Genomic DNA, 224603 nt, shown 5'->3' with positions numbered 1-224603 from the left:
CGCGACCGTTTCGGCGCGGTGAAGACGCTGCGCTTCTGCACGGTCATGGCGATCCTCGGCATGGTGGTGGCCGGCACGGCGCCGAACGCCTATGTGGCGATAGCCGGCTTCGCGCTCTGCGGCGTCGGCATTTCCAACATGGTGCCCATCGCCTTTTCCGCCGCCGGCAACCTGCCGGGCTATGCGCAGGGCGTGGCGCTGTCGGTCGCGACGGTCATGGGCTATTCCGGCTCGCTCTTCGCGCCTTCCTTCATCGGCTTCATCGCCGAGCATGTCGGCTTCGCGATGATCTTCACGCTCCTGCCGCTCCTCTTCATCGTCGTGCTGGCGCTCTCGCACCACGCGGTGCATGCGGACGTGCGCGAGCGGCACTGAAATCGCCCTGACGGTTGACAAGCCACATTTCCTGATCCACCTGAGGGCAAAGGCCGCGCCCGCGCGGCCGCTTTCGAGCAAGAGGCTCCAAAATGTCCTTTTCCTTCGATTTTGAACCGAAGCCGCGGCGCGTGTCCGTCGGCGTCGATGTCGGCGGCGTGCTCGTCGGCGGCGGGGCGCCCGTCGTCGTCCAGTCGATGACAAACACGGACACGGCCGATGTCGATGCGACGGTGGCGCAGGTTGCCGCCCTTCACCGGGCCGGCTCCGAGATCGTGCGCATCACGGTCGACCGCGACGAGAGCGCGGCGGCGGTGCCGAAGATCCGCGAGCGGCTGCTGCGGCTCGGCATGGACGTGCCGCTCGTCGGCGACTTCCACTATATCGGCCACAAGCTGCTGGCCGATCACCCGGCCTGCGCCGAGGCGCTGGCGAAGTACCGCATCAATCCCGGCAATGTCGGTTTCAAGGACAAGAAGGACCGCCAGTTCGCCGCCATCGTCGAGACGGCGATCCGCCACGACAAGCCGGTGCGTATCGGCGTCAACTGGGGCTCGCTCGATCAGGAACTCCTGACCCGGCTGATGGACGAGAACCAGGACAGGGGTTTCCCGCTCACCGCCCAGCAGGTGATGCGCGAGGCGATCTGCCAGTCGGCGCTGCTCTCGGCCGAGCTTGCCGAGGAGATCGGCTTGCCGCGCGACCACATCATCCTGTCGGCCAAGGTGTCCAACGTGCAGGACCTCATCGCCGTCTATGCGATGCTGTCGGCCCGTTCCGACCATGCGCTGCATCTCGGCCTTACCGAGGCCGGAATGGGCACCAAGGGCGTCGTCGCCTCCTCGGCCTCGCTCGGCATCCTCATGCAGCAGGGCATCGGCGACACGATCCGCATCTCGCTGACGCCCGAGCCGGGCGGCGACCGTACCCGCGAGGTGCAGGTGGCGCAGGAGCTGCTGCAGGTCATGGGCTTTCGCCAGTTCATCCCCGTCGTCGCCGCATGTCCCGGCTGCGGGCGCACGACCTCGACGGTCTTCCAGGAACTGGCGCAGAAGATTCAGGACGACATCCGCAAGAACATGCCGGTCTGGCGCGAGAAGTATCCGGGTGTCGAAGGCCTCAAGGTCGCCGTCATGGGCTGCATCGTCAACGGGCCGGGCGAGAGCAAGCATGCCGATATCGGCATCTCGCTGCCGGGCACCGGGGAGCTCCCCATCGCGCCCGTCTATGTCGACGGCAAGAAGGCGATGACGCTGCGCGGCACCGATATCGCCGGCGAATTCGAGGCGCTGGTCAACGACTATATCGAGAAGCGCTACGGACAGGGTCAGGCGGCGGCCGAGTAGTTACAGGCGCGTCGTCAGCAGCTTGAAGCCGGCAAAGGCGAAGAAGGCGGCCATCACGCCTTCGATGCCGCGGCGTGCCTTCAGGTAAGCGCGGTGGACCGGGCCGAGCGAAAAGACCAGCGCGAAACCGAGGAAGACGCAGACCCCCATCACCATGCAGCCGGCGATGAAGGTCGCCATGACGCCGCCCGGCGCGCCCGGCGGCATGCCGAGCGATGTCAGCATGATCCAGTTGAAGATCGCCTTGGGATTGGTGAGGTGGATGCCGAGGCCCTTGAGATATTGCCGCCGCGGCGAAAGCGCCGGCAGGGCCGCCATCTGCGCGCGATAGGTCTCCTCGCTCTTGCGGGCCGCGCGATAGGCATTCCAGGCAAGCCACAGCAGATAGCAACCGCCGACGATCTTCAGCACGATGATCGCTTCGCCATAGGCGCGGATGAGGGCGGAAAGGCCCGATGCCGTGAGGATCGCCCAGATGTAGGAACCCGTCAGCACGCCGGACGCCAGTGTCAAGCCGGCGCGCCGGCCCTGGCTGATGGACGTTGCGATGATGGCGATGATCGCAGGACCGGGTGAGGCGGTGGCGATGAAATAGGCCGTCCAGGCGACGGCAAGCTGGGGCAGGTAGGGCGTAAGGTCGGTCATGGGCCACCGCTGAATGTCAGTGGACGATAACCGAGCGTTTCAAGCGCTCCAAGCCGGAGAATTGCACCACATGTCCCCCTTCCAGCCGTCAGGCCGGAAGGGGGGCGCTGTCGCGGTTTGCGATCCTAGAGGATGTCTTCCAGCGCTGCGATCAGCCGGTCGCATTCCTCGGGCGTGCCGATGGTGATGCGCAGGAAATCCGAGATGCGGGGCTTGGCGAAATGGCGCACCAGAACGGCGCGCTCGCGCAGACTTTTTGCAAGCGCCTCGCCGCTGTGCCCCGGGTGGCGAGCGAAGACGAAGTTCGCCTGCGAGGGCAGCACCTCGAAGCCGCGCTGGCGCAGCGCGCCCGTCACGCGCTCGCGCGATTCGATGACCTTGCCGCGCGTTGCGTCGAACCATTCCCGGTCGTCGATGGCCGCGGCCGCGCCGGCTTGGGCGACGCGGTCGAGCGGATAGGAGTTGAAGCTGTCCTTCACGCGCTCCAGCGCATTGATCAGCGGGCGCTGGCCGATGGCGTAGCCGACGCGCAGCCCCGCCAGCGAGCGGGACTTGGAGAGCGTGTGGACGACGAGGAGGTTGTCGTATTTCTTCGTCAGCGGGATCGCGCTCTCGCCGCCGAAATCGATATAGGCCTCGTCGATCACCACCGGCTGGTCCGGATGCGCGGCGACGAGCCTCTCGATGGCGGCGAGCGGCAGGCCGATGCCGGTCGGCGCGTTGGGGTTCGGCAGGATGATCGCGCCGGCGGGGCGATCGTAGTCCGCAAGATCGATGGTGAAATCGTCCTTCAGCGCAATCTCGACCGACTCGATGCCGAAGAGGCGGCAATAGGTCGGGTAGAAGCTGTAGGTGATGTCGGGGTAGAGCAGCGGCTGCTCATGCTTGAGGAGGGCGACGAAGGCGTGCGCCAGCACCTCGTCCGAACCGTTGCCGACGAAAACTTCATCGGCTTCCACGCCGTAGAAGCGGGCGATGGACTGGCGCAGCGCCAGCGCGCCCGGATCGGGGTAAAGCTTGAGGCTGTCGGCGACGGCGGCCTGCATGGCGGCGATGGCCTTGGGCGAGGGGCCGTAGGGGTTTTCGTTGGTGTTGAGCTTGATGAGGTTTTGAATGCGCGGCTGCTCGCCTGCGACATAGGGCTTGAGCGTGGCGACGATCGGCGACCAGAATTTGCTCATGACGTCAGTTCCTGCGATTGGCAATGAAATGGGCGGTTTCGACGAGGATTCCGGCCCGATGGCTGAACGGCGCAAGAAGCGCCTCGGCCTCCGTGACAAGTTCCTTCAGCCGATTTTCCGCCCATGCCTGGCCGCGGCGGGAAACGAGCGTGGCCTTGCCGCGCTCGGCGTCCTTGCCGGTCGCCTTGCCCATGGTCTGCGCATCGGCGGTGAGATCGAGCAGGTCGTCGGCGATCTGGAAGGCGAGGCCCACCGTCTCGCCGTAGCGGCGCAGCGTCCGGCGATCTTCCGCGGATGCGCCGGCGATGATCGCGCCGGCCTCGCAGGCGAAGCGCAGCAGCGCGCCCGTCTTCATGGCCTGCAGCGTGACGATGCCGTCCTCGTCGGGTGCCTGCTTTTCAGCTGCAAGGTCCAGCACTTGTCCGCCGGCCATGCCGCCGATGCCGGCGGCGCGGGCGAGCGCCAGCACCAGCGCCGTCTTGGTGGCGTCGGGCAGGCGTGTTTCGGGCGCGGCGACGATGTCGAAGGCGAGCGTCAGAAGGCTGTCGCCGGCAAGGATGGCCAAGGCCTCGTCGAAGGCGATGTGCACGGTCGGCTGGCCGCGGCGAAGGTCGTCGTCGTCCATTGCCGGCAGGTCGTCATGGACGAGCGAGTAGCAATGGATGCATTCGAGCGCCGCGCCGATGCGCAGGGCCGCCTCGCGCTCGACATTGGGGAAGAGCGCGGCGGACTCGACGACGAGGAAGGGACGCAGCCGCTTGCCGCCGTTCAGCACGCCGTGGCGCATGGCGGCCAGCAGGCGTTCCGGCCGGGCGATCTCGCCGGCCTCAATCTCGGCCGAGAGCAGTCGTTCGAGAAGGGCTTCCACCGCCTCGGCATTGCTCTTGAGAAGGGACTGGAATTCCTGGTGACGTTCGCTCATCGCCGCTCTTTGGCATGGGCTCCCCGGCGAAGCAACGGGAATGCCGGGATGGCGGCAAAGAATCGCGGCCCGGCGCTGGTTTTTGCCGAGCCGGGACGGTATGAAGGCGCAACGCGGGATGGATGGGCGCCGGCACTTGGACATCGTACCGGAAACACGGACGGACATGGAGGTTGAAACCGGTGAGAGGGACGGCTGGATGAGCCGGCTTCGCCGGAGCAGGCGCCGACTTGTCCTTGCCGTGGTGGCCCTGATCGCGCTGCCCTATGCGCTGATCCTCCTCTATACGCTCGCCTTCGTCCACCCCGTCTCCACGCTGATGCTGCGCGACCTCGTGCTGCTGCGCGGCTATGACCGGCAATGGGTTTCCTTCGAGGATATCTCGCCCAATCTCGTGCAGGCGGTGATGATGTCGGAGGACGGGCAGTTCTGCCGCCATTCCGGCGTCGACTGGGGCGAGATGCGCGCCGTGGTGAACGAGGCGCTGGCCGGCGAGCAGACGCGCGGGGCGAGCACCATCCCCATGCAGACGGCGAAGAACCTCTTCCTGTGGAACGGCCGCTCCTTCCTGCGCAAGGCGATGGAGGTGCCGCTGGCGGTGGCGGCGGATTTCGTCTGGAGCAAGCGGCGGCTGATGGAGATCTATCTCAACATCGCCGAATGGGGGCCGGGCATCTACGGCATCGAGGCGGCGGCGCAGCACCATTTCAACGTGCCGGCCGCAAAGCTCTCGCGCCGGCAGGCCTCGCTTCTCGCCGTCTCGCTGCCCAACCCCTACGAGCGCAATGCCGGCAAGCCAGGCCGCGGCCTGCAGCGGCTGGCGCGGCTGATCGAGCATCGCGCAAACCGTTCCGGCGAATACATCAAGTGCCTTTATGAGTGAGTTCAGGGCTTTTCATTGGCGCTCGCGGTCCTGGGCGCCTAGGGTCCAGCCCGCTTAAAGGAGCCTGAAATGACAGACCTCGTCCTCTATGTCGGCAACAAGAACTACTCCTCCTGGTCCTTCCGGCCCTGGATCGCCATGGCGGCGGCGGGCGTGCCGTTCACCGACCGGGTGATCCCGTTCGATTTTGCCGCCGGCAACCCGGAAATCCGCAAGATTTCGCCGACGGGCCGGGTGCCGCTGCTGCAGCACGGCGACGTCAAGGTCTGGGAATCGCTCGCCATCATCGAATATGTCGCCGAGCTCTTTCCGGATGCCGGCATCTGGCCGCAGGACCGGGTGGCGCGCGCCGAGGCGCGGGCGATCTCGATGGAAATGCTCTCCGGCTTCCGTGCGCTGCGCAATGCCTGCCCGATGAACATCCGCCGCACGCCCGGCAGCATCGACCTTGCCGACGGCGTGACGGAGGACGTCGCCCGCATCGAGACGATCTGGAAGGACGCGCTGGCGCGCTCGGGCGGGCCGTTCCTGTTCGGCGGCTTCTCGGCGGCCGACGCGATGTATGCGCCGGTGATCAACCGGCTGGAGATCTATCGCCTGACGCGGGACGAGACGATCCTTGCCTATATGGCGCGCATGAAGGCGCACCCGGCCTGGCAGAGGTGGCAGGCGGCGGCGCTCGCCGAGCCCTGGATCGTGCCGGAAGACGAGGTCTGACGGCGGAGTCGAAAAAATCCGCACGGGGACTGGTCAAGCAGGGTTTTGCCATGTATAAGCCGGCCCAATTTCCGAGAAAAAGGCATGTCCTGTCGCCCATCCGGTGCCGTAGGGATGTGTTTGCCCGATAAGTGGAGTTAGTCAAATGGCTGTACCGAAAAGAAAAACGACCCCGTCCAAGCGCGGTATGCGCCGTTCCGCAGACGCTCTGAAGGGTTCGACCTACGTTGAAGACAAGAACTCGGGCGAACTGCGCCGTCCGCACCACATCGACCTGAAGACCGGCATGTACCGCGGTCGCCAGGTTCTGACGCCGAAGGAAAGCGCATAATCCGCTTTTCCGGCATCAGCCGAGATCAAGGCCCGGGAAACCGGGCCTTTTCTTTTGCGCCGCTTTTGCGGGCGACATTTTCTTGAGCCGATTCTTCGGCTAAGACGACCGGACGGGCTGGCCACGCCGGCGCAGCCGTAGGAGACCGTCGCCCCATGCTTCTGGCCATACCGCTGCTGATCATTCCCTTCGCCCTCTACAACCTCGCCATGACCGGCCTCTTCGGCAATGGCGGCGTTGCCGTGCTCGACAGCGAGGTGATGGCGGTCAACATGCTGTCCGGCACGACATGGACCATGGCCTTCGGCGACCTTCTCATCCTGATCGCGCTCGTGCTGCTCTTCGTGGAGATCCTGAAGGCCACGCGGCCGGGCTCGCGGGCCCTTCTCGACCACATGCTCTCGATGGTGCTGTTCGTGGTGTTCCTGGTCGAATTCCTGCTGGTGCAGGGCGCGGCGACGCAGATCTTCTTCATCCTGATGACCATCTGCTTCATCGACGTCATCGCGGGCTTTGCGGTCTCGATCCGCACGGCGAGCCGCGACCTTTCGATCGGGCTCTGACGGCGCGGGAAGCCCCGCGCCGGTCAAATTTCATCAGCCGAGATTGTCGAGCTTGGTCTGGAGCGCGCGAAGCTGCTCCTTGAGCTCGTCGAGGTCCTTGGCTTCGGCCTTGCGGGTTTCCTTGGGCGGCGTCGCATTGGCGAAGGGCGAGAACATCTTCATCGCCTGCTGGAACATCTCCGTATTACGCCGCACCGTCTCCTCGACGATCTGCATCGGCACCTGCAGGTTCTTGCCGAGCGGCGTGTCGCCGAAGGTCTTGTTGATCTGCTCGCGCATCTGCGTCTGCTGTTCCGTGAAGGCCTGCATGGAGTGCTCGAGATAGCTCGGCACCACCATCTGCATCTGGTCTCCGTAGTAGGAGATGAGCTGGCGCAGGAAGGAGATGGGCAGCAGCGTGTTGCCCGTCTTGGATTCCTGTTCGAAGATGATCTGGGTCAGCACGGAATGGGTGATGTCCTCGCCCGACTTGGCGTCCTGCACGGTGAAGTCCTCGCCCTTCTTCACCATGACCGCGAGATCGTCGAGAGTGACATAGGTGCTCGTGCCGGTGTTGTAGAGGCGGCGGTTCGCGTATTTCTTGATGACGATCTGACCGTCGTTCCTGGCCATTAGGGTCTCCTCATCCCCGTATTCCTGTTTCTTTTTTGGTTTCGGCGAGTATCGGCAAAAAGCGGCGCCGTGACAATCGAATTGTGCGATGCGGCGAGCGATGCTGCGCAACATGGATTTTCATGCTGCACCCCGCCCTCCATGAAATTTTAGCGGCATCGGATATCCCGTTTGACTCTCCTGTCTCGCTTTGCCAGTTTTGATTTCGGGAGAACCGCCGGGCTCGCGCCGTTCGTGCGCCGGCCCGGTTCCAAGGCCGGCCGCATGGCCGTCAGAACTGAGGAATCATACCATGAGCACCCCGTCCATCGTCATCGCCAGCGCCGCCCGCACCGCGGTCGGTTCCTTCAACGGAGCCTTCGCCAACACGCCCGCCCACGAACTGGGCGCGACCGTGATCTCGGCGGTTCTGGAGCGCGCGGGCGTGGCAGTGGGCGAGGTGAACGAGGTGATCCTCGGCCAGGTTCTGCCGGCCGGCGAAGGCCAGAACCCGGCCCGCCAGGCCGCCATGAAGGCCGGCCTGCCGCAGGAAGCCACCGCCTGGGGCATGAACCAGCTCTGCGGCTCGGGCCTGCGCGCCGTCGCGCTCGGCATGCAGCAGATCGCCACGGGCGATGCGAGCATCATCGTCGCCGGCGGCATGGAATCCATGTCCATGGCGCCGCACTGCGCGCATCTGCGCGGCGGCGTGAAGATGGGCGACTTCAAGATGATCGACACGATGATCAAGGACGGCCTGACGGATGCCTTCTACGGCTACCACATGGGCATCACCGCCGAGAACGTCGCCAAGCAGTGGCAGCTCTCGCGCGACGAGCAGGACACCTTCGCCGTCGCCTCGCAGAACAAAGCCGAGGCCGCCCAGAAGGAGGGCCGCTTCAGGGACGAGATCGTCCCCTTCATCGTCAAGACCCGCAAGGGTGACGTGACGGTCGATGCCGACGAATATATCCGCCACGGCGCGACGCTCGACTCCATGGCCAAGCTGCGCCCGGCCTTCGACAAGGAGGGCACGGTGACGGCGGCCAACGCCTCCGGTCTCAACGACGGCGCGGCCGCCGCCCTTCTCATGAGCGAAGCGGAAGCCTCGCGCCGCGGCATCCAGCCGCTCGCCCGCATCGTCTCCTGGGCGACGGCCGGCGTCGATCCGAAGATCATGGGCACGGGCCCGATCCCGGCCTCCCGCAAGGCGCTCGAAAGGGCCGGCTGGAAGATCGGCGACCTCGACCTCGTCGAAGCCAACGAAGCCTTCGCGGCCCAGGCCTGCGCCGTCAACAAGGATCTCGGCTGGGATCCGTCCATCGTCAACGTCAACGGCGGCGCCATCGCCATCGGTCATCCGATCGGTGCGTCCGGCGCCCGCATCCTCAACACGCTCCTCTTCGAGATGAAGCGCCGCGGCGCCTCGAAGGGCCTTGCCACGCTGTGCATCGGCGGCGGCATGGGCGTGGCGATGTGCGTTGAGCGCATGTAAGCATCCGCTTGCAAGTTGCTTTGCCATGACCCGCCGCCGGCGGGGCGACGGGTCGACTCATAAAACAGCCCAAGGGGAGTGAGCCACATGAGCAGGGTAGCATTGGTTACGGGAGGATCGCGGGGCATCGGCGCAGCCATTTCGGTCGCGCTGAAGGCCGCGGGATACAAGGTGGCTGCGAACTACGCCGGCAACGACGATGCCGCCAACGCCTTCAAGGCGGAAACGGGCATCCCGGTCTACAAATGGGATGTCTCGAGCTACGAATCCTGCGCGGAGGGGATCGCAAGGGTCGAGGCCGATCTCGGCCCGGTCGACGTGCTCGTCAACAATGCGGGCATCACCCGCGATGCCATGTTCCACAAGATGACGCCCGACCAGTGGGGCGCCGTCGTCAACACCAACCTCACCGGCCTGTTCAACATGACCCATCCGGTGTGGTCGGGCATGCGCGACCGCAATTTCGGCCGCGTCATCAACATCTCCTCGATCAACGGCCAGAAGGGCCAGATGGGCCAGGCGAACTATTCCGCCGCCAAGGCCGGCGATCTCGGCTTCACCAAGGCGCTGGCGCAGGAGGGCGCGGCCAAGGGCATCACCGTCAACGCCATCTGCCCCGGCTATATCGGCACGGAGATGGTGCGCGCCATCCCCGAAAAGGTGCTGAACGAGCGGATCATCCCGCTCATTCCCGTCGGGCGCCTCGGCGAGCCGGAGGAGATCGCCCGCGTGGTCGTCTTCCTCGCCTCGGACGATGCCGGCTTCATCACCGGCTCGACCATTTCGGCGAATGGCGGCCAGTTCTTCGTCTGACGCCTGCCAAAGCGGAACACGGCGCCTTCGGGCGCCGTTTCCATGTCGATCGGCCAAGGAGGACGTGCGATGAAACAGGAAAAGCTCGGCGAGGCGGCGATTTCCGAGGCGCTGGCATCGCTCGACGGCTGGACGCGCTCGGACGACGGCATCGCCATCGAGAAGCGTTACAAATTCCGCAATTTTCGCGAGGCCTTCGGCTTCATGACCGAGGGGGCGCTGGCGGCGGAGAAGTTCAATCATCATCCCGAATGGTTCAACGTCTATAACCGCGTCGAGGTGCGGCTCACCAACCACGATGCGGGCGGCCTGACGGAGCTCGATTTCAAGCTCGCCTCGGCGATGGAGGCCGCGGCCGCGCTTCGCACGAAGAGTTGAAGGGACGTTATCGCATTCCCATATGAATTCCGCCGGACGATTTTCCACCCGTTCGAGGCCGGCATCGCCGCCTGAAGGAGGCCCTGCATGGATGACGTGAAGATCGGTGAAATCCTCCTGCCCGGAGACGAGGCCGAACAGGAGCGCCAGAGCGAGCGCGTCCGGAAGCGGTTCTGGCCGGTCCTCAAGCGCGCGATGCGCTATGTGCCGTTTTCCCGCGATCTCGTCGCATCCTACTATTGCGCGCTCGATCCCCGCACGCCGACGAAGGTCCGCGGCATCCTGCTCGCCGCGCTCGCCTATTTCGTCCTGCCGCTCGACGGCATCCCGGATTTCTTCGTGCTCGTCGGCTTTTCCGACGACATCGCCGTGCTGACGGCGGCCTTTGCGGCGATCCGCGGCCATATTCGCGAGGACCATTATGCCGCCGCCGACAAGGCGCTTGCGGACGAGCCGGACATGCAACCCGCGGGTTAGGCGGGCTTGTCCGATTCGGGTCAAATTCTTGCCCTATTCCTTGTGCCTTTAGGCCTTTCGACGGGTTCTATCTCACCAAATCGGGACTGGGCACGCCCGCTTTCCGCAGGAAGGCAGCGGCGGAGATTCGACGCAATCTTGTCCCGGTGCGGCGCGGATGACCTTCTTAAAATGAGCGTATGTTGACGGTTTGGTAACCTGAATTAAGTCAAAATAAATCAAATCGTCATCATGCGTGGCCGACACCGGTATCGAAGGCTCGGGCTTTCGGCCGGAAATCAATGGCAAGACAACCGGCAGGAAAACATGTTCGTAAGAAAGCTCGCAACCGCACTCGCCCTCGTTCTTATGACCGCAGGCGTTGCCTCGGCCCAGACGCCGACGCGCATTCAGCAGTTCAATGCCTGGGGCGCCTATTCCTACCAGGCAAAGGGCGGCAAGGTCTGCTACGTCCTTTCCGTTCCCAAGGAGAAGAACCCTGCCGGCGTCGACCATGGCGACGTGTTCTTCCTCGTCTCGCAGCGCCCGGGCCAGAACATCAGCTACGAGCCGCAGGCGATGATGGGCTATCCGCTGCAGGAAAACTCCAAGGTCAATGTCGTGATCGACAACCGCACCTTCGTCATGTTCACCAAGGGCAACTCGGCCTGGGTGGAGAACGCCGCCGAGGAGCCGGCGCTCGTGGCGGCCATGAAGGGCGGCAAGTCGATGACGGTGCAGGCCAAGTCGCGCCGCGGCACCGGCACCTCCTATTCCTATTCGCTCTCCGGCATCTCGGCGGCGCTGAAGCAGATCGAGGGCTGCCGCTGATCGCGGCGCTTTCTTCCCGATACGAAGGGCCGGCAGAAATGCCGGCCCTTTGCTTTTGCAGGACAGGTGACTTTCCGCCGGAACAATGCTAAAGGGCCCGCAACTGGGCCTCCGCCGCACCTGTCGGCGCCGAAAGGTCCGCTGAACTTCAGTCGAGCATGGACCGCTTGCGGCGCAGGAAGCCTGCGCAGGCGCTTCCTGTTCTTGAGGATGACCCGATGGCAAGCATGGACTTTCTCAACACGGCCGAGCCCGTCAAGGCGCCGGTCGTCCGCAACATCCCGGCCGCCGAAAAGCCGACGCTGATCGGCCTTTCGCGCGAGGATATGGGTCGCGCGCTCGTCGAGAAGGGCGTTGCCGAGCGGCAGGTGAAGATGCGCGTCAGCCAGCTCTGGCACTGGCTCTATGTGCGCGGCGTCTCCGATTTCGACGACATGACGAATGTCTCCAAGGACATGCGCGAAATGCTGAAGACGCATTTCACCATCGCCCGTCCCGAGATCGTCGACGAGCAGATCTCCAATGACGGCACGCGCAAGTGGTTGCTGCGCTTTCCCGCGCGCGGCGCCGGCCGGCCGGTCGAGATCGAGACCGTCTATATTCCCGAAGAGGGCCGCGGCACGCTCTGCATCTCCAGCCAGGTCGGCTGCACGCTCACCTGTTCCTTCTGCCACACCGGCACGCAGAAGCTGGTGCGCAACCTGACGGCCGAGGAAATCCTCTCGCAGCTGCTGCTTGCCCGCGACCGGCTCGGCGACTTCCCGGACCGCGACACGCCGGCCGGCGCCATCGTGCCGGCGGAAGGCCGCAAGGTCTCCAATATCGTCATGATGGGCATGGGCGAGCCGCTCTACAATTTCGAGAGCGTCAAGACGGCGCTCCTCATCGCCACCGACGGCGACGGCTTGTCGCTCTCCAAGCGGCGCGTCACGCTGTCGACGTCGGGCATCGTGCCGGAAATCTACCGCACCGGCTCGGAGATCGGCGTCATGCTGGCGATCTCGCTGCATGCGGTGCGCGACGAGTTGCGCGACATGCTGGTGCCGATCAACAAGAAGTATCCGCTGAAGGAACTGCTCGACGCCTGCCGCGCCTATCCGAGCCTGTCGAACGCGCGGCGCATCACCTTCGAATATGTGATGCTGAAGGACGTCAACGACACGCTGGAGGACGCCAAGCTGCTGGTGCAGCTCCTCAAGGGCATTCCGGCGAAGATCAACCTCATCCCCTTCAATCCCTGGCCGGGCACGAACTACCAGTGTTCCGACTGGGAGCAGATCGAGCGTTTCGCCGACTTCATCAACCAGGCCGGCTACGCCTCGCCGATCCGCACCCCGCGCGGTCGCGACATTCTGGCCGCTTGCGGCCAGCTCAAGTCGGAATCCGAGCGCATGCGCAAGGTCGAGCGCATGGCCTTCGAGGCCATGATGATCGTCGGCCACGGCGAGGACGACTGACGGCGCCCCTCATCCGCCTGCCGGCGCCTTCTCCCCGGCGGGGAGAAGGGGGCTGCGGCGGCGGCGGTTCCCATCTTCCCTCGAGGAGAAGGTGGTCCGAAAGGGTCGGATGAGAGGGTATGCCTCCCGGCTCGGCCCTGAGCGCACCCTCCATCAGAAAATATGATCGGCCCAACCGATTCCAAGAATTGATTTGAACGGCCGTTTTGCCTAGAAACGGCCTAAAATCATTCTAGGGAGGATTTTCATGCGCCATATTCTGCTTGCCGCCGCTGCAACGCTCGCACTTGCGCTGCCCGCCAAGGCCGAAGACGTTACGGTTGCCGTCACCGCCATCGTCGAACATCCCGCGCTCGACGCCGCCCGCGACGGCGTGAAGGAAGCGCTGGAAGCGGCCGGCTACAAGGAAGGCGAGAACCTGAAGTTCATCTACGAGTCGGCGCAGGGCAACCCCGCGACCGCCGCGCAGATCGCCCGCCAGTTCGTCGGCGACAATCCGAGCGTCATCGTGCCGATCTCCACGCCCTCGGCCCAGGCCGTCGTTTCCGCGACGAAGGACATCCCGGTCGTCTTCACCGCCGTCTCCGATCCGGTCGGCGCGCAGCTCGTCAAGGACATGGACAAGCCGGGCGGTAACGTCACCGGCCTTTCCGACCTGTCGCCGGTCGCCGAGCATCTGGCGCTGATCAAGGAAATCCTGCCCAACGTGAAGACCATCGGCTACCTCTACAATTCGGGCGAGGCGAATTCCGTCTCGCTGCTCGCCGTGCTGAAGGCCGAAGCCGAAAAGGCTGGCCTGACGGTCGTCGAATCCGCTGCCACCAAGTCCGCCGAAGTTCAGGGCGCTGCCCGTGCGCTGGTCGGCCGCGCCGACGCGATCTACGTCCCGACGGACAATACGATCATCTCCGCCCTCGAAGGCGCGGTCGCGGTTGCCGAGGAAGCCAAGCTCCCGCTCTTCACCGCCGACACGGATTCCGTCTCGCGCGGTGCCGTCGCGGCGCTCGGCTTCAACTACAAGGATGTCGGCCGTCAGACCGGTGAAGTGGTCGTGCGTATCCTCAAGGGCGAGAAGCCCGGCGACATCGCCGTGAAGGTTGCCGCCGGCACCGACCTCGTCATCAACAAGGGCGCCGCCGCCAAGATGGGCGTTACCCTTCCGGAAGCCGTCGTCGGCCGCGCAACCCGCGTGATCGAATAATCCGGGATTTCCCGGACATTGCCAACCGGAATCAACCGCTGCCGGATCGCCCGGCAGCGGTTGATCTGTTAGAAAGACCCATCCGCGAGAGGCGGAGGGGGAACAAGGAAAGCCGAGAGCCGTGAGCCTGATTGCCTTCTGGGGTGCCGTCGAACTGGGGCTGGTCTATGCCTTCGTCGCGATCGGCGTTTACCTTGCCTTCCGCGTGCTGGATTTTCCGGACCTGACCGTTGACGGATCGTTTCCGCTCGGCGCGGCCGTCACGGCCGTGCTGATCATCGCCGGCCTCAATCCCTGGCTCGCCGCCGCCGTCGCCATGGTGGCGGGCGCGGTCGCCGGCCTCGTGACAGCCATGCTGAACGTGCGCTTCCGCATCCTCAACCTGCTCGCCTCGATCCTCACCATGATCGCGCTCTTCTCGGTGAACCTGCGCGTCATGGGCAAGCCGAATGTCGCGCTCATCAATGCCGACACGATGATCAGCCCCTTCTTCGGCCTCGGCCTCAGGGACTTTTACGTGCGGCCGCTCTTCGTCGGCATCCTCGTCGTCGTCGCGGTCTTCCTCGTCTGGCGCTTCCTCGAAAGCGATGCCGGCCTTTCGATGCGCGCGACGGGGGCGAATGCCCGCATGGCCCGCGCGCAGGGCGTCAACACCAACAAGCAGATCTATCTCGGCATCGCGCTCTCCAACGCGCTGGTCGCCCTCGGCGGTGCGCTCTTCGCGCAGACCAACGGCTTTGCCGACGTCACGTCCGGCGTCGGCACCATCGTCGTCGGCCTTGCTGCCGTCATCATCGGCGAGACGCTGTTCGGCGCACGCGGGATCCTGATGGCCTTGATCGGCTGCGTCATCGGCTCGATCCTCTACCGCATCGCCATCCAGCTCGCGCTCTCTTCCGACGTGCTCGGCCTGCAGGCCTCGGACCTCAACTTCGTGACGGCCCTGCTCGTCACCGTGGCGCTCGTTCTGCCGCGCCTTCGCCGCGGGGGAGCCGCCTGATGATCTCCGTTTCCGATATCAAGGTCGTCTTCGGCAAGGGCACGCCGCTGCAGAAGCAGGCGCTGAACGGCGTCAGCCTCACCATCGATCAAGGTCAGTTCGTCACCGTCATCGGCTCGAACGGCGCCGGCAAGTCGACGCTGCTCGGTGTTCTTGCCGGCGACGTCATCGCCAGCGAAGGCCAGGTGAAGATCGGCACCACCGACGTCACCCGGCAGGGCACCGCCGCGCGCGCGGGCCGCGTCGCCCGCGTCTTCCAGGATCCGCTGACCGGCAGCTGCGGCGCGCTCTCCATCGAGGAGAACCTTGCGCTCGCTGCCCGTCGCGGCGAACGGCGCGGCCTTTCCTCGGCCCTCGGGCCGCAGCGCCGCGCGCATTTTCGTGAGCGCATCGCCGAGCTCAATCTCGGGCTCGAGAACCGCATGCGCGACCGGATGGACCTTCTGTCCGGCGGCCAGCGGCAGGCGGTCTCGCTCGTCATGGCGACGCTCGCCGGCTCCGACGTGCTGCTGCTCGACGAGCACACCGCCGCACTCGATCCGGGCATGGCCGAATTCATCATGACCCTCACCCAGAAGATCGTCTCCGAGCGCAAGCTGACGACGCTGATGGTGACGCATTCGATGCGCCAGGCGCTCGACTACGGCCACCGCACCGTCATGCTGCATGGCGGCGAGATCATGCTCGACGTCGCCGGCGACAACCGCAAGAATCTCGAGGTCGAGGACCTGATCGCCATGTTCCGCAAGATGCGCGGCCAGACGCTCGACGACGATGCGCTGCTGATCGGCTGACGCTTCCTATCGCGCCTGCGTGAGGAAGATCTTGACGGCGAAGACCGAGAAGACGCCGGCGAAGGTATAGTCGAGGCCGCGCAACGCCTTCGGATTCCGCTGCAGCCAGCCGGCGAGCCGGTCGGCGGCAAGGATCACCGCGATGTTGACGGGTATGCCGACGGCGATGAAGAACAGGCCGAGGAAGACCAGCTTGCCCGTGACATGGGGATCGCCGGCGCTGACGAACTGCGGCAGGAACGTCACGAAGAAGATGACGACTTTCGGATTGAGCAGGTTCACCCAGAAGCCGGTGGAGATGCTGGCGAGCGCGGTGCCGCGCGGGCTGTCCGCCGCCTTGATCGTCAGGCTGGTGCCGTGGCGGATCGCCTGTATGGCGAGCCACAGCAGATAGGCCGCGCCGCCGCTCTTCAGGATGGTGAAGGTCGTCGGCGAGGCGGCGATGAGAGCCGAGATGCCGAAGGCGACGAGCAGCGTGTGCACGAGGATGCCGAGGCAGGTGCCGAGCACCACGTAGAGCGCCGGGCCGCGGCCCTGCGACAGGGCGCGGCTGATCGAAAGCGTCATGTCCGGGCCGGGCGTGGCGGCCAGAAGCAATGTCGTCGCCGCGAAGGTGATGAGCGTCGCAAGCGCGGGCACGAAGTCCATGGCGATCCTCTGGAAGGCGGAATGAGGCGACTCTTATCCGCCTTTCGGAAAATTGCCAGCCGAAACGCTCTCAGGGGCGCTCGGCGAAGGCCTTGAATTTCTCCGCGTAATCCGGATGCCAGCGCGAGAGCGGCGGGCGGTTCTCGATGACGTCGCCCATCGCCCAGGCCATGCGGCGCTCGTCGAGGGCGCGGGCGACGTCGTTGTCCGGGCAGAGGATGTAGAAGTCGCCGCGCGCAAGGCTTTCCAGCATGAAGTCGACGGTCTGGGCCGGCGTCCAGGCGGCGTCGGGTTTTTCCGTGCGCTCGCCCTTCGTCAGGGCGGTGAAGACGAAGCCGGGGATCAGCAGATGGGCGGAAACCTTCGCCCCCGCGGTGTTGCGCAATTCGTGCTGGAGCGCTTCGGTGAAGACCTTCACGCCGGCTTTCGAGACATTGTAGGCCGGATTGCCGGGCGGCGTGGTGATGCCCTGCTTGGAGCCGGTATTGACGATGAGGCCGGGCTCGCCATGGGCCAGCATGTTCGGACCGAAGACCTGCGTGCCGTGGATGACGCCCATCAGGTTGACCGCGAGAATATGGTCCCAGTTGGCTTCAGTGCTGAAGATGGAGGTGTCCGGCTGGATGCCGGCATTGTTCATCAGCACATGCACGCGGCCGAAGCGCTGGAGAACGGCGCGTTCCAGCGCTTCCAGCTCGTGCCGGTGGGCGACGTCGGTCTCGACGGCCATGACATTCGCCTCGCCGGCAATGGCTTCGAGTTCGGCGCGGGCCTCGCCGAGCTGGTCGGCGTTGCGGTCGGCGAGCGCCACGCACATGCCGGCCTCGGCGAAGCGCCTTGCGGCGGCAAGCCCGATGCCGGAGGCGCCGCCGGTGATGACGGCGACATTGGCGGGTTTGATGATATCCTCGATGGTCGTCATGGGATCGTCCCCTTCCATGGTCCACTTTCCCGGAATATGGGGAGGCGCGCGGCGCCGTCAAACCCGCTTTGCGTCACGATGCGCCGGGCCTTGCCCTTGCGCCGCGCGCCAATCTCGCTAAAAGTGCCGCGACACCGGGCTTTCGCGGGTTTGCTGCGGCCCTTCATGCAACGGACCTCATCATCATGGCATCACATAAAGACGTGAAGAAAGTCGTGCTCGCCTATTCCGGCGGCCTCGATACCTCGATCATCCTGAAGTGGCTTCAGACGGAACTCGGCGCGGAAGTCGTGACCTTCACGGCCGACCTCGGCCAGGGCGAAGAGCTGGAGCCGGCGCGCAAGAAGGCCGAGATGCTCGGCATCAAGGAAATCTTCATCGAGGATGTGCGCGAGGAATTCGTGCGCGATTTCGTCTTCCCGATGTTCCGCGCCAATGCGGTCTATGAGGGCGTCTACCTGCTCGGCACCTCCATCGCCCGCCCGCTGATCTCCAAGCACCTCATCGAGATCGCCGCCAAGACCGGCGCCGACGCCATCGCGCACGGCGCGACCGGCAAGGGCAACGACCAGGTCCGCTTCGAGCTTTCGGCCTATGCGCTGAACCCGGACATCAAGATCATCGCGCCGTGGCGCGACTGGTCGTTCAAGAGCCGCACGCATCTGCTCGAATTCGCCGAGCAGCACCAGATCCCGGTCGCCAAGGACAAGAAGGGCGAAGCGCCGTTCTCGGTCGACGCGAACCTCCTGCACTCCTCCTCCGAGGGCAAGGTGCTGGAAGACCCGGCCGTCGAGGCGCCGGAATACGTGCATATGCGCACCATCTCGCCGGAAACGGCGCCCGACAAGGCGACCGTCATCAAGGTCGGTTTCGAGCGGGGCGATGCCGTCTCGATCAACGGCGTGCGCATGTCGCCGGCGACGATCCTGGCGACGCTCAACAACTACGGCCGCGACAACGGCATCGGCCGCCTCGACCTCGTGGAAAACCGCTTCGTCGGCATGAAGTCGCGCGGCGTCTACGAGACGCCCGGCGGCACGATCCTGCTCGCCGCGCACCGCGCCATCGAGAGCATCACGCTCGACCGCGGCGCCGCCCACCTCAAGGACGAGCTGATGCCGCGCTATGCCGAGCTCATCTATTACGGCTTCTGGTTCTCGCCGGAGCGCGAGATGCTGCAGGCCGCGATCGACCGGAGCCAGGAGCATGTCGAGGGTGAAGTGACGCTGAAGCTCTACAAGGGCAATGTCATGGTCACCGGCCGCGAATCGCCGAAGTCGCTCTATTCCGACAAGCTCGTCACCTTCGAGGACGACCAGGGCGCCTACGACCAGAAGGACGCCGCCGGCTTCATCAAGCTGAACGCATTGCGCCTGCGCACGCTCGCTGCCCGCAACAAGCGCGGCTGAGCGGTCTCGCATCGTGAAGGAAACCCGCTGCCGGGAACGGCGGCGGGTTTTTCGTCTGGAATTCGCCGTTCTAGCGGATCGCCTGACTGGCGAGGGAAGGGGCGCCGCCGCCTTCCTCGAGGGCCGAAAGGTTGGCGCGCAGATGCTTCATGCGCGCACGCATCAGCGAAAGATCTTCCTCGCCGATGCCATCCGTCACCAGCCGCATCAGCTCGATCTGCTCGACGCGGATGCGGGCGATGACCTCGGCGGCGGCCGGCGTCGTGTGGATCAGCTTGGCGCGGCGGTCGGCCGGGTCGGCCCGGCGCTCGATGAAACCGAGGCTCTGGAGGCGGTCGAGATAGGTGGAGAGCGTCATCGGCTCGATGCCCATCTGCTGGGCGATCTCGAGCTGGCGGCTGCCTTCCAGCGTGGCGATGCGCACCAGCGTGCGGGCCTCGCCCGGCGTGAGGCCGAGGCCGGCGGTGGCGATGCGGCGCTCGAAGGCGCTACGCAGCATGCGGGCAACGTCGATAAGGACGAAACCGAGGGCATCGGGATCGGGGCGCGTGGACATGATGACTTTCTGGCTATTGTAAGCTTTCCTTACTGGCTGACGCGGCAATGGACAACCGCCGAGCTGCGGCGGCAATGCATGGCTGCCCTGCACGGTGAAAAAATGCCCGCCGACCCACCTTGACGAAAGCCGTGCGGCAGACTGAAATGCTTGAAATTCGAGGGAATTCCTGATGACCGGTTCCATGCTATTCGGCGCCTTCATGGCTGCCCTGCTCTATGTGCTCATCCCCGGGCCGGCGTTCCTCGCGCTGCTCGGCATCGGCGCAGGGCAGGGACGCAAGGCAGGCGCGCTCTTCCTCGGCGGCCATCTTGCCGGCGACATGGTCTGGTCCAGCCTCGCACTCGTCGCCATCGTCGGGGCGAAGACCATCGGCACCACGGTCTTTGACGTGCTCGGGCTCTTCTGCGGCTTCTATCTCGCCTGGCTCGGCTGGTCGGCGCTGCGGGCGAGCAAGCGCTCGGACGGCGCGTCGATGCTGACGGTCGAGCGGCCGCTGCGTCGTGGCCTGATCTTCGGTCTCACCAATCCCAAGGGCTATCCCGTGGCGCTCGCGACCTTCACGGCGCTGCTCGCCAGTTCCTCGAACGCGCTGGACTTCCAGGCGCTGCCGCTCCTCCTCAGCGCCTCGCTCGTCGGCTTCCTGCTGGCGGACGGCGTTCTCGTCGTGATCATCGGCGCGAGCCTGGTGCGCCGGTTCTACCGCCGTCACGAGCTTGCCATCGTGCGCATGTCGGGCCTGCTCTTCATGGGCTTTGCCGTGCAGGCCATCTGGCACGCCGCGCCCGGCCTTCTCGGCTGGCGCAAGCCTTAACCGGCCGCCGGGAAGCGGATCGCCACGCGAAGCCCGCGGCCGGCCGGGCCGCTCTCCAGTGACATTGCCGCATCGAACAGCGCGGCGATCTCCTCGACAATCGGCAGGCCGAGGCCCATGCCGGGCGCATCGCGATGTTCGCCGCGCGCGAACCGCTGGCGCGCGAGCGTGCGGCGCTCCGGCGGGATGCCGGGGCCGTTGTCCTCGACCGTGAGGCACACCGCATCCCTTCCCTGCCGCACGCTCACCGTCACCTCCGCGCCGCGGCCGGCATAGGCGATGGCGTTCTCCACGAGGTTGCGCAGCAATTCGCCGAACAGCAGCGGCTCGACGCGGGCGAAGGCCGGGCCGTCGCCTTCGTAGCCGAGGTCGATGCCGGCCTCGGCGGCGGCGGGCACGCGGTCGGCGGTGAGCTGCTGGGCGAGGGCGGCGATGTCGACGGCGGCGAGCGTCTGCGGTTCGTTGGAGCCGGCGGCGTCGATCTTCGCCATCAGCAGGAGCTGGGCGAGGATGCGCTCGGCATGGGCGACGGCGGCGTCCCCCTTGCGCGCGGCCTCCTGCGCCTCCTCCAGCGTCGCCGCGCGGCCTGCCAGCGCGAGCTGGGTGCGGATGATGGCGAGCGGCGTGCGGAGCTGGTGGCTGGCATTGCCGGAGAAGTGGCGCAGTGCGTCGAGCGCCGATTGCAGGCGCACCATGAAGGAGTTGACCGTGTCGACGAGGCCCTGCACCTCGCTCGGCGCGCGTTGCTCGATGGGGTGCAGGTCGTTCGGGCTGCGCTCGGCGATGGCGTCGCCGAGCCGATAGAGCGGGCGCAGCGATACCGTGACGGCGATCCAGACGATGGCGGCGGCGCCTGCGATCATCATGGCAAGGCGCAGCGCCGAGCGCAGGAGGATCGTCTGCGTCAGCTGGCGGCGGGCGATGGTGGTTTCGGCGACGGTCACGGCGAAGGGCACGGAATTGATGCCGGTGGAGGCGGAGCGCTGGAGCACGGCGATGCGGATCGGCTCGCCGCGGAAGGTCGCATCCGCAAAACCGATCGACCGGCCGCCCATCTCGGCGATGGTCGGCAGGGTCTGGTAGCCGGTGATGAAGCGGCCGGGCGGGCCGTCGACGCGGTAGAAGACGCGGTCCTGCGCGGCCGAGGTCAGCATTTCCAGCGCGACATAGGGGATATCGACCTCCAGCGCGCCGTTTTCCGTCACCACGACGCGCTCGGCGATGGCGAGCGCCGAGCCGGCGAGCACCCGGTCGGAGACGTTGTTCGCCGTCGTCACCGCCTCGTTATAGGTGTCGACGAGGGCGACGACGCCGATCACCGCCGTCGAGACGAGCAGCCAGAGGAGGAGGCGGCGGCGAAGGGAGGCGGCGGGAAGGAGCGTCAAGCGGCCGCCGCCTTGTCGAGATAGTAGCCGATGCCGCGGGCGGTGCGCACGGTGAGGCCGTGAGGGGCGAGGCGCTTCCTGAGCCGGCTGACATATTGCTCGATGGCATTGGCCGACAGGTCGTCGTCGAAGGCGGCGAGCGACTGCATGATGGCTTCCTTGGCGACCACCTTGCCGGCGCGCATGAAGAGGATTTCGAGAAGGCCGAGTTCGCGGGCGGGAATGTCGAGCGGCACGCCCTCCGCCGAGAAGGTGCGGGAATTGAGGTCGAGCGCGATGCCGCCGAAGGCGATGGCGGAGGAGCGCAGCCCCGCCTGCCGGCGCAGCAGCATGCGCACGCGCGCCTCGAATTCGGAGATGTCGAACGGCTTGATCATGTAGTCGTCGGCGCCGAGATCGAGGCCGCGCACCCGCTCTTCCGGCGCGCCGCGCGCTGTCAGGATCAACACGGCCGCCTTGCTGGAGCGGGCGCGCATGGCGCGCAGCACGTCGAGCCCGTCCATTTCCGGCAGCGTCAGATCGAGGATGACGAGGTCGAAATTCTCCGACGCGATGGCTGCGTCGGCCGAAGCGCCGTCGCGCACCACGTCCACCGCATGGCCGGTGCCCTTGAGGATGGCGGAAAGGCCGTCCGCCAGGGCTTCGTTGTCCTCGACCAGTAGAATGCGCACGTCTTCGTCCTCCCAGGGCGAATTTAGCGGCGGCGGGCGCTCTTGTGAACGGGCGTCTGCTTTGGCAAGGTCATGCGATGCGTCTTGTCCTCACCCTTCTTGCGCTTCTGGCGGCCACTTCGCCCGTTCTTGCCGAGCCGGCCTTCTTCGCGGCGCGCGACGGCAATGCGGACGCGCCCGTCCTCGTCGTCTATTCCTCGCTCGATGAGCCGCTCGCCCGGCCGATGATCGATGGCTTCCAGAAGGCCAATCCGGACGTGGCGGTGCGCTACGAGGAGATGCTGACCGGCGAGGTGCATGACCGCATCGTCAGCGAGACGGATGCCGGGCGGAAGACCGCCGACTTCGCCTTCTCTTCGGCGATGGACCTGCAAGTCAAGCTCAGCAATGACGGCTACGCGCAGCGCAGCGACCTGCCGATGAGCGACCGTTGGCCCCAATGGGCCAACTGGCGCAACACCGCCTATGCGCTGACCTTCGAGCCCGCCGTCTTCGTCTATCACAAGCCGAGCTTCAAGGGCGGCAGGCCGCCGGCCTCGCGTGCCGAGTTCGTCGACTACCTCAAGCGGCAGGGCGAGAAGGTCTATGGCCGCATCGGCACCTACGACATCGAGCGCTCCGGCGTCGGCTTCCTCTTCATGGCGCGCGACCAGGAGCAGTTCGGCGATATCTGGACTGTGATCCAAGCGATGGGCGCGGCGGGCGTGAAGCTCTATTCGACCAGTTCGGCGATCCTGGAGCGCGTCGCCGACGGGCGCTTCGTGCTCGGCTACAACATCCTCGGCTCCTATGCGGCGGACTGGGCCTCGCGGCACCCGGATGTCGGGATCGTGCTGCCGAAGGACTATACCGTCGTCATGTCGCGCATCGGGCTGGTGCCGCAGGCTGCCGCCTCGCCGGAGCTTGGCCGGCGCTATCTCGCCTTCTTCATGTCGAAGGAGGGGCAGGAGATCCTGTCGCGCGAATTGCAGATCGCTGCCGTCAGCCCCGAGGTCTCGGGCTCCAACACGGCGCGCACGATGAACGCGCTGCTCGGCGCACAGCTGAAGCCGGTGCCGGTCAGCCCCGGCCTCATGGTCTATCTCGACCAGGTCAAGCGCGCCCGGCTGATCGCGCGCTGGAACGAGGTCCTGCGCAACCAGTAGCCGGCCGTTCCGCCGCCATGTCAGGTAAATGACAGCTTTCTGTGGTCGCTTGGGGGTCTTCATCGTCCGTGGAGGCGGACGGAAGACCGGGAGGAGAATTCTGCCACAGCCGTGCTCGCCGAAAGGCGGCTCGCGTCGTCATGGCGGCTCTGTCCTCCCGCCACAGGCAACGATGCGCGGGTGAGCCCGCGCCTGACGGAGGACAGACCCTTGAAACATTTCTTCCTGGCATCCCTGATCGCCGGCGCCATGGCGCTTCCGGCCTTCGCCGCGGATTATTCGATCATCGCGCCCGCCGGCCCCGGCGGCGGCTGGGACCAGACGGCCCGGTCGATCCAGACGGTTCTTCAGGACGAGAAGATCGCCGGCAGCGTGCAGGTGGTCAACGTTCCGGGCGCCGGCGGCACGATCGGCCTTGCCCAGTTCGCCAGCCAGAATTCCGGCAATCCGAACGCCCTCATCGTCGGCGGCTACGTGATGGTCGGCGCGATCCTCACCAACCAGTCGCCGGTCACCCTCAAGGACGTGACGCCTATCGCGCGGCTTACCGGTGAATACGAGGCGATCGTCGTTCCGGCCGCCTCGCCGATCCAGAACATGGAAGACCTCGTCAAGGCGCTGAAGGCCGATCCCGGCGCGGTCTCCTGGGCGGGCGGCTCGGCCGGCGGCACGGACCACATCACGGCCGGCCTCATCGCCAAGGCGGCGGGCGTCGACCCGACCAAGATCAACTATGTCGCCTATGCCGGCGGCGGCGAGGCGCTTGCCGCGATCCTCGGCAACCAGGTGACGGCGGGCATTTCCGGCTACGGCGAGTTCGAGGCCCAGGTAAAGGCCGGCACGCTGCGCCTGATCGCCATTTCCAGCGGCGAGCGCATCGAGGGCATCGACGCGCCGACCATCAAAGAAAGCGGCCTCGACGTCGTGGTCGAGAACTGGCGCATGATCGCCGCCGCGCCAGGCCTTTCGGACGAGCAAGTTGCCTCGATCAATGGTGACATCGAGAAGATGGCGACCTCCGCCTCCTGGAAGGACGTCCTGAAGACCAAGGGCTGGCAGGACACCTATCTCGCCGGCGATGCCTTCAAGGCGCAGCTCGACAAGGATGTCGCCGCGACGGAAAGCATCCTCAAGGATATCGGGCTCGTCAAATGAGCGAGGTTCCATCCTCCCGTGAAGCGCGCCGCCCCGACAGGGCGGCGCTGGTCATCGCTCCCGTCCTCTTCATCCTTGCCGGCATCATCTGGTGGGATGCGGGGCGGCTTGCGGAGATGACCAACTATTCGCGCATCGGCCCCGCGACGGTGCCGCATGTCATCGCCCTCGGGCTGGCGCTGCTCGCCGTCTGGACGGGCTTCGAGGCCTGGCGCGGCGATTTCCCGGAGCGCGAGCCCGTCGAGATCCAGCCGGTCGTCTGGATCGTCGCGGGGCTTGCCGGGCAGATGCTGCTGCTCAAGACGGCGGGCTTTTCCATCGCGACGGGCGTGCTGTTCGCGCTGACGGCCTTCGGCTTCGGCCGACGCAAGCTCTGGATCTCCCTGCCTCTCGGCATCGCCATCAGCTTCGTCGTCTTCATCATCTTCGGCCGCTTCCTGCAACTCTCGCTGCCCGCGGGACTGCTCGAGCACTTGTTCTTCTGAGGAGCTGACGATGGGTACATTCGAATTCCTGCTCCAGGGCCTCGTCGTCGCCGCCCAGCCGATGAACCTGCTCTATGCGCTGATCGGCGTCACGCTCGGCACGGCCGTCGGCGTGCTGCCGGGCATCGGGCCGGCGCTCACCGTGGCGCTGCTCCTGCCCGTCACCTACAAGCTCGATCCGGCGGGCTCGCTCATCATGTTCGCCGGCATCTATTACGGCGGCATGTATGGCGGCTCGACGACTTCGATCCTGCTCAACACGCCGGGCGAAAGCGCTTCCGTCGTCACCGCGCTCGAGGGCAACAAGATGGCCCGGGCCGGGCGCGGCGGGCCGGCGCTCGCCACAGCCGCCATCGGCTCCTTCGTCGCCGGCCTCATAGCCACGCTCGGCCTTGCCTTCATCGCGCCCTTCGTCGTGAAGTTCGCGCTCTCCTTCGGGCCGCGCGAATATTTCGCGCTGATGGTGCTCGCCTTCGTGACCGTCTCGGCCGCCTTCGGCGATTCGACGCTACGTGGCCTCACCGCCCTCTTCGTCGGCCTCGGCCTTGCCATTATCGGCATCGACCAGCAGACCGGCCAGGCGCGGCTTTCCTTCGGCGTTCCCGACCTTCTCGACGGCATCGAGGTGACGACGCTCGCCGTCGCCATGTTCGCCATCGGCGAGACGCTCTACGTCGCCTGCCAGGGCGACCGCATCCCCGAGAAGGTGGAGGCGGTGAAGGGCTCTGTCTGGATGAACGCGCAGGACTGGGCGCGCTCGTGGAAGCCGTGGCTGCGCGGCACCGTGATCGGCTTCCCGATCGGCGCGATGCCGGCTGGCGGCGCCGATATCGCCAGCTTCCTCTCCTATTCGGCGGAAAAGCAGTTCTCCGCCCACAAGGACGAGTTCGGCAAGGGCGCCATCGAGGGCGTGGCGGGGCCGGAGGCGGCCAACAACGCGTCGGCGGCCGGCACGCTTGTACCGCTGCTCTCGCTCGGCCTGCCGACGACGGCGACGGCGGCCATCATGCTCGCCGGCTTCCAGCAATACGGCCTCCAGCCGGGACCGCTGCTGTTCGCGACCAATCCGCAGCTCGTCTGGGGCCTCATCGCCAGCCTGCTCATCGCCAATTTCATGCTGCTGGTGCTGAACCTGCCGCTGATCGGCCTCTGGGTGAAGCTGCTGACGATCCCCAAGCCCTGGCTCTATGCCGGCATCCTGCTCTTCGCGACGCTCGGTACCATCGGCGCCAATCCGTCTGTCTTCGAACTCGGCATGCTGCTGGTCTTCGGTCTGCTGGGCTTTGCCATGCGGCTCTTCGGCTATCCGATCGCGCCTGTCGTGGTGGGGCTCATCCTCGGGCCGATGGCAGAGCAGCAGTTGCGCCGCGCGCTGGCCATCAGCCAGGGCGACGTGACGGTGCTTTTCATGTCGCCCATCGCCGCCGTGCTGTTCGGCCTCGCCTTCCTCGCCGTCATCGTCCCGCTTATCCTGCGGGCGCGCGGCAAGGGCGAAGTCCTTTCGCAGTTCGCCGCCAACGAAGACTGACGTTCTTCTTCGAAGAGCGGAAATATTGCAGGCCGGAAACCTCGTTTCCGGCCTGCATCCGTTGCATGGCTGGGCTGAGATTCCGTCGCTTGTACTTTCGGGCCTGAAGCATCATCTTCCATCCGTAAGCTAGAACAGAAAGCGAGCATTCCAATGACCACCCTCCGCAACTCCTTCGCCCAGGGCTTCTTCGGCCGGGCCTTCGCCGTACTGAGCGCTGCCCACGCAGCCGCCGCGGCCGTAGAGGGCCACCGCCGCCCGAAGGAACGCGACCTGAAGACCCTCGGCATCAACCCCGCCGACTTCCCGCGCGTCTGACGCGGGAGAGAAAATTTCCTGAATGAAAAGGCCCGCCGGTCGGAAGATCGGCGGGCCTTCTGTATTTGGGGCTGCGTTCGTCCTGGGAATAGTGAGCCGGCCGCTTTCGGCGGCCGGCCGCAGGCGTCAGGCGTTCTTGCCGAGGCCGTCCGCCACATGGTCGGCCTCGCGGCGTTCCAGCGCCTGTTCGCGCCGGTTGTAGCGGATCGAGGACCAGAGCGAGATGCCGATGAGCGTTGCGCCGCCGAGACCCGTGATGACCTCGGGGATGTGCACCAGCGTCTGGCAGTACATCACCACCGACAGGATCAGGATCGCGTAGAACGCGCCATGCTCCAGGTAGCGGTATTCGGCGAGCGTGCCCTTGTCGACGAGCATGATGGTCATCGAGCGTACATACATGGCGCCGATGCCGAGGCCGATGGCGATGACGAAGAGGTTCTGCGTCAGCGCGAAGGCGCCGATCACGCCGTCGAAGGAGAAGCTGGCATCGAGCACTTCGAGATAGATGAAGGCGCCGAGGCCGCCCTTGGCCGCTTCCGACATCGCCTTCTGCGAGGCATCGAGCAGGCCGCCGACGACTTCCACCGCAAGGAAGGTGAGAAGGCCGTAGATCGCGGCATGCACGAAGGTATTGGCCGCCTCGCCCTCCAGCAGGTTCGAGAAGATCAGGATCAGCGCGAGGACGAAGGCGATCTCGATGCCCTTGACGGTCGCCGAGCGCGCCATGTGCTTCTCGATGAAGCCGATCCAGTGCACGTCCTTCTCATGGTTGAAGAAGTAGGTGAGGCCGACCATCATCAGGAAGGTGCCGCCGAAGGCCGCGATGGGCAGGTGCGCATCGTTCATGATGCGGGCATATTCCGCCGGCTCCCGGGCCGCGAGGACCAGGGCGTCGATCGGGCCGATGCCGGCGGCGATGACGACGATCAGAAGCGGGAAGACGATGCGCATGCCGAAGACGGCGATCACGATGCCCCAGGTCAGGAACCGGTGCTGCCAGACCGGCGTCATGTCCTTGAGCTTGTTGGCGTTTACGATGGCATTGTCGAAGGAGAGCGAGATCTCCAGTACCGCGAGAACCGCGCAGATGAAGAAGACGGTCGCCATGCCGGAAAGCGTTCCGGTCGATTGCCAGCCGAGCCAGGCGCCGAGCGCAAGGCCGAGGGCGGTGACGATGAGCGCCCATTTGAGATAGGAAAGGGTGGATTTTCCTTCGCCGTTGCCGATCATGTCAGCGCCTCCGGGCTGGAGGTACGGGAGGTGAGATTGCGCATACCACGACGGGCATGCGGGTAAGGCATGGTCAGGATGTTCATGTGCGTATGAATCCGCCGGCTGATTGCTGGCGGTACCGACATCACGAGAGCGCCGTAAAAACTCTCGCCAGAGGGGCCCGGCACCAGGGTTCACCGCGGCAACCGATGTCAAAAAGGCCGCGGGTCGGGATTGTTGTCTCCGAAGTCGCCGTCCGCGTCAAGTGGCAGGGTGCCGCACCGGCCTGAACGCGGCTGCGCGCATCCGGTTCCCTAATTTGCGACGGTGCCCTGTACCAAGGGGCATGTCCGTTCCTATATTCGCCGCACGGTGATTTGCTGGAAAGGACGACCCATGACCGAAACGCGCATCGATCCTGCTCTTGTCGAGTGGAGCGGCCCGGGCGGCTTGCCGCGTTTCGACCTCGTCAGGGACGAGGCCTTCGCGGAAAGCTTCGATGCGGCGCTGGCGGCGCACGAAGCGGAGATCGACGCCATCGCCAACGATCCGGAAGCCCCCACCTTCGAGAACACCGTCGTCGCGCTGGAGATCGCCGGCGATGCGCTGTCGCGCGTCTCGGCACTCTTCTGGAGCCGCGCCGGGGCCAATACCAACGACACGATCCAGGCCCTGGAACGCGACATCGCGCCGAAAATGTCGCGGCATTATTCGAAGATCGGCACCAATGCCGCGCTCTTCAAGCGCATCGATGCGCTGTGGGAGAGCCGCGCCGGGCTGAATCTCTCGCTGGAGCAGGTGCGCGTGCTGGAACGGCACTGGAAGGGCTTCCTGAAATCGGGCGCCAAGCTCGAAAAATCCGGGCAGGAACGGCTTTCGGCGATCAACGAGACGCTCGCCGGCCTCGGCGCGAAATTCGGCCAGAACGTGCTCGCCGACGAGAAGAACTGGGCGCTTGTCCTCGACGAGGGCGAGGCGCTCGATGGTCTGCCGGACTTCTTGAAGGATGCCATGGCGGCGGCGGCGCGCGAGCGCGGCGAGGATGGGCGCTACGCCGTCACCCTGTCGCGCTCGATCATCGAGCCGTTCCTCACCTTCTCCGCCCGCCGCGACCTGCGCGAGCAGGCGTTCCGGGCCTGGGTGGCGCGCGGCGAGAATGCAGGCGAGACGGACAATCGCGGCATCGTCAAGGAAACGCTGGCGCTCAGGGCCGAAAAGGCCGGGCTGCTCGGCTACGGGAACTTCGCGGCCCTGAAGCTCGACAACACCATGGCCAAGACGCCGGAGGCGGTGAACGGGCTCCTGATGCAGGTCTGGGAAAAGGCCGTGGCGCGGGCGCGCGAGGAGGAGGCGGAGCTTGCCGCGCTGATCGCCGAGGAAGGCCGCAACCACGAGGTCATGCCCTGGGACTGGCGCTACTATGCGGAAAAGCTGCGCGCGAAAAAATTCAATTTCTCCGAGGCGGAGCTGAAGCCCTATCTCCAGCTCGAAAAGGTCATCGAGGCCTGCTTCGACGTTGCAGAGCGGCTCTTCGGCATCCGCGCCATCGAGCAGAAGGGCGTGCCGGTCTATCATCCCGATGTGCGGGTCTTCGAGATCCGAGACCGGGAGGACAGGCTGGTCGCCATGTTCCTCGGCGATTATTTCGCCCGCTCCTCCAAGCGTTCCGGCGCATGGATGAGCTCCTACCAGAGCCAGCATCGCCTGCCGCTGCCGAACGGCGCTGTCGGGGAACTGCCGATCATCTACAATGTCTGCAATTTCGCCAAGCCCGCGGAAGGCAAGCCCGCGCTGCTGTCGCTCGACGATGCGCGCACGCTCTTCCACGAATTCGGCCATGCGCTGCACGGCATGCTCTCCAACGTCACCTATCCCTCCGTCTCGGGCACCGGCGTCTCGCGCGATTTCGTGGAGCTGCCGTCGCAGCTCTACGAGCACTGGCTGACGGTGCCGGAAGTGCTGACACGCTATGCCGTACATTACCGGACGGGCGAGGCGATGCCGCAGGCGCTGCTCGACAAGGTGCTGGCCGCCCGCACCTTCAATTCGGGCTTCGCGACGGTGGAGTTCACCTCCTCGGCGCTGGTCGACATGGCGTTCCATACGCGCGGCCCCGTCGAGGACCCGATGGCGGTGCAGGCGGAGGTGCTGGAAAAGATCGGCCTGCCGGCGTCCATCGTCATGCGTCACGCGACGCCGCATTTCCAGCATGTCTTCTCGGGCGACGGCTATTCGGCCGGCTACTATTCCTACATGTGGTCGGAAGTGCTCGACGCCGATGCCTTTTCCGCCTTCACGGAAACGGGCGACGCCTTCAATCCGGTCATGGCGGAGCGGCTGAAGACCTACATCTACTCCGTCGGCGGCTCAGTCGACCCGGAGGACGCCTACAAGGCCTTCCGCGGCAAGCTGCCGAGCCCGGAGGCCATGCTGGAGAAGAAGGGGCTGGCGGCCTGAGCCGGCGCCTGGCGCTCGCTCTGCCTTACACGACTTCTGCCGTGACCGTGCCTCCACACCGACGTCATCCTCGGGCTTGGCCCGAGGATCCGCGGCGGCACCCGAGCATGGATGGTCGGGTCAGGCCCGGCTATGACGAAGCAGAGGGGGGAGCGGGCTGCGGATAGGCCGGATAGAGCGCGGCACCATGAACGCGCCCCTCGTCATCCTCCCGTCACCAAAGCTTGGGTGAAACGTCATCGTCCCGTTACCGGACTGACATGCCGGAGACTCATGGTCTGCCCGTCTTTTCGCGGGCTGGGCCGGAGGTGGCATGGCGATCGTTCCCGAGGCGCTGACGCGGCGCTCGTTTCTGCTGACGGCGGGCGCCGGCGCGCTGGCCACGTCCTCGGCGCTGGCGGTTCCCTATTATGCGCGGCGCCATGGCAGCCCGGCCTTCTCGCATGGCGTCCAGTCCGGCGACGTGGATTGCTCATCGGGCGTCGTCTGGGCGCGGGTCGACCGGCCGGCGGAGGTGACGCTGGAATATGCGACCACCGACAGTTTCATCGATGCGATGCGGGTGCCGCTGCAAACGGCGACGGCGGCCTCGGACAATACGGTCAAGGCGATGCTGCAGGGGCTGCTGCCGGATCAGGACATCTTCTACCGCTTCACGGCGGGCGATCCCTATTCCAGCCATCTCGTCTCCGAGCCCATCGTCGGGCGCTTCCGCACCGCGCCGATGCGCAAGCGGTCGGTGCGCTTCGTCTGGTCGGGCGATACGGCGGGGCAGGGCTGGGGCATCGACGATGTCGGCATGAAGACCTATTCGACCATGCTGCGCCACGAGCCGGATTTCTTCATCCATTCGGGCGACACGGTCTATGCCGATGGGCCGATCCCGGACGAGATCAGGCTGCGCGACGGCGGAATCTGGAAGAATCGCATCGTCACCGACGAGAAGCGCAACGTGGCGCGCACGCTGGAGGAATTCCGCGGACAGTGGAAATACAATCTCCTCGACGACCACCTGCTTTCCTTCAACAGGGAATGCCCGACCTTCTTCCAGTGGGACGACCATGAGGTTCTGAACAACTGGTCGGCATCGAGCGATCTTTCGGGCGACCGGCGCTACCCGGAAAAGGACATCAAGGTCTACGAGGCGCGTGCGCGGCGCGCCTTTCACGAGATGACGCCGATCCGCTATCTGCCCGGCGAGCCCGGGCGCATCTTCCGCAAGGTCGCCTACGGGCCGCTGCTCGACGTGTTCTTCGTGGACCTGCGCTCCTATCGCGGCCCCAACCGGGGCGGCACCGAGAACGACCTGTTCGGCCCGCGGCAGGCCGCGTGGCTGCGCCGCGAGCTTGCGGCCTCCCGTGCCGTCTGGAAGGTGATCGCCTGCGACATGCCGCTCGGCCTCGTCATCTGGGACGACTATGCCAATCGCCTGGGCTATGAGGGCGTGGCGGACGGGTCCGACGGCCCGCCGACGGCGCGCGAGCGGGAGATCGCCGACCTCCTCTCCTTCATGCGCGACAATGCGATCCACAATGTCGTCTGGCTGACGGCGGACGTGCATTATACGGCCGCCCACCGCTACGACCCCTCGCGGGCGAAGTTCCAGGCGTTCGATCCGTTCTGGGAGTTCGTTTCCGGGCCGCTGCATTCCGGCACCTACGGGCCGCATCCGCTCGACATGACCTTCGGGCCGGAGGTGCGCTTCATCAAGTCCTCCGCCGGCGGCGCCGACAGCAACCTGCCGCCCTCCGCCGGCCTGCAATTCTTCGGCCTCGTCGACATCAGCGGAGCGAGCGAGGAGATGACCGTGCGGCTGATGGACCGGGAGGACCGGGAGCTCTGGCGCGTGGTGCTGCCGCCGGTCCGCTCGTCGTGAGGCAACAGAGTTGCGGCCCGCCCCTTTCGCATTTGCGGAAAAACATGTATGAGCCCGGCCATTGAAGACGGCGCCCTCGTTTTGCGCGCGCCCCTGAACCTCAGAGATTACAACCTATGTCCATCCGCAATATCGCGATCATCGCGCACGTCGACCATGGCAAGACAACGCTCGTCGACGAGCTTCTCAAGCAGTCCGGCTCGTTCCGTGAAAACCAGCGCGTCGCCGAACGCGTCATGGACTCCAACGATATCGAAAAAGAGCGCGGCATCACCATCCTCGCCAAGGCCACTTCGGTCGAATGGAAGGGCGTGCGCATCAACATCGTCGACACGCCCGGCCACGCCGACTTCGGCGGCGAAGTGGAGCGCATCCTCTCGATGGTGGACGGCGCCATCGTTCTCGTCGATTCGTCGGAAGGCCCGATGCCGCAGACCAAGTTCGTGGTCGGCAAGGCGCTCAAGGTCGGCTTGAAGCCGATCGTCGCCATCAACAAGATCGACCGCCCGGACGGCCGCCACGAGGAAGTGCTGAACGAGGTCTTCGACCTCTTCGCCAATCTCGACGCCACCGACGAGCAACTCGACTTCCCGATCCTGTACGGTTCGGGCCGCAACGGCTGGATGAACGTCAACCCGCACGGCCCGCAGGACGAAGGCATGGCCCCGCTGCTCGACCTCGTGCTCAAGCACGTTCCCGAGCCGCAGGTTGCCGAAGGCCCGTTCCGCATGATCGGCACGATCCTCGAAGCCAACCCCTTCCTCGGCCGCATCATCACCGGCCGCATCCATTCCGGTTCGATCAAGCCGAACCAGTCCGTCAAGGTTCTCGGCCAGGACGGCCAGCTTATCGAAAGCGGCCGTATCTCGAAGATCCTCGCCTTCCGCGGCATCGAGCGCACGGCCATCGAAGAAGCCCATGCGGGTGACATCGTCGCCATCGCCGGCCTCACCAAGGGCACCGTCGCCGACACGTTCTGCGACCCGTCGGTATCCGAGGCTCTCAAGGCCCAGCCGATCGACCCGCCGACCGTTACCATGTCCTTCATCGTCAACGATTCGCCGCTCGCCGGCACGGAAGGTGACAAGGTCACGAGCCGCGTCATCCGCGATCGTCTCTTCAAGGAAGCCGAAGGCAACGTTGCGCTCAAGATCGAGGAATCGGGCGACAAGGATTCGTTCTTCGTCTCCGGCCGCGGCGAACTTCAGCTCGCCGTTCTCATTGAGACCATGCGCCGCGAGGGCTTCGAGCTTGCCGTGTCGCGTCCGCGCGTCGTCATGCACAAGGACGAGGACGGCCAGCTTCTGGAGCCGATCGAGGAAGTCGTCATCGACGTCGACGAGGAGCATTCCGGCGTCGTCGTGCAGAAGATGTCCGAGCGCAAGGCCGAGATGGTCGAACTGCGTCCCTCGGGCGGCAATCGCGTCCGCCTCGTCTTCTTCGCGCCGACCCGCGGCCTCATCGGCTACCAGTCGGAACTGCTGACGGATACGCGCGGCACGGCGATCATGAACCGCCTGTTCCACGACTACCAGCCCTACAAGGGCGAGATCGGCGGCCGCGTCAACGGCGTGCTGCTCTCCAACGAAGCGGGCGAAGCCGTGGCCTACGCGCTCTTCAACCTGGAAGACCGCGGCCCGATGGTCATCGACGCGGGCGAGAAGGTCTATATGGGCATGATCGTCGGCATCCACACGCGCGACAACGACCTTGAGGTCAACGTGCTCAAGGGCAAGAAGCTCACCAACATCCGCGCCGCCGGCAAGGACGAAGCCGTCCGCCTGACGCCGCCGATCAAGATGACGCTGGAGCGCGCGCTGTCCTGGATCCAGGACGACGAGCTCGTCGAGGTCACGCCGAAGTCGATCCGCCTGCGCAAGCTGCATCTCGACCCGAACGACCGCAAGCGATTCGAAAAGCAGCGGGCCGCCGGCGCCGCCTGAGTCGTACGGCTCCCGAAACGGAACAGATCGAACCCCGGCCATCGGCCGGGGTTTTTCATGTGTGTGTCATCGTTTTACGGCTTGTGACGTTTGTTAAAAAAGCGTTAACTTTTCGGTGCGCCGCCCGGAACTCGCCTGTGGGCAAAGCAGGTCTTCGCCGCTCGCGGGATTCCTGTGGAATCGGTGCCGGAATATGAGTCGTGTTATGAAGACACTGTCGATCGATGTGCGGCGCGCCGAACCGCTTGATGCGCGTGCGATATCCGAAACGCATCGGGTGTCGTGGCTGCAGGCCTATGCGGGCCTCATCCCGCACAAGCCGCTCAACCAGATGGTCGACCGCCGGGACGAGACCTGGTGGCGCAAGGCGACGCGCGGTCCCGCGACGCTGCTGGTGGTCGATGTCGCCGGCACGGTGGCCGGCTATGCCACGCTCGGCCTCAACCGCGCTCGCGCGCTGCCGCAGGAAGGCGAAATCTACGAAATCTACCTGCGTCCCGAATACCAGGGCATCGGTCTCGGCCGGCTGCTTTTCGGCGAGGCGCGGCGGCTGCTGAAATCGCTCGGCTGCAACGGCATGATCGTCTGGTGCCTGGAGGACAGCGAGCATGCTTATCGCTTCTTCCGCTCCTCCGGTGGAAGCGACATCGCCGAGGGCATGGAGAGCTTCGGCGACAAGGAACTGAAGAAGATCGGTTTCGTCTGGTCCTGATGGCCAGCGGTCTTGCCGGAATGCCTATTTCCCGGTGTCTTCCGGCAAATAGCGCATCGGGTCTCCCGCCAGGCTTCCCCGCTTTCCGAGCCATTGCGGCTCGTCCTTGCCACAGGTGAAGCCGCTTGCCTTCGTATCGGCGATTTCGCGGGCGAGGGTATTGGCATCCCTGTTCTCCAGCGCATCGACATAGCCGACGACGCAGCTCGTTGGGTCCTGCGCCGTCGCCACCGTCGAGACGACGAGGACTTGGCCGTAGCGCGTCTTGATGTCGGACGTCGTTTCCGGATCGGACACGAACCAGCGCACGATGGTCGCCACCGGGGCGCCCTTGCCGTCGAGCCGCCATTCGATCTTCGCGTTGCTGTGGTTGAAGGGGCCGAAGCTCTCGAAGGCTTCGTCGAGCCAGGCCTTCGATATCGGGCCGTAGGACTGGCTCTGCCGGAGGTCGCCTTCCTTGAAATAGACGGCGAGGTTCCTGTAGCCGTCGCATTGCAGCGTCACGCTCGCGCCCTCCTCTTCCTGCGAGAGCGTCTTGCAGGCGTCGAGGTTCCGCTCGGTATAGGCGCTCTCGTTCGCCCGGGCGGGCGCGGCGGCCGCAAGGGCGGCGAGGCTGGCGATGAAAAGGCAGCGGCTCGGGTGCATTGGTCATCCTCCGGTCAAGATGAAGACGGCATATGCCGCCGGTCTATTCGGGTGAGGCGAAAGTCATGTTGCGCTGCAACGGGATTCGCATTAGGAAACCCGCAAACCAACCCATTGCCTTTCAAGGGGACCCCCATGCGTATCGATGCGATTTCCGTTGGCAAGAACCCGCCGGACGACGTGAACGTCATTGTCGAGGTGCCGGTCGGCGGCCATCCGATCAAGTACGAAATGGACAAGGAAGCCGGCGCCCTCGTCGTCGACCGCTTCCTCTACACGCCGATGACATATCCGGGCAATTACGGCTTCGTGCCGCACACGCTCTCGGAAGACGGCGACCCGATCGACGTGCTGATCGCCAACACCCGTCCGCTCGTTCCGGGCTGTGTCATCAATGTGCGCCCGATCGGCGTCATGGTCATGGAAGACGACGGCGGCAAGGACGAGAAGATCATCGCCGTGCCGGTGCCGAAGCTGACGCGCCGCTACGACAAGGTCGAGAACTACACCGACCTGCCGGAGATCACCCTCAAGCAGATCGAGCACTTCTTCGAGCACTACAAGGACCTGGAGCCCGGCAAGTGGGTGAAGATCGCCGGCTGGCAGGACGTCACCGTCGCCAAGAGGATGATCCTCGAAGCCGTCGAGCGCTACAACAAATCCAAGTAAGGTTTAGCGCGGCACCGCGCTTTCGAGCCTTGAAACGATATCCTCCGGGTCGCCCTCGATCCGGAGGATTTTCTTTCTCTGGGTATCGCCGGAAACGAGGCTGACGGCGGACTTGGCGACGCCTGCCGCCTTGGCGATGAGCACGATCAGCGCCTTGTTGGCCTTGCCCTTGTCGGCGGATCGCTGACGCGGGCCTTCAGGTGGCCCTCGCCGTCGGCGCCGGTTTCCCATCCGTCCATGGCATCGCGCCCGCCGTTCGGCGTCAGCCGGACGGTCAGGCGCACATGGTCGCTGTGGCGGCTCAGCGCCGCCGTCACAGGATCGCGGGCGCCAGAACGGTGCGGACGATCTGTTCCAGGAAGAACAGGATGACGAGCACGACGAGCGGCGACAGGTCGACGCCGCCGAAATTGGGCAGGACGCGGCGGATCGGCCGGTAGATCGGCTCGGTCAGCTGGTAGAGCGAGCGGCCGATGGTGGCGATCACCTGATTGTTCGCGTTGATGACGTTGAAGGCGTAGAGCCAGGAGAAGATCGCCGAGGCGATCACCAGGAACCACGCGATATTGATGATGAACAATAGGGTGTTGATGACCGCTATCATTGACGTCTCCGATTGGTTTCGTGCTGACATGTAGCCATTGCGGCTTGCGCCAGCAAGGCCGCGCATAGGACGGGGCGGCAACATGTTTAATGCGCGGCGACCTGCGCGGGCACAAAGCCTGCCGGCTCCCCCGCGGAATGGCCTTCATGCCTCGTGGAAAATGCGGTCGAGGAAGGATGCCATCCAGTGCCGTAGCGCCGCGTCGTGCAGCAGGCGACCGTCGAGATGGAGGCTGCCGACCTGCGCGCCGGGCAGGTCGAAGCGATGCGCCCCGCGCACCACCCAGCGATGCATCATGGCGAGCGTCAATTCGCCGTGGAACTGGATGCCCCAGGCATTGTCGCCGTAGCGGAAGGCCTGGTTCTCGTAATGGTGGCCGGTGGCGAGCAGGGTGGCGCCGGCGGGAAGGTCGAAGCCCTCGCGGTGGAACTGGTAGACCATGCTCGGCCAGGCCATCAGCGCCGTGCCGGCTTTCGTCGCCTTCAGGGGATACCAGCCGATCTCCGTCCAGCCGTCCGCATGGCCCGAGACCGTGCCGCCGAGGTTCTTCACCAGCATCTGCGCGCCGAGGCAGATGCCGAGGAAGGGGCGGTTCTCCCTGAGCGGCACCGAGAGCCAGTCGATCTCCCGGCGCACATAGGGCTCGGCGTCATTGGCGCTCATCGGACCGCCGAAGACGACGGCGCCGGCATGGTGGGCAAGCGTCTCCGGCAGCGGATCGCCGAGCACCGGGCGGCGGATATCCAGCGCATGGCCCATTCGCTGCAGGATCTGGCCGACGCGGCCGGGGCTGGAGCTTTCCTGGTGCAGCACGACGAGGATGGGCCGCTTCAGGGGGTGTGCGCTGGAGAGATCGGGCATGGTTCAGCCTTCATCCGGCTCCTCGTGCTTCGCCGCGCCGTGCCGCCCGGCCACTTCCTGCCGCTTCATGATGCGCTCGCGGCCGGAAACGCCGAGAAGGTCGGCGATGCGCCAGATGGCGTGATCCTCCATCTCGCTGCGCTCGCCGTCGGCATAGACGATCTCCCAGAGGAGGCCGATGAGGGCGACGCGCTGCTCTTCCGAAAGCTGGCGCTTCAGTTCCGAGGTGAAGTGGAAGAAGTCGATCGCCTCGCTCTCGGCATCGGCGCCGGCGGCGGCGAGCGCGTCGAGCTCGGCCTCGTCCACGCCGTAGAACGCCTTGAAGTGGGCGCGCAGCGCCTTCTTCTCGACGGCCAGCACCTTGCCGTCGGCTTCCATGACCTGGATGCAGAGCGCCATGACGGCGACCCGCGGATCGTCGGCGGCGAAGGCGCGCTTGCCGTCGCCGGAAAGGCTCGCAAGAAAATGCTGCAAGCGTTCGAACATCGATTTAAGCCCCGTTTCCCGTACTCAGAACAATCGGAAACCGCTGGTGCCGTCGCGCCTGGCGACCGCGCCTTCCTTGACGCCCGGATCGTCCGGCAGGCCGTAGAAGGGGCGTTCCTCTTCCATGCCGCCGACCGTCTCGACTTGTGTTTTCTCTGGCGTCTTCTCGGGTGCCTTCTCCGGCGTCACGGTCCTGACCGGTGCGGGTTCGGCGACCGCGGCCACAACGACCGGCCTTGCCGTTTCGGTCTTCTCGACCCTTTCCCCCGGCTCGATCCGGGCGGGCTTCGCCTCGATAGCGAGCGGCGGCAGGGTGCGGATGGCCTCGTCGACCGCATCGGCCGAGCCTTCCTCGACCGGCCCCTGCAATTCGCTGACCGGCGTCTTCCATTCGAAGGCGTCGAGGCGGCCGGTGACGGGCGAGACGGCGCGCCATTCCGGCGCGGTGATGCCGTCGGCGGTCCAGGCCGGATCGCGCGGGGCCTTCAGCGCCTGGTTCATCCAGTGGCGGATGCGGCCCTGGTCGCCGGTCTCGGCATCCTCGATATCGGCCAGCAGCAGGAAGGCGCTTTCGCGCGGGGAAAGGCGGGCGGCGGCTTCGGCCTTGGCGCGGGCGCGGGTAAAGTCGCGGGCCTCCAGCGCGGCCTCGGCGACGGCATAGAGCGCCTCGGCATTGTTCGGCCGCATCGCCTCCAGCTTTTCCGCCCGCTTCAACCGATCCGTCGCCGAATCGCCACTGCGGGCGCGGACATAGAGCCGCGCGACGTCGCCATGCGCCGTCGCCTTCCAGAGCCTTTCGAGGATGGAGGCGGCCTTGCGAAGATTGTCCTCGCGCAGATACGCCTTGGCCTCGATGAGGCCGGCGGGCACGAAATTCTCGTCGAGCTTCAGCGCCTGATGGGCATCCTCGCGGGCGCCCTTCGGGTCGGCGTCGAGCTTTGCCGCGGCGCGGGCGGTGAGGAGCACGGCCTTGCGGCGGGCATGGGTCTTCTTCTCTTCCGCCGAGCCGGAGCGGCCGTCGCCGAGGAGTTTCAGCGCCTCGTCCCAGTCGCCGGCCTCGGAGCGGTATTCGAGGGCCGCTTCCGTCGCCCAGGGAAGCTGCGGGGCCTTTTCGGCGGCGCGTTCGGCATATTGCCGGGCCGCCTCGTTGGCGCCGAGGCGGCGGGCCTCGAGATAGAGGCCGCGCAGGCCGAGTTCGCGCGTTTCCGGATCGTCGGCCATCAGCTCGAATTTCTTGCGGGCGTCGTCATAGCGCCCCTCGATCATCGCCGCCTGCGCTTCCAGCAGGTGGATGAGCGGTTCCTGGTCGGCGCTGAGAAGGCCCTTGGTGCGGCCCAGCATCTTGCGGGCATTGGCGGCGTCGCCGGCGCCGGCGGCGATCAGGCCGGTCGACAGGGCCTGATAGCCCCGGTCGCGCTTGCGGGCGCGGAAATAGCGCTGGATGGAATGCGGCGAGGTCCAGACGACGCGCACCAGCCACCAGCAGAACATGACGGCGGCGACCAGCGAGACGACGAGCGTCGCGGCCACCATCAGGCTCATGTCGGCGCGCTGGCCCTGCCAGATGATGGAAAGCTCGCCCGGACGGTCGGCGAGCCAGGCAAAGCCCGCGGCAAGCGCAAGGACGAAGAGGATGAAGACCAGAATGCGAAACATGAAGCCTTCTCCTCAGCCCTGGTTGCCGGTGGCGGTGGTCTGGCCGTTGAGGGCGCCGGAAACGGCGGCGCCGATCAGGTCCTCGACGCTGACGCGTGCATCCAGCTTGCGCTTGTAGTCCGCCGCCGCTGCCTTGCCCGGCTCCGGCAGGGTCTGCCATTCGATCGCGGCGCCCTTGAAGTCGCCGTTCTGCAGCTTGTTCTCGATGCGGGCGACGACGGCCTCGGGCGTGTCGCCCTCGATGCTGCCGACCGGGCGCACGCGGATCGCCGAGGCGGCGCTCGACATCAGGCGGTTGAAGATGCCCTGGTCGCCTTCCGGCTGGTGCACGGCATCGAGGATGGCGTCCGCCGTCGGCTGGAAGTCGCGCACGAGATCGGCGCGCGAGGGCACGCCGACGGCCGCATGTTCGCGCAGGCCCGCGATGGACGGATCGTCCGGCGCGACGCTGGCGAAGGCCTCCAGCTCGGCAAGGTAGGGGCCACCACGGTCGATGGCGGTCTTCAGTGCGCTTGCCGCGACGGCGCGCGCCATGGCGACGTCGCTGCGCGGCTCATCGATCTTCTGCTCGGCGGCGGCGATGCGCTCCGTCAGCTGGGTCTCGGTAGTGCTGACCGCCTCCGTCGTGCGGGTGACGGCCTCGCGGAGAGTGGCGAGCTCGGTCGTGAGCCGGCTAACATCGCCTTCCAGCTTGCTCACGGCTTTCGGATCTGCGCCGGGCGTGACGTCGGTCGCGCCGGCCGATTTTTCGAGGGCGGCGAGGCGAGCTTCGAGCGGCTGGAGATCGCCGGGGCTTGCGGCGGTGCTTTCGGCAAGCCGTGCCTTCAGCGCCTCGACCTCGTTGGAAAGCGAGGCGACGGCGCCGTTGTCGCCGGACGTTTCCGGGCCGAGCGACGGCAGGTAGCCGCCATATTGCAGGCTGCCGGCGCCGATGAGGGCGATCAGGCCGCCGAGGATGCCGGCGGCAAGCGGGCCGGCATTGCCGCGCTGGCGGGGCGGCGGCGTTTCGGCGCGGGCGGGTTCCTCATAGGTGGCGCGGGCGGGCTCGATCGGCTCCGCCCTGTCCTCGACGGGATCGGCGGCAGCCGCTGCGGTTTCGTTGTCTGCTGCTTCGGCATTTTCCGGCACGGATGCCTCGGCCTCGGCCGTCTCCTCGGCGGCAGGCGCCTCGTTGTCGACGGCGGCGGGAGCGGCTTCGAGATCGATCGTCACGGGCTCGTCGCCGGCCTTCTTACGACGGGACGGGGTTTCCGGTTCCATGGCGGCCTCCTCGCATTCATGTGCATTGCACTCAAGGTAGACAGGGATGGCAGGGAGGGAAAGACCCTTGCGGCAATTTCACCGCCACGGCCTGCATTTAGAGCAGCGCGAAGAGGCTTTCCTCGCTCGGCGCCCGGGCGATGGCGACGCGGGCCGGAAAGCCTTGCGGCACGGCCGCCGCGACATTGGCGCTCATGCAGAGGAGGCGCAGGGCGGCAAAGCGCGCCGGCGCTTCGGCAAGGGGGGCGAGGGCGAAGAAAGCGCGGGCGCTTTCCCGCGAATAGAGCAGCACGGCATCGGGCACCGGATGCAGCAGGGCGGCCTCCACCGCCTCGCGGGCGGGGGCGAGCGGCAGCATGCGGTAGCCTTCCACGGTGCGGAACGGAATGCCGGCCGCCGCCAGCCGGGCCTCGAAACCCGGGCCGCGCGGATTGCCGGCGAGATAGAGGAGGAGATGCGGCAGCGGCCCCTTCGCGCGGACATGGGCCGCGATCACTTCGGCAAGGCTTTCGCCGTCGCCACCTGCGCTGATGACATTGGTGAAACCGCTCTGGCGCATGGCCTGTGCGGTTGCTTCCCCGACGGCGAAGACGGTGGTGTCCCGATGCGAGGCGGGGGCGCCGCCGAGCCTTTCGAACAGGCGGGCCATTTCCGCGCTGGTGACGGCGATGGCTCCATGGGGCTGCGCCAGGGCGGCCTTCACGGCATCGACGGCATGCTCGGCCTTCGAGAGCGGCAGGCGCACGGCCTCGTGTCCGAGCGCCGCGAGCCGCTCGGCGGTGCGTGCCGCCGCAGGCTCGGGGCGAAGGACGAGGACGCGCATGGTCAGGTCCAGCTTTCGAAAAAGTCCGCTCCCGCCATGGCGCGGATGTCCTCGCCCGCCTTTTCGCCGAGGGCGGCGGCATCGGCGGCCGGGCCGCTCGTCTCAATCTCGTGGAAGCGGCTGCCGTCCGGTGTCAGGATCGTGCCGCGGAAGCGCAGGTGATCGCCCTCGACGGTGGCATAGCCGGCGATGGGCGTGCGACAGGAGCCGTCGAGCGTTGCGAGGAAGCCGCGCTCGCAGGCGACGGCCGCATGGGTCGGGCGGTCGTCGATGGCGGACAGCAGGCCGTTCACCCGGTCGTCGCCGATGCGGCTCTCGACGCAGATCGCGCCCTGCGCCGGGGCCGGCGGGAAGGTGACGGGATCGAGGATCTCCGTCGGCACGTCGAGCTTGCCGAGGCGTTTCAGGCCGGCATAGGCGAGCAGCGTCGCATCGGCCTTTCCTTCGGCGAGCTTGCCGAGGCGGGTATCCACCTGGCCGCGGAAGACGATGACGTTGAGGTCCGGCCGAAGGCGGCGGATGAGCGCCTGGCGGCGCAGCGAGGCTGAGCCGACGGTCGCGCCCTGCGGCAGGTCGAGGAGGCGCTTTGCCGCGCGGCCGATGAAGGCGTCGCGGATGTCCTCGCGCGGCAGGAAGGCCGAGAGGTGCAGGCCTTCCGGCAGCTTCGTCGGCATGTCCTTGGAGGAGTGCACGGCAAGGTCCAGTTCGCCGGAGGAAAGCTGCGCTTCGATCTCCTCGGTGAACAGGCCCTTGCCACCGATCAGCGCCAGCGAGCGGTCGGTGATGCGGTCGCCGGTGGTCGAGAGCACGACGATCTCGAACATCGCCTCCGGCAGGCCGTGCGCCGCCATCAGGCGCAAGCGGGTCTCGTAGGCCTGGGCGAGCGCCAGCGGGCTGCCACGGGTGCCGATCCTGAAAGGTTTTGTTTGCATCCGCCTTGATCCATTGTTACCGGGATGTCTCGTAACCGGCTTTAGAGCCGCCCGCAATCGATCCTAGTGCTTCATGTCGCCCCACCTGACCATTCTCGGCATCGAAACGAGCTGCGACGAGACCGCCGCGTCCGTCGTCGCGCGCGATGCCGACGGACGGGGCGAAATCCTCGGCGAGGTCGTGCTCAGCCAGCTGGAAGAGCACAGCGCCTATGGCGGCGTGGTGCCCGAGATCGCGGCGCGCGCCCATGTCGAGGCGCTGGACAGCCTGATCTCCGAGGCGCTTTTGCGCGCCGGCCGCTCCCTTGACGATGTCGACGCCATCGCCGCGACGAGCGGGCCGGGGCTGATCGGCGGGCTCATCGTCGGGCTGATGACCGGCAAGGCGATCGCGCGGGCGACCGGCAAGCCGCTCTATGCGGTCAACCATCTGGAAGGCCATGCGCTGACGGCGCGGCTGACGGACGGGCTTTCCTTCCCCTATCTCATGCTGCTGGTTTCCGGCGGCCATACCCAGCTCGTGCTGGTGCGCGGCGTCGACGATTACGAGCGCTGGGGCACGACCATCGACGACGCGCTCGGCGAAGCCTTCGACAAGACGGCCAAGCTCCTCGGCCTGCCCTATCCCGGCGGCCCTGCGGTGGAGCGCATAGCGAAGACGGGCAATCCCGAACGCTTCACCTTCCCGCGCCCGCTCGTCGGCGAGGCGCGGCTCGATTTCTCCTTCTCCGGCCTCAAGACGGCGGTGCGCCAGGCGGCGCAGTCCATCGAGCCGGTGACGGACCAGGATATCGCCGATATCTGCGCCTCCTTCCAGCGCGCCGTCTCGCGCACCTTGAAGGATCGCATCGGCCGCGGACTGGAGCGGTTCCGTGCGCTTTATCCCGATGCCGAGACGCCGGCGCTCGTCGTTGCCGGCGGCGTGGCGGCGAATGCGGAGCTGCGCGCGACGTTGCAGGCGCTCTGCGACAAGAACAGGTTCCGCTTCATCGCGCCGCCGCTGGCGCTTTGCACCGACAATGCCTCGATGATCGCCTGGGCCGGGCTGGAGCGCATGGCGGCCGGCTTTGCGCCGGACAACCTTGCCGTCGCGCCGCGCTCGCGCTGGCCGCTCGACCGCGATGCGGCGACGGTTCTCGGATCGGGCAAGCGGGGAGCCAAGGCATGAGCGTCAGCCGCAAGATCGCCGTGGTCGGCGCGGGCGCCTTCGGCACGGCGCTGGCAAGCGTGGCGGCCGCCAGCGGCGGCGACGTCACGCTGATCGGCCGCGACGCGGTTTCCATCGAGGCCATGCAGGCCACCCGCCGTAATGAAAAGGCGCTGCCGGGCATCGAGCTGCCGGCGGCGCTGGCCTATAGCGCGGATGCGGAAGCCATGCGCGGCGCCGGCATCGTGCTCTTCGCCATGCCCTCGCAGGCGCAGCGCGCGGCCGCGCGGTCGCTGGCGCCGCTTCTTGCGCCGGGCACGGCCGTCGTCATCTGCGCCAAGGGCATGGAGAAGGGCACCGGCCGTCTCCTGACCGAGGTGCTGGAAGAGGAATTGCCCGGCCGCGAGATCGCGGTGCTCTCCGGCCCCGGCTTTGCCGCCGATATCGCGAAAGGCCTGCCGACGGCGATGGTGATCGCCGCGCGCACGGCGGAGATCGGGGCCGCGCTGGCGCAGGCGCTCTCCGGGCCGACCTTCCGGCTCTATCCCTCGACGGACCGCATCGGCGTGCAGCTCGGCGGTGCACTCAAGAATGTGCTGGCGATTGCCTGCGGCATCATCGAGGGCGCCGAGCTCGGCGATTCCGCCCGGGCGGCGCTGATTTCGCGCGGGCTTGCCGAGCTTTCCCGTTTCGTCGAGGCGCATGGCGGGGAGGGCATCACGGTGACGGGGCTTTCCGGCCTCGGCGACCTCGTCCTCACCGGCACCAGCCATCAGTCGCGCAACCTGCGCTTCGGCATCGCGCTCGGTCGGCACGGCAATGCCGCCGGCTGGTCCGGCGATCTGGTGGAAGGCGCTTTCGCCGCCTCGGTCGCCTCTGTCGTCGCCGCCGAAAAGGGCATCGATATGCCGATCACCGACGCCGTCGCCCGCATCGTCGACGGCACGCTCGACGTGAAGACCGCCATCGGGCAGCTCATGACGCGCCCCATCACCCAGGAATAAGGAAGGGACAGCCGCATGCATTTCGCATTTCTCTGCAAGGACAAGCCCGGTTCGCTCCAGGTGCGTCTCGACACGCGCCCCGAACATCTCGCCTATCTCAACGCGCTCAATGCGGACGGCAAGCTCGGCTTCGCCGGTCCCTTCCTCGGCGATGACGGCAAGCCGACCGGCAGCCTCGTCGTGGTGAAGGTCGAGACCATCGAGGAGGCGCGGCGGATCGCGGTCGACGATCCCTATGCCAAGGCCGGTCTCTTCGCCGAAGTCGAGGTGAAGGCCTGGAACTGGGTCTTCAACAATCCGGAGGCGTAAGACCCGATGGCATACTGGCTCTACAAGTCCGAACCCTTCAAGTTCTCCTGGGAAAAGCTCAAGTCGAAGGGCGAGGCCGGCGAGGAATGGGACGGCGTGCGCAATTACCAGGCACGCAACAACATGCGGGCCATGAAGATCGGCGACAAGGGCTTCTTCTACCACTCCAACGAGGGGCTCGAAGTCGTCGGCATCACGGAAGTCTGCGCATTGGTGCATCCGGATTCGACCGCCGGCGAGGATCCTCGCTGGGAATGCGTCGACATCCGCGCCATGCGCGACATGCCGAAGCCGGTGACCCTCAAGGACATCAAGGCCAATCCGAGGCTCGCCAACATGTCGCTCGTCACCTCCATGCGCCTTTCCGTGCAGCCGGTGACGGAGGAGGAGTGGATCGAGGTCTGCCGCATGGGCGGCCTCGACAACCCGCCGCGCTGATGGCTTCCGCTTTGCATACCGCCTTCTCCGGAGCGATGCTTTCGTGAAGACGGACCCCGAAGTCTTCATCCGCGGCAATACAGACGTGCTGTCGCCGCCGCATGTGCCGGAGGTGAAGCTGAGGCTCGCCACCGAGGCGCATGACCTGTGGCTGAAGACGGAGGAAGAGCTGGAAGCGATCGGCCTGCCGCCGCCCTTCTGGGCCTTCGCCTGGGCGGGCGGGCAGGGCCTTGCCCGCCATGTGCTCGATCATCCGGCGCTGGTGGCGGGCAAGACGGTGCTGGATTTCGCCAGCGGCTCCGGCCTTGTCGGCATCGCCGCGCGCATGTCGGGTGCCTCGAAGGTGCTGGCGGCGGATATCGATCCGTGGAGCGAGACGGCGATCCGCCTCAATGCCGGCCTCAACGGCGTGACGCTCGACCATACGTCCGACGATCTTATCGGGCGGGACGGCGGCTGGGACGTCGTCCTTGCCGGCGACGTCTTCTACGACCGCGGTTTTGCCGGTCTGCTCATCCCGTGGTTTTCAGCGCTGGCGGCGCGCGGGGCGAGCGTGCTGGTCGGCGATCCCGGTCGCGCCTATTGCCCGCGCGAGCGCATGGAGGCGCTTGCCACCTATACGGTGCCGGTGACGCGGGCGCTGGAGGACAGCGAGGTCAAGAAGACGACGGTCTGGCGCTTCCGGGCTCAATAACCCGGCCGGATGACGCAGACGCCGGCCTGCCATGCGCAACCGCTCTGGCCCGGCCGCACGGTGATGACCTTCGGACCGCTCCTGTGGCGCCTTGCCGGCCGGTCGTACCAGCCGATCGGGCCGTCGTCGCCGTCGACATAGAAATAGATGCCGTTGCCGCGCTCGCGATAGGCCGTCACCGCCCCGCCGTAGAAATCGCCGTCGTGCCGCAGAAGCGGCCGGCCGGCGCGACCGTAGCGCAGCTCGGTGCCGAGGCGGTGGCCGTCGTGGACGGCGTTCCGGTCCATCCTCGGCAGCTGGTGGTAGCGGCCGTGATGACCATTGTGGCGACGGGGATGCCACCCGTCCCCGGCTTCGGCGGCCGTCATGCCGCCGGCGACAAGCACGACCGCCAGCCCTAAGACTTTGGTCGCACGGAGCGCTGATAACAGAGTCATTCTGTCCTGCCTTCCGGGTTACGCTTAACAAATCGTTAACCGCAAGATGGGGCAGGAACCGGCGAAAGTCACGGATCGCGCAGGGTTTTCCGCGCTCTTGGTTAACGGGCGCGGCGGGTGAACGAGCGCGCGGATGCATGCCGGCGTCTAATCGATTAAATTCATTTTGCACTGCAAGAAGGCTTGTGGTTCCGCCTTCCGGTGATTAAACGTCGCAATCACTGCATTGTGCACAACATACTGCAATTCCGGAGAAAATTTGTCCAGATTTTGGCTCTCCGGGGTTCCGTGAGGTTCAGATGGCGAATGTCACTCGAAGCCGGCCGCTCTCGCCGCATCTCCAAGTCTACAAGCCGATCCCGACGATGGTCATGTCCATCGTGCACCGCGTCACCGGCGCGGCGCTCTATTTCGGCACTGTCCTCGTTGCCTGGTGGCTGATCGCGGCGGCGACGGGCGAAGCCTATTTCGACTGGGTGAGCTGGTTCTTCGGCACCTGGATCGGCCGCCTCGTCCTCTTCGGTTACACCTGGGCCTTGATGCATCACATGCTCGGCGGCCTGCGCCATTTCATGTGGGACATGGGCCGCGGCTACGAGAAGCACTTTTCCACCCGGCTCGCCCTTCTGACCCCGGTCGTCTCCGTCGCCCTGACGGTGCTGATCTGGATCGTCGGCACCCTGGTCCGCTGAGGAGACACCCATGGACATGCGCACGCCCCTCGGCAAGGTTCGCGGCCTCGGCTCGGCAAAGGACGGCACGGAGCATTTCTGGCGCCAGCGCCTGACGGCCGTCGCCAACGTTCCGCTGATGCTGTTCTTCGTCGGCTTCCTGATCTGCTATAACGGCGCGTCCTACGCGGAAGTGACGGCAGCGCTGTCGCATCCGATCGTCGCCGTCCTCATGGGCCTCGTCGTCATTTCCGGCCTCATCCACATGAAGCTCGGCATGCAGGTCATCATCGAGGACTATGTGCATGCGGAGGGCGTGAAGATCGGCCTTCTCATGCTCAACACCTTCTTCGCGATCCTAGTCGGCGGGCTCTGTCTCTTCGCCGTCCTCAAAATCGCTTTCGCAGGATAATCCATCATGGCAGCGATCTCCTCCCCGGCGGCCAACGGCAAGGCCTATACCTATGTGGACCACTCCTTCGACGTGATCGTCGTCGGCGCCGGCGGCGCGGGCCTTCGCGCCACGCTCGGCATGGCCGAGCAGGGCCTGAAGACGGCCTGCATCACCAAGGTCTTCCCGACGCGCTCGCACACCGTCGCCGCGCAGGGCGGCATCGCCGCCTCGCTGCAGAACATGACGCCGGATTCGTGGCAGTGGCACCTCTACGACACCGTCAAGGGCTCCGACTGGCTCGGCGACGTCGACGCCATGCAGTATCTCGCCATGGAAGCGCCGAAGGCGGTCTATGAGCTGGAGCATTACGGCGTGCCCTTCTCGCGCAACGCGGAGGGCAAGATCTACCAGCGCCCGTTCGGCGGCCACATGCAGAACTACGGCGAAGGCCCGCCGGTGCAGCGCACCTGCGCCGCGGCCGACCGTACCGGCCACGCCATCCTCCACACGCTCTACGGCCAGTCGCTGCGCAACAATGCGGAATTCTTCATCGAATATTTCGCGCTCGACCTGATCATGTCGGCCGACGGCCGCTGCACCGGCGTCGTCGCCTGGAACCTCGACGACGGCACGATTCATCGCTTCGCCGCCAAGATGGTGGTTCTGGCGACCGGCGGCTACGGCCGCGCCTACTTCTCCGCCACCTCGGCGCATACCTGCACGGGTGACGGCGGCGGCATGATCGCACGTGCCGGCCTGCCGCTGCAGGACATGGAGTTCGTCCAGTTCCACCCGACCGGCATCTACGGCGCAGGCTGCCTCATCACCGAGGGCGCGCGCGGCGAAGGCGGCTATCTCGTCAATTCCGAGGGTGAGCGCTTCATGGAGCGCTATGCGCCGTCGGCCAAGGACCTTGCCTCGCGCGACGTCGTCTCGCGCTGCATGACGATGGAAATCCGCGAAGGCCGCGGCGTCGGCAAGAACAAGGACCATATCTTCCTGCATCTCGACCATCTCGACCCTGCTGTTCTGCACGAGCGCCTGCCGGGTATTTCCGAGAGCGCGAAGATCTTCGCCGGCGTCGACGTGACGCGCGAGCCGATCCCGGTCCTGCCGACCGTCCACTACAACATGGGCGGCATTCCGACGAACTACTGGGGCGAAGTGCTCAACGCCGACAGCCAGAACCCGGAGCGCATCGCGCCCGGCCTGATGGCGGTAGGCGAAGCCGGCTGCGCCTCGGTGCACGGCGCCAACCGTCTCGGTTCCAACTCGCTGATCGACCTCGTGGTCTTCGGCCGTGCCGCCGCCATCCGCGCCGGCCAGGTGATCGACCGCAACGAGGCGGTCCCGGCGCTCGATATCGCTGCCTGCGACAGGATCATGGATCGCTTCGACCATCTCCGGAACGCCAACGGCAGCACGCCGACGGCGGTGCTGCGCGACAAGATGCAGCGCACCATGCAGGAAGACGCCGCCGTGTTCCGCACGCAGGAATCGCTTGAAAACGGCTGCAAGCGCATGACGGAAATCTGGAAGGAAATGTCCGACATCAAGGTCACCGACCGCTCGATGATCTGGAACTCCGACCTCGTCGAGACGCTGGAGCTGGAAAACCTGATGGCCAACGCCATCACGACGGTCTACGGCGCCGAGGCTCGCAAGGAAAGCCGCGGTTCGCATGCCCGCGAGGACTATGTCGACGGCCCCTTCGCCGGCCGCGACGACGTCAACTGGCGCAAGCACACGCTCGCCTGGGTCAACGATGCGGGCGAGGTGAAGCTCGATTATCGCCCTGTTCACACCGACCTCATCGCCGACGGGATCGATCCGCAGAAGATCGCGCCCAAGGCGCGCGTCTACTGATATCGAGGAGAACTGGACATGGTTGAACTCGCTCTCCCGAAGAACTCGCAGATGACCGAAGGCAAGGTCTGGCCGAAGCCGGACGGGGCCACGAACACCCGCGAGTTCCGCATCTACCGCTGGAACCCGGATGACGGGAAGAACCCGTCGATCGACACGTTCTACATCGATGTCGACGATTGCGGCCCGATGGTTCTCGATGCGCTGCTCTACATCAAGAACAAGATCGACCCGACGCTGACGCTGCGCCGCTCCTGCCGCGAAGGCATCTGCGGCTCCTGCGCCATGAACATCGACGGCACCAACACGCTCGCCTGCACCAAGGGCATGGACGAGGTGAAGGGCACCGTGAAGGTCTATCCGCTGCCGCATATGCCGGTGGTCAAGGACCTCGTTCCCGACCTCACCAATTTCTACGCCCAGCACCGCTCCATCGAGCCCTGGCTGAAGACGGTGTCGCCGACGCCGGCCAAGGAATGGAAGCAGAGCCACGAGGACCGCCTCAAGCTCGACGGCCTCTACGAGTGCATCCTGTGCGCCTGCTGCTCGACCTCCTGTCCGAGCTACTGGTGGAACGGCGACCGCTATCTCGGCCCCGCCGTGCTGCTCCAGGCCTATCGCTGGCTGATCGACAGCCGTGACGAGGCCACGGGCGAGCGTCTCGACAACCTGGAAGACCCCTTCCGCCTCTATCGCTGCCACACGATCATGAATTGCGCCCAGGCCTGCCCGAAGGGCCTCAATCCTGCCAAGGCGATCGGCGAAATCAAGAAGATGCTGGTCGAGCGCCGCCTCTGATCTCCATAAGCGACGTTCATGAAACGTGAGGAGGCGGCCCGATCATTCGGGCCGTTTCATCTTGATTCGCGCGGGCGATTCACGTTAATTCGGCGGGAATTGCTGCAGGGCAGCAGTATCGGGCAGATATCGGGAGTATCGAGATGCGGATTCACCATGCGGCAGGCGGACTGATGATGGCGCTTGCTCTTGCCGGTTGCCAGCGCACCGCTTCGATGGACAGCGTCAATACGCAGCCGAACCTGCGGCCTCTCGAAGCCCAGCCTGTCGGCACCGTTTCCTCGAGCCAGCTTCCCGATCCGACGACGAGCACCGCCGGCGGCCAGTTCCCGGACAAGCCGACGACCGATACGGCGATGGCGACCGGTACCGGCATGGGCGGCGATGCCGCGGCAGCCGCCAACGGCCTCGAGGTCAAGAAGGAAGGCATGGTCGGCAACTGGCGCGTTTCCAACGGCCCGTCCTCCTGCGACATGTTCCTGACGCTCACCAATCTCGGCAGCGGCCTTCGCGGCGGCACGCGCGGCTGCGCCGGCGAACTGACGACCATGCGCTCCTGGGAAGTGGCCGGCAAGCAGGTCATCCTCAAGGATCTCAACGGTAATGCGATCGGACGCCTCTACAAGTCGGCCGATTCCCGCTTCGACGGTTCGACCAATTCGGGCCAGCCGCTCAGCCTCTCGCGCTGATTTCGCCCTTTCGCCATCGATACGGATGATTGCCGCCCATGGGCAAGGACTGGGACAGGGTTTCGACACATCCGGACCACGGCGTCTCGGATAGGCTGGAGGCCCTTGTCGCAAGCGGCGCGCTGAAGGCGGATCCGGCGCAGAAGGCGATGGCCCTGCGCTTCGATCGCCTGCTCGGGGAGGTCCATGCCCAGCGCCCGGCGCGCAAGTCGAGCGCCCTCGGCTGGCTCTTCGCCTCCCGCAAGCCCGAAAGCGCCGGCGTCCCGAAGGGGCTTTACCTCTATGGCGGCGTCGGGCGCGGCAAGACCATGCTGATGGACATGTTCTTCGAGCTCGCGCCGGTCAAGCGCAAGCGCCGGGCGCATTTCCACGAGTTCATGGCCGATGTGCACGAGCGCATCCACAAGCACCGCCAGAAGCTGAAGGCCGGCGAGACCAAGCAGGCCGATCCCGTGCCGCCGGTGGCGGCGAGCCTCATCGAGGAGGCGCGGCTGCTCTGCTTCGACGAATTCTCCGTGACCGACATCGCCGATGCGATGATCTTGTCGCGGCTTTTCGGCGAACTGTTCCAGCGCGGCTGCATTCTCGTCGCGACCTCCAATGTCGAGCCGGACGATCTCTACAAGGACGGGCTCAATCGCGGGCTTTTCCTGCCCTTCGTCGATCTCCTGAAACAGCATGTCGAGATCGTGCCGCTGGACTCGCTGACCGATTACCGGCTCGAAAAGGATAGCGGCCTGCCCGTCTTCCGCCATCCGCTCGGCGCGGAGGCCGACATGGCGATGGATGCGGCCTGGCGGCGGGAGACGGCGGGCATGACGACCGGTCCGCGGACGATCTCCTTCCGTGGACGGAGCATCGCGGTGCCGCAGGCGGCGGGGCGGATCGCCCGATTCTCCTTCGCCGATCTGTGCGAGCGGCCCCTGGGCGCGGCAGACTATCTCGAAATCCTCGCGCATTTCGACACGCTCTTCGTCGACCACATTCCTCTTCTGGGGGCGGAGAAGCGCAACGAGACGAAGCGCTTCATCAATCTCGTCGATACGATCTACGATCATCGGGCGCGGCTCTTCGCCTCGGCGGCGGCGGCGCCGGAGAACCTGCTGGTGACCCGCAAGGGAACGGAAGGCTTCGAATTCGACCGGACAGTGTCGCGCCTCATCGAGATCCGCAGCACGGAATATCTCGCCGACCATCGGGCAAGATACGATGGAAAGGTGACGGAAGCGTGACGGAAATACTTACGTTTACGTAAGATATTTTGCATCTAACCGATTGAAATATTTCAGTCCAAAAGTATGTGTTGAATTTTTAACCGGGTAGGCGTAAGCCCTTGCCCCGAAAGGTCCCGCAACTGCGACATGAGGGACCGTTGATCGGAGCAAAGGAAGCTTTCATGGCCCGCAAGAAGATCGCACTTATTGGTTCTGGCATGATCGGTGGCACGCTGGCGCATCTGGCCGGCCTGAAGGAGCTGGGCGACATCGTCCTCTTCGACATCGCCGACGGCATTCCGCAGGGCAAGGGCCTCGACATCGCCCAATCCTCGCCGGTCGAAGGCTTCAATGCCTCGCTGACGGGTGCCAGCGACTACGCCGCGATCGAAGGCGCCGATGTCTGCATCGTCACCGCCGGTGTTGCCCGCAAGCCCGGCATGAGCCGCGACGACCTGCTCGGCATCAACCTCAAGGTCATGGAACAGGTCGGCGCCGGCATCAAGAAGTATGCCCCGAACGCCTTCGTCATCTGCATCACCAATCCGCTCGACGCCATGGTCTGGGCGCTGCAGAAGTTTTCCGGCCTGCCGAAGAACATGGTCGTCGGCATGGCCGGCGTGCTGGACTCGGCCCGCTTCCGCCTCTTCCTCTCCGAGGAATTCAAGGTTTCCGTCCAGGACGTCACCGCCTTCGTTCTCGGCGGCCACGGCGACACGATGGTGCCGCTTGCCCGCTACTCGACCGTTGCCGGTATCCCGCTGACCGACCTCATCAAGATGGGCTGGGTCACCAAGGAACGTCTCGAAGAGATCATCCAGCGCACCCGTGACGGCGGCGCCGAGATCGTCGGCCTGCTGAAGACCGGCTCGGCCTATTACGCCCCGGCCGCTTCCGCCATCGAGATGGCCGAATCCTACCTCAAGGACAAGAAGCGCGTCCTGCCCTGCGCGGCCTTCCTTTCCGGCCAGTACGGCGTGAAGGACATGTATGTCGGCGTTCCGACCGTGATCGGCACCGGCGGCGTCGAGCGCATCGTCGAGATCGACCTCAACAAGGCCGAGCAGGAAGCCTTCGACAAGTCGGTCGGCGCCGTTGCCGGCCTCTGCGAAGCCTGCATCAACATCGCTCCCGCCCTGAAGTAATCCGGTAGCCAGACAGGATTTTCCCGATGAACATTCATGAATACCAGGCCAAGGCTCTCTTGAAGAGCTACGGCGCGCCGGTCGCCGAGGGCGTCGCGATCTTCTCCGCGGATGAGGCGGAAGCGGCTGCGAAGTCGCTCCCCGGCCCGCTCTACGTGGTCAAGAGCCAGATCCACGCCGGTGGCCGCGGCAAGGGCAAGTTCAAGGAACTCGGCCCCGACGCCAAGGGTGGCGTTCGCCTCGCCTTCTCTATCGAGGAAGCCAAGGCCCACGCCAAGGAAATGCTCGGCAACACGCTCGTCACCGCGCAGACCGGCCCGGCCGGCAAGCAGGTGAACCGCCTCTACATCGAGGACGGCGCCGACATCGACCGCGAACTCTATCTCTCGCTGCTCGTCGACCGCTCCGTCGGCAAGATCGCCTTCGTCGTCTCGACCGAAGGCGGCATGGACATCGAGGCCGTCGCGCATGACACGCCGGAGAAGATCGTCACCGTGGCGATCGACCCGGAAGCCGGCGTTACCGCCGCGGACCTCGCCAAGCTCACCTCCGCGCTCAAGCTCGAAGGCGAAGCCAAGGCCGATGGCGAGAAGCTGTTCCCGATCCTCTACAAGGCCTTCGTCGAGAAGGACATGAGCCTGCTCGAGATCAACCCGCTGATCGTCATGAAGAACGGCCGCGTGCGCGTTCTCGACGCCAAGGTCTCCTTCGACGGCAATGCGCTGTTCCGCCACGACGACATCAAGGCGCTGCGTGACGAGACCGAGGAAGACGCCAAGGAAATCGAGGCCTCCAAGTGGGACCTCGCCTATGTGGCGCTCGACGGCAATATCGGCTGCATGGTCAACGGCGCAGGCCTTGCCATGGCGACGATGGACATCATCAAGCTTTACGGCAAGGAGCCGGCGAACTTCTGCGACGTCGGCGGCGGCGCCGGCAAGGAGAAGGTGGCGGCTGCCTTCAAGATCATCACGGCCGACCCGAAGGTCGAGGGCATCCTCGTCAACATCTTCGGCGGCATCATGAAGTGCGATGTCATCGCCGAGGGTGTCGTTGCGGCCGTGCAGGAAGTCGGCCTCAAGGTTCCGCTGGTCGTTCGCCTCGAAGGCACGAATGTCGAGCTTGGCAAGAAGATCCTGAACGAATCCGGCCTGGCGATCACCGCCGCCGACGATCTGGACGACGCCGCCAAGAAGATCGTCGCCGCGATCAACGGCTAACTGAAGGACCAGACCTCATGTCGATTCTCGTCAACAAGAACACCAAGGTCCTCGTTCAGGGCCTGACCGGCAAGACCGGCACCTTCCACACCGAACAGGCGCTCGCCTATTACGGCACGCAGATGGTCGGCGGTATCCACCCGAAGAAGGGCGGCGAAACCTGGACCGGCTCCAAGGGCGAAAGCCTGCCGATCTTCGCTTCCGTCGCCGAAGGCCGTGAAAAGACCGGTGCGGACGCATCCGTGATCTACGTTCCGCCGGCAGGCGCCGCGGATGCGATCATCGAGGCGATCGATGCGGAAATCCCGTTCATCACCTGCATCACCGAAGGCATCCCGGTTGCCGACATGGTGCGCGTCAAGGCCCGCCTCGACCGTTCCAAGTCGCGCCTGCTCGGTCCGAACTGCCCCGGCATCCTGACGCCGGAAGAATGCAAGATCGGCATCATGCCGGGCTCGATCTTCCGCAAGGGCTCGGTCGGCATCGTCTCGCGCTCCGGCACGCTGACCTATGAAGCCGTCTTCCAGACGTCCAACGAAGGCCTCGGCCAGACGACGGCTGTCGGCATCGGCGGCGACCCGGTCAAGGGCACCGAGTTCATCGACGTGCTTGAGATGTTCCTGGCCGACGACGCCACGACCTCGATCATCATGATCGGCGAAATCGGCGGCTCGGCCGAGGAAGATGCGGCGCAGTTCCTCATCGACGAGGCCAAGAAGGGCCGCAAGAAGCCGATGGCCGGCTTCATCGCGGGCCGTACCGCTCCGAAGGGCCGCACCATGGGCCACGCCGGCGCTGTCGTTTCCGGCGGCAAGGGCGATGCGGAATCCAAGATCGCGGCGATGGAAGCTGCGGGCATCCGCGTTTCGCCTTCGCCGGCACGCCTCGGCAAGACCCTGGTCGAAGTCCTCAAGGGCTGAGAAACGAAACGAGGAGAGGCCGGCTGAAACGCCGGCCTCTCTGGCTCTTCCCGGCAGGATGTGCCGGGCAGTCACAACACGATCGTTCGGGAGGCGGGCGGCGCCCGCAGAGAACCATGGCACGGCAAGACGCCAACGAACAATTCCTGGCCACGTCCTTCCTCGACGGGGCGAACGCAGCCTATATCGAACAGCTCTATGCCAGCTACGAGGCGGATCCCGCCTCCGTCGGCGAGGAATGGCGGACCTTCTTCAAGGCCCTCGAAGACCAGCCCTCCGACGTGATCAAGGCGGCCAAGGGCGCCTCGTGGAAGCGCGCGAACTGGCCGATCGTCGCGAACGGCGAACTCGTCTCGGCGCTCGACGGCAACTGGGGCATGGTCGAGAAGGTTCTCGAAAAGAAGGTCCAGGCGAAGGCCGAGGCCGTCGCCGCGCAGACCGGCGCGCCGGTCAACCAGGCCGACGTCAACCAGGCGACCCGCGATTCCGTGCGCGCCATCATGATGATCCGCGCCTATCGCGCCCGCGGCCACCTGCACGCGAAACTCGACCCGCTCGGCATCGCCGCCCCCGTCGAGGACTATCATGAGCTTTCGCCCTCGAACTACGGTTTCGAGGAGAGGGATCTCGACCGCAAGATCTTCATCGACAACGTGCTCGGCCTCGAATACGCGACCGTGCGCGAGATGGTCGAAATCCTCGAGCGCACCTATTGCTCGACCATCGGCGTCGAATTCATGCACATCTCCAACCCGGAAGAGAAGGGCTGGATCCAGGAACGCATCGAAGGCCCGGACAAGGGCGTCGATTTCACCGTCGAAGGCAAGAAGGCGATCCTGCAGAAGCTGATCGAGGCGGAAGGCTTCGAGCAGTTCATCGACGTCAAGTACAAGGGCACCAAGCGCTTCGGCCTCGACGGCGGCGAGGCGCTGATCCCGGCGCTGGAGCAGATCATCAAGCGCGGCGGCCAGATGGGCCTCAAGGAAATCGTGCTCGGCATGGCGCACCGCGGCCGCCTCAACGTTCTGACCAACGTGATGGCCAAGCCCCACCGCGCCGTCTTCCACGAGTTCAAGGGCGGCTCCTACGCGCCCGACGACGTGGAAGGCTCGGGCGATGTGAAGTACCACCTCGGCGCCTCCTCGGACCGCGAGTTCGACGGCAACAAGGTGCACCTGTCGCTGACCGCCAACCCCTCGCATCTGGAGATCGTCAACCCGGTCGTCATGGGCAAGGCCCGCGCCAAGCAGGACCAGATGGCGACCGTCTTCGAGGGCGACATCATCCCGCTGCGCGAACGCGCCAAGGTCATGCCGCTGCTGCTGCACGGCGATGCGGCCTTCGCGGGCCAGGGCGTCGTTGCCGAGATCCTCGGCCTTTCGGGCCTGCGCGGCCACCGCGTCGCCGGCACCGTGCATGTCATCATCAACAACCAGATCGGCTTCACCACGAACCCGGCCTTCTCGCGCTCCTCGCCCTATCCGTCGGACGTGGCGAAGATGATCGAGGCGCCGATCTTCCATGTGAACGGCGACGACCCGGAAGCGGTGACCTATGCCGCCAAGGTTGCGACCGAATTCCGCATGACCTTCCACAAGCCGGTCGTGCTGGACATCTTCTGCTACCGCCGCTTCGGCCATAACGAAGGCGACGAGCCGGCGTTCACCCAGCCGAAGATGTACAAGGCGATCCGCGCCCACAAGACGGTCGTCAACCTCTACGGCTCGCGCCTGATCGCCGAAGGCGTCATCACCGAGGGCGAATTCGAGAAGATGAAGGCCGACTGGCGCGCCAATCTCGAAACCGAATTCGAGATCGGCCAGTCCTACAAGCCGAACAAGGCCGACTGGCTCGACGGCGTGTGGTCGGGCCTGCGCTCGGCCGACAACCAGGACGAACAGCGCCGCGGCAAGACCTCGGTGCCGATGAAACAGCTCAAGGAGATCGGCCGCAAGATCGCGACGATCCCGGAAGGCTTCCACGCCCACAAGACCATCCAGCGGTTCATGGACAACCGTATGCAGATGGTCGAGACGGGCGAGGGCATCGATTGGGCGATGGGCGAGGCGCTCGCCTTCGGCACGCTCTGCGTCGAGGGTACGAAGATCCGCCTGTCCGGTCAGGACTGCGAGCGCGGCACCTTCTCGCAGCGCCATTCGGTTCTCTACGATCAGGAGTCCGAAGACCGCTATATCCCGCTTGCCAACCTCTCGCCGACGCAGGCGCGTTACGAGGTCATCAATTCGATGCTCTCGGAAGAAGCGGTGCTCGGCTTCGAATACGGTTACTCGCTGGCCCGCCCGAATGCGCTCACCCTCTGGGAAGCCCAGTTTGGCGACTTCGCCAACGGCGCGCAGGTCATCTTCGACCAGTTCATCTCGTCCGGTGAACGCAAATGGCTGCGCATGTCGGGCCTCGTGTGCCTGCTGCCGCACGGCTATGAGGGGCAGGGTCCGGAGCACTCCTCCGCCCGCCTCGAACGCTTCCTGCAGCTCTGCGCGGAAGACAATATGCAGGTCGCCAATGTCACGACGCCGGCGAACTACTTCCACATCCTGCGCCGTCAGGTGAAGCGCGACTTCCGCAAGCCGCTGATCATGATGACGCCGAAGTCGCTGCTGCGCCACAAGCGCGCCGTCTCCTCGCTGTCGGAAATGGCGGGCGAAAGCTCGTTCCACCGCCTGCTGTGGGACGACGCCGAGGTCATCAAGGACGGCCCGATCAAGCTCCAGAAGGACGCCAAGATCCGCCGCGTCGTGATGTGCTCGGGCAAGGTCTATTACGACCTTCTGGAAGAGCGCGAGAAGCGCGGCATCGACGACGTCTACCTGCTGCGCCTCGAACAGCTCTACCCGTTCCCGGCCAAGGCGCTGATCAACGAGCTCAGCCGCTTCCGCAACGCGGAGATGGTGTGGTGCCAGGAAGAGCCCAAGAACATGGGCGCCTGGGCCTTCATCGACCCGTATCTGGAATGGGTGCTGGCGCATATCGACGCCAAGTACCAGCGCGTGCGCTATACCGGCCGTCCGGCCGCCGCCTCGCCGGCGACGGGCCTGATGTCCAAGCATCTCGCGCAGCTTGCCGCCTTCCTCGAGGACGCACTGGGCGGCTAAGCCGCCCGGTTCCCCTAACGCAAAGACACGAACGAACGGAACTCAACTCATGGCTACCGAAATCCGCGTCCCGACTTTGGGCGAATCCGTCAGCGAAGCGACCGTCGGCACCTGGTTCAAGAAGGTGGGCGACGCCATCAAGGCCGACGAGCCGCTCTGTGAACTGGAAACCGACAAGGTGACGATCGAAGTGCCAGCCCCGGCCTCCGGCGTCCTGTCGGAAATCACCGCCAATGCCGGCGACACCGTCGAGCCGGGCGGCCTGCTCGGCCAGATTGCCGAGGGCGCTGCCGCCGCCGCTGCTCCGGCCGCTGCCGAGAAGGTCGAGAAAGCTGCCGCCGCGGCACCTGCCGCCGAGGCCAAGCCCGCTGCCGGCGCGTCCTCCATGCCGCCGGCTCCGGCCGCCGCCAAGCTGCTCGCCGAAAACAACATCGCGGCCGATCAGGTCGATGGTTCCGGCAAGCGTGGCCAGGTGCTGAAGGGCGATGTCATCGCCGCCGTTGCCAAGGGCATCACGGCCCCCGCCGCCTCGGCCGAGCCGGTCAAGGTTGCCGCCCGTCCGGCCTCCTCGGCGGCCGACGCGCCGCGCGAGGAGCGCGTGAAGATGACGCGCCTGCGCCAGACCATCGCCAAGCGCCTCAAGGACGCGCAGAACACTGCCGCCATGCTGACCACCTACAACGAGGTGGACATGAAGGCCGTGATGGACCTGCGCAGCCGCTACAAGGACATCTTCGAGAAGAAGCACGGCGTGAAGCTCGGCTTCATGGGCTTCTTCACCAAGGCCGTCACCCACGCGCTGAAGGAGCTGCCGGCCGTCAACGCCGAGATCGACGGCACCGACATCATCTACAAGAACTACTGCCATGTCGGCGTTGCTGTCGGCACGGACAAGGGTCTCGTGGTCCCGGTCGTGCGCGATGCCGACCAGATGTCGATCGCCGAGATCGAGAAGGAAATCGGCCGTCTCGGCAAGCTCGCCCGTGATGGCGCGCTGTCGATGGCCGACATGCAGGGTGGCACCTTCACCATCTCGAACGGCGGCGTCTACGGCTCGCTGATGTCCTCGCCGATCCTCAACGCCCCGCAGTCGGGCATCCTCGGCATGCACAAGATCCAGGAGCGCCCGGTCGTCGTCGGCGGCCAGATCGTCATCCGTCCGATGATGTATCTCGCGCTGTCCTACGACCACCGCATGGTCGACGGCAAGGAAGCCGTGACCTTCCTGGTGCGTGTCAAGGAAAGCTTGGAAGACCCGGAACGCCTCGTTCTCGATCTCTGATCGTTCGCGAGACCGAAGCCGCTCCGCAACCGGGGCGGCTTCGACCGAGCCAGAAGCCAGGAAGCGCAATCGCCATGGACGTGTCCTCCCTTTCCGCATCGCCTTTCCTGCCGATGGTCGGCTGGAGCGCCGTTCTCCTCGCCGTCCATGTCATGCTGCAGGCCTTCACGATGAGTGCGGAAGCCGCAAGGACGATGGGCGCTTCGTGGAATCCCGGGCCGCGCGACGTGGACTTCAAGCCTTCCGGCAAGATCGCCGGCCGCGCCGCGCGGGCATCCGGCAATTTCCGCGAGACCTATCCGGCCTTCGTCGCGCTGGCGCTGGCCCTCGCGCTGAGGGGCGATGCCTCCGGCTGGGGCATCGGCGGCGCCTGGTTGTGGTTTGCCTGCCGTATCGTCTACATTCCGCTCTATCTGGCTGGCGTGCCCTATGTCCGCTCGCTGGCATGGGTCGGCTCGATGCTTGGCCTTGCCGCGATGTTCGCGGCGCTGGTCTCTTGACGGCGGCTTGCGCCTGAAACGGAGCAGATGCGATGCATCCCTATCTCTTCGAACTCGCTTCCCTGATGGCGATCTTCGCCTTCGCCATCGTCTCGCCGGGCGCGGACCTCGCCATGGTCATGCGCCAGTCTATCGTGCAGGGGCGGCGCGCGGCGATCGTCACGTCCTTCGGCATCGGCGCTGCGCTGATGCTGCATGTCACCTATACGATCCTCGGGCTCGGCCTCATCATCTCGCAGTCGATCTACCTCTTCAACATCGTGAAGTGGTGCGGCGTCGCCTATCTCGTCTATATCGGCATCAAGGCGCTGCGCGCCGGCAAGGCCGATCTTTCCGTCGAGGCGATGGGCGGCGAGGAGGACAAGGGCCGTCAGACGGCGCTGCGCGCCTTCGGCCTCGGCTTCCTTGCCAATGCGCTCAATCCCAAGGCCGTCTTCTTCTTCCTGTCGATCTTCTCGACGGTCGTCGGTGCCCATACGCCGATCGCCGTCAAGTTCGGCTACGGCCTCGTCATGGCGACGTGCCTTATCGCCTGGTTCGTCGGCGTCTCGCTGTTCATGACGACACCGAAGATGCAGGCCGCTTTCTCGCGCATGAGCCAGTGGATCGACCGCACGAGCGGCCTCGTCTTCATCGCGCTCGGCATCAAGCTCGCCACGGAAAAGGCCCACTGAGCGATGCGCGCCGCCCTCGTCCTTGCCGGATTGCTCGCCGCGACCGCCGCCTCCGCGGCGGAATGCCGGCAGGAGCATGCGATCTATGCGGATCGCGACGGGGGCTATGAGCTGGCTTTCGAGCCCGTCGGCTCCGACGCCGCGGTGACGACCCATCACTTCAAGCTGAAGGTGCTGGCCAGCAATACGGTGCTCGACGGCATCGTCATGCCGGGCGATCCGGCGCGCTCGAACGGCATGGTCATGCACGATTGCCCCGAGGGCGATTCCACCGGCGAGGAGATCGCTGCCTGCACCGTCTGGGAAGGCGTGATCTACGCCCTTGACAGTGGCGACGCCACGCTCCTGCCGGAAGAGGGCAAGGCGGCGGCCGAAACCCTGCTTCTATCCGGCTTCGGCGCCTCGCTGCGCTATTCGAAGCTCTGGGACGAGGGTAAGGCGAGCGCCGTGCCGTGGGACGTCTTCAAGCGCAAGGGATGCAAGGCATGAGCGAGGCACCCGTTCTTCTCGTCACCGGCGGAAGCCGCGGCATCGGCGCCAGCGTCTGCCGCATGGCGGGCGCGGCCGGCTGGCAGGTCGCGGTGAACTATGTTTCCAATATCGCGGCCGCCGAGGCGGTGGTAGCGGAGATTCGCGATGCCGGCGGTTCGGCTCTCCCCGTTCAGGGCGACGTCGGCAGCGAGCTCGGGCTCGCCTCGATCTTCTCCGCCATCGACGGTACTTTCGGCCGGCTGGATGGCCTCGTGAACAATGCCGGCATCGTCGCCACGCCGCAGCGCGTCGACGAAATGTCCGCCGAGCGGCTGGAACGCATGTTCGCCGTCAACGTCATGGGTTCGATCCGCTGCGCGCAGGAAGCGGTGCGCCGCATGTCGACGCGCCATGGCGGGCGGGGCGGTTCCATCGTCAATCTGTCGTCCGTGGCGGCGCAGCTCGGCGCGGCCGGGCAATATGTCGACTACGCCGCCAGCAAGGGCGCCATCGAGAGCTTCACCATCGGCCTTGCCCGCGAGGTCGCTGCGGAGGGCGTTCGCGTCAATCTCGTGCGCCCGGGCATCATCGACACCGAGATCCACGCCTCCGGCGGCCTGCCGGACCGGGCGCGGGACATGGCCTCGCTGATCCCGATGCAGCGGCCGGGTACGGCCGACGAAGTCGCCCATTCCATTCTCTATCTTCTCTCCGACGCGGCATCCTATGTGACGGGTGCCGCCCTCAACGTCAGCGGCGGCCGCTAGGCCCCGCGCAGGAAGGACTTGCCATGGCATATGATCTCATCGTTATCGGTTCCGGCCCCGGCGGCTATGTCTCAGCCATCAAGGCGGCCCAGCTCGGCCTCAAGGTCGCGGTCGTCGAGAAGCGCGCGACCTATGGCGGCACCTGCCTCAATGTGGGCTGCATCCCCTCCAAGGCGCTGCTGCACGCTTCCGAGACCTACAGCCACGCCGCCCACGGCATGGACGCGCTCGGCATCGAGGGCGTGAAGCCCACGCTGAACCTGTCGAAGATGATGGCGCACAAGGATGCGACGGTGAAGTCGAATGTCGACGGCGTCGCCTTCCTCTTCAAGAAGAACAAGATCGACGGCATCCAGGGCACCGGCAAGGTGCTCGGCGCGGGCAAGGTTTCCGTCACCAGTGACAAGGGCGAGGAGCAGGTCCTGGAGACGAAGAACATCGTGATCGCCACGGGGTCTGACGTCGCCGGCATTCCGGGCGTTCCGGTCGAAATCGACGAAAAGGTCATCGTCTCCTCGACGGGCGGCATCGCGCTCGACAAGGTGCCGGGCCATCTGGTGGTCGTCGGCGGCGGCGTCATCGGCCTCGAGCTCGGCTCCGTCTGGGCCCGCCTCGGCGCCAAGGTCACGGTCGTCGAATATCTCGACGCCATCCTCGGCGGCATGGACGGCGAGGTCTCCAAGCAGTTCCAGCGCATGCTCGCCAAGCAGGGCATGGACTTCAAGCTCGGCGCCAAGGTGACGGGCGTTACGAAGTCCGGCTCTGGCGCGAAGGTGACCTTCGAGCCCGTCAAGGGGGGCGATGCCACCACCATCGACGCCGACGTCGTGTTGATCGCGACGGGCCGCAAGCCCTACACCGAAGGCCTCGGCCTTGCGGAAGCTGGCGTCGCGCTCGACAGCCGCGGCCGTGTCGAGATCGACAAGCATTTCCAGACCAACGTCCCCGGCATCTATGCCATTGGCGACGTCGTGCGCGGCCCGATGCTCGCCCACAAGGCCGAGGACGAGGGCGTCGCCGTCGCCGAAATCCTTGCCGGCCAGGCCGGTCACGTGAACTACGACGTCATCCCCGGCGTCGTCTACACCCAGCCGGAAGTCGCCTCCGTCGGCAAGACGGAAGAAGAACTGAAGGCCGCGGGCATCGCCTACAAGGTCGGCAAGTTCCCCTTCACCGCCAACGGCCGCGCCCGCGCCATGCTGGCGACGGACGGCTTCGTGAAGGTGCTGGCCGACAAGGAGACGGACCGCGTGCTCGGCGTCCACATCGTCGGCTTCGGCGCCGGCGAGATGATCCACGAGGCGGCCGTCCTCATGGAATTCGGCGGCTCCTCGGAAGACCTCGGCCGCACCTGCCACGCGCACCCGACCATGTCGGAAGCCGTCAAGGAAGCCGCGCTCGCGACCTTCGCCAAGCCGATCCATATGTGATCTAGACAGGCGGCTGCGACAACCGGCCGCCTGTCCTGCCCGTTCGAACAGGCGCAGCATGCAGGCACTCAAGGAGGCCTGCATGTCGCCCGTGTCGAGACCCGTCTCGCTGCCCCATCCCATTCTTCCCGCCGCCGACTGGGCGGATCGCTTCACGCTCGGCCTTGCGGTCGAGGGGCTGACGGCGCGGGAGGCGGCGCGGCTGGCGCTGGAGCATCCGCCGGGCTGGGTGCGCAGGCTCATGGTGCTGCGCAACGCGCTGGTCGCGCCCTTCGGTCTCAAGGGGGCGGCGGAAAGGGTGGCGACGTCGGAGACGGAGATCGGCGGTTTCCCGGTGGTGAGCGCCAGCGACGGCCGGGTCGTCCTCGGCTTCGATGACCGGCATCTCGATTTCCGCATCGTCATCGACGTGCTGCAGGACCGGCCGAGCGGCCAGACCCTTTCCGTGATGACGCTGGTCCATTGCAACAACCTGATTGGCCGGCTCTATCTCGCGGTGGTCATGCCGTTCCACAAGCTGATCGTGCGCAGGATGCTGTCGGGCATCGGCGAGCGGGTCCTCACTTCACCGCGGTGACCGAAAAACCTTCCTTGCGCAGCAGTTCGACGACGCCTTCAGGGCCTGCCAGATGCAGCGCGCCGACGGCCATGAAGACATTGCCTTCCGCCAGGATCGGCGCTGCGCGTGTCGCCATGACATGGTTGCGGTCGACGATGATGCGCTGCTCGAAATCCGCATAGGCCTTCGCGTCCTCGGTCGTTTCGGGCGCGGCGGCGCGCATCATCGGCATGATCATGCCGGTGTCGCCGGCAAGATAGAGCTGGCTCATCGTCTCGATGACGTCGGTCAGCTTGTCGCCGAGTTCGACCGTCTGCACGAGGCCCTGGATCTGCGGCTCGACCGGCAGGGAATCGAGGGCGGAAATCTGCTCGATGAGCGTTTCGAGGCCCTTCAGCGTCTTGCCTTCGGCAAGCGCGTCCTTGGCGAGGCGCTGGTCGAGGAAGGCGGCGCCGGCCGTCTTGCGGGCGATCTCGCAGGCCGGCAGCGCGACGAAGCTGGCGATCATCCATGGCTTCATGCGGCTGACGGCGGCAAGCGACAGGCCGCGGCTCTTCAGGCCCTCCGCCAGCCTTTCCGCTTCGGCCTTGTCGATGAAGTCGGTGATGGACTTGCCACCCGCGAACATGGTGAGATCCGGGCGGGCCATGATCGTCGCGCCGGCCTTCTTCTCGTCGGCGATCTCGTCCGATTCGACGATGACCGTCGAAGCGGCGGCATAGGCGGTGCGGGCGGCCTCCGGCATGGCGAGCACGCGCGGGTCCGTCACATGCATGGTGCCGAGCAGCCAGGAGGCGGGGCGGCCGTCCTTCTCGATCTTCCAGAAGATGCCCTTGCCGTTGGGCAGCGCGTCGGCCTCGGCGCGCAGCTTCGCATAGCCGGCGGGATCGTCCTTCTCGTACTGGACCAGCAGGTTCTCGCCGCCGCAGGCCGGCGGCTCCTGCGCATGCGCCGGGGAAAGGGTCGCCAGCACGAGGAGGAAGGACAGGGCGAGGAGGACGTTTATGGCGGCGAGCAGCCAGAGGCCCGCATCGGCGGCCCGGTCGGCGAGCGCCAGTCGGGTTTTGTGAAGAAGGACTGTCATGGTCGAACGCTCCGAATTTCGCCGGACCCTAGCCGTCGTCCTCCTCACAATCCCTTAACGGATCAGGCGCGGGGATGGGCGCGGTCGTAGATTTCGAGCAGGCGCGCCGAATCGACGCCGGTATAGACCTGCGTGGTGGAAAGGCTGGCATGGCCGAGCAGTTCCTGGATGGTGCGCAGATCCCCGCCGCCGGCCAGGAGATGCGTGGCGAAGGAATGGCGCAGCGCATGGGGCGTCGCGCTGTCCGGCAGGCCGAGCGCGCCGCGCAGCTTCTGCATCTCGCGCTGGATGATGGCGGGTTGCAGGGGGCCGCCGCGCGCGCCGCGGAAGAGCGGCCCGTCTTCGCCGAGCGGGTAGGGGCAGAGCTTGATATAGTCCTCGACGCCCGTGCGGGCCGGGACGATCAGCGGCACGATGCGCGTCTTGCCGCCCTTGCCGGTGATGCGCAGCGATGCGGGGCTGCCGGCAAAATCGGCGGGGGTCAGCGACAGCGCTTCGGAGATGCGCAGGCCGCAGCCGTAGAGGAGGGCGAGGACCGCCGCATTGCGCACGCGGATCCAGGGCTCCTCGGCCAGTTGTTCATGGGCGTCGACGACGGCGATGGCCTGCCGGTCCGACAGTGGCTTGGGCAGGGATTTCGGCTGCCTGGGCGAGCGTACCGCGGTGGCGCCCGCGGCATTGGCAAGGCCCTTGCGCTCGAGATGGCGCAGGAAGGAGCGCAGGCCCGCAAGGCCGCGGCCGAGCGTGCGCGCACCGGCGCCGTCGCGGCGGCGGGCGGCGAGGAAGCCGCGCAGGTCCGCCGGGCGCAGGGCCTCGATGTCCTTGAGGCTGGCAGGGGCGGCGATATGTTCGGTGAGGAAGGCGAGGAACTGGCGCGTGTCGCGCTCATAGGCCTCCAGCGTGTTGTCGGAAAGCCGGCGCTCGCCGGCAAGAGCCGCAAGCCAGCCCTGCCGCTCGGCCATGAGCGCCGGATCGGCGATGATGAGAAGTTCGGTCATGTCCTGCCTCCGGCATTTGCAAGGCTATCGCATAGGGAATTCGAGGTTTCCGCCCTTTCCTTCTCCCCTCGGGGAGAGGTGGCCCGAAGGGTTGGATGAGGGGGATGGAGAGACGCCTTCCTTGCACGTGCGATAGCCTTCTGGCGTTCGGGACAGGATGGGCGATGCATGGCTAAGGAATTGCTAACGTTCCGCCCCGGGGCTGGGCAAGCACCGCCGCCTTCCTCTAGACATGGTGGCTCGTATAGAGAGAGCTTTCTTCCGCATCCGGGTAAGCGCATGCTGCTTCGTTCCATGTCCGCCGAAAACTACCGGTCGCTCCGCTCGATCCGCATGGATCTCGGGCGGGTGAACCTGTTCGTCGGCGAGAACGGGGCCGGCAAGTCGAACCTCTACCGCTCGCTGCAACTGGTGCAGGCCGCGGTGCGCGGCACCTTCGCCCACGAGATCGCGGCGGAGGGCGGCATGGCTTCGGCGCTGTGGACCGGCAGGCGGCGGGCGAACGAGCCGGTGCGCATCCGGCTGGAGACCGAACTGCTCGACGAGGACCGGGCGATCACCTTCCGCTACCGCGTCGAGGCGGGGCTGCGCCCGCCGAAGGCCTCAGCAGGCTTCGCCTTCGAGCCGCAGGTGAAGGCCGAGGAGCTTTCCATCGAAACCGGCCGCCGGCCGGTGACGGTGATGAAGCGCGCGGGGCCGGGGATCATGGTCCGGGATGAGACCGGGCGCATGGTCGAGCATCCCGAGCAGGCGCTGACCTCGGAGACGGCGATCGCCCTTCTCGGCGATGCCGGGCACTATCCCGAGATCGGCACCTTCCGCCGCGCGGTGTCGCAATGGCGCTTCTTCCACGGCTTCCGCTCGGATCGCGGCTCGGCGCTGCGCCAGCCCTGCCTTGCCGTCACCGCGCCGCTGCTCGACGAGGACGGCGCCAACATGGCGGCGGTCTTCGCGACGCTCGTATGGACGCGGGAGGATACGGTCGATCTCGACCGCGCCATCGCGGATGCGTTCGGCGGGGCGAAGCTTTCCGTGCCGGAGCCGGAGGAATTCGCGTCCTTCGGCCTCGTCTTCCCGCAGTTTCCACAGCGCGTCTTCCAGCCGCGCGAACTCTCCGACGGGCAGATCCGTTTCCTTTCGCTCGCCGCCGCGCTGCTCTCCTACCGCACCCCGCCGCTGATCGCGCTCAACGAGCCGGAGGCGAGCCTTCATCCCGACATGTTGCCGCCGCTCGCCGGCATGATCGCGCGGGCGGCGGAGACGAGCCAGCTCTGGATCGTCACCCATTCCGAACGGCTGGCGCAGGAGGTGGAGGCGCGCTGCGGGGTGCGGGCGAAGCGCGTCGTGCGCAACGACGGGGCCACCTGGATCGACGGCATGCGGCTCACCGGCGAAATGGACGAGGACGAATGAGCGGCGCGGCGATCTTTGCGGTTCTCTTTGCGCACCGGCGGGGGCATCTTCGCGGGAAATGAGCAGCGATTCGACCAACCTCTTCGGGGAAAGGCTTTTTCCACGCACCGTGCCCGTCCTGGTGCCGGTGCCGACGGCCGTCGCCTATTCCTATACGGTGCCGGAGGGCATGGCGGTGGAGCCGGGGTCCATCGTGCAGGTGCCGCTCGGCCCGCGCCTTGTCGCCGGCGTCGTCTGGGATGGCGGGGATGACGGCAGGGTCGATCCGAAGAAGCTGCGGCCCATCGAGAAGGTCTTCGACTGCCCGCCGCTTTCGAAGGAGATGCGCGATTTCCTCGACTGGGTCTCCGCCTATACGGTGACGCCGCCGGGGCTCGTCGCCCGCATGGCGCTGCGCGCGCCGGCCGCCTTCGATCCCGAACCGATGATCGAGGGCCTGCGCTTCACCGGCCACCGGCCGGAGCGTCTGACGAGCGCGCGCGAGCGCGTATTGGAAATGGTCGAGGACGGCATCCCGTGGACCCGGTCGGGCCTTGCCCATGCCTCCGGCACCTCGACGAGCGTCATCGACGGGCTGGTGAAGCAGGGCAGTTTCGAGACCGTGTTCCTGCCGCCGCCGCCGGTGGTGGCCGCGCCCGATCCCGACTATGTCGCCCCGCGGCTCGAAGGGCCGCAGACGGAGAGCGCGGCCGATCTGGTCGAGAGCGTGCGCAAGGGCGGCTTTTCCGTCTCGCTGATCGACGGCATCACCGGCTCGGGCAAGACGGAGGTCTATTTCGAGGCGATCGCCGAGACGCTGCGGCAGGGCCGGCAGGTGCTCATCCTCCTGCCGGAGATCGCGCTGACGGCGAGCTTCCTCGAACGCTTCCACGACCGCTTCGGGGCCAAGCCGGCGGAGTGGCATTCCGATCTTGCCCCGCGCATCCGCGAAAAGGTCTGGCGGCAGGTGACGACGGGGGATGTGCGGGTGGTGGCCGGCGCGCGCTCGGCGCTGTTCCTGCCCTTCGAGAATCTCGGCCTCGTCATCGTCGACGAGGAGCACGATCCGGCCTACAAGCAGGAAGACCGCGTCTTCTACAATGCCCGCGACATGGCGGTGGTGCGGGCGCGCATCGGCGATTTCCCGGCCGTGCTCGTCTCGGCGACGCCCTCGGTGGAAAGCCGGGTCAACAGCGAGGTCGGGCGTTACCGCAAGCTGCACCTGCCGACGCGCTACGGCGATGCGGCGCTGCCGGACCTGCACCTCATCGACATGCGCCGCCATCCGCCGGCGCGCGGCGGCTTCCTCTCGCCGGTCCTCCTGCGCGGCATCGCCCGCACCATCGAGAAGGAGGAGCAGGCGCTGCTCTTCCTCAACCGGCGCGGCTATGCGCCGCTGACGCTCTGCCGGGTCTGCGGCCATCGCTTCCAGTGCCCGCAATGCTCGAGCTGGCTGGTGGAGCACCGGTTCCGCGGGCAGATCCAGTGCCACCATTGCGGCTATGCCGAGCGCACGCCCGAGGCCTGCCCGGAATGCGGCACCTTCGATCATCTGGCGGCCTGCGGGCCGGGGGTGGAGCGCATCGCGGAGGAGGTGGAGCGGCATTTTCCGGAGGCGCGGACCATCGTGCTCTCCTCCGACCTCATGGGCGTCAAGCGCCTCCGGCTGGAGCTGGAGGCCATCGCGCGGGGCGAAGCGGATATCGTCATCGGAACGCAGCTCGTCGCCAAGGGGCACAATTTCCCGCTGATGTCGCTGGTCGGGGTGGTGGATGCCGATCTCGGCCTTTCCAACGGCGATCCGCGCGCGGCGGAGCGGACGTTCCAGCTTCTTTCGCAGGTGACGGGTCGCGCCGGGCGTTCGGGCCTCAAGAGCCACGGCCTCATCCAGACCTACCAGCCGGCCCATCCCGTCATGCAGGCGATCGTTTCGGGCGATGCACAGGCCTTCTACGACCGCGAGATCGGCGAGCGGGAAAAGGCGCTGCTGCCGCCGTTCGGACGGCTCGCCTCGGTCATCGTCTCGGCCGACAGCCGCGGCGAGGCGGAAGCGCATGCGAGGGGGCTGCGACAGGCCGCGCCCCATGTCGACGGTATCTCGATCCTCGGCCCGGCGGAGGCGCCGCTGGCGCTGGTGCGGGGCCGCCATCGGTTCCGCCTGCTGGTGCACGGCCGGCGGGGCAGCGACATGCAGACCTTCCTGCGCGCCATGCTGGCGAACGGGCCCAAGGAGCGCGCCTCGCTCCAGGTCCAGCTCGATATCGACCCGCAGAGCTTCCTGTGAGGCGCAGGGTTAACAAAGAATTGTGCGAATTGGCCCCGTGCGCTTCTGCGCGCCGGGCGCCTGTGCGATAGAAGGCCGCAGCAACCGACGGGAGAGACGCCAGATGGAATTCTACATCCCCACCGAGACCGGCGAGCTCCTGGCGTTCCTGGCGGCCATCGTCACGGGGCTTTTCGGCCTCTTCGTGCTCTTCGCGCCCGGCATGGCGCTCAAGTTCGCCGGGCTCCAACCGAAGGAGGGCAGCCGCGAGGCTTATGCCTTCGCCCGTTCGGCCGGCGGCTTTCATGCGGGGCTTGCAATCGTGGCGCTGATGATGGCGCAGAGCTGGATCTACATGGCCATCGGTGGCGGTTTCGCGCTGGCCGCCTTCGGTCGCATCCTCTCCCTGATGTCGGACCGTTCCTTCTCGCTGAAGAACCTTCTCGCGCTCCTCGTGCAGGCGGTGCTCGCCGCCCTGCCGCTCGGCTACGCCTTCGGCTTCATCTGACCGGAAAACCGGGCCGCGAAGGCCCGCCAGCGTGTAAATAGACCACGCGCAGTCAACTTTTGCCCCGACTGTGGCCGACTTATGGCGCATTCCTGCGTCCGGCGTGTTGCGAGTCCCGGTTTCGTATGCTAGACGAACCGCGAAATTCAGAAAAAGCGGGCGCCCGAGCCTGTGGGAACTGAAGATTACCGCAACGATTTCAGATGGTTAGGACCGTAGCTTCGCTACTGCCCAGCGCTCTGGATGATAAGAAGAGAAGCTTGTGCCCGTGGCAGACACATCCCAGCTTGTTTCCGGTGTTGCAGAAAGATACGCGTCTTCGCTTTTCGACCTCGCTCAGGAAGCCGGTTCGGCTGACAGTGTCGGTGCCGATCTCGCCCGTTTCCAGGCGTTGATCGACGAAAGCGACGACCTGAAGCGGCTGATCGCCAGCCCTGTCTTCTCCGCCGAAGATCAGACCAAGGCCATTGCCGCCGTCGCCGCCAAGGCCGGCATTACGGGCCTCGTGGCAAACTTCCTCAAGGTGGTTGCGTCCAATCGTCGCCTTTTCGCCGTTCCCGGCATGATCAAGGCATATCGCGTCATCGCGGCCCGCGCCCGCGGCGAAATCACGGCCGACGTCACCTCGGCCCATGCGCTGACCGCAGCGCAGGAAAACGAATTGAAGGCGGCGCTGAAAGGCGTCACCGGCAAAGACGTGGCGGTTGCCGTCACCGTGGATCCGTCCATTCTCGGTGGTCTGATCGTCAAGGTGGGATCGCGCCAGATCGACACGTCCCTTCGCACCAAACTCTCTACTCTTAAGCTTGCACTGAAAGAGGTCGGCTGATGGATATCCGCGCCGCGGAAATTTCCGCAATTCTCAAAGATCAGATCAAAAACTTCGGCAAAGAGGCGGAAGTCTCGGAAGTCGGCCAGGTGCTTTCCGTCGGTGACGGTATCGCCCGCGTTTACGGCCTCGACAATGTCCAGGCCGGTGAAATGGTGGAGTTCCCCGGCGGCATCCGCGGCATGGCGCTGAACCTGGAAAGCGACAACGTCGGTGTCGTTATCTTCGGTTCGGACCGTGACATCAAGGAAGGCGACACCGTCAAGCGTACGGGCGCCATCGTTGACGTGCCGGTCGGTCCGGAACTGCTCGGCCGCGTCGTCGACGCGCTCGGCAACCCGATCGACGGCAAGGGTCCGATCAATGCCAAGCAGCGCGCACGCGTCGACGTCAAGGCTCCGGGCATCATTCCGCGCAAGTCGGTTCATGAGCCGATGTCGACCGGCCTCAAGGCCATCGACGCCCTCATCCCGGTCGGCCGCGGCCAGCGCGAGCTCGTCATCGGCGACCGCCAGACCGGCAAGACCGCCATCATTCTGGACACGATCCTGAACCAGAAGGCCATCCACGACAACGGCCCGGACGGCGACAAGCTGTACTGCGTCTACGTCGCTATCGGCCAGAAGCGTTCGACCGTCGCCCAGTTCGTGAAGGTTCTCGAAGAGCGCGGCGCTCTCCAGTACTCGATTATCGTTGCTGCCACCGCGTCCGACCCGGCGCCGATGCAGTATCTCGCACCGTTCGCCGGCTGCGCGATGGGCGAATACTTCCGTGACAACGGCAAGCACGCCCTCATCGGCTATGACGACCTTTCCAAGCAGGCCGTTTCCTACCGCCAGATGTCGCTGCTGCTGCGCCGCCCGCCGGGCCGCGAAGCTTACCCGGGCGACGTCTTCTACCTGCATTCGCGTCTCCTCGAGCGCGCTGCAAAGCTCAACGACGACATGGGTGCTGGCTCGCTGACGGCTCTGCCGGTCATCGAAACCCAGGGTAACGACGTTTCGGCGTTCATCCCGACCAACGTGATCTCGATCACCGACGGCCAGATCTTCCTTGAAACGGACCTGTTCTACCAGGGTATCCGCCCGGCCGTTAACGTCGGTCTGTCGGTTTCCCGCGTGGGCTCGTCCGCACAGATCAAGGCGATGAAGCAGGTCGCCGGCTCGATCAAGGGCGAGCTTGCCCAGTATCGCGAAATGGCAGCCTTCGCCCAGTTCGGCTCGGACCTCGACGCCGCGACGCAGCGTCTGCTCAACCGCGGTGCACGCCTGACCGAACTCCTGAAGCAGCCGCAGTTCTCGCCGCTGAAGACGGAAGAGCAGGTCGTCGTGATCTTCGCCGGCGTCAACGGCTACCTCGACAAGCTTCCGGTCGCACAGGTCGGCAAGTTCGAGCAGGGCCTGCTCGGCTACATGCGTTCCGAGGGCAAGGCTATCCTCGACACGATCCGCACGGACAAGGCCATCAGCGATGACACGAAGGGCAAGCTCAAGGCTGCTCTCGACGCCTTCGCCAAGACCTTCGGCTGAGCTGACGGTTCAAGCCCTGCGCGCTCACCGGCGCGCAGGCGCCCCGAACTTTGGATTTGACGCATGATCCCTCCGGATCGTGTTACAGGACGGAAAACGGATGCCTTCACTTAAGGATCTGAAAAACCGGATCGCCTCCGTCAAGGCGACGCAGAAGATCACCAAGGCGATGAAAATGGTCGCCGCGGCGAAGCTTCGGCGTGCCCAGGAAGCGGCCGAGGCCGCCCGGCCCTATTCGCAGCGCATGAGCGCCGTTCTCGCGAACATCGCTCAGGCTGTCGGCCAGGACGACAGCGCACCGCGCCTGATGACCGGCACGGGCAAGGACGATGTCCACCTGCTCGTCGTCTGCACGGCCGAACGCGGCCTGTGCGGTGGCTTCAACTCGCAGATCGCGCGTCTGGCGCGTGACCATACCCGCAAGCTTCTGGCGAGCGGCAAGACGGTCAAGATCATCTGCGTGGGCAAGAAGGGCTTCGATATCCTGCGTCGCGAATTCGCTTCGCTGATCATCGACCGCGTCGACCTTCGCGAAGTCAAGCGCATCGGCTTCACCAATGCCGACGAGATCGGCCGCAAGGTCATCGGTCTCTTCGAACAGGGCGAATTCGACGTCTGCACGCTGTTCTATTCCGAGTTCAAGTCGGTCATCGCGCAGATCCCGACCGCGCTCCAGCTCATCCCGGCCTCCGCTCCGGCGGCAGCTGCCGAGACGACCGGCGCGACGGCGATCTACGACTACGAGCCGGATGCCGGCGCGATCCTCGGCGACCTCATCCCGCGCAACATTTCGGTGCAGATCTTCCGGGCGCTGCTCGAGAACGTCGCCGGCGAAATGGGCGCCAAGATGAGCGCCATGGACAACGCGACCCGCAATGCTGGTGAGATGATCAACAAGCTGACGCTCAACTACAACCGTCAGCGCCAGGCTCAGATCACCAAGGAACTCATCGAAATCATCTCGGGCGCCGAAGCGCTCTAAGGACCAGGACAAAGAGGGTAAGAGATATGGCTAAGGCAGCTACCCCGAAGGACACCGCAGCGGCGAAGAAGCCGGCTGCGAGCAAGACGGTAACGGCGGCGGCTCCGGCCGCAGCGGCAACCAAGGCTTCGGCCACTGCCGCCAAGGCAAAGGCACCGGCCGCGAAGACCGCTGCGACCAAGGCTTCGGCTCCGGTCGCAGCCGGCGCAACCGGCCGCGTTACCCAGGTTATCGGCGCCGTCGTTGACGTCGCCTTCGACGGCGCTCTGCCGCTCATCCTGAACGCGCTGGAAACCGACAACAACGGCAACCGCCTCGTTCTCGAAGTCGCCCAGCACCTCGGTGAAAACACCGTCCGCACGATCGCCATGGACTCGACCGAAGGTCTCGTCCGCGGTCAGCCGGTCACCGACACGGGCGCTCCGATCTCCGTTCCGGTCGGCGACGAGACCCTCGGCCGCATCATGAACGTCATCGGCGAGCCGGTCGACGAAGCCGGTCCGCTCGTCACCAAGGCCAAGCGCGCCATCCACCAGGACGCTCCGGCCTATGTCGAGCAGTCGACGGAAGCGCAGATCCTCGTCACCGGCATCAAGGTCGTCGACCTTCTCGCTCCCTACGCAAAGGGCGGCAAGATCGGCCTCTTCGGCGGCGCAGGCGTTGGCAAGACCGTTCTCATCATGGAACTGATCAACAACGTCGCCAAGGCGCACGGTGGTTACTCGGTGTTCGCAGGCGTGGGTGAACGCACCCGCGAAGGCAACGACCTTTACCACGAAATGATCGAATCGGGCGTGAACAAGCACGGCGGCGGCGAAGGCTCCAAGGCCGCTCTCGTTTACGGCCAGATGAACGAACCGCCGGGCGCCCGCGCTCGCGTCGCCCTCACGGGTCTGACGATCGCTGAAGACTTCCGCGACAAGGGCCAGGACGTTCTGTTCTTCGTCGACAACATCTTCCGCTTCACGCAGGCAGGTTCCGAAGTGTCGGCTCTGCTCGGCCGTATCCCGTCGGCCGTGGGCTATCAGCCGACGCTCGCCACGGACATGGGCCAGATGCAGGAACGCATCACCACCACGACCAAGGGCTCGATCACCTCGGTTCAGGCCATCTACGTTCCCGCCGACGACTTGACCGACCCCGCGCCGGCAACCTCGTTCGCCCACCTCGACGCCACGACCGTTCTGTCGCGCTCGATCGCCGAAAAGGGCATCTACCCGGCCGTTGACCCGCTCGACTCCACGTCGCGCATGCTCGACCCGATGGTTGTCGGTGAAGAGCACTACGAAGTCGCCCGTAAGGTCCAGACGACCCTGCAGCGCTACAAGGCTCTCCAGGACATCATCGCGATCCTGGGCATGGACGAACTGTCGGAAGACGACAAGCTGGCCGTTGCCCGCGCCCGCAAGATCGAGCGCTTCCTGTCCCAGCCGTTCTTCGTCGCCGAAGTCTTCACCGGTTCGCCGGGCAAGCTCGTCGCTCTCGAAGACACGATCAAGGGCTTCAAGGGCCTCGTCAACGGCGAGTACGACCATCTTCCGGAAGCTGCCTTCTACATGGTCGGCTCCATGGAAGAAGCCATCGAGAAGGCCAAGAAGCTGGCTGCCGAAGCTGCTTGATGATTGTCGGGCGCCCGCACCGGGCGCCCTTCTCTTCCCGGCCGTATGAAATCAGAAGAAGTGAATGGTCATGGCTGACAGTTTCAACTTTGAACTCGTTTCCCCCGAGCGCCTGCTGGTTTCCGGCAGCGTCAGCGAAGTCGTCATCCCGGCGACCGAGGGCGAGATGACCGTCATGGCCAACCATGCGCCGACCATGACGACGATCAAGCCGGGCATCGTCACCGTGAAGACGGCCGATGGCAAGAAGGACCGCTACGTGGTCTTCGGCGGTTTCGCCGACATCATTCCGACCGGTTGCACGCTGCTCGCCGAATCGGCCGTTCATGTCGACGAATTCAACAACGACGACATCACGCGCCGCATCGAAGCTGTCCGCAAGGAGCTCGACCACGTGAAGACGGACGACCAGAAGTTCGGCATCGAGACCTATCTCGCCGAGCTGACGACGCTCCAGGGCATCGTGATGCCGGTCTGATGCCGGTCGCTTGAAACACATCGAACCCGCTCCGGCGGGTTTTTTGTTGCCTTGTTTCGGGCGGAAGGACTCCTTTACCTTTCCGCGAGAATGGCTCACCCTTCATTCTGACAACCGCAGCGCGATTTCCTGTTTCTTTACGGGACGAGAGGAGATTGGCGCGAGATGCGGTCGCCGCGATGGCGGCTGGATGTCAGGATGGAATGGATGAGCAGCAAGATCGTACCCGTCATCATGGCCGGCGGAAAAGGCACCCGCCTCTGGCCCCTGTCGCGCGCTTCGGCGCCCAAGCAGTTCCTCGAATTCCTCGGGGAAACGACGCTCTTCCAGAAGTCGCTGGCGCGGGTTTCCGACAAGGCGCTTTACGAGCCGCCGGTCATTGTCACCAACAGCGATTTCCGTTTCCTTGTCGCCGAACAGGCGCGGGCGGTCGACATGGCGCTGACCTCCATCCTTCTTGAGCCAGTGGCGCGCAACACAGCGCCGGCGCTTGCCGCCGCCGCGACGCTGATCGCCCGCGTCCATGGCAGTGACGCGATCATGCAGGTGCTCGCCTCCGACCATGAGATCGACGCCGATGCGACCTATTTCGACTGCATCGCCAAGGCGGCCGCCGCCGCCCGCACCGGACGCCTCGTGACCTTCGGCATCACGCCCAAGGAGCCGGCGACCGGCTACGGCTATATCGAGATTGGCGAGGAACTCGGCAACGGCGCCCATGCTGTGCGCCGCTTCGTCGAGAAGCCGGACCACGACAACGCCGCCGCCATGCTGGCGACGGGCGGCTATTTGTGGAATTCCGGCATGTTCATGCTGCCGGTCGGCCATTTCCTGCGCGAGTTGCAGCAATATGCGCCCGAGGTGCTGAATGCGGCGAGCGAAGCGGTCGCCAAGGCGCAGCACGACCTCGATTTCGAGCGGCTGGACGCCGAGGCCTTCGCCCGCGCGCCGGATATTTCCGTCGACTACGCCATCTTCGAGAAGACGCCGATTGCCGCCGTCGTGCCTTCGCCCATCTCCTGGTCCGATCTCGGCAGTTGGGATTCCGTGTGGAAGACCGGCCAGCGGGACGAGGCGGGCAATGTCGCCGACGGCAGCACGACGGTTCTCGACACGCGCAATTCGCTGGTGATTTCCCGCGATATCCATGTCGCCGTGCAGGGGCTGGAAAATGTCGCGGTCGTCGCCAGCGAGGATGCCGTCTATGTCGGGCGGCTGGAGGACAGCCAGAATGTCGGCAGGCTGGTGAAACATCTCGCGGCGCTGCCCAAGACGGCCAAGCTGACGGAGACGCATCCGACCTCCTACCGCCCCTGGGGCGGCTATACGTCGGTGCTGAACGGCGAGCGCTTCCAGGTCAAGCGCCTCTTCGTGACGCCCGGCAAGCGGCTGTCGCTGCAAAAGCACCATCACCGCTCGGAGCACTGGATCGTCGTGCGCGGCACCGCCGAGGTGACGATCGGCGACAGGACGATCCCGCTGCGCGAGAACGAGTCGGTCTATATTCCGCAGGGCGAGATGCACCGGCTCGCCAATCCCGGCAAGATCCTGCTGGAACTCATCGAGGTCCAGACCGGCTCCTATCTCGGCGAGGATGACATCATCCGCATCGAGGACGAGTTCGGCCGCGGCTAGAGAAGCGTCTCGCCGTCGGGTGTGACCTTCAGGGCCGTCAGGCGGCCGGTGGCGTAGCAGGTCGTGTCGATGCAGATGCGGCCCGGGCGGAAGACCGGCTCGGGCCCCGCCGTGTGACCGTGGATGACGGTGACGGGCAGGCCCGGCCCCTCGCTGAGGAAGGGCTCGCGGATCCACATCATGTCGTGGTCTTCCTGCTGGCGCAGCGGCACGCCGGGCAGGATGCCCGCATGCACGAAGAGGCGGTCGCCGCAGCGGGCGGCGATCGGCAGGCCTTGCAGGAAGGCGATATGGCGGGCGGGCATGCGTGCCCGAAGGTCCGAGCCAAGAGCCTCCAGGCCGCCGGGGCGGTCGAGATAGCCGGACGGCTCCAGCCCGTAGGAGCGCAGCGTCGCATCGCCGCCGAAATCGAGCCAGCGCTGGTGCCGGGGCGGATCGGCGATGAATTTCAGGAACGTGTCGTCATGATTGCCGCAGAGCGCGATGCGCTCGATGCCGTCGCCATGGCGTTCCGCGGCGAGATGCTCGATGACGGCGCTCGAGGCCGGGCCGCGGTCCACATAGTCGCCGAGATAGACGATCAACGGCTGCGCGCCCGGATGGCCGGCCGCATCCTCCCGAATGCGCGCCTCCAGCGCCAGCAGCGCGGCATGGCAGCCGTGCACGTCGCCGATGGCGTAGATGAGCGACCGGTCGGCGGCAAGGGTGAGGCGCTGGCGGGGGGAGGCGGATGCGGATGCGGTCATGGTGACTGTCATAGCCGCCCGGGCGGGGCGCGGTCCAGAGCCGTTGCCGCGCTGGGCAGGGGCGGCCGCGCTTCACTTCGCCCTCTTGACATCCGCCGCGTTGAGGCCGACTTCACGAGGGAGAAGACGCGAAGGAGACGAGCCATGAGCGAGGCAGCCCGCACGACGATCGACCAGGCGGAAGTCGACCGCTTTTCCGCCATGGCCGCCGAGTGGTGGGACCCGGCCGGAAAGTTCCGGCCGCTGCACAAGTTCAATCCCGTTCGCCTCACCTATGTCCGCGATCTCGTCTCCGCCCAGTTCGGCCGCGATCCGCGATCCCATCGCCCGCTCGAAGGTCTGCGCATCCTCGATATCGGCTGCGGCGGGGGCCTGCTATCCGAGCCGATGGCGCGCATGGGGGCGGATGTGCTGGGGGCGGATGCATCGGAAAAGAATATCGGCATCGCCAAGGCCCATGCGGCCGGCAGCGGCGTTCCGGTCGATTACCGCGCGGTGACGGCCGAGGCGCTGGCGGAAGCGGGCGAGACCTTCGACGTCGTGCTCAACATGGAAGTGGTCGAACACGTCTCTGACGTCGATTTCTTCCTCGGCACCTGCGCCTCCATGGTGCGGCCCGGCGGCATGATGTTCGTCGCCACGATCAACCGCACGCTGAAGGCTGCGGCGCTGGCTATCTTCGCGGCGGAGAATGTGCTGCGCTGGCTACCGCGCGGCACCCATCAATACGAGAAGCTGGTGCGGCCGGAAGAGATCGAAAAGCCGCTCACGGCATCCGGCCTGACGGTGACGGACCGCACGGGCGTGTTCTTCAATCCGCTGCTCAACCAGTGGAACCTCTCGAAGGACATGGACGTGAACTACATGCTGGTCGCGCGCCGCGCGTCCGCCTGATCTTCGCATTCTGGGCGATGCGGCGTCAGTTCGTGTCGTCGGGCAGGACGGGCAGGGGGGCGACTTCGACGCCTTCCTCGAGAAGGTCGCGTACCTCGTCCGCAGTCGCCCGGCCGACCAGGCCACGCTGCTCGGTCTCGCCGTAGTGGATCTTGCGGGCTTCCTCGGGAAAGCGGTCGCCGACATCCTCGGAATTCGCGCGGATGGTCGAGACGATCTCGCGCAGCTTCGCCATCATCTCGCGCTGGCCGGTCTGCACCGCCAGTTCCTGACGCCGCTGCTTCTTGCGGGCGGTCGAGACGGAGGGCGCCATCAGCCGCTTGGAAACGTGGGTCGAGCCGCAGGTCGGGCAGGAGACGAGCGCCATCTTCTGCTGGCGGTCGAAATCGTCCGCCGAGCCGAACCAGCCTTCGAAGGCGTGGCCGTTGTCGCAGGAGAGTTCGTAGCGGATCAAGCGGCAACGCCTCCCTTCGCGGGCGCGCCGGGCTCTTCGCCCGTTACTTCCAGGCTGAAGCTGCGCCCGTTGCGCAGGTTGGGGATCTTGTCGCGGGCGGCCTTCACGGCGGCGGTGTCGACCTCAGCCAGCACCACGGCCTCGCCAGTGCCGCCGGCGGAGGCGAGCACGCGGCCCCAGGGATCTACGATCATCGAGTGGCCGAAGGTCTCGCGACCGTCCTCGTGCACGCCCGCCTGCGCGGCCGCGACGATATAGACGCCGTTCTCGATGGCGCGGGCGCGCAGCAGCGTTTCCCAATGCGCCTCGCCCGTCTGGCGGGTGAAGGCGGCGGGAACGGAGATGATCTGCGCGCCGGCCTGCGCCTCGGCCTTGAAGAGTTCGGGGAAGCGCACGTCGTAGCAGATGGCGAAGCCCAACCGCCCGAAGGGAAGGTCGGCAAGGCGCGCGACCGCGCCCGGCGAATAGACCGCGCTCTCGCGCCAGCTCTCGCCATTGTCGAGGTCGACGTCGAACATGTGGATCTTGTCGTAGGTGCAGATGCGCGCGCCGTCCGGACCGAAGAGGAAGCCGCGATTGGCGACCTTGCCGTCGGCAAGCGCGATGGCGGTGGAGCCGACATGGACGTGGATGGCGAGTTCGGCCGCAAGCTGCGCGGCGGCGGCGACCACTGGGTCGTCCTCCTCCTGCCGCAGGATGGCCTTGAGGCCGGCGCGGTCTCTTTGCAGGGCGCCGGTCATTTCCGGGGTCTGGACATAGGTGGCGCCCTTGGCGGCCGCCTCGCGCACGAGCCGCCGCATCGTCTCCACGTTGCGGACCGGATCGGTCCCGGAGCACATCTGGACGGCGGCGATCGTGACGGTCATGGGCGGTCTCCTCAGGCGGCGAGCAGGGCGTCGAGTTCGCCGGCGCGCTCCAGCGCATGCAGGTCGTCGCAGCCGCCGACATGGCGGTCGTTGATGAAGATCTGCGGGAAGGTGCTGCGGCCGGCGCGCTGGATCATCTCCTGGCGAAGCTCGGGCGCGTGGGTGGCGTCGTGCTCCTCATAGGCCACGCCCTTCGTCTCGAGGAGTTTTTTCGCGGCGCTGCAATAGCCGCAGAACTGACGCGTGTAGATGACGACCGAAGCCATGCGTTCCTGCTCCAATGCTTGAAAAACCTGCCTTTCATATAGGTCCGGGAAGCGCCCTTGCAAAGGTCAAAACGGTCACGTCGCTGACACCGGCCCGTTTCAGGCTGCGCGTCACGGCGGCGACGGTGGCCCCTGTCGTATAGACATCGTCGACAAGGACGACGCGGCGGCCGAACAGGGCTTCCCGGCCGGCGGTCGTGATGGCGAAGGCGCCGCGCACGTTCTCCTCGCGGGCGCGCGGGCCAAGGCCCACTTGCCGGCGCGTGCGCTTGGTGCGGCGGAGCGCGTCGACAAGCACGGGCTTGCCGGCAAGCCTTCCGATGGCGCGGGCAAGCTCGGCCGCCTGGTTGAACTTGCGCCAGATGAGGCGGGAGCGGTGCAGCGGCACGGGCAGGATGACATCCGCCGCCTGCACGCTGCCGTCGCCCGCGCGCAGCATCCACCCCGCCATCATGGGCGCGAGATCGGTGCGGTCGCGGTATTTCAGCGACTGGACGAGGATGCGGGCAAGATCGTCATAGAGCGCGACGGAGCGCAGCCGGTCGAAGGGCGGCGGATTGGCGATGGCGTCGGCGCTGAGGATGCCCGGCCCGAGATCGTGCGAGAAGGGCGTGCCGAGCACGTCGCAATAGGGCCGCTCGATCAGCGCCAGCTTCGACCAGCAATGCGGGCAGAGGCTCGCCTTGCTGCCGAGGAGCACGCCGCAGCCCGCGCAGGCCGGCGGATAGACGATGTCGAGCGCGGCGCCGGCAAGGGCGAGAAACCGGTGGGCGGCAGCCTGCCGGAAGGGGACTGCCGGCAATGGATCCGCCTCGATTTCGCCCATGCGGTTGACAATAGTCGCAGTTCGCGGCCAAAGCGAAGGAAATCCGAACGGGACTTCTCTCATGGAAACGCTCTTCGACCACGCCCTCATCGATGCCAACCGCCTGCGGGCGCTGCGCGGCGAGCCGGCGGACTTCCTCCTCAACGTGGTGGCGCGGGAGCTTGCCGAACGGCTCAGCGTCATCGATCGCCGCTTCGAGCGCGCCGTCGAGTTGCACGGCCATACGGGGGCGGCGGCGCGGGCCATCGTCGAGACCGGCAAGGTGGATGCGCTGGAGCGCGTGGAGAGCGACCGGCGCTTTGCCGGGCAAGGGGAGGCGGTCGTCGTCTCGCCGCTCGAGACGGTGCCTCTGGAGCCGCAGTCGGTCAACCTCATCGTCTCGCCGCTTTCCCTGCATCTCACCAACGACACGCCCGGCGTCTTCGTGCAGATCCGCCGTGCGCTGAAGCCCGACGGGCTGTTCCTCGCGGCCATTCCGGGCAGCGGCACGCTGCAGGAGCTGCGCGAGGTGCTGCTTGCCGCCGAGAGCGAGATCGCGGGCGGGGCGAGCCCGCGGGTCATTCCCTTCCCGGATGTGCGCGATGTCGGCGCGCTGCTCCAGCGCGGCAGCTTCGCCCTGCCGGTGACGGACAAGGAGAGCTATACGGTCCGCTACGATTCGATCTTCCCGCTGATGAAGGACCTGCGCGCCATGGGCATGGCCAATCCGCTCACCGGCCGCAGCCGGCGGCCGCTGACGCGGGGTATCCTGCTTCGGGCGGCGGAGCTCTATGCGGAACGGTTTTCCGATCCGGACGGGCGCATCCGGGCGACATTCTCGATCATCTATGTCTCGGGCTGGGCGCCGCATGAAAGCCAGCAGAAGCCGCTGAAGCCCGGCTCGGCGAAGATGCGCCTTGCCGATGCGCTCAAGCAGGGCGGACAGGAATAGCCGTCAGTTCGGCGACTTGATCTTGTCGTTGAGCGTCATGAAGGTGTTGTTCAGGCTGTCGCTGAACGCCGTTAGCCCCGCGAGCAGGCCAACGGAGATGAGGGCTGCGAGAAGGCCGTATTCCACGGCGGTCGCCCCTTTTTCGTCGGAGAGGAACGATCGTACTAGTCCTGCAATCATTCCACCTCTCCCGTGTGCCACGCGGCACGTGACTTTCGCGCGCGGTTCAGCAGCCGCTGCCCGCTCCCGGGCCGTCAACGATGCAGACGGCGCCTGGCATTTCCTGTAGCACGCTGCGGCGGACCGTGTAGCGCTTGCCGGTTTCCGCCGGCTGGACGGAGCCCGTGGAGATCATGTCGAACTCGTCCGGCACGTTCGCCATTATGCGTTTGTCGGTCTTGGCCGACAGGACCGGGGTGAGGACCAGTGCAAGGGCGATCACCGCCGTACCGAACAACAGGGCAAGGTTCAGCGCACCGGTCCGGGTGTCGCCGGCCGGGGTGAAATCCTTCTCCTGAACGGCTTTCCAGAAGTCTTCGTCACGCATCACAGGGTCTCGTAAGCATTCATTGCAACGTTTAGGCCCAATCTTTGAACGAGGGTGCTAAATGATTGCTTAACGCAGACCGGAAAATGCGAGGTTATTCCCTGCCTTGAGGCTCAGAGCAGGTCCATCAGGAAGGGGATGAGCGGCTCGTCGGCCGGCGGCATCGGATAATCGCGCAGCGCCTTCGGCCGCACCCACTTGATCGCCTGTCCCTCGCGGCCCCGCGCGGTGCCCTCGAAGCGCCGGCAGACATAGAGCGGCATCAGCAGGTGGAAGTCGTCATAGGTGTGGCTGGCGAAGGTCAGCGGCGCGAGGCACTGGATCTTCGTGGCGATGCCGAGTTCCTCGTCCAACTCGCGGATCAGCGTCTCCTCCGGCGTCTCGCCGGGCTCGACCTTGCCGCCGGGAAATTCCCACAGGCCGGCGAGCTGCTTGCCCTCGGGGCGCTGGGCAAGAAGGATGCGGCCGTCGGCATCGACCAGCGCGCAGGCGGCGACGAGGAGGATGCGGCGCTGTTTTGCGTTGGTCTCGGTCATGCCGCGTGCGGTCCCCGGTAGCTGTATTCGTAGACGTCCCGGAAGCCGGCGCGGCGGTAGAGCGCAAGCGCGGCCGCATTGTCCGCCTCGACCTGCACCCAGGCATGACGGGCGCCCTTGAGCTTGGCCCAGCGCAGGCTGGCATGCAGGATCGCCGTGCCGAGACCCCGGCCGCGTCGCTCTTGTGCAACGCCGAGCTGGAGGATGCCGGCAAGGTCATTGTCCTGCACGGCGATGGTCACGGCGGTCGGGCCGAAATCGGGCTCCTCGAAGATGAAGAGGCCGGCCTCCGGCTTGATGGCGTTGATGATCTCGGTAAGGCCCGGCTTGAGGCCGGGATCGTCACCGGCGACGCGGATGCGCGCATCGACGAAGCGGCCGACGTCGCGGCTCGGCAGGTGGTCGAGACCCTCGTCGCGCGACAGGTCCGCAAGGTCCACCATCATGACGATGGTCCGGCCGACATTCGCCCAGCCGGCCTCGTCCATGAAGGCGACGAGCTTTTCGGGGGTAAGGGGCGTCTGGCGCACCAGCAGCGGGCGGCCGTAATCGGCAAAGCGCTTGGCCGCCTTTTCGAGGCGGATCTCGATGTCGCGCGTATCGGAGGGATCGAGTGGATTGACGGAGTTCAGCCGGCGCGAGGGATGGCCCGCCGTCAGCCGGCAGAGCCAGCTTCCGTCATACTGCACGCTGGCCGCGGGCCATGCGCGGAAGCCGACGGCTTCCAGCCGCCGGACTTTCGGGAGATCGCTCATCGTCGTCTTCTGTCCGGAAGGGGTCACGCTCCGGGCCTCCATTCTGGCGCAGTTCCGCTGCGCGCTTTTCCGGAACTGCCTAGCTGCGGTAGTCGCCGTTGATCTCGACATATTCCTTGGTGAGGTCGCAGGTCCAGACCGTCGCCCGGCCTTGGCCGAGGCCGATCTCGACGCGCACCGGAATGTCCTCGCGCTTCATGACGGCGGTGGCGGCCGCTTCGGAATAGGACGGGTCGCGCTCGCCGTCGACGGCGACGCGCACGTCGCCGAACCAGATGGCGAGGCGGTCGCGGTCGGCCATCTCGCCGGACTTGCCGACGGCCATGACGACGCGGCCCCAATTGGCGTCCTCGCCGGCGACGGCGGTCTTGACCAGCGGGGAATTGGCGATGGAAAGCGCGATGCGCTTGGCCGCCTCGTCGCTCTCGGCGCCTTCCACGGTGATCTCGACCATCTTGCGCGCGCCTTCGCCGTCGCGGACGACCTGAAGGGCAAGGTCGCGCAGGAGATCGTTGAGGGCGGCGCGGAAGGCATCGAGGGATGCATCGTCGGCCGTGACCGGCTTCTGGCCGTCGGCGGCGGCAGCGCCGGTGGCGAACAGCATCAGCGTATCCGAGGTGGAGGTGTCGCTGTCGACGGTGACGGAATTGAAGGTCGGGCCAACGCCGGCCGACAGCAGCGATTGCAGCACGCCGGCGGGAATGTCGGCATCGGTCACGACGAAGGAGAGCATCGTCGCCATGTCGGGTGCGATCATGCCGGCGCCCTTGGCGATGCCGTTGATGCGGACGGTGACGCCGCCGAGCTCGGCGGTGCGAGTCGCCACCTTCGGATAGGTGTCGGTCGTCATGATCGCCTTGGCGGCCTCGAACCAGAAATCTTCCGTGCCGGAGGCGGCAAGGCCGTCGAGCACGCCGGAAAACTTGGTGGCGTCGAGCGGTTCGCCGATCACGCCGGTCGAGGCGAGGAAGACCTCACCTTCGCCGCAGCCGACGGCCTTGGCCGCGGCCTCGGCGGTCAGCTTCGTCGATTCGCGGCCCTTGCGGCCGGTGAAGGCGTTGGCATTGCCGGAATTGACCACCACGGCGCGGGCGACGCCGCCCGGAAGATTGGCGCGGCAGAAATCGACCGGGGCCGAAGGGCACTTGGAGCGGGTGAAGACGCCCGCGACGGCGGCAGGACGGTCGAAGACCATCATCAGCACGTCGGTCCTGTTCCTGTACTTGATCCCGGCGGCGGCGGTCGCCATGCGCACGCCGCGCACCGGCGGCATTTCGGCATAGGTTTTCGGGGCGAGCGGGGAGATGGAACCGGACATGGCGCTTTCCTGAAGGGTGGAGGCCCGGCTTGCGCCGGGCCATGGTCGTCTTACTGCTGGCCTTCGGTCGCGGGGGCGGCGTCTTCCGCGCCTTCCGCTTCCTGCTTGTTGACCGCGTCATAGGCGGTCTTCAGGGCGGCGTCCGTGATGTCGATCGGCGCTGCGGCCTTGGCCTTTTCGAGCAGTTCCAGATACTTGTCGCGCATGACGAGCTGGCGGACCTGCGGCTCGACCTGGTCGAGCGCCGGGGGCTGCTGCTTGCGCTTGTCCTCGACCTTGATGACGTGATAGCCGAACTGCGTCTTCACCGGCTCCTTGGAATAGGCGCCCTTTTCCAGCGCGAAGGCGGCCGCTTCGAATTCCGGCACCATGCGGCCCTTGGCGAAATAGCCGAGGTCGCCGCCTTCCGACTTGTTCGGGTCGGTCGACTTCTCCTTGGCGATCTCCACGAAGTCCTTGCCGGCGTCGAGGTCCTTGATGATGGCCTTGGCCTCTTCCTCGGTCTTGACGAGGATATGGCGGGCGCGGATCTCGTCCTGCGGCTCGATGGCGGCGATTTCCTTCTCGTAGCGCGCCTTGACCTCTTCCGGCGTGACGGCGTCGACGACGTGCTTCTTGAAGTAGGCGTTGTGCAGCTCGCGATCCGTCAGGAAGGCGAGGCGCTGCTTGAAGTCGGCGGTGTCCTGGAGGCCTTCCTTGTCGGCGTCGGCGGCGAGCAGCTTGACGTCGATGATCGAGGAGAGGGCGGCGACGCGCTTCTGGTCGTCCGGCAGGTTGGCGAGCTGCGGATCGAGACCGGCCATGCCGAGCTTCAGCTCCGATTCGTGGATCTCGACCGCGCCGACCTTGGCGACGACCGGATCGGCTGCCGCATCCTGCGCACGGGCGATGCCGCCGGCGGCGACGATCGCCACAAGAGCGACCGTTGCGAGCTTGCTGTACTTGAACATATCGAAAAGACCTTTCACATCCTCGCCGGAATCGGGTCGATATCCGGTGCCAGACGGCTCAACAGCACCAGAATGTGGCCGTTGTGCAACCGCCTGAGCCGTTGACATCATTCGACCCCCCTCTTATCTGTCACGCAATCCCGCGTCCAGAACAGTTTCCGGGCGTTTCACGGCTTTGCGCGCAATTATCGTGCGACCTGTCACGCGCCGGGCGCCCACAAAGAAAGGACCATCCTGATGGTCAGCCTCGGCGGCATCGCCCGCAAGTTGTTCGGCTCTTCCAACGATCGCCGTGTCCGTTCCTATAAATCCCGCGTCGACGCGATCAACGCGCTCGAACCCGAGATCAAGGCGCTCTCCGACGAGGCGCTCCGCGCCAAGACCGTGGAATTCCGCGAACAACTGGCCGCCGGCAAGACACTGGACGATATCCTGGTGCCGGCCTTCGCGGTCGCCCGCGAGGCGGCGTTCCGCGTCCTCGGCCTTCGTCCCTTCGACGTGCAGCTCATCGGCGGCATGATCCTTCACGAGAAGTCGATCGCCGAAATGAAGACCGGTGAAGGCAAGACACTCGTCGCCACGCTTCCCGTCTATCTCAACGCGCTTGCCGGCAAGGGCGTGCATGTCGTGACGGTCAACGACTACCTCGCCACCCGCGACAGCGCCCAGATGGGCCGGATCTACGGCTTCCTCGGCCTTTCGACCGGCGTCATCGTGCATGGCCTCGACGACGACCAGCGCCGCGCGGCCTATGCCTCCGACATCACCTACGCGACGAACAACGAGCTCGGCTTCGACTATCTGCGCGACAACATGAAGTACGAGCGCAACCAGATGGTCCAGCGCGGCCACTTCTTCGCCATCGTCGACGAAGTGGACTCGATCCTCGTCGACGAGGCGCGCACGCCGCTGATCATTTCCGGCCCGCTCGACGACCGCTCCGACCTCTACACGACCATCGACGCCTTCATCCCCATGCTGGAAGAGGCGGACTACGAGATCGACGAGAAGCAGCGCTCGGCCAACTTCTCGGAAGTCGGTACGGAGAAGCTGGAAAATCTCTTGCGCGAGGCCGGCCTTCTCAAGGGCGAATCGCTCTACGACGTCGAGAACGTCGCCATCGTTCACCACATCAACAACGCGCTGAAGGCCCACAAGCTCTTCACCCGCGACAAGGACTACATCGTCCGCAACGACGAGATCGTCATCATCGACGAGTTCACCGGCCGCATGATGCCGGGCCGCCGCTATTCGGAAGGCCAGCACCAGGCGCTCGAGGCCAAGGAAAAGGTCACGATCCAGCCGGAAAACCAGACGCTGGCCTCGATCACCTTCCAGAACTATTTCCGCATGTACGACAAGCTCGGCGGCATGACGGGCACGGCCTCGACGGAAGCCGAGGAATTCGGCAACATCTACGGCCTCGAGGTCGTGGAAGTGCCGACCAATCTGCCGATCCAGCGTCTCGACGAGGACGACGAGGTCTACCGGACGGCGGAAGAGAAGTACAAGGCGATCATCGAGGAGATCAAGGCGTCCCGCGAGAAGGGCCAGCCTGTCCTCGTCGGCACGACGTCCATCGAGAAGTCCGAGCTTCTGGCCGAACTTCTCAAGAAATCCGGCTTCAAGGACTTCCAGGTCCTCAACGCCCGCTATCACGAGCAGGAAGCCTATATCGTCTCGCAGGCGGGCGTACCGGGCGCGGTCACCATCGCCACCAACATGGCCGGCCGCGGCACCGACATCCAGCTCGGCGGCAATGTCGACATGCGGCTGGAGCGTGAGCTCGCCGAGATGGAGCCTGGCGCCGAGCGGGATGCGAAGCGCGATGCGATCATCGCCGAGGTCAAGCAACTCAAGGAGAAGGCGCTCGCCGCCGGCGGCCTCTATGTCCTTGCCACCGAGCGCCACGAAAGCCGCCGCATCGACAACCAGCTTCGCGGCCGTTCGGGCCGTCAGGGCGACCCGGGCCGCTCGAAGTTCTTCCTGTCGCTGCAGGACGACCTGATGCGCATCTTCGGCTCCGAGCGCATGGACTCCATGCTCCAGAAGCTCGGTCTCAAGGAAGGCGAGGCCATCGTCCATCCGTGGATCAACAAGGCGCTGGAGCGCGCGCAGAAGAAGGTCGAAGCCCGCAACTTCGATATCCGCAAGAACCTCCTGAAATATGACGACGTGCTCAACGACCAGCGCAAGGTCATCTTCGAGCAGCGCATCGAGCTGATGGACAGCGAGAACCTGTCGGAGATCGTTTCGGACATGCGCCACGAGGTCGTCGAGAATCTCGTGCGCCTGCACATCCCGGAAAACGCCTATGCCGAACAGTGGGACGGTCCCGGCCTCAAGCAGGGCGTCGCCGAGCAGCTGAACCTCGACCTGCCCATCGAGGCGTGGGTCGCCGAGGAAGGCATTGACGAGAAGGACATCCTGGAGCGCCTGCGCGCCGCCGCCGACGGCGCTGCCGCCGACCGCGCCGAGCGCTTCGGCCCGGAAATCATGGCCTATGTCGAGCGCTCCGTGCTGCTCCAGACGCTGGACCATCTGTGGCGCGAGCATATCGTCAATCTCGATCACCTGCGTTCCGTCATCGGTTTCCGCGGCTATGCCCAGCGCGACCCGCTGCAGGAATACAAGGCCGAGGCCTTCGAGCTCTTCCAGGCGCTTCTGGCGAACCTTCGCCAGACCGTCACGGCGCAGCTCATGCGCGTCGAGCTGGTGCGCCAGGCAGCCGATGCGCCCGCGCCGGTGCCGCCGTCCATGGAAGGCCATCACATCGACGGCACGACCGGCGAGGACGATTTCGGCGAAGGCGGCAACCTGATGGCCGACGCGATCGATCCGGAAGACCGCGATCCGAACGATCCGTCGACCTGGGGCCGCGTTGCGCGCAACGAGCCGTGCCCCTGCGGTTCGGGCAAGAAATACAAGCATTGCCACGGCGCCTTCGAGCAGGCGTAACGATCCGAAAATGCCGCCTCCGGGCGGCATTTTCTTTCGGGGGATGAAGGGTGCTGTCCAACCCTTTGTTAACCCTGATCTGACAAGACTGGCTTCATCAGTTTTGCGTAGCGTTCGGGTTCCTGTGTTGATGGCGGTCATTCAGACGGCGGAGAAATTGCTGCCTGCGGGTCTGCGCGGCAAGGCCGAGCCGTTCGTGCGAACGCTCGCGAGCCTTACCGCCGGCAACGACCCCCGCACGCTCGCCCAGCGCATGGCGCTCGTCACCTTCGCCATTCGCGTCGCCAGCGCCGCCATCGCCTTCATCACCCAGATCGTCCTTGCCCGCGTGATGGGCGAGTTCGAATATGGCGTCTTCGTCTTCGCCTGGGCGCTCGTCGTGATCTGCGGCGACATGTCCTGTCTCGGCTTCCACACGACCGTCGTGCGCTTCCTGCCGGATTATGCGGGGCGCAATGCCCATGCGGAGATCCGCGGCCTCACCTCGACGGCGCGCATCTTCGCCATGCTGTCTTCCACGGCGCTGGCGATCCTCGGCTTCCTCGTGCTCTGGCTCTTCCACGAGAGCTTTGCCGGCTACTATGTCGTGCCGCTGTTCATCGGCCTTTTCTGCATGCCGATGATCGCGCTCGGCGACGTGCTGGACAGCACCGCGCGGGCGCATAGCTGGGCGCTGGCGGCGCTGAGCCCGACCTATATCATCCGCCCGCTGCTGATCCTCGTCTTCATGGTGCTGGCCGTGCGGACGGGCGCGCCGCATACCGCGCTGACGGCGATGGTCGCGGCCCTCGCGGCGACCTATCTGACGACCGTCGTGCAGTTCTTCAACATCATCCGGCGGCTCGGCAGGCGCTATGTCGCGGGCCCCCGCAAGATCGAGATGTCGCTCTGGGTGAAGGCGGCGCTGCCGATCTTCCTCATCGAGGGCTTCGGCTTCCTGCTGACCAATTCCGACGTGATCATCGTCGGCCTCTTCCTCGACCCCGAGAGCGTCGCGATCTATTTCGCGGCGGCCAAGACGATGGCGCTGGTGCATTTCGTCTTCTTCTCGGTAAAGGCCGCCGCGGCGCCGCGCTTTTCGGCGCTGTTTTCCTCCGGCGATCGGCTGGCACTGGCGCGCTTTGCCGGCGAGACGGTGCGCTGGAGCTTCTGGCCGTCGCTTGCCGTCGGGCTCGGCGTGCTGGCGCTCGGCCATTTCCTGCTGTCGCTCTTCGGCCCAGCCTTCACCGCCGGCCATAGCCTGATGGCGATCCTGCTTGCCGGCATCATGGCGAAAGCCCTCGTCGGCCCCGGCGAGGTATTGCTCACCATGTCGGGCGAGCAGCGGCTCTGCGTCGGCGTCTATGCCGTGGCCTTCGCGGCGAACATCGCCTTCAACGTCACGCTCATTCCGCTCTTCGGCGTTACGGGCGCCGCCATCGCCACGGCCGGCGCCATGGTCGTCGAGGCGGTGCTGCTGCATCTCGCCGTGCGCGGAAAGCTCTCGATCATTCTCTTCGCCTTCGCCGATCCGGTGCGGGCGAACCTTGCCAACGGGATGGACAACCATGACCGATAGCCACGGCCTCGACCATGCGATCGCGGCGGGCCGCGCCCAGGCCGTGATTCCGCCGGCGGCGCCGCTTGCGCAGCCGCCCGCAGACCAGCGCATTCCCGTCGGCCGCCCGGGCCGCTCGCTGTCGCTCTATCCGGCGACGGCCGGCTACGAGCTTCAGCAGGAACTCGACTTCCTGTCGAACCGCGTCATGGATCCAAACATCTTCTTCACCGGCCGTTTCCTCGCGCCCGCCATGCCGCGGCTGGAGGACCGTACGGTGCGCCTCTCCGTCATCCGCGACGAGAGCGAGGGGCGCAGCCGCATGCGCTTCCTCATGCCCTTCTCGGTCGAGAAGCCGGGCTTTTCCATCGGCACCAGCATCCTGCGCGCTTGGTCGAACCCGTTCGGCCCGCTCGGCACGCCGCTGGTCGATGCCGAGGATGCCGCCGAAACGCTGGACAACCTGCTGGAAGCGCTCGCGGGGCCGGCCACCGGCCTGCCGCCGGTGCTCGTCCTGCCGGACCTTCGCCTCAACGGTCCCTTCGCGCAGCTGATGCGCGCCGTCGCCATCAGCCGGAACCTGCCGCTCACCGTGACCGACACCTATCGCCGGCCGATGCTGGAAAGCCTGCTCGACGGCCAGACCTATCTTCAAAAGGCGATCTCGCAGCAGCATTTCCGCGAATTGCGCCGGCAGTGGCGCAAGCTCGATCGCCTCGGCGCGCTCAGCTACAATGTCGCGCGCCAGCCCGCCGATATCCGCCTTCGCATGGAGGAGTTCCTGCTTTTGGAGGCGGGCGGCTGGAAGGGACGCGGCCGCACGGCGATGATCAACGACCGCTACCGCGCCGCCTTCGCCCGCGAGGCGATCACCAACCTCGCCGAGACGGACGGCGTGCGCATCCACACGCTCGACCTCGACGGCCGCGCCATCGCCTCTATGATCGTTTTTCTCACCGGCGGCGAGGCCTACACCTGGAAGACGGCCTATAACGAGGACTATGCCCGCTATTCGCCCGGCAAGCTGCTTCTTGCAGAGCTGACCGAATGGCATCTCGACGACGCCAATATCGCGCGCTCGGATTCCTGCGCCATCCCCGACCATCCGGTGATGAGCCGCTTCTGGGAGGAGCGCGAGGACATGGGCACGCTCATCATCGGCCTGCAGCAGAACCGCGACCGCGACGTGCGGCAGGTGGCGACACAGCTTCACCTCTACCGCAATACCCGCAATGTCGCGCGGCTGCTGCGGGACAAGATTCGCTCGCTCGCCCGGCGCTAGGACATTTCCAGCCGGAGCGGCGTCGCTCCGGCGTTAGACAGTGCGGTTAAAACTAGGCGGCGCGGGCCGCCTCTTCCGCCGCCTGCTTGCGCAGGAGATGGCGGATGACCTTGCCGGAGGTCGTGAGCGGCAGGGAATCGACGAAATCCACCTCGCGCGGATATTCGTGCATGGAGAGCCGGGACTTGACCCATTCGCGGATCTCGGCGGCAAGGGCCGGCGACGGCACTTCGCCGGGGCGCAGCACCACATAGGCCTTGACGATCTCCGTGCGCACCGGGTCCGGCTTGCCGACGGCGGCGGCGAGCTGCACGGCGGGGTGGCCGGCAAGGCAATCCTCGATCTCGCTTGGGCCGATCCGGTAGCCGGAGGAGGTGATGACGTCGTCGTCGCGGCCGAAGAAGGTGACGTAGCCTTCCTCGTCCATGCGGCCCAGATCGCCGGTCATCAGCCAGTCGCCGACGAATTTCTCCGCCGTCGCCCTGTCGTTCCGCCAGTAGCCGAGGAACATCACGGGATCGGGCCGTTTCACGGCGACCTGGCCGACGGTGCCGCGCGGCAGCTCCCGGCCCTCGGCGTCGATGATCGCGACGACATGGCCCGGCACCGGCTTGCCGATCGGCCCCGGGCGCGACACGCCGAGCTTGCCGATGGAGCCGAGCACGATGTTGCATTCCGTCTGGCCGTAGAATTCGTTGATGGTGATGCCGAGCGTGTCGCGCACCCACTCCCAGGTCTCGCGGCCGAGGGATTCGCCGGCCGAGCCGATGGTGCGCAGGTTGAGCCGGTATTTTTCGCGCGGATTGGCGACCGTCTTCATCAGCCGCAGCGCCGTCGGCGGAATGAAGGCGTTGCGCACGTCCATGTCCTGCATGATGCGATAGGCCATGTCGGGATCGAATTTCTGGCCCGGCGAGGAGACGACCGGCACGCCGAGCAGCAGCGCCGGCAGGAGAACGTTGAGAAGCCCGCCCGCCCAGGCCCAGTCGGACGGGGTCCAGATGCGGTCGCCGGGCTGCGGCAGGAATTCGTGGTGCATCTGGAAACCGGGCACATGGCCGAGCAGCACGCGGTGGCCGTGCAGCGCGCCCTTCGGCGGACCCGTCGTGCCGGACGTATAGATCATCATGGCCGGATCATCTGGGCCGCTGTCGACGGAGGCGAACGGGCCGGCGTGCCGGGCAAGAAGGTCGTGGAAGTTCTTCGCGTCGGCATCGTCGGCCGCCTCGGTCGCGATGACGATGTCGAGCGTCGGCAAGTCTTGCCGGATGGGCTTCAGGCGTTCGAGGCCGAACCGGTTGGTGACGATGGCCTTCGCCTCGGCATTCTTCAGCCGGAAGGAAAGGGCATCCGCGCCGAAGAGCAGGGCCAGCGGCAGGGCGATGGCGCCGAGCTTGTAGATCGCGACATGGGCGATCACCGCCTCGAAGCTCTGCGGCAGCAGGATCGCCACCCGATCGCCCCTGCCGACGCCTTCCGCCTGCAGCGCCGCGGCGAAGGCGTCCGAGCGGGCGGCAAGTTCGCCATAGGTCATGGAGAGCGGCGGGGCGTCGGGCAGGAAATGCTGGAGGCAGACGCGGTCCGGCTCGCGCGCCGCCCAGGCATCGGAAACGGCGGTGCCGATGTTGAAGCGTTCGGGGATCTGCCAGCGGAAATCCCGGTACAGGGCGTCGTAGGTCGATCTTTCGGCAAGCATCCGGTGTCTCTCCAGTTTGCTGCATTGCAACTAGCATTCCGGAGGGCCGCACCGCAATGGCGGCTTTCGAAGGTCAGAGCCAGGAGAGGCGGCTGTCGACCTCGGTGACGTCCTTGATCGCGGCGGCCACGGCCACGGCGCGATCGGCCTCTTCCGGGGAGGTGACGCTGCCGGAAAGCACGATCCGCGTACCCTTGCAGGTCACGGTGATGTCCGAGGCATCGACATCGCCGGCAAGCGAAAGCGCATCCGCCACCGCCGTTTCCAGCCAGGCGGGATGCGGACCGTCGAAATGCTCGGGCAGCTCGCCCTTGAAGGTGCCTTCCTTGAAAACCATGGTGTGCTCCTATGGCAGGCTTTGCAGGGAAACGTGGACCGGGCGGATTTGTTCGCGTAGCCCGCGCGATCCTGCCCGCATTCGGATCATAGTGGAAGTCCCCGAAACGGATGAGACCCAAGAGCGTGCACATCGCTCTCGGGTCCCCCTCACAACCGCATCCGGGGGTGTCTGCGGTTGCCGACATTAAATGCGGCTTCGCAAAATTTGTTCCCGCTAAAGAACAAATTTTCGGAGCGACGGCTGGCAGCGCCCTTTCGATGCGATGTGGCCACGATCGTCTCGCCTGCTATCTCCGCACACACCGTCCAACGTGTATCGGACGCGGTTGAGCGCATGCCGATCGCGCCGTGCCTGCGTGAGAGGAAAAGCCGGAATCAATACCAGCGGAATACCGTCAACTCCGCTCATCAAAGATTCCGGGTCCAGACGCCAAGATAGCGACGCATGCAGTACAGCAGTGTCGCCCGTTCCTCGTTCTCACGAATATCGATTATGCGCCCGAAGACGATACGGTGGGTTGCCTCGTCCACGGCATTGGTGAATTCGCATTCGAAGCTGACCGAGGCATTGGCCAGGACCGGGATACCCGTGAGGCCCTCTCCCCATTCGCCAAGCGCAAATCGGTCCTTTACCGGCGTCTTGCCACCGAAGGCGTCAGAGATGTCTTCCTGGCCCGGCATCAACGTGTTGACGCAGAAATGGCGCGCGCTTTCGAAGGCATGAAAACACGAACTCGCACGATTGATGCAGACGAGAAGCGTTGCCGGCGTGTCGCTGACGCTGCAGACCGCGGAGGCCGTAAACCCGTAGCGTTCGCCGCCAGATCGCGTGGTGACAATGCTGACCGCCGAGCCGAGGCGCGACATGCCGCTGCGAAACGCGGCCTTGTCCACAATGTCGAAGCGGTGGTCCACCATGCCCATGTCGGCCTCTCAGGTGCGTTCGGTACGCGCGCAACCGAGGCGGTCACGCAGCATCCACTGTTCATATGCGATGCGCCCCGGCACGCCCGGGAATTGCGCATCCCGGTGGCCGGGAGATCGTCCAGACTAGGCGGAGAGCTCTCTTCGGACGATTTCCGCGCCGGCACTCAAAGCCTGCAGCTTGCCCCGTGCCACGCGGCGAGACAGCGGCGCCATGCCACAATTGGTGCAAGGGCAAAGCTTATCGGCATCCACGAACTGAAGGGCCTTCCGCAGAGTGGCGGCAACTTCCTCCGGGGTCTCGATGGTATTGCTCGCCACGTCGATGGCCCCGACCATCACCTTCTTGCCTCGGATCAGCTCGATCAGATCCATCGGAACATGAGAGTTGTGGCATTCCAGGGAGATCATGCCGATGCTGGATTTCTGCAGCTTGGGGAACGATTCTTCATATTGCCGCCACTGCGACCCAAGCGTCTTTTTCCAGTCCGTATTGGCCTTGATGCCGTAGCCGTAGCAGATATGCACGGCGGTTTCGCATTTCAGGCCTTCGATTGCCTTTTCCAGCGTGGCGACACCCCAGTCATTCACCTCGTCGAAGAAGACGTTGAATGCGGGCTCATCGAACTGGATGATATCGACACCGGCGGCCTCCAGTTCCCTGGCTTCCTGGTTGAGGATCTTGGCGAATTCCCAGGCCAACTTCTCGCGGCTTTTATAGTGGTCGTCAAAAAGCGTATCGATCATGGTCATCGGACCCGGCAGCGCCCACTTGATCGGTTGCTTCGTCTGCTGGCGCAGGAACCTGGCGTCTTCAACGAAAACCGGCTTCTGGCGCGATACGGCGCCGACGACCGTCGGGACACTCGCATCGTAGCGATCGCGAATGCGCACGGTCTCGCGTTTTTCGAAATCAACCCCATCGAGGTGCTCGATAAATGTCGTCACGAAATGCTGGCGCGTTTGCTCGCCATCACTGACGATATCGATCCCGGCCTGTCGCTGGTCGTCTAGAGACAAACGCAGGGCGTCCTGCTTGCCCTCCGTCAGTTGCTCGTCCTGCAATTTCCAGGGGGACCAGAGCGTCTCGGGTTGCGCGAGCCAGGAGGGCTTCGGCAAGCTGCCGGCGGTGGAAGTGGGCAACAGTTTTTTCATGGCAGGCGACCTTGTAATTTCCGTTCGTCAAAGAACGCAGTTGGCAGACCACTGCTCGAGAATGGTCTTGTATGGCTTGATGAAATGCTCTTCGGCGAACTTTCCCTGCTCGACGGCCAGGCGGCTGCGCTCTTCCCGGTCATAGACAATGCGCGTCAATGAATAATCCGAGTGCTTCAGGTTCGGCTGGTAGCAGGTGCCCGCGGCGGAATTGGCGTTGTAGATCTCGGGCCGGTAGATCTTCTGAAACGTCTCCATCGTGCTGATGGTGCTGATAAGCTCGAGATTGGTGTAGTCACCAAGCAGATCGCCGAGAAAATAGAACGCCAGCGGTGCAACGCTGTTCGGCGGCATGAAATAGCGAACCTGTAGGCCCATTTTCTTGAAGTACTGGTCGGTCGGGGAGAACTCGTTCTGATGGTACTCGACACCCAGTATGGGATGCTGATTGTCAGTCCGATGATAGGTCTTGCTGCTGGAGGCGCTCAGGCAGATAATCGGCGGCTTATGGAAATTCTCTTTGTAGGCCTCTGAATTCAGGAAGCCCTTGAACAGGTTTCCATGCAGCTCGCCGAAATTTTCCGGCGTGCTGAATTCAGGGCGGTTCCTGTTGTGCTCCGGCAGCAAGACGCTGAAGTCGTAATCCCGCACGTAAGAGGAGAAATTATTCCCCACAACGCCCTGAATGCGCTCGTTCGTCTTTCGATCGACGATGTTCGTTTTCAAGATCTCGATCAACGGGAAGGCTTCGTTCTTGCCCCCCGCATCGATGTTCATCTCGACGGAAATGATTTCGAGTTCGACGGAATACCGGTCGCCGTTAGGGTTATCCCAATGCGCCAGGGCGTTGAAACGATTGTCGATCATCCGCAAGGCATTGCGCAGGTTTTCCTGGCGGCTCTCCCCTCGGGCCAAATTGGCAAAATTGGTCGTGATCCGTGTATTTTCCGATGGAAGATAATCTTCATCGAAGGAAATACTCTTGATGGTAAATGTAAAATCGTTTTTCATCGCGATCGTATCCTGATTTCCGAGAAAAACCCTGCATCTGTTTTCCGATAATCAGGGCTTCCAATCTTCTTTTCCGGTTTTCTCAGTCAGCAGTCTTCGTACTCTCTGGAGCTAACGGCGGTGCGTGCTATGTAGCTGACGAAAGCATTGGCAAAAAATGGTTTTATCTCATTGAAGCATGAGACATGCTCATGGTTCTGCCCAACGCTCCCATGATCAAAGTTCGGAACGCCGTGGACATGAGTTGCCGCTTCAAGGAGGCAGGCTTCAGCGCGATGCGCATCTCCGGCACATTCCCGCGACAGACGCCTTGACCCCTTCGGCGTCATGCGACATTGGTTCGCTATCGTGGTTCTGCGGGCGAAGGTCCGGAGCTAAGAGGGAATCTCGGTGAGGGCATGGCCCGAATCCGAAGCTGCCCCCGCAACTGTAAGCGGCGAGCGAAAGTCCATTCATGTCACTGAGGCGTTCCTCGGGAAGACGGACGGAAGCAATGACCCGCAAGCCAGGAGACCTGCCGCGATAGATAACGTCCACGGGCGGGGTGTCCCGGAGTGCCGCTTTCGCGTCGGTACTTCCGTGCCGTCGTCTCTGCGTCATGTCCATGCCCTGCCGCAACCTGATGGCAGCGCCGATGACAGAGACCACGACGACAGGAAAGCCCGCCCGGAACGGCCCGACAACCCGTCTTGTCGACATCGTCTTTCCCGGAGATACCAACCATCACGGCACCCTTTTCGGGGGAACCGGCCTTGCCCTCATGGATCGCGTCGCCTTCATCGCGGCGACCCGCTTCGGGCGGGCGCCCTTCGTGACCGCCTCCTGCGAACGCATCGATTTCAAGCAGCCCGCACGCATCGGGCACATCGTGGAATTCACGGCGATCCCCATCAAGGCCGGGCGCCGTTCCCTGACCGTCGAGGTGGAAATGGCGGCGGAGACCATTGTCGGCCGCAAGCGGCACACCTGCACGCGCGGCATCTTCCACATGGTCGCCATCCCCGAAGGCGAGGATGCCGCGCGCTATGCCTTGCCCGAACTTCTTCCTGCGGAGGAACCGGAACCGAGCGAGGCCGTCACCATGGTCGATATCGTCTTCCCGGATCAGGCAAACAGCGTCGGCCGGATGTTCGGCGGCGAGGCAATCGCCTACATGACCAAGGCCGCTTTCGTCGCAGCGTCGCGCCATTCCGGCAAGCTGGTGGTGCTGGCATCATCCGAGCGCATCGACTTTGCAAGGGCAATCGAGATCGGTGAAATCGTCGAGGCGGAGGCACATGTCGAGCGCGTCGGCCGCAGCTCCATGTCCATCGAGACAAAACTCTGGTCCGAAAACCTTCTGACGGGCGAGCGGCACGTCACCGCCACGGGGCGCTTCAGCATGGTGGCGGTCGACAAGGACCACCGGCCGGTTCCAGTCCATGGCGAGGCCATCGCCCTCGAGCAAGGGAGGACATGACCATGCTGGACAGACAACATCTGTCGATCCTGCGCGAAGTCGACCGCATGGGCAGCCTGACGGCGGCGGCGGAACGGCTGAATGTGACCCAGTCCGCGCTCAGCCACACGATCCGAAAGCTCGAAGAGCGCTATGGCGTCGCCGTGTGGGAGAAGGACGGCCGCAATCTTCGCCTCACCGAGGCCGGTCGCTACATCGTCAGACTGGCGCAACGCGTCCTGCCCCAGATGGAGAGGGCCGAAGACGTCTTGTCCGACTACCGCCAGGGACAGCGGGGCTCGCTCAAAATCGGCATGGAATGCCATCCCTGCCACCAATGGCTGATGGGGGTCACGAAACCCTACCTGGTGGACTGGCCGGACGTCGACCTGGAGCTGACGACATCATTTGCCTTCGGCGGGGTTGCGGCGCTGGCAGGATACGAGATCGATATCCTGATCACCCCGGACCCGATCGAGGCGCCGGGCATCCACTATCTGCCGGTGTTCGACTACGAACTCATACTCGCGGTACCGACGGATCACCCGCTTGCGCTCAAGGATCATGCCGAACCTGCGGATCTGCTGGAGGAAACTCTCTTCACCTATCCGGTGCCGCCGGAGCGGCTGGATGTGTTCACGCAATTCCTGGTTCCCGCCAACTGCCGTCCGCGACACCACCGGAATGTCGAGACCACGGAGATGATGCTTCAGCTCGTTGCAGCAGGTCGCGGCGTCAGCGCCATTCCGAGCTGGCTCGTTCGCCAGGAGGCAGCCGAGCTAGGCGTATGTGCGGTCCGGATCGGGAAGATCGGAATAGCCAAGAGCATTCATCTCGGCCTGAGAAGCGGCGACGAGGCCGTCGATTTCATCTCCGGGTTCCTAGCGACATCGCGGCGGACATCAGCTTGACGGTATCATCGTCTACCTTGCCGTAGCGACGCCGCCATCGCATCTGGATTGAAGCCAGCTATTTGTGACAAGCAATCGAAATGAGCGGGCTTCCGTCTCATTGATGGGGGAAGATTCCTCTTCTGCCATTTAAGGCTGTCAGTTCGCGCGCAGTGGGAAGTGTAGTCAGCGCTAGGCAAGGTTAATACCCAAAGTGGTTTTAGATGCTGATTTTGGGGCGCAAAATGAATCGCGTGCGGATTTATCGTGGGGTCGCAATGAAACGCCTCCCGCTCCTTGGGGCGTTTTTCCCATTGCTGATGTCTGATGCTCTCGCTGACGACGCTGCACTCCAAGCATCTCAGGCCAGCGTTCGATCAAGTGCTCGATATGATTGGAGCGGATTCTATATCGGGTTGAATGCCGGCTATAGTCGGAGCAAGGCTGCGACCAGGAACGACGACGCGTCCTTTGACCCAAACAACCATGAGTACTTCATTTATGACCCGCGAGGTGCCGGGATCGGAGCTTATGCGGGGTATAATTTCCAGTTCAGCAACAACATCGTAGCTGGCGTCGAAGTCAACGGCGCGTACAGCTTTGCGGATTCGGACAATGTCCCCCACCGCACCAATTCCGGCAGTGTTGATCCCAATTTCGTCGGCTACAGCAAACTGAAAAATCAAGGCTCGGCGCTTGTGCGAATGGGCTACGCCTTCGACGCTTTTCTTCCATATGTCACCGCCGGCGTGGCGCTTTCCAACTTTGAAGACGGTTGGACGCATATCGCGGGAAATACCTATAGCAAGTCCCAGACGAGAGTAGGCTGGGCTGCGGGGCTAGGCGTGGAATACGGCTTGTCCCCAAACTGGGTGATGCGTGCAGACTACCTTTACGCCGATTACGGCAAGACCCGCGATCTCGACTTCTCGGATGATCAGGGAAACTCGTGGTATGCGGGGACAAAGGACAGTTTGACCGTTGGGACATTCAAGTTGGGTGTAGCTTACAAGTTCTGATAAGAACGCTTTCCGAGCGGAAGCCTCCATCGGAACGGATCCATGCAGCCTGCCACGGGACGGTTGTTCGCCGTCGGCCCCCGAGGGGCGCTATTTCCTGAAATTGCTCGGTGATTTTATAAATTGGTGCCCCATGCCAGCATTGAATGTTTGTCCAGCTAGGTATAATTTTGCTCAATAAGGGCAATGATCGGCTGATTTCACTGCATTTTCTTGTGAAGTCGTGTCCATTGTAGTACGCCTTTGTTCACCTGAAGCGAAAAGCGAAAGGGGGATCAAAAGGGGGATCAATTGACGAGGGCATTGAACAAGCTTTCAGCGCTTGCCGTAAAGAATGCCGGTCCCGGTAAGCTATCCGATGGCGGCGGTCTCTGGCTTTACAAGCGAGACGAGGGACCGGGCCAATGGGTCCTCCGTTATACGATGCATAGCCGACGCCGTGAAATGGGGCTGGGCTCCGTTCAGGACGTATCTTTGAAGGACGCCCGAGAGGCCGCGGACAAATGGCGTTCTGCCGTTGCCAAAGGCCTCGATCCGATCAACGAACGCGAGCGAGAGCGCCGGCAGGCTGAAAAGCGCCTTCACTTGCTGGAGGATGTGGCCAAGGATGCCTTTGAGAGCCGCAAGGCTGAACTCAAGAACGATGGGAAATCCGGCCGCTGGTTCAGTCCGCTGGAAATTCACATTCTGCCGAAACTCGGGAAGAAGCCCGTCGGAGAGATCGACCAGATAGATATCCGCGATACCCTGTTGCCGATTTGGCATTCGAAGGCCGAGACGGCACGAAAGGCTCTGAACCGCCTTGCCATCTGCCTGCGTCATGCAGCCGCCTTGGGGCATGAGGTGGATTTGCAGGCGACCGAGAAGGCGAGGGCGCTACTGGGGCAGCAGAGGCATAAGGCGGAGAATATACCGGCACTTCCATGGGCCGAAGTGCCGGCTTTTTATGCTTCCCTCTCCGACGGCACGACGACGCACCTAGCCTTGCGGCTTTTGATCCTGACGGGAGTCCGCTCGGCGCCTCTACGTTTTCTCCGGCTCGAGCAGATCGAGGGCGATGTCTGGACCATCCCCGGTGAAAAGCAGAAGGGGCGCAAAGACAAAACACCCGATTTTCGTGTCCCGCTCGTACCGGAAGCGCTATCGCTCATCGAGCAGGCGAAGCCGCTCGCTCGCGACGGCTATCTTTTTCCAAGCATCAGGAAAGGCGTAATTTCGGATGCTACGATGGCTCGGTTGATGGAGCGTCGCGAGATGGCGGCTCGCCCGCACGGTTTTCGTTCCAGCCTGCGCGATTGGATCGCCGAGACAACGAATACGCCTTATGAGGTTGCGGAAGCGACGTTGGGGCATGCCGTAGGCGGTAAGGTGGAACGCGCATACCGGCGCACCGACTATCTTGAGCAGCGGCGAAGCCTTTTGGAGCGATGGGCAGCTCACACAGTTAATAAATTGAGGTAGATTTGTCGCCCATTTAACTCTGCAACATATGGAGAACTTGAGCATGCAGGTCCGGTGTAGCCGCCGCGATGACACGACCGTCTGATGCTATCGTGAGGGGTTGACCGTCCCAGTCGGTGATGACGCCGCCGGCACCTTCAACGATGGGCACCAAGGCGAAGTAATCGAACGGCTGCAGAAGCGCCTCGATAACTAGATCCACATGTCCAGAGGCCAGCAATCCGTAACTGTAGCAATCGCCGCCGAAACGGGGTGTCGCAGAAGAGCGGGCGATCTTCTCTATTTTTGCCCGATCGACTTCCTCGAAATAAAATGGCGAGGTCGTATAGAACCGGGCGCCTTCCAGATGGCGACACACACTTGTCCGGCAGGCCTCAACGTTTCCTCGGGCAGAGGTGAAGTGCGTCGGACTCCCCTGTATCGCCTTCCAGCGCTCTCCAAGTGCTGGCATATCAATGAAGCCGAGTTCAGGTTTGTCATCTCGCAAAAGGCTGACAAGTGTTCCCCAGATGGGCCACCCCGTGATGAAGCTCCTTGTTCCGTCGATCGGGTCGACAACCCATGTATACTTTGCCCCCAGATTCAGGCGCCCATACTCTTCGCCTAGTATCCCATGATCAGGGTAGTGTTCAGCGATCTTCTTTCGAATCGACGACTCGATCTCGCGATCGGCCTGGGTGACCGGGCTGCAATCTGCCTTGAGTTCCGCATCCAATGCCTTGCGGAACCAGGACATGCTGATTTTTGCGGCGTCATCGACCAGAGCTTCTGCAAAGCCCGCCCATTCCCGGTTAGTGGTCTCGTCAACCATCCTGTACTCTCCAATATCGTGCATGACCGGCTTACGGGAGCGGCATCGATCGACGGCGGGGCTCGTCAGGCTAACGTTGCGAAAAACGTCTTTGCCGCGGGAGTTTCAGGCGTCGTCATTACCTTCGACGTTGGGCCGCTCTCGGCAATCCGGCCTTCATGCATGAGCACGACCGTGTGCGAGACATCGCGTGCGAACCGTAGTTCATGCGTCACGATCAACATCGTCATACCTTCTGATGCGAGCTGTCGCATGACACCGAGCACTTCTCCAACCAGCTCCGGGTCGAGCGCCGAGGTCGGCTCGTCGAACAGGATCAGTTCCGGGCGCATGGCCAGCGTGCGAGCGATCGCCACCCGCTGCTGCTGTCCCCCGGACAGCGAGGCGGGATAGGCGTGAGCCTTGTCTGCCAGCCCCACCTTCCGAAGAAGCTCCAAGGCTTCGGTCTCGGCGTCCGTGCGCTTCTGCTTCAGGACGATTTGCGGCGCCATCGTGATGTTTTCCAGCACGGTCATGTGAGGGAAAAGATTAAAATGTTGGAACACCATCCCGATCCGGGCGCGCTGTTGGGCGAGCTTATCAGCCGGCAAATGGTAGAGGCAGCCATCTTTCTCGAGGTAGCCTATCAATGCCTCGTCAAGGAGGACGCGGCCGGCGGTAATCGATTCCAGTGCATTCACCGTGCGCAGGAGCGTCGATTTCCCCGATCCGCTTCTGCCGAGAATGCAGACGACTTCGCCGCGTTTCACGGAAAGGTCGATCCCGCGCAGGATATGATCGGCGCCATAGAATTTATGAACGCCTTCGATCCGCAGGAATGGTGTTGAGTCGCTATGGCTCATTGTTCCGCTCCGATCCTGTAGCTCGACGGATTTGCCAGCCGGTCGTTCAGGATCGCGCGGTGCTGAAGGCGCCTGAGAGCGTTGGCCTTGAAAAGACTGATGAAAGGATTTTCGGGCCGCCTGGTCCCCTTGGCGAACCGGCGTTCGAGCTGCGATTGCAACACACTGAGGACCGAGGTCATGATCAGATACCAGATGCTCGCAACGATGAGCAGCGGTATGATCTGATAGGTGTTGTTGTAGATTGCCTGAGCATTCGTAAGAAGATCCCTGCCAGCGATGACCGAGACCAGGGAGGTTGTCTTGAGCATACCGATCACCTCGTTCCCCAGTGGCGGTACCACGACACGCATTGCTTGAGGCAGAACGATCTTCACCATCGCTCTCGACGGCGTCAGACCGAGAGATTGCGCTGCCTCGACCTGTCCGGGGTTCACGGATTGAATGCCTGCACGGACGATCTCGGAGGCGTAGGCCGCCTCGTTCAATCCAAGTCCCAGGAGGGCGGCGACGTAAGCGCCGATGACCGCATTGGTCGGCGCATCGAAGAAGACGATGTCCGTTCCCGGTATCGCGAGGAATATCCTAGGATACAACGCACCGAGAAAGCCCCAGAAGATGATCTGCACGAGCTGCGGCGTGCCGCGGAAGAACCACGTATAGGCAGATGATGCAATCACTAGAACAGGGTTCCCGGACAAGCGCATCAGGGCCAGCATGACAGCCCCCACCGTGCCAATGATCATCGCCAGGACCGTCAATTCGACCGTCACCACCATGCCGCTCAGAATATCGGGATGGAAAAGGTATTCCCCCACGACGCTCCACTCGAAGCGAGGATTGGTCGCGACGGAATATCCCACGAATGCGACGCTCAGGATGAGAAGGCACGCGGCAACGCGCCTTCCCCAATGTTTGTGCGGTACGACCACAGCCAGTTCCCGCATCTTGTCTGTGTCCATCGACATTACCCTCTGTGATCGATCCCGCTGGCGCACCGGCGGCGTTATTCCTTCGCGGTGTTGATCTCGATCTTCTCTACGCTCAGGGGCTCAATGTTGTATTTCTGCATGATCGTCTTGTAGGTTCCGTTGTCGACAAGACGTTGCAAAGCCGCCTGGATCGCATCCCGCAACTGCTCGCTCCCCTTGGGAACGGCGATGCCGATAGACGATTGCTGGTTATCAAGATCGGTGTAGATGACTGCGTCAAACGCGTTGCCACCGTCGACTGTCTGGGCGATGTAAGCTGCAGTTGCTGCCTCGTTGGTGGAGGCATCTGCCTTACCGGCCTTGACGGCCAGATGTACATCGCTGCCAGAAGGCAACACGACTGCCTCGACTGGTGATTTGCCTCTTTTCACGCATTCGGCGCTCAGGTCCGTAATTTCCTTTTCACCATTGGTTCCGCGCTGGGTCGACATCCGCTTACCGCAGATATCCAGCTTGCCTTTCACGTCGGAGCCCTTGGGGACGATCATTGCGTTCTGGCTAATGGAATAGTCGATGAAATCGACGACCTTCTGCCTGTTGAGCGTGTCCGTAAAAGCCGACAATGCGATATCGTATTTGCCGGCGGCCAGACCCGGAATAATTCCATCGAACGGTTGCTTGTTCCAGTTGAATTTCACGCCAAGAATAGCGCCCGCTTCCTGCATCAGATCGTATTCAACGCCTGTCATTTCATTGTTGGCATTGAAATATTCATAAGGTGGAAAAGGAAATTCGGATGCAATCTGGATGACGCCTGCCTTCTGGATGTTGTCTGGCAACATAGCCTTCAATTCAGGAACTTCCTGAGCGTGAGCGGCGCTCGTGATGGATAGGAAAAGGGCGATGGAGATAGTCGAACGAATTGACATGCTTGCAGACATGGAAGCTCTCCTGGAGGTTAAGATTGCAGTTGTTGAGCGGCAGAGGAAATTGTCTTGATCGCCTGTTCGGCGACCTCACCGGAAAGGGTGAAATGAGGAGAAAGACGCAGACCCGCTCCACGGGCCGAAAGATAAAGCCCCTCGGCGCGAACACGTTGCGACAGTTCAAGCGCCTGCGCTTCGGGAATGGAAAGGGTGACGATCCCGCTTTGCTGGATATTGGAACTGCCGGCGATCAGCGACCAGCCATGCTGTAGGGCCACCTCGCGAACTGTCCGGGCCGCCACCAGCGTGCGCTGACGAATGTTATCCAAGCCGTATTCGTCATACCATTCGATCATTTCCGAAAGCGCGAACATGGAGGTATAGCTCTGATTACTGGGCACTACCGGCCAAAGATCGCTGTCCAGCAGCTTGCCAAGGCGGTCGACAATTTGCGCCGATAAGTGGACGATTGCCGCTCCCGGAGAGCCGCAGAACCATTTGTGGGCAACGGATACGAGAACATCGATCTCCTCGATCTGCGCGCCCGTCGGGACAATCGGCATCGCTTGGGACGCATCGACGACCAGTGTGAAGCCGAGATCACGGCGTGCGGCGACGAGCGGAGCCAAGTCGATCACCGCTCCGGTGATCCAATGCACCTGGCTGACGAGGACGACCGACGTCTCGCCATCGACATGCGCCAGCAGGTCGGAGGCAGTCCACTGCACGGCGGGAACGAGTCGCAGATCGCGGCCGGTGCGGGCGGCATAACGGCCGGCAAGCGTCACGAGGCCGGGATAATCGTCAGCACAGCATACGACGGAGCCGCGCCCGGCCGGCATAGCCTGCAGGACGGCATCCGTGGCCGCCATTGCGGTGGAGCCAACGAAGCTTCGACCGGCCGATACGCCCAGAAAGCCCCGTACCGAAGCCTCGGCACGGCGGACGATCTCATCGGGCCGGTACTCTTCGCGCGCACTAGTCCCACATGTCATGTATTCGGAGAATTGAGCCAGAATGGCTTTTCGAACCGAAGCGGGTGGAATGCCCAGGGCTGCCATATCCAGGTAGCCTATACGGTCCAATTGCGCGAATTCCGCAGCATCGATGTTGGGCGACATGTCAGCCTCCCATCCCTACCGGAGCAACCCCGCCCCATGAAGACAGATACGTCTTGCTCGCCATGACACCCCCCCACGCTCTCTCGACCAACGCCGCTTCAGAAAGTACACTACAGTAGACCAATGTGCACAGATATGACAATGGCAAATTTTTGTTACGAGCATATGACGAAGAACGACGCGCAAAACGCGGTGTCCTAGCCGCGGATATCTTGGCTCTCGGGGGTGACACCAACCATGTTCCTGCGTAGAAGGTTGCGTCGGGTATCATGAAACTGTCGAGCCGCCCCAGGCGCCGCAAAGCAAAGCCGTGGAGACGCATGACGACGTCCGTGAAACAGAAAGACAAGCAGCGTGAAAGCGGTATCGATCGCGCGATCGATATCCTGGAGTGTCTGCATGAGGCGGGAGAACCGTTGTCGATTGCGGAAATATCGCAACGCCTCGATGCGCCACGCTCCACGATCTACAAGTTCGTCAAGCGCTTCATAAAATCGGACATCTTGGAAGACTATGGGCCGCGCGGCCGAATCTTCTTCGGCCGGGCAATCCATTTCTATGCCGCGGACTATCTCAGGCGGAACGACCTCATGCGCCGGGCCCGCGACGAAGTCGATCGTTTGGCGCAGCAGCTCGGGGAAACATTCGAATTTTGCACCCTGCAGGGGAACAAATACGCAATCGTATATGCGCAGACGGGCGCGCGCATGTTTCGAATCGGCTCCGAGGTTGGCGTCAGGCTGCCCATTCCGTGGACGGCATCCGGTCGCCTCCTTCTCGCAGGCTTGTCGCGTCAGGAGATCGTCGATCTTATCCCGCCAGAGGATTTCATCTTGCCGAATGGCCATGAGGTGGGCGTCGATGAGCTCTGCCGCGGCGTGGCCGCCGCCAGCGCGGCAGGTTACGCCATAACGTCGGGACTCATCGACAACCTGACCAAATGCCTTGCCGCCCCGATCCGGGATGCGAGCGGCAAGGCGATGGCAACGCTCTGCGCCGTGGTGACGATCGATCGGACGGCTGACGAGGTCATGGCGCTTGTGCGGCACCTCAGAACGAGCGCCGACCGGCTTTCCATGGCCGCCGTGCCAAGCGCGGCCGAATAGGCGGCTGGCTCGTAGCGTTGGGACATCGCTCCGCCTATTTCGACGGAATAGCCGCGACACAGTCCATTTCCACCATGTCGTCGATCAACTGGCATCCAATGACTGCCCTGGCAGGAGGCATGCCAGGAAAGAACTCCCTGTAGATTGCATTGAACTCGGCGAAATTGCCGAGGTCGTCCAGATAGGCATTGACCTTGACGGCGTGTTTCAACTCGGTTCCGACGCCGCGAAGGATGACATCCAAGTTACGCAATACCTGCCGTACCTGTTCCGCGAAACTCTCGGGCATCTCTCCCGTGCGTGCGTCCACGGGACCTTGTGCCGATACGAACGCCAAGCCATTGCTGACCACGGCATGTGAATAGTGGCCCGCCGGCTTGACCGCATCCTCAACTATCACTGTTTCCCGCAAACCAAGTCTCCTTCTATTGTCTCGGGAGTTCTGCGTGAGGCGACGAAGTGCGCTTTGGTCACGACGGGCAAAGGCCATCGGCCTGCCAGCGCCCGAACTTCCGCTTGCTACACATCTGCTCGCATCGCTGATCTCCGATTGGAAAGCATCAATTGTTCACTACAGTGAACTTTGAATCACAGTTATGAACATTGCATACTTAGAGGCGTTGAGGCGGTTGCGCAACCGGATGTTTGAATGCGCCATGCGTTCGCATTCTGAAAAATCTTCACCCGATATCTAATTACTACCCGTTCGACCTGTGCGAAGGTCATATCGTTATCCACGCTCAGAGTGATGAGAATTGCGGTGACAACAATCTGCGGGCGGCTTATTTGCATGCTCTCGCTGTGAATTGCCTCCCCTCCCCATTTCGACCGGACACTCGGCATAAGCAGGAAGGCTCAAGCACAGGCTTATGTCTAACGAGTATTGACGCATTGAAGTGATCATCGGCAATGGGGATTGTTGGCGGCCTCTTTATCGCGCGGTGATGGGGGCTTAAGCATGCTGTAACACGGGAGTATGCCCTCGCGTGACAGCTTTGGCGTTACGCTCGCCGCCGTCACATCTGGGTTGACGTCGGCTATTTGTGACAGGGTAGCCTCGGGCCTAAAGGTCGAGGTTACACACATGGCACGAATTGGCTACGCGCGCGTCAGTACAGGCGATCAGGATTTAGAAGGACAGCTTGACCGGCTTCGGGCCGAGGGCTGTGAAATCATTCGGTCAGAAAAAATGTCGGGCGCAAGCCGCGAAGGCCGTAACGAGCTCTCGACAGTTTTAGAGTTCCTACGCCTTGGTGACGAGCTGGTCGTGACCCGGCTAGATAGGCTTGGACGCGATACGCGCGACGTTCTGAACATCGTGCACGAGTGTCAGGAGCGAGGCGCATTCGTGACGGTGCTCGATCCTCATGTGTCCACCCGAGGAGAGATGGGGCACGTCATTCTGACGGTTCTTGGCATGGTCGCGCAGATGGAACGTCGCTTCATAAAAGAGCGGCAAAGGGAAGGGATCGAGCGAGCCAAATCCGCTGGCGCCTACAAAGGCGGTCGCCAACGTATCGATCGGGCATTGGTTGAAGAACTTCACCATGAGGGCCAAGGCGTCTCTGCAATCGCAGAGAGGGTGTCCTGCTCCCGCATGCAGGTTTACCGCATACTGGCCTCGTCCTCTGAATGACAGCAATGCGCCGTCTGGTCGCTCGTAGAAGACGCGCCTGCTTTGACCTCCGTAACATGTAGCCATCACCAGATGCCCTTATAGCCAAACACCAGCGGCGCTTCTGGCGCGGCCGCTAGCCCATCGAGAAACTGGACAAGTGTGATGTCGGAACCTTGTCGATTGCTGTCACGTGAGATACTTAAATTATTCAAGGATTATTGAAGTATGGACGAGTGCCAAGCCCTGACGTCATTCGCAGCTCTGTCGCAGGAGACGCGCCTCGCCATCGTCCGTACGCTGGTCGTCGCCGGACCGGCTGGGTTGGCCGCCGGCCTCATTGCCGAGCGCATGGGCGTCTCGCCGTCGAATGTGTCTTTCCATCTGAAGGAACTGGAACGGTCGGGCCTTATCACGCAGCGACGGGAATCCCGCTCGATCGTCTATAGCGCCAGCTACGACGCGCTGGCCGACCTCGTGAAGTTCTTGATGGAGGATTGCTGCGCCGGTCATCCGATGATCCGCGAGGGTGTGCAGCGGCCCGATGGTTGCTGCAAGACAGATGCTGTCCGGAGCGAGGGCGACATCGTTGCGTAATCCAAACGTTCCCGTCGGCATCGTTGCCGCGCTCGGCCTGACCCAGATCATCGGCTACGGCACCCTATATTACAGCTTCAGCATTCTGGCGCCCGGCATGGCGGCGGATCTCGGCATCAGCGTTGCGCAGGTGTTTGCCATCTTCTCCGCGTCACTGTTCGTCGGTGGTCTCTCGGCGCCCTATATCGGTCGGCAGATGGATGGCGTCGGCGCATCGACCGTCATGGCGATTGGCTCGGTGCTGTCCGCCTTGACCTTGATCCTCTGCGCTTGGTCGCCATCGGTCGCGATCTTTGCACTGGCCATCGTCCTGTTGGAGATATCGTCCGGCATGGTCCAGTACCAAGCCGCTTTCGCGGCACTGGTTGAGGCCGATCCCCGGTCAGCATCACGCAGCATCACCTATCTCACCCTGATTGCGGGATTCGCCTCGACGATCTTCTGGCCGATTGCCACGGCGCTGCTCGGCTATCTCTCGTGGCGGGAAATCTATCTCGTCTATGCCGGGCTCAATCTTGTCGTCTGCATGCCGTTCCACGTCTGGATCATGCGGAAAGGAAAGGTGGCTGCGGCCGGCGGGCAAAGACCCATGCGCGAGCCTGTCGTCGGGGCTGTTCCGCGCGAGCGTCGGCGCGGTGCGGTGATCATCGTGTCGGCCGCATTCGCGCTGCTCAGCTTCACCCTTGGCGCGATGCTGGCGCATATGGTGCCAATGCTCGGAACGCTTGGCTTCGGAAGCGCCGCCGTCGTCATCGGCTCCCTATTCGGCCCGGCACAGGTCCTCAGCCGCCTTGTCAACATGATCTTCGGCACTCGGCTCGCCCCGCCGGGCCTTGCGGTTCTCTCCGCTGTCTTCATGGTGCTGAGCGTCATCATCCTTGCGCTGTCCGGCAACTGGCTCCCCGGCGCGGTCGCCTTCTCTATTTGCCTCGGCCTCGGATCAGGCATCAACAGCATCGCACAGGGCAGCTTGCCGCTCTACCTGTTCGGCTCGGATGGATATGGCGCGCTCACTGGCAAGATGGCGGCGGCGAGACTGGCTGCTGGCGCTGCGGCCCCCTTCGCCTTCGCCGCGACGATGGAGCAGTTCGGCATCGGTGCATCGCTTATTCTAAGCGCAGCTCTCGGTTCCGTGGGCATCGCGGCCTTTGGCGCGGTTGCGATGGCGACTAAGCGAACGCTCGTCGCCACCCCGAGTCCGTCAAATTGACTGCAGCGACACGCGCTTCTCAAGTTCGGCCGCCTGTTCCTTGCGCTCGCTGTAGCGGTCGGTGAGATAGGCGGACGCATCCCGTGTCAGGAAGGTGAACTTCACCAGCTCCTCGCAGACGTCCACCACCCGGTCGTAATAGGACGATGGCTTCATCCGGCCATCGGCGTCGAACTCCTGATAGGCTTTCGCGACCGAGGACTGGTTCGGAATGGTGATCATCCGCATCCAGCGACCGAGGATCCGCATCTGGTTCACGGCGTTGAAGGACTGGCTACCGCCCGAAACCTCCATGACCGCGAGCGTCTTGCCCTGCGTCGGCCGGACCGAGCCGACAGAAAGCGGTATCCAGTCGATTTGGGACTTCATGATGCCGGTCATCGCGCCGTGGCGTTCCGGGCTGACCCAGACCTGCCCTTCCGACCATTGCGAGAGATCGCGCAGTTCCTGTACCTTCGGATGGTTCGCCGGCGCCTCGTCGGGGAGCGGCAGACCCTTGGGATCAAACATGCGAACCTCGCATTCAAGCCGTTCGAGCAGCCGGCGAACCTCGAACGCGAGCAGGCGGCTATAGGAAACCTCGCGTAGCGAGCCGTAGAGGATCAGAATCCGCGGCCTGTGCGTCGAGAATGCAGGGTGCAGGGAGTTGAGGTCGGTCGAATACAGGTGATCGCCCTGCAAAGCGGGGAATGTGTCAGGCAATGCGCTTTCCTTCCTGGTCGAGGATCTGTTCACCGTCTTCTTTGAAGAATGGCCCTTTGAACGTATCTGGCAGGATGTCGAGGACGACCTCGGATGGACGCGCGAGCCGGGTGCCGAGGGGAGTCGCGACGAAGGGGCGATTGATCAGGATCGGCGTCGCGATCATCGCGTCGAGCAACTGCTCGTCCGTCAGGTCCGGGTTGTCCAGACCGAGTTCGGCATAAGGCGTGCCTTTCTCGCGAATGGCTTCCCGGGCCGTCAACCCGGCGGCCGCGATCATCGTCGCAAGATGCTCGCGCGTTGGCGGATATTGCAGATACTCGATTACAACAGGTTCAATTCCGGCCGCGCGAATCAGCGCCAGCGTGTTGCGAGATGTTCCGCAGGCGGGGTTGTGGTAGATCGTGGCGTCCATGTCAGCGCCTTTCGGTAGCGGTGGTTCGGGAGACAGTGGGGGCGGCCTCGTACCAGTCTTTCGAGCGGTTCACGATCCAGACGACTGACAGCATGACCGGCACTTCGATGAGAACGCCGACCACAGTGGCGAGAGCCGCGCCCGACTGGAAGCCGAACAGGCTGATAGCGGCGGCAACTGCCAGTTCGAAGAAATTGCTGGCGCCGATCAGCGCCGACGGACCGGCAACGCAGTGCCGTTCGCCCGCGATCCTGTTGAGAAGATAGGCGAGCCCGGAGTTAAAATAGACCTGAATCAGGATTGGAACGGCTAATAGGCCGATGATGCCCGGCTGGGCGATGATTTGCTCACCTTGGAAGGCGAAGAGCAGAACCAGCGTCGCGAGCAGCGCCACCAGCGAGATCGGCTGCAGCTTGGCAAGCACGCCATCCAGTGTCCGCGTCGTTCCATCGGCCGTGAGCCGGCGGCGGATGATCTGCGCGATAATAACGGGCACGACGATATAGAGAGCGACGGACAGAACGAGCGTATCCCACGGCACGGTGATGGCGGAGAGGCCGAGCAGTAGGCCAACGATCGGAGCGAAGGCGACGACCATGATGGCATCATTCAATGCGACCTGCGACAGTGTGAACAACGGTTCGCCGCGCGTGAGATTGCTCCAGACGAACACCATGGCCGTGCAGGGAGCCGCGGCGAGAATGATCAGCCCGGCGACATAGGAGTCGATCTGGTCGGCAGGCAGGTAGGGGCGGAACAACCAGCCAATAAACAGCCAGCCGAGCAATGCCATCGAGAATGGCTTGACCGCCCAGTTGATGATCAGCGTCACTCCGATACCGCGCCAATAGGTGCCGACCTGCGCGAGAGACCGGAAATCGATCTTGAGCAGCATCGGAATGATCATCAGCCAGATCAGGATCGCGACGGGAATGTTCACTTTGGCGATCTCGGCCGTGCCGATGATCTGGAAGGCGCCGGGCATGACATGGCCGAGGGCAACACCGGCGACGATGCACAGGAACACCCAGATGGTCAGATAACGTTCGAACGTGGACATCAGGCGGACTTTCCCTGCGATGAAGTCGAACCTTCCATCGCGCCGATCTGGCGAAGCCTCGTTTCGAGCGCCATGCGGTCGATATATTCCAGCGGCAGGCTGACGAAAGCTCCGATCCGGTTCTTGAGGAAACGGGCTGACCGAGCGAAGGCGCACTGGATCTCGACTTTGGATCCTGCAACGGTGGCCGTGTCCTCAACACCCCAATGAGTGCACCGTATGGCCTTTGGATCGTTCCCGGCAATCTGCTTGAGGCTGATGGCGCTCATGATAGCTTTGCCCCCGGAGCGCAGCAGGGAGCCAATTCGGCAATGATTGGGGCGCAAAGCTCCGTCGATCCGCCGCAACAGTCCTTGAGGAGGAATAGCGTCAGTTCACGAAGACCGTTGAGGTCTGCCCGATAGATGATCGACCGGCTCTGCCGCTCGCTCGTCACCAAGCCGGCCCGCGAAAGCGTCGCGAGATGTGCCGACATGGTATTCTGCGGCACGTCGAGGAGGCGGGCAAGTTCGCCAGCCGGAATGCCTCTGGGTTCGTGCCGCACGAGAAGCCGGAATGTCTCTAGCCGTGTGGTTTGGGCCAAGGCGCCGAGCGCCGCTATTGCTATAATATTATCCATATATCCAGATAATAGGATATAATGGTGCTGTCAATCACACGCGACAATTAAGGTGTAACCTCGACCTTTAGGCCCGAGGCTACCCTGTCACAAATAGCCAACATCAACCCAGATGTGACGGCGGCGAGCGTAACGCCAAAGCTGTCACGCGAGGGCATACCTTCGCGTTACAGCATATTCGGGCAAGCAACACGACTCTTGACCGCTTTGTACCTCATCTCAGCCGCCCGTACGGACCAGAAGCTTTCGACAAACTTGCCGCTCGGGTTGTGCGGGCTGAAGGGCTAGCTTGGGGTGGAAAGCGGAATAGCGGCTTACAAGAGGAAAATTGTGCAAAGGACTATGGCTGGGCGAAGCTACTGGGCAACTGCTCTAGCGCCGCGACGCGAAGATCAGCGTCCGCTGTGAGAAGTCCGATAGCTCTGCATCGTTGATCGCAGCCGTCTGCCAGGCCGGGTTGGAGTCGTGGTGAAACCGATTGGCGTAGTTGAGCAACAGTCTGAGTTCGGCGATATCAGCTGTCGAGAGTATTTCGTTAGGCCCACCGACGCGCTGGTCGCATATCCCAATAAACGGTCCAAGAAGCATACCCGGCGGAAATTGCTCCGGGTACGCCACACGCATGAACGACTCCAGTATCGGCCTTAAAGACTGTGCTACCTCGCGTTCCCGTGCGGGATTGGCAACCTGTAGGTACCCTCGGACGAGTTCATGGCGCTTGTCGTGCTCGGAGATACTGTCGCTACGAACATCCCAAACGGTGATTTCAGAGCCGACCGCTGCCCTGTTGATCCTCAAGGCGACGGAACCGTTTCTGTCAGCCTGCTCCCAGAGGCTGCACAAGAACGGCTTTGAATGTGAGAGCACAATCACCTGGCGAACCCTTGCGGCTAACGCCATGATTTCCTCGCGGGTTCGCAAAGTGCGATGGTCGTCAAGGCTTGTCATCGGATCGTCTATTACGACGATCTTGTTCGCCAAATTCGGGTCCTGTTCCAGCGAAGCGAAAAAGAAAGCGAGGGCGAGGGTATTTCGATCTCCCGCGCTTAGGGTGTTTCTGAAGGACGGGCCTGCGTCGGCCGTGACATCAACAATCTGCTGATTGATGACGACGACGTAGGACGCCGACGAACCCGACCTGTTGTTGACCGACTGAACTTCCCCCAGGCGAAACGACGCACCAAAGCGGCGCAGGTAGTCGTTGATCGCCGCCTCAAATGCAGGGAAAATCTGCTGCCGATACTGGTCGAGGGCTGCGCGGGCCTGCGCTCGCAGCGCCTCGGTTGCCTTTTTCGCCGCCTTCTCTGTCAGATAGTTCGCGCAGTGAGGCGACACTTCCGGCTCGAATCGCGCTTTCTGCGCATTCAGTTTGGCGAGGTCAGTGCGCAATGCAGAAAGGTCGTCTGCGGCAGCTTGCTCTTTGACAACTTCCAGCTTGGTATTGGCACCGACCAGACGCTCGGAAAGCGCCGCCACCTCGGCGACACGCGCTCGATAGTCTTGGATAGACTGCCGTGTTTCCTGTGTGAGCGTCATCGCTTCCAAGGGCGAAGCGGCCTTTGCGCGAAGCTGTTCGAGGACTGCCTCGCGGGCGGCATTCCATTGCCGGGCTACTGCCGCAGTATCGATGTCTATTGCCGGCAGCTCTGCGAAGTCCTTCCAGAACTCATGCGCCTGCGCGGCTGTACGCACGTCCCGCTCGAAGGCTGGAGGTATGTCACCGCCATGGGCATCGCGTACCCCGATTCCGGTCTGCCGTATGGTGGCCTTTAGATCCTCATACGCTTGGCTGAAATAAGCGCGGTAGTGAGCGATCAGGTCGGAACCCGCGAGGCCTTGGGCGCAGAACGGGCAGACTTCCCCTTCGTGTCCCTCCGAGGCGGGCGCTATAAGCGCCATCCCCTCGGATACCCAGTTTTCACCGCCACGCCCCAGCTTGCCGATGTGGCTGCGCACACGCTCGGCGGCGGCGGCTTCAAGATCGGCGAGAGTGCGCCTCAGGACGCCATCGATGCCGTCAATGTCGAAATCCGGGAGGCGGATCGCCTGAAATCCCGGTCGTTGCCGTATCGCACCGGCCGACTTGGCCGCAGCCAGCCGGCGCTCCGCTTCCTGGATCTTCCGGTCTATCTCCGCGTCGGCTTCGAGATCGCAGAAGGCGTCAACCTTGTAAGGGCCAAGGGCACCGGGAGGTATCGCTTCGGCGAGCTGGCGCAGGGCAACGTTGTGTTCCTCGATTCGGGCAATGTGCCCCTGCAGTGCGTCGCTGAGCGCAACGCCCTGCGCGCCCAGAATTAGCTCATGCAGTTTTTGGCGGTGCGCCGTTTGAAGTTCGATTCCCGAACAGACATTTGCTGATACGAAAGCATCATCGAAGATCGCAACATCGGGCAGCGGGTGCGACCAAGCCCCGTTCTGGAAAACGGCGGCTCCTCCGGCGTGGCGAAACACCACGTGTGGCGGATGCTGTGCGCCGAGGCGGTGGCGCTCGAGAACGAGCCTGGGATTACCGGTCGCTAAAGACCGCAGCACCGCCGCCAGTGTGGTCTTGCCGCGAGCGTTTTCCCCGTAGATCAAGGTGAAAGGCGAGAGCGCCGTCTGCGCCGGAGGGTTGAGATTATCGAATTGGCCGACATTCCTTAGAAGTTGAATATGGTCGATCATACCGGCAGCGTCCCCAACAAAGCACCGAGTCAGTCTGATAATAATTGCCTAGAAGTGCGCCAAATAGGCAAGAGTGGTTCGCCGGATGTTGGAGCACCCAAAGAATTCGTAGTCTCACGTGCTTTTCAGAACTTGAGTGCACTGGCTTTCCCAGTGTCACAGTTCTGCATAGCCGTCGGTCCGCTCCCATTGTCAACTTGCAGCGCGTGACAGAATCCGGGTTAACGGCTCGAGTGGGGCCACTTCTTGCGTCCCCTTCGTGAGCTGCGAACGGCTAATCTGGGGTGGGAAGGAGAATGGCGGGTTAGAGTGGTAACCCCGGAAACCTGCCCTCAAGGTGGTCAGCGAGCCGGTTCAGCCGCCAGCCTGCGAAATAGCAACGAATGAGTAAAGTCAAGGCTCATGTGCTGTGGCGCGGGTAGTGCTCATTCATAGCGCGCTCTAGGCCGTCGATACTGCTCTTGAGGTGCTGCCACTCTTCCGCTTCACTTTCGATCTCGGCGATGTGCAGAAAAAGACTCACTTGTTGCGCCGCGCTTGGCGATCGGCGGTGCAGCATATCGAGCAGCGCTGCCTGGACCGCGCGCAACGGCGGCCGTTCACTGGGCGATGTGGTGAGGCAAGAAGCCACCAAATCTGCTAAACCGGGCTCCGAAAGCCGTTGTGCGATCGGACAGCCGGCTATCGCCCATTTACGCCAGTGATCGTTCTGCTGCCAGCGATTAAAGCCGGGATTCATGCGGCGATGCCAATCGCTGCTGCGCTCGCCTATCGGGTGGAAGCCGCGCGACATCAGCTCGTGAAGCATGATTCCAAGCACGAATACGCTGGTCCATTCGCCAAGCTCAGTCTTGTGCCATTGCTCGGGTGCCATATATGGGCGCGAACCTCTAAAAGTGCCAAAGTCAGCTGCAACATTTACGCTGCCAAAATCTGCAACCAAGGGGCGCAACCACAAATCAGTCGGTGGAAGTTTAAAGCTCGATTGCAGATCACGGACGAAAACATTCTGCGGCTTCAGGTCTTGATGAACCAATCCGCGAGCATGACAATGCGCCAGACCTGCTGCGAGTTGGATCAGCAGCGATAAGCGCCCAAGATCACCCCAATGGGAATCTTCTATAAAGTCGGATAAATCGCCTTCCCAGCGGCGAAAATAAGCAACCGGCACACCCAGGATGAGGATCACTTTAAACGGCCAATGTACATTAGGGTGATAATGCGCTGCTGCCTGCAGCCTGAGCTCGCGCAGGAAGCGCTCCGCACGCAGGTTTGGCGAAAGGTCTTTGCTCTGTCGCGGGAATTTGGCGCAGGTGAAGCGAGGAAGAACATCCTCGCCATTATCGAGAAAAACAATTTCACCTGAAAAGCCCGAGCTTGTGTCGACAGCTTTGTCCGCCTTCCCCCAGAAAGCGATAAGTTCACCCCGGTTGCGAGCGGGAAGCTCGTAAAAGGCGTCGGGCGATAACTTGGTCATCATCTTTCCAGAATTAGGCAACCACTTAATATCCATTCGATCAGATTGCCTCTAATAGTCTTCAATTCGCTGAAGCTTTCAAGTACGTCAATCGGCAAGTCATTGCAGGTGCCTTATCGCACAGCACCATGCTACGCAGCATTGGCGATCCGTCACTTAGGTCTGCCGTTCGTGGTTTCCGAGCAGACGGCGGATTACGGGTGGCGTCGGGGAATCTGCGAAAGGCTGACAATAAGGTCGGATCCGGTCAATTAGCTTCGGCCTTCAAAGCAAGCCCAACCGCCTCATCATCGGCGACATCATCACCGTGATTGATGTCTTCTTCATTAGAGGCGGGTTTGCGCCGTAGGCGCGCATCGCCACCTCAGGGTAAATCATCAATACATAAAATACGGTTCTCTTAGAAGCTGTATTTCTCCCAACTGATAGCGCAAGCGAACATGCAAATCTCAAGCTGGCGATCCTATGGACAACTGAATGTTTGTGGGTATGTTCCCTGCACCGCATTCGGGGACAGACATGAACAGGCTAGTATTCGCAGCGATGATGGCTGCCGTTGCTGCAACTTCGGCGTTGGCTGAGGATGCAGGTGTCCCATTGGCATCCGACGGCTGGTCGGGCTTTTACGTGGGTGGGCAGATTAGCCATACATGGGGAAGGTCGACCGGTGGGGCATATTTTCGTGCGACTGGAATGCCAGACGTCTTTTCCGATTCGATTGACCCCACAGGCTTCGCTGGGGGAGCCTACATTGGCTATAACTACCAACTCTCCAATTCCATCGTTCTAGGCGTTGAAGCAGACTATAACCGCGCCAATATCGCAAGCGGCACTGTTGCTCTCAGCCTTCCTGGAAATACTGTAAATGCAGATATGCCGTGGAGCGGTTCGATTCGGGGTAGGGTCGGCGTCGCTGTCGATCGTTTTATGCCTTACGTGACGGCGGGCTATGCCTTCGGAAAATATGAGTTTACCCCTGATTATGGCGCAACGCCTCCATTACCGGGATCAAAGGTCCATGGGGGCGCGACTGTCGGTGCTGGTGTTGAGTATGCCATCACGGAGAAGGTCAGCACGCGTCTCGAGTACCGATATACTGACTTCGGCAAGGCGCGATATGACATCCGGGGTTTTCCTGCGGAGGAGAGCAGGATCAATCTTCGGACAAGTGACCTTCGGATTGGTGTGACTTTTAAGTTCTAAGTCCGGGTAAGCTTGCTCGCATCCTCATATTGTTAACGAAACTTTGGCGCATCTGTATACGATAGTTGTGTCGCGCGTTATTACAATCCCTATGCGTGCAATATTTCATCCTTCATTAATCGGAATTGATGACTGTTAGGTCTCCTGTACCGTTAAAGTTGTCGGATCTCGCTATTCCGAGGAGGGAAAAATGAATGAGATGCCAAGACTTAAACAGGTAAGGGTCGGGGGCCAGCCACGAGAACGTGCTGCGCCTACTGCAGAGGAAGTGTTTGCCTTCCAGGCTTCGCTTTTGAAGGACATGCACAGTCAGGCAGCGGAGGTTGACTGGTTTCTCGCTCACCTTCTCGACATGACGCGAACCCACGTCCTTGATCTGCAGACCGGTGTAAAGCAGGCTCAGAAGCACCGTGGCCGGTAATGCGGTTACCTATCTACTCGCAGGTTTTCTTGCGGGCGAGGCCGGCAGATTCATCGTTTGCCGCAAGCTTTTCTGAGCGCTCAAGCGCATCGACATTCTCAAGATGCGTCTTGAGCGCTTCGAGCGATTCCCGGGAGGTATCCCCTTCGAGGGCGCTAACTCGGGCCACGCCGAGATCAAGCCTCACCTGGGCGTCCTTCTTGGTGCGATGGGGCATGAAGCCGGCCTCCGTTGAGCAGCTTACGTTGCGTTAGGATTGTCGCCCTGACAATTATTGATTGTTAATGGTTGGTTTTTGTAGGGCGTGGAGACGACGAGGCCAGAGGCTTCGTGGCGGGATCAAAGTGGTCCTGCATGATCTCGATTAAGGCCTCTTTTGCTTCAGCAGCAGGTTTTCCGGCCCTCATCATTCGCTCGGCTGTTTCTCGCATTTTCAGCCAGAGTGCGCTGTCGGCGTTGTCGTTTGATTTCTGCATCCCAGCGTCCTCTTCATCCCAAGGCGACTGTAGCATGAGTTGTATATTCGTAAACGGTAAAGAGATGACATCGCGAGGAATTATTCAGCGGTGAAATAGACACTCCATGCCAAGATGGCCGCCGCAATATTCATGCTGCCAGCAAGGAGCATCGCCCATATTGTGGGGCGAGATACAGCGAGGATTGCCGATATGATTCCCGCAGCGGATACAGCGTAGAAAAGCGTCATCGCGGCATTTTCCTAACGATCCACCTGTTGTTGTCCCTTGTTACCGTATCCCACGCATCAAAGCACGTGCGGAGGCCGCCTACACCACTGAGGGCGATTACCGAAGGTAGCACCTGCGTTTGCCAAGTGGGACATTAGAGTCTCACCGTCCGGCACCAGAGATTACTACATTCAATCGCGCTCTAGCTTGGGGTGCCAACCTCTGCTGAAACCATGGCTCATAGCCCGCTTCGCTAGGTCGAGTTGCCAACGTAGATAAGCGCAATCGGCAAGAAGCGTGGCTATAGCAGCGCGGGCGTCACCGTCGTGCCATGCCAGCGTATCGTCGATCTCGCTTGGGTTCTCATATTTTCTTTCGAGCGGGCGCACGTCGTTACTCTCCCGTGAGATACCACAGTCGGGGCGGGGGAAGTCGGATTAAAGTGAGCGGCCGGCACGGCCGTTTGTTCTTAATATGTTCCGTTTCGCGGTGGAGTCAACTCACCCTCCGCGGAATCTACATCGCGCTAAGGAGGGCTGAATCGCTTCCACGCCTCCAGCAGTGGCATGAGCATGGCTCCTCAGAACAAAGCCAGCATTGACTGGTTTCTGAAGCCACCGCGTGGACTTGTCCTCGCCCCGACCAAGCACGGTACCCAGCACTTCATTCATCGGTTGAGTTGGAGTGGTTCTGCGGACCTGACGCGGACCACCAGCCGTGCTCGATGGTGTCCAGTATGCGAACCAAAAGCTTCGGAGCCAACGATACGCACCTCTTGATCGGCCAGCCGCTCCAGCTCGGCAGCGGTCTGCGGGTCGTCCGAATAGACGTGTATCGTGCTGATCTCCTCATTAGAGGAAAGAAACTCGTCTCCGAAAGCACAGATAGGCTGGGTCAAGCCCAACAGGAAAGCGGTCTCGGCCTTGTCGCCGGCGTCGATGGATTCGTAGTTTGGCGGCCCTGGAAATACGCTTTGCGTCAACCGGCCGGAGAAAACCAACTGAGCTTGATCGCGAACATCCAAACACGCTGTGGCAGACGCGGCCACCCCGGTTTTTGCTGTTACCCCACCCTTAGAATGACAATCAACGAACTGCGTAAACGCCTTACGAGCGGAAGAAACGTCGATTGCATACTTGGCCTTGCCGATCACCGAGATGTTGAGCGTGGTACCCTGCATCAGCTCTTCGATAAAATTCGGCGAAGGAACATCAAATGCAAGGAAGCCGAAATAGTCGCTGCGTTCGCCTCTGAGGGGGTACGCCTTGTTGGCGTCTACCTGCCAAACTGCATTCGCAGATTGGACATCCAGGCCCTCGATATAGGCGATCTTTTCCAAGCCGGGTGTGGCCATGAAACCGATCTGGAGATTATCCCTCTTCACCTCGACGACGCACACGTTACCCCAGTCTTCCTCGTGGTGAGTGAACACCCAGCGGTCCGCTGCGTCACCATCGGTGGAACGGTTCGGCTCACCCGTCATTTGATCTTTTCCCTCGGCCATATCCTCAGCAACGCCAGCGGAGCCCGCCTTGTCATCCTGCTTGTCGCCAAAGGGGGACGTGTCTTCAGCTTCTGACGCGCTGCCGAAAATCGTCGGTCCCAACTGGTTCAGCGCTGCTTTGCATTCGCGCGAAGCCGTGCTGACCTGATGAGCCTGAAACCGGTCTATGTTGGAAACCGACCAAGGCTTCTCGTTGCCTTGGAACACCACCTGTAGGGCGAAGGGCTTTCGGTCGCTGAAGATTCCTCCGACGACGCGGTCGAACAGAAACCATCCCTCGCTGGGAGCCTTGGGATCGAACACAGAGTAAAGCGTGTTTTCATTGACGGCTTTTGCGGTGAATCTCGAGCCGATGGGGCCGACGACAAAACCAAAGTCCGTCTTGCCGTCGACCGGTAATTTCCATCCGTCCTTCTGAACGCGCACGGCGATTCCGATTTCATCAACGCCCTGCAGGGGCATCTCTATCGAGACCTGCTTGGACGACCATGAGGTCGTTCGGATCGCGCAATACGGTGCCTCACCCGTGGATGCATAGGTGTCGACGAGAGCGACTTGCCACTGCGGACTGCTGTAGAAAACCTGATCAGCGGCAATGGCGGCACTGCCATGGAGCGTAGCGACGCTACATGCGGCTACCAGCAGCCAGCTTATCCTTGTCATGCCGCCACCTTCTTCTTTTTGGCCGAGCGCCATGCGAAGAACGCCATCAAGGCCATGGCGAGGGCAACAAAGCCCCAAACCTTCAGGTCGGGGAATTCCGCCGATCCGGCAAAGGCGATGAGGCCGGCGAGCGCAAAGGTGATGGTCGAGACGATCGGCAGGCCGAAGGCGAAGGCTCCGCCGATGAACATCAGCAGGCCGGCCAGAATGCCAAGCGATCCAGCGTCCCCCGTGGCCGTGTCGCCCAGCATGTGCGAGGCCGTTCCGACCGTGCAGGACTGCAGAAGCACCAAGACTCCGAGCATAATGCCGATAATACCGATAGCGATTTTCATATTAGTCCTTCCTTTGATGTCGTATTGATGATGGTCGCGCCGGCTGGCTCCATGGCCGCGCCGTGGCGCTGGTTTCGTTGAGTGGCGGGAGCGTTAAGCCCGGCTGGTTGGAAGGGTCTCGGCCTTCATCCGCTGGAATTCGGCTTCATCAATCGCGCCGGAAGCGCGCAGAGCGGCGAGACGTTCAAGCTGTTCGAGGCTGAGGGTGCCCGACGCCATGTTCGTCTGCCTGTGAGCCGCTGTGATCGGCTGCGCACCATCACCGGCCTGCCTCGAACCGAAGCGGTTTGCCTCCAGCGTTGATGGCTGGCAGTAGAAGACCAGCAGGACCAGCTGCCCGAGCGGAATCACGCCGATCAGCACCCACCAGCCTGTCCGATCGATATCGTGCAGACGACGAACAGCCGCGGCGAGCATCGGAATGTAGTGCGGGATCGCCCAGAGTGCGGTGACATACAGGGGGCTGTTCTGGCCGTTGCCAAGAGCAAGGTCGATGATCAGGGCAAGGATGCCCATGCCCGTGACGACCAGCATGAAATACCAGAACTCCGCGCGGCTGGTCCTGCCGCTGAAATCGAAATAGCGGCGCATGGCGTCAACGTAGGCGTTCATTCTGATTGGCTTCCTGTTCGTGTCGGGGTTGAGTAATAGGAGACTGACAGTCCGTCGATTGTCAAGCATCTGATGTGGCTCATGTGTCCGCCATGGACACGCGCAGCATCATCGGCTGGAACCTTCGCCGCCTTCGGGTCGAAAAGGGCCTTTCGCAGGAAAGGCTGGCGCTGGAGTCCGGCATCGACCGGGCCTATGTCGGCCGCGTCGAGCGCGGCTCGGAGAACGTTACGGTCTCGACCTTGGAGGCTTTTGCGAATGTCCTGGGCGTGCGGGTGTCGGCGCTGTTTCGGGATGTCGATCCGAACGAGGACGCTCCCGCGAAACTGAAGGCCGGCCGGAAACCTAAGACCCTGAATTGAAGAAGCCCGCAACGAGGCGGGCTTGCTGGGGTGGAAGGTTGAGGGAAAGGGCGTCATCAATATTCGCCCGTCTGCATGATCGTCATGACGCGAACGGTGAAGGCGGGGTCGGCCGGATCGGGTGAGGCGTAGCGAAGATCGAGGTCGTAATAGTCGATCTTCCAGAAGTACCGCACATCCTTGTAGGTCAGCGCGCCGAAGTCATGCTCACCATAGGGATCGTCTTCGGGGTTGAAGCGATCGAACTCCCGCACCGCATGAAACAGTCCGCACCGATCGTCGGGCGAAAGAAGCATGACGCCGCGCGTGGCAACGACATGGCCGCTGACGAAGGTGCGGCGGAAGGTGTCGTTGAGCCGGCGTATCGTGTCGGCCCGGTTGAGCCGTTCCCGTCCGGTTTCCAGCGCAAGGGGAATGATGTCGGAGAACTGCATCGCCCGCCTCCTCTCAGTAGTGCGTGCACTGCGGATGAACGAGGGCGAGATCCGCCAAGCGCTTGGTGACGGGCAGCTCATCAGGGAAATCGCGCCAGCGCAGGCGAACCTGATCATTGTCGAGAACTTCGATGATCTCGCAGGCCCACCAGCCATCGGCAGGGTCTTCCGTCGCAAGCACGAGATCGCCCACCGCCAGCTTCGACCAGTCTTCCGGCACATGCAGCGGTGCTTCGCCCTTGCTGGCCTTGGCATAGCTCTCCGCAGCGGCGGCTTTCGCGGCCTCGATGCGGATGGCGGTGGCCGCGAGGTAGTCGTCATCGAGATAGGCGGCGAGCCGATCATAGGTCTCCCGCTTGGTGAAGGGCACGAAGGCCTTGCCGCTTTCGAAGAGCTTGCCCTTGGGCAGCAGACCCGCGATGCCGGCCAACTCGTCGTCCTCGACCGCAATCGACGCCATGTCCATGAGGTCGGCGGCAAGGGTTGCCGCATCGACCTGTTCTTCGGGGAACCATGCGGCATGCGGCTTTGCCTGATCGTCGAGGCCGACAAGGATGAGCTTGGCGCTGGCGGCAACGTCGGTCTGCGGCTTGGCTTTGCCGGCTTTGGCAGGGGCCGGCGGGCGCGGTCCGTTCAGGATCGAAACATGAGGCAGGGTGACCTTCTTGATGACGCTGGTCGAGGGTTCAAAGGGCTGGCTGTGCATGGGCTTCTCCTCAAATGAAAAGAGCGCCGAAACGGCGCTCATGGGGACGGTGACATCGATGTGATCGGGCGGCGGCGATGGCCAGAAAGTCAGTTGCATGTGTGCCTCACGAAAGTCATCGAATGAGCCGTTTATACGACAAAAAAGAAGAAAAATCAATATATTAGCTTTTGTCTTGCGCTGGCGTATGCGGAAAGATGATCCGTTGGTGGACCGGAGCGCACGATTTTCTCGGTCCGCGGTTCAGCATGGAATTGTTGGGTCGGCCTTTCGACCACAATCACAGTTCGGCCGTCCCTCGGAGTCGCACTGCGGGTGTCGGTAAACAACCTACGCAAACGCCAATTCATTTTAGCGAATGCCGCATTCGGGGAATTGCCCGCGAATGACGTGATCGGGGAATTGCCCCACTCACGTTGCCGTTCCTTCGGGAGCGGAATGTCCTGCGTGGAACGCATATGCGAACCATTCAGGCATATGCACGAGCACGCCTATAGGACCCCTATGCCTGTCATGCACCACCCATTCAACATAACCAGCATATAGAGGTGAATAGTATGAAGTTGAACCCTGTGCCTATGGAAGCGATACAGGAGTTTATTCAACCATATCTACTACGGGGTGACGAACCCTACATGTTGACGCTCATGTTCAAGACACTGAAGGGAAGCGAAGAATCCATCGCCCGCCAGATGAATAAGGTCGCAGAGATACTGTATTCGAGGATTCTAACGCGCCTGATTAAGAGACCGAACAGGACACCATTGGAGCAAATGCCGTTATGGCTGAGCTGCTCTGATTGGCCCGTGATGAAGATAGATGGTCTGACGGCTGCCGAAATCCTCGCGAATGGAGGTAGGCACTTGCACGCGATGGTCTTGGTGCCGCCGACGGCTCGAACGGGCAAGCGGCTCGAACAGATAGTCGAGGAGAATCCTCAGCAGTTTCTTGTCGGGCGCTCGCTGACTCGCCTCCATGTCATGCCGGTTGAAAGGACGGTAGAGCGGGCAACCGGTTACGCGTTGAAATCGGTTGAGCGTGGGCGCGTTGGATGGGGTGATGTGCTTGTTCTTCCTAAAGCTCACAGCGAGATGGAGCAGGTGGTGCCGGTGACGCGCTTGAAAGAGACGGAAGCCGATTTCATCGCTCGTATCGTCTCGTGGAGCAACGGGCTGTAAACCTGCGCACCAGAGCACGTAGCGATTGAATCGAATGGGCCGGAGCTTGCCGTCAGCTCCGGCCCATATCTTTTTTTAGCGAAAGAGGTCGATTGCTACATGGGCGTCTTCTTTTCGCGCTTCTTCAGGGACCTCACCTCGATTTCGAGAGAAGATTCTACCCGCAACAGTTTCCCCTTGATCGTGATAGGCGTGCCAACTGGCGTCTTCAGTAGGGAGGTCTGTGCCTTCCCGGTCAAGGCGAGGGTGCAAGTCGCGAGTGTCGGCGAACCTTTCGTCGTGATAGGTTCGTTCCCCTCATCATCAATGTTCTTTTTGGGTGACTCGCTTCCGGTCTTCTTGGACTCGGCCGGCGGCTTGGCTTCGTTGACGGCGCTCTTATTTTCTTCAGCATATTCATCAGCCAGTTTTTTGAGCGTTTTCTCTCCAAGAAGCTGTCGCAATTCGTCAGGAGTTCTCTTCTCATCGACGAATTTTTTTATAGCTCGATAATAGAACGACGCATCCTTCTGAGCGCTCGCGCCAGCGCCGACCATGAATTTAAGAGCGAAGCGAACCGCTTGAGATTGCTGAAACTTATCGGGCGGCCCGCCGCTGATACCCTTCCAATCACTCTTGCGAAACTGGTCCCACATGCGCGGGCTCTTCTTGAGTTGCAAACCCAGTTCGTACGCTTCACAGATGTTTGCTCGCACACGCTTGCGGTGTGCCTTATCTGCGGCTGCGTAGTCGGCGCGAAGCATGTTTATGGCTTCTACAGTGGACAATGCAGCCTCGTTAGTTTTCGGATTATCCGATTTCTTAGCCATCGTTCTGGCCTCCGCACGGACGCATTCCGGCAGCCTTCACGAAGGGGCGGGACGTGAAAGTTCCGCGAAGGTTCAGCTTCAGCTTAGACATCGCCACCTGCCTTGCTTTCGAGGCCATTGATCAGGTTAGCGATTTCGGAAGCCCGCCAAACACGGGTACGTGCACCGAGGCGAATACCCTCGGAAACAAGGCCACGATTCACCATTTGGTAGAAAGTGGAACGGCAAATGGGAAGCATGCCGTCCGGCTTGACGATCTGCCGCACGCGCAGCAGTCGGAGAGTTTCATTGATTGCCTGTGTCATAGTGTGTCCCTTTGTTGCTGGGACCCCCTATTCACAACAAAAATGGGCCTGATGCCACAACATCTGGATCGGCAAAAAAACGTCAAATTGGCCGTTATTTCTCGGACTTTTGAGAGGGCATGGCCTTTAGCGCGCTTTGAACGGTATCTATCACTGCATTGGGTTTTACGGTGCACACCACCCGAAAAATAAGTTTTGCGTCGAGGCCGACAAAATCGCGGACGGATTTGCGCTCCGGATGGCGCTTAAGCTCCTCCTTCGAGGGCGCAATAGCAAAAGAGCGTGCAAGATTACGATTCAGTCGCCATTCTAAATTGTCGAATAGGGCTAGTGCCAATGTGGATACTGGCGTTCGTTTGCTCCCGCGCAGTTCATAGCGTCCCTTCCGGTTTAGTGATATTATTCTGCTTCGTCTGATCGATGGGCGAACGATCTTTATGAGATTGGCATAGCCGGAATTCTCAAGATTCTCGGAAAGAATTTCCATTTTCTTTTTTGGAATTCTACCAAGCAATTTATCTATCTTCATAAGAATATTATAGGATTCTTTCCATTCTTCGGCCTCAATTTTTCGTGTTGATTCTGAGTATCCAAATTCACGATCTATATATTCATGCAGGCTGTCGCTCATGCCCATTTGAATTTGGTTTAAGAAAAACTCAAAATTTCTTTGTGCTCGTTCGATCTCACGAGAAAAATGCTTAGGGTTTTCCCCAAAACACGCCAGAGTAATGGCGATCATATGAGCAACGGTGTCTTCAAAGGATCGGCCCTCGCGGAGCTCCCACTCCCGAACACGTTCAGCGCGAAGGGCCTTCTCTGATTTTGGTTTTTTCAGTTGAACTCGGACAGATGTAATAGGCTTCTGATCGGACAAGTTGCTACCTGCTAAAGCGTTTGATTCATGTCCGTATTCCAGAATGGATATTGGAAATACGGTGAGTCGATGCGGGTTGCTTGATGGTTCGTCACTCCCTTGTAGGGAAGTGCGCGGCTTCGAGAAAGTGCGCAGGTAGCACATTGTCAATGGGGGATAAAAAGGGGGATGGTGCCCTCAGCCAAGGCGCTATCTTCTTGAAATTATTGCTCTTTTTCAAGAAATATGGTGCCCCATGCCGGAATCGAACCAGCACTCCTTTCGGAACTCGATTTTGAGTCGAGCGCGTCTACCAGTTCCGCCAATGGGGCACGGCACTTGCAGCAACCGCGTTTACACGAAGCGCCTGCGGGCGGCAACCGGCAAAACGGCGGGCGGGTGCGATCACTTATGCGTGCGGTGCATTTACAAAGCCGGCCCACCTGATAGAACTCGGCGCCGTTTCGCCGGCATGTCCGCCGGTCTTTCTGGACGAGCCCGATGACCGTATCCCTTTCCCGCAAGACATCCGCAGGCCTCCTTTCGCTCGGCATGGCCGCGACCGTGGGCGGGGCGCTCGCCTTCGAGCATATCGGCGGCTATATTCCCTGTGCGCTCTGCCTTCTCCAGCGCGATCCCTATTACTACGGCATTCCGGTGGCCGTCGCGGCTCTGCTTTCCGCCCTCTTCGGCGGTCCGGCCTGGCTGACGCGGCTGCTGCTCGCCGTCGCGGGCATCATGATGCTCGTCGGTGCCGGCATGGGCGTTTATCACGCGGGCGTGGAATGGGGCTTCTGGGAGGGACCTGCGACCTGCGCCACCTCCGCGCAGGGCGTTACGCAGAATGCCGGCGACCTCCTCTCCGATCTCAATGCCAAGCACGGCCCGTCCTGCACGGAAGCGTCCTTCCGCCTGCTGGGCCTGTCGTTCGCCGGCTGGAACGTGATCGCAAGCCTGATCCTCGCCGCGATCGCCTTTTCGGGCGCGCGGTCGGCGAAAGCTTGATGCCCGCAACCTGATCTCGAATGCATGCCGCAGCTGCGCGAAAGCGCTCCCGCGCGGCAGGCCTCAGGGTTGCAGTTCGACGTCCCAGTAGAGATAGTCCATCCAGCTTTCATGCAGATAGTTGGGTGGAAACAGTCGCCCGTTGTTGTGCAGATCCTGAACCGTGGGGTGGTAGGGCTTCTGATGCGGGTGCATGCCCGCCTGCTTCGGCAGCTTGCTGCCTTTTCTCAAATTGCACGGGGAGCAGGCCGCGACCACATTGTGCCACGTCGTCTCGCCGCCATGGGCGCGGGGGATGACATGGTCGAAGGTCAGGTCGTCCGGCGACCCGCAGTACTGGCATTCGAACTTGTCGCGCAGGAACACGTTGAACCGGGTGAAGGCCGGATGGCGTGACGGCTGCACGTAGGTTTTCAGGCACACGACGCTCGGCAGGCGCATCGTGAAGCTGGGAGAGGAGACCGAATGTTCGTATTCGGCGATGATGTTTACGCGGTCAAGAAACACGGCCTTGATCGCGTCCTGCCAGGACCACAGCGACAAGGGATAATAACTCAGCGGCCTGTAGTCAGCATTCAATACAAGGGCTGGCAGGGCCTGTGGTGAAACAGAAATCGTCAAGGGCGTCTCCTCGCGCGATTCGGCATCTGCCTTTCTATATTAGGCCTGTTGTTACAGCATTGTGAAGCAAGAAAGAAAAAGCGAAAACAAGGTATTTTGAGGGCTCAGCCCTCCAGCACCGGCGCCACTTCGCGGCGCATTTCCCGCGCGTAATAGGCCCAGAAAAGCCGGGCCGAGACACCGCGCCAGGGCGACCAGCCTTCCGCGATCCGGTCGAGCTCCTGCGGGCTCGGGCGGACGGCAAGGCCGAGCGCATGGGCGACGGCGTTCTGAAGGGCGATGTCGCCCGAGGGGAAGATATCCGGATGCCCGCCGCAGAAGAGCAGGTAGACATCCGCCGTCCAGCGGCCGATGCCCTTGATGGCGGTGAGCTTGCGCGTCGCGGCGACCGCCTCCATCGTGCAGACGGCGTCGAGATCGAGGTCGCCGCGGTCGACGGCCTCGGCCGCCCGGCGCAGGGTGTCCGCCTTGGCGCGCGACAGGCCGACGGCGCGGCAAGCCTCGTCGGAAAGGCCGAGCATGTGGTGGGGCGTGATGTCGCCGGCCGTCTCCTCCAGCCGCCGCCAGATCGCATCGGCGCTCGCCCGCGAGACCATCTGCGCCACGATGATGCCGGCAAGGCCGCGGTAGCCCGGCGCAAGCCGGCGCAGCGGCACCGGGCCGGCCTTGTCGATGACGGTGAAAAGGCGCGCGTCGAGCAGCGCGAGGTCGACGAGCCCCGCGGCGACATCCGCCTCCGTTCTGATCATGTGCAGTTGCATGGCTCCAAGCGGTCCTAAAGCATGTGTGCCGAAAGTGGGAACCGGTTTCGGGACAAAGACATGCGTAAAAACAAGGAGCTAAAGCGCAAGGAGCGAATCTGAAAGATCGCGACGCGCTTTAGCGCGGTGGTGGCGCGACACGCCTCTTCATGCCAGAAGACCTCATGCAAAGCCCTTTGTCAAAAAATCGCGTCTTCCGTTTCGCGCCGAGCCCCAACGGCCTGCTGCATCTCGGCCACGCATTGTCGGCGATCCTCAACCATGACCTTGCCGCGGCCTGCGGCGGGCGCTTCCTGCTGCGCATCGAGGATATCGATCCGGCGCGCTCGCGGCCCGAATTCGAGGCGGCGATTTACCGCGACCTCGCCTGGCTCGAGCTGGACTGGGAAAGGCCGGTGCGGCGCCAGTCGGAGCATCTCGCCTTCTATGCCGAGGCGCTGGAGCGGCTGAAGGCGATGGGCGTGCTCTATCCCGGCTTCCTCAGCCGGGGCGAGGTGAAGGCGCGCGTCGAGGCGCATGAGGCGGCGGGCGGCGTCTGGCCGCGCGATCCGGACGGTGCGCCGCTCTATCCGACGGAGGAGCGCGGGCTCGACCGGGCGCAGGCGCTCGCGCTCATCGCGGAGGGCCGCCAGCACGCCTGGCGGCTCGACATGGAGAGGGCGCGGGCGCTCGCGCCGGCGGCGCTGGACTGGTCGGAGAGCGGCGAGGGGCCGGAGGGCGAGACGGGGACGGTCGCGGCCCTTCCGGAGCGCTGGGGCGACGTCATCCTCTCGCGGCCGGATGCGCCGGCAAGCTACCACCTTGCTGTCGTGCTCGACGATGCGGCGCAGGGCGTCACCGATGTCGTGCGCGGACAGGATCTCTTCCACGCGACGGCCGTCCACCGTCTGCTGCAAAGCCTGCTCGGCCTGCCCGCGCCGTGCTATATCCATCACGGACTGGTGCCGGGCCCGGACGGACGAAAACTCTCCAAGAGCAATCAGGATACGGGGATCGCGGCCTATCGCGACAAGGGCGTCTCACCGGCCGGCATTCGCGCCCTGCTCGCGGGCTATGGCTTCGTCCTCCATTGATTCCTCCTCCGCCTGCCGTATTTTCCTGACGCCGCGGATGCGGTCGAGGATCAGGTGCTTGACGCGGTATTTCAGCAGCGCGGCGTTGATCTCTGCGCCCATGATGAAGATCGCCCCGATCATGTAGAGGAAGACCAGCGCGATCATGATCGAGGCGAGGCCCGCATAGGTCGACACATAGTTGGCGAAGGCGGTGAGGTAGGAGGCGAAGGCATAGGCGCCGACCGCCCAGAAGAGCAGCGTCAGCAGGATGCCGGGCAGAACGTCGGCGATCCTGCGCCGGCCGGCGGGAAGCCAGAGATGGGCGATCAGCAGGCCGATCAGCAGCACCAGCACGGTGCCGACGAGCCCCCAGCTTTCCACCCAGGAATAGACATAGGAAAGCCAGGGCAGCCAGTCGCCGGTGGCGCGCACCGCAAGGGGCGCTGCGACGAGTACGATGCTGATGACGGCAAGCGCCAGCACGCCTGCGATGACGAAGCCGAGGCTGGCAAGGCGCGTCATGTACCAGTAGCGCGTTTCGGCCACGCGATAGGCGCGGTTGAGCGAAATGCGCAACGCCTCCACCCCATTGGAGGCGAAATAGGCGGCGGCGAGCACGGAGACGGTCAGGAGCCCGCCGCGCGGAATGGTCAGCACCGCGACGACCTCGCGGGAGATCGGCGCGGCAATCGATTCCGGCCAGGTATCGAAGATGAGGTGGACGGCGGTCTCGGCAAACTGGTCGGCGCCGAGGAAAGAGCCGAGCGCGGTGCCGAAGATCAGGAAGGGAAAGACGGCGAGCAGGGTGGAAAGCGCCACATGGCTCGCCATGGCCCAGCCGTCGTCCTCGGAAAAATGCCAGATCGCATCGAAAATGACCTTGTAGGCGCAACGGATGGCGGTCGGCATCGGCGTATCCCAGTCCCTTGCGGCCGGACGGCCGCCTCTTTCATTGTCTCTCCGGTCATAACCCCTTACATCGGCTTTTGTTTAAAGGTTACGCGCGGATTGCGATTCGAAAGGCCGCCTTGCGTCGCGAAAGCGGCGCGGGGCCTGGCGGTGAATATGGGAAACCGGCGCGGATTTGTACAGGAAACCGCCATGTCTTCTGAGAATGCGTCCGTGCCGCCGAGCATCATCGTCACGGGTTGTTCCTCCGGCATCGGCGCCCATTGCGCCCGCGCGCTGAAGGCCGAGGGCTGGCGCGTCTTCGCGACGGTGCGGCGGGAGGAGGACCTTGCGGGGCTTGCGGCGGACGGCATCGAGGCGCTGCTCATGGACTATACCAGGCCCGAGACCATCGCCGCCCTGGTGGAGACCGTGCTGGCGCGCACCGGCGGCCGGCTCGATGCGCTCTTCAACAACGGGGCCTATGGCCAGGCCGGCGCGGTGGAAGACCTCCCGGTCGAGGCGCTGCGCGCGCAGTTCGAGACGAATGTCTTCGGCTGGCACGATCTGACGCGGCGGGTGATCCCGGTGATGCGCCGGCAGGGGCACGGGCGCATCGTACAATGCTCGTCGATCCTCGGCATCGTGCCCTATCGCTGGCGCGGCGCCTACAATGCCTCGAAATTCGCGCTGGAGGGCCTGTCGCTGACGCTGCGCATGGAGCTTGCCGGCTCGGGCATCCATGTCAGCCTCATCGAGCCGGGCCCCATCGCCTCGCGCTTCACCGCCAATGCGCTGGTGCAGATCGAGAAGACCATCGATCTGGAGAATTCGGTGCATGCGGAGGAATATCGCCGGCAGTTGCGGCGGCTGCGCGGGGAGGCGAAGCCGGCGCGCGGCAAGCTCGGGCCGGAGGCGGTGCATGCGGTGCTGCGCCATGCGCTGACGGCAAGGTCGCCCCGCCCGCACTATGTCGTGACCACGCCGGCGCGGCAGGGCGTTCTTCTCAAGAAGCTGCTGCCGGCGGCGCTCTTCTACCGTATCATCGGGCGGCTCGGCTGACGCGGCGCGGCGTCGCAGGTATCACGCCGCAAAATGCGTGCACTTTGCGCGAAATGCCCTATTTGAATAGGGCTGACAGAAATCAAACCGGATCGTTGGCATGTCTTCCTTCCTCACCTTCCTGACCATGCTTGTCATGGGCCTCGTCGCCATCGTGCTCGTGCGCGGTCTCGTCAACATGGCCAGGGGCGGCAGCGGCAACACCTCGAACAAGCTGATGCAGGCGCGCGTGCTGCTGCAGGCGATCGCCATCATTCTCATCATGCTGACCTTGTGGATCACCGGCGGCGGGCGCGGCTGATGGTCAAGCTCAACAAGATCTATACCCGCACGGGCGACAACGGCACGACGGGCCTCGTCGTTGGCCCGCGCTGCAAGAAGCACGACCTGCGTGTGGAATCCTACGGCGAGGTGGACGAGGCCAATTCCGTTATCGGCCTCGCCCGCCAGCATCTTGCCGATTTCCCGGCGCTCGACCGCATGCTGATGCGCGTCCAGAACGACCTCTTCGACCTCGGCGCGGATCTTGCCACCCCCGAGACCGGCAGGAAGCTCGACTACGAGCCGCTGCGCATCGCGCAGGCGCAGGTGGACCGGCTGGAAAAGGAGATCGATGCGCTCAACGCCGATCTCGAGCCGCTGCGCTCCTTCGTGCTGCCGGGCGGCACGCCCGCGGCGGCGGCGCTGCATCTTGCGCGCACCGTCGCGCGCCGGGCCGAGCGCCGCATCGTCGCGCTGCAGGACAGCGAAGGCGAGACGGTGTCGGCGGCGGCGGTCGCCTATATCAACCGGCTTTCCGATTTCCTCTTCGTCGCGGCGCGCTGGGTGAACGACAAGGGGCGCGCGGACATATTGTGGGTGCCGGGGCAGAACAGGTAAGCTCTCCGGCAAGGTCCCGCGAGCGCATCGGAAATCGCGCAAGGGGCCGCGGGCCGGAAGGGGATCCATGTTCATACCGCTGCATGACGCGAACGCCCTGAAATACATCAAGGTGCAATATGTCACGATCGGCCTGATCGTGGTGAATGTCGCTATCTGGCTGGTGACGGGCCTTGCCTCCACGCAGGCCTTTTCCGATGCCGCGGTGGTGGGGCTCGGCTATATTCCCGCGGTCGTCTTCGACTTCGCCGATCTGGAGCCGGGCCTCGTCCTGGTGCCGGAGGATGCGACCTACATCACCTATGCCTTCCTGCATGGCGACTTCATGCATCTCGCCTCGAACATGCTGTTCCTCTGGGTGTTCGGCGACAATGTCGAGGATGCGCTGGGGCATTTCCGCTTTCTCGTCTTCTACCTTCTCTGCGCGGCGGCGGGCGCCCTGGTGCACGGGCTGGTGCAACCGGATTCGGAAGCGCCGCTGATCGGCGCGTCGGGGGCGATCTCGGGCGTGGTCGCGGCCTATTTCCTGCTGCATCCGAAGGTGCGGGTCTGGGTTCTGGTGTTCTTCCGCATCCCGTTGCCGCTGCCGGCGGTCATCCCGCTTGCCTTCTGGATCGCCCAGCAATTCTACATGCTGCTCGCCGACGGCGACAGCGGCGTCTCCTGGGGCGCGCATGTCGGCGGCATCCTGGCGGGGGCGGTTCTCGTGCTCGTCCTGCGCCGGCGCGGCGTGCCGCTGTTCGACCGGATCATCGTGACGCCGAGGGCGGTCAGGCATGTGGAAGCGGGGCCGGTTCCCGCCGAGGAGGCGCCGGACCCCACCCCGACGCCGCCGCGCCATTGGGGTCGATGATGGCGACATACAACGAAAATTGACGTGAACGTAAAGGTAATTTATAAGCCTTCCGTTTTCACCTGGGAGGGCGGATGATGCATTGTAATTGGGGAAAAAACGCGTATCGATGTCGCCAACCGGCAATCAGGTCGCCTCTGAAAGGCGCATTTTCCCTCGCGGGCATTTGAAGGAAGGAAGCCATGAAGATCCTGGTCCCAGTCAAGCGTGTTGTTGACTACAACGTAAAGATCCGTGTGAAGTCTGATGGCTCGGGTGTCGAGCTTGCCAATGTGAAGATGTCGATGAACCCGTTCGACGAGATTTCGGTCGAGGAGGCGCTGCGTCTGAAGGAGGCGGGCAAGGCCGAGGAAGTGGTGGTGGTGTCGATCGGCCCTGCCAAGGCCGAAGAGACGCTGCGCACCGCGCTCGCCATGGGCGCCGACCGCGCCGTGCTGGTCGAGACGGACGACGCCGTCGAGCCGCTGGCCGTTGCCAAGATCCTCAAGGGTGTGGCCGAGGCCGAGCAGCCGGGCCTGATCATCGTCGGCAAGCAGGCGATCGACGACGATTCGAACCAGACCGGCCAGATGCTCTCGGCCCTGCTCGGCTGGGCACAGGCCACCTTCGCCTCCAAGGTCGAGATCGGCAACGGTTCGGCGCAGGTGACGCGCGAGGTCGACGGCGGTCTGCAGACAATCGAGGTCAAGCTTCCGGCAGTGGTCACCACCGACCTTCGCCTCAACGAGCCGCGTTATGCCTCGCTGCCGAACATCATGAAGGCGAAGAAGAAGCCGCTCGACAAGAAGTCGCCGGCCGACTTCGGCGTCGATACGAGCCCGCGCCTGAAGGTGCTGAAGACCGAGGAGCCGTCGGGCCGCAAGGCGGGCGTCAAGGTCAAGACGGTCGCCGAGCTGGTCGAAAAGCTCAAGACCGAAGCCGGCGTGCTTTGATCGGCGAGATTTGAGGAGATTACGAACATGGCCATTCTTCTTCTGGCAGACCACGACAACGCTCACCTTTCCGACCAGACCGCCAAGGCGCTGACGGCAGCCTCCAAGCTCGGCTCGGACGTGCATGTGCTCGTCGCCGGCTCGGGCGCCAAGGCTGCGGCCGATGCGGCTGCCAAGCTCTCGGGCGTGACGAAGGTCCTGCTCGCCGACGATGCCAGCCTCGGCAACAATCTCGCCGAACCGCTGGCCGCGCTCATCGTGTCGCTGGCCGGCAATTACGACGCCATCGTCTCGGCTGCGACCTCGGTCGGCAAGAACGTGCTGCCGCGCGTTGCCGCCCTGCTCGATGTCGCGCAGGTCTCGGAGATCGTCGAGGTCGTCTCGGCCGACACGTTCAAGCGTCCGATCTATGCCGGCAATGCCATCCAGACGGTTCAGTCCACCGATGCGAAGAAGGTGATCACCGTTCGCACGGCTTCCTTCGCCGCAGCAGGTGAAGGCGGAAGCGCAGCCATCGAGGCCATCTCCGCTGCAGCGAACCCGGGCCTGTCCACCCACGTCAAGGATGCCCTGTCCTCATCCGACCGCCCGGAACTGACATCGGCGAAGATCATCATCTCGGGCGGCCGTGCGCTCGGCTCGTCTGAAAAATTCCAGGAAGTGATCCTTCCGGTTGCCGACAAGCTGGGTGCCGCCGTCGGCGCGTCCCGCGCGGCCGTCGATGCCGGCTATGCGCCGAACGACTGGCAGGTCGGGCAGACGGGCAAGGTGGTTGCCCCGCAGCTCTACATCGCCTGCGGCATCTCCGGTGCGATCCAGCACCTTGCCGGGATGAAGGACAGCAAGGTCATCGTCGCGATCAACAAGGACGAGGAGGCGCCGATCTTCCAGGTCGCAGACTACGGTCTCGTCGGAGATCTCTTCGAAATTCTCCCGGAGCTTGAGAAGGCGCTCTGAGCCGGTTTCATGCCTCTTTTTGCGACGATGATTTCACTGGAAAAATGCGTCGCAGGGCTTTATCACTTCACCGGGCCGGCTCGACCGGCCCGGTATTTTTTTGCCTGCGCCGAGGGCGCGGACTGAAGTGACGGGGCGATTGGCGCTATGATCAAGAACGTCGGTATTGTGGGTGCGGGCCAGATGGGGTGCGGGATCGCGCATGTTTCTGCGCTAGCCGGCTACAAGGTCCATATCTATGACCTGTCGCCCGAGCGTATCGAGACAGGGCTTGCCACGATCAACGGCAACCTCGCCCGCCAGGTCTCCTCCGGCAAGATGAGCGACGAGGACCGCAAGAAGGCGCTCGCGCTGATCAAGGGCTCCTCGGACATCAACGACCTTTCCGACGCCGATCTCGTCATCGAGGCGGCGACGGAGGACGAGACCGTCAAGCGCAAGATCTACGGCCTGGTCTGTTCCGTGCTGAAGCCGGAGGCGATCCTCGCCACCAATACGTCCTCGCTGTCGATCACCCGCCTCGCCTCGGCCACCGACCGGCCGGAGCGCTTCATGGGCATCCACTTCATGAACCCGGTGCCGGTGATGAAGCTGGTGGAGCTCGTGCGCGGCATCGCGACCGAGGAAGGCACCTTCGCCGCCGCCAAGGAATTCGTCACCAAGCTCGACAAGACGATCACGGTCGCGGAAGATTTCCCGGCCTTCATCGTCAACCGCATCCTGCTGCCGATGATCAACGAGGCGATCTACACGCTCTATGAGGGCGTCGGCTCGGTGGAGGCCATCGACACGGCCATGAAGCTCGGCGCGAACCATCCGATGGGCCCGCTCCAGCTTGCCGATTTCATCGGCCTCGATACCTGCCTTTCGATCATGCAGGTGCTGCATGACGGGCTCGCCGATTCCAAGTATCGCCCGTGCCCGCTGCTGGTGAAATATGTCGAGGCCGGCTGGCTCGGCCGCAAGTCCGGCCGCGGCTTCTACGACTATCGCGGCGAGGTTCCGGTCCCGACCCGCTGACGGGCGGAGAATCCGCGAACCTTCCTTTTCAGGGAAAAATGTTCCGCCTGTCGCCGCGTGCGCGACAGGCCCGTGCCTCGGAGACCGCCCGGCCGCTCGTTATTGTCTGCCCCATTCTCTCGCATCGGGGTTTTTCAGATGAAACGTTTGCTCCTTCTCGGCGTGGCCCTTCTCGGCCTTGCCGCTCCGCTCTCCGCCAACGCCGCCGACAAGCTGCTCAACGCCTCCTACGACGTAGCGCGCGAGCTTTTCGCCGCCGAGAACGAGGCCTTCGTGAAGGCGCATCCGGGCGTCACCATCGACCAGTCGCATGGCGGCACCTCCAAGCAGGCGCGCGCCATCGTCGAGGGCCTCGAGGCCGACGTCGTGACCTTCAATCAGGTGACGGATATCGACTTCCTCGTGAAGAACGGCTTCGTCGCCGAAGGCTGGCAGAAGGCGTTCCCGAACAACGCCTCGCCCTTCTATTCCTTCCCGTCCTTCCTCGTGCGCGCCGGCAATCCGAAGAATATCAAGGACTGGTCCGACCTTGCCCGCGACGACGTGAAGGTCATCTTCCCGAACCCGAAGACCTCGGGCAATGCGCGCTACACCTATCTTGCCGCCACGGCCTATGCCAAGGAAGCCTTCAAGGACGACCCGGCGAAGGTCGAGGAATTCGTCAAGAAGATCTTCGACAACGTGCCGGTCTTCGACACGGGCGGCCGCGCGGCGACCACGACCTTCGTCGAGCGCGAGATCGGCGACGTCATCATCACCTTCGAGGCCGAGACCAAGTCGATCGCCAAGCAGTATGGCGAGGACAAGTTCGAAAGCGTCGTGCCCTCCGTCTCGCTGCTTGCCGAATTCCCGGTCGCGGTGGTCGACAAGGTGGCTGACGCCCATGGCAGCCGGGATCTGGCCAAGTCCTATCTCGACTTCCTCTATGCGCCGGAAGGCCAGAAGATCGCCGCTGAATTCGGTCACCGCGTTCATGACGAAAAGGTCGCCGCCGAGTTCAAGGACCAGTTTCCGGATATCCGCCTCGTCAATGTCGACGACGTCTTCGGCGGCTGGGACAAGGTCTCCAAGGAGCATTTCTCCGAGGGCGGCACGCTGGACAAGATCTACGGCAGCCGCTGATCCACTCCCCTTCGTTCTTCAAGGCAGCCGGCGGGCGCAAAACCCGCCGGTTGTGGTATGAGAAAGGAACGCCCGTTTGAAACGGCGTGTACTGCCCGGATTGCCGCTCGCGCTCGGCATCACCCTCGTCTATGTGGCCATCATCGTGGTGCTGCCGCTGGCGGCGCTCGTCTTCAAGGCGGCAAGCCTTGGGCCTGCGGATTACTGGCGCATCGTCTCCTCCGACCGCGCCCTTGCGAGCTACCGCGTGACGGTGCTCTGCGCGCTGGCGGCGACGGTCTTCAATCTCCTCTTCGGCATGGCGCTCGCCTGGGTGCTGGTGCGCTACCGCTTCCCCGGCCGGCGCCTTGTCGATGCGCTCGTGGACCTGCCCTTCGCGCTGCCGACGGCGGTCGCCGGCATTGCGCTCACCACGCTCTTTGCCACCAACGGCTGGTTCGGCGGCCCGCTCTCCCATCTCGGCATCAAGGTCGCCTATACGCCGCTCGGCATCATCGTCGCCATGAGCTTCACCAGCATCCCCTTTATCGTGCGCACGGTGCAGCCGGTGCTGGAGGAGCTAGATCCGGCGCTGGAGGAGGCGGGGCAGACGCTCGGCGCGAGCGATCTTTCCATCTTCGCCAAGGTCATCCTGCCGCTTCTGGCGCCGGCGCTGCTGGCGGGCGTCTCGCTCTCCTTCGCACGCAGCCTCGGCGAGTTCGGCGCCATCATCTTCATCGCCGGCAACCAGCCTTTCTCGACGGAGATCACCGCGCTTCTCGCCTTCATCCGGCTGGAGGAATACGACTATCCGGCCTCCGCCGCCATCGCCTCCGTCATGCTGCTGACGGCCTTCGTCATGCTGGCGATCACCAATCTCATGCAGGCCCGCGCCCTGCGCTACACGGTGAGGGGCTGATCATGGCGCATCACGCAAAGGGCAAGCCGCCGCGCGTCGGCGACAATCCCCTCTTTCGCCGCATCCTGCTGACGGTGGTCCTCCTGCTTGTGGCGCTGATGATCATCGCGCCGCTCGTCGTCATCGCCGTCGAGGCCTTTTCGCGCGGGATCGGCTATTTCGCGAAATCCATTGCCGATCCCGACACGCGGCACGCCATCCTGCTGACGGTCGTCACGGCGCTCATCGCCGTGCCGATCAACACGGCCTTCGGCGTCGCGGCGGCCTGGGCCATCACCAAGCATGACTTTCCCGGCAAGCGGCTGCTCACCGTCGTCATCGAGATCCCCTTCTCGGTCTCGCCAATCGTCGCGGGCGTCTCCTATCTCTTCGTCTTCGGCCTGCAGGGTCTCTTCGGCCATGCGCTGGAGGCGGCGGGGATCAAGATCCTCTTCGCCCTGCCCGGCATCGTGCTTGCCAGCATGTTCGTGACCGCGCCCTTCGTGGCGCGCGAGCTGATCCCGCTGATGCAGGCGCAGGGCCGCGATCTCGAAGAGGCGGCGACGTCGCTCGGGGCGAGCGGCTGGCGGACCTTCTTCTCCGTCACGCTGCCCAACATCAAATGGGCGATGCTCTATGGCGTGGTGCTCTGCAATTCGCGTGTCATGGGCGAGTTCGGCGCCGTCTCGGTCGTCTCGGGCAATATCCGCGGCCAGACCAACACGCTGCCGCTCCATATCGAGCTGCTTTATCACGATTACAATGCGGCCGGCTCCTTTGCCGCCGCATCCATCCTTGCCGGCCTTGCCATCGTCACGCTCCTTGCCAAGGTGGCGCTGGAGCGGCAGGGCGCGGGCCGCGTGCAGCGCCCTGCCGCCCTTGTGGGGGCCGACAGCATCACTCCGGAGGTCAAGCCTTGAAGATTCGTCTCGACAATGTGGTCAAGGAATTCGAGACCTTCCGCGCCGTGCACGGCGTCTCGCTCGATATCGAGAGCGGCGAGCTGGTCGCGCTGCTCGGCCCCTCGGGCTCCGGCAAGACGACGATCCTGCGCATGGTCGCCGGCCTCGAATATGCCGATGCCGGGGCGATCTATTTCGGTGAGGAGAACGCGACGGACATTCCGGTGCGCGAGCGCGGCGTTGGCTTCGTCTTCCAGCATTACGCGCTCTTCCCGCATATGACGGTCGGCGATAACATCGCCTTCGGCATGAAGGTCTCCAGGGTGAAGCGCACGCCGCAGGCGATCGAGGCGCGCGTGAAGGAATTGCTCGATCTCGTGCAGCTTGGCGGGCTGAAGGATCGCTTCCCCGGCCAGATCTCCGGCGGCCAGCGCCAGCGCGTGGCGCTCGCCCGGGCGCTTGCCGTCGATCCGCGCGTGCTGCTGCTCGACGAGCCCTTCGGTGCACTGGATGCCAATGTGCGGCGGGACCTGCGCCGCTGGCTGCGCAAGATCCACGACGAGCTCGGCATCACCACGCTTTTCGTTACGCACGACCAGGAAGAGGCGCTCGACCTTGCCGACCGCGTGGTCATCCTCAACAAAGGCCGGATCGTGCAGGAGGGGACGCCCGAAGCCGTCTGCCGCAACCCGGCCGATGCCTTCGTGATGAATTTTCTGGGCGATGCCAACCGGCTCGACGCGGATATCCGCGGCGGCAGGGCCTATGTCGAGGACGTTTCCTTCGAGGCCGAGGGCGTCGCCGATGGCGGCGGGCAGATCCTCTTCCGCCCGGCCGATGTCACCTGGCGCGAGGATGGAGAGGGGATCGCGGCGAAGATCGTCCGCGTCATCGACAGGCCGGATTCGCGCCGCGTTCTGGCGATGACCGGCAGCGGGCAGGCGGTGGAGTTCGATACCGCGCCGGAATTTCCGCACCGCAAGGGCGAGGCGGGCTTCATCGAGATCCGCCGGCCGCGGATCTACGCGGCGGCATGATATCTCAGATCTTCGGCGCTCCGAGCGCGGCGTTGATCAGTGCCTTGGCGTCCTCGCCGTCCCAGGCGGCGGGGCCGTTCATGGCGGAGATCAGGCAGCCCTTGTCGTCCATCAGCAGCGTGACGGGCAGGCCGAAGGCCAGGCCCTCCTTCTTCAACGTGTTGAAGACGCCCATGGAGGCGTCGCGGTAATAGCCGAGGTCGTGGACCTTCGTCTCGTCGAGGAAGGTCTTCGGCTTTTCGTCGTCGCCGGTATCGATGTTGATCGCCACGACCTCGAATTTGTCGCTGCCGAGGTTCTTCTGCAGCGCATTGAGCGCCGGCATTTCCTCGCGGCAGGGCACGCACCAGGTCGCCCAGAGATTGACCAGCAGCGTCTTGCCGGCAAAGTCCGCGATGGTCTTCTTCTTGCCGTCCGGGCCGTCGAAAACGAGGTCGGGGAGGGGACGGTGCTCGTCGACCGTGCGCATGGCGGCGACCTGACCCTTGGAGAAGGGCGTGATCGCGGCGGCCTTTTCGGCGGCGAGCGGGCAGGCGGCGGAACCGGCGGACGCGACCGCGCCATTGCCAGACAGGCTTTCCTTCACGTATATCGCTGCACCACCGGCAAGAAGTCCGGCGAGCCCGGCAATGGCGATCAGCTTTCCTGCCGGCAGGCCGAGTTTCTTCTTCACTGACATTTCATTCTCCAGGATAGGCACCCATGGCTGACGGCACTTCCGAGACGAAATCCTCGAACCAGATGTGGGGCGGCCGCTTCGCCTCGGGACCGGATGCGATCATGGAGGAGATAAATGCCTCCATCGGCTTCGACAAGAAGCTTTATGCCCAGGACATCCGCGGCTCAAAGGCGCATGCCGAAATGCTTAGCCATCAGGGCATCATTTCGGCGGACGATAAGGAAAAGATCGTTCACGGTCTCGACACGATATTGTCAGAGATCGAGGCGGGCACCTTCGAGTTCTCGCGCAAGCTGGAAGACATCCACATGAATGTCGAGGCGCGGCTGGCGACGCTGATCGGCCCCGCCGCCGGGCGCCTGCACACCGCCCGCTCGCGCAATGACCAGGTGGCGCTCGATTTTCGCCTCTGGGTCAAGGAAGAGCTGCAGAAGACCGAAAGGATGCTGACGAGCCTCATCGCCGCCTTCCTCGACCGCGCGGAAGAGCACGCCGAGACGGTCATGCCCGGCTTCACCCATCTCCAGACGGCCCAGCCGGTGACCTTCGGCCACCATTGCATGGCCTATGTGGAAATGTTCGGCCGCGACCGCCAGCGCGTGCGCCATGCCATCGAGCATCTCGACGAAAGCCCAATCGGCGCCGCCGCGCTTGCCGGCACCGGCTACAATATCGACCGCCACATGACGGCCAAGGCCCTCGGCTTCCGCGAGCCGACGCGCAATTCCATCGACACGGTCTCGGACCGCGACTTCGCGCTGGAGTTCCTCTCCATCGCCGCCATCGCCTCCGTTCACCTCTCGCGCCTTGCCGAGGAGATCGTCATCTGGTCGACGCCGCAATTTGGCTTCATCCGCCTGTCGGACGCCTTCTCGACCGGCTCCTCGATCATGCCGCAGAAGAAGAACCCCGACGCCGCGGAGCTCGTGCGCGCCAAGACGGGCCGCATCAACGGCTCGCTGATTGCGCTGCTAACCGTCATGAAGGGCCTGCCGCTCGCCTATTCCAAGGACATGCAGGAGGACAAGGAACAGGTCTTCGACGCCGCAGAGAGCCTGGAGCTGGCGATTGCCGCCATGACCGGCATGGTGCGCGACATGACGATCCGCGCGGACCGGATGAAGGCGGCGGCCGGCTCCGGCTATTCCACCGCGACGGACCTTGCCGACTGGCTGGTGCGTGAGGCGGGCCTGCCCTTCCGCGACGCCCACCATGTCACCGGCCGTGCCGTGGCGCTCGCCGAGAGCAAGGGCTGCGACCTTGCGGAACTCTCGCTCGAAGACTTGCAGGCGATCCATGCCGCGATCACCGCCGACATCTTCAACGTTCTGACGGTCGAGGCCTCGGTCGCCAGCCGCAAGAGCTATGGCGGCACCGCGCCTTCGGAAGTCCGCCGGCAGATCGCCTGGTGGCGGCAGCGGAACTGATCAAACCGCTTGCAGGAATCATCAAGAGATTAAGGGTGCACAGGGCGGGCGAATTCGCTAAGGATGATGCCCACCCGATCACCGGCAATTCCAGGGAACGCTTCATGACACGCATCGATATCGGCAGGCTGGCTTTCGTGCTCTGCCTTTCCGCAGCGGTTCTGACCGCTTGTGGCCGCAAGGGCGATCTCGACCTGCCGGGCGGCGGACAGCCGGTCGTGAAGACCATCAAGGGCAAGAAGGTCGAGCAGGTCGAAGACAAGCCCTTCGTCCTCGACCCCCTTCTCTAGAGCATTTCCGCTTTTCTTCGAATCGCGAAAACGCTCTATCCTTTTGTTTTTACGCAATTCCGGACGCAAAACCGCTGCGCACTTTTGCTGGAATTGCTCTAGTTCTACGGATCAGGCAGTGAACCATTTCGAGCATCGCGACGGCATTCTCTACGCGGAGGACGTGCCGGTTCCGGAGATCGCCAAGGCGGTCGGCACCCCCTTCTACGTCTATTCGACGGCCACGCTGGAGCGGCACTACAAGGTGTTCTCCAAGGCCTTCGAGGGCGTCGATGCGCTGGTCTGCTACGCCATGAAGGCGAATTCCAACCAGGCGGTGCTGAAGACGCTCGCCCGGCTCGGCGCGGGCATAGACGTGGTCTCGGAAGGGGAACTGCGCCGGGCGCTTGCCGCCGGCGTTCCCGCCTCGCGCATCATGTTCTCCGGCGTCGGCAAGACGCCGCGGGAGATGGACCTTGCGCTCGAGGCCGGCATCTACTGCTTCAACGTCGAATCCGAGCCGGAACTGGACGTGCTGAACGCCCGCGCCGTGAAGGCCGGCAAGGTCGCCCATGTCTCCTTCCGCATCAACCCGGATGTCGACGCCCGCACCCATGCCAAGATCTCGACGGGCAAGAAGGAAAACAAGTTCGGCATTTCCTGGGAGCGCGCACGCGCCGTCTATGCCCGCGCCGCGAGCCTGCCAGGCATCGAGGTCACCGGCATCGACATGCATATCGGCAGCCAGATCACCGAGCTGCAACCCTTCGACGACGCCTTCCGGCTGCTGCGCGAACTGGTCGAGACGCTGCGCGCCGACGGCCACACCATCGACCATGTCGATGTCGGCGGCGGCCTCGGCATTCCCTACAAGACGGACAACGCGCCGCCGCCGCTGCCGGATGCCTATGCCGAGATCGTCAAGAACCAGCTCAAGGGCCTCGGCTGCAAGATCGTCACGGAGCCCGGCCGGCTGATCGTCGGCAATGCCGGCATCCTCGTCACCGAGGTCATCTATGTGAAGGACGGCGGCGAGAAGACCTTCGTCATCGTCGACGCGGCGATGAACGACCTCATCCGCCCGACGCTCTACGAGGCCTGGCACGAGATCCAGCCGGTCGTCATCTCGGCAGCCAATGCGCCGCGCATCCGCGCCGATGTCGTCGGCCCGGTCTGCGAGACGGGCGACTATCTGGCGCAGGACCGCGAGATGGCGCAGCCGAAGCCCGGCGACCTCATCGCCGTCGGCTCGGCCGGCGCCTATGGTGCGGTGCAGGCCGGCACCTACAACAGCCGCCTGCTGGTGCCGGAAGTGCTGGTCAACGGGTCCGAGTTCCACGTCATCCGCCCGCGGCTTTCCTATGACGACCTGATCGGCCTCGATTCGCTGCCGGACTGGCTCGCCTGAGCCGCAGGCGGGGAATAGCGTTCACGATTTTGCGCGCGCCCTCGTCTTCGCCACAAAGGATGTTATTTTCGGATGGTGACAAAGAGCGGCGGAGTGCGTTGATCGATGGCATCTGACAGGCAGCGCGAGAAGGGGGCGACCGGCAATCCGCTGGCCCGCCGGCTTGCGGCCAAACGCCTTGCCGCGAGGGCTGTGCTCTATCTCGAAGCGCTTGCGCCGCGCCTGCTGCCGGTCCTGCTCCTCGTCGCCGCCTTCCTCGCGCTCACCTGGTTCGGCTATTTCCGCCATGCGCCGTTCTGGCTGCATGTCGTAACGCTCGCGGCCTTCGCGATCGGGTTCTTCGTCCTGCTCGCCCGGCTGCGCGGCATTTCCTGGCCGTCGGTCGACAGCGCCGACCGCATGCTGGAAGCACGCAACGCGCTGACGCATCAGGCGATCCGCGTGCAGGACGACAGGCCGGCGGCCGGCGACGCCTTCGGCGAAGCGCTCTGGCGCGAGCATCAGGCGCGCATGGCCCGCATGATCGGCGCGCTGCGCACCGGTACGCCCGAGCCCGACATTGCCCGCCACGACCGCCATGCGCTGCGCGCCGTGCCGCTGCTCCTCGTCGCCATCGCCTTTGCCTTCTCCTATTCCAACCGCGGCGGCCTGCTGGTCGATGTCGTTTCCTTCCAGGCGCCCGCCGAGGCGGCGCCGGACATGCGCATCGATGCCTGGGTGACGCCGCCGGCCCATACCGCGCGGGCGCCGGTATTCCTCACCGGCAACGCGCAGGGCCAGCCGGCCGAGGCCGCGGAAGGCGGGATCCGCATTCCGCAATTCAGCGACCTGACGGTGCGCGTGACCGGCGGCAGCGGGAATGAGACGGTCGGCTATCAGGTGGCCGGCGAAAACACCGTCACGGCCATCCGTCCCGAGGCGGAAAAGCCGAAGGACGGAACGGCGCCGGCCGCGACCGTCGGCGGCGCGCGGACCATGCATTACAAGATCCTGAAGGACGGCACGCTCTCGGTCGATGGCCGTAGCTGGACCTTCGCCGTCATCCCGGACCGCGTGCCGGAAATCGCCTTCGACGGCATCCCGAAAACGACGGTCGCCTCGGCCCTCGAGATCAGCTTCATCGCGAGGGACGACTACGGGCTTCAGGAGGCCCATGCGGAGATCGTCCCGGTCGACCAGCCGAAGGATGCCCGCCCGCTCTATCCGCTGCCGGAATATAGGCTCGACCTGCCGCGCCGCGCCGCGCGCGAGGCCAAGGGCACGACGAGCCGCAACCTTTCCGAACATCCGCTTTCCGGCAAGCGCGTGAAGATCACGCTCGTCGCCAAGGATGCCGCGGGGCAGGAGGGGCGCAGCCAGCCCGTCGAGATCGTGCTGCCGGCGAAGAACTTCTTCGAGCCGCTCGCCGCCGCCGTCGCCGAGGAGCGGCAGGTCTTCGCGCTCGATGCAAGGCAGTTGCCGCTCGCCATCACGCTCAACGAGGCGCTGACGATCCGTCCCGAGGAGACGATTCCGAACCTCACGCATTTCCTGTTGATCCAGTCGGCCGGAGCGCGCATGCGGCTTGCCCGCAGTGAAGACCAGATGCGCGATACGGCGGATTATCTCTGGGAGATCGCGCTCGGCATCGAGGACGGCAACCTGTCGCTCGCCGACCGGCGCCTGCGCGATGCGCAGAAGGCGCTTTCCGAGGCTCTTGAACGCAATGCCTCCGAGGAAGAGATCGCCAGGCTCATGAAGGAGCTGCGCGATGCGATGCAGGCCTATATGGAGGAACTGGCGCGGCAGGCGGCCAAGAACGGCCAGCAGAATGCCCAGCAGCAGGGCCGCATCCTGCGTCAGCAGGATCTGCAGCGCATGATGGACCAGATCGAGAACCTGGCGCGCTCGGGTGCGCGGGATCAGGCGCAGCAGATGCTGTCCGAATTGCAGCGCATGATGAACAACCTTCAGGCGGGCCGGCCGCAGCAGGGGCAGGGCCAGCAGAACGACGCCATGCGCCAGCAGATGGATAAGCTCGGCGAGCTGGTGCTGAAGCAGCAGAAGCTGATGGAAGAGACCTTCAAGCTCGATCAGGCGCTGCGCGACCGCATGGAGCGCGGCGATCCGATGCCGGGCGAGGAGGACGAGGCGCAGCCGGGCGACGACGGCGCCAACCCGCAGCCGTCCGACAAGATGACGGCCGACCAGCTTCGCGATGCCCTGAAGAAGCTTCGCGAGCAGCAGGACGGGCTCGGCAAGCAGCTCGGCGAATTGCAGCAGGCGCTCAAGGGCATGGGCATGGAGCCGGGCGAGGGCTTCGGTCAGGCCGGCCGCGAGATGAAGGATGCCGGCAAGGCCCTCGGCGAGGGCGAGGGGGAAGCGGCCGTCGGCAGCCAGGGGCGTGCGCTCGAGGCGCTGCGGCAGGGCGCGCAGAACATGATGAACCAGATGCAGGCGATGGGCCAGGGACAGGGGCAGGGCATGCCACAGGCCGGGCGCAACGGCCGCGATCCCCTCGGCCGCGAGCGCAACGCCGAGGGTGGCAACAGCGAGGCCGGCGGGAACAGGGTCCCGGAAGAGATCGATATCCAGCGGGCCCGCGAGATCCTCGACGAGATCCGCCGCCGCCTCGGCACCGGCGGTTCGCCTGCCCTTGAGCGGGACTATCTGGAGCGACTACTCGGGATTCGCTGAAACAGCGGCTTCCGCAGCAGCGAACGATCAGGCGGCAAGCGCCATGGCGACGGCCCGGCGGATATCCGGCAGGCTGAACGGCTTGCTGACGACGTCGACGATCTTCGTCGTCAGGTCGTCAGCGCGCTCGCGCTGCTCCGCATAGCCGGTCATCAGCAGGATCTTCAGCGCCGGGTGGGCGGCGGATGCCTTGTGGGCAAGCTCGATGCCGTCCATCACGGGCATGCGGATATCGGAGAGCAGGAGGTCGAAGCCTCCGTCCGTCAGCGCGTCGAGGCCCGCGGCCCCGTCCGGCGCCTCGACGGTCTCATGACCATCCATCCGCAGCGCCCGCGCCACGAAGCGGCGCAGGGAGTCTTCGTCTTCGGTGATCAGGATCTTCGCCATCGCTTCCCCTTCGGGCCTGTTCATTGGCCCCGGCATGGGAACGAAAAGACCAGACTTTCCTTGTCGATCCGTAAACGCCCGATGGAGGAAAGTGGGGCTGGCTGGAGCGTTTGCGCTTTCTCTGGATCGCGAAAACGCTCCAGCTCCTTGGTTCTACGCAATTCCGGACGCAAAACCGCTGCGCACTTTTGATGGAATTGCCTCTATTCCGCGTCGCCGGTGACGACGCCCACGAAGGGCAGTTCGCGGAAGGCATAAGCGACGTCCATGCCGTAGCCGACGACGAAATGGTCCGGGCATTCGAAGCCGACATAATCGGCCTCAAGATCGGTCCTGCGCTTCTCGCGCTTGTCGAGCAGCACGGCGATCGTGACGTTGCGCGCGCCGCGTTCGTACATCAGCTCCTTGGCGAAGCTGAGCGTGCGACCGGATTCGAGGATGTCGTCGATAAGCAGGATATCGCGGCCATGCACGTCGCTGTCGATGTCCTTGATCACCTTCACGCCCTGCGAGACGGTGCCCGCGCCGTAGCTGGAAAGGGTGATGAATTCCACTTCCGGCGCGAGGCCGGCGGCGTGCAGTGCGCGGGTGAGGTCGGCGGCGAAGATGAACGAGCCCTTGAGCACGGCGATGACGAGGAGGTCCTTCGTCGGGCCGGCGGCGATCTGCGCCGCGAGTTCTTCGTTGCGCTTGGCGATCTGCGCGGCGTCGTAAAGCGTTTCGATCTTCTTTCCGCGGACAATCTGCATCGCGAGACGGCTCCCTGGGGTCGTGACAGAGAATTCCGGCCACCGTTCGGAGCGCAATGACGCCCGGAACCGCACCGGAACAAAGCAGCCGATTAGCACACTCAGTTGGCCGGCGCACCCTCGCGGACGAAGGAAACCGAGACTTTCGGCACTTTTCCGCCGCTGTGCGGGATGCGCAGGGCGAAGTGCTCGCTGCCGCCGGGGGCGATGTTCGCGGCATCGAGCGCGATGCGCCGCTGGAGCGCGGAGCCAGCGCCGTCAACGAGGATTTCGAGCGGCGGCAGGGTTTCCACCTTGCCGCCGTCATTGTCCACGCGGCCGTAGACGGAGAGCACCTTCATGCCGTTGCGGTCGTCGAGCGTGGCGCTGAGCCCGGCGACACGCAGCGGTTCGGCCGCATCCGCCCCGGGCATGGCGGCCTTCAGCGCCGAGAGCCCGCCGGCATAGGCGAAGACGAAGAGGAAGGACGCCGTGACGAGGCCGGCAAAGGCGCGGCCCGGAAGACGCTGCAATCCCGTTTCCGCGAGCCGCGCGCAGGCGGCCGCGATGCGGAAGAGGAGATGTTGGGAAAGCGGCTGCGTCCGCGCGGGACGGGCGGGGCGGTGGTTGTCGTTCGAGGTGCGCGCGCCGGACGCGCGGATCACCACGAAATCGGCATCCACCACTTCGAGCCGCCTGGTAAAGCGCTGCCTTGCGGCCGGCGCCCTGGGCTCGGGGGGCAGGAGGTCGATCCGGCCCCTTGCCTGCTGCTTCGCTCTGAAGGCGTTCATCGCCACCTCCGCTGGCCGTCCTTCGCAAAATCCATGGCGAAAAGTCGGGCATTGAATGAAATCCTTACGAAACGTAAACCATACTGGTTAATGCTTCGGAAACCCGACCGTGAAAGAGCCGCTTTCCTGTGCGACGTCAGCCGCGGTACCGATGGGGTGACCGTTTCTAGAACCGGATTGGCCATTGATTCACTTCGAGAATGTCGGACTGCGCTATGGAATGGGGCCGGAAATCCTCCGGGACCTCACCTTCGATATCCCGCGCCGGTCCTTCCAGTTCCTGACGGGTCCGTCGGGCGCGGGCAAGACGACGCTTCTGCGCCTGCTTTTCCTGTCGCTTCAGCCGACGCGCGGCATCATCCGCACCTTCGATCGGGAAATCTCGACCATTCCGCGCGACGAATTGCCGATGCTGCGCCGGCGCATCGGCATCGTCTTCCAGGATTTCCGCCTGCTCGACCACCTGACGACCTACGAGAACGTGGCGCTGCCGCTGCGCGTGCGCGGCAAGGACGAATCCAGCTATCGCGCCGACGTGCTCGAACTCCTGAAATGGGTCGGCCTCGGCGAGCGGATCAACGTGCTGCCGCCGGTGCTTTCGGGCGGGGAGAAGCAGCGCGCGGCGATCGCCCGCGCGCTCATCGACCGGCCGGAGCTGCTGCTTGCCGACGAGCCGACCGGCAATGTCGATCCGCCGATGGCGCGCCGGCTGCTCAGCCTCTTCCTCGAGCTCAACCGGCTCGGCACCGCCGTGGTGATCGCCACGCACGACCTTTCCCTGATGGACCAGGTGGAGGCGCGGCGCATGATCCTCTCGCAAGGCAGGCTCGACATCTATGACTGACGCGCCCCGCGAAGCCAGCGAGAATGCCGCAGCCGCCCGCCGGCCGGAAATGCGCGTGCGCCCCACCGCGCCCATCGTGCCGCCGGCCAACGTTTCCGGCCGGGCGCTGATGTTCGTCATCGCCATCATGGCCTTCCTCGCCTGCCTCACCTTCGGCGCCGTCACCATGGTGCGGGCGACGGCGGCGAGCTGGCAGAGCCAGATCTCCCGCGAGATCACCATCCAGATCAAGCCGGACGACAATCTCGACATGGAGACCGCGCTCAAGGATGCGCGCGACCTCGCGCTCACCTTCTCCGGCACGCGCGGCGGCACCATCGTCGACAAGACGGCGACCGCCCGCCTTCTCGAGCCGTGGCTCGGCGAGGGGCTGGATATCGACGAATTGCCGGTGCCGCGCCTCGTCATCATCACCATCGACGAGCAGAGCCCGCCCGATTTCGCGGCGATGCGCAAGGCCTTGTCGGAGGCGATCCCGCAGGCTTCGCTTGACGACCATCGCACCTGGGTCGACCGTCTCGTCGCCATGGCCCGCACCACCGCCTTCATCGGCACGGGCGTGCTCGTCCTCGTCTTCTCGGCCATGGTGCTGACCGTGGTCTTTGCCACGCGCGGGGCGCTTTCCGGCAACCGCCATATCGTCGAGGTGCTGCATTTCGTCGGTGCCGAGGCGAGCTTCGTCGCCTCGGAATTCCAGAAGCATTTCCTGATGATCAGCCTCAAGGGCTCCTTTGCCGGCGGGTTCCTGGCGGCGCTCTTCTTCGCCATCGCCGGCTTCTGGCAGGGCCGGTCCATCGCCACGCCCCAGAGCGACCAGGCGACGGCGCTCTTCGGCTCCTTCGCCATGGGCCTGACCGGCTATCTCGGCATCGCGGCGACCATCGTCGTGATCGCGCTCCTGACGACGCTGACGGCGCGCTTCACCGTCATGCGCACGATCCACGAAATCGATCTCATCCGCTCCGATCCCTCGCGCACCGATCAATTGCCCGATCCATGACCTCTCGCGGGGTGGATCATCGCCCCGAAACGGACTATCCGTTGCCGCAATCCGGTTCTATGGGTCGAATCATGAACACGCTGGAACGGGCAAAGCAGGGATTGCCGGAGGGCATCTCGCGTGGCGAGGCAAGGCGGCGGCGCCGCCGGCGCCCCGCCCGGCGGGTCGTGCGCGCCCTTCTCGTGCTCATCCTGCTTGCCGCCATGGCCGGCGCCGGAGGCTTTCTCTATTTCGCCGAGACCGTGGCGGCGCTCGAAGCGCCGTCCGAACCGAAGGCGGACGCCATCGTGGTGCTGACCGGCGGCTACCAGCGCATCGACCGCGCCATCGAGCTCCTGAAGAAGGGCGCAGGCGGGCGGCTGCTGATCTCGGGCGTCAACCCCGCGACGAGCGGCAACCAGCTGCGCAAGCTCACGCAAAGCTCCTCCGCGCTCTTCGAATGCTGCGTCGACATGGGCTACGAGGCGGTGGACACGATCGGCAATGCCAACGAGACGGCGCGCTGGATCCGCGACAACCAGTTCCGCCGCGTGCTGGTCGTCACCAACAACTACCACATGCCACGCAGCCTGCTGGAGTTGAAGGCGGCCGATCCGGAGACCGACTTCATCGCCTATCCGGTCGTCAACACCGACCTGAAGAACGGCAACTGGCTGCGCCAGCCGGGCATCCTGAAGGCCATGCTCTCCGAGTATCTCAAATATTGCCTCGCGCATGTGCGCGCCTTTGCCGGCGCGCGAAGCTGGTCGGGGCTCAGGGCAGACATGACCGGCGGTTGAGATCGCGCGGCGGGAGTTTCCCCGCCGGGGATTATCGTGTAGGGCGAAAGCACGTCCCGCTTACAGGCTGCCCGATGATCGCTTTCCGCTCCGTGCTCTTCAATGCCGTCTTCTACGTGAACCTCATCGTGCAGATGATCGTCTTCACGCCGGTCTACTTCCTGCTGCCGCGCAAGAAGGCCTATGTCATCGCCAAGAACTGGGTGCGCAGCAACCATTGGCTCTTCGACAAGATCGTCGGCACCACCTTCGAGATCGAGGGGCTGGAGAACATTCCGAAGGGCGGCGGCTACATCTTCGCGCCGAAGCACCAGTCCTTCTGGGATGCCTATGCGCTGCTGCCGTGGCTCGATGATCCCTTCTACATCCTCAAGCGCGAATTGACCTGGATCCCGCTCTTCGGCTGGTACATCAAGAAGCAGCGCATGGTGCCGGTGGACCGCAGCGCGCGCGGCAAGGCCATGGCGGCCGTCATGCAGCGCACCAAGGCGGAGATGGAATCCGGCCGCGAGCTCATCATCTATCCGGAAGGCACGCGCCGCCCGCCGGGCGCGCCGCCGGAATACAAATACGGCATCGCCCGCCTCTACCGCGACCTGCAGGTGCCGGTCGTGCCGGTCGTCATGCACCCCGGCCTGTTCTGGCCGCGGCGCAAGTTCATCCGCCAGCCCGGCCATTTCAAGGTGCGCATCCTGCCGGCGATCATGCCCGGCATGGAGCCCGACGCCTTCCTCGCCCATCTCGTCGAGGTGATGGAGACGGCGAGCGACCGCCTGCTGGTCGAGACGGTGGAGGCCAATCCGCATCTCATCCTGCCGCCCACCGCCGAGCGGCGTCTCGCGGAGCTGAAGACAGAGGCGCGCGATCAGGCCGAGGCGCGGGCGTAAAGGCCTTCCGCCGTCCGGCCGACATCCTCCAGCCAGTGGTCGCGGATGCCCATCTCGCGCAGATGCGCCAGCGTGTTGCGGACGTAATCCATGTTGTGGCCGGATTTTCCGGTGGCGGCGCTGACGGTACTGGCCGCTTCAGCCACCGTCAGCGAGCCGGCGAACTGGTGGTGGGCACGGTCGCAGATATAGGTGAGCGTGGCGATGCGGCGGCCGTCGCTCAACGTCGCGGGCAGCGTGCGTTCCTTGTAGACGTGGGTCACCAGCTCGCGCTCGCGCAGATAGTCCACCACCGCCTCGCGTTTTTCCGGTGTCACGCGGAAGGCGACGCCGCGGCAGGAGCCGCCGCGATCGAGGCCGAGCACGAGGCCGGGCCTTTCCTCCGTCCCGCGATGCACCCAGGAGCGCACGCAGAGCGACCGGCGGAAGCCGAAGAGGTGGGCCGCCTGCCGCTCCTCGAACTCGAAGCCCGGATTCCACATCAGCGATCCGTAGCCAAAGACCCAGAATTCGTTCATATCCACCGTCACCTGGATCGTCTCTCAAAAAGCCGCCGCAATTGCCGGCATTGTCGCGCAAATCATCTTCGTCACCATTGGAGAACACTATGGCATCGTCAAGCCGCGCCGCCGACGCTTCCGGGGTTACGCGCAAGCTGATCCTGCTCGCCATCGCCGTCGTTCTCTTCGTGGCGCTCTATACGGGCGGCTGGTTCTATGCCGCAAGCTGGATCAAGGACCGGGCGGAGCGCGAGCTTGCCGCCTCCGCCCGGGGCATGCATTCGGCCGCGTGCAGCGATCTTTCCGTCCGCGGCTATCCGTTCCGCATCGGGGTGTTCTGCGATTCGGTCGCGATCGACGACCGTCCCTCCGGGCTTTCGGCGACCTTCGGGGCGCTGCGCTCGGCGGCGCAGGTCTATCGCCCTGGCCACGCGGTTTTCGAGCTGGACGGGCCGGCGCAGGTGCGCGTGACGCCCGACCTTGTCTTCGATGCCGACTGGGACCTGATGCATGCCAGCGCCGTCGCCTGGACGGACGGCCTCGACCGGTTCTCCGCCGCCTATGACGGGCTGAAGGGCAAGCTCAACATGCCCTCCGAAGGGCTGTCCGTCGGTATTGCCGCGGCCCATGGCGAGAAGCATGTCCGACGGTCCGGCGACGCGCTCGATGTTGCCGCCTCGCTCGATGCGCTTTCGCTGGATATTGACGGCAAGGCGCTGCCGCCGATGAACGTCGCGGCTGACCTGACGATCGCAGATGCCGCCAAATGGCTGACCGCCGAAGGCCCGCCGCCGAACCTGCCGCTCGGCACCAGCGCGGAATTGCGAACCCTGTCGTTCGATCTCGGCGCGGGCCAGACGCTGGCGCTTTCCGGTCCCGTGACGGTGGGCGATGACGGCACCGTGTCCGGCGCGCTCGATCTCACAATCGAGGGTATCACAGCCTGGCGCGACCGTGTCTCGGAGCTGTTTCCGCAGGCCGCAAAGACGGCAAAGCGTGTCGCGGAGGCCGTCAAGGTCCTTTCGGGTGGGCAGGAGCGGGCCGTCGTGAAGGTCAATATCCGGCAGGGGACGGTCTATCTCGGCCTCTTCCCGATCGCGGAAATCCCGCCCCTCTGATCAGCCCTTCTTGTCGTCATCGACCGGGCGGCCGAAGTTCGGCGCGGCGGTGTCCTGGCCGGCGTCGATGATCGAGCGGCGGATGGCGCGGGTGCGGGTGAAGAGGTCGAAGAGCTTGTCCCCGTCACCCCAGCGGATCGCCCGCTGGAGATAGGCGAGGTCCTCGGAAAAGCGCGCCAGCATTTCGAGGATCGCATCCTTGTTGTGCAGGCAGACGTCGCGCCACATGGTCGGGTCCGAGGCGGCAAGGCGCGTGAAGTCGCGGAAGCCGGAGGCCGAATATTTGATGACTTCCGATTCCGTCACCGTTTCCAGGTCGTCCGCCGTGCCGACGATGTTGTAGGCGATGATGTGCGGCAGGTGCGAGACGATGGCGAGCACCTTGTCGTGGTGCTCCGTGTCCATCTCGTCGACCTTCGAGCCGAGCGCCTCCCAGAAGGCGGCGAGCTTGCGCTTGGCGTCCTTGTCGGTGCCGTGCACCGGGGTCAGGATGCACCAGCGGCCCTGGAACAGCTCGGCAAAGCCGGCATCGGGGCCGGAATGCTCGGTGCCGGCCAGCGGGTGGCCGGGGATGAAATGCACGTTCTTCGGCATGTGCGGCAGCATCTGCGCGACGACCGATGCCTTGGTGGAGCCGACATCGGTGACGATGGCGCCGGGCTTCAAGTGCGGGGCGATCTCTTCCGCCACCTTGCCGGAGGCGCCGACGGGCACCGAGACGATGACGAGATCCGCGCCCTCGACCGCCTTGCCGGCGTCATGGACATAGTCGGTGCCGAGTTCCAGCGCGCGGGCGCGGTCCAGCGTCTCCATGCTGCGGCTGGAGATGGTGACGGTCTTCGCAAGGCCCTTGGCCTTGACGGCGCGGGCGATGGAGGAGCCGATGAGGCCGATGCCGATCAGCGCGATCTTGTCGAAATGTCCGTCCGTCATGCCCGTTGCCCTTTTTGCCGTTCGGGCCCGCTCTAGCGGGCGGGCCGGCTTTTGTCGAGGGTGCGCTCGCGCGTCGTGGGGATGCCCTGCGGGGCGAGCACGGGAACGAAGACGCGGCGCGAGGCGCGGGCGGCGACAGGCAGGCCCTGATAGAGCCGCTTCTGGGCCTCGACGATGATGACGCCCGAGAACATCGGCCAGAGCGAGCGGCCGAGCCGCTCGAAGGCGCCGCGCAGCTTCTGCACGCCGCGCAGCTTGGAGGGCGGGAAGAACAGCGCCTCGGCCGAGGCGCCGGGGGTGAAATTGGTCTCGCGCAGCAGCGCGGTGAGCTGGCCGCGCGAATAGGGCCGGCCGGAGCCGAAGGGCGTATGCTCCATGCGCGCCCAGACGCCGCGCCGGTTCGGCACGACGATGACGAGGCGGCCGCCGGGCGCCAGCACGCGCCAGAGCTCCTTCATCGTCTCGCGCGGGTTCTCGGCGAATTCCAGCGAATGCACCATCAATATCCGGTCGACCGAGGCGTCCGGCAGAGGCAGTTCCTCGTCGAAGATCAGCGCCGTCGAGGAAAGTTCGCCCGGCGGCCAGTTCACCGCGCCCTGGCCGGCCGGCATGAAGGCGAAGGTGCGCTCCGTATCGGCGCGGAAGCGATCGAGATAGGGCACGGCATAGCCGAGCCCGACCAGCCGCTCGTCCGGCAGCCGCGCCCAGAGCGAGGCGAGCGCCATGGCGATCGAGTGATCGGCAAGGCGGCCGAGGGGCGAGTGGTAGAATTCGCGGAGGTCGACGATATCTGCATGCATGGACAAGATGTTAGCGATGGTCCGGTGGACTTCAAGGCCGATTGGCTTACATTCGCCCGCGATGCCCTGCCGATATGACGAGGAATGGACCATGACCCCGCTGGAAATCGAACTGTTTGCCTGCCGCAGCGATAATTTCGGCGTGCTCCTGCACGATCCGGCGACGGGCGCGACGGCGAGCATCGATGCGCCGGAGGAAAAGCCGATCCTCGAGGCGCTGGAGCGCCGCGGCTGGCGCCTCAGCCATATCTTCACCACCCATCACCATGGCGACCATGTGGAGGCCAACCTTGCGCTGAAGGACCGTTTCGGCGCGACGATCATCGGCCCGGCGCGCGAGACCATCCCGGGCATCGACCGCAAGGTGGATGGCGGCGACAGTTTCGATTTCGCCGGCCGGCGCGTCGAGGTCATCGCGACGCCGGGCCATACGCTCGGCCACATCTGCTTCCACCTGCCGGAGGAGAAGCTGCTCTTTGCCGCCGATACGCTCTTCGCGCTCGGCTGCGGCCGGCTCTTCGAGGGCACGCCCGCGCAGATGTGGGATTCGTTGTCGAAGCTCGCGGCGCTGCCGGAGGAGACGACCGTCTATTTCGGCCATGAATACACGCTGTCGAATGCCCGCTTTGCGAAAACGGTGGACCCGGACAACGTTGCGCTCGCGCACCGTGTCGAGGAGATCGAGGCGTTGCGGGCCGCCGGTGCCTTCACCGCGCCGACGACCATCGGTCTCGAAAAGGCGACCAATCCGTTCCTGCGTGCCCGCGATCCGGCGATCCGCCGCCATCTCGGCATGGAGGGGGCGAGCGACGCCGAGGTCTTCGCCGAAATCCGCGGGCGGAAGGACCGGTTCTGAGATCAGGCGGGGCTTGCGACCCGCCGCCTGAAGATCATGTCCTTGGCGGCGAGCACCGCGCCGCCCGTCACCAGCAGGCAGGCCAGCGCGATGGTCCAGCTCGGCTCGGCAAAGCCGGAAAGCACGAGGACCAGCGTGGAGAGCAGCGGCGCGGCGTAGCTCGCGGCGCCGAGGATCTGGATGTCGCCGTTCTTCACCCCGAAATCCCAGACGTAGAAGGCGGCCCCCACCGGGAGCAGGCCGAGACCGGCGACGGCGAGCCATTCGAAGCCCGTCTGCGGCCAGACCGTCGTTTCCAGCAGCAGGTGGCAGATGAGCGACAGGATCGCGGTGGCGAGGCAATAGCCGGTCACCACATCCGTCGAGACGGCCTCGAAGCTGCGGGTGGCCAGCGAATAGCCGGCCCAGGTGAAGGCGCAGAGGAAGGCCGCGCCATAGCCGATGAGATAGGCACTCTCAAAGGCGACGCCGTTGCGCCCGACGATGAGCGCGGTGCCGCCGAGGCCGAGCAGCGTGCCGACCACATGGTTCCAGCGCAGCGTCTCGCCCGGCAGCAGCGCCGAGCCGGTGACGATGAGGAGCGGCCAGAGATAGGCGATCAGGCTCGCCTCGACCGCCGGCGCGTTGCGCAGGGCCGTGAAGTAGAGGAAGTGATAGCCGAAGAGGCCGAGGATGCCGGTGACCCAGACCTTCGCCGGCTGCCTCAGCAGGCGCGCGCGCTGCGGCCGCGCGATGAGCGCGACGATTCCCGGCAGGCTGCCGATCAGGAAGCAGACGGCGGAAAGCTGGAAGGGCGGCATCTTGCCGGAGGCCGCGGTGAAGAGCGCCAGCAGCGCCCACATCAGGATCGCCGTAAAGCCGATCAGGGTTGCACGTGTCTTCAAGCGATCGCTCCGCCGGTCTGCCGACCGGCAGCCGCATCAACCGCCGAAGCGCGTGGCCGAGACGGTAACGGGGCCGAGCTTGGTCGGAATCCTCACATAGACCGGAGCATATACATTCGCTTCCTCGGCCTTGGCAAACCAGATTTCCATCGTTTTCAGCCGGCGCAGGTATTCGACGTCGTCGCGGCCCTTCTTGTAGCCGGATTTCGGGATGAAGCGGATGCCGCAGACCACGACCTCGCCCTTGAAGCCCTTGGTGGAATAGGGCTTCGTGCCCTTCGATGTCAGCTGGAAATCCATGCGGGATTCGCCGTCGAAGATCGGCAGCGTCTTGGGGCAGATGCGCTTGCCGGCAGGAATGATGAGGCCGGAGATCGGGTCGAGCACCGCGCGCATGTCGGCGCTGGAGACGGGCACCCAGTTGGCCGGCTTCTTGCGCGCCGGCACCATGCTGGCATGGATGACATTGCCGTTGCGGAAGGTCACGTCGATGGCGCGGCCGCGCTTGCCGCTGCGATAGGTCACCGAATAGGAGGTAGCGTGCAGGTTGTCGCGCCCGATGGTGCCGGAAACGGAGGTCGTGCCCTGCGTGCGGGAGAAGATGTCGACAAGGCCCGCCGAATGCAGACTGCCGGAAATGGTGTAGCGGTTGCCGGAAAATGCCGAGCGGAAGCTGGCGGTGGCGACCGGCAGGCCAGAAAGGCGGATGCTGTAGTCCGTCTGGTGCTGGACTTCCGCAGCCGACAGGGGTCCCGCACCGCCCAGAAGCGCAAGCGACGCCGCTGCGCCAGCAATCCAACCCCGCCCGTTCATCGTCTCGACTCCTGGAGCCTTCCGTTTTCTTCGGAAGGCGAATGTACCGTCCTGATCCGGCCGTTCCGGCAAGACCGCGCGAGCCGTGCCGGAATCGTCCCGCAGAAGCCCCGCCTAGCCCGCCATTGCGGCGATTCTACGCCGTGGAAAATCGTGCCTTTGCCTGCTATTGCCTGCAAATCATGACGCTTGGCAACTGAATTCCCGCTGAACGGCAGGTTTGGCTTGACGTCGCCGGCCAGTGTGACTATAGAACCGCAACTTTCCAAAAAGGCCAGACGGACTGCGGCCGGTTTCGGTGCCGGAAACGTATTGTCCTGAACAAGAAAAAATAGGTGTACCATGTCCCGTAGTTGCGAATTGACCGGCAAGGGCGTCCAGTCGGGCAACAATGTGAGCCACGCAAACAACAAGACGAAGCGCAAGTTCCTGCCGAACCTGTGCAATGTCACGCTGATTTCCGACGCCCTCGGCCAGCGTTTCCGTCTTCGCGTTTCCGCAGCCGCTCTCCGCTCGGTCGAGCACCGCGGCGGTCTCGATGCCTTCCTCCTGAAGGCCGAAGAGAACGAACTGTCGATGCGCGCCCGTCTGCTGCGCCGCCAGATCGCCAAGAAGACGGCTGCTGCTGCCGCCTGATCCAGGCAACAGGCCGAAGCATTCTCATTGAGGCTTGACCGCTTTGCGGGCAGGCCTCAATGCTTTGCGCGCAACATCGTTACTCCAACTGGTGGCATCACCCAGGATAAAAAAATGCTCGCGAACCGCGTTACCCTTATCTATGTCCTCCTGATGACGGCCGTGGTCGTCGCCTCCAACGTGCTGGTGCAGTACCCGCTTTCGGGCGAGCTGTTCGGCATCGCGCTCGGCGATCTCCTGACCTATGGCGCCTTCACCTATCCCGTCGCCTTCCTCATCACCGACCTCACCAACCGCCAGTTCGGCCCGCGCGTCGCGCGCCGCGTCGTGGCGGCCGGCTTCCTCGTGGCGGTGCTGTTCTCGATCGGCGCATCCACGCCGCGCATCGCCATCGCCTCCGGCTCGGCCTTCCTTGCCGGCCAGTTGCTCGACATCTCGGTCTTCAACAGGCTGCGGCGGCAGACCTGGTGGCGCGCGCCGCTGATCGCCTCGCTGATCGGCTCGGTGCTCGATACGGCGATCTTCTTTTCCTTCTCCTTCGCGCCGGCCTTCTCGATCTTCGGCCCCAACGACGCCTTCGCGATCGAATGGGCGCCGGTGCTGGGCGTCTTCACGACCGAGATGCCGCGCTGGATTTCCTGGGCGATGGGTGACCTTTCCGTGAAGGTCGTGGTCGGCCTCGTCATGCTGCTGCCCTACGGCGCGCTGATGAGCCGGCTAATGCCGATGCCGGGCGTCGAGAAGACGGCTTAAGGCGGTAGCCTTGCTCCCCTCCAGCGTCATCCTCGGGCTTGGCCCGAGGATCCGCATGTGCGGCGTGCCGGCGGATGGATGGTCGGGTCGAGCCCGAGGAGAGGCGTCCCCTTGAGGGAAGTCTTTCACTTCAGCCGGAATTCCAGCATCAGGTTGCGCTGGAGGATGGAGTGGTTGTCGTCGGAAACGACGATGATACGGATATCGTCCTTTGCCATCGCCACCACGTCCAGCCCTTCCATATTGTCGATCTGCTGACGGAGGTCCGCGTCGATCAGCACCTCGCCGTCGACGACCGCGCCGGGGCGGATCGTGTCGCCGGCGATCCGGCGAATGCGCATGCCCATGCCGTCCGAAAAGCGGAAGCGGCGCTCCAGAAGGAGGAGATCACCGTTCGGCAGGAAGGCGCCGTCGGTGATGTCCCAAGGATCGCTGCGTTTCACCGCGAAGAGGCCGGCGCGCGGGCCGGCGAGCACGGCGGCGAACACATTGCCGCCGGCATCGAGGCTGCGCTCGGTCACGGTTACCGGCACGGGGCCGAGCGGGCCTTCCGCCGGGGACATGGCAAGCGTCTCCATACCGCGGTTTCGGCGAATTTCCCGCCGCTCTATGGGCAGCGGCAGGCGGCGCTTCGGCCTGGCGTCCATGAAGCCGGGATCGGGATAGGCGTCGATCCGGTGAAGTCCCTCGAAGCTGACGAGGAGTTCGCCCCTGCTTATCGCAAGGCCCTCGGCATCCATTTTCTCCTTGGGATTGCCGTCGCGTCCGTCGCGGTCGATCATCGAGCGGATCTTCATGTCCGCAAGGCCGCTCAACCGGCCTTCGCCGTCGCGCTCGATACGGCCGGTCAGCCAGTGGCCGGTATCGAGCACCGAGACGAAATGCTCACGGTCGTCGCGGAAGCGGATCGCCGAGACGGCGCCGAGCAGGGGGCTCGACGACGAATAGGCGATGCCCCCGAGGAATTCGAGCTTGCCGAAGATGCGCCGGTCGGAGCCCGGCGTAAATTGCGTGATGGTGCGGCTGGAAACGGGAATATCCGCGGCAGATACCGGCCGCGTGAGCGGCAGGCAAAGCAGGGCGCAAAGAGCGATTGCGGGAAGGGCTGGCCGTCCCCGGTACCGCGCCCTAGCCGGCACGACGCCGGCCGGCCGGGCGACGGGCCGTGCTTTCGTCGGCGAAGAGCGAGGCGAGCTGTTCGGTCATGGCGCCGGCCAGCTCGTCCGCATCGACGATGGTGACGGCGCGGCGATAGTAGCGCGTCACGTCATGGCCGATGCCGATGGCCAGCAGCTCGACGGGCGAGCGCGTCTCGATCTGCTCGATGACGGCGCGCAGGTGCCGTTCCAGATAGTTGCCGGGGTTCACCGAAAGGGTCGAATCGTCGACCGGCGCGCCGTCCGAGATCATCATCAGGATGCGGCGCTGCTCCGGGCGGGCGAGCAGACGGTCATGCGCCCAGATCAGTGCCTCGCCGTCGATGTTTTCCTTCAGCAGACCCTCGCGCATCATCAGGCCGAGATTGCGCCTTGCGCGCCGCCACGGGGCGTCGGCGCCCTTGTAGACGATGTGGCGCAGGTCGTTGAGGCGGCCGGGCGATTGCGGCTTGCCGCTGGCGAGCCATTTTTCGCGCGATTGCCCGCCTTTCCAGGCCTTGGTGGTGAATCCGAGGATTTCCACCTTCACGCCGCAACGCTCCAGCGTGCGCGCGAGGATATCGGCGCAGGTGGCGGCGACGGTGATCGGGCGGCCGCGCATGGAGCCGGAATTGTCGATCAAGAGCGTCACGACCGTATCGCGGAAGGTCGTGTCCTTCTCGCGCTTGAAGGAGAGCGGCTGCATCGGATCGATGATGATGCGCTGCAGGCGGGCGCTGTCGAGATAGCCTTCCTCGAGGTCGAATTCCCAGGCGCGGTTCTGCTGCGCCATCAGGCGGCGCTGAAGCCGGTTGGCGAGGCGGCCGACGGCGCCCTGGAGATGGGCGAGCTGCTTGTCGAGGAAGGCGCGCAGGCGGTCGAGTTCCGCCTCGTCGCACAGTTCCTCGGCGGTGATCGTCTCGTCGAATTCCTGCGTGAAGACGCCGTAGTCGACCTTCTCGTTGAAATCCGTGAAGGGCTGGTTCGGGCGGCGGACCTCGCCGGGCTTTTCCGTCTCGTCGCCGTCGTCCTCGACGAGATCGTCGTCGGAGATTTCCGCGCCGTCCATCTCGCCTTCGTCCATCTGCTCGTCGGACGTCTCGTTCTCGTCGGCCGGGGCAGAATCGTCGCCAGCGTCTTCCTGGCTGTCGTTGTCTTCCTGCTCGTCGCTGCGCGGCTGGTTCTCGTCCTCGGGCGTTTCCGAATCGTCCGGTTCGTTCTCGTCCTCGCCGTACTGCTCGGCGACGTTCATCGAGGCCAGCATGTTGCGCACGACGCGGGAGAAGGCCTGCTGGTCGTTGATGGCGGAGGAAAGGCCCTCCATATCCTTGCCGGCCTTGTCCACGATGAAATCGCGCCAGAGATCGAGCACCTGTCCCGCCGAGGCCGGCGGGGCCTGGCCGGTCAGCTTCTCGCGCACGATGAGCGCGACGGCCTCTTCAAGGGGGGCATCGGCCTGGCGGGTGATCGCGCCGAAATTGGCCTTGGCGTATTTCTCCGTCAGCATGACGTTGAGGTTCTGCGCCATGCCATGCATGCGGTTGGAGCCGATCGCCTCGACGCGCGCCTGTTCGACGGCGTCGAAGATCGCGCGGGCATCGGCGCCCTGCGGCGACATGGTCGCGTGGATGCGGGCGTCGTGACAGGCCTTGCGCAGCGCCATCGAGTCGCCGAGGCCGCGGGTCAGCGCGACTTCGGCCTGCGAGGGACGCTTGGAAAGCTCGGGCAGGCGGATGCGCTCGCCGGTCATGCCGGGGCGCTCGTTGGCGAAGGCGACCTCCACCTCCGCATCGCCCGAGACGGCGCGCACGCAGCCGGTCACCGCGCGGCGGAACGGCTCCATGTCCACCACGCCGCCGGGTCTCGGCTTCGAATTGTCTCCGCGGGCTGCCATGCGCTTCACCTCGCCGTCAGGCGGTCGCTTCCAGGACGATGTTGGCGGCGCTTTCCTTCAGCTCGATGCCGAAGGCGCGCTGGTAAAGCTCGGCCACCAGCGTGCGTTCCAGTTCGTCGCACTTGTTGAGGAAGGTGACGCGGAAGGCGAAGGCGACGTCGCCGAAGATCTCCGCATTCTCCGCCCAGGTGATGACCGTGCGCGGGCTCATCACGGTCGACAGGTCGCCGTTGATGAAGGCGGCGCGGGTGAGATCGGCGACGCGCACCATGCGCGAGATCGTCTCGCGGCCGTCCTTGCCGGAAGCGAGGCGCTTCACCTTGGCGGCGACGATGTTCACTTCGTTGTCATGCGGCAGGTAGTTCAGCGTGGTGACGATGGACCAGCGGTCCATCTGCGCCTGGTTGATCTGCTGCGTGCCGTGATAGAGGCCGGTCGTGTCGCCAAGGCCGACGGTGTTGGCCGTCGCGAACAGGCGGAAGGCCGGGTGCGGACGGATGACGCGGCTCTGGTCGAGCAGGGTCAGGCGGCCGGAGGATTCCAGAACGCGCTGAATGACGAACATCACGTCCGGACGGCCGGCGTCGTATTCGTCGAAGACGAGCGCGACATTGTGCTGGTAGGCCCAGGGCAAGATGCCGTCCTTGAATTCGGTGACCTGAAGGCCGTCCTTGACGACGATGGCGTCCTTGCCGACGAGGTCGATACGGCTGACATGGCTGTCGAGGTTGACGCGCACGCAGGGCCAGTTGAGGCGGGCGGCGACCTGCTCGATATGGGTCGACTTGCCGGTGCCGTGATAGCCGGAGACCATGACGCGGCGGTTATGCGCAAAGCCGGCGAGAATGGCGAGGGTCGTTTCGCGGTCGAACAGGTAGTCCGGGTCGAGGTCCGGAACATAGGCGTCCGCCTTGGAATAGGCCGGAACCCGCAGGTCCGTATCAATGCCGAAAACCTCCCGTACGGAAACAGTGGTGTCCGGGAGGTTGGAAATATCGAGATCCATCTTGCTCATCACGTCTCCGCGGGCGGCGGCCTTACCTCCACCCCAAATTTATTGCACGCCAACTTTGCCTTTTGCTAGACCGCATTATACGCGGATGCTTGACCGCATTATACGCGGCCGGGCGATTCCGCCCGACTTCGCCAATGCTCTAGCAGAAGCCGGCCTGCTTTAACAATTGATATGCTTGGATGACCGCGCGAAAACGCTCTTCCGAGCCCCTGTCTCCGCCATTTGCATCCGGGTGATGCTTTTTGACAAGCGTTTTATAGGCGGACTTGATGTCCTCCGTCGTCGCATTGGCGGAAAGGCCGAGCGTGTCGAAGGCCTTGGCCTCCAGCGTCTTCAGTTTTCGCGCGCGCGGCTCCATCTGGGGCCTGCGGCCCTTGCCCTCGTTGAAAAAGCCGAAGGGATCGCGGATGCGCTGATTTGCCCCGGCCGAGCCGGAGCGGGCATTACCCTGCGCCGGGCCGTTCTTGGCGGCCTTGTTGACGCCGATCGTCCAGGTGGGGCGGTGGCCGGTGATGGCCTCCTTCTGGTAGCGCGCGATCTCGCCGTCGGACAGGCCCGAGAAGTAGTTGTAGCCCTTGTTGTATTCCTTGACGTGCTCGAAGCAGAACATGAAATACTGCCCTTCGGCATTGCGGCCGACGGGTGCGCGATGCACGGCATTCTCCTCGCAGCCATCCCACTGACAGGTCGGCGCGGAACGTTCGGGGCGCTCCACGCGCCGCTTCGTGCGGATGCGGTCGAAGTATTTGGAATCGAGTTTCATGGCGCACATTATGGGGTCCCGGAGGGCCCGCAACAAGAATTGACAAAGCGGATTGTTGCTGGCTTTGTGGGACTATTTTTCTGCGTCGCGGCCCGGCGTTTCCGGCCGCCGAAGGTTCCGCAATGTCCATGAAATCCAGCATGACCGGCAAGCTCGAAGCGGCCTTCTCGCCCGAGCGCCTCGAAGTCCTCAACGAAAGCCATCTGCATGCCGGCCACCAGCCCGGGTTCGACGGCGAGGGCGAGACGCATATGCGCATCCGCATCGTCTCTTCGGCCTTTGCCGGCATGAGCCGCGTGGCGCGCCACCGGGCGATCAACGCGGTGGTGAAGGCGGAGCTCGACGCGGGCCTGCATGCGCTCGCCGTCGAGGCGGCCGCACCGGGCGAGCCGACGCGCTGGTAGTCGCTACGTGCCGGCCGGCCCGGGCTCGACCGGGCGGATGCGCAGCTTGGTGATGCGGTTCTTCACCCGCTTCATGACGATGAAGCGCTTGCCGTAGAAGGTGAAGGCCTGCCGCTCCTCCGGGATCGATTTCGATTCGTGGATGACGAGGCCGGCGATGGTCGTCGCCTCCTCGTCGGGAAGGTTCCAGGTGAAGGCGCGGTTGAGGTCGCGGATCGAGACGCCGCCGTCGACGACGAGCGAACCGTCCGCCTCCTGCCGCACGCCCTGCATGTCGATGGCCGTCTCGTCGGAGATATCGCCGACGATCTCCTTCAAAATGTCCTGAAGCGTCACCACGCCCTGCACCTCGCCATATTCGTCCACCACGGTGGCGAAATGCTCCTGGCGGCGCAGGAATGCGGCGAGCTGTTCCTTCAGCGTCGTCGTGTCGGGCACGAACCAGGGCTTCTGCGCGACCCTGGTGATGTCGAGGTTCCTTGGCTCCACGCCGGGTTCGGCGAGTGCGCGCAGAAGGTCCTTGGCGTGGACGACGCCCACGATATTGTCCACCGAGCCGGCCCAGAGCGGCATGCGCGTATAGGGGCTTTCCAGCACGGCCTTGACGATCTCCTCCGGCGGATCGCCGGCATTCAGCGCCCGCATGGCGGTGCGGTGGACCATGATGTCGGAGACTTCCAGCGCGTCGAGGTCGAGCCCGCTCGTAATCCTGTCGCGGTCGGATTTTGCAGGGCTCCCGTCACGGGAGCGCTCGCCGTCCGCTTCGCGCGTTTCCTGATGCGAGCGCCAGAGCGCGGCAATCGACGAGCGCTGCCGGAAGATGAAGGCGGCGGCGGCCAGGCCGAGGACGAGAACGATCCACGGCCAGACGGGAGACGCGAGCGCGGCGGACGTTTCGCCGGTCATTTCGGCAGCTTTTCCTTGAGGAAGGCGACGACTTCGGATTGCGGCACGTCGTCGGCGACGAAGGACTGGCCGATACCGCGTGTCAGGATGAAGGTGAGCTTGCCGGCCTTGACCTTCTTGTCCTGCGCGATGGCGTCCATCAGCTTCTCGGCCGGCGGCAGGCCGCCCGGAATCTCGCCCATCGTGGTCGGCAGGCCGACCTCGCGCAGATGCGCCTCGACGCGCTTGCCGTCGTCGGGGCTGCAAAGGTTCATCCGGGCGGAGAACTGGTGGGCGAGCACCATGCCGATGGAGACGCCCTCGCCGTGGACAAGGCGGGCGCTGTCATATTGCGTCGCGGCCTCCAGCGCATGGCCGAAGGTGTGGCCGAGATTGAGGAGGGCGCGCTGGCCGTTCTCCCGCTCGTCGGCGGCGACGACATCCGCTTTCGCCTGGCAGCTCGTGGCGATGGCCGTAATGCGCGCCTCGCCGCCGGCGAAGACGGCGCGCCAGTTCTTCTCCAGCCAGGCGAAGAAGTCGGGCTTGTCGATCAGGCCGTATTTGGCGACCTCCGCGTAGCCGGCGCGGAATTCGCGGGGCGAAAGCGTGTCGAGCACGTCGGTATCGGCGAGCACGAGGTCGGGCTGGTGGAAGACGCCGATGAGGTTCTTGCCGTGCGGCGAGTTGATGCCGGTCTTTCCGCCGACGGAGGAATCGACCTGCGCCAGAAGCGAGGTCGGCACCTGAATGAAGCGCGAGCCGCGGCGCACGATGCCGGCGGCAAAGCCGGTGAGGTCGCCGATGACGCCGCCGCCGAGGGCCACCACGGCGTCGTTGCGCTCGATGCGGGCGGCAAGCACGCTGTCGCACACGCTGATCAGGGGCTCGAAGCTCTTGGTCTTCTCGCCGGCTGGCAGCACGAGCGAGACGGCCTCGATGCCTTCCGTCTTGAGGGCGGCCATGAAGCCGTCGAGATAGATCGGAGCAACGTGCGCGTCGGTGATGACGGCGATCTTGCGGCCCTTGAGGCGGCTGGCGATCTCGCGGCCGGCGGCAGCGATGAGGCCGGGGCCGATCAGGATATCGTAGGAGCGGTCGCCGAGGTCGACGCGCACGGTGCGGCGCGCGGTGGCAGTGGCAGTCATGGTCATCTCGTCAGGGTTTGCGGGCGGCGGCGGCGATCGCGGTGAGCACCTCCTCCACCATGGTTTCCTTCTTCACGTCGCGCGACATCACGGTCAGATCGGCTTCCGCATAGATCGGGTAACGGGCATTCATGAGGTTTTCGAGCGTCTGGCGCGGGTTCTCCGTCTTCAGAAGCGGGCGGGTGTCGCGCTTGTTGACGCGTTCCCAGAGCACGTCGAGATCGGCATTGAGCCAGACGGTGAGCCCGCCGCGCTTGATGTTGCGGCGGGTGTTCTCGTTGATATAGGCGCCGCCGCCGGTGGAGACGACACGCGGGCCGGAGCGCAGCAGGCGCTTGATGACGCGGGTTTCCAGCGCGCGGAACTCGGCCTCGCCATAGGCGGCGAAGAGATCGGTGATCGACATGCGCGAGACGCGCTCGATCTCGTGGTCGGAATCGACGAAGGGGATGCCGAGCGCCTGCGCCGTCATGCGGCCGATGGCCGATTTGCCGGCGCCCATCAGGCCGATCAGGACGAGGTTTCGCTTGCCGAGTGCGGCGCGGGCCTCGGCGGCGAGCGTGAGAGGGGCCTGGTCGATCAGCTCGGTCATGGCGTTTTCCGGGGTTTCGCTCCTTTCCGTATCGACAAAAGCGCCGGAAGCGTCAAGCCTGCGCCGTGTCGGAGACTGCGGATGGCCGGCGCTTCGAGCCCGATCCCGGCCCCGCCGCCCTTGCGCTCGGCGGATGGCGAAGCGATATAGGGGGCATCGCCCCGGAGACAGCCATGCCCACCCTTTTCCGCTTCCTGTTCTTCTGCGCCGTGATCGTCGGATCGGTCTATGGCGTGATGGTGGCGCTGGTGACCTTCGTCGAGCCGACCGAGCGGGAGGTAACGATCCGCATCCCCTCCGAGCGGGTGAACCCGCCGCAATGAGGGACCCATCCGCACTCCAGGTCGAGTCCTTCCTCGAGATGATGAGCGCCGAACGGGGCGCGGCGACGAACACGCTGCAGTCCTACGAGCGCGACCTCGAGGATGCGCGGTCCTTCCTCAATGAGCGGGGCGTGCGCCTTGCCGAGGCGGCGCCGGACGATCTCAGGGCCTATCTCGGTCATCTCGCAAAGCAGGGATTTGCCGCGTCCTCGCAGGCGCGGCGGCTGTCGGCGCTGCGGCAGTTCTTCAAGTTCCTCTATGGCGAGGGCCTGCGTGGCGACGATCCAACCGGCATCCTCGATGCGCCGAAGAAGGGGCGCTCGCTGCCCAAGACGCTGAGCGTCGACGACGTCACGCGCCTGATCGGCCGGGCGGAGGCGGAAGCGGCGGAGCCCGGCGGCAACCTTCTCCTCAAGCGGCGCATGCATCTTCTGGTTGAGCTTCTCTATGCGACGGGCCTGCGGGTCAGCGAGCTCGTCTCGCTGCCGGCGAGCGTGCTGGCGCAGACGGGACGCTTCCTCATCGTGAAAGGCAAGGGCAGCAAGGAGCGGCTGGTGCCGCTGTCGCGCGCCGCCGTTTCGGCGCTGGAGGCCTATGGCGAAACGCTGGCGGCCGCGATCGGCGACGATCCGGCGGCGGGTACCTTCCTCTTCCCGGCTCAGAGCAAGGAGGGGCATTTGCCCCGGCAGGTCTTTGGCCGCGACCTCAAGGCGCTGGCCGGCAGGGCGGGCATCAGGGCCGCGACGCTCTCGCCACATGTCCTTCGCCATGCCTTCGCCAGCCACCTCCTGCAGAACGGCGCGGACCTTCGCGCTGTGCAGGAACTGCTGGGTCACTCGGACATTTCCACGACACAAATCTATACGCATGTGCTGGAAGAACGGCTGCACCAGCTCGTTCAAACCCATCACCCTCTTGCCAAACAGGCAAAAAAACCGGATTAGGACCCCTCCCGCTTGCGACTGGCCCCTGGCCGAGCGCAGCCTGACGCGGTTTGAGCAAACGATCGGAAACGCATCTCATGCACAACTACCTCGATTTCGAAAAGCCCATCTCGGATCTCGAAGGCAAGATCCACGAGCTGAGAAAGCTGGCGGAAGAAGATGAGAGCATCGACACGAGCGACGAGGTCGGCAGGCTCGAAGTTCGCGCCCGCGAGGCGACGGCGGATATCTATTCCAAGCTGACGCCCTGGCAGAAGACGCAGGTCGCGCGCCATCCGCAGCGTCCGCATTTCGTCGACTATGCCGCGCAGCTCTTCGAGGAGTTCACCCCGCTTGCCGGCGACCGCAAGTTCGCCGAGGACGAGGCGATTCAGGCCGGTCTCGGCCGGTTCCGCGGCGAGGCCGTCGCCATCATCGGCCAGGAAAAGGGCAACGACACCAAGTCGCGCCTCAAGCACAATTTCGGCAGCGCCCGGCCGGAAGGCTACCGCAAGGCGATCCGCGTCATGGAAATGGCCGACCGCTTCGGCCTGCCCGTCATCACGCTGATCGACACGGCCGGCGCCTATCCCGGCATCGGCGCGGAAGAACGCGGCCAGGCGGAAGCCATCGCCCGCTCCACCGAGATGTGTCTCAATGTCCGCGTGCCGATCGTCTCGGTCGTTCTCGGCGAGGGCGGCTCGGGCGGCGCGATCGCCATCGCCACAGGCGACCGGGTCTACATGCTGGAACATGCGATCTATTCCGTGATCTCGCCGGAAGGCGCTGCCTCCATCCTCTGGCGCGATTCCACCCGCGCCAAGGAAGCGGCGAGCAACATGAAGATCACGTCGGAGGACCTGAAGGCCCTCGGCGTCATCGACGGCATCATTCCCGAGCCGGTCGGCGGCGCGCATCGCGATCCGGCCGCCGTCATCGGCCGCACGGGCGACGTCATCGCCGCAGCGCTGAAGGATCTTTCGGCCAAGCCCGGCGACCAGCTTCGCAAGGATCGCCGCCAGCGCTACCTGAATATCGGCCGCCAGCTCTGATCCGCCTGCCACACCGACCCCTTTCGCCCCATCTCGGCCACAATCCTTGTGTGTGAAGGGGCTGCGGTCGTCCGGCAGTCTCGCGAAAGAATTCCCGGTTAAGAGTTTATGAAGTATAAGCCGGTTACGACTGCGCGTCCCGCCCTGCCGGCGCGACGGCTCGCGATCTGACGATAGTTCACGGACCCTTGCATGCGCCTTACCGTTCTTGCCGCCGTTTCGCTTCTCGCCGTGGTCACCGCGGGATGCACCAATGAGACGCTCGACTCGTTCGACAAGGTCGACGTCGACATCTCCAAGGTGTCCAGCAAGACCGGCTACCAGCTTTCGCCGGCGGTGCTGAGCAAGTTCTCCAAGATGAACATCGACCGGTCCTCGCCGATCATGCTGCGCATCCTGAAGGAGGAGGGGCGGCTGGAAGTGTGGAAGGCCGACCGTTCCAACCGCTTCCAGATGGTGCGCAACTACAAGATCTGCGCCTGGTCCGGCAAGCTCGGCCCGAAGACGAAGGAAGGCGACCGCCAGGCGCCGGAAGGCTTCTATCCGCTCTCGCGCGGCCAGATGAACCCGAATTCCAGCTACTATCTCGCGATCAACACCGGTTTCCCCAACACCTATGACCGCGCCAACAAGGCGAGCGGCACCAATCTGATGATCCATGGCGCCTGCTCCTCGTCGGGCTGCTATTCGATGACCGACGAGCAGATGCTCGAAATCTTCGCCTTCGCGCGCGACGCCTTCGACGGCGGGCAGAAGGCGGTTCAGCTCCAGGCATTCCCCTTCCGCATGACCGCGGAGAACATGGCGCGGCACCGCGACAATCCGAACATCGAATTCTGGAAGATGCTGAAAGTCGGCTGGGATCACTTCGAGATCACCAAGCGGCCGCCGGAGGTCAATGTCTGCGAGGGCAAGTACGTCTTTAACCAGCAGGCCGACAAGCCCTTCTCGCCGGCCGGCGCCTGTCCGGCGATGACGACGCCGTCGTCGCTCGACGTCGCGCTTTCCAGCTACAACAAGACCTATGCCACGGCCTATGCCAAGGCGATGAGCAAGTATCAGGGCACCGTCTGGATCGAGCCGTCGGAAGCCCAGCGCAAGGCGATCGTCGCCGACCAGCGCAAGGGCCGCGAGCTTGCCTATGCGCCGACGGGCAATTCGCTCGATGCCGGCAAGCTGATGACGCAGCAGGAGATCGAGGCGCAGAAGCGCAAGGCCGAGGAGGCCGAAAAGCGCAAGCTCGAAGCGGAAGAGCGTGCCAAGCAGGCGGTCGAGCAGGCCAGGCTCGATGCCGAGCAGAAGAAGGTCAAGGAAGCGGAAGACCTCGCGGCGGACGTTGCCGCCGAGAAGGCGCAGAAGCAGGCGCATGGCGCAGGCGCTCTCCCCGTTCCGGAAGAAAACCCCGGCGTGACGGTCGTCGAGAAGCCGGAGAAGAAGCCGTTCTGGAAGCTCTGGGCCGCCAAGGAAGAGCAGCCGGCCAAGGCCGCGCCCGTCGCGGAGGCCTCGCTGCAGGCGGGCGAGGCGAAGGCCGATGCCGGGCAGCAGGCCCAGAAGGAAGCGCGCAACCCGGCCACGGCTGCAAGCGCCGAAAAGGCGAAGAAGCCGGTGGATGCGGCCGGCACGCAGCCGGTGCCGGAAGAGAACCCGGCCGTCGAGGTCGTGGAGCAGGCGCCGAAGAAGCCCTTCTGGAAGTTCTGGCAGAAATGAGTTCCCCGGCGGGCGATGTCGAGGTCTACGATCTGCGCGGCCTGAAATGCCCGTTGCCGGTGATGAAGACGCGCAAGCGCCTTTCCACCATGGCGGCCGGCGCCGGCCTCTGGGTCGAGACGACCGATCCGCTCGCCGTCATCGACATTCCCCATTTCTGCCGGGAGGACGGCCATCTGCTCGAGGCGAGCGAGCGCGTCGAGGCAGGGCACCGTTTCCTGATCCGCAAGAAGGCCTGAGCGGGAGCGTTTCGGCTCTTCTTCGGATCGCGAAAACGCTCCGGCATTCTGGTTTTGCGCATTTCCGAACGCAAAACCGCGAGGCACTTTTGCTGGAAATGCTCTAGAATTTCAGGCCGGGTATGGCGAGCGGGTTGTCGGCAAGCGCCGCGCGGTCCGGGCGGTCGATCTTCGGCGTGCCGGTGAAGGCGTCGAACAGGTCGCGCACGAAGGCTTCCGGCAAATCCCTGGTGATCAGCACCAGCCGCGTGCGGCGGTCGTGCGGGTCCGGCCAGGCGGCGAGCCGCTCCGGCGGATGGAAGACGCTCTGCACGCCCTGCAGCACCAGCGGGCGCTCCGGGCTGTTGCTCATCAGCACGATGCCCTTCATGCGCAGCAGCTTTTCGCCATGGGCCGAGCGCAGGAGATCGATGAACATTTCCAGCGCCATCGGGTCGACGGGGCGGTCGTGGACGATGCTGAAAGAGCGGATCGTCGCATCGTGCCGCGTCACGTCATGGGCATGCTGGTGGTGGTCATCATGGTCGTGGCCGTGATGGTGATGATCATGATCATGGTCATGGTGGTGATGGTGGCCATGCGCCTCCTCGTGCAGCCAGCGGCGGACGTCCGGGATCTTGCTGCCGGGATCGTAGAGGCCGTTGGCGAGAAGATCGGGGCCGGCGAGGCCGGGCGTGTCGACATCGGCGACGGCGGCGCGCGGGTTGAGCGCGGCGATCTCCCGCCTGATGGCGGCGAGCGTTTCGGCGTCGGCAAGCGAGGTCTTGCTGATCAGCACGCGGTCGGCGACGGCGACCTGCTTGACCGCCTCGGGATGGTTGGCGAGCGTCGGGAGGCCGTTGACGGCATCGACCACGGTGATCACGCCGTCGAGGCTGAAGGACTGGGAGAGGATGGGGTTGCCCATGACGGCCTGGAGCACCGGAGCGGGATCGGCAAGGCCGGTCGTCTCGATCACGATGCGCTTCAGCGGCTGGATCCTGCCGGTCTGCATGCGGTCCATCAGGTCGGCGAGCGTATCGACGAGCTCGCCGCGGATCGTGCAGCAGAGGCACCCGTCGGAAAGCTCGATGATGCCGTCGCCCGACTGCTCGACGAGAAGATGGTCGATGCCGACTTCGCCGAACTCGTTGATGATGACGGCCGTGTCGGTGAGCGTCGGGTCCTTCAGGAGGCGATTGAGCAGGGTCGTCTTGCCGGCCCCGAGAAAGCCGGTCAACACGGAAACCGGCACGCGCCGCTCGGCAAGGGTCATGGTCATCCGTCCTGTCAGAAAGTCGGCCGCGGGATCGGGATCGGCACGTTGACCATATCGCCGATGTCGCCGGCGGCAACCTGTTCGCCGGCCACCGGCTTTTCCTCCTCGCCGGCCATCAGCCCGGCATAGACGAGCTTCAGGGGGCGGCTCACCTCATGGATATAGGGGGAGGTCAGCTTCTGGCGGCCGGCCTCGTCGCGGCCCTCGCTGCGTATCTTGGCGGCGTGCTTGGAGCAGATATCGGCGGAGATGTCGGCGACGATGTCGCGCGTCTCGCCATAGGGGCGGAGCTGGCCGAGCGTCGGCACGTTGCCGGTGCGCGTCGTCAGGCCTTTCTGCAGCATGCCGGCGGAGATGTCGGCGCGGGCGCCGAGGCTGTCGGAGCCGAGCACCACGGAGACGACGCTGCGGCCGTTGCGGGTCGCCGAGGAGACCTGGTTGAAGCCCGCCGCGCAGATGAAGCCGGTCTTCATGCCGTCGGCGCCGTCGAAGCGGCCGATCAGCATGTTGTAGTTCGGATATTGCTTCTTGCCGGTGGTGAAGCCCTCGAGCGCGAAATAATGTGCGTATTGCGGGAACTCGCGCTTCAGCGTCACGGCGAGCACGGCAAGGTCGCGCGCCGTCGTGTACTGGCCCTTGCCGGGCAGGCCGTGCGGATTGATGAAATGTGACGAGCTCATGCCGATGCGGGCGGCTTCAGCGTTCATGCGGTCGACGAAGCCCTGTTCCGAGCCGCCGACCGATTCGGCAAGCGCGACGGCGACGTCGTTGGCCGACTTGACGAGGATGATCTTCATCGCGCTGTCGAGCGTCATCTTCTGGCCGGGCTTGAAATACATCTTGCTCGGCGGTTCGGAAGCCGCGTTCTTGCTCATGACGACGGGGCTTTCCAGCGTCTTCTCGCCGGCCTTGATGGCGCGGAAGACCGTATAGGCCGTCATCAGCTTGGTCAGCGAGGCCGGATACCAGCGCTGGAACGCATCCTCGTGCTCGATGACCTTCAGCGTGTTGACGTCCACCAGCATGCGGGGATTGGCCGCGGCGCTGCCTGCCGCAAGGGACGTGGTGAGCAACAGGGCGGAGCCCAGAAACCATGCGCTCCGGCGCGTCGTTCGTCCGTTCATCTGCAAAGGCCTGTCCTCGAAATCGGGAGTTGTCTCGAACCGTCGCCCTATTTAACCTATATGGCATCGAGATGGCAAAGCCGTCGAACACCGGTGGCCGACTTTCAGGCCGAAATCACAGGAAGTGTTGCATGCCCGTTCTGAACCGCGCCGCAGAATTGCAGGATGAAATCGCCGGGTGGCGCAGGCACCTGCACCGAGAGCCGGAATTGCTCTTCGCCGTGGAGAAGACTGCCGCCTTCGTCGCGGAAAAGCTGCGTGAATTCGGTGTTGACGAGGTGGTGACGGGCATCGGCCGTACCGGCGTCGTCGGCATCATCCGCGGGAAGGGCGAGGGACGCACCATCGGCCTTCGCGCCGACATGGACGCGCTGCCGATCGACGAGACGAGCGGCAAGCCCTGGTCCTCCACCGTCAAGGGCAAGATGCATGCCTGCGGCCATGACGGCCATACGGCCATGCTGCTCGGCGCGGCCAAGTACCTTGCCGAGACGCGGAATTTCACCGGCAATGTCGCGGTCATCTTCCAGCCGGCCGAAGAGGGCGGCGGCGGCGGCAACGAGATGGTCAAGGACGGCATGATGGAGCGCTTCGGCATTGCCGAGGTCTACGGCATGCACAACCTGCCCGGCCTGCCGGTCGGCGCCTTCGGCACGCGGCCCGGCGCCATTATGGCCGCGACGGACGAGTTCAACATCAAGGTTAAGGGCCGCGGCGGCCATGCGGCGCTGCCGCACAAGACGGTCGATCCCATCGTCATCGGCGCGCAGGTCGTGACGGCACTGCAGACCATCGTCTCGCGCGTCGCCGATCCGATCGCCTCGCTCGTCGTTTCCGTCACCAAGTTCAATGCGGGCTTTGCCCACAATGTCATTCCCGAGGAAGCGCAGCTTGCCGGCACGGTGCGCACGCTGAGCCCGGAGATGCGCGAGGAGGCGGAGGCCCGCATCCGGCAGATCTGCGCCGGTCTTGCCGCCGCCCACGGCGCGGAGATTGCCGTCGCCTATCACCGCAACTATCCCGTCACCGTCAACCATCCGCAAGAGACCGGCCACGCGGTCGACGTGGCGCGCGGCATCGCCGGCGAGGCGGCGGTCCACGCCTCGCTCGATCCGATGATGGGCGGGGAGGACTTTTCCTACATGCTGCTCGCCCGGCCGGGCGCCTTCATCTTCGTCGGCAACGGCGATACCGCCGGCCTGCACCACCCCGCCTACGACTTCAACGACGACGCCATCCCGCATGGCGTGACCTACTGGGTCAAGCTCGCCGAAAGCCGGCTTGCCGCCTGACGCGAAGGTCCGGCTGCCGAAGCGGCAGCCGGGTACCTTGTGGGGATCGTTGCCGGCGATCAGCCGCAGATATTGACCTTCGATCAGCCGCAGATCTTGACCTTCTTGACGACAAGGTTGCCCCACTTGTTGTAGTGCTTCACCTTCTTCCAGTAGCAGTCGTAGCCATAGTCGTCATAGACGGTGACATAGCCGCCATTGCCCCAGCCATGACCGTGGCCGTGTCCCCAGCCGTGGCCATGACCATGACCGAAGCCGAAACCGACGGAAAGGCCGCCGGCCTGCGAGGGGGCGGCGAAGGAAAGCGCTGCGAGGGTTGCGACGGCAGCGGACAGGATGAACTTGCGCATGGGACATTCTCCTCTGGGTTCAGGGGATGGAGCCATCTCCATCCGATGACCCGAATGTCTCACCTTCCCGCCCGCCGGGCTGTTCCGCAGGGAACTCGGCGAGAAGGCACCGAAAATCGCTTGGCTTAGGCGCGCGGCTTTTGTATGGGTGCAGTCAGTGGTCCCGTAGCTCAGCAGGATAGAGCACCAGATTCCTAATCTGGGGGTCCCGCGTTCGAATCGCGGCGGGATCACCATTTTTTCCGAAGAGGATTGTCAGACGTCTTCCGTCTCGCGCTCGGGCGTGACGACGCGGGGCTTCGCGCGCACGGCGGGGACGATGGAGGGCTTTGCGACGACCTTTGGCTGCGGGGCCTTCATGCCGAGCATGTTGCGGATGCGGTCCGAGACCAGCGGGCGGAAGCGGCTGGCGCGGAAGGGCATGTCGACGGCGCCGTAGCCTTCCGGGCCGTCGTCGTTGCCGCGATAGAGCTCCATCAGCTTGATGCCGTAGAAGTCGCCGTCGACATAGTGGCGATAGTGGCCCGCCCAGCGGACCGTATAGATCTGGCCCTTGCGGATGCCCTGGTCGATCGAGACGTTCTTGAAGCGGTCGTTGATGCAGACCACCTTCTGGCCGACGCGGAATGTGGGCATGCGCTTCTCTCCCCCGGTGCTGCCTCAGCCGGACTTGCGGCAGGTGACGCCAGGCGCGTTCTCGCCGCGGGTGAGGTCGTAGAGCGTCGCCTCGTGGCCCTTGGTCCACCATTCGTAATGGCCGCCGGCATATTTCGCGCCGGAGGCGGCCATGACGTTGGCGGCGATGACCGTCTCTTCGCCGATGCGCACGACGGCCAGCGAATTGGCGCCGACATTGATATATTCGACGCTGATGCGCTGATCGGCGTCGCACTGGTAGTTCAGCGTCTCGCGCACCACGCTCTGTTCCGGTCCCGGCAGGCGGATGACGATGTCGGTGTTGTTCTTGAGGCCGGCAAGACGGATCGCCGGGGCGCCTTCCTTGCCCGTCAGGTGCAGGATGCCGTTTTCGAGCTTCCAGGAGGTGACGGTGCCGAGCGCGTCGAAGAACTTCTGCTCCTGGTCCATGATGGCCGGGGCGCACATCTTGCGCGTGGCGGCGGCTGGGGCGAAGGCGATGTTGCCGTTCTGCACCTTCAGCTTGCCGCGATAGGTGTTGCAGCCGCCATTGCCGCCATAGGAGCCGTCCGGCTTGATCTCGAGCGTCGTCTGCAGGTTGTCGATGACACCGTTGCCGCCGATATCCTCGGCCAGCCAGGTGCCGCCGAGACCGCCCGGGACCGGCTCGTCGGCATAGGCCGGAGCTGCCGCCAGAAAGGCAAGGCAGGCGAGGGTCCATACTCTCAGGCGTCGGTGCACGAATTTCTCCAATCGCGTCAGCGCGGAATGCCGCTTCGCCGGGACGTTATGGCCGTCCGGGTGAAAAGGTCAAGCCGCGGGTTCCAGAACAGGGGCCGTGCCTTCGCTTTACAGCATTTCCATGACTTGTTGCAGGCGTCTTTCGCCTGTAGAGCCTTTTGCTCGATAACAAGAAAAACGCGGAAATCACCATGGCTCCCGATGCGCGGCCGAAGCGCCGCATCACCATTCTCGGCTCGACAGGCTCCATCGGCACCAGCACGCTCGACGTGGTGCGCCAGCTCGGCGGGCGCGAGCGCTACGAGGTGCTGGCGCTGACCGGCAACGGCAATGTAGATCTTCTCGCCGCACAGGCCAAAGACTGCGGCGCAAGGCTGGCGGTGACGGCAGACGAGAGCCGCTACGGCGCGCTCAAGGATGCGCTTTCGGGCAGCGGTATCGAGGCGGCGGCCGGGCGCGAGGCGCTGCTGGAGGCGGCTTCCGCGGATGCCGACTGGGTGATGGCGGCGATCGTCGGCACGGCCGGCCTTGCGCCGACGCTGGCGGCGGCCAGGAAAGGCGCGGATATCGCGCTTGCCAACAAGGAATGCCTCGTCTCGGCCGGCGACCTCTTCGTAAAGGCGGTGGCGGAAGGCGGCGGGCGGCTCATTCCCGTCGACAGCGAGCACAGCGCGATCTTCCAGGCGCTGGAGGACGACCAGCGCCACGCCGTCGAGCGCATCGTGCTGACGGCATCCGGCGGTCCCTTCCGCACCTGGAGCCGCGAGCAGATGGCGGGCGTGACGGCCGATATCGCGCGGGCGCATCCCAACTGGTCGATGGGCCTCAAGATCTCCATCGGCAGCGCCTCCATGTTCAACAAGGCGCTGGAGATGATCGAGGCGAAGCATCTCTTCGACGTCAGGCCGGACCAGATTGAGGTAGTGGTGCATCCGCAGTCGATCATCCATTCCATGGTCGGCTATGTCGACGGCTCGGTGCTGGCGCAGCTCGGCGCGCCAGACATGCGCACGGCCATCGGCTATGCGCTGACCTATCCCGAACGTTCGCCGCTCAATGTAGACCGGCTGGATTTCGCAAAGCTCGCGCGGCTCGATTTCGAGGCGCCGGACGAGGTGCGCTTCCCGGCGCTCCGGCTTGCCCGCACGGCGCTCACGCGCGGCGGCCTGCAGGGCGCGGTGATGAATGCCGCCGAGGAGGTGGCGTTCCATGCCTTCGTCGCGGGGCGAATCGGCTTCCTGTCGATGGCCGACGTCGCGGAGACCGTCATGGACAGGCTCAGCCACCTGCCGCCGGCAGCATCGATGGACGATGTCTTTGCCGGAGACGAAGAAGCCCGGCGGGTGGCCGCCGGGCTTGTTGGGTAACCGCTTCGTCTCTGCGTATCAGGCGACGGCGCGGGCCAGCGCACAGCGCGACCACAGCGCATGCAGCGCGCCGACAAGGTGCTCGATATCGCCATCGGTGTGCAGCGGCGTCGGCGTGATGCGCAGGCGCTCGGTCTTCTTCGGCACGGTCGGGTAGTTGATCGGCTGGACGTAGACGCCGAAATTGTCGAGCAGCAGGTCCGAGATCCACTTGCACTTGGAAGCGTCGCCCACCATCACCGGCACGATATGGCTCGGATTCGGCATGTGCGGAATGCCGTTGCGGTCGAGCGCCGCGCGCAGCTTGCGCACGCGCGCCTGATGGGCGAGGCGTTCCACCTGGCTTTCCTTGAGGTGGCGGATCGAGGCGAGGGCACCGGCGGCGAGCGTCGGCGGCAGGGCGGTCGTGAAGATGAAGCCCGATGCGAAGGAGCGGACGAAGTCGCAGAGCGCGGCCGAGCCGGTGATATAGCCGCCCATGACGCCGAAGGCCTTGCCGAGCGTGCCCTCGATGACCGTCAGCCGGTGCATCAGGCCCTCGCGCTCGGCGATGCCGCCGCCGCGCGGGCCGTACATGCCGACGGCGTGGACTTCATCGAGATAGGTCATCGCGCCATACTTGTCGGCGAGGTCGCAGATTTCCTTGATGGGGGCGATGTCGCCGTCCATCGAATAGACCGATTCGAAGGCGATCAGCTTCGGCGCCTTCGGGTCGGCGGCAGCAAGCTTGGCTTCGAGGTCCTTGAGATCATTGTGCTTCCAGATGACGCGCTCGCATTTCGAATGGCGGATGCCCTCGATCATCGAAGCGTGGTTCCCGGCATCGGAGAAACAGATGATGCCGGGAATCTTGGAACAGAGCGTGCCGAGCGCGGCCCAGTTCGAGACGTAGCCCGAGGTGAAGAGCAGGGCCGATTCCTTGCCGTGCAGATCGGCGAGCTCTTCTTCGAGGAGCACGTGATAGTGGTTGGTGCCGGAGATGTTGCGGGTGCCGCCGGCACCGGCGCCACACTGGTCGATGGCGAGTTTCATCGCCTCGACGACCTTCGGGTGCTGGCCCATGCCGAGATAGTCGTTGGAACACCAGACCGTGACGTCCTTCGGGCCTTCCGCCGTGTGGCGCGTCGCCCTGGGGAAGCTGCCCTTGTGGCGCGCGAGGTCGGCAAAGACGCGATAGCGGCCTTCCTGATGCAGGCCGTCCAGCTCGTTCTCGAAGAAAGTCTCGAAGTCCATCCAGAGTCTCCAGTCCGGCGAAATCCCGGGCATCATCGTCATTGGCTGTCGTTCATCGGCTACACCCGGCCCGGCTTTGCCGCAATGCAAAGCGCTGCGGCAAATCGGCGCCACCTTTGAACCATTCCAATGTATCCTAGGCCCCCAAAGGCCATTCCATGTTGATGCATGTCAAGTCTGCATGAAAAAAGGACGGCCTCAACCGTCCTTTTCATCGAACAGTTTCAGCTTTTGCAACGCTATCCGGCGGCGGCGACGGCGCGCTTGGCCATGACCTTCACGAGGTTCGCGCGGTATTCGGCGCTGCCATGGATATCTGACAGGAGGTCGGCCGCATCCACGGTGACGCCGGCCGCTGCATCCGCCGACCAGTCGGCGGCAAGCGCCGCCTCCAGCCCGGCATGGCGGAAGACGCCGTCCGCTCCCGCTCCCGTCACGGCCACCCGCACGCCGCCATCCCCCTTCGCCACGAAGACGCCGGCCATGGCATAGCGCGAGGCCGGGTTGGGGAATTTTGAATAGGCGGCCTTTGCCGGGGCATCGAAGCTCACCGCCACGATGATCTCGCCCTCTTCCAACGCCGTCTCGAAGAGGCCGGTGAAGAAGGCGTCGGCGGGAATCTCACGCCTGTCGGTGACGATGATCGCCCCTAGCGCCAGCATGGCGGAGGGGTAGTCGGCGGCCGGGTCGTTGTTGGCGATGGAGCCGCCGATCGTGCCCATATGGCGGACATGCGGGTCGCCGATATGGGAGGCGAGATGGCAGATCGCCGGGCAGGCGGCCTTCAGCTCGGCAGAGGTCGAGACCTCGTAATGCGTCGTGCCGGCGCCGATGCGCACGCGGTTGCCGCTGACCGATATGCCCTTGAGCTCGGCGACGTGGCGAAGGTCCACGAGGTCCGAAGGCGCGGCGAGCCGCTGCTTCATGGTCGGGATCAGTGTCATGCCGCCGGAGACGTATTTCGCTTCGTCGGAGGACGATTGCAGCTTGGCTGCGTCGGCGACGGAGGAGGCGCGATGGTAATTGGTTGCGTACATGGCGTCCTCCCGTCAGTTGCTTGCCGCCAGCGCCGCCCAGACCTTCTGGGGCGTTGCGGGCATGGTGAGGTCGTTGTTGCCGATGGCGTCGGTGATGGCGTTCATCAGCGCCGGCGGTGAGCCGATGGCGCCCGCCTCGCCGCAGCCCTTGATGCCGAGCGGATTGTTCGGGCAGGGCGTGACCTGGTGCGAGACCTGGAAGGAAGGCAGGTCGTCGGCGCGCGGCATGGTGTAGTCCATGTAGCTCGCCGTCAGGAGCTGGCCGGTTTCCGGATCGTAGTGCACGCCCTCCAGCAGCGCCTGTCCGATGCCCTGCGCGATGCCGCCGTGCACCTGGCCCTCGACGATCATCGGGTTGATGATGTTGCCGAAATCGTCGGCGGCGACGAACTGGACGATCTTCGTCTTGCCCGTCTCCGGGTCGATCTCGACCTCGCAGATGTAGCAGCCGGCCGGGAAGGTGAAGTTGGCCGGATCGTAGAAGGCGCCTTCCTTGAGGCCCGGCTCCATGCCGGAGGGCAGGTTGTGCGCCGTATAGGCGGCGAGCGCCATCTGGAACCAGGGTACCGACTTGTCGGTGCCGGCCACCTTCAGCGCGCCGTTCTCGACGACGATGTCGCTCTCGTCGGCCTCCATCAGGTGGGCGGCGATCTTCTTGGCTTTCGCCTCCACCTTGTCGAGCGCCTTGACGACGGCGGACATGCCGACCGCGCCGGAGCGCGAACCATAGGTGCCCATGCCCATCTGCACTTTGTCCGTGTCGCCATGCACGATGGAGACGCTGTCGATCGGCACGCCGAAGCGGTCGGCGACGAGCTGGGCGAAGGTCGTCTCATGGCCCTGGCCGTGGCTGTGCGAGCCGGTGAGGACCTCGATGGTGCCGACGGCATTGACGCGCACCTCCGCCGATTCCCAGAGGCCGACGCCCGCGCCGAGCGAGCCGACGGCTGCCGACGGCGCGATGCCGCAGGCCTCGATATAACAGCTCATGCCGATGCCGCGTTTCATGCCGCGGCTGGCGGCCTCCGCCTTGCGGGCCGGGAAGCCGTTCCAGTCGGCCGCCGCCATGGCGGCCTCCAGCGAGGCCTCATAGTCGCCCGCGTCATAGTTCATGATGACGGGCGTCTGGTGCGGGAAGGAGCGGATGAAGTTGATGCGGCGAAGCTCGGCCGGCGAGAGGCCGAGCTCGCGCGCCGCCGTTTCCATGGTCCGTTCCAGCAGATAGGTCGCCTCCGGCCGCCCGGCGCCCCGATAGGCGTCTACGGCGACGGTGTTTGTGTAGACGGCCCGCACATTGGCGTGGATGGCCGGGAAATTGTACTGGCCGGAGAGCAGCGTCGCATAGAGATAGGTCGGCACGGCCGAGGAGAAGAGCGACATATAGGCGCCGAAATTGGCGATGGTGTCGACCTTCAGCGCCGTGACGCGGTTGTTCGCGTCGAACGCCATCTTGACCGTCGAGACATGGTCGCGGCCATGGGCGTCGGTGAGGAAGGCTTCGGTACGGTCGCTGGTCCATTTCACCGGAACGCCGGACCGCTTGGAGGCCCAGAGACAGACGATCTCTTCCGGATAGATATAGATCTTCGAGCCGAAGCCGCCGCCGACGTCGGGGGCGATGACGCGCAGCTTGTTTTCCGGCGCGACATTGTAGAAGGCGCTCATCACGAGGCGCGCGACATGGGGGTTCTGGCTCGTCGTGTAGCAGGTATAGTGATCCTCGGCCGAATCGTAGATGCCGAGCGCGGCGCGCGGCTCCATCGGGTTCGGCGCGAGGCGGTTGTTGACGATCCTCATCTCCGTGACATGGGCGGCCGCGGCGATGGCGGCATCCGTCGCGGCGCTGTCGCCGATTTCCCAGTCATAGATGAGGTTGCCGGGGGCTTCCGGGTGGAGCTGCGGCTGGCCGGCCTCCAGCGCCCTAACGGCATCGGTGACGGCGGGAAGGACGTCGTAATCGACGACAACAGCTTCGGCCGCATCGCGCGCCTCGCCCACGCTGTCGGCCACGACAATCGCCACGGCATCGCCGACATAGCGCACCGTCTCGTGCGCCAGCGGTCGCCAGGCGCCCATCTTCATGGGCGTGCCGTCCTTGGAGTGGATCATCCAGCCGCAGATGAGGTTGCCGATGCCGTCGTCCAGCATCTGCTTGCCATTGAGCACGGCGATGACGCCCGGCATGTCCTCCGCCGCTGACGTATCGATGCTCTTGATCCTTGCATGCGCGTGCGGCGAGCGCACGAATGCGGCGTAGCGCATGCCCGGCACGGACATGTCATCCGTGTAGCGCCCCTGGCCCATGAGGAACCGCTTGTCTTCCTTTCGCGCGACGCGCGCGCCGATGCCTTCGACACCCATCTTCATCTCCTCCAGAGAAGTGAGGCAGCAGGCGCCGGCCAACAGGCGTTCGGGATTTCACCGTCGCGCAACTGGCCGCCAATCGGCTGCTGCCTGTTGCCTGACGCCTATTCCGCAGCCTGCCGGCCTGCCGCGCTCATTTCCTCCGCGGCGGCGAGGATGGCTTTCACGATATTGTGGTAGCCGGTGCATCGACAGATATTGCCTTCGAGGTTCTCGCGAACCGTCTGCTCGTCGAGCTTTCCGCCATGGCGGTTGATCATGTCGACCGCCGTCATCACCATGCCGGGCGTGCAGAAGCCGCATTGCAGGCCGTGATTGGCCTTGAAGGCGGCCTGCACGGGATGCAACTCGCCATTGGCCGCAAGGCCCTCGATGGTGAGGATTTCGGAGCCGGCGGCCTGGGCCGCGAGGATGGAACAGCTCTTCACGGCCTTGCCGTCCATATGCACGACGCAGGCGCCGCACTGGGACGTATCGCAGCCGACATGGGTTCCGGTAAGACTGAGCTGGTCGCGCAGGAAATGCACAAGGAGGGTGCGGTCCTCGCACTCCTTGCTCACCTTCCTGCCATTGACGGTCATTGCCACTTTCGCCATTCGTTCCTCCCTGGCGGTTCATGCACCGCTGGGCCGTTCGATCCGACGTGACATGCAGCGGGCGTCCTCACGACGCGGGCCCGGGATCTAATGACGCCAGCATTGTCTTCGCATGCATCTGTTCCGGCACTGCGGGCGCGACGGGAAATCCTCCATCCCTGTGCGCCCCGGCAATCATATCATTTGACGTTTTGACCCGGCGATCAACCGGTACTTTCAACGGCGGGTGAAATTTCTCGTGAGCGCCTGCATGCCGAGGGCGTTAAAACGAAACGGAAACGCTGTTTATTCGCGCCGTAAAAAAATACTTTCCAACCATGGACTTCCCTGTTTCCGGCGATATTTTCAGTGTCGGACAGACCTGACCGTCGTCGACGGCCCCGGTATGTTGCTGAGTAGAAGGGGGCAGGGTGGACCCGGAAAACCGGGCCGCCGTTCAACTTTGGAGAAGGTTCATGAAGAAAATCATTGCGCTCGTTCTGGTCGGCATGGCCGTTGCCAGCTGCACGCAGACGGAAAAGGGTGCAGGTATCGGCGCCGTCTCCGGCGCGATCATCGGCGGTGCCGTCACCGGTAACGTCCGTGGTGCGGCTGTCGGTGCCGCCATCGGTGGCGTTTCCGGCGCCGTGATCGGCAGCGTTTCCGATCAGCCCGGTCAGTGCTACTACCGCGACCGCCACGGTCGTCGCTATATCGATCGTTGCCCGCGCGACTATTATTGATCGCCAACGACTGCAACCTATGCGAAGCCCCGGAGGTTCTCCGGGGCTTTTGCTTGCCTGCTGCCGGCATAAAATCGCCTGCTGCGCTTCAAATCTGGCGCGCCTGCGTGTAAAACCGCCGTTAACATTACGGAAAACCTAACACGTTAGGGTCTTTTCCTGCCTGAGAGCTCCGGATGGATCGGAGCGCCTGAAGTCCGTGTCGGAAGCCGTTCGCGCACCGCACCTTGAAGGAGAAAGGCGACGGATAGCTGCGGATGCGGGATAAAGTGAACCGGCCGGAAAAGAGTTTTGCGTTTCTGAAGGCTGGCACCGCCCTCGCGGTCGCCGCAGCGCTCGCCTGTGGTCCGCTGGCCGCAAATCCGGCCCTTGCCTTCGAACTCTTCGGCATGAAATTCTTCGAAAAGGAGAAGGACACCGCCGAGGTCATCGATCCGGTCAATTATTCGCTGACGCTCGATCCGGGCACCGAGGACGGCGACCTGAAGAAGGCCGTCGAGAATGCCGCCTATCTGAAGCAGGACGAGGGGAAAGCGGTCTCCGGCGACCTCGGCCTCGTCATCAAGGCGCGCGACGACCGCGACCGCATCCTTGCCGCGCTCTACGAGAACGGCCGCTATGGCGGCGTGGTGAACGTGACGGTCAACGGACAGGACCTCGATTCTCTGCCGCCCAATCCCGAATTCAACCACCGGGGCGCGATCCCGGTGACGATCAGCGTCGAGCCCGGCCCGGTCTTCACCTTCGGTGAGGTGGCCTTTTCGGGCGATGCCGAGGGACGCAATCCGGCCGATTACGGGCTGGTGCCCGGCGCGCGGGCCGATTCCACCATCATCCTCAAGGCCGGCGAGAAGGTCGTCGTCGATCTCAAGGCGGAAGGCCGGCCGCTGGCCAAGCTGACCGAGCGCAACGCCACCGCCGACCACAAGACGCAGACCGTCGACGTGGTGATCGCCGCCGAAGGCGGGCCGGTCGCGCCCGTCGGCGCGGTCGGCGTCAACGGCACCAAGACGGTCGACCCCGAATTCGTGCAGCGCTATTCGCGTATCAATGCCGGCCAGCCCTATTCGCCGGAAGCGCTGACCAAGGCGTCGGAGCGGCTGCGCGCGCTCGGCGTCTTTTCCAGCGTGACGATCCGCGAGGCCTCCAAGCTCGCGCCCGACGGTTCGCTGCCGATGACCATCGAGGTCTCCGAAGGCAAGCACCGCTATTTCGGCGTCGGCGCGCAATATTCGAACACGGACGGCATCGGCCTGCAGGGATATTGGGGGCATCGCAACCTTTTCGGCCAGGCCGAATCGCTGCGCATCGAAGGGTCGGTCAACCGGATCGGCGAATCGGATATCGGCGATCTCGACTATTCGACCGCCATCCTCTTCTCCAAGCCCGGCGCCTTCGGCCCGGCCTCGACGTTCAATGCCAGCCTCAAGGCCTCGATCGTCGATCCCGACGCCTACAAGGCCTTCACCACCACGGCGGCCGCGGGCGTCAGCGTCGAGCTTTCCGACAAGGACACGGTGAGCGCGGGCGCGGAGCTGAGCTGGGCCGATGTCGAGGACGCGTTCGGCAAGAACAAGTACCTGACGGCGAGCATCCCGATCGAATATGTGCGCGACACCCGCGACGACAAGCTGAACCCGACGGAAGGCTACCGCTTCCTGATCAACGCCAAGCCGAGCTACGAAACGCAACGCGGCACGTTCTTCTCCAGCTTCGAAGGCGCGATCACCGGTTACAAGGCGCTCGGCGCGGAAGATCGCTTCGTGCTCGCTGGCAAGCTTGCCGGCGGCACGATCATCGGCGGCGACCAGCTCTCCGACATTCCGGCGACGCGCCGCTTCTATCTCGGCGGCGGCGGTACGGTGCGCGGCTACGGCTATCAGGAGATCTCGCCGCGCAACGGGGCGAACCAGCTCCTCGGCGGGCGTTCCTACATGGCGGCGTCGGCGGAAGTCCGCATCGGGATCACCGAGACGATCGGCCTTGTGCCCTTCATCGACGCGGGCACGGTCTCGACCGACGAGATCCCGGATTTCAAGGATATCCGGGCCGGCGCCGGCCTCGGCCTGCGCTATGCGACGCCGTTCGGGCCGCTCCGCCTCGATGTCGCGGTGCCGCTGAAGAAATATCCCGGCGGAACCTCCTTCGGGGTCTATGCCGGCATCGGCCAGTCCTTCTGACTGTCGCCCCAATTTTCATCTAGGCTCTTGATCGCATGCGCGATTGGGATTCTAGACGTTGAGGAGCGATTCCGCGCTCCCCGCACGCGAAATGGATGAAGCATGAACAGGCTTTCCCGAATTCTCCGCGCAACGCTCCGCTATGTCGGCTACGGCCTTGCCGTCCTCGTCGTGCTCGCCGTCGCGCTGCTGGGCTTCGTCGGGTTTTCGGACACCGGCGCGCGCCTGGCGGTTTCCTATGCGGAGAAGATCGCGGCTGCGAACGGGCAGGTCGTCTCGATCAGCGAGCCCTCGGGCCTTCTGACGGGCAAGCTGCGCGCCGGCGCGATCACGCTCGGCGACGCGAAAGGGACCTATGCGGAAATCCGGGACCTTGCCGTCGACTGGTCGCCGCTGCGGCTCCTGTTCTTCAGCTTCGATGCGTCGCGGGTGTCCGCTTCCTCGATCTCGCTGCTCCGCCTGCCGGAGGCCAAGGCCGATGCGGAACCGAAGGAAAGCAAGCCGTTCAGCCTGCCGGTCGAGGTGCATGTGGGTTCGCTCGCCATTCCCGAACTCTTCGTCTCGGGAACCGTTGCCGGCCGTGACCAGCGCATCGTCGTGTCGGGACGGGGGGATGCGACGGCGGACAGCGTGGCGATCAAGCTTTCGGCCTCCGAAAAGGCGCGGCCCGATGCGCGTATCGCCGCGGATATCGTCTTCAATCCGGCGGCCAACGAACTGCGGCTCGAAGCCGATGTCGCCGAGCCGAAAGGCGGCATCCTGGCGGGGCTGCTCAAGCTGCCGGACGAGCCGGCCGTGGCGATCCGCCTGACGGGCGACGGCCCGCTCTCGCAATGGAAGGGACGGCTCTCCGCCGCGCTCGACGGCACGGAAATGCTGCGGGTCGACGGCCGCCATGACCTGGCGCAGGGCGGCCTGCACACCATTGCGCTCAATGGCGGCGGCACGTTCGATGCCCTGATGCCGCCGCAGCTCCGCCCGCTCTTTGCCGGCGAGACCGGCATCGACGTGGTCGCCGCCTTCGACGGTTCGGACATGCTGCGCATCGAGAAGGGCGCGATCTCGACGGGCGCGATGACGCTTGCCGCCTCGGGCACGCTGAGCGCCAAGGGCAGCAACGACCTCGACGTCAAGCTTTCCGGCAAGGACGGCCCCATCGATTTCCGCTGGCCGCTCGCCGATGGTGACGCCCAGGTGGTCATCCACGACGCCGACCTTTCGCTGACCGGCGAGGCGAGCGCGGCAAGGCTCGAGGCCAATGCGACCATCGCCGCCGCCGAGCTGCCGGCCGGGCGCGTCCAGGATATCCGCCTTGCCGCCCGGAGCGATGCCTTCGATGTGGCGAACCAGTCCGGCCGCATCGACGTGACGCTCGAAACCGGCGCCATGGTCTTCGCCAATCCCGATGTCGACCGGATGGTGAAGGGCCCGGCGAAACTCACCGCGACGCTGAATGTCTCGCCCGGCGAGATCGCTTTCGATCCGGCGACGCTTGAAAGCGCCAGCATCGGCGGCACGCTTTCCGGCCGCTACGGGCTGGAAAGCCGCGAGGCGGACGTCAATTTCCGTCTCTTCGCCCTGCCGGCCGTGCTGCCGCCGGCCCTTGCCGGCAAGTTCGACACGACGATCGCGATGGAGGGCCGGGTTCAGCTCGCCGGCGACGGCGGGCTTCAGGTTTCCGGCCTGACGGTGAAGTCCGGCACGCTGGAGACGGTGGGCGATGTCTCGCTCGCAAAGGGCAATGTGGAGGCTGCGCTCACCGGCAAGGTGCTGAACCTCGGCAAGCTGCTGGCGGATGCGGCGGGCGAGGCGGCGTTCGAGCTTTCCGCGAAGGGACCGCTTTCCGGGCCCGACGTTTCCGCGAAGATCACCTCCAGCGGGGCGACGCTTTCCGGCCGCACGCTCAGCGACCTCGTGGTGACGCTGAAGGGCAAGGCGGTCGCCGACAGTCCCTCCGGCGAACTGACGGCGACCGGCGCGCTCGACGGGCAGGCGATCAATGTGCGCTCCAGCATCACCTCGGAAGGCGGGCGCATCTCCGTGCCGGTTCTGGAGGCCGAGATCGGCCCGAACACGCTGAAGGGCTCGCTGGCGCTGGCGCCGAACTTCATGCCCGACGGCACGATCCGCTTCGATTTCCCCGATCTCGGCCTGCTTGCCGCCATGGCCGGCCAGCAGGCGGCGGGCGATCTGTCCGGGCAGGTCGAGATCGCGACGGGCAACGGCAAGACTTCTGCCACCGTGCAGGCGTCCGGCGCCTCGATCCGCCGCGATGCCGTGAGCATTACAAAGCCCGCCGTCGACCTTTCCATCACCGACCTTGCGACGGCGGCGATCACCGGCACGGTGCGCGCCGAGCAGGTCGCCTCGGGCGAGAACAAGCTGGAGGCGCTGAAGCTTGCCTTCACCCGGGAGGGACAGGCGACGAATTTCGACCTGACCGGCCGCCTCGACGGCGCGCCGCTCCTCACCAAAGGCAAGGTGCTGCAGCGGGAGGGCGGGCTCGATGTTGCCCTGCAGGCCTTCGAGGCCGCGCCGCGCCGCATTGCCGTCAAGCTCGCCAAGCCGACGACGATCGGCGTGACCAACGGCGTTGCGACGCTCGACGGGCTCACCATCCAGGCGGGCAGCGGTTCCGTTGCCGTTTCCGGCAAGGCGGGCGAGACGCTCGACCTGTCGCTGCGGCTCAATGCCCTGCCGGCCGCGCTCGTCAACAATTTCGCCGCCGGGCTCGATGCGGACGGCGCGATCGGCGGCACGGTGACGGTGAAGGGCAAGGCGGCGGCTCCCGTCGTCAACTATGCGCTCGACTGGAAGGGCGCGGTGACGAGCCAGACGCGCGGTGCAGGGATCGGCGCGCTCGACATCAATGCCAAGGGCGAATTCGCCAACAACCAGGTGCGCCTCGATACGGTGCTTTCCGGCGGCGGCGGGCTTTCCTTCCGCGGCGGCGGCACAGTCGGCATCGGCGGGGCGACACCGCTCGGGCTGAAGTTCAACGGCACGGTGCCGTTCAGCGCCCTGCAGGGTCAGCTTTCGGCGCAGGGCTTCGTGCTGACGGGCAATGCCAATGTCGACCTTTCCATCGGCGGCACGGCGGCGGCGCCCTCCGTCACCGGCAGCATCACGGCGAGCGGCGCGCGCCTCGTCGACGTGCGCCGCAATCTTGCCGTCGAGAACCTCACGATCCGCGTCAACATGAACGGGCGCCAGGCGGTGATCGAGACCGTCTCCGGCAAGCTGGCGAGTGGCGGGCAGCTTTCGGCGAGCGGCACGGTCGGGATCGACCCGGCGAGCGGCTTTCCCGTCGATGTGGCGATCAAGCTCGGCGACATCGTCTATGTCGACGGCACGCTGGTGACCGGGAACATTGCCGGTGATCTGACGCTGAAGGGGCCGGTCGCAGACCTGGCGCTCGCCGGCAAGGTGCGCATCAACAAGGCGAACATCACCATTCCGCAGAAGCTGCCGGCATCGCTTTCGGAAATCGACATCAAGCACCGCAACGCGCCGGCGGACGTCAAGCGCATGACGGCGGACGTCCAGCGCCAGCAGGGCTCCAGCGGCGCCTCGCGCGGCATTGCGCTCGACCTCACCATCGAATCGCCGGGCCAGCTCTTCGTGCGCGGCCGCGGCATCAATGCCGAGATGGGCGGCAATCTCAAGATCACCGGCACGTCCGCGTCGCCGGTCGTTTCGGGCGGCTTCGAGCTGGAGCGCGGGCGCATGGAGATCCTGACGCGCCGCCTCGATTTCACCAGCGCCCGTATCGGCTTTGCGGGCGGACTGGTGCCGACGGTCGATCTTGTCGCCTCCAGCACGGCCGGCACGACGGAAATCACCGTGACCGTGGCGGGTCTTGCGAGCAACCCGACGGTGACCTTCGCCTCCTCGCCCTCGCTGCCGCAGGATGAAATCCTGGCGCAGCTCATCTTCAACCGCTCCATGTCGAACCTTTCGGCGGTACAGATCGCGCAGCTTGCCTCGGCGGCAAGCCAGCTTGCCGGCGGCAGCTCCACCGGCCTGCTTGACAGCCTGCGCAGCAAGCTCGGCGTCGACGACCTCGACATCACGACGGATGCCGAGGGGCGGGCGGCGGTGTCGGCCGGCAAGTATCTCAACGAGCGCACCTATATCGAGCTGAAGCAGGATCCCGAGACGAACGGGGCGAAGGCCGTGATCAACCTCGATGTCGGGCGCGGGCTGAAGCTGCGCGGCGAGGCCGGCAGCGCCGGCAGCGCGGGCGCAGGTATCTTCTACGAGAAGGAATATTGATGCCGCAGGCAGCAATCCGCAAAGCGTTTGAAAGATTTTAACCAGAGCGTGCATAGGATCGCCGGGATACGCAGACCAACTGGGAAGACCGCTCGATGACCTCCATCAACACGGCCGGCTTTGCCGGCGACACGCTCGAAATCATCGCATTCCGCCTGCACGATCAGGAATTCTGCGTGAAGACGACCACGATCCGCGAAATCCGCGGCTGGGCACCGTCCACGCCGATCCCGCATTCTCCGCCGGACGTCATCGGCGTGATGAACCTGCGCGGCACGGTGATCCCGATCATCGATCTGGCGCACAAGCTCGGCATGAAGAGCACGGAAGCCAACGAACGCAGCGCCATCGTGGTCGCCGAAGTCCACAACATGGTCGTCGGCCTCGTGGTCGACCGCGTGTCGGACATCCTGACGATCCGCAGCGAGCAGGTCCAGCCGGTACCGGAAGTGACGACGTCCTTCGACAAGGCCTATGCGGAAGGCATCATCGCCCATGAGAACGGCATGATCTGCTTCCTGAACCTTGCGCGCATGTTCAAGGAGCGCGACATGGAAGACATGGCCGCCTGAGCGAAGCGATACCGTTCAAACATGCAACCGTCCTGTGCACGCAGGGCGGTTTTTTTGTTGCCTTCAATCGAGTGCAACTTTTACGTTTGTGTTGAGATGGATCGACCGCGCATATCCTTCCCTTACGTGAGTTTACCGCTATCCGGTGATCTGCAAATTGGCTCATATGCAACCATACCTAGATTTCACCGTCTGCGTTTCATCAATTTTTAAGCCTATAATTCCATCTTTGATTGCAGGTGCGCATTTTGGCGCGGGCAGGGCACTTCCCGCGATGATTGAATTCATAAATTCTAATCATGGTTCGCCGTGGCGGCCATGTCATATGACAACAATTGACGACCGCCACGTCGCCATCCGAGAGCCCGTGGCCGTCGCACAAAGGGACAGGCCATGCTTTCATTTGCAAAGTCTTCGGATGCGGCCCGCATCATCGACGCGCTGTCGCGTTCGCAGGCCGTGATCCATTTCGACCTCGACGGCACCATTCTGGAGGCCAACGAAAACTTCTGCCGTGCGCTCGGCTACGAGCTGAAGGAAATCGTCGGCAAGCATCACCGCATCTTCTGCGACGCCGCCTATACGGCAAGCGAGGACTACCGGCAGTTCTGGGCGCGACTCGGCCGCGGGGAATACGATTCCAACAGCTACAAGCGCCTGCGCAAGGATGGCGGCGAGATCTGGATCCAGGCGACGTACAATCCGGTCCTGCGCGGCGGCAAGCCCTACAAGGTGGTGAAGTTCGCCAGCGACATCACCGAGGCGAAGAAGCAGGCGTCGGAGGATGCCAGCAAGCTCGATGCGATCTCGCGCTCCCAGGCGGTGATCGAGTTCACGCCGACGGGCGAGATCCTGCATGCCAACGAGAATTTCTGCGCGGCGCTCGGCTATGACCTTTCCGAAATCCGCGGCAAGCATCACCGCATGTTCTGCGATCCTGCCTATGTGCAGACGCCGGCCTATGCGGAATTCTGGAAAAACCTCGCGGACGGCCGGTTCATTTCCAACGAATTCGTCCGCTACGGCAAGGGCGGCAAGGAAATCTGGATCCAGGCCGCCTATAACCCGATCCGGGACCTCAACGGCCGCGTCTACAAGGTCGTGAAATTCGCGACCGACGTGACGGAGCGCATGTCGGCGATCAACACGCTCGGCGCGGCGCTGAAGGCGCTGGCCGAGGGCGACCTCACGCAGAACCTTGCGACATCCTTCGTGCCTTCGATGGAAACGGTCCGCAAGGACTTCAACGAGGCCGTCACCGGTCTGCACGAGGCGATGCGGACGGTCGAGGCCAATGCCAATGCGATCGCCTCCGGCGCGCAGGAGATCCGCTCTGCGGCGGACGATCTTGCCAAGCGCACCGAGCAGCAGGCGGCCTCCGTCGAGGAGACGGCCGCTGCCCTCGACGAGATCACCACGACGGTCGCCGATTCGAGCCGGCGGGCGGACGAGGCCGGCACGCTCGTCTCCAAAACGAAGGTGGGGGCGGAAAAGTCCGGCGCGGTGGTGAAGAAGGCGATCGACGCGATGGGGCAGATCGAGCAGTCCTCGCGCGAGATCTCCAATATCATCGGCGTCATCGACGATATCGCCTTCCAGACCAATCTGCTCGCCCTCAATGCCGGGGTCGAGGCGGCGCGGGCGGGCGAGGCCGGCAAGGGCTTCGCCGTCGTGGCGCAGGAGGTACGCGAACTCGCGCAACGTTCGGCAAGCGCGGCCAAGGACATCAAGGCGCTGATCACCACCTCCGGCGAGCAGGTGAAGAGCGGCGTCGCCCTCGTCGACGAGACCGGGCGGGCCTTGCAGGAGATTCTTGCCCAGGTGCAGGAGGTCCACACCAACGTCGCGGCCATCGTGGAAGCCTCGCGCGAGCAGTCGACCGGCCTTCGCGAGATCAACCAGTCGGTCAACGCGATGGACCAGGCGACGCAGCAGAATGCGGCGATGGTGGAGGAAAGCACGGCGGCGAGCCACGCGATGGCCCGCGAGGCCGATGCGCTGCATGCTCTCATCCGGCGGTTCCGCCTTGCCGGCAGCGCGCAGCCCGTCCAGCAGGTGGCGGCGCCCGCCCATGCCGCGCAGCTTCATGCCGCGGCGCGCAGCATGCGGTCGCCGCGTGGCTCGGCGGCGGTGGCGGAGAGCTGGGAAGAGTTCTGAGCAAACGATAGAACGGCCGGCAGCGATGCCGGCCGTTGACGGTCAGGCAAGGCCGGCCGGCGCATCCATCTGGGGCACGGGCCGATGAATCAGCGGCACGGCTTCGAGGACGAGGCCGTCGAGACCCTCGCCGCCGTGATTGTCGACGAGGTCGAAAAGCTGGCGGCGCATGCGCGGTTCCCAGAACTTGTTGATGTGTGTGGCGACGCCGCCCGGCCGTTCATCCGCAGGCTGGGAATGGAAGAAGGTGGCGATCTGGTTTGCCATCCTGATGATCTTGTTGTCGTCCGACATGCCTGCCTCCAAGAACAATTCCAGCAAAAGCGCGAAGCGGCCTTGCGTCCGGAATTGCGTTAAAACAATGCTCTAACCGTTGCCCACCCGGCGCGCGGCGTCGGCGACGACGCGCTCCGCACCGGTGAAAATCTCGAATTCGTCGCCGCGCACCAGCGCGATCAGCGTCATGCCCGCCTCTTGCGCCGTGCGGATGGCGAGCGCGGTCGGCGCGGAAATGGCGATGATGAAGGGGCTGCCGATGACCGCCGTCTTCTGCACCATCTCCACCGAGACGCGGCTCGTCACGACCACCGCGCCCGCGTCTCCCGCATGGCCCGCGCGCCTCGCGGCCCCGACGAGCTTGTCGAGCGCATTGTGCCGGCCGACATCCTCGCGCACGGCGACAAGGCCCTTTCCCGGCACATAGAAGCCGGCGCCGTGCACGGCGCGCGTCACCATATGCAGCGGCTGCTGGCCGTTCAGCAGGCGGACCGCCTCGACCACGTCCTCTTCGCTCAAGGTAAGCGAAGAAGAACTAACGGAGGGCGTCACGCGCACGGCCTGCTCGATGGATTCGATGCCGCAGAGGCCGCAGCCGACCGGGCCGGCCATGTGGCGGCGGCGAGCGGTCAGGGCGTCGTTTTGCGCATCCGCAAGGCGGATCTGAAGGTCGATGCCCTTGTCTTCCGCCACCGCCTCGACGGTTTCGATCTCGGCCGGATCGGCGATGATGCCTTCCGTCAGGCTGAAGCCGACGGCGAAATCCTCAAGGTCGGCGGGCGTCGCCATCATCACGGCATGGGTCGAGCCGGCATAGGAGAAGGCGACGGGCGTCTCCTCGGGAACGATGCGCTCGCCCGCCGTCAGCCGCCCGCTGCGGCGGGCGGTTTCGGAAACCTTGGTCGTGGTGGCGAAACCGGGCACGGGCGCTCCTATTCTGCCGCCTCCAGCTTGCCGGCGATGCGGCGCGAGCGCTTCGACAGCTCGTCATATTCGACCTGCCAGTCGGACGGGCCGTTGGAAGGCGAGATCTGCACGGCCGTCACCTTGTATTCCGGGCAGTTGGTCGCCCAGTCGGAGAAGTCCGTGGTGATGACGTTGGCCTGCGTGCCGGGATGGTGGAAGGTCGTATAGACGACGCCCGTCGCGACGCGGTCGGTGATGAGGGCGCGCAGCGTCGTCTCGCCGGCGCGGCTCGTCAGGCGCACCCAGTCGCCGTCGCGGATGCCGCGGTTGTCGGCGTCGTGCGGGTGGATTTCCAGCCGGTCCTCCTCGTGCCAGACGACGTTGTCGGTGCGCCGGGTCTGGGCACCGACATTGTACTGGCTGAGGATACGGCCGGTGGTGAGCAGCAGCGGGAAGCGCGGGCCGGTCTTCTCGTCGGTCGCGACATATTCCGTTCGTATGAACTTACCCTTGCCGCGCACGAAGCCATCTGTGTGCATGATCGGCGAGCCAAGCGGATGCTGCTCGTTGCAGGGCCACTGTACCGAGCCGATCTTGTCGAGATAGTCGTAGGAGACGAGGGCGAAGCTCGGCGTCGTCGCGGCGATCTCGTCCATGATCTCGGAGGGATGCGTGTAGTTCCAGTCGAGGCCCATCGCCTTGGCGAGGTTCTGCGTGACCTCCCAGTCGGCATAGCCGTTCTTCGGGGTCATGACGCGGCGCACGCGGTTGATACGGCGCTCGGCATTGGTGAAGGTGCCGTCCTTTTCGAGGAAGGTCGAGCCGGGCAGGAAGACATGGGCGTAGTTCGCCGTCTCGTTGAGGAAGAGATCCTGCACGACGACGCATTCCATGGCGGCAAGGCCGGCGGAGACGTGCCGCGTGTCCGGATCGGACTGGAGGATGTCCTCGCCCTGGATGTAGAGGCCCATGAAGGTGCCCTCGACGGCGGCGTCGAGCATGTTGTTGATGCGAAGGCCCGGCTCGTTGTTGAGCTTCACGCCCCACATCTTCTCGAAGACGTCGCGGGTGGCGTCGTCCGAGATGTGGCGGTAGCCCGGCAGTTCGTGCGGGAAGGAGCCCATGTCGCAGGAGCCCTGCACGTTGTTCTGGCCGCGCAGCGGGTTCACACCGACGCCCTCGCGGCCGATATTGCCGGTCGCCATGGCGAGGTTGGCGATGGCCATGACGGTGGTCGAGCCCTGGCTGTGCTCGGTGACGCCAAGGCCGTAATAGATCGAGCCGTTGCCGCCGGTGGCGAAGAGGCGGGCGGCGCCGCGCAGCGTCTCGGCCGGAACGCCGGTCAGGGCCTCGGTCTCTTCCGGGCTGTGGCGCGGCTCGGCGACGAAGGCGGCCCAGTCCTCGAATTCCGACCAGTCGCAGCGCTCGCGGATGAATCTCTCGTCGAAGAGGCCTTCCGTGACGATGACATGGGCGAGCGCGGTGACGACGGCGACGTTCGTGCCGGGCCTCAGCGGCAGGTGATAGGACGCCTTGACATGCGGCGAGGAGACGAGGTCGATGCGGCGCGGGTCGACGACGATGAGCTTCGCCCCCTGGCGCAGGCGCTTCTTGAGGCGCGAGCCGAAGACGGGGTGAGCGTCGGTCGGGTTGGCGCCGATGATTATCACCACATCCGTGTGCTCGACGCTGTCGAAATCCTGCGTGCCGGCGGAGGTGCCGAACGCCTGGCCGAGGCCGTAGCCGGTCGGCGAATGGCAGACGCGGGCGCAGGTATCGACATTGTTGTTGCCGAAGCCGGCGCGGATCAGCTTCTGGACGAGATAGGTCTCCTCGTTGGTGCAGCGCGAGGAGGTAATGCCGCCGATAGAGTCACGGCCGTACTGGTACTGGATGCGGCGGAATTCGGCGGCCACATGGGCATAGGCCTCTTCCCAGGTCACTTCCCGCCACGGATCGGAAATCTTCTCGCGGATCATCGGGTTGAGGATGCGCTCGCGGTGGGTCGAGTAGCCATAGGCGAAGCGGCCCTTGACACAGGAATGGCCGCGGTTGGCCTGCCCGTCCTTCCAGGGCACCATGCGCACCAGCTCCTCGCCGCGCATCTCCGCCTTGAAGGAGCAGCCGACGCCGCAATAGGCGCAGGTGGTGACGACGGAATGTTCCGGCTGGCCGATCTCGATCACCGACTTTTCCGTCAGCGTCGCGGTCGGGCAGGCCTGCACGCAGGCGCCGCAGGAGACGCATTCGGAATCGAGGAAATGCTCGTGCATGCCAGGCGAGACACGGCTGTCGAAGCCGCGGCCCTCGATGGTCAGCGCGAAGGTGCCCTGCACTTCCTCGCAGGCGCGCACGCAGCGCGAGCAGACGATGCACTTGGAGGGGTCGTAGGTGAAATAGGGGTTCGACTCGTCCTTCGGCATCCAGCGGGCATTCGCCTCGCCGTTGCTGCGCGCCTTGACGTGGTTGTCGCCCTCATAGCCGTAGCGCACGTCGCGAAGGCCTACGGCGCCGGCCATGTCCTGCAATTCGCAGTCGCCATTGGCCGCGCAGGTCAGGCAGTCGAGCGGGTGATCGGAGATGTAGAGCTCCATCACGCCCTTGCGGATCTGCTTGAGGCGGCTCGTCTGCGTGTGGACGACGAGGCCGGGCGCGACGGGCGTGGTGCAGGAGGCGGGCGTGCCGTTGCGGCCCTCGATCTCGACGAGACAGAGGCGGCAGGAGCCGAAGGCGTCGACCATGTCGGTGGCGCAGAGTTTCGGCACCTGGATGCCTGCCTCCATGGAGGCGCGCATGATGGAGGTGCCCTCGGGAACGGAGATCTCGTTTCCGTCGATGGTGAGCGTCACCATCTTCTCCGAACGGGAGGCGGGGGTGCCGAAGTCGATTTCAGGAACGAGGGGCATGGGAACCTCCGGGCAATTCTGCACCGCTCATGGCGGCGACTTGGGTTCAATTCTTAAGGTTTCGTCTCGGCAAGCGTCGCCGCGACGAGCGCGTTGGCATGGCCATGGCCGAGACCGTGCGTTTCCTTGAGGAACGCGACGATCTGCATATGCGCCTTGCCATCCTGCGCGCGGATGATGTCTTTCCAGTGCTCTATCGGCTGGCCGTACGTCTTCTCGATGGAAGGGAAGTAGGAGGCCGGGCCCTTGACCTTTTCCGTCTCGCTCATTCCGCAGCCTCCACTATCGGCGCCGGCGAAAAGTCTTCCGGAAAATGGGTCATGGCGCTCATGACCGGGTAGGGCGTGAAGCCGCCCAGCGCGCAGAGCGAGCCGAACTTCATCGTGTTGCAGAGATCGGCCAGCAACTCGCGGTTCTTCTCCGGCTCGATGCCGCGCGCGATGTTGTCGGCGGTCTCGACGCCGCGCGTCGAGCCGATGCGGCAGGGCGTGCACTTGCCGCAACTCTCCACGGCGCAGAACTCCATGGCGAAGCGCGCCTGTTTCAGCATGTCGACCGTATCGTCGAAGACAGTGATGCCGGCATGGCCGATGAGGCCGTCCTTCGCCGCGAAGGCCTCGTAGTCGAAGGGCGTGTCGAACAGCGCGCGCGGGAAGTAGGCGCCGAGCGGGCCGCCGACCTGCACGGCGCGGACCGGGCGGCCGGAGGCGGTACCGCCGCCGATCGTGTCGATGATTTCGCCGAGCGTCAGGCCGAAAGCGGTCTCGTAGAGGCCGCCATGCTTGACGTTGCCGGCGATCTGGATCGGGATCGTGCCGCGCGAGCGGCCCATGCCGAAGTCGCGGTAATAGTCCGCGCCCTTGTCCATGATGATCGGCACGGAGGCGAGCGAGATGACGTTGTTGACGACCGTCGGGCGGCCGAGGAAGCCTTGCAGGGCCGGCAGCGGGGGCTTGGCGCGCACGACGCCGCGCTTGCCTTCCAGGCTGTTGAGGAGAGCCGTCTCCTCGCCGCAGACATAGGCGCCCGCGCCGGTGCGGATTTCCATGTCGAAGGCCCTGCCGGAACCGAGCACGGAAGGGCCGAGCACGCCGGCGGCGCGCGCGACTTCGACCGCCTCGCTCATGATGGCGATGGCGTGCGGATATTCCGAGCGGGTGTAGACGTAGCCCTTCGTCGCGCCGGTCGCGAGGCCGGCGATGGCCATGCCCTCGATCAGCACGAAGGGGTCGCCTTCCATGATCATGCGGTCGGCGAAGGTGCCGCTGTCGCCCTCGTCGGCATTGCAGACGATGTATTTTTGCGGACCGGGCGCGTCGAGCACGGTCTTCCACTTGATGCCGGTGGGGAATCCCGCACCGCCGCGGCCGCGAAGGCCGCTGTCGGTGACCTGTTTGACGACATCCGCCGGGGTCATGGCGATGGCCGTCTCGAGCCCCTTCAGGCCGCCATGGGCCCTGTAGTCCTCCAGCGATACGGGATCGATGACGCCGCAGCGGGCGAAGGTGAGGCGGGTCTGGTTCTTGAGGAAGGGGATGTCTTCCGTCCTGCCAAGACAGAGCGGATGGCTTGCGCCTTGCAGGAGGCCGGCATCGATGAGGCCGGCAATGTCGGAGGGTTTCACCGGGCCGTAAGCGATGCGGCCGTCGGGGGTCTCGACCTCGACCAGCGGCTCCAGCCAGTGCATGCCGCGCGAGCCGTTGCGCACGATGGTCACGTCGAGCCCGCGGGCCGCGATCTCGGCGGCGAAGGCCTTGGCGACGCGGTCGGCGCCGAGCGCAAGGGCGGCGGCATCGCGGGGGATGTAGATGCGTGCGGTCATCGGCGTGCCTCCGCGACGAGTTCCTGCGCAAGCGTCGCATCGATCCTGCCATGCACTTCGCCGTCGAGCATGGCGGCGGGTGCGCAGGAACAGAGGCCGAGGCAGTAAACGGGTTCGAGCGTCACCGCGCCGTCGAGGGTGGTCTGGTGGAAATCGATGCCGAGCAGCGCCTTGACGCGCTCGGCGACAGCGTCACCGCCCATCGACTGGCAGGCTTCGGCGCGACAGAGCTTGAGGACGTGCCGCCCGGTCGGGTGGTCGCGATAGTCGTGATAGAAGGTGACGACGCCGTGCACCTCGGCGCGCGACAGGTTCAGCTCGCGCGCGATGACCGGCAGGCTTTCCTGCGGCACGTAACCGAACTCGGCCTGGATCTCGTGCAGGATGGGAAGAAGCGGCCCTTCGAGCCCCTTCAGTTCGCTGACGATGGCCAGCGTTCTGGTTCCGACGTCACTGCCGGCGACGCGCACATTCATGATCAGGCCTCCCAACCGACACGAACGAACCGCTGGAAATCGCGGGTTCGATGCGCCGATGCCGTTGAAACTGTTCGGCGAAAACCGGAACCCTGTCGATCTCCGCAGACTATTCTAACAGCTTCTCAGCCATGACACGACGGGTCAATAAAGCTGTCCCGTTGATCAATAGGAAATTTCTATCAATCCATGCCCGTTTCGGCCAGAATCCGTGCCTCATGCAGGAGGGCGGAGACGAGTGGCGTGAATGGCTCACGATGTGTCGCGACGAGGCCGACCGTGTGGTAGGGATTGGGCTCGGCGAGGGAAACTATACTTATTTCCTCATGAAATCCGAAGGATTTCGCGACATTTCGCGGCATGATGCTGCACCAGCGCCCGGTCCGGACGTGGGAAAGAAGCACGATCATCGAATTCGATTCGAGGGACGGTTCGGCGGAAATGCCCGCTTCGGCGAAATGGCGGTTGATGATGCGGCGGTTCTGCATGTCCGCGGTCAATAGGCAAAGCCTAACGCTGCCGGCCTCCTGCCAGGTCACGCTTTCGCGATCCGAGAACGGGCCGCCCTTGGCAGTGATGAGGCAATAGTGCTCGTGCAGCAGCGGCACGCTCGTGACGCGCCCGAGCGGTTCGTTCTCCAGATAGGTGATGCCTGCGTCGATCTCGAGGTTTTCGAGAAGGCCGAGAATCTTGATCGAGGTGGTGGAGACGATGGAGAAGGTGACGTCGGGGTGCTTTTCCTGGAAGGGCGCGGTGATGCGCGGCACGATGGCGAGCGTCGTCGGGATGGCAGCGAGCCGTATATGGCCGGACAGGCCCTTGCGGGCGGCGCGCATCTCCTCGCGCATGGTGCGGGTGTCGCCGACGATGCGGCGGGCCCATTCCAGCACGCGCTGGCCTTCCGGCGTCAGCCCCTGGAAGCGCGAGCCGCGCACCACCAGCATCACGCCGAGCTGCTCCTCCAGCTGGCGGATCGCCGCCGAGAGCGTCGGCTGCGAAATGCCGAGCTCCTCCGCCGCGCGGGCAAAGTGCTTCTCGCGGGCGAGGGCAATGAAATATTCGAGCTTGTCTATCATCCGGAACGGCGCCTCCATGCTCTTGATACAAAAGAACAGTGGCGGCACCAATGCCCCGCGCCCTATATCGTCTTACGGCAAGAGGATCACGAGGAGGACGCCATGACGTTTCAGGCATTGCTGGTCGAAAAGGGCGGGGATGGGGCGGTCTCCGCCTCGGTCCAGGAAATCGACGACGCGCGGCTGCCCGACGGCGACGTGACCGTCGCAGTGGAATATTCGACGCTCAACTACAAGGACGGGCTCTGCATCAACGGCAAGGGCGGGCTGGTGCGCACCTTCCCGCATGTGCCGGGCGTCGATTTCGCCGGTACGGTCGAGGCGTCCGAGGATCCGCGCTACCGGCCCGGCGACCGGGTGGTGCTGACGGGCTGGCGGGTCGGCGAGATCTGGTGGGGCGGCTTTGCGACGCGCGCCAAGGTGAAGGCCGACTGGCTGGTGCCGCTGCCGGATGAGCTTTCGACGCGCCAGGCCATGGCGATTGGCACGGCGGGGCTCACCTCCATGCTGTCGGTCATTGCGCTGGAGAAGGCCGGGCTTTCGCCGCTGAAGGGCGAGGTCCTGGTGACGGGCGCGGCGGGCGGCGTCGGCTCCGTCGGCGTCGCGCTACTCGCCCGGCTCGGCTATTCCGTCGCCGCGGTCACGGGGCGGCCGGACGCGGCGGGCTATCTCAGGCAGCTCGGCGCGGAGACGATCGTCGACCGTTCCGAGCTTTCCGAGGAGAACAGCCGGCCACTCGAATCCGAGCGCTGGGCGGGCGCCATCGATGCCGTCGGCGGCGACATGCTGGCGCGGGTGCTCAAGCAGACGAAGTATGGCGGGGCCGTCGCCGCGGTCGGCCTTGCCGCCGGGGCCGCCGTTCCGTCCTTCACCGTCATTCCGTTCCTGCTGCGCGGCGTCAGCCTGCTCGGCATCGATTCGGTGATGCGGCCTTACGACCAGCGGGTCGACGCCTGGAACCGCATCGCCGCCGACCTGCCGATGGAGAAGCTGGAGGCGATGGTGGTCGAGCACCGTCTTTCCGACCTGCCGGAACTGGCGAACCGCATTCTGGACGGCAAGGTGAAGGGGCGCGTCGTCATCGACGTCAACGCGTAAGGACGAAAGCGGTCAGCAGATGAGCTGGCCGCCGTTCACCTCCAGCACCTGGCCGGTGATGTAGCCCGAGAGCGCATCGGAGGCGAGGAAGAGATAGGCGGGAGCGCAGTCCTCCGCCGTTCCGAGCCGCTGCAGGGGAATGGTCCTGCGCGTCGCCTCCAGCTTTTCGGCGGAGGAATAGCGCGAATGGAAATCCGTAGTGATCGTGCCGGGCGAGACGCAGTTGACGCGGATGCCGTCCGGGGCGAGCTCGCGGGCAAGGCCCTTGGAATAGGTGGCGACGAAGGCCTTGGTGGCGGAATAGATCGCCGAGCCGGGGCTGCCGCCGGTCAGCGCCGAAATCGACACCGTGTTGACGATGGCCGCGCGCGGCGCGCGGCGGAGCGAGCGCAGCAGGCCGCGCGTCACCTCGACGACGGAGGTCTGGTTGAGGCGCACGACGGTCTCGTATTCCTCGTCGGTGAGGTCGGCGGCGGGAAAGCGGCCGACCATGGTGCCGGCATTGTTGATCAGCACGTCGACATGCGGGAAGAGGCTGTCCACCCGCTGCAGCAGCGTACCGACGCCGCCTTCGACGAGGAAGTCCGAATAGACCATGTGGGCGCGCGCATCGGCGACGGCGTTTTCGAGGAAATCGGGAAGCGGTCCATGCGCCGCGCGGCCGCCGTGTAGCAGCACATGCGCGCCGCAATCGAGGAACTGCCGGGCGATCTCCAGCCCGATGCCGCGTCCCGCGCCGGTCACCACGACATTCGCGCCCTTGAACAAGGCTGGATGAAACATGTGTCTTCCTCCCCGGTCACCTGCCGTCCACGCAGTATCCCAAAAAGACGCCCGCACTCCAAGAAGGCAGAGCGGGTGAATTGATGTGGTTTCGTTTTTGCATATTATGAAAACAAACGAAAGCAATGGAGGAGCCCATGTTTCTGACAGGTCGCCAGGCGGAGATCGTCGATCTCGCCAAGGTCGAGGGCCGCGTGCTCGTGGAGGACCTCGCGGCGCGCTTCTCCGTGACGCCCCAGACCATCCGCAAGGACCTCAACGATCTCTGCGACAACAAGGTGCTGACGCGCATTCATGGCGGCGCGCTCTTCCCGAGCGGCAACGAGAATGTGAAATACGAGGCCCGCCGCTCCATCGCCGCGCCGGAAAAACAGGCGATCGGCCGCGCCGCCGCGGGCATGATCCCCGACAATTCCTCGCTCTTCATCAATATCGGCACGACGACGGAAGCCGTCGGCGATGCGTTGCTCGAGCACAGGGAGCTGATGGTCATCACCAATAACATCAACGTCGCCAACCGGTTGCGCGTCTATCCCTCGATCGAGGTGGTGATTGCCGGCGGCGTGGTGCGCGGTTCGGACGGCGGCATCGTCGGCGAGGCGGCGGTGGATTTCATCCGCCAGTTCAAGGTGGACTATGCCGTCATCGGCGTTTCGGCCATCGACGAGGACGGCGCGCTGCTCGATTTCGACTACCGCGAGGTGAAGGTGGCGCAGGCGATCATCGCGAATGCGCGCCATGTCATCCTGGTTTCGGATTCCACGAAATTCGAAAGGACCGCGCCGGTGCGTATCGGGCACCTCTCGCAGGTCCATACATTCATCACGGATACCTGTCCTTTCGAGGGGATTCGCAGCATTTGCCAGGAGCATGACGTGCGTCTCGTGGAGACCGCGCCGCAGGCCTGACACAACCTGATCGTATTTCCGATCGCATTCGTTTGACATTCGAAATGTTTTCGTTTTAACTCTCCATGCTTTCGCAACTGCGCAAATTTGTGCAATGCGAAATGGGAGGGGAATTTGGACGGCGACGTGATCCGCGATATTTTCGTCATCGGTGGCGGCATCAACGGCTGCGGCATCGCGCGCGATGCGGCGGGACGCGGCTATTCGGTCGTGCTTGCCGAGATGAAGGACTTCGCCTCCGGCACCTCTTCCGCCTCGACCAAGCTCATCCATGGCGGGCTGCGCTATCTGGAGCATTACGAATTCCGCCTCGTGCGCGAGGCGCTGATGGAGCGCGAAGTGCTCTGGGCCATGGCGCCGCATGTCATCTGGCCGATGCGCTTCGTGCTGCCGTTCCAGAAGGGCGGCCTGCGCCCGGCCTGGCTCATCCGCCTCGGCCTTTTCCTCTACGACTATATCGGCGGGCGCAAGCTGCTGCCGGCGACCGCGACGCTCGACCTTGCGAAGGACCCGGCAGGCGGGCCGCTGAAGAAGCTCTTCCGCAAGGCCTTCGAATATTCCGACGGCTGGGTGGACGATGCGCGCCTCGTGGTGCTGAATGCGCGCGACGCGGCCGACCGCGGCGCGGATATCCGCACCGGCACCAAGGTCGTCACCGCCCGGCGCGAGAACGGCCACTGGAACGTCGAGACGGAGAATGTCGCGACGGGCGACCGCGAGACGGTCCGCGCCCGCATGCTGGTGAACGCCGCCGGACCCTGGGTGGACAAGGTCCTCTCCTCGGCCTTTGGCCGCAACGATGTACACAATGTCCGCCTGGTGCAGGGCAGCCATATCGTCGTGAAGAAGAAATTCTCCGATCCGCGCGCCTACTTCTTCCAGAACCCGGACGGGCGTATCATGTTCGCCATTCCCTACCAGGAAGAGTTCACGCTGATCGGCACGACCGACCGCGACTACCAGGGCGATCCGCGCGATGCGCGCATCAGCGACGAGGAAATCGACTATCTGTGCGCCTCGGCGAGCGAGTATTTCGCCGATCCGGTGAAGCGCGAGGACATCGTCTGGACCTATTCCGGCGTGCGCCCGCTCTTCGACGATGGCGCCAGCAAGGCGCAGGAAGCCACGCGCGACTACGTGCTGAAGGTCGAGGGCGGCGACGGGCAGGCCCCGCTGCTCAACATCTTCGGCGGCAAGCTCACCACCTACCGGCGTCTTGCCGAATCGGCGCTGGAGAAGATCGGCGATGCGATCGGCGAGAAGGGGGAGTGCTGGACGGCCCGGTCCCGTCTGCCGGGCGGCGATTTTGCGGTAGACGGCTTCGATGCCGAGGTGAAGGGACTTGTCGCGCAGTTTCCCTTTCTCGCGCCCGCCCATGCCCGCCGGCTCGTGCGCCTCTACGGCACGCGGGCGAAGGCGATGCTGGAGGGCGCAAAGACGGTGGACGATCTCGGCCGGCACTTCGGCAGCGATCTCTACGAGCGCGAGGTGCGCTGGCTGATGAAGGAAGAATGGGCCCGGCACGCCGAGGACGTGCTGTGGCGGCGGACCAAACGAGGATTGCATCTGACGGCCGCGGAAGCGGCCGCGCTGGAAGACTACATGGCGGCTGCAAGGGCGGCGCCCCACTAGCACACCCGATCCGGTGGCTGGGAGGAACGACGGAGACAGGAATGCTGGAACTGAGAAACATCGCGAAGGTGGCGGGGGCGGATACGCATATCCACCCGACCAACCTCGTGCTCGAGCGCGGCTCGCTGAACGTGCTGCTCGGCCCGACGCTGTCGGGCAAGACCTCGCTGATGCGCCTGATGGCCGGGCTCGACAAGCCGACCTCCGGCTCCGTCTGGTTCGATGGCAAGGACGTGACGGGCGTGCGCGTGCAGGACCGCGGCGTCGCCATGGTCTACCAGCAGTTCATCAACTACCCGGCGATGACCGTCTACGAGAACATCGCCTCGCCGATGCGCATCAAGGGCGCCGATGCGGCGACCATCGATCGCGAGGTGCGCAAGGCGGCGGAGCTCCTGAAGCTGACGCCCTATCTCGACCGCACGCCTCTCAACCTTTCCGGCGGCCAGCAGCAGCGCACGGCGCTCGCCCGCGCCATCGTCAAGAATGCCAGCCTCGTGCTGCTCGACGAGCCGCTCGCCAATCTCGACTACAAGCTGCGCGAGGAACTGCGGCTGGAGCTGCCGAAGATCTTTTCCGCCTCGGGCGCGATCTTCGTCTATGCGACGACGGAGCCTTCCGAAGCGCTGCTTCTCGGCGGCAACACGGCGACGCTGTCGGAAGGGCGCATCACCCAGTTCGGCCGCACCATCGACGTCTATCGCCGGCCGAACGACCTTCTGACCGCCCGCACCTTCGCCGATCCGCCGCTCAACACGATGCAGGTCGTGAAGACCGGCGGCCATTTCGAGGTTGGCGGCAAGCCGGTGCTGCCGGTGCCGGCGCATCTTTCCGCGCTGTCGGACGGTCCCTGCACCATCGCCTTCCAGCCGCATCATCTTTCGCTTTCCAGCCAGAGCCCGGCCTCCGCGAGCCTTAAGGCGCGCACGGCGATTTCGGAGATCGCGGGCTCGGAGAGCTTCATCCATATCGAATTCGAGGGCACCCGCTGGGTCATGCTCGCGCCCGGCATCCACGACATCGAGCCCGACGCGGTCGTCACCGTCCATGTCGACACGCGCCATCTCATGGCGTTCGGCGCGGATGGCAGGGCGATGGCCGAGCCGGCCGCCGCGGCGGCGTGAGGAGAAGACCATGGCACGCATCAACCTCGATCACATCCGCCATTCCTACGGCGAGAAGCCGAAGTCCGAAGCGGACTATGCGCTGAAGGAAGTGCATCACGAATGGAACGACGGCGGTGCCTATGCGCTGCTCGGCCCCTCGGGCTGCGGCAAGACCACGCTGCTCAACATCATCTCGGGCCTGCTGCAGCCGTCGGAGGGTCGCATCCTGTTCGACGGAAAGGACGTGACGTACCTGTCGACGCAGGAGCGCAACATCGCGCAGGTCTTCCAGTTCCCGGTCATCTACGACACGATGACGGTCTACGACAATCTCGCCTTCCCGCTGCGCAACCGCGGCGTCGCCGAGCCGGACGTCGACCGGCGTGTGCGCGAGATCCTGGAAATGATCGACCTTGCCGGCTGGGCGAAGAAGACGGCGCGCGGCCTCACCGCCGACCAGAAGCAGAAGATCTCGCTCGGCCGTGGCCTCGTGCGCAACGACGTCAACGCCATCCTGTTCGACGAGCCGCTGACGGTCATCGACCCGCATATGAAATGGGTGCTGCGCTCGCAGCTCAAGAAGCTGCACCGCCAGTTCGGCTTCACCATGGTCTATGTCACGCACGACCAGACCGAAGCGCTGACCTTCGCCGACAAGGTCGTCGTGATGTATGACGGCCAGATCGTGCAGATCGGCACGCCGGCCGAGCTCTTCGAAAAGCCGAGCCACACCTTCGTCGGCTATTTCATCGGCTCACCGGGCATGAACGTCCTGCCGGCCGCCATCGACGGCGGCAGCGTCAAGGTCGGCGAGGAGACGATCACCCTCGGCTATTCGCCGGAGATCGCCGCCGGCGCCAGGACGGAACTCGGCATCCGCCCGGAATTCATCTCGCTTTCCCGCGACGGCATGCCCGTCTCGATCAGCAAGGTCGAGGATATCGGCCGTCAGAAGATCGTGCGGGCGGAATTCGCCGGCAAGCCGATCGCCATCGTCGTGCCGGAGGACGGCGAGATCCCGGCCGATCCGCGTGTCACCTTCGACCCCGCCGCCATCAACATCTACGCCGATAGCTGGCGTGTCGGCAGGGAGGGCTGACGATGAACAAGACCTGGAACAACAAGGCCTGGTTCATGGTGCTGCCGATGCTGCTGCTGGTGGCCTTCTCGGCCATCGTGCCGCTGATGACCGTCGTGAACTATTCGGTGCAGGACACGTTCGGCAACAACGAGTTCTTCTGGAACGGCGTCGGCTGGTTCACGGACGTTCTTGAATCCGACCGCTTCTGGGAAGCGCTCGGCCGCAACCTGCTCTTCTCCGCGATCATCCTCGTCATCGAGATCCCGCTCGGCATCCTGATCGCGCTCAACATGCCGAAGAAGGGCCTCGGCGTGCCGGTCTGCCTCGTTTTGATGGCGCTGCCGCTGCTCATTCCGTGGAACGTCGTCGGCACGATCTGGCAGGTCTTCGGCCGCGTCGACATCGGCCTGCTCGGCCGCGTGCTCGACGGGCTCGGCTTCAACTACAATTACGTGAACAACGTCTTCGACGCCTGGGTCACGCTGATCGTCATGGACGTCTGGCACTGGACGAGCCTCGTCGTGCTGCTGTGCTATGCCGGCCTCGTCTCGATCCCCGAGGCCTATTACCAGGCCGCCAAGATCGACGGCGCCTCGCGCTGGGCGGTGTTCCGCTACATCCAGCTTCCGAAGATGAAGCGCGTGCTGCTCATCGCCTTCCTGCTGCGCTTCATGGACAGCTTCATGATCTATACCGAGCCCTTCGTCGTCACCGGCGGCGGCCCCGGCAACTCGACCACGTTCCTTTCGATCGACCTCGTCAAGATGGCGATCGGCCAGTTCGACCTTGGCCCGGCCGCGGCCATGTCCATCATCTACTTCCTGATCATCCTGCTTCTGTCGTGGATCTTCTACACGGTCATGACCAGCAGCGACGAACAGGCGTGAGGGAGGAAACCATGACCTCACAGGCAACCACTGCAACCACCATCGGAACGAGCGTTGCGAGCAGCGCCGGCGCAAGAGCCGGCGCCGGCAGCAAGCGCAGCTTCTCCTGGGTCGTGCCGACCCTCTACATCGTCTTCCTGATGCTGCCGATCTACTGGCTCGTCAACATGAGCTTCAAGACGAATACCGAGATCACCGGCGTCTTCTCGCTGTGGCCGCAGACGCCGACGCTGCGGAACTATGCCGTCATCTTCACCGATCCGGCTTGGTATTCCGGCTATATCAACTCGATCATCTACGTGGTCCTGAACACGATCATCTCGATCGCGGTGGCGCTGCCGGCGGCCTATGCCTTCTCGCGCTACCGTTTCCTCGGCGACAAACACCTGTTCTTCTGGCTCCTGACCAACCGCATGGCGCCGCCAGCCGTCTTCGCGCTGCCGTTCTTCCAGCTCTATTCGGCCTTCGGCCTGATCGACACGCATATCGCCGTCGCCATCGCGCATTGCCTGTTCAACGTGCCGCTCGCCGTCTGGATCCTGGAAGGCTTCATGTCGGGCGTGCCGAAGGAGATCGACGAGACCGCCTATATCGACGGCTATTCCTTCCCGCGCTTCTTCACGAAGATCTTCGTGCCGCTGATCGCCTCGGGCATCGGGGTCGCCGCCTTCTTCTGCTTCATGTTTTCCTGGGTCGAGCTGCTGATCGCCCGCACGCTGACGACGACGGACGCCAAGCCCATCGCCGCCACGATGACGCGCACGGTCTCGGCCTCCGGCATGGACTGGGGCGTGCTGGCCGCGGCCGGCGTGCTGACCATCATCCCCGGCGCGCTCGTGATCTATTTCGTCCGCAACTACATCGCCAAGGGCTTTGCCCTTGGCCGCGTCTGAGGGGGAGGGGCCGATGGCTGCCGTCGCCAACCGCAACAATCGCTGGCCCGTGGCGCTCGCCGTGGTGCTCGCCATCTATGCCGCCGCCACGGGCCTGCTCGTCACGGTGCTGCCGATCAAGGACGGCGCGCGCGACTGGTTCGCCCCGCTCGTTCCGGGCGGCTGGATGGCCTGGTCGTTCCCGACGGCCATGTTCTTCCTGACCATCTTCCTGCTGATCGCGCTGATGGCGGTCTGGGAATATGCTCGGCCGGGCGGTGCCCCGCGCGTCGGCATCCTGCGCTTCGAGACGACGCGCGGCGACCGGTTGTTCGTGTCGCTGCTCGGCTCGGCGTTCATTCAACTCGCATGGCTGGGCCTCGTCGGCTCCAGCCTGTGGTGGGCTCTCGCCTTGTCCGTGGTCTACGCCATCGGCGTTTTCCGCTTCGTCTAGGCACCCGGAATGGAGGCCCCGGGGAGACACGAGGGGGCCTTCGCACTGCAATCGCAAACCCCAAGGGAGGACTAAAATGCGAAAGCAACTTCTGACGACGACGGCAGTCCTGCTGCTGGCGTTCACCGGCTCCGCATTCGCGGACATGGATGCTGCCAAGAAGTTCCTGGATTCGGAGATCGGCGATCTCTCGTCGCTGTCGCGCGCCGACCAGGAAAAGGAAATGCAATGGTTCGTCGATGCCGCCAAGCCCTTCGCCGGCATGGACATCAAGGTCGTTTCCGAAACGCTGACCACGCATGAATACGAATCGAAGGTCCTTGCGCCGGCCTTCACCGCCATCACCGGCATCAAGATCACGCACGACCTCATCGGCGAGGGCGACGTCATCGAGAAGCTGCAGACGCAGATGCAGTCGGGCGAGAACATCTACGACGCCTATGTCAACGACTCGGACCTCATCGGCACGCACTGGCGCTACAAGCAGGCCCGCGCGCTGACCGACTTCATGGCGAATGAAGGCAAGGACGTCACCAACCCCGGTCTCGACGTCGACGACTTCATCGGCAAGTCCTTCACGACTGCGCCGGACGGCAAGCTCTACCAGCTTCCCGACCAGCAGTTCGCGAACCTCTACTGGTTCCGCTACGACTGGTTCAACGACGAGAAGAACAAGGCGGATTTCAAGGCGAAGTACGGCTACGACCTCGGCGTTCCGGTCAACTGGTCGGCTTACGAGGACATCGCCGAATTCTTCACCGGCCGCGAGATCGACGGCAAGAAGGTCTTCGGTCACATGGACTACGGCAAGAAGGACCCGTCGCTCGGCTGGCGCTTCACCGATGCCTGGCTCTCCATGGCCGGCAACGGCGACAAGGGCATCCCGAACGGCCTGCCGGTCGACGAATGGGGCATCAAGGTCGACGAGAACTCGCGTCCGGTCGGCTCGTGCGTCGCGCGCGGCGGCGACACCAACGGCCCGGCCTCGGTCTATGCCATCCAGAAGTATCTCGACTGGATCAAGGCCTATGCTCCGCCATCGGCAGGCGGCATGAACTTCTCTGAATCCGGCCCCGTTCCCTCGCAGGGCGAAGTCGCCCAGCAGATGTTCACCTATACGGCCTTCACCGCCGACTTCGTGAAGGAAGGCCTGCCGGTCGTGAACGCGGACGGCACGCCGAAGTGGCGCTTCGCTCCGTCGCCGCATGGCGTCTACTGGAAGGACGGCATGAAGCTCGGCTACCAGGACGCCGGTTCCTGGACGCTGATGAAGTCCACCCCGGACGATCGCGCGAAGGCCGCCTGGCTCTATGCGCAGTTCGTGACGTCCAAGACCGTCGACGTGAAGAAGAGCCATGTCGGCCTCACCTTCATCCGCCAGTCCACGCTCGATCACAAGTCCTTCACCGATCGCGCGCCGAAGCTCGGCGGCCTCGTCGAGTTCTACCGTTCGCCGGCCCGTCTGCAGTGGTCGCCGACCGGCACGAACATTCCGGACTATCCGAAGCTCGCCCAGCTCTGGTGGCAGGCGATTGGCGATGCGGCATCCGGCGCCAAGACCGCGCAGGAAGCCATGGATTCACTGTGCGCTGAGCAGGAAAAGGTTCTGAGCCGCCTCGAACGCGCCGGCGTTCAGGGCGACATGGGGCCGAAGCTCGCCGAGGAGCACGATCTCGAATACTGGAACAAGGACGCCGTCGCCAAGGGCAACCTCGCTCCGCAGCTCAAGATCGAGAACGAGAAGGAAAAGCCCCAGACCGTCAACTACGACGAACTCGTCAAGAGCTGGCAGAAGTAACAAGGCTTGCGGGCGGCACGCCGCCCGCGGCCATCGTCATCCGATCCCCTTTGCCCGCGTGCCGCAAGGTGCGCGGGCCTTTTCGTCCGCGAAGCGTACCGATTGGTACAGTTTGCGGAAACCATGCATTGCGCTGTGCGGGGTCTTCCGCTAAGAGACCCCGCGGTTTCTCCCGCGCGCTCGCGCGATATCTGGAATAGCGGTACACACACATGGCACGCATCGTGATGAAATTCGGCGGAACGTCCGTCGCTGACCTCGACCGTATCCACAATGTGGCCCGCCATGTGAAACGCGAGGTCGATGCCGGCCACGAGGTCGCCGTCGTCGTTTCGGCCATGTCCGGCAAGACCAACGAGCTCGTCGCCTGGGTGCAGAACATGCCGAAGGTCACGGGTGCGTCCTCGCCCTTCTACGATGCGCGCGAATACGACGCCATCGTCGCCTCGGGTGAACTCGTCACCGCCGGGCTTCTGGCCGTTGCGCTCCAGTCGATGGGCATCAATGCCCGCTCCTGGCAGGGCTGGCAGATCCCGATCCGCACCGACAACGCCCACGGCGCCGCCCGCATCCTCGACATCGACGGTGCGGAAATGGTTCGCCGCATGGGCGAGGGCCAGGTCGCCGTCGTCGCCGGCTTCCAGGGTCTCGGCCCGGACAACCGCGTCGCCACGCTCGGCCGCGGCGGCTCGGACACATCGGCCGTCGCTATCGCCGCCGCCGTCAAGGCGGACCGCTGCGACATCTATACCGATGTGGACGGCGTCTACACGACCGACCCGCGCATCGAGCCGAAGGCCCGTCGTCTGAAGAAGATCGCCTTCGAGGAAATGCTCGAAATGGCTTCGCTCGGCGCCAAGGTGCTGCAGGTGCGCTCGGTCGAGCTCGCCATGGTGCACAAGGTCCGCACCTTCGTTCGCTCCTCTTTCGAGGATCCCGATGCACCGGGCATGGGCGATCTTCTGAACCCGCCCGGTACGCTGATTTGTGATGAGGATGAGATCGTGGAACAGGAAGTCGTAACGGGCATTGCCTATGCCAAGGATGAAGCGCAGATCTCGCTCCGCCGCGTCGCCGACCGGCCGGGCGTTTCGGCCGCGATCTTCGGCCCGCTGGCCGAGTCCCATATCAATGTCGACATGATCGTCCAGAACATTTCCGAGGACGGCTCGAAGACCGACATGACCTTCACCGTTCCTTCCGGCGACATGGAGAAGGCGATCAAGGTTCTCGAAGGCGCCAAGGAGACCGTGGGCTTTGACGTGATCCAGCACGAGACGGGCCTCGTGAAGGTCTCGGTCATCGGCATCGGCATGCGCAGCCATGCGGGCGTTGCCGCCTCCGCCTTCCGTGCGCTTGCCGAGAAGGGCATCAACATCAAGGCGATCACCACCTCCGAGATCAAGATTTCCATCCTGATCGACGGCCCCTATGCCGAACTCGCCGTTCGGACTTTGCATTCCGTCTACGGTCTCGATAAGAAGTAAGAACCGGCCGACTCGGCGCCGATCTTTGATCGCCGGCCCCGGGTGCGCCGGCGGGTAACGACATTTTCGGGAGACGCCACGCGATGAGAGACCTCTCCGCGGGTCCGCGCGTTCTTCTCAAGCGGCTGCGCGAACTGATGGCGGAGCCGCTCGAGCCGCAGGAGCGCCTTGACCAGATCGTGCGCCAGATCGCGCAGAACATGGTCGCGGAGGTGTGTTCCGTCTATGTGCTACGCTCCGACGGCGTTCTCGAACTCTATGCCACCGAAGGCCTCAATCCCGGCGCCGTGCACCTTGCCCAGCTCAAGATGGGCCAGGGCCTCGTCGGCACCATCGCGGCCTCCGCGCGGCCGCTGAACCTTTCCGACGCCCAGTCGCACCCCGCCTTCACTTATCTCCCGGAAACGGGCGAGGAGATCTATCACTCCTTCCTCGGCGTTCCGATCCTGCGCACCGGCCGGGCGCTCGGCGTTCTCGTCGTGCAGAACAAGGCAAGCCGGACCTATCGCGAGGACGAGGTCGAGGCGCTCGAAACGACGGCGATGGTGATCGCCGAGATGGTGGCGACGGGCGAGCTGAAGAAGCTCACCAAGCCCGGCCTCGAGCTCGATCTTTCCCGCCCCGTGGGCATCGAGGGGTCGAGCTTCGGCGAAGGCATCGGCCTTGGCTATGTCGTCCTGCACGAGCCGCGCATCGTCGTCACGAACCTGCTCAACGAAGATTCCGAGCATGAACTCGGCCGGCTTGCCGAGGCGCTCGGTTCGCTGCGCATCTCCATCGACGACATGCTGTCGCGCCGCGAGATTTCCATGGAGGGCGAGCACCGCGAGGTGCTGGAGACCTACCGCATGTTCGCCCATGACCGCGGCTGGGTGAGGAAGCTCGAAGAGGCGATCCGCAATGGCCTGACGGCGGAAGCGGCGGTCGAGCGGGTGCAGAGCGAGACCAAGGCGAGGATGATCCGCCTGACGGATCCTTATCTGCGCGAGCGCATGCACGATTTCGACGATCTTGCGAACCGCCTCCTGCGCCAGCTCACCGGCTATGGCGCCAAGCTTTCGGCGAGCAGCTTCCCCAACGACGCGATCGTCGTCGCGCGCGCCATGGGGGCTGCCGAACTGCTCGACTATCCGCGCGAGAACGTGCGCGGCCTCGTGCTGGAGGAAGGCGCGGTGACGAGCCATGTGGTGATCGTCGCGCGGGCCATGGGCATTCCGGTCGTCGGCCAGGCGGCCGGTGCGGTGGCGCTTGCGGAAAACGGCGATCCCATCATCATCGACGGGGACGACGGCCGGGTGCATCTGCGGCCGCTTCCCGATCTTCAGCGTTCCTACGAGGAGAAGGTGCGGTTCCGCGCCCGCCGGCAGGAACAGTACCGGGCGCTGCGGGCCGTCGAACCGGTCACGAAGGACGGCTGCGAGATCAATCTCCAGATGAATGCCGGCCTTCTGGTCGACCTGCCGCATCTCAACGAATCGGGCGCATCCGGCATCGGCCTCTTCCGCACCGAGCTCCAGTTCATGATCGCCTCGACCATGCCGAAGGCGGAAGAGCAGGAAGCCTTTTACCGCAATGTGCTGAAGCATGCGGGCGGACGCCCCGTTACCTTCCGCACGCTGGATATCGGCGGCGACAAGGTCGTGCCCTATTTCCGCGCGGCGGAGGAAGAGAACCCGGCGCTCGGCTGGCGCGCCATCCGCCTGTCGCTCGACCGGCCTGGCCTTCTGCGCACCCAGCTTCGCGCCATGCTGCGGGCGACGGCCGGGGCCGATCTCCGGCTGATGCTGCCGATGGTGACGGAGGTTTCCGAGCTCCGCGAGGTCCGCGATCTCCTGCAGAAGGAGATTCAGCGCCAGTCGAAGCTCGGCGAGCAACTGCCGAAAAAACTGCAGTTCGGCGCCATGCTGGAAGTGCCGTCGCTGCTCTGGCAGCTCGACGAATTGATGGCGGAGGTCGATTTCGTTTCGGTCGGCTCGAACGATCTCTTCCAGTTCGCGATGGCGGTGGACAGGGGCAATGCCCGCGTCTCCGACCGTTTCGACACGCTCGGCCGGCCGTTCCTGCGTATCCTGCGCGACATCGTGCGCGCCGGCATCCGCAATGATACGTCCGTGACGCTCTGCGGCGAGATGGCGAGCAAGCCGATCTCGGCGATGGCGCTGCTCGGCATCGGCTTCCGTTCGGTCTCCATGTCGCCGGCGGCGATCGGGCCGGTGAAGTCGATGCTGCTGGCGCTCGACGCGGGCAAGCTGGAGGCGGTGCTGACCCCGGCCATCGACGATTTGAAGCCGACGGCGTCCATTCGCCAGATTCTCACCGACTTTGCGGCCGAGAACGGCATTCCGCTTTAAAGATCTGACTGGAGTTGAACGGTGGCGAAGCTTCCCGTTGAAAAGATGCGCGAACTTGAACGCCGTTTCGGCGAGATCGAGGCGCGCATGTCGGCGGGGCCGGATTCGGAGACCTATGTGCGTCTCGCCTCGGAATATTCCGAGCTTCAGCCCGTCGTCGCGAAGGTGCGCGAATACGAGAAGGTCAATGGAGAGATCGCCGACCTGGAGGTGCTGCTCGCCGACAAGGCGACGGACCGCGAGATGCGCGATCTTGCGGAAATGGAACTGCCGGACCTGAAGGAACGGCTCGAGGGCCTCGAAAAGGAGATGCAGATCCTGCTTCTCCCCAAGGACGCGGCCGACGAGAAGAGCGCGATCCTCGAAATCCGCGCCGGCACGGGCGGCTCCGAAGCGGCGCTGTTCGCCGGCGATCTCTTCCGCATGTACGAGCGCTACGCCGCCGCCCATGGCTGGAAGGTGGAGGTCATCTCCTCCAGCGAAGGCGAGGCCGGCGGCTTCAAGGAAATCATCGCGACGATCACCGGGCGCGGCGTCTTCGCCAAGCTGAAGTTCGAATCGGGCGTGCACCGTGTTCAGCGCGTGCCGGAGACGGAGGCGAGCGGGCGTATCCACACCTCCGCCGCCACGGTCGCCGTTCTGCCGGAAGCCGAGGAAATCGACATCGAAATCCGGCCGGAAGACATCCGCATCGACACGATGCGTTCCTCCGGTGCCGGCGGCCAGCACGTCAACACGACGGACTCGGCCGTGCGCATTACCCACCTGCCAACGGGCCTCGTCGTGACGAGCTCGGAAAAGTCGCAGCACCAGAACCGCGCCAAGGCCATGCAGATCCTGCGTTCGCGGCTCTATGACATGGAGCGCCAGCGCGCCGACAGCGAGCGCTCGGCAGACCGCAAGAGCCAGGTCGGCTCGGGCGACCGTTCCGAGCGCATCCGCACCTATAATTTTCCGCAGGGCCGCGTCACGGACCACCGCATCAACCTGACGCTCTACAAGCTCGACCGGATGATGATCGGCGAAATCGACGAAGTGGTCGATGCGCTGCTGGCGGACTATCAGGCGGGTCAGCTGGCGCAGCTCGGCGAACAGGGCCGATGAGCGGCGCGACGCTCGCCGAAACGCTGGCGGCGGCGCGGCGCCGGCTTTGTGCGGCGGGCATTGCGGACGGCGCGCAGGATGCGCGGCTGCTGATCGCCGGCCTTCTCAAGCTTTCCTCCACCGCCTTCGTCACCGATGGCGCGCGCCTGCTGGATGCGTCCGAAAGAGCGATGATCGAGGATGCATTGGCGCGGCGCGTGGCGCGCGAGCCGGCGCACCGCATCCTCGGCCACCGGGCCTTTTCGCGGCTCGACCTCATGCTTTCCCCCGAAACGCTGGAGCCGCGGCCGGATACGGAAGTCCTCGTCGACGCGCTCGTGCCCCATGCGTTGAGGATGGTCGCGGGTGGCGGCTGCCGGATCCTCGATCTCGGCACGGGAACCGGCGCGATCTGCCTTGCTCTTCTCGACCTCGTGCCCGGCGCGACCGGGATCGGCGCCGATCTTTCGACGGGAGCCCTTGAAACGGCGCGGCGCAATGCCGATATCAACGGCGTCGCCGACCGCTTCGAGACGGTCGAGAGCGACTGGTTTGCAGCCGTGGCCGGGGCGTTCGACATCATCGTGTCAAATCCGCCCTATATCGTCCGCTCCGTAGTCGGAACGCTGGACGAAGAGGTCCGGCTCCATGATCCGATCCTTGCGCTGGATGGCGGAGACGACGGGCTGGATGCCTATCGGGCCATTGCGGCGGGTGCGGGTGCTCATCTTCGGGAAAACGGCCTGGTGGCTTACGAGATCGGTTACGACCAGAAGGATCAGGTCACCGCGATCATGCGCGAACAGGGTTTCGCACGCATCGAGGCGGTGCAGGATCTTGGCGGCAACGACCGCGTTCTCGTCTTCACAAGAGCAGGAACTGTGTGATTTCGCTGCGCAAGTGCAGCAAATTTCGCAGCCGCAAAGAAAAGGCTTGGAATTGTGAAGGAAGCGGGATAGTTTGCGGCCACGCACTGGGCAAGAGGTCATGCGTAAGGGATTTGATCCTGTATGACCCGATCGCGAGGATTGCTCTCTCGAAGAGTTGCTAGGGTTGAGACTGCCCTGTGCGGGTACCTGTTAATTTGACGTCTTACGGCGACAGGACCACCGACCGGCGTGGTTTGCCCGCAGGTAAGGATGCTTGATCTGGCGTGTCCCGATCAAGCCTGCAGACACATGAATCATCAAGACACGATACGTTAGGTGAGTGACATATGAGGCCAGGACAGCAAAACAAGCGCGGCCGCGGGCGTAATAACAACAATAATAACAACAATAACAATAACAACCACCGCAAGGGCGGCAATCCCCTGACGCGGACCTACGACAGCTCGGGTCCGGACGTGAAGATCAGGGGCACGGCTCAGCACATCGCCGAGAAATACTCTGCGCTTGCCCGGGACGCCCAAAGCGCCGGCGACCGTGTCATGGCGGAGAACTATCTCCAGCACGCCGAGCACTACAACCGCATCATAGCTGCCGCACAGGCGCAGATGCAGGAACGCTTCCCGCGTGACGAGCGCTCCGACAATGCCGACCGCGGCGATTTCAACGATCGTGACGGCTTCGACCGCGATCACGACGAAATCGATTCGACGCCCGTCGAGGAGCAGGCACCCGTTGCCGCCGCTCAGATGGAGCAGCCGGTCGTTGTCGATGACGGCTCCGGCCCGCAGCCGGTGATCGAGGGCACGCCCGCCGAGGTCGCCCTCGACGAGGATGCCGCCGCTCCGGCAGGCGGCCGCGCGCCGCGCCGCCGCAATGCGGCCCGCCCGCGTCGCCCGCGCCGCGGCGAAGGCCAGGCGGCCGAAGGCGATCAGCCGTCCGACGGCGATGCCCCGGCACTGGAAGCGGCTTCGGAATAAGCTTCCGTTCCATCGATCCATTGAAGAACCCGGCCTTGCGCCGGGTTCTTGCGTTTGCGCAACCGGTGTTCCGAAAAATCTGTTTCCGCCGGCAGGCCGCTCCCTTTAATTCCGAAAATCCCTCCACCATATTCGTTTCAGGCGGTTGCCCGGCCCGAGCCGGCGACCGCACCATGAAGGGCTTGCCTTGACGGGAGCCCTATCCTGAATCGTCGACCGGTGCCTGATGGGCCGGCCGAGTTATGGAGGCTGATGATGAATATCGAAAAATACTCCGAACGCGTTCGCGGGTTCCTGCAATCCGCCCAGACGAAGGCGCTTGCGGACGGCAATCCGCAGTTCACGCCCGAACACGTTCTGAAGGTCCTGCTCGATGACGAGCAGGGCATGGCGACCTCGCTGATCGAGCGGGCCGGCGGCAACGCGCGCGACGCGCGGATCGCCAACGATGCCGCGCTTGCCAAGCTGCCGAAGGTTTCCGGCGGCAACGGGCAGGTCTATCTCGCCCAGCCGCTCGCAAAAGTCTTCTCCACCGCGGAAGAAGCCGCCAAGAAGGCGGGTGACAGCTTCGTCACCGTCGAACGCCTGCTGCTGGCGCTTGCCATCGAGAAGTCGGCCGCGACCTCGGAAATCCTCGCCAAGGCCGGCGTGACGCCGACCTCGCTCAACCAGGTGATCAACGACATCCGCAAGGGTCGCACCGCCGATACGGCGAGCGCCGAGCAGGGTTTCGATTCGCTGAAGAAATTCGCCCGTGACCTCACGGCGGATGCGCGGGAAGGCCGGCTTGATCCCGTGATCGGCCGTGACGACGAAATCCGCCGAACGATCCAGGTCCTGTCGCGCCGCACCAAGAACAACCCCGTCCTCATCGGCGAGCCCGGCGTCGGCAAGACCGCCATCGCCGAGGGCCTTGCGCTGCGCATCGTCAATGGTGACGTGCCGGAAAGCCTGAAGGACAAGAAGCTGATGGCGCTCGACATGGGCGCGCTGATCGCCGGTGCGAAATATCGCGGTGAATTCGAGGAGCGCCTGAAGGCCGTTCTTGCCGAAGTGCAGGCGGAAGACGGCGAGATCATCCTGTTCATCGACGAGATGCACACGCTGGTCGGCGCCGGCAAGGCGGATGGGGCGATGGACGCCTCCAACCTGCTGAAGCCCGCGCTTGCCCGCGGCGAGCTGCACTGCGTCGGCGCGACCACGCTCGACGAGTACCGCAAGCATGTCGAGAAGGATGCGGCGCTTGCCCGCCGGTTCCAGCCCGTCATGGTGGACGAGCCGACCGTCGAGGACACGATCTCGATCCTGCGCGGCCTGAAGGAAAAGTACGAGCAGCACCACAAGGTCCGCATCTCCGATTCGGCCCTCGTTGCCGCCGCGACGCTTTCCAACCGCTACATCACGGATCGCTTCCTGCCGGACAAGGCGATCGACCTGATGGACGAAGCCGCCTCGCGGCTGCGCATGCAGGTCGATTCCAAGCCGGAAGAGCTCGACGAACTCGACCGCCGCATCATCCAGCTCAAGATCGAGCGCGAGGCCCTGAAGAAGGAGACCGACCGCTCGTCGCAGGACCGGCTCGAAAAGCTCGAGATCGACCTGGCTGCGCTGGAAGAGGAAGCCGATGCGCTGACCGCGCGCTGGCAGGCGGAAAAGTCCAAGCTCGGCCGCGCCGCCGATCTCAAGCGCCAGCTCGACGAGCTGCGCAACGAACTGGCCATTGCCCAGCGCAAGGGTGAGTTCCAGCGCGCCGGCGAGCTTGCCTACGGCATTATCCCGAAGCTCGAAAAGGAGCTTGAGGAGGCCGAAGGCCGTGATGCGAGCGATATCGATCCGATGGTGCAGGAGGTCGTGACCCCCGACAACATCGCCCATGTGGTCTCCCGCTGGACGGGCATCCCCGTGGACAAGATGCTGGAAGGCGAGCGCGACAAGCTGCTGCGCATGGAAGACGAACTCGGCAAGTGGGTCGTCGGCCAGGGCGATGCCGTTCAGGCAGTCTCCCGCGCCGTCCGCCGTGCCCGCGCCGGCCTGCAGGATCCGAACCGGCCTATCGGCTCGTTCATCTTCCTCGGTCCGACCGGTGTCGGCAAGACGGAGCTGACCAAGGCGCTCGCCCGCTTCCTCTTCGACGACGAGACGGCGATCCAGCGCATGGACATGTCGGAATATATGGAGAAGCACTCCGTTGCCCGGCTGATCGGCGCGCCTCCCGGCTATGTCGGCTATGAGGAAGGTGGTGCGCTCACCGAATCCGTCCGCCGCCGGCCTTATCAGGTCGTGCTGTTCGACGAGATCGAGAAGGCGCATCCGGATGTCTTCAACGTGCTGCTGCAGGTCCTCGACGACGGCCGCCTGACCGATGGCCAGGGCCGCACCGTCGACTTCCGCAACACGATGATCATCATGACCTCGAACCTCGGCGCCGAATATCTGACGGCGCTCGGTGAGAACGAGGACAGCGATACGGTCCGTGACCAGGTGATGGATGTCGTCAAGATGGCATTCCGGCCGGAATTCCTGAACCGCGTCGACGAGATCATCCTGTTCCATCGCCTGCGGCGGTCGGAAATGGGCGCGATCGTCGATATCCAGCTGGAGCGCCTGCGCAAGCTGCTGGTGGATCGCAAGATCGTTCTCGACCTCGACGAGGAGGCCGTGCACTGGCTGGCCGAGAAGGGCTACGATCCGGTCTACGGCGCGCGTCCCCTGAAGCGGGCGATCCAGAAGCACCTTCAGGATCCGCTGGCGGAGAAGATCCTCGCCGGCGAGATTCCGGACGGCTCGACCGTCAAGGTGACGGCCGGTTCCGACCGGTTGCTCTTCTCGCCGCGACAAAGTGCGGCGAACAAGGCCGCCTGACGGAAGACCATTGATAAAAAAGAAGCGCGGGTCCCGGCCCGCGCTTTTTGCATTCCTGCCCCGCCATTCTCCACAAGCCGAGGCCGGGGAGATGAGGGGTACAATACCGAATATCAGTGCGTTTCGGCCACTTCCGTCGCGTTTCCGTGGCCAAGGAGATCGTCGATGCGCTTGCGCTCGGTCTTGAACTGGGCGAGGGCCTTGCCCTCCAGCGACTTGCCGCCGGGCAGGCGGATCTTCAGCGCGTCGACCTTGTTGCCGTTGACGATCAATTCGTAGTGCAGGTGCGGGCCGGTGGAGAGGCCGGTCGTGCCGACGAAGCCGATCACCTGGCCCTGCCGCACCTTCACGCCCGGCTTGATGCCCTTGGCGATCGCGCTCTGGTGATTGTAGGAGGAGACGTAGCCGTTGGCGTGGCGGATCAGCGTCTGGTTGCCGTAGCCGCCGGAGTCCCAGCCCGCCTTCTCGACGACGCCGTTGCCCGCCGCGATGATCGGCGTGCCGCGCGGCGCGGCCCAGTCGACGCCGGTATGCATGCGCGAGAAGCCGAGGATCGGGTGGCGCCGCA

At 64.4% G+C, this 224603-nt stretch carries 222 protein-coding genes, 2 tRNA genes, 4 pseudogenes and 1 riboswitch (2 of these 229 only partly in view); of the genes and pseudogenes, 128 read left to right on the top strand and 100 right to left on the bottom strand.

Annotated elements, in window-relative coordinates:
* Positions 1–375 carry the end of an MFS transporter gene (locus tag ACZ48C_RS14950; RefSeq protein ID WP_464781581.1) on the top strand. Its footprint begins 819 nt before the window's first position, so only the last 375 of its 1194 coding nucleotides appear in the window; the start codon falls outside the window, past its left edge; it ends in the stop codon at positions 373–375.
* A gap of 92 nt (positions 376–467) precedes the next feature.
* Positions 468–1721, top strand: a complete 1254-nt coding sequence (gene ispG, locus ACZ48C_RS14945; RefSeq protein WP_464781580.1) for a flavodoxin-dependent (E)-4-hydroxy-3-methylbut-2-enyl-diphosphate synthase — start codon at positions 468–470, stop codon at positions 1719–1721.
* Here ispG and ACZ48C_RS14940 read toward each other — a convergent pair whose 3' ends face one another.
* From ACZ48C_RS14940 to ACZ48C_RS14930, 3 genes are all read right to left on the bottom strand, one after another.
* The gene (locus ACZ48C_RS14940; RefSeq protein ID WP_464781579.1) at positions 1722–2366 is read right to left on the bottom strand and encodes a LysE family translocator; all 645 of its coding nucleotides are present in this window, start codon (positions 2364–2366) and stop codon (positions 1722–1724) included.
* Positions 2367–2491: 125 nt separating this feature from the next.
* Complete coding sequence (hisC, locus tag ACZ48C_RS14935) at positions 2492–3547, bottom strand: histidinol-phosphate transaminase (RefSeq protein WP_464781578.1); 1056 nt, start codon at positions 3545–3547, stop codon at positions 2492–2494.
* A gap of 4 nt (positions 3548–3551) precedes the next feature.
* A complete protein-coding gene (locus tag ACZ48C_RS14930) occupies positions 3552–4469 on the bottom strand; it encodes a polyprenyl synthetase family protein (RefSeq protein ID WP_464781577.1) in 918 nt (305 codons plus the stop codon).
* A gap of 100 nt (positions 4470–4569) precedes the next feature.
* Between ACZ48C_RS14930 and mtgA the strand changes: the two genes are divergently transcribed.
* From mtgA to ACZ48C_RS14910, 4 genes are all read left to right on the top strand, one after another.
* The gene (gene mtgA, locus ACZ48C_RS14925; protein WP_413251102.1) at positions 4570–5352 is read left to right on the top strand and encodes a monofunctional biosynthetic peptidoglycan transglycosylase; all 783 of its coding nucleotides are present in this window, start codon (positions 4570–4572) and stop codon (positions 5350–5352) included.
* Between the two features lie 69 nt (positions 5353–5421).
* On the top strand, positions 5422–6069 hold the full coding sequence (locus ACZ48C_RS14920) for a glutathione S-transferase family protein (protein ID WP_464781576.1): 648 nt from the start codon (positions 5422–5424) through the stop codon (positions 6067–6069).
* 145 nt (positions 6070–6214) lie between these two features.
* On the top strand, positions 6215–6400 hold the full coding sequence (rpmF, locus tag ACZ48C_RS14915; protein WP_119257782.1) for a 50S ribosomal protein L32: 186 nt from the start codon (positions 6215–6217) through the stop codon (positions 6398–6400).
* 155 nt (positions 6401–6555) lie between these two features.
* On the top strand, positions 6556–6963 hold the full coding sequence (locus tag ACZ48C_RS14910; protein WP_119259039.1) for a hypothetical protein: 408 nt from the start codon (positions 6556–6558) through the stop codon (positions 6961–6963).
* A 33-nt stretch (positions 6964–6996) separates the two neighbouring features.
* On the opposite strand, the gene phaR is transcribed toward ACZ48C_RS14910, so the two are convergent.
* Positions 6997–7575, bottom strand: a complete 579-nt coding sequence (phaR, locus tag ACZ48C_RS14905) for a polyhydroxyalkanoate synthesis repressor PhaR (RefSeq protein ID WP_119259038.1) — start codon at positions 7573–7575, stop codon at positions 6997–6999.
* Between the two features lie 292 nt (positions 7576–7867).
* Here phaR and ACZ48C_RS14900 point away from each other — a divergent pair, with 292 nt between their 5' ends.
* From ACZ48C_RS14900 to ACZ48C_RS14860, 9 genes are all read left to right on the top strand, one after another.
* The gene (locus ACZ48C_RS14900; protein WP_463620481.1) at positions 7868–9049 is read left to right on the top strand and encodes an acetyl-CoA C-acetyltransferase; all 1182 of its coding nucleotides are present in this window, start codon (positions 7868–7870) and stop codon (positions 9047–9049) included.
* A gap of 87 nt (positions 9050–9136) precedes the next feature.
* Positions 9137–9862, top strand: a complete 726-nt coding sequence (gene phbB / locus ACZ48C_RS14895; RefSeq protein WP_119259036.1) for a beta-ketoacyl-ACP reductase — start codon at positions 9137–9139, stop codon at positions 9860–9862.
* Between the two features lie 69 nt (positions 9863–9931).
* Positions 9932–10240 (top strand): 4a-hydroxytetrahydrobiopterin dehydratase, encoded by a 309-nt coding sequence (locus tag ACZ48C_RS14890; RefSeq protein WP_119259035.1) that lies wholly within the window; start codon positions 9932–9934, stop codon positions 10238–10240.
* A gap of 87 nt (positions 10241–10327) precedes the next feature.
* Positions 10328–10717 carry a YkvA family protein gene (locus ACZ48C_RS14885; RefSeq protein ID WP_119259034.1) on the top strand — a complete coding sequence of 130 codons (390 nt, stop codon included), beginning with the start codon at positions 10328–10330 and terminating at the stop codon, positions 10715–10717.
* 306 nt (positions 10718–11023) lie between these two features.
* A complete protein-coding gene (locus tag ACZ48C_RS14880; protein ID WP_119259033.1) occupies positions 11024–11527 on the top strand; it encodes an invasion associated locus B family protein in 504 nt (167 codons plus the stop codon).
* A 227-nt stretch (positions 11528–11754) separates the two neighbouring features.
* Positions 11755–12984, top strand: coding sequence for a dual-specificity RNA methyltransferase RlmN (gene rlmN / locus ACZ48C_RS14875; RefSeq protein ID WP_424549525.1), 1230 nt, complete (start codon positions 11755–11757; stop codon positions 12982–12984).
* Between the two features lie 247 nt (positions 12985–13231).
* A complete protein-coding gene (locus ACZ48C_RS14870; RefSeq protein WP_424549490.1) occupies positions 13232–14185 on the top strand; it encodes an ABC transporter substrate-binding protein in 954 nt (317 codons plus the stop codon).
* Positions 14186–14306: 121 nt separating this feature from the next.
* On the top strand, positions 14307–15185 hold the full coding sequence (locus ACZ48C_RS14865) for an ABC transporter permease (RefSeq protein ID WP_119259030.1): 879 nt from the start codon (positions 14307–14309) through the stop codon (positions 15183–15185).
* Complete coding sequence (locus tag ACZ48C_RS14860; RefSeq protein WP_464781575.1) at positions 15185–15979, top strand: ABC transporter ATP-binding protein; 795 nt, start codon at positions 15185–15187, stop codon at positions 15977–15979. The genes ACZ48C_RS14865 and ACZ48C_RS14860 overlap by 1 nt, the downstream gene beginning before the upstream one ends.
* A gap of 6 nt (positions 15980–15985) precedes the next feature.
* Here the strand turns inward: ACZ48C_RS14860 and ACZ48C_RS14855 are convergent, their stop codons facing one another.
* Positions 15986–16627, bottom strand: a complete 642-nt coding sequence (locus ACZ48C_RS14855; RefSeq protein WP_318910203.1) for a LysE family translocator — start codon at positions 16625–16627, stop codon at positions 15986–15988.
* 70 nt (positions 16628–16697) lie between these two features.
* Positions 16698–17549 (bottom strand): SDR family NAD(P)-dependent oxidoreductase, encoded by an 852-nt coding sequence (locus ACZ48C_RS14850; protein WP_464781574.1) that lies wholly within the window; start codon positions 17547–17549, stop codon positions 16698–16700.
* A 185-nt stretch (positions 17550–17734) separates the two neighbouring features.
* On the opposite strand from ACZ48C_RS14850, the gene ACZ48C_RS14845 reads away from it, so the two are divergent.
* A complete protein-coding gene (locus tag ACZ48C_RS14845; RefSeq protein ID WP_119259047.1) occupies positions 17735–18958 on the top strand; it encodes an argininosuccinate synthase in 1224 nt (407 codons plus the stop codon).
* A gap of 70 nt (positions 18959–19028) precedes the next feature.
* On the opposite strand, the gene ACZ48C_RS14840 is transcribed toward ACZ48C_RS14845, so the two are convergent.
* Positions 19029–19514 (bottom strand): MarR family winged helix-turn-helix transcriptional regulator, encoded by a 486-nt coding sequence (locus tag ACZ48C_RS14840; RefSeq protein WP_119259027.1) that lies wholly within the window; start codon positions 19512–19514, stop codon positions 19029–19031.
* Positions 19515–19686: 172 nt separating this feature from the next.
* On the opposite strand from ACZ48C_RS14840, the gene ACZ48C_RS14835 reads away from it, so the two are divergent.
* Positions 19687–20328, top strand: coding sequence for a LysE family translocator (locus ACZ48C_RS14835; protein ID WP_119259026.1), 642 nt, complete (start codon positions 19687–19689; stop codon positions 20326–20328).
* Here the strand turns inward: ACZ48C_RS14835 and ACZ48C_RS14830 are convergent.
* Both ACZ48C_RS14830 and ACZ48C_RS14825 read right to left on the bottom strand, forming a co-directional pair.
* Entirely contained in the window at positions 20325–21713 is a 1389-nt protein-coding gene (locus tag ACZ48C_RS14830; protein WP_464781573.1) for a sensor histidine kinase, read from the bottom strand. The genes ACZ48C_RS14835 and ACZ48C_RS14830 overlap by 4 nt on opposite strands.
* Positions 21710–22384, bottom strand: coding sequence for a response regulator (locus ACZ48C_RS14825; RefSeq protein ID WP_234187436.1), 675 nt, complete (start codon positions 22382–22384; stop codon positions 21710–21712). The genes ACZ48C_RS14830 and ACZ48C_RS14825 overlap by 4 nt, the downstream gene beginning before the upstream one ends.
* A 77-nt stretch (positions 22385–22461) precedes the next feature.
* On the opposite strand from ACZ48C_RS14825, the gene ACZ48C_RS14820 reads away from it, so the two are divergent.
* From ACZ48C_RS14820 to ACZ48C_RS14800, 5 genes are all read left to right on the top strand, one after another.
* Complete coding sequence (locus tag ACZ48C_RS14820; RefSeq protein ID WP_464781572.1) at positions 22462–23529, top strand: ABC transporter substrate-binding protein; 1068 nt, start codon at positions 22462–22464, stop codon at positions 23527–23529.
* A gap of 210 nt (positions 23530–23739) precedes the next feature.
* Complete coding sequence (locus ACZ48C_RS14815) at positions 23740–24684, top strand: Bug family tripartite tricarboxylate transporter substrate binding protein (protein ID WP_464781571.1); 945 nt, start codon at positions 23740–23742, stop codon at positions 24682–24684.
* A complete protein-coding gene (locus tag ACZ48C_RS14810; RefSeq protein WP_424549497.1) occupies positions 24681–25169 on the top strand; it encodes a tripartite tricarboxylate transporter TctB family protein in 489 nt (162 codons plus the stop codon). The genes ACZ48C_RS14815 and ACZ48C_RS14810 overlap by 4 nt, the downstream gene beginning before the upstream one ends.
* A gap of 10 nt (positions 25170–25179) precedes the next feature.
* Complete coding sequence (locus ACZ48C_RS14805) at positions 25180–26697, top strand: tripartite tricarboxylate transporter permease (RefSeq protein WP_119259020.1); 1518 nt, start codon at positions 25180–25182, stop codon at positions 26695–26697.
* Between the two features lie 153 nt (positions 26698–26850).
* Positions 26851–27015 carry a hypothetical protein gene (locus tag ACZ48C_RS14800; RefSeq protein ID WP_162911546.1) on the top strand — a complete coding sequence of 55 codons (165 nt, stop codon included), beginning with the start codon at positions 26851–26853 and terminating at the stop codon, positions 27013–27015.
* A 126-nt stretch (positions 27016–27141) separates the two neighbouring features.
* Here ACZ48C_RS14800 and ACZ48C_RS14795 read toward each other — a convergent pair whose 3' ends face one another.
* Complete coding sequence (locus ACZ48C_RS14795; RefSeq protein ID WP_464781570.1) at positions 27142–28248, bottom strand: DUF475 domain-containing protein; 1107 nt, start codon at positions 28246–28248, stop codon at positions 27142–27144.
* Between the two features lie 378 nt (positions 28249–28626).
* On the opposite strand from ACZ48C_RS14795, the gene ACZ48C_RS14790 reads away from it, so the two are divergent.
* From ACZ48C_RS14790 to ACZ48C_RS14775, 4 genes are all read left to right on the top strand, one after another.
* Positions 28627–30687 (top strand): M3 family metallopeptidase, encoded by a 2061-nt coding sequence (locus ACZ48C_RS14790; protein ID WP_464781569.1) that lies wholly within the window; start codon positions 28627–28629, stop codon positions 30685–30687.
* Between the two features lie 313 nt (positions 30688–31000).
* Positions 31001–32563 carry an alkaline phosphatase D family protein gene (locus tag ACZ48C_RS14785; RefSeq protein ID WP_464781568.1) on the top strand — a complete coding sequence of 521 codons (1563 nt, stop codon included), beginning with the start codon at positions 31001–31003 and terminating at the stop codon, positions 32561–32563.
* Between the two features lie 116 nt (positions 32564–32679).
* Positions 32680–34506, top strand: a complete 1827-nt coding sequence (gene typA, locus ACZ48C_RS14780; protein ID WP_119259016.1) for a translational GTPase TypA — start codon at positions 32680–32682, stop codon at positions 34504–34506.
* Between the two features lie 205 nt (positions 34507–34711).
* The gene (locus ACZ48C_RS14775; protein ID WP_119259015.1) at positions 34712–35218 is read left to right on the top strand and encodes a GNAT family N-acetyltransferase; all 507 of its coding nucleotides are present in this window, start codon (positions 34712–34714) and stop codon (positions 35216–35218) included.
* 24 nt (positions 35219–35242) lie between these two features.
* Here the strand turns inward: ACZ48C_RS14775 and ACZ48C_RS14770 are convergent, their stop codons facing one another.
* A complete protein-coding gene (locus ACZ48C_RS14770; RefSeq protein WP_464781567.1) occupies positions 35243–35863 on the bottom strand; it encodes a hypothetical protein in 621 nt (206 codons plus the stop codon).
* A 135-nt stretch (positions 35864–35998) separates the two neighbouring features.
* On the opposite strand from ACZ48C_RS14770, the gene ppa reads away from it, so the two are divergent.
* Complete coding sequence (gene ppa, locus ACZ48C_RS14765) at positions 35999–36532, top strand: inorganic diphosphatase (protein ID WP_119259013.1); 534 nt, start codon at positions 35999–36001, stop codon at positions 36530–36532.
* 3 nt (positions 36533–36535) lie between these two features.
* Here the strand turns inward: ppa and ACZ48C_RS14760 are convergent.
* The 8 genes and pseudogenes from ACZ48C_RS14760 to hemC form a co-directional block, all read right to left on the bottom strand.
* A pseudogene (locus tag ACZ48C_RS14760) lies at positions 36536–36849 on the bottom strand (DUF167 domain-containing protein).
* On the bottom strand, positions 36846–37136 hold the full coding sequence (locus ACZ48C_RS14755) for a YggT family protein (protein WP_119259011.1): 291 nt from the start codon (positions 37134–37136) through the stop codon (positions 36846–36848). Before ACZ48C_RS14755 ends, ACZ48C_RS14760 begins: the two are co-directional and overlap by 4 nt.
* Before the next feature lie 144 nt (positions 37137–37280).
* Positions 37281–37997, bottom strand: a complete 717-nt coding sequence (locus ACZ48C_RS14750; protein ID WP_464781566.1) for a glutamine amidotransferase — start codon at positions 37995–37997, stop codon at positions 37281–37283.
* A gap of 3 nt (positions 37998–38000) precedes the next feature.
* Positions 38001–38483 (bottom strand): tellurite resistance TerB family protein, encoded by a 483-nt coding sequence (locus ACZ48C_RS14745; protein WP_318910187.1) that lies wholly within the window; start codon positions 38481–38483, stop codon positions 38001–38003.
* Positions 38484–38507: 24 nt separating this feature from the next.
* Positions 38508–40139, bottom strand: coding sequence for a heme biosynthesis HemY N-terminal domain-containing protein (locus ACZ48C_RS14740; RefSeq protein WP_464781565.1), 1632 nt, complete (start codon positions 40137–40139; stop codon positions 38508–38510).
* Positions 40140–40151: 12 nt separating this feature from the next.
* A complete protein-coding gene (locus tag ACZ48C_RS14735) occupies positions 40152–41399 on the bottom strand; it encodes a COG4223 family protein (protein WP_464781564.1) in 1248 nt (415 codons plus the stop codon).
* A 97-nt stretch (positions 41400–41496) separates the two neighbouring features.
* Positions 41497–42222 carry a uroporphyrinogen-III synthase gene (locus ACZ48C_RS14730; RefSeq protein ID WP_464781563.1) on the bottom strand — a complete coding sequence of 242 codons (726 nt, stop codon included), beginning with the start codon at positions 42220–42222 and terminating at the stop codon, positions 41497–41499.
* A gap of 2 nt (positions 42223–42224) precedes the next feature.
* Positions 42225–43154 carry a hydroxymethylbilane synthase gene (gene hemC, locus ACZ48C_RS14725; RefSeq protein WP_464781562.1) on the bottom strand — a complete coding sequence of 310 codons (930 nt, stop codon included), beginning with the start codon at positions 43152–43154 and terminating at the stop codon, positions 42225–42227.
* Between the two features lie 73 nt (positions 43155–43227).
* Between hemC and tsaD the strand changes: the two genes are divergently transcribed.
* From tsaD to ACZ48C_RS14700, 5 genes are read left to right on the top strand one after another with little or no spacing between them, the layout of a single operon-like run.
* A complete protein-coding gene (gene tsaD, locus ACZ48C_RS14720; RefSeq protein ID WP_464781561.1) occupies positions 43228–44322 on the top strand; it encodes a tRNA (adenosine(37)-N6)-threonylcarbamoyltransferase complex transferase subunit TsaD in 1095 nt (364 codons plus the stop codon).
* A complete protein-coding gene (locus ACZ48C_RS14715) occupies positions 44319–45305 on the top strand; it encodes an NAD(P)H-dependent glycerol-3-phosphate dehydrogenase (RefSeq protein ID WP_318910182.1) in 987 nt (328 codons plus the stop codon). The genes tsaD and ACZ48C_RS14715 overlap by 4 nt, the downstream gene beginning before the upstream one ends.
* Positions 45306–45320: 15 nt before the next feature.
* A complete protein-coding gene (locus ACZ48C_RS14710) occupies positions 45321–45614 on the top strand; it encodes a YciI-like protein (RefSeq protein ID WP_464781560.1) in 294 nt (97 codons plus the stop codon).
* A gap of 6 nt (positions 45615–45620) precedes the next feature.
* The gene (locus tag ACZ48C_RS14705) at positions 45621–46052 is read left to right on the top strand and encodes an EVE domain-containing protein (RefSeq protein ID WP_464781559.1); all 432 of its coding nucleotides are present in this window, start codon (positions 45621–45623) and stop codon (positions 46050–46052) included.
* A gap of 43 nt (positions 46053–46095) precedes the next feature.
* A complete protein-coding gene (locus ACZ48C_RS14700) occupies positions 46096–46746 on the top strand; it encodes a class I SAM-dependent methyltransferase (protein WP_464781558.1) in 651 nt (216 codons plus the stop codon).
* On the opposite strand, the gene ACZ48C_RS14695 is transcribed toward ACZ48C_RS14700, so the two are convergent.
* Positions 46740–47183, bottom strand: coding sequence for a hypothetical protein (locus ACZ48C_RS14695; protein WP_464781557.1), 444 nt, complete (start codon positions 47181–47183; stop codon positions 46740–46742). The genes ACZ48C_RS14700 and ACZ48C_RS14695 overlap by 7 nt on opposite strands.
* Before the next feature lie 299 nt (positions 47184–47482).
* Between ACZ48C_RS14695 and sdhC the strand changes: the two genes are divergently transcribed.
* The 17 genes from sdhC (at position 47483) to ACZ48C_RS14610 (ending at position 64914) form a co-directional block, all read left to right on the top strand.
* Positions 47483–47875 (top strand): succinate dehydrogenase, cytochrome b556 subunit, encoded by a 393-nt coding sequence (sdhC, locus tag ACZ48C_RS14690; RefSeq protein WP_464781556.1) that lies wholly within the window; start codon positions 47483–47485, stop codon positions 47873–47875.
* Between the two features lie 10 nt (positions 47876–47885).
* Positions 47886–48266 (top strand): succinate dehydrogenase, hydrophobic membrane anchor protein, encoded by a 381-nt coding sequence (gene sdhD, locus ACZ48C_RS14685; RefSeq protein ID WP_119258997.1) that lies wholly within the window; start codon positions 47886–47888, stop codon positions 48264–48266.
* 6 nt (positions 48267–48272) lie between these two features.
* Positions 48273–50114, top strand: a complete 1842-nt coding sequence (sdhA, locus tag ACZ48C_RS14680) for a succinate dehydrogenase flavoprotein subunit (RefSeq protein ID WP_424549513.1) — start codon at positions 48273–48275, stop codon at positions 50112–50114.
* A gap of 18 nt (positions 50115–50132) precedes the next feature.
* The gene (locus ACZ48C_RS14675; RefSeq protein ID WP_119258995.1) at positions 50133–50912 is read left to right on the top strand and encodes a succinate dehydrogenase iron-sulfur subunit; all 780 of its coding nucleotides are present in this window, start codon (positions 50133–50135) and stop codon (positions 50910–50912) included.
* A 143-nt stretch (positions 50913–51055) separates the two neighbouring features.
* A complete protein-coding gene (locus ACZ48C_RS14670; protein WP_119258994.1) occupies positions 51056–51601 on the top strand; it encodes a protease inhibitor Inh/omp19 family protein in 546 nt (181 codons plus the stop codon).
* A 38-nt stretch (positions 51602–51639) separates the two neighbouring features.
* The gene (gene zapE / locus ACZ48C_RS14665) at positions 51640–52833 is read left to right on the top strand and encodes a cell division protein ZapE (protein WP_464781555.1); all 1194 of its coding nucleotides are present in this window, start codon (positions 51640–51642) and stop codon (positions 52831–52833) included.
* Positions 52834–52997: 164 nt separating this feature from the next.
* On the top strand, positions 52998–53960 hold the full coding sequence (gene mdh / locus ACZ48C_RS14660) for a malate dehydrogenase (RefSeq protein ID WP_464781554.1): 963 nt from the start codon (positions 52998–53000) through the stop codon (positions 53958–53960).
* 26 nt (positions 53961–53986) lie between these two features.
* Positions 53987–55180: an ADP-forming succinate--CoA ligase subunit beta gene (gene sucC / locus ACZ48C_RS14655; RefSeq protein ID WP_424549515.1), complete on the top strand. Its 1194-nt coding sequence runs from the start codon at positions 53987–53989 to the stop codon at positions 55178–55180.
* Between the two features lie 17 nt (positions 55181–55197).
* Entirely contained in the window at positions 55198–56100 is a 903-nt protein-coding gene (gene sucD, locus ACZ48C_RS14650; RefSeq protein WP_119258990.1) for a succinate--CoA ligase subunit alpha, read from the top strand.
* 116 nt (positions 56101–56216) lie between these two features.
* Positions 56217–59213: a 2-oxoglutarate dehydrogenase E1 component gene (locus ACZ48C_RS14645; protein ID WP_464781553.1), complete on the top strand. Its 2997-nt coding sequence runs from the start codon at positions 56217–56219 to the stop codon at positions 59211–59213.
* 49 nt (positions 59214–59262) lie between these two features.
* Positions 59263–60495, top strand: coding sequence for a 2-oxoglutarate dehydrogenase complex dihydrolipoyllysine-residue succinyltransferase (odhB, locus tag ACZ48C_RS14640; protein WP_119258988.1), 1233 nt, complete (start codon positions 59263–59265; stop codon positions 60493–60495).
* A gap of 74 nt (positions 60496–60569) precedes the next feature.
* Positions 60570–60995, top strand: a complete 426-nt coding sequence (locus tag ACZ48C_RS14635; protein ID WP_464781552.1) for an MAPEG family protein — start codon at positions 60570–60572, stop codon at positions 60993–60995.
* 32 nt (positions 60996–61027) lie between these two features.
* The gene (locus tag ACZ48C_RS14630) at positions 61028–61669 is read left to right on the top strand and encodes a LysE family translocator (protein WP_454635942.1); all 642 of its coding nucleotides are present in this window, start codon (positions 61028–61030) and stop codon (positions 61667–61669) included.
* A 3-nt stretch (positions 61670–61672) separates the two neighbouring features.
* Positions 61673–62158 (top strand): hypothetical protein, encoded by a 486-nt coding sequence (locus tag ACZ48C_RS14625; RefSeq protein WP_464781551.1) that lies wholly within the window; start codon positions 61673–61675, stop codon positions 62156–62158.
* A complete protein-coding gene (locus tag ACZ48C_RS14620) occupies positions 62155–62907 on the top strand; it encodes an SDR family oxidoreductase (protein WP_464781550.1) in 753 nt (250 codons plus the stop codon). Before ACZ48C_RS14625 ends, ACZ48C_RS14620 begins: the two co-directional genes overlap by 4 nt.
* Positions 62908–62930: 23 nt before the next feature.
* Entirely contained in the window at positions 62931–64337 is a 1407-nt protein-coding gene (gene lpdA, locus ACZ48C_RS14615) for a dihydrolipoyl dehydrogenase (RefSeq protein ID WP_464781549.1), read from the top strand.
* Positions 64338–64419: 82 nt separating this feature from the next.
* Entirely contained in the window at positions 64420–64914 is a 495-nt protein-coding gene (locus ACZ48C_RS14610; protein WP_464781548.1) for a DUF2867 domain-containing protein, read from the top strand.
* On the opposite strand, the gene ACZ48C_RS14605 is transcribed toward ACZ48C_RS14610, so the two are convergent.
* Both ACZ48C_RS14605 and ACZ48C_RS14600 read right to left on the bottom strand, forming a co-directional pair.
* Positions 64898–65980, bottom strand: coding sequence for a TraB/GumN family protein (locus ACZ48C_RS14605; protein ID WP_463620446.1), 1083 nt, complete (start codon positions 65978–65980; stop codon positions 64898–64900). The two genes, ACZ48C_RS14610 and ACZ48C_RS14605, sit on opposite strands and share 17 nt — an antisense overlap.
* A 62-nt stretch (positions 65981–66042) precedes the next feature.
* Positions 66043–66978, bottom strand: coding sequence for a tyrosine recombinase XerC (locus ACZ48C_RS14600; RefSeq protein ID WP_464781547.1), 936 nt, complete (start codon positions 66976–66978; stop codon positions 66043–66045).
* Positions 66979–67257: 279 nt separating this feature from the next.
* Between ACZ48C_RS14600 and ACZ48C_RS14595 the strand changes: the two genes are divergently transcribed.
* The 9 genes from ACZ48C_RS14595 to ACZ48C_RS14555 all read left to right on the top strand — a co-directional run bounded on the left by ACZ48C_RS14595 (position 67258) and on the right by ACZ48C_RS14555 (position 78213).
* Complete coding sequence (locus tag ACZ48C_RS14595; protein WP_464781546.1) at positions 67258–68391, top strand: AAA family ATPase; 1134 nt, start codon at positions 67258–67260, stop codon at positions 68389–68391.
* Positions 68392–68449: 58 nt separating this feature from the next.
* On the top strand, positions 68450–70654 hold the full coding sequence (locus ACZ48C_RS14590) for a primosomal protein N' (RefSeq protein ID WP_464781545.1): 2205 nt from the start codon (positions 68450–68452) through the stop codon (positions 70652–70654).
* 103 nt (positions 70655–70757) lie between these two features.
* A complete protein-coding gene (locus ACZ48C_RS14585; protein WP_119258978.1) occupies positions 70758–71141 on the top strand; it encodes an AGROH133_08824 family phage infection protein in 384 nt (127 codons plus the stop codon).
* Positions 71142–71403: 262 nt separating this feature from the next.
* Entirely contained in the window at positions 71404–71970 is a 567-nt protein-coding gene (locus ACZ48C_RS14580) for a F0F1 ATP synthase subunit delta (protein WP_119258977.1), read from the top strand.
* Positions 71970–73499 (top strand): F0F1 ATP synthase subunit alpha, encoded by a 1530-nt coding sequence (gene atpA / locus ACZ48C_RS14575; RefSeq protein ID WP_119258976.1) that lies wholly within the window; start codon positions 71970–71972, stop codon positions 73497–73499. Before ACZ48C_RS14580 ends, atpA begins: the two co-directional genes overlap by 1 nt.
* Before the next feature lie 100 nt (positions 73500–73599).
* Positions 73600–74481 (top strand): F0F1 ATP synthase subunit gamma, encoded by an 882-nt coding sequence (locus tag ACZ48C_RS14570; protein ID WP_318910161.1) that lies wholly within the window; start codon positions 73600–73602, stop codon positions 74479–74481.
* A 26-nt stretch (positions 74482–74507) separates the two neighbouring features.
* On the top strand, positions 74508–76100 hold the full coding sequence (gene atpD, locus ACZ48C_RS14565) for a F0F1 ATP synthase subunit beta (protein ID WP_119258974.1): 1593 nt from the start codon (positions 74508–74510) through the stop codon (positions 76098–76100).
* Positions 76101–76170: 70 nt separating this feature from the next.
* Positions 76171–76578, top strand: a complete 408-nt coding sequence (locus ACZ48C_RS14560; protein ID WP_119259045.1) for a F0F1 ATP synthase subunit epsilon — start codon at positions 76171–76173, stop codon at positions 76576–76578.
* 207 nt (positions 76579–76785) lie between these two features.
* Complete coding sequence (locus tag ACZ48C_RS14555; protein WP_119259044.1) at positions 76786–78213, top strand: mannose-1-phosphate guanylyltransferase/mannose-6-phosphate isomerase; 1428 nt, start codon at positions 76786–76788, stop codon at positions 78211–78213.
* Here the strand turns inward: ACZ48C_RS14555 and ACZ48C_RS14550 are convergent.
* Complete coding sequence (locus ACZ48C_RS14550; RefSeq protein WP_464781544.1) at positions 78210–78959, bottom strand: metallophosphoesterase family protein; 750 nt, start codon at positions 78957–78959, stop codon at positions 78210–78212. The two genes, ACZ48C_RS14555 and ACZ48C_RS14550, sit on opposite strands and share 4 nt — an antisense overlap.
* A gap of 144 nt (positions 78960–79103) precedes the next feature.
* Between ACZ48C_RS14550 and ubiG the strand changes: the two genes are divergently transcribed.
* A complete protein-coding gene (gene ubiG / locus ACZ48C_RS14545; RefSeq protein ID WP_464781543.1) occupies positions 79104–79853 on the top strand; it encodes a bifunctional 2-polyprenyl-6-hydroxyphenol methylase/3-demethylubiquinol 3-O-methyltransferase UbiG in 750 nt (249 codons plus the stop codon).
* Between the two features lie 25 nt (positions 79854–79878).
* On the opposite strand, the gene ACZ48C_RS14540 is transcribed toward ubiG, so the two are convergent.
* The 4 genes from ACZ48C_RS14540 to ACZ48C_RS14525 are packed head-to-tail and all read right to left on the bottom strand — an operon-like array spanning position 79879 to position 82265.
* Positions 79879–80307 (bottom strand): DUF1178 family protein, encoded by a 429-nt coding sequence (locus tag ACZ48C_RS14540; RefSeq protein WP_464781542.1) that lies wholly within the window; start codon positions 80305–80307, stop codon positions 79879–79881.
* A complete protein-coding gene (locus ACZ48C_RS14535; RefSeq protein ID WP_464781541.1) occupies positions 80304–81173 on the bottom strand; it encodes a carbon-nitrogen hydrolase family protein in 870 nt (289 codons plus the stop codon). Before ACZ48C_RS14535 ends, ACZ48C_RS14540 begins: the two co-directional genes overlap by 4 nt.
* 11 nt (positions 81174–81184) lie before the next feature.
* Positions 81185–81439: a glutaredoxin 3 gene (grxC, locus tag ACZ48C_RS14530; RefSeq protein WP_119259043.1), complete on the bottom strand. Its 255-nt coding sequence runs from the start codon at positions 81437–81439 to the stop codon at positions 81185–81187.
* Positions 81440–81473: 34 nt separating this feature from the next.
* The gene (locus ACZ48C_RS14525; protein ID WP_464781540.1) at positions 81474–82265 is read right to left on the bottom strand and encodes a ComF family protein; all 792 of its coding nucleotides are present in this window, start codon (positions 82263–82265) and stop codon (positions 81474–81476) included.
* Positions 82266–82326: 61 nt separating this feature from the next.
* Between ACZ48C_RS14525 and ACZ48C_RS14520 the strand changes: the two genes are divergently transcribed.
* The gene (locus tag ACZ48C_RS14520) at positions 82327–83196 is read left to right on the top strand and encodes a methyltransferase domain-containing protein (protein ID WP_464781539.1); all 870 of its coding nucleotides are present in this window, start codon (positions 82327–82329) and stop codon (positions 83194–83196) included.
* Positions 83197–83199: 3 nt separating this feature from the next.
* Here ACZ48C_RS14520 and ACZ48C_RS14515 read toward each other — a convergent pair whose 3' ends face one another.
* From ACZ48C_RS14515 to ACZ48C_RS14490, 6 genes are all read right to left on the bottom strand, one after another.
* Positions 83200–83376, bottom strand: coding sequence for a Flp family type IVb pilin (locus tag ACZ48C_RS14515; protein ID WP_119258967.1), 177 nt, complete (start codon positions 83374–83376; stop codon positions 83200–83202).
* 46 nt (positions 83377–83422) lie between these two features.
* Positions 83423–83743, bottom strand: coding sequence for a hypothetical protein (locus tag ACZ48C_RS14510; RefSeq protein WP_119258966.1), 321 nt, complete (start codon positions 83741–83743; stop codon positions 83423–83425).
* 113 nt (positions 83744–83856) lie between these two features.
* Positions 83857–84279, bottom strand: coding sequence for a (deoxy)nucleoside triphosphate pyrophosphohydrolase (locus ACZ48C_RS14505; protein ID WP_464781538.1), 423 nt, complete (start codon positions 84277–84279; stop codon positions 83857–83859).
* Positions 84276–85034 (bottom strand): GNAT family N-acetyltransferase, encoded by a 759-nt coding sequence (locus ACZ48C_RS14500; protein WP_464781537.1) that lies wholly within the window; start codon positions 85032–85034, stop codon positions 84276–84278. Before ACZ48C_RS14500 ends, ACZ48C_RS14505 begins: the two co-directional genes overlap by 4 nt.
* A gap of 79 nt (positions 85035–85113) precedes the next feature.
* Positions 85114–86352, bottom strand: a complete 1239-nt coding sequence (gene argJ, locus ACZ48C_RS14495; protein WP_464781536.1) for a bifunctional glutamate N-acetyltransferase/amino-acid acetyltransferase ArgJ — start codon at positions 86350–86352, stop codon at positions 85114–85116.
* Positions 86353–86402: 50 nt separating this feature from the next.
* On the bottom strand, positions 86403–87302 hold the full coding sequence (locus ACZ48C_RS14490; protein ID WP_119258963.1) for a peptidylprolyl isomerase: 900 nt from the start codon (positions 87300–87302) through the stop codon (positions 86403–86405).
* Between the two features lie 237 nt (positions 87303–87539).
* Here ACZ48C_RS14490 and secA point away from each other — a divergent pair, with 237 nt between their 5' ends.
* The 3 genes from secA to ACZ48C_RS14475 all read left to right on the top strand — a co-directional run bounded on the left by secA (position 87540) and on the right by ACZ48C_RS14475 (position 93079).
* Positions 87540–90260 carry a preprotein translocase subunit SecA gene (secA, locus tag ACZ48C_RS14485; protein WP_464781535.1) on the top strand — a complete coding sequence of 907 codons (2721 nt, stop codon included), beginning with the start codon at positions 87540–87542 and terminating at the stop codon, positions 90258–90260.
* Between the two features lie 130 nt (positions 90261–90390).
* Complete coding sequence (locus tag ACZ48C_RS14480; protein WP_464781534.1) at positions 90391–91818, top strand: oligosaccharide flippase family protein; 1428 nt, start codon at positions 90391–90393, stop codon at positions 91816–91818.
* On the top strand, positions 91808–93079 hold the full coding sequence (locus ACZ48C_RS14475) for a GNAT family N-acetyltransferase (RefSeq protein ID WP_119258960.1): 1272 nt from the start codon (positions 91808–91810) through the stop codon (positions 93077–93079). The genes ACZ48C_RS14480 and ACZ48C_RS14475 overlap by 11 nt, the downstream gene beginning before the upstream one ends.
* A gap of 52 nt (positions 93080–93131) precedes the next feature.
* On the opposite strand, the gene ACZ48C_RS14470 is transcribed toward ACZ48C_RS14475, so the two are convergent.
* From ACZ48C_RS14470 to ACZ48C_RS14450, 5 genes are all read right to left on the bottom strand, one after another.
* Positions 93132–94775 carry an AMP-binding protein gene (locus tag ACZ48C_RS14470; RefSeq protein ID WP_464781533.1) on the bottom strand — a complete coding sequence of 548 codons (1644 nt, stop codon included), beginning with the start codon at positions 94773–94775 and terminating at the stop codon, positions 93132–93134.
* A gap of 73 nt (positions 94776–94848) precedes the next feature.
* Entirely contained in the window at positions 94849–95112 is a 264-nt protein-coding gene (locus ACZ48C_RS14465; RefSeq protein ID WP_424547060.1) for a BON domain-containing protein, read from the bottom strand.
* 410 nt (positions 95113–95522) lie between these two features.
* Positions 95523–96038, bottom strand: a complete 516-nt coding sequence (locus ACZ48C_RS14460) for a flavin reductase (RefSeq protein ID WP_464781532.1) — start codon at positions 96036–96038, stop codon at positions 95523–95525.
* A gap of 126 nt (positions 96039–96164) precedes the next feature.
* Positions 96165–97193, bottom strand: coding sequence for a methionine synthase (locus tag ACZ48C_RS14455; protein ID WP_424547062.1), 1029 nt, complete (start codon positions 97191–97193; stop codon positions 96165–96167).
* Between the two features lie 27 nt (positions 97194–97220).
* Positions 97221–98204, bottom strand: coding sequence for a DUF1852 domain-containing protein (locus tag ACZ48C_RS14450; RefSeq protein ID WP_464781531.1), 984 nt, complete (start codon positions 98202–98204; stop codon positions 97221–97223).
* A gap of 332 nt (positions 98205–98536) precedes the next feature.
* A riboswitch (cobalamin riboswitch) is annotated at positions 98537–98740 on the top strand.
* A 98-nt stretch (positions 98741–98838) separates the two neighbouring features.
* Here ACZ48C_RS14450 and ACZ48C_RS14445 point away from each other — a divergent pair.
* From ACZ48C_RS14445 to ACZ48C_RS14430, 4 genes are all read left to right on the top strand, one after another.
* Positions 98839–99663 carry an acyl-CoA thioesterase gene (locus ACZ48C_RS14445; protein ID WP_464781530.1) on the top strand — a complete coding sequence of 275 codons (825 nt, stop codon included), beginning with the start codon at positions 98839–98841 and terminating at the stop codon, positions 99661–99663.
* A gap of 2 nt (positions 99664–99665) precedes the next feature.
* Positions 99666–100553, top strand: coding sequence for a LysR family transcriptional regulator (locus tag ACZ48C_RS14440; protein ID WP_424547066.1), 888 nt, complete (start codon positions 99666–99668; stop codon positions 100551–100553).
* 203 nt (positions 100554–100756) lie between these two features.
* Positions 100757–101551, top strand: coding sequence for an outer membrane protein (locus tag ACZ48C_RS14435; RefSeq protein ID WP_464781529.1), 795 nt, complete (start codon positions 100757–100759; stop codon positions 101549–101551).
* Between the two features lie 291 nt (positions 101552–101842).
* Positions 101843–103012: a tyrosine-type recombinase/integrase gene (locus ACZ48C_RS14430; RefSeq protein ID WP_464781528.1), complete on the top strand. Its 1170-nt coding sequence runs from the start codon at positions 101843–101845 to the stop codon at positions 103010–103012.
* A 13-nt stretch (positions 103013–103025) separates the two neighbouring features.
* On the opposite strand, the gene hisN is transcribed toward ACZ48C_RS14430, so the two are convergent.
* From hisN to ACZ48C_RS14405, 5 genes are all read right to left on the bottom strand, one after another.
* Positions 103026–103823: a histidinol-phosphatase gene (gene hisN, locus ACZ48C_RS14425; protein ID WP_464781527.1), complete on the bottom strand. Its 798-nt coding sequence runs from the start codon at positions 103821–103823 to the stop codon at positions 103026–103028.
* Between the two features lie 65 nt (positions 103824–103888).
* Complete coding sequence (locus tag ACZ48C_RS14420; RefSeq protein WP_464781526.1) at positions 103889–104665, bottom strand: amino acid ABC transporter ATP-binding protein; 777 nt, start codon at positions 104663–104665, stop codon at positions 103889–103891.
* Complete coding sequence (locus ACZ48C_RS14415) at positions 104662–105627, bottom strand: amino acid ABC transporter permease (protein WP_464781525.1); 966 nt, start codon at positions 105625–105627, stop codon at positions 104662–104664. The genes ACZ48C_RS14420 and ACZ48C_RS14415 overlap by 4 nt, the downstream gene beginning before the upstream one ends.
* A gap of 44 nt (positions 105628–105671) precedes the next feature.
* A complete protein-coding gene (locus ACZ48C_RS14410) occupies positions 105672–106538 on the bottom strand; it encodes an ABC transporter substrate-binding protein (protein ID WP_464781524.1) in 867 nt (288 codons plus the stop codon).
* 17 nt (positions 106539–106555) lie between these two features.
* Positions 106556–107644 carry an aminotransferase class V-fold PLP-dependent enzyme gene (locus ACZ48C_RS14405; RefSeq protein WP_464781523.1) on the bottom strand — a complete coding sequence of 363 codons (1089 nt, stop codon included), beginning with the start codon at positions 107642–107644 and terminating at the stop codon, positions 106556–106558.
* A 320-nt stretch (positions 107645–107964) separates the two neighbouring features.
* Here ACZ48C_RS14405 and ACZ48C_RS14400 point away from each other — a divergent pair, with 320 nt between their 5' ends.
* Positions 107965–108750, top strand: coding sequence for an IclR family transcriptional regulator (locus tag ACZ48C_RS14400; protein ID WP_464781522.1), 786 nt, complete (start codon positions 107965–107967; stop codon positions 108748–108750).
* Positions 108751–108784: 34 nt separating this feature from the next.
* On the opposite strand, the gene ACZ48C_RS14395 is transcribed toward ACZ48C_RS14400, so the two are convergent.
* Positions 108785–109162 carry a RidA family protein gene (locus ACZ48C_RS14395; protein WP_464781521.1) on the bottom strand — a complete coding sequence of 126 codons (378 nt, stop codon included), beginning with the start codon at positions 109160–109162 and terminating at the stop codon, positions 108785–108787.
* Positions 109163–109834: 672 nt separating this feature from the next.
* Between ACZ48C_RS14395 and ACZ48C_RS14390 the strand changes: the two genes are divergently transcribed.
* The 3 genes from ACZ48C_RS14390 to arsK all read left to right on the top strand — a co-directional run bounded on the left by ACZ48C_RS14390 (position 109835) and on the right by arsK (position 112172).
* Complete coding sequence (locus ACZ48C_RS14390; RefSeq protein WP_464781520.1) at positions 109835–110386, top strand: recombinase family protein; 552 nt, start codon at positions 109835–109837, stop codon at positions 110384–110386.
* Between the two features lie 207 nt (positions 110387–110593).
* Entirely contained in the window at positions 110594–110962 is a 369-nt protein-coding gene (locus ACZ48C_RS14385) for an ArsR/SmtB family transcription factor (protein WP_464781519.1), read from the top strand.
* A complete protein-coding gene (gene arsK, locus ACZ48C_RS14380) occupies positions 110928–112172 on the top strand; it encodes an arsenite efflux MFS transporter ArsK (protein ID WP_464782815.1) in 1245 nt (414 codons plus the stop codon). The genes ACZ48C_RS14385 and arsK overlap by 35 nt, the downstream gene beginning before the upstream one ends.
* Here the strand turns inward: arsK and arsH are convergent.
* From arsH to ACZ48C_RS14345, 7 genes and pseudogenes are all read right to left on the bottom strand, one after another.
* Positions 112164–112874: an arsenical resistance protein ArsH gene (arsH, locus tag ACZ48C_RS14375; RefSeq protein WP_464781518.1), complete on the bottom strand. Its 711-nt coding sequence runs from the start codon at positions 112872–112874 to the stop codon at positions 112164–112166. The two genes, arsK and arsH, sit on opposite strands and share 9 nt — an antisense overlap.
* Positions 112867–113289, bottom strand: a complete 423-nt coding sequence (gene arsC, locus ACZ48C_RS14370) for an arsenate reductase (glutaredoxin) (protein ID WP_464781517.1) — start codon at positions 113287–113289, stop codon at positions 112867–112869. The genes arsH and arsC overlap by 8 nt, the downstream gene beginning before the upstream one ends.
* A gap of 1 nt (position 113290) precedes the next feature.
* Complete coding sequence (gene arsB / locus ACZ48C_RS14365) at positions 113291–114349, bottom strand: ACR3 family arsenite efflux transporter (RefSeq protein ID WP_464781516.1); 1059 nt, start codon at positions 114347–114349, stop codon at positions 113291–113293.
* Positions 114349–114558, bottom strand: a pseudogene (locus ACZ48C_RS14360) (arsenate reductase ArsC); the annotation flags it as partial. The gene arsB and the pseudogene ACZ48C_RS14360, both read right to left, overlap by 1 nt.
* 56 nt (positions 114559–114614) lie before the next feature.
* Positions 114615–114968 carry an ArsR/SmtB family transcription factor gene (locus ACZ48C_RS14355; RefSeq protein ID WP_464781515.1) on the bottom strand — a complete coding sequence of 118 codons (354 nt, stop codon included), beginning with the start codon at positions 114966–114968 and terminating at the stop codon, positions 114615–114617.
* Positions 114969–115340: 372 nt separating this feature from the next.
* Positions 115341–117632 (bottom strand): AAA family ATPase, encoded by a 2292-nt coding sequence (locus tag ACZ48C_RS14350; protein ID WP_464781514.1) that lies wholly within the window; start codon positions 117630–117632, stop codon positions 115341–115343.
* 400 nt (positions 117633–118032) lie between these two features.
* The gene (locus tag ACZ48C_RS14345) at positions 118033–119145 is read right to left on the bottom strand and encodes a protein kinase domain-containing protein (RefSeq protein ID WP_464781513.1); all 1113 of its coding nucleotides are present in this window, start codon (positions 119143–119145) and stop codon (positions 118033–118035) included.
* Between the two features lie 483 nt (positions 119146–119628).
* Here ACZ48C_RS14345 and ACZ48C_RS14340 point away from each other — a divergent pair, with 483 nt between their 5' ends.
* Positions 119629–120312 (top strand): outer membrane protein, encoded by a 684-nt coding sequence (locus ACZ48C_RS14340; RefSeq protein ID WP_464781512.1) that lies wholly within the window; start codon positions 119629–119631, stop codon positions 120310–120312.
* A 434-nt stretch (positions 120313–120746) separates the two neighbouring features.
* Here ACZ48C_RS14340 and ACZ48C_RS14335 read toward each other — a convergent pair whose 3' ends face one another.
* From ACZ48C_RS14335 to ACZ48C_RS14310, 6 genes are all read right to left on the bottom strand, one after another.
* Positions 120747–120950 (bottom strand): hypothetical protein, encoded by a 204-nt coding sequence (locus ACZ48C_RS14335; RefSeq protein WP_464781511.1) that lies wholly within the window; start codon positions 120948–120950, stop codon positions 120747–120749.
* A 64-nt stretch (positions 120951–121014) separates the two neighbouring features.
* The gene (locus ACZ48C_RS14330) at positions 121015–121209 is read right to left on the bottom strand and encodes a hypothetical protein (protein WP_464781510.1); all 195 of its coding nucleotides are present in this window, start codon (positions 121207–121209) and stop codon (positions 121015–121017) included.
* An 80-nt stretch (positions 121210–121289) separates the two neighbouring features.
* A complete protein-coding gene (locus tag ACZ48C_RS14325; protein WP_464781509.1) occupies positions 121290–121439 on the bottom strand; it encodes a hypothetical protein in 150 nt (49 codons plus the stop codon).
* Between the two features lie 647 nt (positions 121440–122086).
* The gene (locus tag ACZ48C_RS14320) at positions 122087–123619 is read right to left on the bottom strand and encodes a hypothetical protein (RefSeq protein ID WP_464781508.1); all 1533 of its coding nucleotides are present in this window, start codon (positions 123617–123619) and stop codon (positions 122087–122089) included.
* Positions 123583–123921 (bottom strand): hypothetical protein, encoded by a 339-nt coding sequence (locus ACZ48C_RS14315; protein WP_464781507.1) that lies wholly within the window; start codon positions 123919–123921, stop codon positions 123583–123585. The genes ACZ48C_RS14320 and ACZ48C_RS14315 overlap by 37 nt, the downstream gene beginning before the upstream one ends.
* Before the next feature lie 93 nt (positions 123922–124014).
* A complete protein-coding gene (locus tag ACZ48C_RS14310) occupies positions 124015–124533 on the bottom strand; it encodes a DUF805 domain-containing protein (protein WP_464781506.1) in 519 nt (172 codons plus the stop codon).
* A gap of 92 nt (positions 124534–124625) precedes the next feature.
* On the opposite strand from ACZ48C_RS14310, the gene ACZ48C_RS14305 reads away from it, so the two are divergent.
* Entirely contained in the window at positions 124626–124895 is a 270-nt protein-coding gene (locus tag ACZ48C_RS14305; RefSeq protein WP_464781505.1) for a helix-turn-helix domain-containing protein, read from the top strand.
* Positions 124896–124951: 56 nt separating this feature from the next.
* Here the strand turns inward: ACZ48C_RS14305 and ACZ48C_RS14300 are convergent, their stop codons facing one another.
* The gene (locus ACZ48C_RS14300; RefSeq protein ID WP_464781504.1) at positions 124952–125329 is read right to left on the bottom strand and encodes a DUF3768 domain-containing protein; all 378 of its coding nucleotides are present in this window, start codon (positions 125327–125329) and stop codon (positions 124952–124954) included.
* A gap of 13 nt (positions 125330–125342) precedes the next feature.
* Positions 125343–126194: a hypothetical protein gene (locus ACZ48C_RS14295; protein WP_464781503.1), complete on the bottom strand. Its 852-nt coding sequence runs from the start codon at positions 126192–126194 to the stop codon at positions 125343–125345.
* Positions 126195–126670: 476 nt separating this feature from the next.
* On the opposite strand from ACZ48C_RS14295, the gene ACZ48C_RS14290 reads away from it, so the two are divergent.
* The gene (locus ACZ48C_RS14290) at positions 126671–127213 is read left to right on the top strand and encodes a hypothetical protein (RefSeq protein ID WP_464781502.1); all 543 of its coding nucleotides are present in this window, start codon (positions 126671–126673) and stop codon (positions 127211–127213) included.
* A gap of 95 nt (positions 127214–127308) precedes the next feature.
* Here the strand turns inward: ACZ48C_RS14290 and ACZ48C_RS14285 are convergent, their stop codons facing one another.
* The 4 genes from ACZ48C_RS14285 to ACZ48C_RS14270 all read right to left on the bottom strand — a co-directional run bounded on the left by ACZ48C_RS14285 (position 127309) and on the right by ACZ48C_RS14270 (position 129515).
* Complete coding sequence (locus ACZ48C_RS14285; RefSeq protein ID WP_464781501.1) at positions 127309–128022, bottom strand: hypothetical protein; 714 nt, start codon at positions 128020–128022, stop codon at positions 127309–127311.
* A gap of 83 nt (positions 128023–128105) precedes the next feature.
* Complete coding sequence (locus tag ACZ48C_RS14280; RefSeq protein WP_464781500.1) at positions 128106–128327, bottom strand: helix-turn-helix transcriptional regulator; 222 nt, start codon at positions 128325–128327, stop codon at positions 128106–128108.
* A 94-nt stretch (positions 128328–128421) separates the two neighbouring features.
* Positions 128422–129204: a hypothetical protein gene (locus tag ACZ48C_RS14275; RefSeq protein ID WP_464781499.1), complete on the bottom strand. Its 783-nt coding sequence runs from the start codon at positions 129202–129204 to the stop codon at positions 128422–128424.
* 226 nt (positions 129205–129430) lie between these two features.
* Positions 129431–129515, bottom strand: a tRNA-Leu gene (locus ACZ48C_RS14270).
* A gap of 169 nt (positions 129516–129684) precedes the next feature.
* Here ACZ48C_RS14270 and ACZ48C_RS14265 point away from each other — a divergent pair.
* Positions 129685–130188 (top strand): disulfide bond formation protein B, encoded by a 504-nt coding sequence (locus tag ACZ48C_RS14265; protein WP_119258938.1) that lies wholly within the window; start codon positions 129685–129687, stop codon positions 130186–130188.
* A gap of 63 nt (positions 130189–130251) precedes the next feature.
* Here ACZ48C_RS14265 and ACZ48C_RS14260 read toward each other — a convergent pair whose 3' ends face one another.
* Entirely contained in the window at positions 130252–130809 is a 558-nt protein-coding gene (locus tag ACZ48C_RS14260) for an HNH endonuclease (protein WP_119258937.1), read from the bottom strand.
* 104 nt (positions 130810–130913) lie between these two features.
* Positions 130914–131564, bottom strand: coding sequence for a DNA-3-methyladenine glycosylase family protein (locus tag ACZ48C_RS14255; protein WP_464782814.1), 651 nt, complete (start codon positions 131562–131564; stop codon positions 130914–130916).
* A gap of 155 nt (positions 131565–131719) precedes the next feature.
* Between ACZ48C_RS14255 and gluQRS the strand changes: the two genes are divergently transcribed.
* Complete coding sequence (gene gluQRS / locus ACZ48C_RS14250) at positions 131720–132643, top strand: tRNA glutamyl-Q(34) synthetase GluQRS (RefSeq protein WP_464781498.1); 924 nt, start codon at positions 131720–131722, stop codon at positions 132641–132643.
* Here the strand turns inward: gluQRS and ACZ48C_RS14245 are convergent.
* Positions 132590–133534 (bottom strand): YihY/virulence factor BrkB family protein, encoded by a 945-nt coding sequence (locus ACZ48C_RS14245; protein WP_464781497.1) that lies wholly within the window; start codon positions 133532–133534, stop codon positions 132590–132592. The genes gluQRS and ACZ48C_RS14245 overlap by 54 nt on opposite strands.
* A gap of 192 nt (positions 133535–133726) precedes the next feature.
* Here ACZ48C_RS14245 and ACZ48C_RS14240 point away from each other — a divergent pair, with 192 nt between their 5' ends.
* The 11 genes from ACZ48C_RS14240 to ACZ48C_RS14190 all read left to right on the top strand — a co-directional run bounded on the left by ACZ48C_RS14240 (position 133727) and on the right by ACZ48C_RS14190 (position 143154).
* On the top strand, positions 133727–134575 hold the full coding sequence (locus ACZ48C_RS14240) for an SDR family oxidoreductase (protein WP_464781496.1): 849 nt from the start codon (positions 133727–133729) through the stop codon (positions 134573–134575).
* Positions 134576–134675: 100 nt separating this feature from the next.
* Positions 134676–134876 carry a twin transmembrane helix small protein gene (locus tag ACZ48C_RS14235; RefSeq protein WP_119258934.1) on the top strand — a complete coding sequence of 67 codons (201 nt, stop codon included), beginning with the start codon at positions 134676–134678 and terminating at the stop codon, positions 134874–134876.
* A complete protein-coding gene (locus ACZ48C_RS14230; protein WP_464781495.1) occupies positions 134876–135454 on the top strand; it encodes a cob(I)yrinic acid a,c-diamide adenosyltransferase in 579 nt (192 codons plus the stop codon). Before ACZ48C_RS14235 ends, ACZ48C_RS14230 begins: the two co-directional genes overlap by 1 nt.
* Before the next feature lie 67 nt (positions 135455–135521).
* Positions 135522–136307 carry a rhomboid family intramembrane serine protease gene (locus tag ACZ48C_RS14225; RefSeq protein ID WP_464781494.1) on the top strand — a complete coding sequence of 262 codons (786 nt, stop codon included), beginning with the start codon at positions 135522–135524 and terminating at the stop codon, positions 136305–136307.
* Between the two features lie 182 nt (positions 136308–136489).
* Positions 136490–137239 (top strand): electron transfer flavoprotein subunit beta/FixA family protein, encoded by a 750-nt coding sequence (locus ACZ48C_RS14220; protein WP_464781493.1) that lies wholly within the window; start codon positions 136490–136492, stop codon positions 137237–137239.
* 27 nt (positions 137240–137266) lie between these two features.
* Positions 137267–138196, top strand: coding sequence for an electron transfer flavoprotein subunit alpha/FixB family protein (locus ACZ48C_RS14215; protein ID WP_464781492.1), 930 nt, complete (start codon positions 137267–137269; stop codon positions 138194–138196).
* 147 nt (positions 138197–138343) lie between these two features.
* The gene (locus ACZ48C_RS14210) at positions 138344–139216 is read left to right on the top strand and encodes a 3-hydroxybutyryl-CoA dehydrogenase (protein ID WP_119259049.1); all 873 of its coding nucleotides are present in this window, start codon (positions 138344–138346) and stop codon (positions 139214–139216) included.
* A gap of 138 nt (positions 139217–139354) precedes the next feature.
* Positions 139355–140338 carry a sulfate ABC transporter substrate-binding protein gene (locus ACZ48C_RS14205; protein WP_119259050.1) on the top strand — a complete coding sequence of 328 codons (984 nt, stop codon included), beginning with the start codon at positions 139355–139357 and terminating at the stop codon, positions 140336–140338.
* A gap of 76 nt (positions 140339–140414) precedes the next feature.
* A complete protein-coding gene (cysT, locus tag ACZ48C_RS14200) occupies positions 140415–141236 on the top strand; it encodes a sulfate ABC transporter permease subunit CysT (protein ID WP_119259051.1) in 822 nt (273 codons plus the stop codon).
* Positions 141237–141238: 2 nt separating this feature from the next.
* Positions 141239–142135, top strand: coding sequence for a sulfate ABC transporter permease subunit CysW (gene cysW / locus ACZ48C_RS14195; RefSeq protein ID WP_464781491.1), 897 nt, complete (start codon positions 141239–141241; stop codon positions 142133–142135).
* Positions 142132–143154 (top strand): sulfate/molybdate ABC transporter ATP-binding protein, encoded by a 1023-nt coding sequence (locus ACZ48C_RS14190; protein WP_464781490.1) that lies wholly within the window; start codon positions 142132–142134, stop codon positions 143152–143154. The genes cysW and ACZ48C_RS14190 overlap by 4 nt, the downstream gene beginning before the upstream one ends.
* 4 nt (positions 143155–143158) lie before the next feature.
* Here ACZ48C_RS14190 and tlpA read toward each other — a convergent pair whose 3' ends face one another.
* Positions 143159–143833, bottom strand: coding sequence for a thiol:disulfide interchange protein TlpA (gene tlpA / locus ACZ48C_RS14185; protein ID WP_119259054.1), 675 nt, complete (start codon positions 143831–143833; stop codon positions 143159–143161).
* A 23-nt stretch (positions 143834–143856) separates the two neighbouring features.
* Here tlpA and argH point away from each other — a divergent pair, with 23 nt between their 5' ends.
* The 4 genes from argH (at position 143857) to ACZ48C_RS14165 (ending at position 149613) form a co-directional block, all read left to right on the top strand.
* Complete coding sequence (gene argH / locus ACZ48C_RS14180) at positions 143857–145260, top strand: argininosuccinate lyase (RefSeq protein WP_464781489.1); 1404 nt, start codon at positions 143857–143859, stop codon at positions 145258–145260.
* 104 nt (positions 145261–145364) lie between these two features.
* Positions 145365–145550: an LPS translocon maturation chaperone LptM gene (lptM, locus tag ACZ48C_RS14175; protein ID WP_119259114.1), complete on the top strand. Its 186-nt coding sequence runs from the start codon at positions 145365–145367 to the stop codon at positions 145548–145550.
* Between the two features lie 118 nt (positions 145551–145668).
* Positions 145669–146937: a diaminopimelate decarboxylase gene (gene lysA, locus ACZ48C_RS14170; protein WP_424547586.1), complete on the top strand. Its 1269-nt coding sequence runs from the start codon at positions 145669–145671 to the stop codon at positions 146935–146937.
* A gap of 105 nt (positions 146938–147042) precedes the next feature.
* Positions 147043–149613 carry a TIGR02302 family protein gene (locus ACZ48C_RS14165; RefSeq protein ID WP_464781488.1) on the top strand — a complete coding sequence of 857 codons (2571 nt, stop codon included), beginning with the start codon at positions 147043–147045 and terminating at the stop codon, positions 149611–149613.
* A 27-nt stretch (positions 149614–149640) separates the two neighbouring features.
* On the opposite strand, the gene ACZ48C_RS14160 is transcribed toward ACZ48C_RS14165, so the two are convergent.
* The 3 genes from ACZ48C_RS14160 to ACZ48C_RS14150 all read right to left on the bottom strand — a co-directional run bounded on the left by ACZ48C_RS14160 (position 149641) and on the right by ACZ48C_RS14150 (position 151519).
* Entirely contained in the window at positions 149641–150000 is a 360-nt protein-coding gene (locus ACZ48C_RS14160; RefSeq protein ID WP_119259115.1) for a response regulator, read from the bottom strand.
* A gap of 203 nt (positions 150001–150203) precedes the next feature.
* On the bottom strand, positions 150204–150749 hold the full coding sequence (gene hpt / locus ACZ48C_RS14155; protein WP_119259058.1) for a hypoxanthine phosphoribosyltransferase: 546 nt from the start codon (positions 150747–150749) through the stop codon (positions 150204–150206).
* Positions 150750–150850: 101 nt separating this feature from the next.
* Positions 150851–151519 (bottom strand): hypothetical protein, encoded by a 669-nt coding sequence (locus ACZ48C_RS14150; RefSeq protein WP_464781487.1) that lies wholly within the window; start codon positions 151517–151519, stop codon positions 150851–150853.
* A 184-nt stretch (positions 151520–151703) separates the two neighbouring features.
* Between ACZ48C_RS14150 and ftsE the strand changes: the two genes are divergently transcribed.
* The 4 genes from ftsE to ACZ48C_RS14130 all read left to right on the top strand — a co-directional run bounded on the left by ftsE (position 151704) and on the right by ACZ48C_RS14130 (position 155029).
* Positions 151704–152363, top strand: a complete 660-nt coding sequence (gene ftsE, locus ACZ48C_RS14145) for a cell division ATP-binding protein FtsE (RefSeq protein ID WP_119259060.1) — start codon at positions 151704–151706, stop codon at positions 152361–152363.
* Positions 152356–153363: a cell division protein FtsX gene (locus tag ACZ48C_RS14140; RefSeq protein WP_464781486.1), complete on the top strand. Its 1008-nt coding sequence runs from the start codon at positions 152356–152358 to the stop codon at positions 153361–153363. The genes ftsE and ACZ48C_RS14140 overlap by 8 nt, the downstream gene beginning before the upstream one ends.
* 71 nt (positions 153364–153434) lie before the next feature.
* Positions 153435–154142 carry a YdcF family protein gene (locus ACZ48C_RS14135; protein WP_464781485.1) on the top strand — a complete coding sequence of 236 codons (708 nt, stop codon included), beginning with the start codon at positions 153435–153437 and terminating at the stop codon, positions 154140–154142.
* 74 nt (positions 154143–154216) lie between these two features.
* Complete coding sequence (locus ACZ48C_RS14130) at positions 154217–155029, top strand: lysophospholipid acyltransferase family protein (protein ID WP_464781484.1); 813 nt, start codon at positions 154217–154219, stop codon at positions 155027–155029.
* On the opposite strand, the gene ACZ48C_RS14125 is transcribed toward ACZ48C_RS14130, so the two are convergent.
* On the bottom strand, positions 155008–155559 hold the full coding sequence (locus tag ACZ48C_RS14125) for a gamma-glutamylcyclotransferase (protein WP_318910115.1): 552 nt from the start codon (positions 155557–155559) through the stop codon (positions 155008–155010). The two genes, ACZ48C_RS14130 and ACZ48C_RS14125, sit on opposite strands and share 22 nt — an antisense overlap.
* Positions 155560–155636: 77 nt before the next feature.
* Between ACZ48C_RS14125 and ACZ48C_RS14120 the strand changes: the two genes are divergently transcribed.
* Positions 155637–156647: a DUF2125 domain-containing protein gene (locus ACZ48C_RS14120; protein ID WP_464781483.1), complete on the top strand. Its 1011-nt coding sequence runs from the start codon at positions 155637–155639 to the stop codon at positions 156645–156647.
* Here ACZ48C_RS14120 and ACZ48C_RS14115 read toward each other — a convergent pair whose 3' ends face one another.
* Together ACZ48C_RS14115 and ACZ48C_RS14110 are read right to left on the bottom strand one after the other, a co-directional pair.
* A complete protein-coding gene (locus ACZ48C_RS14115) occupies positions 156648–157580 on the bottom strand; it encodes a prephenate/arogenate dehydrogenase family protein (RefSeq protein ID WP_424547580.1) in 933 nt (310 codons plus the stop codon). It lies immediately after the preceding gene.
* A gap of 32 nt (positions 157581–157612) precedes the next feature.
* Positions 157613–158380, bottom strand: a complete 768-nt coding sequence (locus ACZ48C_RS14110) for a class I SAM-dependent methyltransferase (protein WP_318910112.1) — start codon at positions 158378–158380, stop codon at positions 157613–157615.
* A gap of 91 nt (positions 158381–158471) precedes the next feature.
* Here ACZ48C_RS14110 and gloB point away from each other — a divergent pair, with 91 nt between their 5' ends.
* Positions 158472–159236 carry a hydroxyacylglutathione hydrolase gene (gene gloB / locus ACZ48C_RS14105; protein ID WP_464781482.1) on the top strand — a complete coding sequence of 255 codons (765 nt, stop codon included), beginning with the start codon at positions 158472–158474 and terminating at the stop codon, positions 159234–159236.
* Between the two features lie 2 nt (positions 159237–159238).
* On the opposite strand, the gene yddG is transcribed toward gloB, so the two are convergent.
* Together yddG and ACZ48C_RS14095 are read right to left on the bottom strand one after the other, a co-directional pair.
* Positions 159239–160120 carry an aromatic amino acid exporter YddG gene (gene yddG / locus ACZ48C_RS14100; RefSeq protein WP_464781481.1) on the bottom strand — a complete coding sequence of 294 codons (882 nt, stop codon included), beginning with the start codon at positions 160118–160120 and terminating at the stop codon, positions 159239–159241.
* Positions 160121–160156: 36 nt separating this feature from the next.
* On the bottom strand, positions 160157–160933 hold the full coding sequence (locus ACZ48C_RS14095) for a DUF3108 domain-containing protein (protein ID WP_454635638.1): 777 nt from the start codon (positions 160931–160933) through the stop codon (positions 160157–160159).
* A gap of 342 nt (positions 160934–161275) precedes the next feature.
* Here ACZ48C_RS14095 and rpmB point away from each other — a divergent pair, with 342 nt between their 5' ends.
* Positions 161276–161569: a 50S ribosomal protein L28 gene (rpmB, locus tag ACZ48C_RS14090; protein ID WP_119259069.1), complete on the top strand. Its 294-nt coding sequence runs from the start codon at positions 161276–161278 to the stop codon at positions 161567–161569.
* A gap of 114 nt (positions 161570–161683) precedes the next feature.
* Positions 161684–162322, top strand: coding sequence for a VUT family protein (locus ACZ48C_RS14085; protein WP_464781480.1), 639 nt, complete (start codon positions 161684–161686; stop codon positions 162320–162322).
* Positions 162323–162447: 125 nt separating this feature from the next.
* Here the strand turns inward: ACZ48C_RS14085 and ACZ48C_RS14080 are convergent, their stop codons facing one another.
* The 4 genes from ACZ48C_RS14080 to ACZ48C_RS14065 all read right to left on the bottom strand — a co-directional run bounded on the left by ACZ48C_RS14080 (position 162448) and on the right by ACZ48C_RS14065 (position 167139).
* A complete protein-coding gene (locus tag ACZ48C_RS14080) occupies positions 162448–163461 on the bottom strand; it encodes an esterase-like activity of phytase family protein (protein WP_464781479.1) in 1014 nt (337 codons plus the stop codon).
* The gene (gene cobT / locus ACZ48C_RS14075) at positions 163451–165352 is read right to left on the bottom strand and encodes a cobaltochelatase subunit CobT (RefSeq protein ID WP_464781478.1); all 1902 of its coding nucleotides are present in this window, start codon (positions 165350–165352) and stop codon (positions 163451–163453) included. Before cobT ends, ACZ48C_RS14080 begins: the two co-directional genes overlap by 11 nt.
* 16 nt (positions 165353–165368) lie before the next feature.
* The gene (cobS, locus tag ACZ48C_RS14070) at positions 165369–166367 is read right to left on the bottom strand and encodes a cobaltochelatase subunit CobS (RefSeq protein ID WP_119259072.1); all 999 of its coding nucleotides are present in this window, start codon (positions 166365–166367) and stop codon (positions 165369–165371) included.
* A gap of 139 nt (positions 166368–166506) precedes the next feature.
* Complete coding sequence (locus ACZ48C_RS14065) at positions 166507–167139, bottom strand: J domain-containing protein (protein WP_464781477.1); 633 nt, start codon at positions 167137–167139, stop codon at positions 166507–166509.
* Between the two features lie 113 nt (positions 167140–167252).
* Here ACZ48C_RS14065 and ACZ48C_RS14060 point away from each other — a divergent pair, with 113 nt between their 5' ends.
* Entirely contained in the window at positions 167253–167534 is a 282-nt protein-coding gene (locus ACZ48C_RS14060; RefSeq protein WP_415215815.1) for a BolA family protein, read from the top strand.
* Positions 167535–167537: 3 nt separating this feature from the next.
* Here ACZ48C_RS14060 and ACZ48C_RS14055 read toward each other — a convergent pair.
* The 3 genes and pseudogenes from ACZ48C_RS14055 to ACZ48C_RS14045 all read right to left on the bottom strand — a co-directional run.
* A pseudogene (locus ACZ48C_RS14055) lies at positions 167538–168479 on the bottom strand (transporter associated domain-containing protein); the annotation flags it as partial.
* A complete protein-coding gene (gene aroB, locus ACZ48C_RS14050) occupies positions 168437–169564 on the bottom strand; it encodes a 3-dehydroquinate synthase (RefSeq protein ID WP_464781476.1) in 1128 nt (375 codons plus the stop codon). The gene aroB and the pseudogene ACZ48C_RS14055, both read right to left, overlap by 43 nt.
* A 10-nt stretch (positions 169565–169574) precedes the next feature.
* Positions 169575–170156 carry a shikimate kinase gene (locus tag ACZ48C_RS14045; RefSeq protein ID WP_119259075.1) on the bottom strand — a complete coding sequence of 194 codons (582 nt, stop codon included), beginning with the start codon at positions 170154–170156 and terminating at the stop codon, positions 169575–169577.
* Positions 170157–170329: 173 nt separating this feature from the next.
* Between ACZ48C_RS14045 and ACZ48C_RS14040 the strand changes: the two genes are divergently transcribed.
* The 5 genes from ACZ48C_RS14040 (at position 170330) to ACZ48C_RS14020 (ending at position 174400) form a co-directional block, all read left to right on the top strand.
* A complete protein-coding gene (locus ACZ48C_RS14040) occupies positions 170330–170479 on the top strand; it encodes a hypothetical protein (RefSeq protein WP_119259121.1) in 150 nt (49 codons plus the stop codon).
* Complete coding sequence (xerD, locus tag ACZ48C_RS14035; protein WP_464781475.1) at positions 170476–171423, top strand: site-specific tyrosine recombinase XerD; 948 nt, start codon at positions 170476–170478, stop codon at positions 171421–171423. Before ACZ48C_RS14040 ends, xerD begins: the two co-directional genes overlap by 4 nt.
* Positions 171424–171500: 77 nt before the next feature.
* Positions 171501–172454 (top strand): acetyl-CoA carboxylase carboxyltransferase subunit alpha, encoded by a 954-nt coding sequence (locus ACZ48C_RS14030; protein ID WP_119259077.1) that lies wholly within the window; start codon positions 171501–171503, stop codon positions 172452–172454.
* Positions 172455–172646: 192 nt separating this feature from the next.
* On the top strand, positions 172647–174161 hold the full coding sequence (locus tag ACZ48C_RS14025) for a L,D-transpeptidase family protein (protein ID WP_464781474.1): 1515 nt from the start codon (positions 172647–172649) through the stop codon (positions 174159–174161).
* On the top strand, positions 174158–174400 hold the full coding sequence (locus tag ACZ48C_RS14020; protein WP_424547570.1) for a sulfurtransferase TusA family protein: 243 nt from the start codon (positions 174158–174160) through the stop codon (positions 174398–174400). The genes ACZ48C_RS14025 and ACZ48C_RS14020 overlap by 4 nt, the downstream gene beginning before the upstream one ends.
* 103 nt (positions 174401–174503) lie before the next feature.
* Here the strand turns inward: ACZ48C_RS14020 and ACZ48C_RS14015 are convergent, their stop codons facing one another.
* Together ACZ48C_RS14015 and ACZ48C_RS14010 are read right to left on the bottom strand one after the other, a co-directional pair.
* Positions 174504–175655: a CobW family GTP-binding protein gene (locus ACZ48C_RS14015; RefSeq protein ID WP_464781473.1), complete on the bottom strand. Its 1152-nt coding sequence runs from the start codon at positions 175653–175655 to the stop codon at positions 174504–174506.
* Positions 175656–175669: 14 nt separating this feature from the next.
* Positions 175670–176782: a D-alanyl-D-alanine carboxypeptidase family protein gene (locus ACZ48C_RS14010; RefSeq protein WP_318910101.1), complete on the bottom strand. Its 1113-nt coding sequence runs from the start codon at positions 176780–176782 to the stop codon at positions 175670–175672.
* A 131-nt stretch (positions 176783–176913) separates the two neighbouring features.
* On the opposite strand from ACZ48C_RS14010, the gene ACZ48C_RS14005 reads away from it, so the two are divergent.
* Positions 176914–178074, top strand: a complete 1161-nt coding sequence (locus tag ACZ48C_RS14005; protein WP_464781472.1) for a M20 aminoacylase family protein — start codon at positions 176914–176916, stop codon at positions 178072–178074.
* 83 nt (positions 178075–178157) lie between these two features.
* Here the strand turns inward: ACZ48C_RS14005 and ACZ48C_RS14000 are convergent, their stop codons facing one another.
* The gene (locus ACZ48C_RS14000; RefSeq protein ID WP_119259082.1) at positions 178158–178424 is read right to left on the bottom strand and encodes a hypothetical protein; all 267 of its coding nucleotides are present in this window, start codon (positions 178422–178424) and stop codon (positions 178158–178160) included.
* A 159-nt stretch (positions 178425–178583) separates the two neighbouring features.
* Between ACZ48C_RS14000 and ACZ48C_RS13995 the strand changes: the two genes are divergently transcribed.
* Positions 178584–178660: transfer RNA gene (locus tag ACZ48C_RS13995), tRNA-Arg, on the top strand.
* Between the two features lie 19 nt (positions 178661–178679).
* On the opposite strand, the gene ACZ48C_RS13990 is transcribed toward ACZ48C_RS13995, so the two are convergent.
* Together ACZ48C_RS13990 and ACZ48C_RS13985 are read right to left on the bottom strand one after the other, a co-directional pair.
* Entirely contained in the window at positions 178680–179060 is a 381-nt protein-coding gene (locus ACZ48C_RS13990) for a CAP-Gly domain protein (protein ID WP_119259083.1), read from the bottom strand.
* A 24-nt stretch (positions 179061–179084) separates the two neighbouring features.
* Positions 179085–179801, bottom strand: a complete 717-nt coding sequence (locus ACZ48C_RS13985; RefSeq protein WP_464781471.1) for an META domain-containing protein — start codon at positions 179799–179801, stop codon at positions 179085–179087.
* Positions 179802–179992: 191 nt separating this feature from the next.
* Here ACZ48C_RS13985 and dxr point away from each other — a divergent pair, with 191 nt between their 5' ends.
* Positions 179993–181168, top strand: coding sequence for a 1-deoxy-D-xylulose-5-phosphate reductoisomerase (gene dxr, locus ACZ48C_RS13980; protein ID WP_464781470.1), 1176 nt, complete (start codon positions 179993–179995; stop codon positions 181166–181168).
* Between the two features lie 18 nt (positions 181169–181186).
* Here the strand turns inward: dxr and hemA are convergent, their stop codons facing one another.
* The 4 genes from hemA to ACZ48C_RS13960 form a co-directional block, all read right to left on the bottom strand.
* The gene (gene hemA / locus ACZ48C_RS13975; protein ID WP_464781469.1) at positions 181187–182401 is read right to left on the bottom strand and encodes a 5-aminolevulinate synthase; all 1215 of its coding nucleotides are present in this window, start codon (positions 182399–182401) and stop codon (positions 181187–181189) included.
* 239 nt (positions 182402–182640) lie between these two features.
* Positions 182641–183438 carry an FAD binding domain-containing protein gene (locus ACZ48C_RS13970; RefSeq protein WP_464781468.1) on the bottom strand — a complete coding sequence of 266 codons (798 nt, stop codon included), beginning with the start codon at positions 183436–183438 and terminating at the stop codon, positions 182641–182643.
* Positions 183439–183450: 12 nt separating this feature from the next.
* The gene (locus tag ACZ48C_RS13965) at positions 183451–185799 is read right to left on the bottom strand and encodes a xanthine dehydrogenase family protein molybdopterin-binding subunit (RefSeq protein ID WP_464781467.1); all 2349 of its coding nucleotides are present in this window, start codon (positions 185797–185799) and stop codon (positions 183451–183453) included.
* 107 nt (positions 185800–185906) lie between these two features.
* Positions 185907–186398, bottom strand: coding sequence for a (2Fe-2S)-binding protein (locus ACZ48C_RS13960; protein WP_119259088.1), 492 nt, complete (start codon positions 186396–186398; stop codon positions 185907–185909).
* A 455-nt stretch (positions 186399–186853) separates the two neighbouring features.
* On the opposite strand from ACZ48C_RS13960, the gene ACZ48C_RS13955 reads away from it, so the two are divergent.
* The 5 genes from ACZ48C_RS13955 (at position 186854) to ACZ48C_RS13935 (ending at position 196304) form a co-directional block, all read left to right on the top strand.
* Positions 186854–187120, top strand: a complete 267-nt coding sequence (locus tag ACZ48C_RS13955) for a YMGG-like glycine zipper-containing protein (RefSeq protein ID WP_119259089.1) — start codon at positions 186854–186856, stop codon at positions 187118–187120.
* A gap of 257 nt (positions 187121–187377) precedes the next feature.
* Positions 187378–189300, top strand: a complete 1923-nt coding sequence (locus ACZ48C_RS13950; protein WP_464781466.1) for an autotransporter assembly complex protein TamA — start codon at positions 187378–187380, stop codon at positions 189298–189300.
* A gap of 102 nt (positions 189301–189402) precedes the next feature.
* Positions 189403–193575, top strand: coding sequence for a translocation/assembly module TamB domain-containing protein (locus tag ACZ48C_RS13945; RefSeq protein WP_464781465.1), 4173 nt, complete (start codon positions 189403–189405; stop codon positions 193573–193575).
* A gap of 95 nt (positions 193576–193670) precedes the next feature.
* Entirely contained in the window at positions 193671–194147 is a 477-nt protein-coding gene (locus tag ACZ48C_RS13940) for a chemotaxis protein CheW (RefSeq protein WP_119259092.1), read from the top strand.
* A gap of 393 nt (positions 194148–194540) precedes the next feature.
* Complete coding sequence (locus ACZ48C_RS13935; RefSeq protein WP_464781464.1) at positions 194541–196304, top strand: methyl-accepting chemotaxis protein; 1764 nt, start codon at positions 194541–194543, stop codon at positions 196302–196304.
* A 42-nt stretch (positions 196305–196346) separates the two neighbouring features.
* Here ACZ48C_RS13935 and ACZ48C_RS13930 read toward each other — a convergent pair whose 3' ends face one another.
* From ACZ48C_RS13930 to ACZ48C_RS13900, 7 genes are all read right to left on the bottom strand, one after another.
* The gene (locus ACZ48C_RS13930) at positions 196347–196598 is read right to left on the bottom strand and encodes a formate dehydrogenase subunit delta (protein ID WP_464781463.1); all 252 of its coding nucleotides are present in this window, start codon (positions 196596–196598) and stop codon (positions 196347–196349) included.
* A gap of 72 nt (positions 196599–196670) precedes the next feature.
* A complete protein-coding gene (gene fdhD / locus ACZ48C_RS13925) occupies positions 196671–197504 on the bottom strand; it encodes a formate dehydrogenase accessory sulfurtransferase FdhD (RefSeq protein ID WP_464781462.1) in 834 nt (277 codons plus the stop codon).
* Between the two features lie 8 nt (positions 197505–197512).
* The gene (gene fdhF / locus ACZ48C_RS13920; protein ID WP_464781461.1) at positions 197513–200392 is read right to left on the bottom strand and encodes a formate dehydrogenase subunit alpha; all 2880 of its coding nucleotides are present in this window, start codon (positions 200390–200392) and stop codon (positions 197513–197515) included.
* Positions 200393–200445: 53 nt separating this feature from the next.
* A complete protein-coding gene (locus ACZ48C_RS13915; protein ID WP_119259097.1) occupies positions 200446–200661 on the bottom strand; it encodes a DUF4287 domain-containing protein in 216 nt (71 codons plus the stop codon).
* Complete coding sequence (locus ACZ48C_RS13910) at positions 200658–202214, bottom strand: formate dehydrogenase beta subunit (protein WP_464781460.1); 1557 nt, start codon at positions 202212–202214, stop codon at positions 200658–200660. The genes ACZ48C_RS13915 and ACZ48C_RS13910 overlap by 4 nt, the downstream gene beginning before the upstream one ends.
* Complete coding sequence (locus tag ACZ48C_RS13905; protein ID WP_460932021.1) at positions 202211–202690, bottom strand: formate dehydrogenase subunit gamma; 480 nt, start codon at positions 202688–202690, stop codon at positions 202211–202213. The genes ACZ48C_RS13910 and ACZ48C_RS13905 overlap by 4 nt, the downstream gene beginning before the upstream one ends.
* 182 nt (positions 202691–202872) lie before the next feature.
* Complete coding sequence (locus ACZ48C_RS13900) at positions 202873–203766, bottom strand: LysR family transcriptional regulator (protein WP_318910086.1); 894 nt, start codon at positions 203764–203766, stop codon at positions 202873–202875.
* Positions 203767–203868: 102 nt separating this feature from the next.
* On the opposite strand from ACZ48C_RS13900, the gene acuI reads away from it, so the two are divergent.
* On the top strand, positions 203869–204864 hold the full coding sequence (gene acuI, locus ACZ48C_RS13895; protein WP_464781459.1) for an acrylyl-CoA reductase (NADPH): 996 nt from the start codon (positions 203869–203871) through the stop codon (positions 204862–204864).
* Positions 204865–204876: 12 nt separating this feature from the next.
* On the opposite strand, the gene ACZ48C_RS13890 is transcribed toward acuI, so the two are convergent.
* A complete protein-coding gene (locus tag ACZ48C_RS13890) occupies positions 204877–205647 on the bottom strand; it encodes an SDR family NAD(P)-dependent oxidoreductase (RefSeq protein ID WP_463621778.1) in 771 nt (256 codons plus the stop codon).
* Positions 205648–205784: 137 nt separating this feature from the next.
* Here ACZ48C_RS13890 and ACZ48C_RS13885 point away from each other — a divergent pair, with 137 nt between their 5' ends.
* From ACZ48C_RS13885 to clpB, 14 genes and pseudogenes are all read left to right on the top strand, one after another.
* The gene (locus tag ACZ48C_RS13885; RefSeq protein ID WP_313196258.1) at positions 205785–206555 is read left to right on the top strand and encodes a DeoR/GlpR family DNA-binding transcription regulator; all 771 of its coding nucleotides are present in this window, start codon (positions 205785–205787) and stop codon (positions 206553–206555) included.
* Positions 206556–206669: 114 nt separating this feature from the next.
* Positions 206670–208187, top strand: coding sequence for a glycerol-3-phosphate dehydrogenase (gene glpD / locus ACZ48C_RS13880; RefSeq protein ID WP_318910083.1), 1518 nt, complete (start codon positions 206670–206672; stop codon positions 208185–208187).
* Between the two features lie 41 nt (positions 208188–208228).
* Positions 208229–209311 (top strand): ABC transporter ATP-binding protein, encoded by a 1083-nt coding sequence (locus tag ACZ48C_RS13875; protein ID WP_464781458.1) that lies wholly within the window; start codon positions 208229–208231, stop codon positions 209309–209311.
* Between the two features lie 10 nt (positions 209312–209321).
* On the top strand, positions 209322–210392 hold the full coding sequence (locus tag ACZ48C_RS13870) for an ABC transporter ATP-binding protein (RefSeq protein ID WP_464781457.1): 1071 nt from the start codon (positions 209322–209324) through the stop codon (positions 210390–210392).
* 2 nt (positions 210393–210394) lie between these two features.
* Positions 210395–211261 (top strand): carbohydrate ABC transporter permease, encoded by an 867-nt coding sequence (locus ACZ48C_RS13865; protein ID WP_234189610.1) that lies wholly within the window; start codon positions 210395–210397, stop codon positions 211259–211261.
* Between the two features lie 104 nt (positions 211262–211365).
* Positions 211366–212154: pseudogene (locus tag ACZ48C_RS13860) on the top strand (carbohydrate ABC transporter permease); the annotation flags it as partial.
* Positions 212155–212167: 13 nt separating this feature from the next.
* Entirely contained in the window at positions 212168–212587 is a 420-nt protein-coding gene (locus tag ACZ48C_RS13855) for a DUF2160 domain-containing protein (RefSeq protein ID WP_464781456.1), read from the top strand.
* Between the two features lie 76 nt (positions 212588–212663).
* Positions 212664–214385 carry an ABC transporter substrate-binding protein gene (locus tag ACZ48C_RS13850; protein ID WP_464781455.1) on the top strand — a complete coding sequence of 574 codons (1722 nt, stop codon included), beginning with the start codon at positions 212664–212666 and terminating at the stop codon, positions 214383–214385.
* Positions 214386–214597: 212 nt separating this feature from the next.
* Positions 214598–215872: an aspartate kinase gene (locus ACZ48C_RS13845; RefSeq protein WP_119259108.1), complete on the top strand. Its 1275-nt coding sequence runs from the start codon at positions 214598–214600 to the stop codon at positions 215870–215872.
* 83 nt (positions 215873–215955) lie between these two features.
* Positions 215956–218223 (top strand): phosphoenolpyruvate--protein phosphotransferase, encoded by a 2268-nt coding sequence (gene ptsP, locus ACZ48C_RS13840; RefSeq protein WP_119259109.1) that lies wholly within the window; start codon positions 215956–215958, stop codon positions 218221–218223.
* Positions 218224–218244: 21 nt separating this feature from the next.
* A complete protein-coding gene (prfA, locus tag ACZ48C_RS13835; RefSeq protein WP_119259110.1) occupies positions 218245–219327 on the top strand; it encodes a peptide chain release factor 1 in 1083 nt (360 codons plus the stop codon).
* Positions 219324–220193, top strand: coding sequence for a peptide chain release factor N(5)-glutamine methyltransferase (gene prmC / locus ACZ48C_RS13830; RefSeq protein ID WP_464781454.1), 870 nt, complete (start codon positions 219324–219326; stop codon positions 220191–220193). The genes prfA and prmC overlap by 4 nt, the downstream gene beginning before the upstream one ends.
* 329 nt (positions 220194–220522) lie before the next feature.
* Positions 220523–221173 carry a DUF4167 domain-containing protein gene (locus ACZ48C_RS13825; protein ID WP_464781453.1) on the top strand — a complete coding sequence of 217 codons (651 nt, stop codon included), beginning with the start codon at positions 220523–220525 and terminating at the stop codon, positions 221171–221173.
* Between the two features lie 255 nt (positions 221174–221428).
* A complete protein-coding gene (gene clpB / locus ACZ48C_RS13820; RefSeq protein WP_464782813.1) occupies positions 221429–224035 on the top strand; it encodes an ATP-dependent chaperone ClpB in 2607 nt (868 codons plus the stop codon).
* 113 nt (positions 224036–224148) lie between these two features.
* Here clpB and ACZ48C_RS13815 read toward each other — a convergent pair whose 3' ends face one another.
* Positions 224149–224603 carry the 3' end of a M23 family metallopeptidase gene (locus tag ACZ48C_RS13815; protein WP_119259113.1) on the bottom strand. It continues 1498 nt past the right edge of the window, so 455 of the gene's 1953 nt are visible here — the last part of the coding sequence; the start codon falls outside the window, past its right edge; the stop codon is at positions 224149–224151.

The organism is Shinella sp. 1A1, from assembly GCF_055379515.1.
This window is presented reverse-complemented; position numbering and strand designations above follow the sequence as displayed.

Bases quoted from the DNA above. Each gene is read 5' to 3' on its own strand.
- ACZ48C_RS14435 (WP_464781529.1), top strand. From the start codon at position 100,757: ATGCTGATTTTGGGGCGCAAAATGAATCGCGTGCGGATTTATCGTGGG.
- xerD (WP_464781475.1), top strand. From the start codon at position 170,476: ATGAGGGACCCATCCGCACTCCAGGTCGAGTCCTTCCTCGAGATGATG.
- ACZ48C_RS14835 (WP_119259026.1), top strand. From the start codon at position 19,687: ATGACCGGTTCCATGCTATTCGGCGCCTTCATGGCTGCCCTGCTCTAT.
- ACZ48C_RS14135 (WP_464781485.1), top strand. From the start codon at position 153,435: ATGAACACGCTGGAACGGGCAAAGCAGGGATTGCCGGAGGGCATCTCG.
- hemC (WP_464781562.1), bottom strand. From the start codon at position 43,154: ATGCAAACAAAACCTTTCAGGATCGGCACCCGTGGCAGCCCGCTGGCG.
- ACZ48C_RS14210 (WP_119259049.1), top strand. From the start codon at position 138,344: ATGATCAAGAACGTCGGTATTGTGGGTGCGGGCCAGATGGGGTGCGGG.
- ACZ48C_RS14755 (WP_119259011.1), bottom strand. From the start codon at position 37,136: ATGATAGCGGTCATCAACACCCTATTGTTCATCATCAATATCGCGTGG.
- ACZ48C_RS14585 (WP_119258978.1), top strand. From the start codon at position 70,758: ATGGAATTCTACATCCCCACCGAGACCGGCGAGCTCCTGGCGTTCCTG.
- ACZ48C_RS14505 (WP_464781538.1), bottom strand. From the start codon at position 84,279: ATGACCGAGACCAACGCAAAACAGCGCCGCATCCTCCTCGTCGCCGCC.
- zapE (WP_464781555.1), top strand. From the start codon at position 51,640: ATGGGCAAGGACTGGGACAGGGTTTCGACACATCCGGACCACGGCGTC.
- typA (WP_119259016.1), top strand. From the start codon at position 32,680: ATGTCCATCCGCAATATCGCGATCATCGCGCACGTCGACCATGGCAAG.
- ACZ48C_RS14280 (WP_464781500.1), bottom strand. From the start codon at position 128,327: ATGACACAGGCAATCAATGAAACTCTCCGACTGCTGCGCGTGCGGCAG.
- ACZ48C_RS14500 (WP_464781537.1), bottom strand. From the start codon at position 85,034: ATGAGCGATCTCCCGAAAGTCCGGCGGCTGGAAGCCGTCGGCTTCCGC.
- ACZ48C_RS14465 (WP_424547060.1), bottom strand. From the start codon at position 95,112: ATGGTTTTCAAGGAAGGCACCTTCAAGGGCGAGCTGCCCGAGCATTTC.
- lpdA (WP_464781549.1), top strand. From the start codon at position 62,931: ATGGCATATGATCTCATCGTTATCGGTTCCGGCCCCGGCGGCTATGTC.
- ACZ48C_RS14240 (WP_464781496.1), top strand. From the start codon at position 133,727: ATGTCTTCTGAGAATGCGTCCGTGCCGCCGAGCATCATCGTCACGGGT.
- ACZ48C_RS14710 (WP_464781560.1), top strand. From the start codon at position 45,321: ATGCATTTCGCATTTCTCTGCAAGGACAAGCCCGGTTCGCTCCAGGTG.
- ACZ48C_RS13850 (WP_464781455.1), top strand. From the start codon at position 212,664: ATGCGAAAGCAACTTCTGACGACGACGGCAGTCCTGCTGCTGGCGTTC.
- ACZ48C_RS14235 (WP_119258934.1), top strand. From the start codon at position 134,676: ATGTCTTCCTTCCTCACCTTCCTGACCATGCTTGTCATGGGCCTCGTC.
- ACZ48C_RS14325 (WP_464781509.1), bottom strand. From the start codon at position 121,439: ATGACGCTTTTCTACGCTGTATCCGCTGCGGGAATCATATCGGCAATC.
- ACZ48C_RS14140 (WP_464781486.1), top strand. From the start codon at position 152,356: ATGACTGACGCGCCCCGCGAAGCCAGCGAGAATGCCGCAGCCGCCCGC.
- ACZ48C_RS13825 (WP_464781453.1), top strand. From the start codon at position 220,523: ATGAGGCCAGGACAGCAAAACAAGCGCGGCCGCGGGCGTAATAACAAC.
- sdhD (WP_119258997.1), top strand. From the start codon at position 47,886: ATGGACATGCGCACGCCCCTCGGCAAGGTTCGCGGCCTCGGCTCGGCA.
- ACZ48C_RS13875 (WP_464781458.1), top strand. From the start codon at position 208,229: ATGCTGGAACTGAGAAACATCGCGAAGGTGGCGGGGGCGGATACGCAT.
- ACZ48C_RS14705 (WP_464781559.1), top strand. From the start codon at position 45,621: ATGGCATACTGGCTCTACAAGTCCGAACCCTTCAAGTTCTCCTGGGAA.
- ACZ48C_RS14415 (WP_464781525.1), bottom strand. From the start codon at position 105,627: ATGGACACAGACAAGATGCGGGAACTGGCTGTGGTCGTACCGCACAAA.
- ACZ48C_RS14215 (WP_464781492.1), top strand. From the start codon at position 137,267: ATGGCCATTCTTCTTCTGGCAGACCACGACAACGCTCACCTTTCCGAC.
- ACZ48C_RS14855 (WP_318910203.1), bottom strand. From the start codon at position 16,627: ATGGACTTCGTGCCCGCGCTTGCGACGCTCATCACCTTCGCGGCGACG.
- tlpA (WP_119259054.1), bottom strand. From the start codon at position 143,833: ATGTCAGTGAAGAAGAAACTCGGCCTGCCGGCAGGAAAGCTGATCGCC.
- ACZ48C_RS14595 (WP_464781546.1), top strand. From the start codon at position 67,258: ATGCTGCTTCGTTCCATGTCCGCCGAAAACTACCGGTCGCTCCGCTCG.
- arsK (WP_464782815.1), top strand. From the start codon at position 110,928: ATGCTGTCCGGAGCGAGGGCGACATCGTTGCGTAATCCAAACGTTCCC.
- ACZ48C_RS14770 (WP_464781567.1), bottom strand. From the start codon at position 35,863: ATGCACCCGAGCCGCTGCCTTTTCATCGCCAGCCTCGCCGCCCTTGCG.
- ACZ48C_RS14820 (WP_464781572.1), top strand. From the start codon at position 22,462: ATGCGTCTTGTCCTCACCCTTCTTGCGCTTCTGGCGGCCACTTCGCCC.
- phaR (WP_119259038.1), bottom strand. From the start codon at position 7,575: ATGGCCAGGAACGACGGTCAGATCGTCATCAAGAAATACGCGAACCGC.
- ACZ48C_RS14025 (WP_464781474.1), top strand. From the start codon at position 172,647: ATGCGCCTTACCGTTCTTGCCGCCGTTTCGCTTCTCGCCGTGGTCACC.
- fdhF (WP_464781461.1), bottom strand. From the start codon at position 200,392: ATGCCCCTCGTTCCTGAAATCGACTTCGGCACCCCCGCCTCCCGTTCG.
- ACZ48C_RS14410 (WP_464781524.1), bottom strand. From the start codon at position 106,538: ATGTCTGCAAGCATGTCAATTCGTTCGACTATCTCCATCGCCCTTTTC.
- ACZ48C_RS13885 (WP_313196258.1), top strand. From the start codon at position 205,785: ATGTTTCTGACAGGTCGCCAGGCGGAGATCGTCGATCTCGCCAAGGTC.
- ACZ48C_RS14010 (WP_318910101.1), bottom strand. From the start codon at position 176,782: ATGAACGGACGAACGACGCGCCGGAGCGCATGGTTTCTGGGCTCCGCC.
- ACZ48C_RS14320 (WP_464781508.1), bottom strand. From the start codon at position 123,619: ATGGCGCTCGGCCAAAAAGAAGAAGGTGGCGGCATGACAAGGATAAGC.
- ACZ48C_RS14335 (WP_464781511.1), bottom strand. From the start codon at position 120,950: ATGCCCCATCGCACCAAGAAGGACGCCCAGGTGAGGCTTGATCTCGGC.
- ACZ48C_RS13945 (WP_464781465.1), top strand. From the start codon at position 189,403: ATGAACAGGCTTTCCCGAATTCTCCGCGCAACGCTCCGCTATGTCGGC.
- ACZ48C_RS14675 (WP_119258995.1), top strand. From the start codon at position 50,133: ATGGTTGAACTCGCTCTCCCGAAGAACTCGCAGATGACCGAAGGCAAG.
- ACZ48C_RS14440 (WP_424547066.1), top strand. From the start codon at position 99,666: ATGCTGGACAGACAACATCTGTCGATCCTGCGCGAAGTCGACCGCATG.
- ACZ48C_RS14840 (WP_119259027.1), bottom strand. From the start codon at position 19,514: ATGTCCACGCGCCCCGATCCCGATGCCCTCGGTTTCGTCCTTATCGAC.
- ACZ48C_RS14860 (WP_464781575.1), top strand. From the start codon at position 15,185: ATGATCTCCGTTTCCGATATCAAGGTCGTCTTCGGCAAGGGCACGCCG.
- ispG (WP_464781580.1), top strand. From the start codon at position 468: ATGTCCTTTTCCTTCGATTTTGAACCGAAGCCGCGGCGCGTGTCCGTC.
- ACZ48C_RS14845 (WP_119259047.1), top strand. From the start codon at position 17,735: ATGGCATCACATAAAGACGTGAAGAAAGTCGTGCTCGCCTATTCCGGC.
- ACZ48C_RS14635 (WP_464781552.1), top strand. From the start codon at position 60,570: ATGGACGTGTCCTCCCTTTCCGCATCGCCTTTCCTGCCGATGGTCGGC.
- acuI (WP_464781459.1), top strand. From the start codon at position 203,869: ATGACGTTTCAGGCATTGCTGGTCGAAAAGGGCGGGGATGGGGCGGTC.
- atpD (WP_119258974.1), top strand. From the start codon at position 74,508: ATGGCTAAGGCAGCTACCCCGAAGGACACCGCAGCGGCGAAGAAGCCG.
- ACZ48C_RS14590 (WP_464781545.1), top strand. From the start codon at position 68,450: ATGAGCAGCGATTCGACCAACCTCTTCGGGGAAAGGCTTTTTCCACGC.
- ACZ48C_RS14555 (WP_119259044.1), top strand. From the start codon at position 76,786: ATGAGCAGCAAGATCGTACCCGTCATCATGGCCGGCGGAAAAGGCACC.
- ACZ48C_RS14265 (WP_119258938.1), top strand. From the start codon at position 129,685: ATGACCGTATCCCTTTCCCGCAAGACATCCGCAGGCCTCCTTTCGCTC.
- ACZ48C_RS14790 (WP_464781569.1), top strand. From the start codon at position 28,627: ATGACCGAAACGCGCATCGATCCTGCTCTTGTCGAGTGGAGCGGCCCG.
- ACZ48C_RS14620 (WP_464781550.1), top strand. From the start codon at position 62,155: ATGAGCGAGGCACCCGTTCTTCTCGTCACCGGCGGAAGCCGCGGCATC.
- ACZ48C_RS13990 (WP_119259083.1), bottom strand. From the start codon at position 179,060: ATGCCCACATTCCGCGTCGGCCAGAAGGTGGTCTGCATCAACGACCGC.
- ACZ48C_RS14625 (WP_464781551.1), top strand. From the start codon at position 61,673: ATGCGCGCCGCCCTCGTCCTTGCCGGATTGCTCGCCGCGACCGCCGCC.
- sucD (WP_119258990.1), top strand. From the start codon at position 55,198: ATGTCGATTCTCGTCAACAAGAACACCAAGGTCCTCGTTCAGGGCCTG.
- sdhC (WP_464781556.1), top strand. From the start codon at position 47,483: ATGGCGAATGTCACTCGAAGCCGGCCGCTCTCGCCGCATCTCCAAGTC.
- ACZ48C_RS14745 (WP_318910187.1), bottom strand. From the start codon at position 38,483: ATGTTCGAACGCTTGCAGCATTTTCTTGCGAGCCTTTCCGGCGACGGC.
- ACZ48C_RS14160 (WP_119259115.1), bottom strand. From the start codon at position 150,000: ATGGCGAAGATCCTGATCACCGAAGACGAAGACTCCCTGCGCCGCTTC.
- ACZ48C_RS14305 (WP_464781505.1), top strand. From the start codon at position 124,626: ATGGACACGCGCAGCATCATCGGCTGGAACCTTCGCCGCCTTCGGGTC.
- ACZ48C_RS14005 (WP_464781472.1), top strand. From the start codon at position 176,914: ATGCCCGTTCTGAACCGCGCCGCAGAATTGCAGGATGAAATCGCCGGG.
- ACZ48C_RS14230 (WP_464781495.1), top strand. From the start codon at position 134,876: ATGGTCAAGCTCAACAAGATCTATACCCGCACGGGCGACAACGGCACG.
- ACZ48C_RS14150 (WP_464781487.1), bottom strand. From the start codon at position 151,519: ATGAACGCCTTCAGAGCGAAGCAGCAGGCAAGGGGCCGGATCGACCTC.
- ACZ48C_RS14930 (WP_464781577.1), bottom strand. From the start codon at position 4,469: ATGAGCGAACGTCACCAGGAATTCCAGTCCCTTCTCAAGAGCAATGCC.
- ACZ48C_RS14420 (WP_464781526.1), bottom strand. From the start codon at position 104,665: ATGAGCCATAGCGACTCAACACCATTCCTGCGGATCGAAGGCGTTCAT.
- ACZ48C_RS14290 (WP_464781502.1), top strand. From the start codon at position 126,671: ATGTTGACGCTCATGTTCAAGACACTGAAGGGAAGCGAAGAATCCATC.
- ACZ48C_RS14480 (WP_464781534.1), top strand. From the start codon at position 90,391: ATGGCGGTCATTCAGACGGCGGAGAAATTGCTGCCTGCGGGTCTGCGC.
- ubiG (WP_464781543.1), top strand. From the start codon at position 79,104: ATGAGCGAGGCAGCCCGCACGACGATCGACCAGGCGGAAGTCGACCGC.
- ACZ48C_RS13890 (WP_463621778.1), bottom strand. From the start codon at position 205,647: ATGTTTCATCCAGCCTTGTTCAAGGGCGCGAATGTCGTGGTGACCGGC.
- ppa (WP_119259013.1), top strand. From the start codon at position 35,999: ATGCGTATCGATGCGATTTCCGTTGGCAAGAACCCGCCGGACGACGTG.
- ACZ48C_RS13900 (WP_318910086.1), bottom strand. From the start codon at position 203,766: ATGATAGACAAGCTCGAATATTTCATTGCCCTCGCCCGCGAGAAGCAC.
- hisC (WP_464781578.1), bottom strand. From the start codon at position 3,547: ATGAGCAAATTCTGGTCGCCGATCGTCGCCACGCTCAAGCCCTATGTC.
- hpt (WP_119259058.1), bottom strand. From the start codon at position 150,749: ATGCAGATTGTCCGCGGAAAGAAGATCGAAACGCTTTACGACGCCGCG.
- argJ (WP_464781536.1), bottom strand. From the start codon at position 86,352: ATGTCCGGTTCCATCTCCCCGCTCGCCCCGAAAACCTATGCCGAAATG.
- ACZ48C_RS14645 (WP_464781553.1), top strand. From the start codon at position 56,217: ATGGCACGGCAAGACGCCAACGAACAATTCCTGGCCACGTCCTTCCTC.
- ACZ48C_RS14520 (WP_464781539.1), top strand. From the start codon at position 82,327: ATGGAAACGCTCTTCGACCACGCCCTCATCGATGCCAACCGCCTGCGG.
- gluQRS (WP_464781498.1), top strand. From the start codon at position 131,720: ATGCCAGAAGACCTCATGCAAAGCCCTTTGTCAAAAAATCGCGTCTTC.
- ACZ48C_RS13865 (WP_234189610.1), top strand. From the start codon at position 210,395: ATGAACAAGACCTGGAACAACAAGGCCTGGTTCATGGTGCTGCCGATG.
- aroB (WP_464781476.1), bottom strand. From the start codon at position 169,564: ATGACTGCCACTGCCACCGCGCGCCGCACCGTGCGCGTCGACCTCGGC.
- rpmB (WP_119259069.1), top strand. From the start codon at position 161,276: ATGTCCCGTAGTTGCGAATTGACCGGCAAGGGCGTCCAGTCGGGCAAC.
- ACZ48C_RS14550 (WP_464781544.1), bottom strand. From the start codon at position 78,959: ATGACCGCATCCGCATCCGCCTCCCCCCGCCAGCGCCTCACCCTTGCC.
- rlmN (WP_424549525.1), top strand. From the start codon at position 11,755: ATGGACTTTCTCAACACGGCCGAGCCCGTCAAGGCGCCGGTCGTCCGC.
- ACZ48C_RS14900 (WP_463620481.1), top strand. From the start codon at position 7,868: ATGAGCACCCCGTCCATCGTCATCGCCAGCGCCGCCCGCACCGCGGTC.
- ACZ48C_RS14300 (WP_464781504.1), bottom strand. From the start codon at position 125,329: ATGCAGTTCTCCGACATCATTCCCCTTGCGCTGGAAACCGGACGGGAA.
- argH (WP_464781489.1), top strand. From the start codon at position 143,857: ATGGCTGACGGCACTTCCGAGACGAAATCCTCGAACCAGATGTGGGGC.
- ACZ48C_RS14885 (WP_119259034.1), top strand. From the start codon at position 10,328: ATGGATGACGTGAAGATCGGTGAAATCCTCCTGCCCGGAGACGAGGCC.
- atpA (WP_119258976.1), top strand. From the start codon at position 71,970: ATGGATATCCGCGCCGCGGAAATTTCCGCAATTCTCAAAGATCAGATC.
- ACZ48C_RS13845 (WP_119259108.1), top strand. From the start codon at position 214,598: ATGGCACGCATCGTGATGAAATTCGGCGGAACGTCCGTCGCTGACCTC.
- ACZ48C_RS14405 (WP_464781523.1), bottom strand. From the start codon at position 107,644: ATGTCGCCCAACATCGATGCTGCGGAATTCGCGCAATTGGACCGTATA.
- phbB (WP_119259036.1), top strand. From the start codon at position 9,137: ATGAGCAGGGTAGCATTGGTTACGGGAGGATCGCGGGGCATCGGCGCA.
- ACZ48C_RS14110 (WP_318910112.1), bottom strand. From the start codon at position 158,380: ATGCATGCAGATATCGTCGACCTCCGCGAATTCTACCACTCGCCCCTC.
- ACZ48C_RS14515 (WP_119258967.1), bottom strand. From the start codon at position 83,376: ATGATTGCAGGACTAGTACGATCGTTCCTCTCCGACGAAAAAGGGGCG.
- ACZ48C_RS14130 (WP_464781484.1), top strand. From the start codon at position 154,217: ATGATCGCTTTCCGCTCCGTGCTCTTCAATGCCGTCTTCTACGTGAAC.
- ACZ48C_RS14670 (WP_119258994.1), top strand. From the start codon at position 51,056: ATGCGGATTCACCATGCGGCAGGCGGACTGATGATGGCGCTTGCTCTT.
- grxC (WP_119259043.1), bottom strand. From the start codon at position 81,439: ATGGCTTCGGTCGTCATCTACACGCGTCAGTTCTGCGGCTATTGCAGC.
- ACZ48C_RS13855 (WP_464781456.1), top strand. From the start codon at position 212,168: ATGGCTGCCGTCGCCAACCGCAACAATCGCTGGCCCGTGGCGCTCGCC.
- ACZ48C_RS14800 (WP_162911546.1), top strand. From the start codon at position 26,851: ATGACCACCCTCCGCAACTCCTTCGCCCAGGGCTTCTTCGGCCGGGCC.
- ACZ48C_RS14030 (WP_119259077.1), top strand. From the start codon at position 171,501: ATGCACAACTACCTCGATTTCGAAAAGCCCATCTCGGATCTCGAAGGC.
- ACZ48C_RS14605 (WP_463620446.1), bottom strand. From the start codon at position 65,980: ATGACAGTCCTTCTTCACAAAACCCGACTGGCGCTCGCCGACCGGGCC.
- ACZ48C_RS14220 (WP_464781493.1), top strand. From the start codon at position 136,490: ATGAAGATCCTGGTCCCAGTCAAGCGTGTTGTTGACTACAACGTAAAG.
- odhB (WP_119258988.1), top strand. From the start codon at position 59,263: ATGGCTACCGAAATCCGCGTCCCGACTTTGGGCGAATCCGTCAGCGAA.
- ACZ48C_RS14730 (WP_464781563.1), bottom strand. From the start codon at position 42,222: ATGCGCGTCCTCGTCCTTCGCCCCGAGCCTGCGGCGGCACGCACCGCC.
- ACZ48C_RS14015 (WP_464781473.1), bottom strand. From the start codon at position 175,655: ATGACCCTTGCCGAGCGGCGCGTGCCGGTTTCCGTGTTGACCGGCTTT.
- lptM (WP_119259114.1), top strand. From the start codon at position 145,365: ATGACACGCATCGATATCGGCAGGCTGGCTTTCGTGCTCTGCCTTTCC.
- ACZ48C_RS14890 (WP_119259035.1), top strand. From the start codon at position 9,932: ATGAAACAGGAAAAGCTCGGCGAGGCGGCGATTTCCGAGGCGCTGGCA.
- ACZ48C_RS14610 (WP_464781548.1), top strand. From the start codon at position 64,420: ATGTCGCCCGTGTCGAGACCCGTCTCGCTGCCCCATCCCATTCTTCCC.
- ACZ48C_RS14330 (WP_464781510.1), bottom strand. From the start codon at position 121,209: ATGCAGAAATCAAACGACAACGCCGACAGCGCACTCTGGCTGAAAATG.
- ACZ48C_RS14285 (WP_464781501.1), bottom strand. From the start codon at position 128,022: ATGGCTAAGAAATCGGATAATCCGAAAACTAACGAGGCTGCATTGTCC.
- ACZ48C_RS14910 (WP_119259039.1), top strand. From the start codon at position 6,556: ATGCTTCTGGCCATACCGCTGCTGATCATTCCCTTCGCCCTCTACAAC.
- ACZ48C_RS14310 (WP_464781506.1), bottom strand. From the start codon at position 124,533: ATGAACGCCTACGTTGACGCCATGCGCCGCTATTTCGATTTCAGCGGC.
- cobT (WP_464781478.1), bottom strand. From the start codon at position 165,352: ATGGCAGCCCGCGGAGACAATTCGAAGCCGAGACCCGGCGGCGTGGTG.
- ACZ48C_RS14315 (WP_464781507.1), bottom strand. From the start codon at position 123,921: ATGAAAATCGCTATCGGTATTATCGGCATTATGCTCGGAGTCTTGGTG.
- mtgA (WP_413251102.1), top strand. From the start codon at position 4,570: ATGAAGGCGCAACGCGGGATGGATGGGCGCCGGCACTTGGACATCGTA.
- gloB (WP_464781482.1), top strand. From the start codon at position 158,472: ATGACCCCGCTGGAAATCGAACTGTTTGCCTGCCGCAGCGATAATTTC.
- ACZ48C_RS14870 (WP_424549490.1), top strand. From the start codon at position 13,232: ATGCGCCATATTCTGCTTGCCGCCGCTGCAACGCTCGCACTTGCGCTG.
- ACZ48C_RS14460 (WP_464781532.1), bottom strand. From the start codon at position 96,038: ATGGGCATGGTGGACCACCGCTTCGACATTGTGGACAAGGCCGCGTTT.
- ACZ48C_RS14340 (WP_464781512.1), top strand. From the start codon at position 119,629: ATGAACAGGCTAGTATTCGCAGCGATGATGGCTGCCGTTGCTGCAACT.
- arsB (WP_464781516.1), bottom strand. From the start codon at position 114,349: ATGTCCACGTTCGAACGTTATCTGACCATCTGGGTGTTCCTGTGCATC.
- tsaD (WP_464781561.1), top strand. From the start codon at position 43,228: ATGTCGCCCCACCTGACCATTCTCGGCATCGAAACGAGCTGCGACGAG.
- ACZ48C_RS14225 (WP_464781494.1), top strand. From the start codon at position 135,522: ATGTTCATACCGCTGCATGACGCGAACGCCCTGAAATACATCAAGGTG.
- ACZ48C_RS14510 (WP_119258966.1), bottom strand. From the start codon at position 83,743: ATGCGTGACGAAGACTTCTGGAAAGCCGTTCAGGAGAAGGATTTCACC.
- ACZ48C_RS14715 (WP_318910182.1), top strand. From the start codon at position 44,319: ATGAGCGTCAGCCGCAAGATCGCCGTGGTCGGCGCGGGCGCCTTCGGC.
- ACZ48C_RS14740 (WP_464781565.1), bottom strand. From the start codon at position 40,139: ATGTTTCGCATTCTGGTCTTCATCCTCTTCGTCCTTGCGCTTGCCGCG.
- ACZ48C_RS13870 (WP_464781457.1), top strand. From the start codon at position 209,322: ATGGCACGCATCAACCTCGATCACATCCGCCATTCCTACGGCGAGAAG.
- ACZ48C_RS13965 (WP_464781467.1), bottom strand. From the start codon at position 185,799: ATGGGTGTCGAAGGCATCGGCGCGCGCGTCGCGCGAAAGGAAGACAAG.
- ACZ48C_RS14060 (WP_415215815.1), top strand. From the start codon at position 167,253: ATGTCCATGAAATCCAGCATGACCGGCAAGCTCGAAGCGGCCTTCTCG.
- cobS (WP_119259072.1), bottom strand. From the start codon at position 166,367: ATGAGCAAGATGGATCTCGATATTTCCAACCTCCCGGACACCACTGTT.
- ACZ48C_RS14455 (WP_424547062.1), bottom strand. From the start codon at position 97,193: ATGAAAAAACTGTTGCCCACTTCCACCGCCGGCAGCTTGCCGAAGCCC.
- ACZ48C_RS14695 (WP_464781557.1), bottom strand. From the start codon at position 47,183: ATGACTCTGTTATCAGCGCTCCGTGCGACCAAAGTCTTAGGGCTGGCG.
- ACZ48C_RS14390 (WP_464781520.1), top strand. From the start codon at position 109,835: ATGGCACGAATTGGCTACGCGCGCGTCAGTACAGGCGATCAGGATTTA.
- sucC (WP_424549515.1), top strand. From the start codon at position 53,987: ATGAACATTCATGAATACCAGGCCAAGGCTCTCTTGAAGAGCTACGGC.
- ACZ48C_RS14245 (WP_464781497.1), bottom strand. From the start codon at position 133,534: ATGCCGACCGCCATCCGTTGCGCCTACAAGGTCATTTTCGATGCGATC.
- ACZ48C_RS14085 (WP_464781480.1), top strand. From the start codon at position 161,684: ATGCTCGCGAACCGCGTTACCCTTATCTATGTCCTCCTGATGACGGCC.
- ACZ48C_RS13955 (WP_119259089.1), top strand. From the start codon at position 186,854: ATGAAGAAAATCATTGCGCTCGTTCTGGTCGGCATGGCCGTTGCCAGC.
- ACZ48C_RS14450 (WP_464781531.1), bottom strand. From the start codon at position 98,204: ATGAAAAACGATTTTACATTTACCATCAAGAGTATTTCCTTCGATGAA.
- clpB (WP_464782813.1), top strand. From the start codon at position 221,429: ATGAATATCGAAAAATACTCCGAACGCGTTCGCGGGTTCCTGCAATCC.
- ACZ48C_RS14385 (WP_464781519.1), top strand. From the start codon at position 110,594: ATGGACGAGTGCCAAGCCCTGACGTCATTCGCAGCTCTGTCGCAGGAG.
- ACZ48C_RS14120 (WP_464781483.1), top strand. From the start codon at position 155,637: ATGGCATCGTCAAGCCGCGCCGCCGACGCTTCCGGGGTTACGCGCAAG.
- ACZ48C_RS14205 (WP_119259050.1), top strand. From the start codon at position 139,355: ATGAAACGTTTGCTCCTTCTCGGCGTGGCCCTTCTCGGCCTTGCCGCT.
- dxr (WP_464781470.1), top strand. From the start codon at position 179,993: ATGGCTCCCGATGCGCGGCCGAAGCGCCGCATCACCATTCTCGGCTCG.
- ACZ48C_RS14850 (WP_464781574.1), bottom strand. From the start codon at position 17,549: ATGACGACCATCGAGGATATCATCAAACCCGCCAATGTCGCCGTCATC.
- ACZ48C_RS14355 (WP_464781515.1), bottom strand. From the start codon at position 114,968: ATGGATAATATTATAGCAATAGCGGCGCTCGGCGCCTTGGCCCAAACC.
- ACZ48C_RS14345 (WP_464781513.1), bottom strand. From the start codon at position 119,145: ATGGATATTAAGTGGTTGCCTAATTCTGGAAAGATGATGACCAAGTTA.
- ACZ48C_RS14940 (WP_464781579.1), bottom strand. From the start codon at position 2,366: ATGACCGACCTTACGCCCTACCTGCCCCAGCTTGCCGTCGCCTGGACG.
- ACZ48C_RS14750 (WP_464781566.1), bottom strand. From the start codon at position 37,997: ATGCCCGATCTCTCCAGCGCACACCCCCTGAAGCGGCCCATCCTCGTC.
- ACZ48C_RS14490 (WP_119258963.1), bottom strand. From the start codon at position 87,302: ATGTTCAAGTACAGCAAGCTCGCAACGGTCGCTCTTGTGGCGATCGTC.
- ACZ48C_RS13960 (WP_119259088.1), bottom strand. From the start codon at position 186,398: ATGGCGAAAGTGGCAATGACCGTCAATGGCAGGAAGGTGAGCAAGGAG.
- ACZ48C_RS14525 (WP_464781540.1), bottom strand. From the start codon at position 82,265: ATGGGCGAAATCGAGGCGGATCCATTGCCGGCAGTCCCCTTCCGGCAG.
- ACZ48C_RS14560 (WP_119259045.1), top strand. From the start codon at position 76,171: ATGGCTGACAGTTTCAACTTTGAACTCGTTTCCCCCGAGCGCCTGCTG.
- ACZ48C_RS14805 (WP_119259020.1), top strand. From the start codon at position 25,180: ATGGGTACATTCGAATTCCTGCTCCAGGGCCTCGTCGTCGCCGCCCAG.
- hisN (WP_464781527.1), bottom strand. From the start codon at position 103,823: ATGGTTGACGAGACCACTAACCGGGAATGGGCGGGCTTTGCAGAAGCT.
- sdhA (WP_424549513.1), top strand. From the start codon at position 48,273: ATGGCAGCGATCTCCTCCCCGGCGGCCAACGGCAAGGCCTATACCTAT.
- ACZ48C_RS13970 (WP_464781468.1), bottom strand. From the start codon at position 183,438: ATGTACGCAACCAATTACCATCGCGCCTCCTCCGTCGCCGACGCAGCC.
- ACZ48C_RS13905 (WP_460932021.1), bottom strand. From the start codon at position 202,690: ATGAATGTGCGCGTCGCCGGCAGTGACGTCGGAACCAGAACGCTGGCC.
- ACZ48C_RS13935 (WP_464781464.1), top strand. From the start codon at position 194,541: ATGCTTTCATTTGCAAAGTCTTCGGATGCGGCCCGCATCATCGACGCG.
- ACZ48C_RS13910 (WP_464781460.1), bottom strand. From the start codon at position 202,214: ATGACCGCACGCATCTACATCCCCCGCGATGCCGCCGCCCTTGCGCTC.
- ACZ48C_RS14920 (WP_464781576.1), top strand. From the start codon at position 5,422: ATGACAGACCTCGTCCTCTATGTCGGCAACAAGAACTACTCCTCCTGG.
- arsC (WP_464781517.1), bottom strand. From the start codon at position 113,289: ATGGACGCCACGATCTACCACAACCCCGCCTGCGGAACATCTCGCAAC.
- ACZ48C_RS14775 (WP_119259015.1), top strand. From the start codon at position 34,712: ATGAAGACACTGTCGATCGATGTGCGGCGCGCCGAACCGCTTGATGCG.
- ACZ48C_RS13915 (WP_119259097.1), bottom strand. From the start codon at position 200,661: ATGAGCGAGACGGAAAAGGTCAAGGGCCCGGCCTCCTACTTCCCTTCC.
- ACZ48C_RS14115 (WP_424547580.1), bottom strand. From the start codon at position 157,580: ATGACGGACGGACATTTCGACAAGATCGCGCTGATCGGCATCGGCCTC.
- ACZ48C_RS14795 (WP_464781570.1), bottom strand. From the start codon at position 28,248: ATGATCGGCAACGGCGAAGGAAAATCCACCCTTTCCTATCTCAAATGG.
- ACZ48C_RS13950 (WP_464781466.1), top strand. From the start codon at position 187,378: ATGCGGGATAAAGTGAACCGGCCGGAAAAGAGTTTTGCGTTTCTGAAG.
- ACZ48C_RS14880 (WP_119259033.1), top strand. From the start codon at position 11,024: ATGTTCGTAAGAAAGCTCGCAACCGCACTCGCCCTCGTTCTTATGACC.
- ACZ48C_RS14735 (WP_464781564.1), bottom strand. From the start codon at position 41,399: ATGGAACCGGAAACCCCGTCCCGTCGTAAGAAGGCCGGCGACGAGCCC.
- ACZ48C_RS14445 (WP_464781530.1), top strand. From the start codon at position 98,839: ATGACAGAGACCACGACGACAGGAAAGCCCGCCCGGAACGGCCCGACA.
- ACZ48C_RS14400 (WP_464781522.1), top strand. From the start codon at position 107,965: ATGACGACGTCCGTGAAACAGAAAGACAAGCAGCGTGAAAGCGGTATC.
- ACZ48C_RS13940 (WP_119259092.1), top strand. From the start codon at position 193,671: ATGACCTCCATCAACACGGCCGGCTTTGCCGGCGACACGCTCGAAATC.
- ACZ48C_RS14095 (WP_454635638.1), bottom strand. From the start codon at position 160,933: ATGAACGGGCGGGGTTGGATTGCTGGCGCAGCGGCGTCGCTTGCGCTT.
- ptsP (WP_119259109.1), top strand. From the start codon at position 215,956: ATGAGAGACCTCTCCGCGGGTCCGCGCGTTCTTCTCAAGCGGCTGCGC.
- ACZ48C_RS14045 (WP_119259075.1), bottom strand. From the start codon at position 170,156: ATGACCGAGCTGATCGACCAGGCCCCTCTCACGCTCGCCGCCGAGGCC.
- ACZ48C_RS14630 (WP_454635942.1), top strand. From the start codon at position 61,028: ATGCATCCCTATCTCTTCGAACTCGCTTCCCTGATGGCGATCTTCGCC.
- ACZ48C_RS14600 (WP_464781547.1), bottom strand. From the start codon at position 66,978: ATGACCGAACTTCTCATCATCGCCGATCCGGCGCTCATGGCCGAGCGG.
- ACZ48C_RS14065 (WP_464781477.1), bottom strand. From the start codon at position 167,139: ATGTGCGCCATGAAACTCGATTCCAAATACTTCGACCGCATCCGCACG.
- ACZ48C_RS14470 (WP_464781533.1), bottom strand. From the start codon at position 94,775: ATGCTTGCCGAAAGATCGACCTACGACGCCCTGTACCGGGATTTCCGC.
- mdh (WP_464781554.1), top strand. From the start codon at position 52,998: ATGGCCCGCAAGAAGATCGCACTTATTGGTTCTGGCATGATCGGTGGC.
- prmC (WP_464781454.1), top strand. From the start codon at position 219,324: ATGAGCGGCGCGACGCTCGCCGAAACGCTGGCGGCGGCGCGGCGCCGG.
- ACZ48C_RS14535 (WP_464781541.1), bottom strand. From the start codon at position 81,173: ATGACCGTCACGATCGCCGCCGTCCAGATGTGCTCCGGGACCGATCCG.
- ACZ48C_RS14020 (WP_424547570.1), top strand. From the start codon at position 174,158: ATGAGTTCCCCGGCGGGCGATGTCGAGGTCTACGATCTGCGCGGCCTG.
- ACZ48C_RS14570 (WP_318910161.1), top strand. From the start codon at position 73,600: ATGCCTTCACTTAAGGATCTGAAAAACCGGATCGCCTCCGTCAAGGCG.
- ACZ48C_RS14810 (WP_424549497.1), top strand. From the start codon at position 24,681: ATGAGCGAGGTTCCATCCTCCCGTGAAGCGCGCCGCCCCGACAGGGCG.
- ACZ48C_RS13930 (WP_464781463.1), bottom strand. From the start codon at position 196,598: ATGTCGGACGACAACAAGATCATCAGGATGGCAAACCAGATCGCCACC.
- hemA (WP_464781469.1), bottom strand. From the start codon at position 182,401: ATGGACTTCGAGACTTTCTTCGAGAACGAGCTGGACGGCCTGCATCAG.
- ACZ48C_RS14785 (WP_464781568.1), top strand. From the start codon at position 31,001: ATGGCGATCGTTCCCGAGGCGCTGACGCGGCGCTCGTTTCTGCTGACG.
- ACZ48C_RS14350 (WP_464781514.1), bottom strand. From the start codon at position 117,632: ATGATCGACCATATTCAACTTCTAAGGAATGTCGGCCAATTCGATAAT.
- rpmF (WP_119257782.1), top strand. From the start codon at position 6,215: ATGGCTGTACCGAAAAGAAAAACGACCCCGTCCAAGCGCGGTATGCGC.
- cysW (WP_464781491.1), top strand. From the start codon at position 141,239: ATGGCGCATCACGCAAAGGGCAAGCCGCCGCGCGTCGGCGACAATCCC.
- secA (WP_464781535.1), top strand. From the start codon at position 87,540: ATGGTCAGCCTCGGCGGCATCGCCCGCAAGTTGTTCGGCTCTTCCAAC.
- ACZ48C_RS14000 (WP_119259082.1), bottom strand. From the start codon at position 178,424: ATGCGCAAGTTCATCCTGTCCGCTGCCGTCGCAACCCTCGCAGCGCTT.
- ACZ48C_RS14165 (WP_464781488.1), top strand. From the start codon at position 147,043: ATGGCATCTGACAGGCAGCGCGAGAAGGGGGCGACCGGCAATCCGCTG.
- ACZ48C_RS14040 (WP_119259121.1), top strand. From the start codon at position 170,330: ATGCCCACCCTTTTCCGCTTCCTGTTCTTCTGCGCCGTGATCGTCGGA.
- ACZ48C_RS14475 (WP_119258960.1), top strand. From the start codon at position 91,808: ATGACCGATAGCCACGGCCTCGACCATGCGATCGCGGCGGGCCGCGCC.